Genomic DNA, 224,520 nt, shown 5'->3' with positions numbered 1-224,520 from the left:
TCATCGCCAGCTGCCAGATCAGGTGGCCGGTCAGCGTCTGGACCGTGGCCTGGCGCTCGAAGTCCGGCCCCTCGCCGGTGGCGGCGCCGGTTCCCGTGCCGTGGTCGGGAAAGGTGTCCGTCCAGTCGCTGTCGGTGGACAGCTCGCTGGGTATCTCGCTGGCCCAGTCGTCGCTCGGGGTTTCGCTGGCGGCCTGCTCGCCGAAGCCGTCGTCGAGCTCCAGCATGGGGTTGGATTCAAGCGCCTGCTGGATCTCCTGGCGCAAATCGAGGGTCGAGAGCTGCAGCAGGGCAATGGCCTGCTGCAGTTGGGGGGTCATGGTCAGCTGGGTGCCGACGCGCAGTTGCAAGGATGCTTTCATGGCCATGAGGGTAATGGGCTCATCTGCCGGAAAACTCTACCCTAGACGGGTGGGAGGCGACTTGCAAGGGAAATTACTGCAATAAACATGCCATCGGCAATATCCATGCCTGATTCTAATATTTTCAATAAGGATCAGAGCTTGTTGAATCGCCCGAGTATACTACAGGCGGAAGTCTTCGCCCAGATAGACTTCGCGCACCCGCTGGTTGGCAAGAATGGCCTCGGCGTTGCCGTCGGCAATGATCTGGCCGTCCCCGACGATGTAGGCCGAATCGCAGATGTCGAGGGTCTCGCGGACGTTGTGATCGGTGATCAGCACGCCGATGTCGCGCGCCTTGAGCTGGCGAATGATGCCCTTGATCTCGCCCACCGAGATCGGGTCGACCCCGGCGAAGGGCTCGTCGAGCAGGATGAAGGCCGGTTCGGTGGCCAGTGCCCGCGCGATCTCGACGCGCCGCCGCTCGCCGCCGGAGAGGCTCATGCCGAGATTGTCGCGGATGTGGGTGACGTGGAAATCCTCCAGCAGCTGCTCGAGCCTCGCCTGTCGCCCGCGGCGGTCGAGGTCCTTGCGCGTCTCGAGGATGGCCATGATGTTGTCGGCGACCGACAGCTTGCGGAAGATCGATGCCTCCTGGGGCAGGTAGCCGATGCCCGCCCGCGCCCGCTCGTGCATGGCACTGTGCGAGAGGTCGCGATCGTCGATGGCGACTTCACCGGCATCGGCCTTGACCAGGCCGACGATCATGTAGAACGACGTGGTCTTGCCGGCTCCGTTGGGCCCGAGCAGGCCGACCACGCTGCCCTGGCCGATCGACAGGCTGATGTCGTGCACCACGCGGCGGCGCTTGTAGCTCTTGGCCAGGTGTCGGGCATGCAGGGTCTTCATCGGCATGTCAGCTCTCCGGCTGCAGCGTCATGCGGATGCGCTGGCTGCCTTCGACGCCTTCGCTCCGGGAGCGTGCCTGCACCACGCGTCGGTCGAGGAAGTACTCCAGGTAGCCGCCGTCGAAGGTGTCGCTTCCCTGGTGCAACTCGGCGCGGTCGATCAGCTCCACTCTTCGCTCGGCGACGTGGTAGATGATCGTGCGCCCCCAGCCGCGCACCACCGGCTGCTCGGGGTCGGGCTGCTGCTCGATGTAGGCGCGTTCGCCGCGGGCGGTAGCGCGCGAGAGCTCGCCGGCGGCGTTGCGCTGAAACTCGACTCGATCGCCGGTCAGCCGCATGCTGCCCTGGCGAATGTCGACGTCGCCGGTATAGACCGCGGTGCCTGCGGTATCGTCCAGGTCGAGCTGGTCGGCCTCGACTTCGATGGGCTGCTCGGCGTCGCGCTGCTGTGCCATGGCCGAACCGATGCCCGCCAGGCCGAACAGCATCAAGCCCACCAGCGCCAGGGTGATCGGCCGGCTGAGGGTCGGGAACCTGCATCGCATCATGGCGTGAAATCCTCTGGGTTGACGGCATCGGCTTGCCCCGGCTCGGCGCCTTCCGGGACATGGTGGCCGCGCACATTGTCGGTCAAACGTGCCCGGTTGTCATGGATCCAGGCGTCGAAGCGCTCGCCGCGCATGCGCTGCGGCGGTTGCTGCAGCAGGGCCGGCGTGTCGCTCCAGGCGTGCCCCACGTTGGCGTCGAAGTGCAGGGTCTCGGTGTCGAGCTGCCAGCGCTCTTCCGGGGCGAGCAGCCGGGCATCGCCGGTGAGCGTCAGTGGATTGCCGCCCGCACCGAGGCGGCCCTCCGCACCGCTTGCCACCCACTGCCGATCCTCGCGGTCGACCATGTGCGCCAGTGGCGTGACGGCGCGGGTGACGTCGTCGTGAGGCGTGTGCACCAACCGCGGGCTCTCCAGGCGCTGGTGGGCGCGGCCGGCGGCATCGAATCGGGTCAGCTGTGCCCGTTCCAGGTAGTAGTCGGGCTCGCCGGCCTCGTCGGTGGGTACCGGCCCGGGGGCCGGTTCCCGCCAGGGGTCCAGCCAGGTGACCAGGCCGCCGAGCGCCAACAGCAGCAGGAACAGCCAGACACGGTACGAGGGGCGAGGTAGGCGCCGCAGCATCGCCGGCCGGCCTCAGCGCTTGCCGTGGAGGTAGGTGTCGACCAACGCGTCGCGGTGCCCCTGTGCTTCGAGCAGCATGTCGCAGATCTCGCGCACCGCACCGTGTCCTCCGCTGCGTTGGGTGACGTAGTCGGCCAGGGCGCGTATGTAGGGCGGCGTGTTGGGGACGGTGATGCCGATCCCGGCGCGCTGGATGGCGGCCAGGTCGGGCAGGTCGTCGCCGCAGTAGGCGACCTGCTCGAGCTCGATTCCCCGGCGCGTGCACAGTTCGCGCAGGGTGGCGAGCTTGTCCTCGCAGCTCTGGTAGACGTGGTCGATGCCCAGGGCGGCGGCGCGATGGCTGACCATGGGCGACTCGCGCCCGGTCAGGAAGGCCACCTGCAGGCCGGCGCGCCGCAGCAGCTTGAGGCCGAGGCCGTCCTGGGTGTGAAACGCCTTGATCTCGACGCCGTCGGCCTGGAAGTAGAGGCGACCGTCGGTGAGAACGCCATCCACGTCCAGCGCCAGCAGGCGGATGTTGCGCAGGCGGTCGACAAGACGCGGGTCGAGTGTGGGGGTTGCCAGAGCCATGGGCTCTCCTTGGTCAGGGGAAATGTCAGATCACGCCGCTTCGCAGGAGGTCGTGCATGTGCAGGGCACCGATCGGGTGGCCCGCCTCGTCGACGACGGCCAGCGCCGTTATCAGGTTGTCTTCCATCACGCGCACAGCCTCGGCCGCCAGCACGTCAGGCGCGATGCGCTTGCCGGGCCGGGTCATGACGTCATCCACCCTCAGCTGGCTGAGGTCCTGATACTGGTCGAGGGTGCGGCGCAGGTCGCCATCGGTATAGACACCGATCAGGCGGTTGTGCTCGTCGACGACACAGGTGAAGCCGAGCCCCTGGCGGGTGATCTCGAGCAGGGCGTCGCGCAGCGGGCTGCCCAGCGGCACGCTCGGCAGCCGCTCGCCCTGGTGCATCAGGTCGCTGACACGCAGCAGCAATCGCTTGCCCAGACTGCCGCCGGGGTGCGAGAGGGCGAAGTCCTCGGCAGTGAAGCCGCGCGCCTCGAGCAGCGCCACCGCCAGCGCATCGCCGAGCGCCAGGGCGGCGGTGGTCGAGGCCGTCGGCGCCAGGTCCAGCGGACAGGCCTCGCGCGAGACGCCGGCATCGAGGTGGGCGTCGGCGTGGCGGGCCAGCGTCGAGTCGGGGCGCCCGGTCATGCTGATCAGGGGCGTGCCGATGCGCTTGAGCAGCGGCAGCAGCGCGGTAACCTCGGCGGTCTCGCCGGAGTTCGACAGCGCCAGCACCACGTCGCCAGGCGTGATCATGCCCAGGTCGCCGTGGCTGGCCTCGCCGGGGTGGACGAAGAAGGCCGGCGTACCGGTGCTGGCCAGCGTCGCGGCGATCTTGCCGGCGACGTGTCCCGACTTGCCCATGCCGGTCACCACCACGCGGCCCTGGCAGGCGAGGATCAGCTCGCAGGCGCGGTCGAAATGGCTGTCGAGGCGCTCCGGGAGCGCCGCGATGGCCTGCTCCTCGATCCTGAGGGTGCGCCGCGCGCTTTCCCTGAGCGGCGAGGCGCTCGGGTCGGCACGGTGGGGAGGGGGGGTGGATTCGTCTGAGCTCATGGCGATGATTGTTGCCCGATGCGAGGTTTCACTCAAGTGGCGCTGCCGCTGACGCCGAGCCAGGCCAGGTAGGCGGCATAGACGACCAGGAAGGCGGCGCCGACGGTGCGGCCGAGGCGGCCCTGGCGCTGCCACATCAGCAGCAGGGCCAGGGCCAGCGTCAGCAGCAGCATGACGCGATAGTCGCGCCCCGCGGCGTCCGGGTGGGGGGCGCCAGGGGCGATGAGCGCCGGAATCGGCAGCACCGCCAGCAGATTGAACAGGTTGGAACCGATCACGTTGCCGATGGCGAGGTCGTGGTGGCGCTTCACCGCGCTGGCCACGCAGGCGGCCAGTTCCGGCAGGCTGGTGCCCACCGCCACCACGGTCAGGCCAATGACCAGTTCGCTGATGCCGAAGCCGCGCGCCAGCTCGCTGGCGCCCCACACCAGCACCCGCGAGCTCAGCGACAGCAGCAGCAGGGTCGCGGCCAGCCAGCAGAGCGCGCGGCGCAGCGTCATGTCGGGGATGTCGCTGGCCTGGGCGGCGTCGGGGGTATCGGCGCGAACCAGCCACCACAGGCTGAAGACCATCAGCAGCAGCAGGACCAGGGCATCGAAGGGGCCCAGGAAGCCATTGGCCAGGGCATAGCCGGTGATCCCGGTCGCGCCGAGCAGCAGCGGCAGCTCGCGCCGCACCAGCGAGAAGGGCACCGGGATCGGTCGCACCACGGCGGTCGCTCCCAGTACCAGCCCGATGTTGGCGATGTTGGAGCCCAGCGCATTGCCGGTGGCGAGGTCCGGCAGGCCCTCCAGGGCGGCAAACAGGGCGACCACCATCTCGGGGGCCGAGGTGCCCAGGGCCACCACGGTCATGCCGACCAGCATCGCGCTCATGCCGCTGCGGCTGGCCGTGGCGGCGGCGGCGTTGACGAAACGGTCGGCGCTCCAGGTCAGCACGGCCAGGCCGAGGGTGACGGTAACGATGGGCAGCAGCATGGTATCGATCGAGGCGGTGAATGAGGTCGCACATTAGACGTCTTCGCCGGGGCCGGTGCAAGCGACACCATGCCTCGGGCTGGCGCCGGGGCGCGGAGTTAGGATACGATGTTCGATAATTTCCCCTGGATCTTGCGGCATGATCGATTCCCCCTTCGTGGAGGTGGAGAACCTGCGTTTCTCGCGCGGCGACAAGAGCATCTTCGATGGCGTCGGGATGCAGGTTCCCCGCGGCCGGATCACGGCCATCATGGGCCCCAGCGGCACGGGCAAGACGACGCTGCTCAAGCTGATCGGCGGGCAGCTGACGCCCGACGCCGGTCGGGTCCTGATTGCCGGGCAGGACGTGCATGCCTTGTCGCGCAAGGCGCTGTTCAGCCTGCGCCGGCGCATGGGCATGCTGTTCCAGAGCGGGGCGCTGTTCTCCGACCTGAGCGTGTTCGAGAACGTGGCGTTTCCCCTGCGCGTGCACACCGACCTGCCGCAGGCGATGATACGCGACCTGGTGCTGATGAAGCTGCAGGCGGTGGGGCTGCGCGGCGCGCGCGAGCTGATGCCGGCAGAGCTGTCGGGGGGCATGGCGCGGCGTGTCGCGCTGGCGCGGGCGATTGCGCTGGACCCCGACCTGGTGCTCTACGACGAACCGTTCGTGGGCCAGGACCCGATCTCGAAGGGGGTGCTGGTGCAGCTTATCAAGAGGCTCAACGAGGCGCTCGGGCTGACCTCCATCGTGGTGTCGCACGATATTCAGGAGACGCTGTCGATTGCGGACTACGTCTACGTCATCGCCGATGGGCGGGTCATGGCCCATGGCACGCCCGACAGCCTCGACATCGACGAGGACCCGCGCGTCAGCCAGTTCGTCCACGGCGAACCGGACGGCCCGGTGCCCTTTCACTATCCGGCGCCGGACTACCTGCACGACATCCTCAACCTGGAGGGGCGGCCATGATCGGGCGCATCGTGCGCCTCGGGCGCAGCGGCTGCGACGTGCTCGAGGCGCTGGGCAGGGCGGGCCTGTTCCTCGCCCAGTCCTCCGTCGGCATGCCCTCCCGCGAGGGCTGCTACCTGTGGCTGCGCCAGATGCACTTCGTCGGTGTGCTGTCGCTGGCCATCGTGCTGGTGTCGGGACTGTTCATCGGCATGGTCCTGGCGCTGCAGGGGTATACCATCCTGGTCGACTTCGGCGCCGAGCAGGCGCTGGGGCAGATGGTGGCGCTGTCGTTGCTGCGTGAGCTGTCGCCGGTGGTGGCGGCGCTGCTGTTCGCCGGGCGCGCCGGCTCGGCGCTGACCGCCGAAATCGGCCTGATGAAGGCCACCGAGCAGCTCACCAGCATGGAGATGATCGGCGTCGATCCGCTGCGCCGGGTGGTGGCGCCGAGATTGTGGGCCGGTTTCGTGGCACTGCCGGTGCTGACCGTCGGCTTCAGCGTGGTTGGCGTCTATGGCGGCTACCTGGTCGGCGTCGAGTGGCTGGGTGTGTTCGAGGGCTCCTACTGGAGCAGCATGCAGTCCAGCGTCGATTTCCTGGCGGACGTCGGCAACGGCATGGTCAAGAGTCTGGTGTTCGCCCTGGTGGTGACCTGGATCGCGGTGTTCCAGGGCTACGACCTGGTGCCGACGTCGGAAGGCATCTCGCGTGCCACCACGCGCACGGTGGTCTACTCGTCGCTGGCGGTGCTGGGGCTCGACTTCGTGCTGACCGCGGTGATGTTCGGAGGGTTTTCCTGATGCTTGAACGGCGTCCAACGCGACATGGAGAGGCAGGATGAAGCGCAGCAAGACGATGGAGCTGGGAGTCGGTCTGTTCATGCTGGCCGGTATCCTGGGGCTGCTGTTCCTGGGGCTGCGCGTCAGCGGGCTGACCTTCACGGTGCCGGACGACACCTTCCGGCTGGAGGCCAACTTCGCCAACATCGGCAGCCTCAAGCCGCGGTCACGGGTCACCATGTCCGGCGTCACGGTGGGGCGAGTCACCGCCATCGATCTGGATACCGAGTGGTACGATGCGCGGGTCACCCTCGAACTCGACGCGGAGCTGGAGGGTCGGCTTCCCCGCGATACCACGGCATCGGTCCTGACCTCCGGCCTGCTGGGCGAACAGTACATCGGACTCAGCGTCGGTGGCGATCCCGAGATGCTCGATGACGGCGATACCATTCGCGACACCCAGTCGGCGGTCGTGCTGGAAGAGCTGATTCAGCAGTTCGTCTCCAGTATGGTCAACGACTGACCCATTCCTTTCCTTCGAGGTCGACTGATGAGACAGATGACACTTTCCCCCGCCCTGTTTCGCCGCCTGTTCCTCGGCCTGAGCCTGCTGCTGGCCAGCCTGGCGGCGTCCGCTGCGCCGGAGCGCAGCCCCGAACAGATGATTCGTGACAGCATTGATGAGCTGATGGGCCAGATCGAGGGGCGCAAGGACTACTACGCCAGCAACATGGACGAGCTCGAGGCGCTGGTCGACGACAGCCTCGACGACATCGCCGACTTCCGCTATATCGGTGCCAGCGTGATGGGGCGTTACTTCCAGAACGCCACGCCGCAGCAGCGCTCGCGGTTCGTCAATGTCTTTCGCCAGACGCTGATCGACACCTACAGCAAGGGGCTGGTGACCTTCGACTATCGCGAACTGAGGGTACTGGACAGCCAGCGCCCGCCGCGCCACGAGGATCAAGCCTCGGTGGCCATGGAGGTGGAGGCCATGGACGGCAGCGTCTACCCGGTCAGCTATACGCTGCGCCAGTCCGACGGCGAGTGGAAGGTGGTCAACGTCATCGTCAATGGCATCAACCTGGGGCTGACCTTCCGCAACCAGTTCGACCAGGCGATGCGCGACCACGGCCGCGACTTTGACGCGGTGATCGCCAACTGGTCGCCGGAGATCGCCGCCGAGGAGCTGGAGGAGGGCAGCAATACATGAACCGGCTGCTCGAGCGCGGCGGCGTGCGCCTGGAGGCCGGCCCCCAGGGGCTGGCCGTCAGCGGCGATGTCCCTTTCGAGATCGCCGCCCCCCTGGCCGAGGCGGGCAGCGCCTGGCTCGCCGAGCAGGCCGACGGGGCGCGCGTGGTGCTCGACCTCGGCGGCGTCGAGCAGGTCAGCAGTGCCGCCCTCAGCGTGCTGCTCGAGTGGTCGCGTCAGGCACGCGCGGCCGGCGTCGAAATCCACCAGGTTCGGCTCTCGGCGCCGCTGGCGCGCCTGACTCGGGTGGCAGGGCTCGACGCACTCCTGCCGCTGGCCGGCGAGGCCTGATCCCGCACCGGCCGAGCCCGGCTCCGGCATCGCCAAGCGCGATGCTTTTCTTTACCATGTAGGGATTCTCGTTTCTGGCAGTGGCCCTCGTTGGGGCCGCGCGCCGCTCCATTCGTCCCACAGGAGTTCCGTGTTCCATGCAACCCAGTGACGTCAAGGCGCTGCTCGAGGCGCGCCTCGAGGACTGCGATTTCTACATCCAGGGCGAAGGCTGCAATTTCCAGGTCATCGCCGTGGGCGACGCCTTCGAGGGCCTGTCGCCGGTCAAGCGGCAGCAGCTGATCTACGGCGCCCTGGCGGAAGAGATCGCCTCCGGTGCCGTGCACGCCGTCAGCATCAAGACCTACACCCCGGCGCAGTGGGCTAGCGCGCCGGAGAATGCGGCTTCACCTGGCCAGGGCGCCTGACGGTCGAGCACACATGGACAAGTTGATCATTACCGGCAACGGGCCCGTCGACGGCGAGGTCTGGGCCAGCGGTGCCAAGAACGCGGCGCTGCCCATTCTGTGCGCCACCCTGCTGGCCGACGAGCCGGTGACCATCGGCAACCTGCCGCATCTCCAGGACATTACCACTACCCTCGAGCTGCTGGGCCGCATGGGCGTCGAGCCGGTGATGGGCGAGAAGATGACCATCCAGCTCGACGGTTCCCAGGTGCGGGATTGCCACGCCCCCTACGAACTGGTCAAGAAGATGCGCGCCTCGATCCTGGTGCTCGGGCCTCTGCTGGCGCACTTCGGCCACGCCGACGTCTCGTTGCCCGGCGGCTGCGCCATCGGCTCACGCCCGGTTGACCTGCATATTCGTGGGCTCGAGGCCATGGGCGCGGAGATTCGCGTCGAGGGGGGCTATATCCGGGCCCGCGCCGACGGCAGGCTCAAGGGCGCCACCATCTTCTTCGATACCGTCACCGTCACCGGCACCGAGAACCTGCTGATGGCCGCCACCCTGGCCCAGGGCACCACCATCCTGGAGAACGCCGCGCGCGAGCCGGAAGTCGTGGACCTGGCCGAGTGCCTGATCAAGATGGGTGCGAAGATTCGCGGTCACGGCAGCAACAACATCATCATCGAGGGCGTCGAGCGGCTGCACGGTGCCTATCACGACGTCATGCCCGACCGCATCGAGACCGGCACCTTCCTGGTGGCCGCCGCGCTCTCCCGCGGTCGCGTGCGGGTGCGCAACACCCGTGCCGACATCCTCGAGGCGGTGCTTGCCAAGCTCGAGGAGGCCGGTGCCAGGGTGACCAGCGGCGACGGCTGGATCGAGCTGGACATGGAGGGGCGCCGCCCGCGCCCGGTCAACATTCGCACCGCACCGTACCCGGGCTTCCCTACCGACATGCAGGCCCAGTTCGTGGCCCTCAATGCCGTGGCCGATGGCACCTCCCACGTGGTCGAGACCATCTTCGAGAACCGCTTCATGCATGTGCAGGAGTTGAACCGCATGGGGGCGCAGGTGGCACTCGAGGGCAACACCGCCATGATCACCGGCGTGGAGCGTCTCTCCGGCGCCCCGGTGATGGCCACCGACCTGCGTGCCTCGGCCTCGCTGGTGATCGCGGCGATGATGGCCGAGGGCGAAACCCTGGTCGACCGCATCTACCACATCGACCGCGGCTACGAGTGCATCGAGGAGAAGCTGCAACTGCTGGGAGCCCGGATTCGTCGCATTCCCGGCTGAGCGGGCAGGCGGCGCCCGCGGTTCCGACCATAGGCGAGACCATGAGCAAGCAATTGATTCTGGCCCTGTCGAAGGGCCGTATTCTCGACGAGACCCTGCCGCTGCTGGCAGATGCCGGCATCGTGCCGGCCGAGGACCTGGGCAAGAGCCGCAAGCTGCTCTTCGACACCAACCTCGACGACGTCAAGCTGGTGGTGATTCGCGCCACCGACGTGCCGACCTACGTGCAACTGGGCGCCGCCGACCTGGGCGTGGCGGGCAAGGATGTGCTGCTCGAGCACGGCGCCGAGGGGCTCTACGAGCCGCTGGATCTCGAGATTGCCAGGTGCAGGCTGATGACGGCCGGCATCGACGGCGCCGCGGCCGCGCCAGCCAGGCGCCGGGTGGCGACCAAGTTCGTCAACGTGGCGCGGCGCTACTACGCCGAGCAGGGCATCCAGGCCGAAGTCATCAAGCTCTACGGCGCCATGGAGCTGGCACCGCTGATGAACCTGGCCGACGAGATCGTCGACATCGTCGACACCGGCAACACCCTGCGCGCCAACGGCATGTCGCCGCGGGAGCTGATCGCGCCGATCAGCACCCGCCTGGTGGTCAACAAGGCGGCCATGACCATGAAGCATGAGCGCCTCAAGCCGCTCATCGCGCGCCTCGCCCAGGCCGTGGAGCGGCGCCGCGCGTCGGCCGCATCCCCCGCGCACTGAGGACGGGGGCGATAGTCCACACTACCTGGAGGCGAATGCGATCATGAGCGAAACCCGAGCCCAAGGCGTCGAGCTGGCCCGGCTCTCCACCGTCGATGCCGACTTCGAGGCGCGCCTCGATGCCCTGCTGGCCTGGGAGGGCGTGTCCGACGCCGAGGTGCAGCAGCGTGTCGCGGAGATCCTCGCGGCGGTGCGTGAGCGGGGGGATGCGGCCCTGGTCGAGTACACCCGGCGTTTCGACCGGCTGTCGGCGGCGTCCATGGGCGAGCTCACCCTGGGGGCGGCGCGGCTGGAGCAGGCCTTCCACGGCCTGCCCGAGGCGCAGCGCGATGCCCTGTCCCGCGCCGCCGAGCGCATCCGCCTCTACCATGAGCGCCAGAAGCCGAGCTCCTGGACCTACACCGAGGCCGACGGCAGCGTGCTGGGCCAGCAGGTCATGCCGCTCGATCGTGCCGGCATCTACGTGCCGGGCGGCAAGGCGGCCTATCCCTCCTCGGTGCTGATGAATGCCATTCCGGCTCATGTGGCGGGTGTCCGCGAGATCGTCATGGTGGTGCCGACCCCCGACGGCGTGCTCAACGAGCTGGTGCTGGCGGCGGCTCACCTGGCGGGAGTGGATCACGTCTTCACCGTCGGCGGCGCCCAGGCGGTGGCGGCACTGGCCTACGGCACCGAGAGCGTGCCGCGGGTCGACAAGATCGTGGGGCCCGGCAACATCTACGTGGCGACCGCCAAGCGGGCGGTATTCGGCCAGGTGGGCATCGACATGATCGCCGGACCCTCGGAAATCCTGGTGGTCTCCGACGCGGGAACCGACCCCGAGTGGCTGGCCATGGACCTGTTCTCCCAGGCCGAGCACGACGAGGATGCCCAGGCGCTGCTGGTCAGCTGGGACGAGCGCCATCTGGACGAGGTGGAGGCGGCGATCGCCCGCCTGCTGCCGACGCTGGAGCGCGAGACGATCGTGCGCCAGTCGCTGGCTCGCCGCGGGGCGCTGATCCACTGTCGCGATCGCGACGAGGCCGTGCGCCTGGTCAACCGCATCGCCCCGGAGCACCTCGAACTCTCCCTGGCCGATCCGGAGGCACTGCTGCCCGAGATACGCCATGCCGGCGCCATCTTCATGGGGCGCTTCACGGCCGAAGCGCTGGGCGACTACTGCGCCGGCCCCAACCACGTGCTGCCGACATCCGGCACGGCGCGCTTCTCCTCGCCGCTGGGGGTCTATGACTTCCAGAAGCGCTCGTCGATCATCCACTGCTCGGAGGCGGGGGCATCGACGCTGGGCAGGGTGGCCTCGGTGCTGGCGCGCGGCGAGTCGCTGACCGCCCACGCCCGCTCCGCCGAGTACCGCATCAAGGAGTAGCGCCGGTTCAGCGGTCGGGGCGTTCGCTCGGCGGCAGCGGGCGCTCGCCCACCTCCAGCTCGACGGTGAAGGTCTCGCCGCTGCGCACCAAGGTCAAGGGAAGCGTGGCCCCCGGCTCGATGGCCGCGATGTCGCTCATGGCGGCGCGGGCATCGAGGATGGGGCGTCCGTCGACCTCCAGCAGCACGTCGCCCGGGCGCAGGCCGGCGCGGGCGGCGGGCCCGTCCGGCACCACCGCCGAAATCACGACGCCGCGCGGCGTCTGCAGGCCGAAGGAGGCCGCCAGGTCCTGGGAGAGTTCCTGCGCCTCGATGCCCAGCCAGCCACGGATCACGCGCCCCTGGGTCACCAGATCCTCCAGGATCGAGCGCGCCAGGCGCGTGGGGATGGCGAAGCCGACCCCCTGGGAGCCGCCCGAGCGGGAGAAGATGGCGGTGTTGATGCCCACCAGGGAGCCCTCGGCATTGATCAAGGCGCCGCCGGAGTTGCCCGGATTGATGGCCGCGTCGGTCTGGATGAAATCCTCGTAGGCGCTCAATCCCAGGTGACTACGCCCGGTGGCGCTGATGATGCCCATGGTGACGGTCTGGCCGACGCCGAACGGGTTGCCGATGGCCATGGCGATATCGCCCACCGCCACATCCTCGGTGTCGGCGAGGTGAATCACCGGCAGCTGCTCCAGGTCGATGCGCAGCACCGCCAGGTCGCTCTCGGGGTCGGTGCCGATCACTTCCGCCAGCGTTTCCCTGCCGTCACGCAGCGCCACCTGGATCTCGTCGGCGCCGTCGATCACGTGATGATTGGTCAGTACGTAGCCATCCTCGCTGACGATGACCCCCGAACCCAGGCTCGACAGCAGGCGCTGCTGTCTCGGCAGGTCGTCGGCGAAGAACTGGCGGAAGAAGGGGTCCGACATCAGCGGATGTTCCTCGCGCGCGACGACCCGCGACGAATAGATGTTGACGACTGCCGGGGCGGCCTTCTCGACCGCCGTCGAATAGCTGGCCGGCCCCTGCTCGCGCGCCAGGGGAGGGGCCTGCTGGAGTTCGGGGGAGGGGCGCGATGCCGGCTGCACCTCGGTAGGCACCACGCTCCCGGTGGGGGTGTCCGGTGGCGAAGGGCTGCGCAGCAGCTGGGGGAAGGTGTTCAGCAGGACGATGGCCAGCAGCACGCCGATGAGGACGGGCAGGGCATAGGCGATGAGCGAACGACGCATGCGGCGTTTCCTGGTCGGCGGGCGGTCGCTGCCGTCCCGCGCAGTCGATACAATGGTGGCCGATTGTAACACTGGCAGCGAAGCGCTGTCCGGGAGGCTAGGATGATTTTGCGAACCGACCTGGTGCGGGCCTGCGATACCCTGCTCGACGCCCCGGCGTTCAAGGACTATACCGTCAACGGCCTGCAGGTGGCGGGGCGTGACGAGGTGCGCCGCGTGATGAGTGGCGTGACCGCCTGTCAGGCGCTGCTCGACGAGGCGGTGTCGTGGTCGGCGGACCTGCTGCTCGTTCACCATGGCTACTTCTGGAAGAACGAGCCGGTGGCGATCACCGGCATCAAGCAGCGGCGCATTCGCACGCTGCTGCTCAACGACATCAACCTGCTGGCGTACCATCTGCCGCTCGATGCCCACGCCGAGCTCGGCAACAATGCCATGCTCGCGCGGCGTCTCGGCCTGCGCGTGGAGGGCTGCGCCGACGGCGAGCTGGGCCAGGGGCTGGTCTGGCTCGGCAGCCTGCCCGAGGCCGCCTCGGCGGCGGGCCTGGCGCGGCATGTCGGGGAGCGCCTGGGGCGGCAGCCGCTGCTCATCGAGGCGCCCGCCAGCGGCGCGGTGCGCCGTGTCGCCTGGTGTACCGGCGGCGCCCAGGACATGATCGTCACGGCCTGGGAGGCCGGTGCTGAGGCCTTCATCTCGGGCGAGATATCCGAGCGCACCACGCACCTGGCGCGCGAACTCGGCATCCATTACCTGGCGGCAGGGCACCACGCCACCGAGCGCTACGGCGTGCAGGCGCTGGGGGCGTGGCTCGCGCAGGAATATGGCGTCGAACACCGCTTCGTCGATATCGACAACCCGGCGTGACGGAGCCAGGCGAGGGGTGAGCGCTCAGTAGCGCGGCGGCTGGGGCGCGTCGGCCTTGTCGTCGCGGGACCTGAGGCCGAAGTCCTCCGACAGGGTGCCGCCGGAGCCGTCGGCGTAGTCGCGCGGCGCCGGTATGTCGTCGTCTCCGCCGGTCAAGGCCGGCTGATCGGCGGCCTGCAGCTGGCGATCGTTACGGGGTTCGCAGTGCAGCGTGCTGGCATCCTCGGTGAGGCGATGCTCGAGGGTGCGCATCTCGCGCTGGATGTTGCTCACCATCATGCCCACCTGGGTGAAATGCTCGTTCATGCCCTCCCGCATCACGCTGAGCTCGCGCTCACGCTCGGCCACCTGGCGGCGCAACTTGTGCAACTGCGTGGCGGGGGTGCCAAGCATGCGATAGCCGATGACGCCGATGCCAAGTCCGACCAGCAGGCTGACGATGGCCACGATCCAGTTCACATTGCCGTAATCCACGAAGTTCTCCCTGATACTGATACACGCCGAAGACGCTGCCCGCTTCGAGCCAAGTCTGGCGGCCCATTATAGAAGCCTTGGCAGTCGACGGGTCAACGATCGGTATCGCCGGCGACGGCCATTTTCCTGCGCGCCGCGCTCGGGATGCGTATAATGCAGGGCCTGCAACGATGTGAGCCATGATCAGCAAGGAATCCTCCATGTGCGCGACCGTGACGTCTGCGGGTTCCCGCTCGGCTGCTGGCGGCACGCCGCTGGCACGCTACCGGGCCGACCTCGAGCGCGATGATTTTCACTACGACCCGGCCCAGGAGCGAGCCGTGGAACACCTGCAGCGCCTGTATGACCAGCTGGTTGCCTCGCCGCGGACCGAGCCGCGCGCCGTGACCACCGGACGCGGCCTCAAGTCCCGGATGGCGAACCTGTTCGCCAAGCGCGACAGGGGCACGGATGAGCCGGCGCTGCCGTCGATTCATGGGCTCTACTTCTGGGGTGGGGTGGGGCGGGGCAAGACCTATCTCGTCGATACCTTCCATGAGTCGCTGCCATTTCCCGACAAGATGCGTACCCACTTCCACCGCTTCATGCAGCGGGTACACAACGAGCTGGAGCACTACAAGGGCGAAAAGAACCCGCTGAGGTTGATCGCCGGCAAGTTTGCCGCCGAGGCGCGGGTGATCTGCTTCGACGAATTCTTCGTCAAGGACATCACCGATGCCATGATCCTCGCCAACTTGCTCGAAGCGCTGTTCGAGCGCGGCGTGGTGCTGGTGGCCACCTCGAACATCGTGCCCGACGAGCTGTACAAGGATGGCCTGCAGCGCGCTCGCTTCCTGCCCGCCATCGAGCTGCTAAAGCGGCACTGCCGCGTGGTCAATGTCGACTCGGGCGTCGACTATCGTCTGCGCGCGCTGGAGCGTGCCGAGATCTTCCACGCGCCGCTCGATGCGGCGGCGGAGCGGGAACTGTCGCGAAGCTTTCGCGAGATCGCCAGGCACGAGGGCGAGGCCGAGGTGCCGATCGAGATCAATCATCGCGTGCTGAAGGCGCGCCGCCTGCACGACGACGTGGTGTGGTTCGAGTTCCGCGAGCTGTGCGACGGGCCGCGCAGCCAGAACGACTACATCGAGCTGGCGCGTGAATTCCACACCGTGCTGGTGTCCAACGTGACCCGCATGGGCGCGGCGACGGACGATCAGGCGCGACGCTTCATCAATATGGTCGACGAGTTCTACGACCGCGGCGTCAAGCTGCTGATGTCGGCCGAGGTGCCGGCGGAATCGCTCTATGCGAACGGCCGCCTCGAATTCGAATTCCAGCGCACCCTGTCGCGCCTGCAGGAGATGCAGTCGCACGAGTACCTCGGCCTGCCGCACAAGCCGTGACGAAGCCACAGATAGGGCTTTAACCCGGGCGCGCTATTCGGGTAGAATACGCGCTTCTCGACCGTTGTCGCCAGGCTCGATGGGCGCGACAACCAAGAAAAATAGGGATGATTCCGACTGCGCCACGGGCGCGCGGGGTCCAATGCACTTGATACATCCTGTGGTGATTTCTCCATGAAAACGTTCACTGCCAAGCCGCAGAGCGTGCAGCGCGACTGGTACGTCGTCGACGCGGCGGACAAGACGCTCGGCCGTCTGGCCACCGAGATCGCACGTCGCCTGCGTGGCAAGCACAAGCCCGAGTTCACCCCTCACGTCGACACCGGCGACTATATCGTCGTGATCAATGCCGAGAAGGTGCGGGTCACCGGCAACAAGGCCAAGGCCAAGACCTACTATCGGCACACCGGCTACCCGGGCGGTCTTCGCTCCATGAATTTCGAGAAGATGATCGCGCATGCACCCGAGCGCGTGATCGAGTCTGCCGTCAAGGGCATGCTGCCGAAGGGGCCGCTGGGGCGCGCCATGTACTCCAAGCTCAAGGTCTATGCCGGCGCCGAACATCCGCACGCCGCCCAGCAGCCGCAAGAACTGAACATCTGAGGGGATCATCATCATGGCACAGCAGTATTACGGTACCGGGCGCCGCAAGACATCGACAGCCCGTGTTTTCCTCAAGCCGGGCACCGGCAAGATCATCGTCAACAGCCGTGAGCTGGACCAGTATTTCGGTCGCGTTACCGGTCGCATGGTGGTCCGTCAGCCGCTCGAGCTGACCGAGACGACCGGCCAGTTCGACGTCTTCGTCACCGTCAAGGGCGGCGGCGGTTCCGCTCAGGCGGGCGCCATTCGTCACGGCATCACCCGTGCCCTGATGGAGTACAACGAGGATTTTCGTCCGGCGCTGCGCGCCGCTGGCTACGTCACTCGCGATGCGCGCCAGGTGGAGCGCAAGAAGGTCGGCCTGCGCAAGGCGCGTCGCCGTCCCCAGTTCTCCAAGCGTTGATCGCCGCCAGTCGGAACAAAAAACCCGGGCGTTTGCCCGGGTTTTTTTATTTTGATTTCAGACAATTGCGCGATGATTTCCACCTTGGTCAGGACTGTTTCGCCTTGTACGAAGCGGTGCGATTCCTTAAGATATGGCGGATTTGGTATCCGTGGTCGCGGAACTCATCCGTGCGGGATCAACGGGTAAGCTGATGGGAGAAACCAGAAAATGGCAGACAACGGCGTGAACAAAGGGCGGCGCCGTCTCCTTCTTGGGGCAACTACCGTCGTTGGGGCGGTGGGGGCCGTGGGGGTGGCAGTTCCCTTTGTGGCTTCCTGGCAGCCGAGTGCCAGGGCAAGGGCGGCAGGGGCGCCAGTGACTGCGGATGTCTCGAAGCTCGAGCCGGGGCAGCGCATGACCGTCGAGTGGCGTGGCAGGCCGGTCTGGGTCATCCGGCGCACTTCCGAGATGATCGAGCGTACCGAGAGTTTCGATACCTCCCGTCTGGCCGACCCCGAATCCGACGAACCGCAGCAGCCCAGCTACGTCACCGGTCCGCTGCGCTCGATCAAGCCCGAGTACGGGGTGCTGATCGGCATCTGCACCCACCTGGGTTGCTCGCCGCTGTTCCGCCCCGAGCCGGACGCCGAGGGAGTAGGCACCGACGACTGGCCGGGTGGTTTCTTCTGTCCCTGCCACGGCTCGCGTTTCGACCTGGCGGGCCGCGTGTTCCGCAACGTGCCGGCCCCGACCAACCTCGAGGTGCCGCCGTACCGCTTTGATGGTGACGACGTGATCGTCGTCGGCGAAGATGAGGAGGCCGCCTGATGGGTAATCCGAACCGTGCCAAGGCAGAGAGCGGGTTCATGCGCTGGGTGGACGACCGCTTCCCCGCCACCCAGATGTGGCAGGACCATCTCTCCAAGTACTACGCGCCCAAGAACTTCAACGTCTGGTACTTCTTCGGCTCTCTCGCCCTGCTGGTGCTGGTCAACCAGATCCTTACCGGCGTCTGGCTGACCATGAGCTTCAACCCCTCTGCGGAGGGTGCCTTCGCCTCCGTCGAGTACATCATGCGCGACGTCGAGTGGGGCTGGCTGATCCGCTACATGCACTCCACCGGCGCATCGGCCTTCTTCGTCGTGGTCTACCTGCACATGTTCCGCGGTCTGCTGTACGGCTCCTACAAGGCGCCCCGCGAGCTGGTGTGGATCTTCGGCATGGCGATCTACCTGGCGCTGATGGCCGAGGCCTTCATGGGCTACCTGCTGCCCTGGGGCCAGATGTCCTACTGGGGCGCCCAGGTGATCATCTCCCTGTTCTCGGCGATTCCCGGCATCGGCCCGGACCTGGCCCAGTGGGTGCGCGGTGACTACCTGATCTCCGGCATCACCCTCAATCGCTTCTTCGCCCTGCATGTGGTGGCGCTGCCCATCGTGATCCTGGCGCTGGTGGTGCTGCACCTGATCGCCCTGCACGAGGTCGGCTCCAACAATCCCGACGGCATCGACATCAAGGCCAAGAAGGACGAGACCGGCAAGCCGTTGGACGGCATCCCGTTCCACCCCTACTACACCGTGAAAGACGTCTTCGGCGTGGCGGTATTCCTGTTCGTGTTCTGCGTGGTGGTGTTCTACTTCCCCGAGGGCGGTGGCTACTTCATCGAGAAGCCGAACTTCGAGCCGGCCAACCCGCTCAAGACGCCTGACCACATCGCACCGGTATGGTACTTCACCCCCTTCTACGCCATCCTGCGGGCGATCAACTTCTCGCTCTTCGGGCTGGACGCCAAGTTCCTCGGCGTGGTCTTCATGGGGGCAGCCATCGCCGTGCTCTTCGTGCTGCCCTGGCTCGATCGCAGCCCGGTGAACTCGATGCGCTACAAGGGTTGGATCTCCAAGGTGATGCTGGCGCTGTTCGCCATCAGCTTCGTGATCCTCGGCGTACTGGGCGTGCTTCCGGCAACCGACGGCCGTACCGTGGTGGCACAGATCTGCACCGCGATCTACTTCGCCTTCTTCCTGCTGATGCCTTTCTACACCAGGATGGAGAAGACCAAACCCATTCCGGAGAGGGTGACTGGCTAATGAAAAAGCAACTGTTCGCACTGCTCTTCGTGCTGGTGCCCTTCACCGCGCTGGCGGCCGGAGGCGAGAGCGTGCCCTACTCGATGACCCCGGACCTGCAGGACAAGCCGTCCCTGCAGCGGGGGATGCAGCTCTTCGTCAACTACTGCATGGGGTGTCACTCCCTCGAGCATCAGCGTTTCGCCCGTGCCGCCGAGGACCTCGACGTTCCCCAGGAGCTCATCGAGGATAACCTGATCTTCTCGTCGAGCCTGGCCTTCAACGACCAGATGCACAATGCCATGAGTACCGAGGATGGCGAGAGCTGGTTCGGGGCGCCGCCCCCCGACCTCACCCTCGAGGCGCGTCTGCGTGGCACCGACTGGATCTACTCGTACCTGCTGACCTTCTATCGCGATCCTGAGCGCCCCAACGGGGTCAACAACGAAGTGTTCGACCTGGTGGCCATGCCCAACGTGCTGGAGCCGCTGCAGGGCGTGCAGGAGAAGGTCTGTGCCGAGACGGATCGTCCGGTGGATGGCGCCGAGCTCGATCCGCTGACCGGCAAGTACCAGTCCTGCGAGGTGCTGCAGGTGACGCAGCCCGGTGCCATGGAGCCGGATGAGTTCGAAGAGGCCGTCTACGACCTGACGAACTTCCTGGCCTACGTGGGCGAGCCGAGCAAGCTGCACGCCCAGACGCTGGGGCCGAAGGTGCTGATCTTCATCTTCATTTTCGGCGTGTTGGCGTATCTGCTGAAGCGCGAGTACTGGCGCGACATCCACTGATTCGCCCGAATCGGTACGTCGTGCCGCAGGAGGCGCATGGCCATCGTGCCATGCGCCTCCTGCGTATGGTTCCAAGTTCGAGAGCACGGGCCACCCCGTCATTTGGGGTGCGTGCTATCATGCTGGTTCGAATTGATGTGAGGATTGTTACATGGGTGTAGTGGCCAAGCGGTCGTCGATGATCTTCTACTCGGGAAGCGATGATCACTTCAGTCATCGCGTACGCATCGTGCTCGCCGAGAAGGGCGTGGCGGTCGATATCGTCGAGGTCAACGGCGACCAGCGTCCCGAAGAGCTTGCCGACCTGAACCCCTACAACAGCGTGCCGACCCTGGTCGATCGTGACCTGGCGCTCTACGAATCCAAGGTGATGATGGAGTATCTGGACGAGCGCTTTCCGCATCCGCCGCTGCTGCCGGTGTATCCGGTCGCCCGCGCGCAGAGCCGTCTGTGGATGCATCGCATCGAGCGTGAGTGGTGTCCGTTGGTCGAGCAGATCGAGAGCGGCGGCAAGAAGGAGGTGGAAAAGGCGCGCAAGGAGCTGCGCGAGAGCCTGATCGGCATCTCGCCGATCTTCGAGGACGTGCCGTTCTTCATGAGCGAGGAATTTTCCCTGGTCGACTGCTGCATCGCGCCGATACTCTGGCGGCTCCCGGTGCTGGGCATCGAGCTCCCGGAGAAGCAGGTCAAGCCGCTTGTCGCCTACATGGAGCGCCTGTTCGAGCGTGACTCCTTCGTGTCGTCGCTGAGCGAGAACGAGCGCGAAATGCGCACCTGAACCCGGCATCGGGCCTTCCCGATGCCGACAGACAGACTGGAGGGCAGAACGCCATGTTGTCGAGCCGCCCCTATCTGGCCCGAGGCCTCTACGAGTGGCTTCTGGACAATGACCAGACACCCTACATCGTGGTCGATGCCGAACAGCCAGGCGTCAGCGTCCCGCGGCAGTTCGTGCAGAACGGCCAGATCGTGCTGAACGTCGGTCCCACCGCGGTGCGCGACCTGCACATCGAGAATGACGCCGTGAGCTTCAATGCCCGCTTTGGTGGGCAGCCCATGCAGGTCGTCGTGCCCATGCCGGCCCTGGTGGCCATCTATGCCAAGGAGAACGGCGTGGGCATGGTGTTCGGGCATGAGCCGACCATGCCGGCACCGCAACCGGAGGAGGATGCCACCGCGGACAAGCCCGAGCTGACCAGCGTGGACAGCGGTGACGACGGTGGCGCGAGGCCCGAGCACGACCAGGCGTCGGCCAGCGACAAGGGCGCTGCGTCCAAAAAACGGCCTTCGCTGCGGGTGATCAAGTAGCCGCGGGCGGGGCTGGCGAGTCGCCGGCCACAACGCAGAACGGCAGGCCTCGGCCTGCCGTTCTGCGTTTGTCTCGGGGGCGGTGCGCTCAGTCGAGGTAGTCGAAGACCTTGACGATGCGTTGGACGCCGCCGAGGTCGGCCACGGCGTCGACGATGCGATCGGCTTCGGCCCGCGTCACCATGCCCATGATGTAGACGGTGGCGTTCTCGGTGATGAAGCGCAGCCCGCCGGTGTCGATGCTCTCGTCGGCGGCCAGGGCCGTGCGGATGCGGGTGTTGGTCCAGGTGTCCGAGAGGCGCTGGCTGGCCGGCAGGTTGGCCGCGACCGAGAGTTCATTGTGCACGTCGCGCACGTTGCGCACGTCCATCGCCACCTCGTTGGCCTTCTCCTTGAGTTCCTCGCTGGGCACCTGGCCGGTAAGGAGCACGATGCCGTTGTAGCTGTCGACGTTGATGCGGGCATCGCCGAGGCGGGCATCGCTGCGACGCAGGTTGTGCGCGATCTTGGTCTCGATGCTCTCGTCTTCGACCTGGGCGCCTAGCGTGCGCCTGCCGTAATTCTCGTCGATGGTGCCGGGGTTGGTGACGCCGGTCACCGTGGTACAGCCGCCGAGGGCCAGTAGCAGGGCGGCCAGGAGAGAAGCGAACAGTCTGGGTGAGGTCATGGGGGTTACTCGCTGCTGCCGAAGAGTTGTTCGTCGATGAGGTCGCACAGGCAGTGGATCACCAGCAGGTGAACCTCCTGGATGCGGGCCGTGGAAGTCGCCGGGACGCGTATCTCACAGTCGTCCTGGCCGAGCAGGGACGCCATGTCACCGCCGTCGCGGCCGGTCAGGGCGATCACGGCCATGTCGCGGTCGTGGGCGGCCTGGATCGCCTGGATCACGTTGCCCGAGTTGCCGCTGGTCGAAATCGCCAGCAGGATGTCGCCGGGCTGGCCGAGGGCCCTGATCTGCTTGGAGAAGACCTCGCTGTAGCTGTAGTCGTTGGCGATCGAGGTCAGGGTCGAGGTGTCGGTGGTCAGCGCCAGCGCCGGCAGGCTGGGGCGCTCGCGCTCGAAGCGGTTGAGCAGCTCGGAGGAGAAGTGCTGGCTGTCGCCGGCGCTGCCCCCGTTGCCGCAGGCCAGGATCTTGCCTTCATTGACCAGGCATTGAACCATCATCTGGCTGGCGACCTCGATGAAGGGAGGCAGTACTTCGCTGGCGTAGGTCTTGGTGTCGATGCTGGCGTTGAAGTGGCCGAGTATGCGTTGCTGAAAATCCATTCTGTCGAATCCTGTCGCGATACCAACGATAAGGCCGGTCAGAACGCTTCGAAGGCGCCCTGTACCCATTCGAAGTCGAGCGTGGGCGGGGAGCCGGTCACGGCCAGCACGTCGAAACGGCAGGGACATGATAGCCGGTTACGCGCCAGATAAAAACGCGCCGCATGGATCAGGCGGTGCTGCTTGGCGGCCGTCACGGTCTCAAGGGGATGGCCGTGGCGCACGTCGGCGCGATGGCGAACCTCGACGAACACCAGCGTCTCGCCGTCGCTCATCACCAGGTCGAGTTCGCCCCCCTTGAACTGCTGATTGCTGGCGATGAGCGTGAGGCCGCGCGCCGCGAGCCATTCGGCAGCCAGCCGTTCGATGCGGGCGCCGCGGGCGCGGGCGTCAGCGGAGCTGGCCATCGTCGAGGATATCCAGGGAGAGGATGGGCTGCGGTACCCCGCGCTCGAAGCGCGCCCAGGGCAGTCGCCGCTCGATGCGTCCATCGCGGCCAGGCACCAGCAGGCCGGTAGCGCCGAACATCTCGCTCTCCGGCAGCAGCTGGAACTGCGGCAGGCGGCGCGCCAGTTCGTAGGCGTCGACGCCCATGGCCATCAGGCGGAAGGTGGAAGGGTCGGCATCCTCGTGCAGTTCCTCGAAGCTGGCCAGGTAGGGCAGTGCCTCCACGCCGCCCACCGCGGCGTCCGGGATCTGCCAGGGAATGTCGATGAAGTGAACTTCGTCGAGGTCGTGATCGAGCAGCGGCTGCGGGCGCCCTTCGTAGAGGTGCGAGGTGGCGTAGATCGGCAGGTCAGCGGCATCGAAGTAGTCGAGGGTCGGCGGCACCTGGCGGGCATAGCTGGGCAGGGCCAGCAGGAACAGCATGTCCGGCCGGCCACCGGAGAGCAGCCGGCGGGTGCTCTCGGTGGCAGAGCCGCGCGGATCGTAGGCGACGGCGTTGGTGATGGTGCCGTCGCGTTCGCGCCACTCCGCCTCGAAGGCGCGGCCGACCCGTGCGCCCCATTCGTTGTCAGGCACCATCAGGGCGCTGCGGCGATGGCCGTCCTCGCGGGCGCGCCTGGCGACCTGGCGGGCCTCGTCCTCGGCCGAGAGGCCGAACTGGAACAGCCCCTCGGCGCGATTCTCCGAGCCCGCGCCGTAGTTCAGCGCCAGTGTCGGCAGGGGGACGCTGTCGCGGGCTTCGAGCTCACTGACCTGCTCCTTGTCGAGGGGGCCGATCACCACCTGGGCGCCGCGGTTGCGGGCTTCGGCGTAGAGGGCGTCGAGGTCGCCCTGGCTGGCGTCGAGGAACGAGAGCTGCACGCCGCCGTTGCGCTCGACGCTGTGCAGATGGTGGGTGCGGATGCCGGTGCCGATCGACTCGGCAACGCCGGACAGCGGACCGTCGGTAGGCAGGAAAATGGCGATGTGGCGGACTTCCTTGCCGCGCAACTCGCGTAGTGCCAGAAGCTCGCCGGGCACGCTGCGGGCCGCCGGGTGCTGCGGGTTGCGCTCGCGCCAGGACTCCAGGCGGGAGAACAGACGATCGATGTCGCCGTCGCTCTCGCGCACCAGGCCGGCGAGTTCCAGCCACCCTTGGGTGAGCTCGTCGGCGCCCTCGCCCAGGCTGCTCAGCCCGCTGCCCTCGAGGCGCGAGAGTGCCGCCCAGATGGGGTCGTTGAGCGCTTCCCGGTCGCTGCGTGCCTGCACCTGCATCAACATCGCGGCCGCGGCGCGGTACTCGTCGATCGCCAGCAGGGCTTTACCCATGCGCTCACGCAGGATCAGGTCGGCGTCGCGCGGCATGTCGATCTCGTCGAGCAACTGGCCGGCCTGGACCACGGCCCAGGGCTCCTCGAGGGCTTCGCCGAGCTCCGACAGCAGCATGGCCCAGTGCAAGCGGTAATCGGCGGGCAGCCGGGCATCGTCGATCTCGCTGGCCACGTCCAGCGCCTGGGTGCGCTGGCCGCGGCGTGCTAGGATGTCGGCCGCCTCGAGACGGCTGAGCGCGGCCTGCTCGGGGTCCTGCTGCTCGGCCTGTTCGAGGAGATAGCCGGGGTCGTCGTCGGGCACGCGCTCGACGACGCCGGAAGGGGCGCAGCCGGCCACCAGGAGGGCGAGGAGTACGATGGCCAGCAGGCCGCGGGGCAATTTCAGCATGTATTCTTCCTTGTCTGCAGGCACAGAGAGGCTTAGGGCCTATCTCCAGGCCCGGCGATCAACCATATTCGGCCAAGCCCGACAGTCACCCTGAGGAACCGCCATGTCTGACACGGATCTGGGCACATTGTACGTGGTCGCCACGCCGATTGGGAATCTGGAGGACCTGAGCCCCAGGGCGGCCAGGCTGCTGGGCGAGGTGGCGCTGATTGCCGCCGAGGACACCCGGCATACCGCCCGACTGCTGCGCCACCTCGGTCTCAAGGTGCCCATGCTCTCCCTGCACGAGCACAACGAGCCGGCCAGGGTCGAGCGGCTCGACGAGCGGCTGGCGCGTGGCGACAGCATCGCCCTGGTCAGCGACGCCGGCACACCGCTGATCAGTGACCCGGGTTTCGTCCTGGTACGCGCGCTGCGTGAGCGAGGTCGCCGCATCGTGCCGGTGCCGGGGCCCTGTGCGCTGGTGGCCGCGCTCAGCGCGGCCGGCCTGCCGACCGATCGCTTCCTGTTCCAGGGCTTTCTGCCGGCCAGGACGGGGGCGCGGCGGCAGCGGCTCGAGCAGCTCGCCGGCCGGCAGGAGACGCTGGTGTTCTATGAATCGCCGCACCGCATCCGCGACACCCTGGCGGACATCGCGGCGGTACTCGGCGAACGCCACCTGGTGCTGGCCAGGGAACTGACCAAGTCGTTCGAGACCTTTCTCGACGGCAGCGCCGCGGCGCTGCTGGGGCGCATGGAGGCCGATCCCGACCAGGCCCGCGGCGAGTTCGTTATCATGGCGGCCGGTGCCGAGGAGCGCGAGCCCACGGACGCCGCCAGCCTGGAGGCCGATGCCGTTCTCGCCGCGCTGCTCGCCGAGGGCGTGGGAGTGAAGCAGGCCTCGGCGGTGGCGGCGCGCCTGCTGGGTGGGACGAAGAAAGCCTGGTATGCTCGCGCCCAGTCGCTCAAGGAGGCGCATGGAGAGGGCGTGGAAAGACATTGAGAGGGGTCGGGCGCGCTGGTATTCTTGCGCTCGGAGTCGGCCAGACAGTCGCCGCCGGCAACGATCTTCACGATCGGCGCCGGGGGAGGAAAGTCCGGGCTCCATAGGGCAGGGTGCCAGGTAACGCCTGGGCGGCGCGAGCCGACGGAAAGTGCAGCAGAGAGCAGACCGCCTACGTCTCCCGCGGGAGGCCGGCAAGGGTGAAAGGGTGCGGTAAGAGCGCACCGCGCGCCTGGTAACAGTGCGTGGCACGGTAAACCCCACCCGGAGCAAGACCAAATAGGAACCCAATGGCGTGGCCCGCGTCGGGTTCGGGTAGGTTGCTGGAGGGCCGCGGTGACGCGGCTCCTAGATGAATGGCTGTCCACGACAGAACCCGGCTTATCGGCCGACTCCCCCGAATCGAACCCTCCGCTACCGGTCGTGACCGGTGCTTTGAGCCAGTTCAAGAGACCAGGAACGTGCATGCCGCCATCCGCAGCTGAACCGAGCCGACCTGGCTTTCGTCATGCCAGCGTGCTGCTGGACGGTGCCGTGGAGTCGCTCGTGCACGAGGCCGGCGGCAGCTACCTGGACGGCACTTTCGGTCGCGGTGGCCATTCGCGTGCCATCCTGGCGCGGCTGAGCCCCGCCGGACGCCTGCTCGCCATCGACCGCGACCCGCACGCCATCGCCGAGGCGCAATCGATCGACGACTCACGCTTCTCCATCGAGCAGGGCGAGTTCGCCAACCTGGGCGAGATCGCCCGGCGCCACGGCCTGCATGGACGACTGGCCGGCGTGCTGCTGGACATCGGCGTGTCATCGCCGCAACTGGACGACCCCGAGCGCGGGTTCAGCTTCCTGCGCGACGGCCCGCTCGATATGCGCATGGACCCGACCCGGGGCGAGAGCGCCGCCGACTGGCTCGCCCGCGCCCGCGAGGCCGACATCGCCCAGGTGTTCAAGGCCTACGGCGAGGAGCGCTTCGCCAAGCGCCTGGCGCGCGCCGTCGTGACCCGCCGCGCGGAGCGGCCCTTCCTGCGCACCGGCGACCTGGCCGAAGTGCTCAAGGCGGCTCATCCCGCCTGGGAGAAGGGCAAGCACCCCGCCACGCGGGCCTTCCAGGCCCTGCGGATCCACGTCAACGGCGAGCTGGAACAGCTGGATGCGGCGCTGGCGGCGGCGCTCGAGGCACTGGCGCCGGGTGGCCACCTGGTGGTGATCAGCTTCCACTCGCTGGAGGATCGCCGGGTCAAGCGCTTCATCCGCGAGCATGTGCGCGGTGATACCGATCTGCCACGCGGCGTGCCGGTGCGTGAGGAGCAGCTCGCCAAGCGCCTGGAGATGCTGGGCAAGGCGCAGCGACCCACGCCGGCAGAAATCGAAGCCAATCCGCGCGCGCGCAGCGCGGTGATGCGCGCGGCGCGCAAGCTGAGGTGAGCAACGCCATGGCGCAAGGACGGTTGACCACCCACCTGATGCGAGCTGCCCGGCGTCCGGCCTGGCTGCCGAACTGGCGCCTGCTGCTGGTGATGGGGCTGCTGCTGGCTTGTCTGGTCAACGCCCTGGCGGTGATCAATGCCAGCCACCAGACGCGCATGCAGTACGTGGAACTGCAGCAGCTCGAGCGCGAACGCGACCAGTTGCAGACGGAGTGGGGCCAGCTGCTGCTCGAGGAGAGCGCCTGGTCGTCCCCGGCGCGCATCGAGCGCCTGGCCGTCGAACGCCTGGAGATGCGGCTACCCGACGTCGGCGAAGTCGAGGTCATCCGCCCATGAGTACCGACGTACGCAGCGGCGTGACGCCCCGCCGCCGGCCGCCCATGGCCCCGATGGGCGGACTGCGCTACGGCGTGGTGCTGACCGCCGTGATCATCGGCCTGCTGCTGCTGTCCGGGCGCATCGTGACGCTGCACATCTTCGACCGACCCTTCCTCCAGGGGCAGGGCGATGCGCGTACCCTGCGCACCGAATCGCTGACGGCGCACCGCGGCATGATCACCGACCGCAACGGCGAACCGCTGGCCGTCTCCACGCCGGTGGTGACGCTGTGGGCGAATCCCAGGGAGGTGCCCGACGATCGCATCCAGCGTTTGATGCTGGCTCAGGCGCTGGGCGTGGCGCTGGACGATCTCGATGCCCGGCTGGAGCGCTTCGCCGAGCGCGAATTCATGTACCTGCGCCGCCAGCTGACGCCGGTGGCCGCCCAACGGGTGCTGGACCTGCGCGTGCCGGGGGTCTACGCCCAGCACGAATACAAGCGCTACTACCCGGCCGGTGAGGTGATCGCCCAACTGCTGGGCGTGACCAACGTCGACGACATGGGGCAGGAGGGGATCGAGCTGGCCTACCAGACCTACCTGGCCGGCACTCCGGGGCAGCGCCGGGTGATCAAGGACCGGCGCGGGCGCCTGGTGCGCGACCTGGAGATCCTGCGTGAGGCGCAGCCGGGCGGCGAGCTGACGCTCGCCATCGACCAGCGCCTGCAGTACATGGCCTACCGTGAGCTGAAGGCGGCGGTGGCGGAGAATGAGGCCGACGGCGGCGTCGTGGTGATGATGGACGCCCGCACCGGCGAGGTGCTGGCCATGGCCAACCAACCCTCCTACAACCCCAACAACCGTGCCGGCATCGACCCGCGCGGCCTGCGCAACCAGGCGGTGGTCGATGTCTTCGAGCCGGGCTCGGTGATGAAGCCGCTGGCCATGGCGGCGATCATGGAGAGCGGTCGCTTCGACAGCGACGTGGAAGTCGACACCTCGCCGGGCTGGATGCGCATCGACCGTTTCACCATCCGCGACATCCGCAACTACGGCAAGCTCGACCTGGCCGGGATTCTCGAGAAGTCGTCGAACATCGGCATGTCCAAGCTGGTGCTGGAGCTCGACGATCCGCTGGTCCCCGAACTCTACCGACGGCTCGGCTTCGGCCAGAGCGCCGAGACCGGCTTTCCCGGCGAGGCCGTGGGCTACCTGCCGGCGCCAGTGCGCTGGTCACGCAGCCAGTGGGCCGCGCTGTCTTACGGCTACGGCCTGTCGGCCTCCGCGCTGCAGCTGGCGAGCGCCTACACTGCGCTGGCCAATGGTGGCGTGCGCATGGCGCCGTCGCTGCTCAAGCTGAACGAGCCAGCGCAAGGCACGCCGACCATCGATCCCGAGGTGGCGCACGAGCTGCTGCGCATCATGGAGGAGTCCGTGCAGCCGACCACCGGTGGCCGGCGGGCCGCGGTGTCGGGCTACCGGGTGGCCGGCAAGACCGGTACAGTACGCAAGACGTCGGTGCGCGGCTATGAGGAGAACGCCTATCGCAGCCTGTTCGCCGGCATCGCCCCCGTCTCCGACCCGCGAATCGTCACCATCGTCATGATCGATCATCCCCGAGCGGGCGAGTACTACGGCGGTGCCGTGGCGGCGCCGGTGTTCTCGCGTGTCACGGGCAGCGCCCTGCGGCTGCTCGATGTGCCGCCGGACCAGCGTGCAAGATGACTCCTGCCGTTTCCAGAGGTGTGTCGATGCAGGTAAGTGTTTCCCGATTCGAGGCGGCGCTTCGCCGCTGCTGGCCAGGCCTTGCGCTGCCGGGCTTCCCTGGCGACGCTCCGGTTCGCCTGGTGCTCGACAGTCGCCGGCTCGCCCCGGGCGACGTCTTCGTCGCCGTGCCCGGCGTGAGCGGTGACGGCCGGGACTACCTGGCCGAGGCACTCCGCTCGGGTGTCGTACAGGTGCTCTACCACCTCGAGCCGGACGAGACGCTGCCTGACTCGGCCGAGGGCCGGCCGGTCCTCGGCCTGCCGTTCCTGCGCCAGCGCCTGGGCGAGCTGGGGCGCCTGCTCTTCGAGGTGCCCGATAGCCTGGAGCTGATCGGCGTGACCGGGACCAACGGCAAGAGCTCCGTGACCCACTACGTGGCAGCGCTGAGCGAGGCACTGGGCCGCAGGGCGGGGCTGGTCGGCACGCTGGGCATGGGGCGTCCCGGGCAGCTCGAGGATTCGGGGCTGACGACACCCGGCCCGTTGACGCTGCAGGCGGCCCTCGGCGAAATGGCCGCGAGCGGCATCGGCCGGGTGGCCATGGAGGTCTCCTCTCACGCGCTGGAGCAGGGCCGTCTCGACGGCTGTCATGTCACCGCGGCGGTGTTCACCAACCTGAGCCGCGACCACCTGGACTATCACGGCAGCATGGCGGCCTACGCCGCCGCCAAGGCGCGCCTGTTCCGCCGCTCCGAGCTGGCGCTGGCGGTGGTCAACGCCGACGACCCGCTGGCGCGCCTGATGCTGGCAGGGTTGCCGGAGGGTGTGCGCGTGCTGGCGGTTGGCGACGACCCGGCGGCGACGCTGCGCGTGATCGACTGGCGGCCCAGTCGCAGCGGCCAGCTGGCGCTGGTGGCCACGCCCGACGGCGAGCGCTCGCTCGAGCTGCCGCTGATGGGCCGCTTCAACCTCGACAATGTCCTGCTGGCCATCGCCACCCTGCATGGCCTGGGGGAGTCGCTCGAGGCGCTGTTCGACGCGGCTCCCCGGCTGACCCCGGTACCGGGACGCATGCAGCGGGTAGGACAAGACGGCCGACCGATCGTGATCGTCGATTATGCGCATACCCCCGAGGCGCTCGAGAATGCGCTGGTGGCGCTGCGCGAGCACCTGCCCGGCGACGGCCGGCTGTGGTGCCTGTTCGGCTGCGGTGGTGACCGCGACAGCGGCAAGCGCCCGCTGATGGGGGCAGCGGCCGAGCGTCATGCCGACCGCCTGGTGGTCACCGACGACAATCCCCGCAGCGAGGACCCGGCGTGCATACGCGAGCAGATAGTGGCCGGGGTATCCACCACGGCCCGACCGCGCACCCAGAGCATCGCGGGGCGCCGCGAGGCCATCGCCCTTGCCCTGGCCCAGGCCGGGAACGACGACGTGGTGCTGATCGCCGGCAAGGGGCACGAGCCGTACCAGGAGATCGCGGGCGTGCGCCATGCCTTCAGCGACGTCGCCGAGGCCGAGGCCGCCCTGGCGCGCCGCAAGGAGGTGTCATGAGCGGATCCGGTCTGCAGACCCTGGCGGCCGTCGCCGAGGCGCTGGGCGTGGCTGAACTCGAGCGGGACGTGCCTCTGGGCGAGATAGCCAGCGATACGCGTCGCCTGGCGCCAGGCAGCCTGTTCGTGGCCCTCAGCGGCGAGCGCTTCGACGCCCACGACTTCATCGCCCAGGCGCGCGAGGCGGGTGCCGTCGCCGCGCTGGTCGAACGGCGCGTCGACGACCCCCTGCCGCAGCTGGTGGTGCCCGATACGCGCCTCGCACTGGGGCTGCTGGGCCGCGCCCGGCGGCGCGCCTGGGGCGGCCCGCTGGTGGCGGTGACCGGCAACAGCGGCAAGACCAGCGTCAAGGAGCTGCTGGCCCGGCTGCTCGGCCAGCGCGGCAAGACCCTGGCGACGCTGGGCAACCTCAACAACGACATCGGCGCGCCGCTCACCCTGCTGGGCCTGACCGACGCGCACCGTCAGGCGGTGGTCGAGCTGGGGGCCAACCACCTCGGCGAGATCGCCTGGACCACGACCCTGGCCGAGCCTCAGGTGGCCATCATCACCAACGTCACCGGCGCCCACGTCGGCGAGTTCGGCGGCATGGGGCAGATCGCCCAGGCCAAGGCCGAGATTCTCGCCGGCCTCGGCGACGGCGGGGTGGCAGTGCTCAACCGCGACGATGCCTATTTCCCGCTCTGGGCCCGGCTGGCCGCCCCGCGGGAGGTGCTGGACTTCGGCTTTGCCGAGGAGAGTCGCGTGCGGGCCACCGAGCTGGCCTGCGACGCCCAGGGGCGCTATGCTTTCACGCTTGTCGTGGACGCGCGTCGGGTCGGGCGGGTGCAGCTCGCCCTGCTGGGACGTCACAGCGTCGCCAATGCGCTGGCGGCGGCGGCGGCGGCGCTGGCCCTGGGGCTGGACGACGACCGGCTGCTGGCCGGGCTGGCGGCGGCGGCACCGATGCCCGGGCGGTTGAGCCCGCTGCCGGGCATCCGCGGATGCCGTCTGCTGGACGACAGCTACAATGCCAATCCGGGAGCGGTCAAGGCGGCGCTTGCGCTGCTGACGGAGCTGCCCGGCCCCAGATGGTGCCTGCTGGGTGCCATGGGAGAACTGGGGGAAGACTCGGACCGACTGCACGCGGAAGTCGGCCACTACGCACGGGAATTGGGGATCGACGTGCTGATGACCTGCGGGGATCCGGCACTGGCCGCGAGCCAGGCCTTCGGCGACGGCGGGTATCATTTCAACGATCACGCGGCGCTGACGCGCCATGTCCTGAGCCATCTGCCCAGCGGTGCAAGCGTGCTGATCAAGGGGTCGCGCAGCGCCGGCATGGAGCGGGTGGTGGCGGCGCTACGAGCTGACGCATCAAGGTGAACGCAACGCATGCTGCTTTTTCTGGCTGAATTCCTGGCGCAGTTCCAGAGCGCCTTCAACGTCTTCAATTACCTGACCCTGCGCATGATCCTGGGTACCATGACGGCCCTGCTGCTGTGCCTATGGCTGGGTCCGTGGATGATCCGCCGCCTGGTCGAGCGGCAGATCGGCCAGGCGGTGCGCGACGACGGTCCGCAGTCGCACCTGTCCAAGGCCGGTACGCCGACCATGGGCGGCGCCATGATCCTCATGTCGATCGCCGCCGGCACGCTGCTGTGGGCCGACCTGAGCAACCGCTTCGTGTGGATCGTGCTGCTGGTCACGCTGGGGTTCGGTGCGATCGGCTGGGTCGACGACTACCGCAAGGTGGTCGAGAAGAATCCACGGGGCCTGCCGGCGCGCTGGAAGTACTTCTGGCAGTCGGTGATCGGCCTGGGCACGGCACTGATGCTCTACCTGACGGCCACCAGCCCGGTGGAAACCAGCCTGATCGTGCCCATGTTCAAGGACATCGTGCTGCCACTGGGAGTGTTCTATGTGGTGCTCACCTACCTGGTGATCGTCGGCAGCTCCAACGCCGTCAACCTCACCGACGGCCTCGACGGCCTGGCCATCATGCCCACCGTCATGGTCGCCATGGGGCTGGCGATCTTCGCCTATGCCAGCGGCAACGCGGTGTTCGCCAACTACCTGCAGATACCCAACATCGCCGGCGCCGGTGAGCTGGCGGTGTTCTGCGCCACCATCGCCGGCGCCGGCCTCGGTTTCCTCTGGTTCAATACCTATCCGGCGCAGGTCTTCATGGGCGATGTCGGCGCGCTGGCGCTGGGAGCGGCGCTGGGTGTGGTCGCCGTCATCGTGCGCCAGGAGATCGTGCTCTTCATCATGGGCGGCATCTTCGTGCTGGAGACCGTCTCGGTGATCCTGCAGGTCGGTTCCTACAAGCTGACCGGCCGCCGTATCTTCCGCATGGCGCCGCTGCATCACCATTACGAACTCAAGGGCTGGCCGGAACCGCGCGTCATCGTGCGATTCTGGATCATCACCGTGGTACTGGTGCTGGTCGGCCTGGCCACGCTGAAGATTCGCTGAGCCCGGGGACACCGATCCCACCGAGTGAGGAGGCCGCAATGCCCAAGGTGGCGAAGGGGGAAACGCTGGTGATCGGGCTGGGCGTATCAGGGCGGGCGATCTGCCGTCACCTGGCCCGGAAGGGCACCCCGTTCATGGTCGCCGATACCCGTGAGGCGCCGCCGGGGCTCGACGAGTTTCGCGCCGCCCACCCCGACGTCACCCTGCACTGCGGCCCGCTGACCGCGCTCGACATGAACGCCGCCGAGGAGATCGTGGTGAGCCCCGGGGTCGATCCGCAGACGCCGGGCCTGGGCGAGAGGCTGGGACGTCGCCGCGCCTCGGGGGAGCCGCTGGTGGTGGGCGAGATTGCCCTGTTCGTGCGTGCCGCTCGCGCCCCCATCGCCGCCATCACCGGTTCCAACGCCAAGTCCACCGTGACCACCCTGCTCGGCGAGATGGCCCGTGCGGCCGGCCGGCGACCGGCGGTAGGCGGCAACCTGGGCACGCCGGCCCTGGACCTGCTGGCCGAGGCGCCCGAGGCCGAGCTCTACGTGCTCGAGCTCTCCAGCTTCCAGCTCGAGCTCACGCCCTGCCTGGGGGCCGAAACCGCCGCCTTCCTCAACCTTTCCGAGGATCATCTGGACCGACATGGCAGCATGGCGGGATACCGAGCCGCCAAGCTGGGCGTGTTTCGCGGCGCCAGGCATGCCGTGGTCAACGCCGAGGACCGCATGACCTGGCCGGAGATCGGGCTTCCCGCCCTGGACCGCTTCACGACCCGCCCCCCCGAGGGCGATGAATGGGGCATCGCCAGCCACCATGGTCGCGACTGGCTGATGCACGGCGGCGAGGCGCTGATCGCGACCGACGAGCTGGGGCTCGCGGGACGGCACAACCAGGCCAATGCGTTGGCGGCCCTGGCCATGGGCAGCCAACTCGGTTTCCCGCTCGAGAGCATGTGCCGGGTGCTGCGTGCCTTCACGGGCCTGCCGCATCGCAGCGAGACGGTCGCCGAGCTTGGCGGCGTGCGCTGGGTCAACGACTCCAAGGGGACCAACGTCGGCGCCACGCTGGCGGCCCTGGCCGGGCTGGGGCCGACCCTGCAAGGGCGGCTGGTGCTGCTGGCGGGCGGGCTGGGCAAGGGCGCGGACTTCACCCCGCTGGCCGCGCCCATGGCTCGCTACGGGCGCGAGGCGATCCTGTTCGGCGCCGATGCCGACCGGCTCGAGGCGGCCCTGAGCGGAAGCGTGGTCGTGACCCGGGTGGGTGATCTCGAGACCGCCATGCGGCGGGCGCGAGAGGTCGCCAAGCCGGGCGACTGCGTGCTGCTCTCGCCGGCCTGCGCCAGCCTCGACCAGTTCCCCAGCTACGTGGCTCGCGGCGAAGCGTTCCGCCAGCGCGTTCACGCCCTTGTCGAGGAGGCGAGGCATGACGGCTAAGGCCAGGCAGGCGACGAGATTCGCGCGGCTGCGGCGGCTGCGCCAACGCCTTTCGACCCGGGATCAGCCGTTCGACGGCTGGCTGCTGTTCGCCGCACTGGCGCTGGTACTGGTCGGCTGGGTCATGGTCACCTCGGCTTCCACCGAGGTGGCGGCCAGCCTGACCGACAACCCCTGGTACTTCAGCCAGCGCCATGCGCTGTTCGTGGCCATGGCGCTGGCGGCGGCCGCCGCCACGCTGCGCTCGCCGCTGGCCTGGTGGCGAGCCAACGGGCCGCTGTTGCTGCTGGTCAGCATCGTGCTGCTGGTGCTGGTGCTGCTGATCGGCCGCGAGGTCAACGGCAGCCGGCGCTGGCTGTCGCTCCCGCTGCTGCCCTTCAACCTGCAGATATCGGAAGTGGCCAAGCTCTGCCTGATCGTCTATCTCGCCGGCTACCTGGAACGCTTCCTGCCCGAGGTGCGCCGCTACTGGGGCGCCTTCCTGCGTCCACTGCTGGTGATGGGCGTCGTCGCCGTGCTGCTGATCCTCGAGCCGGACTACGGGGCGACGGTGGTGATGACCAGCTGCGTGATGGGCATGCTGCTGCTGGCGGGAGCGCCGTGGGGGCGCTTCGTGCTCATCCTGGGAGGGGTGGGGCTGCTGGGTTTCTACCTGGCCATCGCCGAACCCTACCGGCTGGCGCGCCTGACCAGCTTCTCCGATCCCTGGGCCGACCAGTTCGCCAGCGGCTACCAGCTGACCCAGGCCCTGATCGCCTTCGGGCGCGGCCACTGGCTGGGCATGGGGCTGGGCAACAGCGTCCAGAAACTGTTCTACCTGCCGGAGGCCCACACCGACTTCGTCTTCGCCGTGCTCGCCGAGGAGCTGGGCCTGTTCGGCGCCATCGGCGTGGTGGGGCTGTTTGCCCTGCTGATCTGGCGGGCACTGGCGGTGGGGCGGCGCGCCGAGCTGGCGGGGCTGCCCTTTGCCGCTTATGTCAGCTACGGCATCGCCATGGTGATTGGCGCCCAGGCCTTTATCAACATGGCGGTGAGCACGGGCATGCTGCCGACCAAGGGGCTGACCCTGCCGCTACTCAGCTACGGCGGTTCCAGTCTGCTGGTAAGCGGCATGATGGTGGCGTTGCTGCTGCGCGCGGACATCGACACGCGCCGGGCGCAGCGTCGTGCCAGCCCGACCGCCGCACGCGAGGCGGGCGGGCGGCGCCAACCCAGGGTCCACGGACAGGGAGTCACGAAGTGAAGCAGGTGGCAACACGGCGCGTCCTGATCATGGCGGGGGGGACCGGCGGGCACGTCATCCCCGCGCTGTCGCTGGCCCGCGGGCTGCAGGCCGAGGCGCTGGAGGTCCACTGGCTGGGCAGCCCGCGGGGCATCGAGAATCGCCTGGTGCCGGCGGCCGAGCTGCCGCTGCATCGCATCTCGGTGGCCGGGCTGCGCGGCAACGGCCTGGCCGGCTGGCTCAAGGCCCCGTTCAACCTGACCCGCGCCGTGTGGCAGGCGGCCCGCATCATTCGCCAGTTGGACCCGGTGCTGGTGGTGGGCCTGGGCGGTTTCGCCAGCGGCCCCGGCGGGCTGGCGGCATGGCTGCTGCGGCGCCCGCTGGTGATTCACGAGCAGAACGCCGTGGCCGGGCTGACCAACCGTGCCCTGGCGCGACTCGCCCGCCGCGTCTACGCCGCCTTCCCCCAGGCGTTCGACAGCCGGGGCGAGGTGGTCGGCAATCCGGTGCGGGACGACATCGCCGCTCTGGGCGCATCGCCGCGGGCGGCGGCGGCGATGCGCGGCCGTCGCCTGCGGTTGCTGGTGGTGGGGGGGTCGCTGGGGGCGCTGCCGCTCAACCAGCGGCTGCCCGAGGCACTGGCAACACTGCCCGAGGCGAGCCGCCCCGTGGTGCGTCACCAGGCCGGCCGCGACAAGGATGCCGTCACCCGCGAGGCCTACGCGGCGCACGGCGTCGAGGCCGAGGTGAGCGCCTTCATTGATGACATGGCGGCGGCCTACGACTGGGCCGATCTGGTGGTCTGCCGGGCGGGGGCGCTGACCGTCTCGGAGGTGGCGGCGGCGGCCAAGCCGGCGCTGTTCGTGCCGTTGCCCCACGCGGTGGACGACCACCAGACCGCCAATGCCCGTGCGCTGGTCGCGGCGGGTGCGGCGCGACTGATGCCGCAGCAGGAAATGACCGCGGCGGCGCTGGGCGAGAGCCTGGCGACGCTACTCGACCCCGACACTCTCGCCACCATGGCCCGGCAGGCGCGCCGCTGCGCGCACCTCGATGCCGTCGAGCGCCTGGTGGCCGGTTGCATGGAGACAGCGCTTGAGCGATAGCACCTTGAGGCCGGTTCCCGGTCAGGCAACGATGCCGCGCCACGGGCGTGGCCTCGGCATGCGCCGCATACGGCACATCCATTTCGTCGGCATCGGCGGGGCCGGCATGTGCGGCATCGCCGAAGTGCTCGCCAACCAGGGCTATCAGGTCAGCGGCAGCGACCTGAAGGCGTCGCCGGTGGTGGCCCGCCTGCGCGAGCACGGCATTCGCGTGGCCATCGGCCATGCCGAGGACAACGTGGCGGGCGCCGACGTGGTGGTGGTCTCCACCGCGGTGGACCCGTCGAATCCCGAGATTCGCTGGGCCCAGGAGCACCGCGTGCCGGTGGTGCGGCGCGCCGAGATGCTCGCCGAGCTGATGCGCTTTCGCCACGGCATCGCGGTGGCCGGCACCCACGGCAAGACCACCACGACCAGCCTGACCTCGACGCTGCTCGCCGAAGGCGGGCTCGACCCGACCTTCGTCATCGGCGGCAAGCTGACCAGCGCCGGGACCAACGCACGGCTGGGGGAGGGCGACTACCTGGTGGCCGAGGCCGACGAATCCGACGCCTCCTTCCTTCACCTGCAGCCGATGGTGTCGATCGTCACCAACATCGATGCCGATCACATGAGTACCTACGGCGGCGACTTCGAACGGCTCAAGGGGACCTTCATCGAGTTCCTGCACAACCTGCCGTTCTACGGCCTGGCCATCCTGTGCATCGACGACGACCACGTGCGTGACCTGCTCGATCGCATCCATCGCCAGTTCGTCACCTACGGCTTCAGCGAGGATGCCGACTACCGGGTCGTCGACTTCGCCCAGCAGGCCGGCGAGGTCCACTTCACCGCCCTGCGCCCCGACGGCCTGGCTCCGCTGACGGTCCGCCTGAGCATGCCGGGGCGGCACAATGCGCTCAACGCGCTGGCGGCGATCGCCGTGGCCACCGATGCCGGCGTCGACGATGCCGCCATCCTGCGCGGCCTGGCGAGCTTCGCCGGCGTGGGGCGCCGCTTCCAGGTGCACGGCCATTTCGCGCCTCCCGGCGGCAGCGGCGAGGTCATGCTGGTGGACGACTACGGGCATCACCCGCGCGAGGTGGAGATGGTGATCAAGGCGGTGCGGGCCGGCTGGCCGCGGCGCCGGCTGGTGATGATCTATCAGCCTCACCGCTTCACTCGCACCCGCGACCTTTACGAGGACTTCGTGCGCGTGCTCTCGGGGGTCGATGTGCTGCTGCTGCTCGACGTCTACAGCGCCGGCGAGGCGCCGATTCCCGGCGCCGATGGCAAGACTCTGGCGGGCTCGATACGCCAGCGCGGTACCCTCGACCCGATCTTCGTGCAGCACAAGTCGGAGTTGCCGACGCTGCTGGCCAAGGTCCTGCGCGGCGACGACATCCTGATCACCCAGGGCGCCGGCGATGTGGGCGGCATCGCCCTCGGTCTGGCCGAGAGCCGGCTGATTCTCGACGAGGTGGAGCTATGACGCAGGCGAGTGAGCTGGGAAAAGTGGTGGTGCTGTACGGCGGCGATTCCGCCGAGCGGGACGTCTCCCTGCGAAGCGGCACCGCGGTGCTGGCGGCGCTCGAGCGCAGCGGCGTCGACGTGATCGGCTACGACCCGGCCGATGGCGGCCTGGTCGGGCTCGAGGCGCTCGCGCCGGATCGTGTCTTCATCGCCCTGCATGGCCGCGGCGGTGAGGACGGTACCCTGCAGGGGGCACTCGAACTGTTGGGCATTCCCTATACCGGCAGCGGCGTGCTGGCCTCGGCGCTGGGCATGGACAAGCAGCGCACCAAGCTTGTCTGGCAGGCCCTGGGTCTGCCCACCCCCGAGTCGCTGATGCTCACGGCCGACGCCGACTGGGATGAGATCGTCGCCCGGCTGGGGCTGCCGCTGATCGTCAAGCCGGTGCACGAGGGCTCGACCCTGGGCATCAGCATCGTCGCCAGCAGGGCGGCCCTGGAGGCGGCCTACCACGAGGCGGCGCGCTTCGACGCGCGGGTCATGGCCGAACGCTTCATCCAGGGCGAGGAGTACACGGTGTCGCTGCTCGGCGGACGGGTGCTGCCGGCCATTCGCGTCGAGGTGCCCAGCGGCTTCTACGACTACGAGGCCAAGTACCACTCCGACGAGACGCGCTACCACCTGCCCTGCGGTCTCGCCGATGTCCAGGAGACGGCGCTTGGCGAGCTGTGCCGCCAGGCCTTCGACGCCGTCGGCGGCGAAGGCTGGGGGCGAGTCGACGTGATGCGCGATGGCGAAGGGCGCTTCTGGCTGATCGAGGTCAACACCTCACCGGGAATGACCGACCACAGCCTGGTGCCCCAGGCCGCCGCCCATGCCGGCATCGATTTCGATGCGCTGGTGCTGCAGATACTGGCCACCACGCTGGAGCCGCGCCAGGCATGAGTACCCGCGGCTCGACGTTGGGCATCCTGCTGCTGCTGATCCTGCTGGGCGCCGGCGGCCGTGCCCTGTGGACCTGGCTCGATCGACCCATCGAGCGGGTGGCGATTCGCGGCGAGCTGCAGCACGTCAGCGCCGACTACCTGCGCTCGCAGCTGGCGCCGCTGCTGCAGGGCCAGACCTGGCTGTCGGCGGACCTTCCCGAGCTGCGCCGCCGTGCGCGCAACATCGACTGGCTGGCCGAGGTTCGCGTGGCGCGGGAGTGGCCCTATACGCTGACCTTCGAGCTGGTCGAGCAGGTGCCCGTGGCGCGCTGGAACGACGACTATCTGCTCAATCCCGAAGGCGAACCGTTTGCCTTCGCGCCGGTGGCACCACCCGAAGGGCTGCCGGATCTGGCCGGGCCGGTCGGCAGCGGCGCCGAGGTGCTGGCCTACCACGACCGGCTGGTTCCACGCTTCGAGGAGCTGGGCCTGGGCATCTCGCAGCTGCGGCTCGAGCCGCGCGGTGCCTGGCGCTTCCAGCTCGACGACGGAGTCTGGGTGATGCTGGGGCGCAGCGATCGCGAGGCGCGGCTCGCCAGGCTCGCGGCGGCCTGGCGGCGGCAGCTGGGCCCCCAGGCGACGCATATCCGCTACATCGACCTGCGCTACCCCAACGGCGTGGCCGTTGCCTGGCATGGCGAAACCGACATCGAGGAGGAGGACGACGGTACCGGCTGAAACCTTTTGTCACGCACAGGCCTCATCTTGCAGCATTGCGCTGTTTTCTTTGTCTCCAATAACCCGTATCGTGAACCAGGTTTTTTGTAATGGACTGGTGGTTTAACGCCAGTTGTTTCTATAATGGGCGCAATGACCATTTATCAGAATAATGGGATTCCCAGCGGGTCAAGTTTCAGGAGACACTCCGGCGCATGGCAGTCACTTCCAACTCATCCAATATGGTAGTCGGACTGGATATCGGAACGTCCAAGGTAGTGGCCATCGTCGGACAGCCTACCGATGACGGCGGCATCGAGATTGCCGGGATCGGATCGCACCCCTCGCGCGGCATGAAGAAGGGCGTGGTGATCAACATCGAATCGACGGTGCAGTCGATCCAGCGCGCCGTGGAAGAGGCCGAGTTGATGGCCGGGTGCGATATCCATTCGGTGTATGTCGGCGTGGCGGGCAGTCATATCAGTTCGATGAACTCCGACGGTGTGGTGGCGATAAAAGAGCGCGAAGTGATGTCCACCGATATCGAGCGAGTCATCGATTCGGCCCGGGCACGCGCCATCTCCGAGGGGCAGCGGGTCCTGCACGTGTTGCCCCAGGAATTCGCCATCGACACCCAGGGCGGTATTCGCGAGCCGCTCGGCATGTCGGGTGTGCGGCTCGAGGCACGCGTACATCTGGTAACCGCCGCGCTCAATGCGGTGCAGAACATCGATAAATGCGTACGGCGCTGCGGCCTCGAGGTCGACGCCATCATCCTCGAACAGCTCGCCTCCAGCATGGCGGTGCTGACCGAGGACGAGCGCGAACTCGGGGTCTGCATGGTCGACATCGGCGGCGGCACCACCGATATCGCCGTCTTCACCGAAGGGGCCATCCGCCACACCGCGGTGATTCCCATCGCCGGCGACCAGGTGACCAACGACATCGCCATGGCGCTGCGCACCCCGACCCAGTACGCCGAGGAGATCAAGGTCAAGTACGCCTGCGCGCTGACCCAGCTGGCCGCCAGCGACGAGATGATCAAGGTGCCGAGCGTCGGCGACCGCCCCGCCCGCGACCTGTCGCGTCAGGCCCTGGCCGAGGTGGTGGAGCCGCGCTACGAGGAGCTCTTCACCCTGATTCGCGACGAGCTGCGACGCAGCGGCTACGAGGACCTGGTGGCCGCCGGCGTGGTGCTCACCGGCGGCACCTCGCGCATGGAGGGGGTCGTCGAGCTGGCCGAGGAGATCTTCCACATGCCGGTGCGCATCGCCTGCCCCCACAACGTGCGCGGGCTCTCCGACGTGGTGCGCAACCCGATTTATTCCACCGGTGTAGGTTTGCTACATTACGCTCTTCAGGAGGCTCGACAAGGGCATGGCCGTGAAGGCAGGGTAGTGGCGGCGCCACCCAGGCGCGAAGACGTCTCCCAGCGTGGTGGATGGGAAGGGATTCCGGCGCTGGCAAAACTCAAGGGCTGGTTGAAAGGAAATTTCTAATAGGGCCGCAGCGCGGTCCAGGAGACGGGGCTTATGTTCGAACTGGTAGATAGCGCACCCTCGAGCAGTGCGGTCATCAAGGTCGTCGGCGTAGGTGGCGGTGGCGGCAACGCCGTCAACCACATGGTCGAGAGCAATATCGAAGGCGTCGAGTTCATCTGCGCCAATACGGACGCCCAGGCGCTCAAGCGGGTGGCCGCCAAGACCGTGCTCCAGCTCGGCAACGAGATCACCAAGGGGCTGGGCGCCGGCGCCAACCCCGACGTGGGTCGACAGGCCGCCATGGAGGACCGCGAGCGCATCGCCGAGCTGATCAGCGGCGCCGACATGGTCTTCATCACCGCCGGCATGGGGGGCGGCACCGGCACCGGCGGCGCACCCGTGGTGGCCCAGGTCGCCAAGGAGCTCGGCATCCTCACCGTGGCCGTCGTCACGCGACCGTTCCCCTTCGAGGGGCCGAAGCGCATGCGCGTGGCCGAGGAGGGCATGAAGGAGTTGTCGGAGCACGTCGACTCGCTGATCACCATTCCCAACGAGAAGCTGCTCTCGGTGCTGGGCAAGAACGCCAGCCTGCTCACCGCGTTCAGCGCCGCCAACGACGTGCTGCTGGGGGCCGTGCAGGGGATCGCCGAGCTGATCACCAGCCCCGGCATCATCAACGTCGACTTCGCCGACGTGCGCACCGTGATGTCCGAGATGGGCATGGCGATGATGGGCACCGGCGGCGCCACCGGCGAGAACCGCGCCCGCGAAGCCGCCGAGAAGGCCATCCGCAGCCCGCTGCTGGAGGATATCGACCTGCACGGCGCGCGCGGTATCCTGGTCAACATCACCGCCGGCCCCGACCTCTCCATCGGCGAGTTCAACGACGTCGGTGCCACCGTCCAGGAGTTCGCCTCCCAGGACGCCACCATCGTGGTGGGCACGTCCATCGACATGGACATGACCGACGAGCTGCGCGTCACCGTCGTGGCGGCCGGCCTCGAGGGGCGCCAGGTCAAGGCGGCTGGCCGCGAAACGGCCAAGCGCAATGAAGGCAGCGAATATCGCCAGCGTGCTCAGCCGGCCATGCGCCAGCAGAGCGCCATGCCCAAGGCCGAGCCACAGGAGGCGGCCAAGCCGCAGCCGGAGAAGCGGCGCTCGCCCCAGGAGCTGGACGATTACCTCGATATCCCGGCCTTCCTGCGTCGACAAGCCGACTGATACAGGCTGTTGCGAGCATAGGCAGGGCCAGGAGATGTTTTTTTGTTGAAACACTCGTTCGGTGTTATAGTGAACGGTGTTTGATAACATACAACGGCCTGGCTACTGCCCATGATCAGACAACGCACCCTGCAAAACACCATCCGCGCCACTGGCGTCGGCCTTCATTCCGGGAAGAAGGTATACCTGACCCTGCGTCCGGCCCCGGTGAACACCGGCATCGTGTTCGTGCGCACGGACCTGACCCCCGAGGTGCAGGTGCCGGCCAGTGCCGGGCTGGTCACCGACACCACCCTGTGCACCGCGCTCTCGCGGGATGACGTCAAGGTGGCGACCGTCGAACACCTCATGTCCGCGCTGGCCGGGCTGGGGATCGACAACGCCTACATCGACCTCAGCGCGCCCGAAGTGCCGATCATGGATGGCAGCGCCGGTCCGTTCGTCTTCCTGATCCAGTCGGCGGGCATCGCCGAACAGGAAGCCCCGAAGCAATTCATCCGCATCAAGCGCGAGGTGGTGGTGCAGGATGGCGGCAAGGAGGCACGCTTCCTGCCGCACCAGGGGTTCAAGGTGACGTTCGCGATCGAGTTCGATCACCCGGTCTTCGAGGACCAGAAGCAGACCGCCGTGGTGGATTTCTCGACGACCTCCTTCGTCAAGGAGGTCTCCCGCGCCAGGACCTTCGGCTTCATGCGTGACCTCGAGTACCTGAGGGCCAACAACCTGGCACTGGGCGGCAGCCTCGACAACGCCATCGTGGTCGACGAGTATCGCATCGTCAACGAAGGCGGGCTGCGCTACGAGGACGAGTTCGTCAAGCACAAGGTGCTCGACGCGATCGGCGATCTCTACCTGCTGGGCTACAGCCTGATCGGCGAGTTCCGCGGGGTGAAATCGGGACATGCGCTGAACAATCAGCTGTGCCGCGCGCTGCTGGCCCAGCCCGATGCCTACGAGATCGTCACCTTCGAGAGCGAGCGCGAGCTGGCGCCGATCTCCTACGCGCAGCCGGCCATGGCCTGACGACGCGAGCCCCGACTGTTTCCTCTCTCGCGACAGTGCCGCCCTCGGGCGGCGCTGTCGCGTTCGGTTGCGCCGCCTTCAGCGCGAGAACCATGCCTTCATCGTCTCGGTGACCAGGCGCATGTCGTCGAGGGGGGTGATGTAAGCGGGCATGGTGTAGAGCCAGCGGCCGAAGGGGCGCAGCCAGACGCCCCGCGCCCGGGCAAAGGCCGCGACGCCCTCGAGGTCGGTGGCGGCCTTGGCCTCGATGACCGCGGTGGCGCCCAGTACCCTGACGTCATGCACCCGGGGGTGGCGGCGCAGCGTCGGGTCTTCCAGCAGCGATTCGCGCAGCACCCGGTTGAGCCGCGCGATCTTGTCCAGGTAGTTCTCTTCCTCGAACACGGCGAGACTTTCCAGCGCCACGCGGCAGGCCAGCGGATTGCCCATGAAGGTGGGGCCATGCATGAAGGCATGCAGCGGGCTTTCGCCGATGAAGGCGTCGTGCACACGGTCGCTGGCCAGCGTCGCCGCGTGTCCCAGGTAGCCTCCGGTGAGCCCCTTGGAAAGCACCATGATGTCCGGTGACACCCCGGCGTGGTCGGCGGCGAACAACCTGCCGGTGCGGCCGAAGCCGGTCGCCACCTCGTCGAAGATCAGCAGCACGTCGAACTCGTCGCACAGCTCACGCGCGCCCTTCAGGTAGTGCGGCGAGGTGATGTTGAGACCGCCGGCGGCCTGCAGCAGCGGCTCCACCAGCAGCGCGGCGATCTCATGGTGATGGCGCTCGAGGCGTTCCCTCAGGGCGGCGAGGTCCTGCGCCACGGCGTCGGGCCCGGCCTCGTAGGGGGCGGCGGGGGCGGGGGCGAAATGGTGGCGCGGCAGGTAGCCGGCAAACAGTGAATGCATGCCCTCCTCGGGATCGCATACCGCCATGCAGCCACTGGTGTCGCCATGGTAGGCCTTCATCAGCGACAGCATGCGGCGCTTGCCGGGGCGGCCGCCCAGGTGGTGGTACTGCACGGCCATCTTCATGGCCACTTCCATGCCAACCGAGCCGCTGTCGGAGAAGAACACGTGGTTGAGCCCGGGCGGCGTGACGCGAACCAGTTCACGCGCCAGGCGATCGGCGGGCTCATGGGTCAGGCCGCCCAGCATCACGTGGCACAGGGTATCGGCCTGCGCCTTGAGTGCCGCCACCAGGCGCGGGTGCGAGTAGCCATGGATCATGCACCACCAGGAGCAGGTGGCATCGAGCAGCGTCTCGCCGGTGTCCAGGGTGAAGCGGGGGCCCTCGCCGCCGATGACCCTGGGAGCGGCAGGCTGGGTGAGCAGGTGGGCATAGGGATGCCAGACGGGGGACGTCATCGTCATGCCTCCGTGAGCGTCGGGGATGAAATGTCGAGCGGACGGCAGGCACGCGCCGGGGTGACGGCCACGGCGCGCCGTCGCCGGGCAGGCGACGAGGAGGTCGGCGAGGATGATGCGACGCTCGACGAGAGCGAGACGTGATGGTGGTGCGGATGGGGAGACTTGAACTCCCACGCCCGAAGGCACCAGAACCTAAATCTGGCGTGTCTACCAATTCCACCACATCCGCAGGGCTGGGCAGGCGTCCACATTTTACGGACCCTCGGTCGCAAGTCAATCGCCTTCGGGCAGCGCGAGATGAGCGACGGCGGCTTCCGGTCGCCGTGCCGGGGCCACCCGGCGCAGGCGTGGCACCACGCCGAGGCAGGGCGCCTCGAGGGTGCGTCGCAGCGTGGCCAGGTTGTCGGCATAGTGCGAGGCGTCGCGGGCGAAGTCGGCGTCGATCAGGTTGCCGACCCAGCCGGCAAGCGCGGCGCCATCCGCGCGAATGGCCTCGGCCGTCAGCCGCGCATGGTTGAGGCAGCCGAGCTTGAGGCCGACCACCAGGATCACCGGCAGGCGCAGGCGCAGGGCCAGTTCGGCGAGGTCCTCGGCGTCGTTGAGGGGCACGCGCCAGCCGCCAGCGCCTTCGACCAGGATCAGGTCTCGAGGCTCGTCCAGCAGGGGGGCGACATGCGCGCACAGCTGGGCGACGTCGACCCGCTCGCCGGCCTCGCCGGCGGCCAGATGCGGGGCGATGGCGGGCTCGAAGGCGCAAGGGTTGACCGTCTCGTAGGCCGGCGTCGGAACGCTGCGCGCCAACAGGGCGAGGGCATCGTCGTTGCGCAGCCCGGTGTCGGTGCGGCGGCATCCCGAGGCGACGGGCTTGAGCCCCAGGGTGGTCAGGCCGCGCGAGCGGGCCAGCGCCAGCATGCCGGCGGTCACCAGGGTCTTGCCGGCATCGGTGTCGGTGCCGGTCACGAAATAACGACTCATGTCGGCTCCTTGTCGAGCACAAGGGTCAGACGGCGGTAGCTGAGCGGCAGCCCCGCGGGCTCGCGCAGCGATTCGTAGCGACGCCTGGCGCGGTCGAGGTCGCGGCGGGTCAGGCGGGCTTGCGGGCGCGGCGTCTGGGCACCGACGCCCTTGATCGAGGCCATCACCGCCGCCAGGTCGGGATAGAAGAAGCGCTCGCTGACGGCGTCGCAGCGGACCTGCCGGAAGCCGGCCTGGCGGGCGCTGGCCAGGTGCCGCTCCCGCGAGCGGAAGTCGAGCAGGGCCTCGGGCGACGACCAGGCGCGGGCGATCTCCTGCAGCGTGCCGGGGCCCAGGGTGTTGATCACGGCTCGCCCGCCGGGGCGCAGCACCCGGTGGAGCTCGGCCATCACGGCGTCGAGGTTCGGGCACCACTGGATGGCCAGGTTGGAAAACGCCAGGTCCAGCTGGCCGCTCGCCAGGGGCAGGGCGGCGGCGTCCGCGCGCAGCCAGGCGATGCCGCTCGGGGCATCGCGGCGGGCGGTGTCGAGCATGCCCGCGGCGAGATCGAGCCCGACCACGTGGCAATCCGTACCGAAATGAGCCGCCAGCCGCCGGCACCAGTGCCCCGGGCCGCAGCCCAGGTCGAGCACCCGTTCGGCCCGCTCGGGCAGCAGCGGCCACAGCGCCTCGCCCATCTGCTGCTGCGCCTGGGCGAGGCGGGCGTAGCGCTGCGATGCCCGCGAAAAGGCCCGGGCAACCTGGCACCGCCATGCGCCGGCGGCGTCCGCCTCGCCCCGGCTCGTGGCGTGCGATGAGGCGGGGGTCATGGCGCGCTCTCGAGCTGGCCGCGGCGCCCGACGTCGGCCTCGCGCGCCAGCTCGACGAGGTGCTGCACCAGGGCCTCCGGGCGCGACAGCATCGGGCAGTGGCCGCTCCCCGGGAGCGTTCTGTCGGCGGCTTGTCGAGCGCTGGCGCCCAGCAGCCTGTCATTCTCGCCGGCGAGCCGGTGGATCGGGCAGGGCGGCGTGGCCAGCATCTCGCCGAGGTCGAGCCGGGCCAGATGCTCGAGGCCGGTGGCCAGGGTCTGGCGGGAGGCACCGGGGCGGGACCCCAGCAGGTCGAGCAGGCGGCGATGGGCCACCCGCGGAGCAGGCTCCCCCTGCAGCTGCCAGCGCAGGAAGTGATGCCAGGTGGCGTGGGGATCCCGATCGAAGGCTCGGCGAAAGCTGGCCAGCTCGGCGGGTCCGACCCCGTCCACGCTGCAGAAGCGCGGCCCGGCCGCCACCAGAACCAGGCGCCGCGGCGCCGGCAGATGCGCCAGCAGCGCACCGGCGAGCAGGCCGCCGAGCGACCAGCCGACCCAGACGGCGTCTTCGGTCAGCCCATCGCGCATCCTGTCGGCCAGGGCCGCAAGGCGCCTCGGCAGGGTCTCGCCGCGCCTCTCGCCGTAGCCGGGCCAATCGGGTGAACGTATCACGACGTCGTCCGGCCAGTGGGGGGCGAGCGGCTGCCAGATGCGTGCATCGATGCCCCAGCCGGAGAGCAGCACCAGCGTCGTGGTCATCTCCCGTCCTCCCCGTGAAGGCGTGCCAGGGTCTCGAGCAAGCGATCCAGACTGTCGCGGTCGTGGGTGGCGCGCAGCGTGATGCGCAGCCGGGCCTCGCCCCGCGGCACGGTGGGCGGACGGATGGCACCGACCCGCAGGCCCGCCTCGCCCAGCCGAGCGGCCCAGCGCATGACGCGCCCGGCATCTCCGAGCACCAGCGGCTGGATCGGGGTGAACGAATCCGCCAGCGGCAGGCCGAGTCGCGCTGCCTCATGGCGGAAGTAGGCGATGCTCACCCGCAGCCGCTCGCGTCGCTCGGGTTCGATGGCGAGGATGTCGAGCGCCGCGAGGGTGGCGGCGGCCACGCCGGGTGGCTGCGCGGTGGTGTAGACGTAGGGTCGGGCAAACTGGATCAAGTGTTCGATCAGGGCCTCGCTGCCGGCGACGAAGGCGCCGGCGGTGCCCAGCGCCTTGCCCAGGGTGCCGACCAGCACCGGCACTCGATCGACGCCGTGACCTCGACCGACGCAGCCGTCGCCATGGGCGCCGAGCACGCCCAGCCCGTGGGCGTCGTCGATCATCAGCCAGGCGCCGTGGCGGGCGCTGATCTCCGCCAGGCCGGCGACGTTGGCGACGTCGCCGTCCATGCTGAACACGCCGTCGCTGACCACCAGCCGGGCCGAGTCGCTCGCTGCCCGGGCGAGCAGGCGGTCGAGATCGTCGAGGTCGCGATGATGGAAACGCCGCGAGCGCGCCCCGGCAAGGCCGGCGCCGTCGAGCAGGGAGGCATGGTTGAGGCGATCCTGGAAGACCTGGGTTGCGCTGTCGCACAGCGCCTGCAGGGTTCCCAGGTTGGCCATGTAGCCGGTCGAGAAGAGCAGCGCGCGGGGACGCCCGACGAGCTCGGCCAGGCGTCTCTCGAGGGCCTCATGGACTTCCAGGTGGCCGCTGACCAGGTGCGAGGCGCCGGCGCCGGCGCCGTAGTCGCGCGCCCCTGCCGCCTGGGCCTCGGCCAGCCGCGGGTCGCCGGCCAGGCCAAGGTAGTCGTTGCCGGCAAAATCGATGGTGCCGGCCGGAGGAGTGCAACGCTCGCGCCAGAGCCCCTGGGCACGGCGCCAGGCGGCGGCCTCATTGAGGCGCTCGGACCAGGCGGGGGCGGTCGACGACACGGCGTTCAGACCCGGGTGGCGTCGTAGGCCAGCGAGGCGTGGCGGTCCTGGCTCGTCCGGCGTGCCAGGGCGACTTCGAGGGCGGCTTGGCGCTGGTCGTCGTCGTGGCAGGTGTCGCGCCGCTCGGGATGCAGGCCCAGCTTGTCGAACAGGGCGCGGTCGCGCGTGGCCTGGGGATTGCCGGTGGTCAGCAGCTTGTCGCCGTAGAAGATGGAGTTGGCCCCGGCGAGGAAGGCCAGCGCCTGGGTCGACTCGTCCATCTGCTCGCGCCCGGCGGAGAGGCGCACGTGGCTGGCCGGCATCAGGATGCGTGCCACGGCGATGGCGCGCACGAACTCGATAGGGTCGAGGTCCTCGACGTTCTCCAGCGGCGTACCGGGCACCTTGACCAGCATGTTGATCGGGACCGATTCGGGATGCGGCTCCAGCCTGGCCAGTTGCTGCAGCAGGGCGGCGCGGTCGCGGGGCGCCTCGCCCATGCCGAGAATGCCCCCCGAGCACACCTTCATGCCCGCCTCGCGCACGTTGGCCAGGGTCGCCAGGCGGTCGGCGTAGGTGCGGGTGGTGATGATCTCGCCGTAGTACTCCGGCGAGGTGTCGAGGTTGTGGTTGTAGTAGTCGAGGCCGGCCTCGGCCAGGCGGCTGGCCTGGTTCGCGTCGACCATGCCCAGCGTCATGCAGGTCTCGAGGCCCAGCGCCTTGACCCGGCGGACCATCTCCATCACCACGGTCAGGTCCTTCTCGCGTGGGCTGCGCCACGCCGCGCCCATGCAGAAGCGGCTGGCGCCGGCCTCCTGGGCCGCCCTGGCCTGCTCCACCACCTTCTCGATCTCCAGCAGCTTCTCCTTGTCCAGCCCGGTGGTGTAGTGTCCCGACTGGGGACAGTACTTGCAGTCCTCCGGGCAGGCGCCGGTCTTGATCGACAGCAGGGTGGAGACCTGCACGGCATTGGCATCGAAGTGGGCGCGATGCACCTGCTGGGCGCGGAACAGCAGGTCGTTGAAGGGCAGGGCAAAGAGTGCCTCGATCTCGGCCAGCGACCAGTCGTGGCGGATCCCGGCTTGCGTGGGGGTGGCTTGGCCGTTGGGGATGGCGTGCAGGGCGTCGGACATGGAGGGGCTCGTATCGGTCAACTCGTGAGTATGGGAAAGTTGACTGTGAGCCTACGTGAAAATGGCAATCTGTCAACCTGCGCACGGTTTGGGGTTGACAATGCTGGCGGCGAGCCCTGCCCTCGCAGCGAAGGTGATAAGCTCGAGCGCATACCGTGACACGACAAGGACGACCCACCATGGGGGCGGAACTGAAGCGCAATGCGTCAAGGGATGGGGCGCCAGAAGGCGCACGACGGCGCGGCTGGCTGCGCTCGCTCTGGCAGGCCATCGATGCCGGCCTGCGCCGGGCCCTGCCGGGGCGCTGCGGCTTCTGCCTGGCCCCGGCCGAGCGGGATCGCCCCTGGTGTGCGGCCTGCTTCGAGTCGCTGCCGTGGAACCTGCCTGCCTGCCCCGGCTGCGCCGAGCCGCAGCCAGCGGGATCGCTGGCGGGCCGGCGCTGCGGCCACTGCCTGACCCGGCCACCGCTGTTCGTACGCTCGCGGGTGCCGCTGCGCTACGAGGACGAAGTGGCCAGGCTGATGCAGCGCTTCAAGTTCCACGCCTCGCCCCGGGCCGGCACCGTGCTGCTCGAGCTGTTCGAACTCGGCCTGCCGCCGGGGGCGCTGGCCTGGCCCGAGGCGCTGGTCCCGGTGCCGCTGCACCCCAGCCGTGCCCGGGAGCGCGGCTTCGACCAGGCCGACTGGCTGGCTCGGCGCCTGGCGGCCCGCCACGGGCTGCGGCTGGCCCGCGCGCAGCGGCGCCGGCACACCCGCTCGCAGCGCGGCCTCGATCGCAGCGAGCGCTACCGCAACCTGCGCGGTGGCTTCGAGGTGAGGGGCCCGCTGCCGTCGCGCGTGGCGCTGCTCGACGACGTCATGACCACCGGCGCCACGCTGGAGGCGCTGGCGCAAGCCTGCCTAGCCGCCGGCGCCCGGGAGGTGGAGGCGTGGTCGTTGGCTCGCACGCCGCTGCGAGTCGGATGATTCCCTGGCTCGCCCGGGCTGTTACCATGGAGGCTCCCGTCCGCCGGTGAAGCCCATGCCCAGTACGCCACACCCCTTCGCTACCCTCTCCCCCGCCCGTGTCGTGGCGGCCATCGAGTCGCTCGGCTTCTGGCTGCCGGGCGAGCCGTTCGCCCTGAACAGCTACGAGAACCGGGTATACCTGCTGCATGACGACGAGGCGCGGCGCTGGGTGGCCAAGTTCTACCGCCCGGCCCGCTGGAGCGACGCCCAGATCCAGGAGGAGCACGATTTCCTGGATGAGCTGGCCGCGGAGGGTGTCGCCGTGGCCCCGCCGTGGCGTGATGACGCCGGGCGTAGCCTGCACCATGCCGAGGGCTTCCGCCTCGCCCTGTTTCCCCAGCTGTCGGGCCAGGCCCCGGAGCTGGAGAATCCTTCCCATCTGTTTGCCCTTGGCGAACTGATCGGCGCCGTGCATGCGGTGGGAGAGCGTGCCGAGTTCCGGCACCGGGGCAGGCTCGACCTGGATGGCATGGTACGCGAGGCCCGTCAGCGGGTGCTGACCGCCCCCTGGCTGGACCGGCGCCAGCGCCTGGCCTACGAACGGATCTCCGAGGCCTTGCACGAGGCGCTTCAGGGCCATGCCTGGGCTCCACAGCAGGCGATTCGGGTGCAGGGCGACTGTCATGTCGGCAACCTGCTCGGCCGCGACGAGAGCTTTTCCCTGGTCGACTTCGACGATGCCCTGATGGCGCCGGCGATCCAGGATCTGTGGATGTTCCTTACCGCCGAGCACGAAGCGGAGTGGCACATGCAGCTCTCGGAGGTGCTGGAGGGCTATGAGCAGCACCGGGAGTTCGAGCGCCGGGAGCTGGCATTGATCGAGCCCCTGCGCACCCTGCGCCTGATGCGGCACAGTGCCTGGCTGGTGGCGCGCTGGGACGACCCGGCCTTTCCCCAGGCCTTTCCCTGGGTCGCCGATGCCGGTTACTGGGAGGCGCACGTGAGACAGCTGGAGCAGCAGCGACTGGCGCTTGCGCAATCGCCCCGCTGGCTGGCCTGAAGGCGAGGGACCGCGCCCACGGGGCGCGGCCGGGGGTCAATCGCTGTCGGGGTCGGGGCGTTCGGCGGGAATGGGGTTGGCGACGCCGGCACCCTCGGCCTGGCGGCGCTGCTCGTTGATCTGCTCGGAGGGGTTCTCCTCCTCCTCGATCTCCAGCTCGCTGGCCAGCTGGAGATGGAAGACGTGATCGCTCGGCAGTTCGCAGCGCCCGGCATCGCACACCGCCAGCCCGTAGCTGCCGTCCGTCTCGTAGGCGGCCGCTGAGACCTCGCCGTTGTAGATATCGCTGTTGCCGCCCTCGGTCTCGACGCAGGTCAGCGCCTTGGCGGTGATGCGCAGGCGCTCGCCGTCGTGACGGGCGTCGCCCACCACGACGCAATATTCGGGAAGTTCATGGGTGGTGCCGTCCTGGCCGCTCACGGGACGAAGCAGGATATCGTCGCGGCGTTCGCTTCCCGCTTCCAGGGTGAGGTCGTCGATGACCTGGAAGGCGACCACGGCATCGCCCGGCACGGAAAGCGTGTCGGCCGAGGCAGTCAGGGGAAGGAGGAGCAAAAGGGCCAGGCCGCTGGCTGACCGTATCGCGTCTGGAATCTTGATCATATCGGGCTCTCGGGGGACCAGGCTGCGCTCATCGGCAGTTTTCAAGGCCGGTACTTTACCATAGCCGCCCGGGGGGAGCAGTGGCACGATTGTCGCAGGGTGTCGTTTTCAGGCATACCGCCTGCGGCGAACCTTCGGTTACGGTAGAATGTCGTCCAGAGGCGTTAAAAGTTGTACATACCTTGTAAAGCGCATAATGTCTGTATGAATCACGACGATGGCCGGGCCATCACCAGACGAACGGTAACCGGAGTCGCAGGGCCTGACCATGAACGAAGAGCTTGCCAACTTCTATCGCCAGATCATCGTCGAACTGGGAGAGGACCCGGATCGCGAAGGCCTGCGTGACACGCCGAAACGTGCCGCGAAAGCGATGCAGTTTCTCACGCGTGGCTACTCCCAGACCCTCGAGGAGATCGTCAACGGCGCCGTGTTCGAGAGCGAGACCGACGAGATGGTGCTGGTCAAGGATATCGAGCTCTATTCGATGTGCGAGCACCATCTGCTGCCCTTCATCGGCAAGTGCCATATTGCCTATCTGCCCAGCGGCAAGGTGCTGGGGCTCTCCAAGTTCGCCCGGATCGTCGACATGTACGCCCGCCGCATGCAGATCCAGGAGAACCTGACGCGCCAAATCGCCGAGGCCGTGCAGCGCGTGACCGGTGCACGAGGCGTGGCGGTGGTGATCGAGGCGCGTCACCTGTGCATGATGATGCGCGGCGTGGAGAAGCAGAACTCCAGCATGACCTCCTCCGTCATGCTGGGTGCCTTCCGCGAGAACCAGCCGACGCGGCAGGAATTTCTCACCCTGGTCAACGGCCGTTGACCGGGTAACCGCTAGCGACGCCCGTTCCCTGCCTGGAGCCCCGCCATGACGCTGCATGCCCTGGACGACCAGCATCTCGATCACGATCTTGCCACGATTCGCATCAAGAACCTGCGCCTGCGGACCTTCATCGGCATCAAGGAGGAGGAGATCAACAACCGCCAGGACGTGGTGATCAACGCCGTGATCCGCTACCGCGCGGACCGGGCGGTGGCCTTCAACCTCATCGAGCAGGCGCTCAACTATCGCACCATCAGCAAGCAGGTGATCGAACTGGTGGAGGAGGGCCGCTTCCTGCTGCTGGAGCGCATGACCCGCGAGGTGCTCGACCTGATCATGAGCCACGAACAGGTACTCACGGCGCAGGTCGAGATCGACAAGCCGCATGCGCTGCGCTTCGCCGATTCGGTCTCCATCACGCTCTCGGCCAGCCGGGACCCACGTCGCAGCCGCTGACCCCGCGGCGCTCTGTCGTGGCCGGCCGGGTTTGGTGGCAAGGGGCCTTTGCGCTTAGCATGAGGCCCTATCGTCGAGCCGACAGAGAGAGACGACTCGTTGAAACGCGACAGCCCTTCCCGTGATTCGCCGCGACGGCGCCATGCGCCCTGGGCCATGACGGCCATCGTCACGGCACTCGTCTCCCTGCTGCTGCAGGGCAGCCTGGTGCCGCTCAACCTGGCCGCCGCCATCTTCGCCGTGCTGGGCCTGCGCCAGGTCCATCGTCAGCCCGAACGCTATTTCGGCCGCGCCCTGTGCTGGATTGCCATCGCACTGGTCCTGATCCTTGCCATACTTAACGCTATGCTTCAGCCGCCAGTCCAGGAAGACGCTCCCGAGACCCTGCCCGAGCAACGCAGCGCTGAAACCCGGTGACAAGGGGCAGGGCGGCACGCATTCACTCAACTCGGTACAGGCCCCGCTGAGGCCAGGAGAGACCACATGGAAGCCCTCAAGGAAACACAGCTCTATTGCCCCTTCGCCTACATCGACGGCAGCTGGGTCGCTGCCGACAGCGGCGAACAGATCGAGGTCGTCAATCCGGCCACGGGGGAGACCTTCGGCACCGTGCCGCGCCTGGGGCGTGCCGAGACCGAACGCGCCATCGCCGCGGCCGATGCCGCCCTCGTCGGCTGGCGCGCCCTCACCGCCCAGGAACGCGCCGACATCCTGATGAAGTGGCACGACCTGATGCTCGACCACCAGGACGACCTGGCGATGATCATGACCCACGAGCAGGGCAAGCCGCTCAAGGAGGCTGCCGGCGAGATCGCCTATGCGGCGAGCTTCATCCGCTGGTTCGCCGAGGAGGCACGGCGCATCTACGGCGAGACCATTCCCGCGGCCAAGCCCAACCAGCGCATCGTGGTCACCAAGCAGCCGGTGGGCGTGGTCGGCGCCATCACCCCCTGGAACTTCCCCGCGGCGATGATCACGCGCAAGGCCGGCGCGGCGCTGGCCGCGGGCTGCACCATCGTCATCAAGCCGGCAAGCCAGACGCCGTTCTCGGCCACCGCCCTGGCACTGCTGGCCGAGCGCGCCGGCGTGCCCCGCGGCGTATTCAACGTGGTCCCCGGGCGTGCCGGCGAGATCGCTGCCGCCATGACCGAATCGCCGCTGGTGCGCAAGATCACCTTCACCGGTTCCACCGAGGTGGGCCGCGAGCTGATGTCGCGGGCGTCGCAGCACATCCAGAAGATCTCGCTGGAGCTGGGCGGCAACGCGCCGTTCATCGTCTTCGAGGACGCCGACCTGGACGCGGCGGTGGAGGGGGCCATGGCGGCCAAGTTCCGCAACGCCGGCCAGACCTGCATCTGCACCAATCGCTTCCTGGTCCAGTCCAGCGTGGTCAACGCCTTCTGCGAGAAGCTGGCGGTGGCGATGAACAGCGAGCTCAAGGTGGGCGACGGCACCGAGCCGGACATCAACATTGGCCCGCTGATCGACGGCAACGCGGTGGCCAAGGTCAGCGAGCACGTCCACGATGCCGTCGACAAGGGTGCCGAGCTGCTGCTGGGCGGCCATCCCCATCCGCTGGGCGGCAACTTCTTCACGCCGACGCTGATCAGCTTCGCCAACGGCGACATGAAGGTGGCCCAGGAGGAAACCTTCGGCCCGCTGGCAGCGGTGTTCCCCTTCGAGGACGAGGAGGACGCCGTGCAGATGGCCAACGACACCCAGTACGGCCTCGCCTCCTACTTCTACTCCCGCGACCTGGGGCGGGTGTGGCGCGTCGCCGACGCGCTGGAGTACGGCATGGTGGGCATCAACACCGGGCTGATCTCCAACACCGCGGCGCCGTTCGGTGGCGTCAAGGCCTCGGGCCTCGGCCGCGAGGGCGGCCATCAGGGCATCGAGGAGTTTCTAGAAACCAAGTACCTCTGCATCGATCTTGGTTAATAAACGGACTGCACTTGCGACGTTTCGCTGAGCTTCATATTGGTGCGGTTGATCGCAACGATGAGCGGCACCGGGGCAGGTCGAAGCGGAGGTCTTTTTCCAGGGAAGGAAAAAGTAGTGCCCAAGGATGGGTTCACAGCGCCTCCGCGCAGGCCTGTCGCCGGAGAGCCGCGACGTGTGACTGTCAATGTCCGCTATACGAGAAGCCCTCATCAACAGGATTGATGAGGGCTTTATTTTGTGCGGCCAAGTATGTCTGACCGAGATCCAGCGTCTTTAATGCCTGAAGTGGCGCATGCCGGTAAAGACCATGGCAATGCCCGCCTCGTTGGCGGCGTCGATCACTTCCTGGTCGCGCATGGAGCCGCCGGGCTGGATCACCGCGGTGATGCCGGCCGCCGCCGCGGCGTCGATGCCGTCGCGGAAGGGGAAGAAGGCGTCCGAGGCCATCACCGAGCCGGGCACGGACAGGCCCTCGTCGGCGGCCTTGATGCCGGCGATCCGCGCCGAGTAGACGCGGCTCATCTGGCCGGCGCCGACGCCGATGGTCTGACCGTCCCTGGCGTAGACGATGGCGTTGGACTTGACGTACTTGGCCACCTTCCAGGCGAACGCCAGGTCGCGCATCTCCTGTTCGCTGGGCACCCGCTCGGTGACCACGGTCAGCTCGTCGCGGCCGACCATGCCCAGGTCGCGGTCCTGCACCAGCAGCCCGCCGGTGACGCGCTTGAAGTCGTGGGCGTGCTCGCGCTCTCCGGGCCAGTTGTCGCCGACGTCGAGCAGGCGCACGTTCTGCTTCTCGGCGACGATGGCGACGGCGTCTGCCTCGACGCCGGGGGCGATGATCACCTCGACGAACTGGCGGTCGATGATGGCGCGGGCGGTGTCGGCGTCCAGCGGCCGGTTGAAGGCGATGATGCCGCCGAAGGCGCTGGTGGGATCGGTGGCGAAGGCCTTGTCGTAGGCCTCGCGCGGGGTGGCGCCGACCGCCACGCCGCAGGGGTTGGCGTGCTTGACGATCACGCAGGCGGTGTCGGTGAAGCTCTTGACGCACTCGAAGGCGGCATCGGTGTCGGCCACGTTGTTGAACGACAGCGCCTTGCCCTGCAGCTGGCGGGCGGTGGCGACGCTGGCTTCGCTGGCGTCGGCCTCGACGTAGAACGCCGCGTTCTGGTGCGGGTTCTCGCCGTAGCGCATGGCCTGCTTCTTGACGAACTGCACGTTGTAGGTGCGCGGGAAACCGTCCTCGCCGCCCGGCACTCGCTGGCCCAGGTAGTCGGCGATGGCGGCGTCGTAGCCGGCGGTGTGCTCGAAGGCCTTCACCGCCAGGTCGAAGCGCGTGGCATCGCTCACCGCCCCGCCCTGGGCCTCGATCTCGGCCAGCACACGCGCATAGTCGCCGGCATCCACCACGATGGTGGTGTGGGCGTGGTTCTTGGCGCAGGCACGCACCATGGTCGGGCCGCCGATGTCGATGTTCTCGATGGCGTCCTCGAGGGTGCAGTCCGGCCTGGCCACGGTCTGGGCGAAGGGGTAGAGGTTGACTACCACCATGTCGATCGGCGCGATGCCGTGCTCGGCCATCACCGCGTCGTCCTGGCCGCGGCGCCCCAGGATGCCGCCGTGGATCTTCGGATGCAGGGTCTTGACGCGCCCGTCCATGATCTCGGGGAAGCCGGTGTGCTCGGACACCTCGGTCACGGCAATGCCGTTCTCCTGCAGCAGCCGGAAGGTGCCGCCGGTGGAGAGCAGTTCGACACCGTGCGCGGCCAGTCCGCGGGCGAAATCGACGATGCCGGTCTTGTCGGAGACGCTGATCAGCGCGCGGCGTACCGGGGTGGGGGAAGCTGGGGCCATGGTGTGGTGCAACTCTTTATGGGAAGTGAAGGGGAGCCGGCAGGGGCAGCGCCTGGCCGCCCTCACCGGCCGGGTTCAGATCAGGTCGTGCTGCTTGAGCTTCTTGCGCAGCGTGCCGCGGTTCAGCCCGAGCATCTCGGCGGCGCGCGTCTGGTTACCCTGGGTGTATTCCAGCACGCTGGCCAGCAGCGGCGCCTCGACCTCGGCCATGACCATGGCGTAGAGGTCGGTCACGGTGCCGCCGTCGAGGTGGTCGAAGTAGCGTCGCATGGCGGCGTCGACGGCTTCGCGCAGGGGCTGCTCCGCCAGCGTGGCCGCCGGCAGGACGGGACTGTCGAGTTCCGGCAGGCCGGCGCAGGGGCTGGCCTCGAGGCCTGGCAGATCGGCATTGCGGTTGAAGGCTTCACGATTCATGCGGCACTGATTCCATTCGTTGCCCGGCGGAGGTCGGTCTCACTCTCCGGGCGAAAGAGAACGTCGATGAAGTCACACTGTTCGTCAGGCTGCTCGAGGGCGTTGAAGGCCGCCCGTAGCTCGCGCTGGCGGCCGGCATCGAAACGACGGTCGCAGGCGAGGTACCAGCCGAGATGCTTGCGCGCGATTCGCACGCCCATGTAATCGCCATAGAACTCATGCAGGGCGTGGAGATGCGCCCGCAGTACGCTGGCCCTCTCGCTCGGTTCGGGGGGCGGGCAGCTGTGTCCATGGCGCAGGTAGTGGTCGATTTCGCGAAAGATCCACGGATTGCCCTGGGCGCCGCGACCGACCATTACCGCATCCGCACCAGTATAGTCCAGAACCTGGGCGGCCTTGCGTGGAGAGTCGATGTCGCCGTTGGCGAACACCGGGATGCGCACGGCCTGCTTGATGGCGGCGATGGTGTCGTACTCGGCCTGCCCCTGGTAGCGCTGCTGACGGTGGCGGCCATGCACCGCCAGCGCCTGGATGCCGGCGGCTTCCGCCAGGCGTGCCACGCGCACGCCGTTGTTGCTCGCGGCGCACCAGCCGGTGCGGATCTTGAGCGTCACCGGGACGTCGACCGCCGCCACCACGGCGTCGAGAATCTCGGCCACCAGGCCCTCGTCGCGCAGCAGCGCCGAGCCGGCGGCCTTGTTGCAGACCTTCTTGGCCGGGCAGCCCATGTTGATATCGATGATCTCGGCGCCCTGCTCGGCGTTGAGGCGTGCCGCCTCGGCGAGCATGGCGGCATCGCCGCCGGCGATCTGCACCGCGCGCGGCCCCGGCTCGCCGCGGTGGTCCATGCGCTGGCGCGACTTGCGCGTGTGCCACAGCGCGGGATCGGCGGTGACCATCTCGCCGACCACCAGCCCTGCCCCCAGCCGGCGACAGAGCTGGCGGAACGGGCGGTCGGTGACGCCGGCCATGGGCGCCAGGATGACGCGGTTGGGCAGGCGGTATCGGCCGATCTGTGGCAGCGGACGGCTATCGGGCATGAGTCGGGTCAACGAGTTCGGGGCTGCATATCATACGCCCCCGGAGGGGCAGGGTGAAGGTGGCAGAAGGTCCCGGATTCAGGCCGGGCGACGCCCGCTCAGGCAAACCCAGCCTTCCCGGACCCGCGGCTCGTCCATCGTCAGGCCCTGATCGCGATACGCCTCGAGGACTTCGTCGGCCTGACGCTCGAGGATACCCGACAGGGCCAGTTGCCCCCCCTGGGCCACGTGGCCGGCAATCGTCGGCGCCAGCGCCACCAAAGGGCCGGCCAGGATGTTGGCGATCACCAGGGCGAAGCGCCGGTCGGCGGCCAGTTGCTCGGGATAGCACAACGAGAGTTCGTGCGCCGCGACATCGTTGCGCTCGGCATTGTCGCGGCTGGCCTGCAGCGCCTGGGGATCGATGTCGGTGCCGGTGGCCATCGCCGCCCCCAGCCTGAGCGCGGCGATGGCCAGGATGCCGGAGCCGCAGCCCACGTCGAGCACCTCGACGCCGTCGAGTTCGCCCGCCAGTGCCAGGCCGTCGAGCCATTCGAGGCAGAGCGCCGTGGTGGGGTGGGTGCCGGTGCCGAAGGCCAGTCCCGGGTCCAGGTGCAGGTTGACGGCGTCGGGGTCGGGGGGCTGGTGCCAACTGGGCACGATCCACAGCCGCTGACCCATGCGCAGCGGCTGGAAATCCTCCATCCACTCGCGTTCCCAGTCGCGATCGGCGAGCAGCTCGTGCTCGATCACGGGACAGGGTTCCCCCGGCAGCGTCTCGGCCCAGGCCGCCGCCAGCCGCTCCAGCATCGCCTCGAGGCCTTCCAGGTCGTCGTACAGGCCGCTCAGGACCGTCTCGTCCCACAGCGGCGTGGTGCCGCGCTCGGGCTCGAACACCGGGTCGTCATGGGCATCCTGGAGGGTGATGGCGGTGGCCCCTTCGGCCAGCAGCAGCTCCTCGAGCAGTTCGGCCCGCTCCGGGGCAATGCGGGCCTTGAGTTGCAGCCAGGGCATGGCGGTCTCCTGTGCAGGACGCAGGCGGGGTGGCCGTGGCCACCCCGCCGGGAGCGATTCTCGGTTCCGCTGACTTGCTAGGAGCCGAGCTTCTTCTCCAGGTAGTGGATATTGACGCCGCCCTGCTGGAAGTGGCCGTCGCGGACCAGGTCCTTGTGCAGGTCGGTATTGGTCTTGATGCCTTCCACCAGCAGCTCGTCGAGGCCGTTGCGCATGCGCGTCAGCGCGATCTCGCGGCTATCGCCCCAGGTGATCAGCTTGCCGATCAGCGAGTCGTAGTGCGGCGGCACCGTGTAGCCGGTGTAGAGGTGCGAGTCCATGCGCACCCCCAGCCCGCCTGGCGGATGGTAGAGGGTGACCTTGCCGGGCGAGGGCATGAAGGTGCGCGGGTCTTCGGCGTTGATGCGGCACTCGAAGGCGTGGCCGTTGACCTTGACGTCCTCCTGGCGGATCGACAGCGGCAGGCCCGAGGCGATGCGCAACTGCTCGCGCACGATGTCCACGCCGGTCACCATCTCGGTGACGGGGTGCTCCACCTGCACGCGGGTGTTCATCTCGATGAAGAAGAACTGGCCGTCCTCGTAGAGGAACTCGAAGGTGCCGGCGCCGCGATAGTCGATCTCGATGCAAGCCTGGCGGCATGCCTCGAGCACCCTGGCCCTTGCCTCGGGGTCGATGCCGGGAGCGGGCGCCTCCTCCAGGACCTTCTGGTGGCGGCGCTGCAGCGAACAGTCGCGGTCGTAGAGGTGGATGGCATTGCCCTTGCCGTCGGCCAGCACCTGGACCTCGACGTGGCGCGGCCGCTCGAGGAACTTCTCCATGTAGACCGTGCCGTCGCCGAAGGCGGCGTGGGCCTCGGTGCGGGTCACGTTGATCGCCGAGAGCAGGTGGCCTTCGGTGTGCACCACGCGCATGCCGCGTCCGCCGCCGCCGGCGGCGGCCTTGATGATCACCGGGTAGCCGATGCGCCGGGCGATGGTGACGTTGTCGCCCTCGTCGTCGCCCAGCGGGCCGTCCGAGCCGGGCACGGTGGGCACGCCGGCCTTCTTCATGGCCTCGATGGCGCTGACCTTGTCACCCATGAGGCGAATGGTCTCGGCGCGTGGGCCGATGAACACGAAGCCGGAGCGCTCCACCTGCTCGGCGAAGTTGGCGTTCTCGGAGAGAAAGCCGTAGCCGGGATGGATGGCGCTGGAATCGGTGACCTCGGCGGCGCTGATCAGCGCCGGGATGTTGAGATAGGACTGTGCCGAGGGGGCCGGTCCGATGCACACGGCCTCGTCGGCCAGGCGCACGTGCATCAGTTCACGGTCGGCCTTGGAGTGCACCGCGACAGTCTTGATGCCCAGCTCCTTGCAGGCGCGCAGGATTCGCAGGGCGATCTCGCCGCGGTTGGCGATGAGAACCTTGTCCAGCATAGGGAGTCCGCCAGTGTCGGTGAATGATCAGGAAATGACGAGCATCGGCTGGTCGAACTCGACCGGCTCGCCGTCCTCGACCAGGATCGCCTCGATCACGCCGTCACGATCGGCTTCGATCTGGTTCATCATCTTCATGGCTTCGACGATGCACACGGTCTCGCCCTTCTTGACGCTCTGCCCCACTTCCACGAACGGCTTCGAACCCGGCGCCGGGCTGCGATAGAAGGTGCCGACCATCGGCGAGGTCAGGGCGTGGCCCTGGTAGGCGGCCGGGGCTTCCTCGGCGGGTGCGGCGCTTGGCGCGGGGGCAGCGGCCTGGCTTGGAGCCGCCGGCGGGGCGGCATACTGCGGCATGGGTGCCTGGGGCCAGCTGACGCCGTTGGGGTGGCGGCTGATACGCACCGATTCTTCGCCTTCCTGAATCTCGATTTCGCTGATGTTGGATTCTTCCAGCAGCTCGATCAGCTTCTTGACCTTACGGATATCCATATTGAGTCTCGACCGGTGGGTAGATGGCGGTGGGCAAGGGCGCAGTCAACCCAAGCCAACTTTCAATAGATCGCGGCAAGATGGCGAACATTGCCGTCTCTATCGGCCTTGATAAGCGTTGTTGGCGGAGTGTGCCTAAAATTGCAGGGGATGTCCAGCCGATCGGGAACGCTGTTCGCTCGGGTGTCGCGCATGCCCGCAGGCGCGATCAGCCGCGCTGCCGTTCGAACCAGTCGAGCACCCCGTTGAGGTGACTGGCGAGCTCGCCGGCTCGCACTTCGCCCTGAATGCGGGCTTCGCGGATCTCGTCTTCCCCGCTGAAGAATAGCAGGCTCGGCGGGCCGAACAGCCCGAAGTGGTCGAGCAGTTCGCGAGTGGTGGCATCGGTGCGGGTGACGTCGACGTTGATGCGGGTGAACCGCGATAGCGGCTCGGCGACCTGGGGGTCGGGGTAGACCTGGCGCTCCAGTTGCTTGCACGAGATGCACCAGTCGGCGGTGAAGTGCACGAAGGCAGGCTGGCCCTGGCTCGAGCGCTCCCGCAGGGTGTCGCGCAGCGCCTCGAGCTCCTCCACCGTGGTGATCTCGACGTTGTCGGCGCCTTCGCCGGTAGCCGGCGCCGAGCCGAGCGCCGCCAGGGGGCGCAACGGGTCGCTGCCGCCCATGGCGGCGCCGAGCACCAGCGCGAAACCCCAGGCCAGCAGCAGCAGGCCGGCGGCCTGGCGTGCCCGCGGCCAACCCTGGGCCAGGTTGAACGACAGCGCGCCCAGCGCCAGGGCGCTGCCGATGGCCAGCGCGGCCCACAGCAGCAGGCTCACCGCGGGGGGCAGCAGGCGCTCCACCAGCCAGACCGCGACGCCGAGCAGCAGGATGCCGAAGGCGATCTTGACGCCGTTCATCCACGCGCCGCTGCGCGGCAGGGCGGTGGCGCCGAAGGTGCCGACCAGCAGCAGCGGCACGCCCATGCCCAGGCCCAGCGCCAGCAGCGCGGCGCCGCCCATCAGGGCGTCGCCGGTGGAGGAGATGAACACCATGGCGCCGGCCAGCGGAGCCGAGACGCAGGGCGAGACGACCAGTACCGAGAGCGAGCCGGCCCCGGCGAGGCCCAGCGGACCGCTGCGCTGGGCACGCGCCTGCCAGGCATCGACGCGATGCGCCAGGCGCGGTGTCAGGCGCAGGTCGAAGGCGCCGAACATCGCCAGCGCGAACAGCGCGAAGAGCAGGGCGAAGCCGATCAGCACGGGGGCGGACTGCAGGTGCGCCTGCAGGTTGAGGCCGGCACCGAACAGCCCCATCAGCACGCCGACCGCGGCGTAGGTGAGCGACATGCCGGCGACATAGCTGGCCGAGAGGGCGAAGGCGCGCGGGCGCGTGGGGTGCTGGCCGACGATGATCGAGGAGAGGATCGGTACCATGGGCAGCACGCAGGGCGTGAAGGTCAGCCCCAGGCCGGCGAGGAAGAACAGGCCCAGCGCCAGCGGCAGGCTGGCTTCGCCGATCAGGCGGCTGAAGCGACCGTCCTCGCTCTGCAGGGCGGGGGGCGTGGCGCCGCTGGCCGGTTCGGCGTCGCGCTCGGCACTCCCGCTGCCGCCAGCGCGCCAGTCGGCGAAGGCGGCCGGCATGGCACTGGCGGGAGCCTGCAGCTCGACCCGCTCGGGCGGGTAGCAGAGCCCGGCATCGGCGCAGCCCTGGAAGGTGACCGTGACGTCCAGCGGCCCCTCGGCGTCACCCTCCAGCGGTGCCTCGAAGACCACGCGATCGTAGAAGACGTAGACGTCGCCGAGGAACTCGTCGCTCTTGAACTCGCCGTCGGGAATGTCAGGTTCGCCGATCTCGAGCGCCTCGTCGCGGCTCTCCACCTCGAGCCGGTGACGATAGAGGTAGTAGCCCTCGGCGTTTTCGAAGCCGACGTAGAGGGTCTCGCCATCGTGCCAGGCGCTGGGCTGGAAGGCCTCCATCACCGGGAGGAATTCGTCCTCGCCGCTGGACGAAGAGAACCACTGGGCGTGGGCGGCCAGCGGCAGCCAGAGCAGCAGGCAGCAGAGCAGGCGGATGACGCGAACAGGGCTGGGCAACGCTAGGCACCTTCTGCAAACGAGAACGCGTAAGAAGGACCCGAAGCGGGATACCGAGTTCCCGCCCGGTCACATGCAAGGATAACCCAGGCGGCGTCGGCGAGAGAACCGCGGTGGGGGCATCTTCCCTGCGCCCCGATGTCGCATCCAAGCGCACGGGCCGCCCCGAAGGGCGGCCCGTGCGATGGCCGGCAGCGTCAGTCCTTCTCGTAGGCCGCGACGGCCTTCTCGATGGCCTTGTGGGCGGCATCGGCGCCCTCCCAGGACTCCACCTTCACCCACTTGCCCTTCTCGAGATCCTTGTAGTTCTCGAAGAAGTGCGCGATCTGCTGGCGCAGCAGCTCGGGCAGGTCGGTGACCTCCTGAACGTCGTCGTAGAGCGTGGTCAGCTTGGCGTGGGGCACGCAGACCAGCTTGGCGTCTTCCCCGGCCTCGTCGGTCATGTTGAGGATGCCGACCGGGCGGGCACGGATGATGCTGCCGGCCTGGACCGGGTAGGGCGTGACCACCAGGGCATCGAGGGGATCGCCATCGTCGGCCAGGGTGTGCGGAATGAAGCCGTAGTTGGCCGGGTAGAACATCGGCGTGGCCATGAAGCGGTCAACCAGAAGAGCGCCCATCTCCTTGTCGATCTCGTACTTGATCGGAGCGTGGTTGGCAGGGATCTCGATGGCGACGTAGATGTCGTTAGGGAGTTCCTTGCCGGCGGGGATGTGATCGAAGTTCATCGTCGCTTCCTTCGTTGGGCGAAAAGTGAAGACACCGCAAAATGCGCAGAATTATACGGACCAGGCCCGGGGATTACCAATGCGACATAGGTGAGGGTGGGAAGGGGGCGGCTTGGGCTTTGGTTGACAGGTTGCGTGGCCCGCAACCGTGTATGATGACCGTCGTCAGGCGGTTCGGCCAGCCATGCGGAGCGAGCGGTGATCAGTGGCGATATCATGAAGGAGCGCGTCGTGCCCTCCAATCGACTGGCGTTGAGCGTCGGCCAGGCGTTCGTGGCGCCGGATCGGCGGCGTCATCGCAGCTCCATGTCGGTGCGCATCCCCAGCGAGGCCGCTCAATCCGCCGCCAAGGGCGCCTGCGCGGTGATCAGCGACACCAGTTCACGCAATGCCATCGCCAAGCAGGCCGGGGACCTCAGCGTGCGGGGATTCCTGGCCGACTACTTCTCCACGCCGGATCACTGGGACGTGAAGACCTCGGCGACCCGCGTGCTGCGGGCGCTGAACGGCTGGTGCTACAGCCAGAGCAGCCTCGTCGAGGGGGGCAGCTACGTCGCTTCGCTCTCCGCCATGGTCTACCGCGGGCGTGACGCCTACCTGTTTCACATGGGCGACACCCTGGTCTTTCGCCTGCGCGGCGCCGAGTTCGAGCAGCTCACCCGCGATCATGTCAGCGACCTGGGCGGCTACCGCTACCCGTCCCGGGCGCTGGGGCTGGACGGCAGCATCGACATCGACCACATGCAGGTGCCGCTGAAACAGGGCGATATCTTCCTGTTCACGACCCAGGCGGTGCGCGGCACCCTGATGCCGTCCGACTACGTGCGCCTGATCCGCGAGGACGCCAGCGACCTCGATGCGGCCTGCGAGCGGCTGGCCGCGGCGGCACGGGAGCGGGCCCAGGAGCGGGGCTACGGCGCCGACCAGTTCTGCTTCCAGCTGGTGCGCATCGACCAGCTGCCCGAGGTCGAACGGGACCACCCCGGGCGGATCTACGGCGACCTGCCGATCCCCCCCGAACTCTCCCCCGGTGAGCGGATCGACGGCATGGAGGTGCAGGAGGTGCTGTCGCGCACCGCCCAGTCGCGGGTCTATCGGGTCCGCGACAGCCGCACCGAGCGCGAGATGGTCATGAAGGCCCCGAGCCCCGAGCTCTCCAACCGCAACGCCTACCTGGAGCACTTCCTGCTGCAGCAGTGGGTGGTGGAGCGGGTCAAGTCGCCCTTCGTGGCCCGGGTCATGGAGTCCTCCCGCCCGCGGCGCTACCTCTACTACCTGATGGCCTACGTCGAAGGCATGACCCTGACCGAGTGGGCTCGGCGCCATCCCCAGGCCAGCCTGGCCCAGCGACTCGATATCGCGATGCAACTGGGCAAGGCGGTCCAGGCCCTCCACCATCGCGAGGTGCTGCACCAGCGCATCCACCCCGACAACATCCTGATCGACACCCACGGCCAAGTGGTGCTGACCGACTTCAGCGCCTGCCACATGCGCGACCTGGACGGCCACCGGCGCTCCCGGGAACTGGCCCGCCAGACCGGCCTCTCGGAGCACAGCGCGCCGGAGTATGCGCTGGACGACAGCGTCGGTCGGCGCAGCGACCAGTATTCGCTGGCCTCGACGATCTACTGGCTGCTGACCGGGGAACTGCCCTACGAGCTGAGCCCGGATCGGCTGCGCCGCCATACCGACCTCGAGCAGCTGAGCTATCGCAGCGCCCGGCTGTACAATCCCGAGATATCGGCGCAGCTCGACGACACCCTGCGTCGCGCCCTCGATCCCCAGCGTTCGCTGCGCTTCCGGCGCATGTCCGAGCTGCTCTATGCGCTGCGGCATCACGACGGCCGCGGCCGCCCGAAGCGCCGCGACCCACGCCGGCTGCTGCGCGAGCCGGCCAACTTCTGGCAGGGCGTGGCGGGTATCCTGCTGCTGCTGCTGGTACTCTCCTGGCTGCTGCGGTGAGCCCCGCCCCGTCGCGATAACGACGAAGCCCCCGCCGGGGCGGGGGCTTTGCGCGAGGCCGGGGGCGGCTCAGAGCTTGAACGCGGGCAGCTTGCGCTCGGCCTTGGCCAGCTTGAGGCTCGCCACCTTGGGCAGCCCGTTCTCGTACGGCGGGTAGTCCTCGCCCTGGATCAGCGGGGCCAGGTAGCGACGGCAGGCCTCGGTAATGCCGAAGCCATCCTCGCGGATGTACTCGCGCGGCATGAACTTCTCGCGATTGGCCACTTCGGCCAGCGGCGCGGACTCGATGCGCCACTCGTAGGGGGTGTCACTGACGCGCTTGATGGCCGGCATCATGGCGTTCTTGCCGGCGATCGCCAGTTCCACCGCCTGCTGGCCCACGGCATAGGCCTGCTCCACGTCGGTGCGCGAAGCGAGGTGGCGTGCCGCGCGCTGCAGGTAGTCGGCCACCGCCCAGTGGTACTTGTAGCCGAGGTCCTGCTTGACCATGCCGGCGAGGGTGGGCGCCACGCCGCCCAGCTGGCGGTGGCCGAAGGCATCGGTGTTACCCGAGTCGGCAAGGAAGGTGCCGTCCTCGTAGCGTGCCCCCTCGGAGACCACGATCACGCAGTAGCCGTACTTCTGCACGCACTCCTCGACGCGGGCCATGACCTTGCCGCGCTCGAAGGGCACCTCGGGGAAGATCACCAGGTGGGGCGGCTGGCCCTCGCCTTCGCCGGCCAGGGCGCCGGCGGCGGCGATCCAGCCGGCGTGGCGGCCCATCACCTCGAGCACGAAGACCTTGGTCGAGGTGGCGCACATGGAGGCGATGTCCAGCGAGGCTTCCAGGGTGGAGGTGGCGATGTACTTGGCCACGCTGCCGAAGCCCGGCGAGTTGTCGGTGATCGGCAGGTCGTTGTCCACCGTCTTGGGCACGTGGATCGCCGTCAGCGGATAGCCCATCTTCTCGGAAAGCTGCGAGACCTTGAGGCAGGTGTCGGCGCTGTCGCCGCCACCGTTGTAGAAGAAGTAGCGGATGTCGTGCGCCTTGAACACCTCGATCAGCCGCTCGTACTGGGCGCGGTGGCTCTCGATGTCCTTGAGCTTGTAGCGGCAGGAGCCGAAGGCGCCGCCGGGGGTATGGCGCAGGGCGGCGATCGCCTCGTCCGACTCCTGGCTGACGTCGATCAGGTCCTCGGTCAGGGCGCCGATGATGCCGTTGTGTCCGGCATAGACCTTGCCGATGCGGTCGGCGTGTTGGCGACAGGCTTCGATCACGCCGCAGGCGCTGGCGTTGATCACGGCGGTGACACCGCCGGACTGGGCGTAGAAGGCGTTATGCTGGGCCATGGGGCTTGCGTGCTCCTGGTCTCGTGCGGGGAAGTATCCGTTTCATGCTTCACGACAAGGCGAGACATTTTAGACGAAAGGCGGCGAACCTGCACGCCGCTGGAGGGGCGCCGCCGCGCCGTGCTAGTCTGCCGGTTCCTTTCCGGCGGGCATGGCCCGCCAGCTCTACCTGGTGATTTAAGGTCGGAACTCCATGCACCTTCATATTCTCGGTATCTGCGGCACCTTCATGGGTAGCCTGGCCCTGCTGGCGCGCGACCTGGGGCATGCCGTCACCGGCTCGGACGCGGGCGTCTACCCGCCGATGAGCACCCAGCTCGAAGAGGCCGGCATCGGCCTGCATGAAGGCTATGCCGAGGCCAACCTGACGCCGCGCCCCGACCTGGTGGTGGTGGGCAATGCGCTGTCGCGCGGCAACCCCGAGGTGGAAGCGCTGCTCGACCAGGGCATCCCCTACGTCTCCGGCCCGCAGTGGCTGGCCGAGCACGTGCTGCCCGGACGCCGGGTCATCGCCGTGGCCGGCACCCACGGCAAGACCACCACGGCGAGCCTGCTGGCGTGGCTGCTGGAGTCGGCCGGCCTGGCGCCGGGCTTCCTGATCGGCGGCGTGCCGCGCAACTTCGGCGTGTCGGCGCGTCTCGGCGCCGTCGGCGGCCCATTCGTGGTCGAGGCCGACGAGTACGACACCGCCTTCTTCGACAAGCGCTCCAAGTTCGTCCACTACCGCCCCGAGATCGCCGTCCTCGGCAACCTGGAGTTCGACCACGCCGATATCTTTGCCGACCTCGCCGCGATCGAGCGCCAGTTTCACCACCTGGTGCGCACCGTGCCGCGGCGCGGTCGGCTGCTGGTGGCCGATGGCGAAGCGGCGCTGGAGCGCGTGCTCGCGATGGGCTGCTGGACGCCGGTGGAGCGCTTCGGCAGCGCCCCCGAGAGCCCCTGGCGCCTGGCGCTGGAGCGCGACGACGCCTCGCGTTTCCGGGTGATTCACCAGCAGGGCGAGGCGAACGAGGATGCCGTGGTCGACTGGGCGCTGACCGGCACGCACAACGCCCGTAACGCCCTGGCGGCACTCGCCGCGGCTCACGTCTGTGGCGTCGACCTGGCGCGGGGCTGCGCCGCGCTGTCGCGCTTCGAGACGCCGCGCCGCCGCCAGGAGGTACGCGGCGAGGTCGCCGGCATCCAGGTCGTCGACGATTTCGCCCACCACCCCACCGCCTTCGCCGCCACCCTCGAGGGGCTACGCGCCGCCACGCCTCGGGGACGCCTGCTGGCGGTGATCGAGCCACGCTCCAACACCATGCGTCTGGGCACCATGCGCGACCGCCTGACGGCGAGCGTTGCCGCCGCCGACCGGGTCTACTGGTACCAGCCGCCGGGCCTCGACTGGTCGCTGGAGCCGGTGGTGCAGGCCAGCCCCGTGCCGGCGCAGCTCGAGGAGGACATCGACGCCCTGGTGGCGGCCCTGGTGGCTGAGGCGCGTCCGCTCGACCGCATCGTGGTGATGTCCAACGGCGGCTTCGGCGGGATTCACGAAAAGCTGCTGGCGGCGCTCGAGGTGGCCCATGGCTGAGCCGGCGTTGCGCGCCCCCGTCACGGTGGCGCTTACCGGGGCCTCCGGGGCCCAGTACGGCCTGCGCCTGATCGAGGCGCTGGTGGCGGCCAGGCACGAGGTGTGGGTGATGATCTCCAAGGCCGCGCACCTGGTCGTCGAGACGGAGACCGATGCTACCCTGCCGGCGCGTCCCGAGCGGCTGGCCCAGGCGCTGGTCGAGCGTACCGGGGCGGTGGCGGGCCAGATCCGCTGCTTCGGACGCGAGGAGTGGATGGCACCGGTGGCCTCGGGGTCCGGCGCCCCTTCCGCCATGGTGATCTGTCCCTGTTCCACCGGCACGCTGTCGGCGGTGGCCACCGGCGCCAGCAACAACCTGATCGAGCGTGCCGCCGACGTGGCGCTCAAGGAGCGCCGCCAGCTGATCCTGGTGCCGCGCGAGACGCCGCTGTCGACGATCCACCTCGAGAACATGCTGACCCTGGCGCGCATGGGGGCGGTGATCCTGCCCGCGGCGCCCGGTTTCTATCACCGTCCCGCAAGCGTGGAAGATCTCGTCGACTTCGTCGTGGCGCGGATCCTCAACCAGCTCGGCATCGAGCACCGCATGCTGCCGCGTTGGGGCGAATGAGGTGTACCGGCGCGTCATCGCCATGTCACCCGCGTCGTTCACGCTCGTAGGATAGGAGGGCAGGCCAGCCACGATGATCAAGCTCTCGCTGCTGTCGGTGTTCGTGCCGACCTTTCTGTTCGTCTCGCTGACGCCGGGCATGTGCATGACCCTGTCGATGGTGCTGGGCATGACCCAGGGCGTCAGGCGTACGCTGTGGATGATGGTCGGTGAGCTCGTTGGCGTCGGCCTGGTGGCCAGCGCCGCCGGTGCCGGGGTGGCTACGCTGATGCTGCGCCAGCCCGAGCTGTTCGCCCTGTTCAAGTGGCTCGGCGGCGCCTACCTCGGCTACCTGGGGGTGATGATGTGGCGCTCCCGCGGGCGCATGGCGATTCCGCTCGAGAGCGTCGAGCTGACCCCGGTGTCGCGTGGCCAACTGGCGCTGCAGGGCTTCGTCACCGCAGTGGCCAACCCCAAGGGGTGGGCCTTCTTCGTCGCCCTGTTGCCGCCTTTCCTCGATGCCTCGCGTCCGCTGGGCGGGCAACTGGTCGTGCTGATCGCGGTGATCCTTGCCATCGAGTTCCTCAGCCTGCTGCTGTATGCCGCCGGCGGGCGCGGCCTGCGGCGCGTGCTGGGCGAGAGCGGCAACGTGCGCCTGCTCAACCGCATCGCCGGTACGCTGATGGTGGGCGTGGGGATCTGGCTGGCCTTCGGCTGAGGCGCGCCGCGGCGTTCGTCACACGGCCGGCAGCAGCGCCACCCTGGCACTGAGCAGCACCAGCGACGCCACCGTCAGCCAGCGCCAGGGGCACGGGCTGAGCGAGGCATGGGGCCGGCGTTGCCAGACCAGGCGAACCAGCGCGCAGACCACCAGCCCCAGCAGGCCGCCGCCGATCAGGTCGGAGAGCCAGTGCACGCCGATGACCAGGCGTGACAGCGCCATGGGCAGGGTGAGGGCGATGGCCAGCCAGTAGACCCAGAAGCGGCGATGCGGCGGCAGTTCCTGGGCGATGAAGGCGGCGGCCAGGCCGTACAGCACCACGGCGGACGAGGCGTGGGCGCTGGGGTAGGAGAGCGAACCGGTCAGGTAGTCCGGCGTCTCCGGGCGTGGCCGGCCGATCAGCGCCTTGCCCAGTATGTTGAGCACGGCGATGCCGCCAAGCCCGGCGGCAACATGGGCCAGCGCGGCGAGGTGGCGGCGGACCAGCAGCCAGGCCCCCCAGGGCATGACCAGGGCGAGGATGCCGAGGATATCGCCGACGCGGGCCAGCAGCTGGCCCGCTTCCGGCAGCATCGGCACCATCAGGGTCGCGAAGAAGGCTTGCACCTGGAGGTCGAGGGGGAAGGGGCCATCCTGGCGGATGACGGCGATGGTCAGGCCCGATAGCCCGCCGAGCGAAAAGATCAGCAGCAACCAGCTGGCCAGCGGTATCTCGCCGCGCCAGCTTCTCCTCAGCCAGGTCCGGCGCAGCCGCGGATGGCGGCTGGCGGCGCGCGCCAGGGCACGGTAGACACGGCCGGAGCGACTCACCTGGTGGCGCAGCCAGGAGAATGCCACGGCCAGCACCACCACGATCACGGCCAGCGTGATCAGCAGTGCCTCGAGGCCCGCCGGGATCGTCAGCAGCTGCTGCCAGGTCTGCCCGAGCAGGTAGCCCGGCAGCACGTAGGCGGGCGCCCAGAGTGCCGCCGATACCAGATTGGCCCACAGGAAGGTGCGCGGCGACATGTGCAGCATGCCGGCGATCAGCGGGATGATGGGGCGTACCGGGCCGACGAAGCGGCCGAAGAACACCGACAGGCTGCCATAGCGCTGAAAGAAGCGTGTGCCGCGAGCCAGCCATTCCGGATGACGCGACAGTGGCCACAGCCGGGTGACTCGCTCGCGCTGGGTATAGCCCAGGCTGAAGCTGAGCCCGTCGCCGAGGATGGCGCCGACGAAGGCCGCCAGCAGCAGTGCGGTCACCGACATGTCCTGGTGCCCGGCCAGCGATGCCGTCGCCGTGATCAGGACCACGCCGGGCAACAGCAGGCCGATCAGGGCCAGCGACTCGATCATGGCGATGGCGCCGACGAGGAGCAGCAAGAGTTCGGGGGAGGGGGCGAGTTGCAGCAGGGCTTCGGTCAGGCTCAAGCATCGACTCCTTGGTCAATCGGCGGGTGGGCATCCCTTCAGTTGTTGCCGAGCTGCCGGGTCAGGGTGAGCAGCCGCTGCTCGAAGCGCGGCCAGCTCTCTCCCGGCAGGCGCTGGCAGTGGGCGATCTTCACCTGCAGCGGCCCGGTATCCACCAGCACCGTGGTCTCCAGAGCCTGCCCGATACGCTGCTGCACCATCTGGACGCCGCTCTGGCTGGTGTCGGGCAGCACCAGCCAGAAGGTGGAGGCGCTCTGACGGCCGAGGAAGTCGTGGCGACGCGAGAAGCGATTGACGGCCAGGCAGAGCGCGTCGAGCAGCGCCTGGCGCGCCCGGTTGCCGAACTGCTCGCTGGCCATCTCGAGCTGAGGCAGGTGAAGTGCCAGCACGGCGAAGGGCTGGCCGAGGAACTGGGTGCGCTTGTACTCGCTGGCCAGTAGCTCGTGCATGGCCTCGCGGGCCAGGGCGTTGCAGTGGGGGTCGCGGGGGTTGGTGGCGTCGAGCAGCGCCTGCTGGCGGCGCTGCTCCCAGGGCACCAGCGCCGCCACCAGCGCCATGGCGACGTAGCTCAACGCCAGGTGAGCGTCCAGCTGCGTGTCGCTGAGCAGGAGCCAGGCCGGCGTCAGCAGCAGGTTGAGCAGCATGGCCGAGGCGAGGGGCAGCAAGAGCACCGTGAGCAGCGGGGCGAAGCCGAGCCACATGATGCCCGCCTCGTCCAGCCACGGCAGCTCCAGGGCCAGCATCAGGTAGCCCACGATCAGCGCCAGATAGGCCGCCAGGCGGGCCTGGCTGACGCTCGCGATGCACATCAGGCACGCCACCAGCATGACCAGGGCGAGGGATGCCGGCAGCAGGATGCGGCTGTAGTCGCCCATCAGGTAGCGCCAGATCGAGTAACCGCCCAGCAGCAGGGAGGCGAGAGCATAGGCAACGACGGTACGGTTCATGGGCATGCGATTGTCGTCAGCCATGGGCCCGCTCCGTCTCGACCTGGAGGTCTTCCTGCTGACGCTCGAAGCGCTGTACCGCCTCCTCGAGCGTGCCCAGGTCGCTCAGCGAGGCGAAGCGCACCTTGGCGCTGGGACGCAGCCCCTTGAGCAGCGCATGACGACGCTCGCTCGCCTGCTTGTCGTCGCGGCTGAGCAGCAGGGTGGCCAGCGTGCGGTGATCGAGGCGGTAGCAGTTCTCGAACTCGTGGGTCAGGCGACACAGGTCCTGGGCCATCGTCCACAGCTGGCGCCGCGACGTGCGCAGCAGCATCAGCTCGGCGTGGACCCCTTCGCGGCGGCAGCGCGCGCGCTCCCGGCGCAGGTCGGTGGATAGCTGCTGGCCACTCCACAACGGTAGCCCGGGTACCAGGCGCATGCGCTGGCGTGCGGCGCTGCGCGTCGGCAGCAGGTAGCGATTGCGCGCCAGGCCCAGCAGCATCAGCGGCAGCAGCACCAGACCCGAGAACAGCGTCTGCTCGATCCCCAGCAGATCCGCCAGCATCCACCAGGTCAGTACCGCCAGCGCGCAGGTGAGAGCCAGGACCCAGCCGGGCTGGGGCAGCATCAGCAGGGCGGGCCAGACCCACAGCCACAGCGCATGGCGTTCCGGGTCGGCGACCAGCAGGCCGGCCAGCAGCAGGCTGGGCAGCAGCTGCCAGGGCACGGTGGCGGGACGCCGATGGCTCATTTCGAGCAGGCTGGCCGTTACCATCAGCCAGACGCTGGCCAGGACCAGCAGCAGGGCGCTGGACAGCCGTTCCGACAGGTACGCCAGCAGGATCAGTAGCAGCGCTGCGGCCCACAGGTTCAGGCGCATCAGCCCGACTTTGTACTTGCTCTGCATGGTGCCTTACTATGGAGTTCGACGTGGTGTCGCGCCAGTATAACGTCCGCAGCGCCGTGTGGCGCTCTGCCCAGGAGAACTTCGTTCAGCATGTCCGCTCACGCCTCCCAAACCGAACGCACCGACGCCGAGGTGGGCGACGTTGTCGCCTACATGAACCGCCTTGGCCAGGCGGCACGCGCCGCCGCCAGCCAGATGCGCCGCGCCGTCACGGGTGACAAGAATCGCGCCCTGCTGGCGATGGCCGAGCAGCTCCAGCGCCGCCGTGGCGAGATCCTGGCCGCCAACGCCGGCGACCTCGCCCGTGGCCGCGACAACGGCCTGGAGCCGGCGCTGCTCGATCGCCTGGCGCTGAACGATGCGCGCCTGGATGCCATGATCGAGGGGCTCAAGCAGGTGGCGGCACTGCCCGACCCCGTGGGCGAGATCGACGGGCTGCGCTTTCGGCCCAGCGGCATTCAGGTAGGCCAGATGCGCGTACCGCTCGGCGTGATCGGCATCATCTACGAATCGCGGCCCAACGTGACCCTGGAGGCCGCCAGCCTGTGCCTCAAGTCGGGCAATGCGAGCATCCTGCGCGGCGGCTCCGAGGCGCGCGACTCCAATGCGGCGCTGGCCGCCTGCATCCGCGACGGGCTGCGCGTGGCCGGGCTGCCGGAGGACGCCGTGCAGGTGGTGGCGACCACCGACCGTGCGGCGGTCGGGCAGCTGATCGCCATGCCGGAGTACGTCGACGTGATTATCCCCCGTGGCGGCAAGTCGCTGATCGAGCGAATCTCGCGTGACGCGAGGGTGCCCGTGATCAAGCACCTGGATGGCATCTGCCATGTCTATGTCGATGCCACGGCGGACCCCGAGAAGGCGCTGGCGATCGCCGTCAATGCCAAGACACAGCGCTACGGTACCTGCAACACCATGGAGACGCTGCTCATCGATGCGCCCGTGGCCGCGGGGCTGCTGCCGCGGCTGGCCGAGGCCTACGCCGAGCATGGCGTCGAACTGCGTGGCTGCGAGCGTACGCGGGCCATTATCGCCGATATCGCCGCCGCCACCGAGGCGGACTGGGAAACCGAGTACCTGGCCCCGATCCTGGCAGTACGCGTGGTCGACGGCATCGACGCCGCCATCGCCCATATCGAGCGCTACGGCTCGCACCACACCGATGCCATCGTCACCGAGGATTACCGGTTGGCACGGCGCTTTCTGGCCGAGGTCGACTCCAGCTCGGTGATGGTGAATGCCTCGACCCGCTTCGCCGACGGCTTCGAGTACGGCCTGGGGGCGGAGATCGGCGTCTCCACCGACAAGCTGCACGCCCGCGGGCCGGTTGGGCTCGAGGGACTGACCACCCGCAAGTACGTGGTGCTGGGCGATGGCCAGGTCCGTCGGTGACCTCGCACCAGACCAGCCCGCTGCCGGCCCGGCGTGCCGCAGCCCCGCTCGAACCCGCGCGGGTGGCCATGCTGGGCGGCACCTTCGACCCCGTCCACCTGGGCCACCTGCGCAGCGCCGTGGAACTGCACGAAGCCCTGGCGCTGGACCGGGTCCACATGGTGCCGGCCAAGGTGCCACCCCTGCGCGGCGCCCCCCGGGTCACGCCCGAGGAACGCCTGGCGCTGCTGCGGCTGGGCATCGGCGATACGCCGGGCCTGGTCGCCGATCCCCGGGAGCTCGAGCGCACCGGTCCCTCCTATAGCGCCGACACCCTGGCCAGCCTGCGCGAGGAGTACGGGCCCCAGGCCCGCCTGATCATGGCGCTGGGGCATGACGCCTTCCTGCGCCTGGCCGACTGGCACTCGCCGCAGCGCCTGTTCGAGCTGGCCCACCTGGTGGTGATCGCCCGCCCCGGTAACGAGGAACCGCTGCCGGCCGCCCTGGGCGAGCTGATTGAGGGGCGCGAGGTCGCAAGCCCCGGCGTCCTGATGCGGCGCCCCGCGGGCCACCTGCTGCGGCTTGCACTGCCTACTCGCATGGCGATCTCGGCCACCGAGATTCGTCAGCGCCTGGCGTCGGGGCGCAGCGTTCGCTACCTGCTGCCCGAGGCGGTCGAGGCGCAAATACGTGCCAACTCCTATTATCGGCGTCGTTGAGCGCTGCCATAGGCTGCCCAAGACGCTACAATGGCGGCGACCAAGACTTCCCGTTGACGAGGGGCTATGCAGAACGATTCGCTCAAGACTCTGGTGGTAGGGGCGTTGGATGACCTCAAGGCCAAGGACGTCGTGCAACTGGACGTGTCGCGGCTGACCAGTGTCACCGACCTGATGATCGTGGCCAGCGGCACTTCCACTCGCCACGTGGCCGCGCTGGCCGAGCACGTGGTCCAGCAGGCCAAGGCCAACGGCATCCAGCCGGTGGGGGTGGAGGGGCAGGCCGGGTCCGACTGGGTCCTGGTGGATCTGGGCGACCTGGTCGTCCACGTGATGCTCCCCGAGACCCGTCAGCTGTACGACCTGGAACGGCTGTGGGCCGACCTGCCGAGCGATTCGGAGCCGCAGCAGGAACACCGGGGGACATGAGGATCCGCCTGCTGGCGGTCGGTACGCGCATGCCCGGCTGGGTGAGTGAAGGTGTCGAGGAGTACCGCAAGCGTCTGCCGCGCGACTTCGCCCTGGAGATCGAGGAGATCGCACCCGGCCAGCGCGGCAAGAACGCCGACACGGCCAGGGCCGTGGCACTCGAGGCGAAGCGAATACGCGAGCGGCTGCGTGGTGACGAACTCACGGTCGCGCTGGAGGTCGGTGGCAAGCCCTGGAGCACCGAGCGCCTGGCCCGGGAGGCCGAGGCCTGGCGCCTCGAGGGGCGCGACGTGGTGCTGCTGGTGGGCGGGCCGGACGGGCTGGCCCCGGAGCTCTCCGCGGCGGCCGATCGGCGCTGGTCGCTGTCCCCGTTGACCCTGCCGCATCCCCTGGTCAGGGTAATCCTGGCCGAACAGCTCTACCGCGCCTGGACCCTGATGGTCGGCCATCCCTATCACCGCTGAACGGCGGTCTTACGACAACCTGGAGTCGAGACGATTTTCGGCATGCGCGACCGCCGCAAGACCTTGAAGAACCCCGAGCAGGAGCTGCGCATCTTCCGCGTGCGAGCCTTTCTTGCCGTGCTGACGATCCTGCTCCTGACCGGACTGCTGGCGGGGCGGCTGGTATACCTCCAGGTGGTGCAGCATGAGGTCTACACCACCCGCTCCGAGAAGAATCGCGTGCGGGTGGAGCCGCTGCCGCCCACTCGTGGCTTGATTTACGACCGGAACGGGGTGCTGCTGGCCGAGAACCGCCCCACCTACAACCTGACCCTGACGCGGGAGCGGGTCGAGGATCTCGATACCACGCTGGACCGGCTCGAGGACCTGCTGGAGCTCGCCCCGGAAGAGGCCGAGGGCTTTCGCCTGCGCGCGCGCCAGCCCCAGCGGCCGTTTCAGCCGGCGCTGCTGATGAGCGATCTCGACGAGATACAGATCGCCCGCCTGGCGATCAACCGGCATCGCCTGCCGGGCGTCGAGGTCGAGGCGCAGCTGCTGCGCTACTACCCCGATGCGCATGTCATGGCACACGCCCTGGGCTATGTCGGGCGGATCAACACCGATGAGCTCAAGGAGCTCGATCCGGGGCGCTATGCGGGTACCCACTTCATCGGCAAGACCGGGGTGGAGCGCTTCTACGAGGATGTGCTCCATGGCCAGGCCGGCCTGCGCCAGGTGGAGACCAACGCCAGGGGACGGGTGCTGCGCGAGCTGGGCCGCACCGATCCCGTGCCGGGGCGGAACCTGACCCTGACGCTGGACAAGGAGCTGCAGCTTCTGGCCTACGAGTTGCTCGACGACCGTCGTGGCTCGATCGTTGCCATCGCTCCTCGCACCGGCGAGATCCTGGCCATGGTCTCGACTCCCGGGTTCGACAGCAACCAGTTCGTCACCGGCATCGATTTCGCCTCTTACCGCGAGCTGCAGGAGGACATCGACCTGCCGCTGTTCAACCGTGCCATTCGCGGCCAGTACCCGCCGGGTTCCACCATCAAGCCGTTCCTGGCCCTGGCCGGCCTGGCCGAGGGGGTGATCACGCCCGAGAAGACCATCAACGACCCCGGCTTCTACCAGCTGCCCAACGACAGCCGCCGCTACCGCAACTGGCTGCGCTGGGGGCATGGGCGTGTCGACATGGAGCGCGCCATCGCCGTTTCCAACAACACCTATTACTACTCGCTGGCCCACGACCTGGGCATCGACCGCCTCCACGAGCGGATGAGTGCCTTCGGCTTCGGCAGGCGCGTCGGCCATGACATCTTCGGCGAGAGCAGTGCGTTGATGCCTTCCCGCGACTGGAAGCGGGCTCGCTTCAACCAGTCCTGGTACCCCGGCGAGACGCTCTCGGTCGGCATCGGCCAGGGCTACTGGCAGGTCACGCCGCTGCAACTGGCCACGGCCACGGCCGTGCTCGCCAATCGCGGCCAGTGGGTGAAGCCTCGCCTGGCAAGGCAAATCGGCGACGAGGACGTGCCGGCGCAGCTGCCGGAGACGCCCGACGACATCGTCATCGACAACGATGCCTGGTGGGACCGGATCTTCGCCGGCATGGAGAAGGTGCTCACCGGGCAGGAGGGCACGGCGCGTCGCACCGGCGAGGGGCTCGAATACCGCATGGGCGGCAAGTCCGGCACCGCCCAGGTCTTCTCGCTGGGGCAGGACCAGCGCTACAACGCCGATGAGCTCGCCGAACGGCTGCGCGACCACGCGCTGTTCATGGCCTTCGCCCCGTTGGAGGAGCCCGAGATCGCCGTGGCCGTGATCGTGGAGAACGCCGGCGGGGGCAGTACCCATGCCGCGCACCTGGCACGGGCCATTACCGATGCCTGGCTGCTGGAAGAGGAGGCGCCCGACGTCGAGGAGGTGCGCGAGGTAATGGAAAGTGACACCGGTACCGTGGCGGGGAACTGAGCGATGACCTGGATGGGACTGACGAAGGGGCTGCGCGCGCGGCCGGTGCGAGCCCCGCAGAGCGGCATTTCGCGTCGCAAGAGCCTGTGGGAGCGGACCCACCTCGACCCTTGGCTGCTGCTGCTGCTGGTGGTGCTGCTGGTCGCGGGCTTGGCCATTCTGTACAGCGCCAGCGGTCAGCGCATCGAGGTGGTCATGGCCCAGGGTACGCGATTCCTGGTCGCGCTGGCGGTGATGCTGGTCCTGGCGCAGCTGCCGCCTGGCAAGCTGCTGCGCTGGGCCCCACTGGCCTATGGCGCTGGCCTGCTGATGTTGATTGCGGTGGAGGTGGTGGGCGATGTCGGCATGGGCGCCCAGCGCTGGCTTGAGATTCCCGGGGTGATTCGCTTCCAGCCCTCCGAACTGATGAAGCTGGCCATGCCGCTGATGCTGGCGGCCTGGCTGGGTCGGCGCGAGCTGCCGCCGCGCTGGAATGACCTGCTGGTCTGTGCGGTGATGCTCGGCGTACCGGTGGTGCTGATCGCCAAGCAGCCGGATCTCGGGACCTCCCTGCTGGTGGGCTGTGCCGGTGTCTTCGTGGTGCTCCTCGCCGGGCTGTCCTGGCGCTTCATCGGCCTGCTCGCCGCCGCGGCGGCGGCGGCGCTGCCGCTGCTCTGGATCAACCTGCACAACTACCAGCGGCAGCGTGTCCTGACCTTTCTCAACCCCGAAAGCGATCCCCTCGGGTCCGGCTGGAATATCATCCAGTCGACCACGGCCATCGGCAGCGGTGGCCTGTGGGGCAAGGGCTGGCTGCAGGGCACCCAGTCCCAGCTCGAGTTCCTGCCCGAGCGCCACACCGACTTCATCGTGGCGGTGCTGGGCGAGGAGTTCGGCCTGGTCGGCATGCTGCTGGTGCTGCTGCTGTACCTCCTGATCGTGATCCGCGGGCTGTGGCTCTCCGCCGCGGCCCACGACACCTTCGGCCGCCTGCTGGGAGGCAGCATCGTCCTGACCTTCTTCATCTATGTCTTCGTCAACGTGGGCATGGTCAGCGGCATTCTGCCCGTGGTCGGGGTGCCGCTGCCGCCGGTCAGCTACGGCGGGACCTCCAGCGTGACCTTGATGGCGGGATTCGGTATTCTCATGTCCATTCATGGGCACCGTCGCCTGCTGCCGCGCTGATGCCCGCAGCGGTTCGGCGCGGGCCCGGTCGATGTGGCCCCAGTCTGGGAGTGGCGCAAGCATGAAGCCATCGAGAAAGTGGAAAGGGGCTGGCGGCGCGGCGGTGGCCCTGACGCTCTGGCTACCGGCGCTGGCCGTGTCCGCAGCGGACTTTGCCCCTGCCGAGCACGAGGGGGCCAGGCAGCTGCTCGAGGAGCTCGCCGGGCGCGGCATCGAGCGTGACTGGCTGGAGGCGGCGCTTCAGGACGCCGTGTTCCAGCAGGGCGTGCTCGATGCCATGGAGGGCGCGGCGGAGCGCCGGCTGCGCTGGGACGAATACCGCGAGATCTTCCTGCAGCCGGAACGAGTCAGCCGCGGTGCCGCCTTCATCGAGACCCACGAGGAGGCCTTTCGCCGTGCCCAGGCCGAGTTCGGCGTGCCGCCGGAAATCATCGCCGCCATCATCGGCGTCGAGACCAGCTATGGCCGCTTCACCGGGCGCCACCGCGTGATCGACTCCCTCGCCACGCTGGCCTTCCATCACCCCGCCCGCGGCAGTTTCTTTCGCGGCGAGTTGGCCGCCTTCCTCGAGATCAGCCATGAGCAGCAGGTCGACCCCGGCAGCCTCGAAGGCTCCTATGCCGGTGCCATGGGCTACCCCCAGTTCATTCCGAGCAGCTACCGCGCCTATGCGGTGGACTTCGACGACGACGGCCAGCGTGACCTGTGGACCAACCCGGTCGATGCCATCGGCAGCGTGGGCAACTACTTCGCCGAGCATGGCTGGCGCCGCGGCGAACCCGTCTACAGCGAGGCCGAAGGGCCGGGCACCCCTCCCGGCCAGGTCGAGTTCAACCAGACCCGGCGGCCCTATCTCGCCCTGAGCGAGCTGGAGCGGGCCGAGATCGAGCCCCTGGCCGAACTCGACGATTCGACCGCGGTCATCCCGCTGGCGCTGGAAGTCGACGACACCCAATGGCGCTATCGCCTGGGGCACGAGAACTTCTACGTCATCACCCGCTACAACCACAGTCACCTCTATGCCATGGCCGTGACCGAGCTGGCCGAGGCGATAGCGGATCTGCGTGAGCTGGACCCCTTCCCGCTGTCCGCCTCCGCGTCTGACGAGCAGGAGGGTTCGCTGTGAAGATTGTGTGGCTGGTACTGGCGATAACGGCCCTTCTGGCGGGCTGTGCCGGCAGCGGCTCGAGCACGCCGGCGCAGCGCGACGGCGAGGCGGCCTCTAGCGCGCCGGCGGAGCGTTACGCCATGAGTGGCGATGCCTATCCGCAGGATCCGCCCGACGTAAGCCAGATCCCCGACGCCGTGCCGCGTGTCGAAGACCTCTCCCGGGGAGGCAATCGCCCGGTCTACGAGGTGTGGGGGAAGACCTATCGCGTCCTGCCGGATGCCCGCGGCTACGCCCGGCAGGGTACCGCCTCCTGGTACGGCGAGAAGTTCCACGGCTACGCCACGTCCAATGGCGAGATCTATGACATGTACAAGATGAGCGCGGCACATCGATCGCTGCCGCTGCCGACCTATGCCCGTGTCACGAGTCTCGACAACGGCCGCTCGGTGATCGTGCGGGTCAACGATCGCGGCCCCTTTCACAACGACCGCGAGATCGATCTCTCCTATGCCGCCGCGGCCAGGCTCGATATCCTCGACCGCGGCACCGGCCGGGTGAAGGTCGAGGCGATCGATCCGGTGGCCTGGCAGGCCGAGAACGGCGGCAGCGGAGAGAACCGTGACGCCGCGTCCGCTGTCCAACCCGGGGCTGGCGGGACGCCACGCCGCGATACCGCTGAGCAGGCGCCGGCGGGCCGCGAGGTCGCCTCGCCGAGCGCCGCACGCAGCGAAGCCGAGCAGGCCGAAGACGCGGCACCGATCTACCTGCAGATCGCGGCACTGGGTTCGGCCGACAACGCGCGTGAACTCAAGGCGCGCCTGGAAGGCGAGCTGTCGCTTCCGGTGCGCGTGGCGGATTCTGCCGGCATGTACCGGGTCCAGGTTGGCCCGCTGGCCCATGCCGGACAGGTAGAACCCGCGCGCGATGAACTGAGGCGTGCCGGTATCGAACAGGCCTTTATTGTCAACGGCGCCGACTGATCGGCGCACTTCCCCCTGACCCTTCTCGACGTAGCGAAGAGATCCATGCCCATGCGAGTGCTGCTTACCCGTTTCCGTTCACGGTTCCTGCCGTTGACGCTGCTGAGCCTGCTGTTGGTCGTTTCCCAGGCCCTGGCCCAGGCGGTACCGTCACCGCAACCTCAGACGGTGATCCCGTCACCGCCGCAGATCGCGGCCAAGTCCTGGATCCTGATGGATGCCGACAGCGGCCGGGTACTGCTGGAGCACAACGCCGACGAGCGCCTGCCACCGGCAAGCCTGACCAAGCTGATGACCGCCTACCTGGTCGAACGTGAGCTGAATCGCGGCAACATCGGCATGGACGACATGATTCGCATCAGCGAGAACGCCTGGCGTACCGGCGGCTCCAAGATGTTCATCGAGGTCAACACCGACGTCTCGATCCGCGACCTGCTGCACGGCATCATCATCGCCTCGGGCAACGATGCCAGCGTCGCGGTCGCCGAGCATCTGGCCGGCGGCGAGGAGCCCTTCGCGGAGATGATGAATCAGCACGCGGCTCGCCTGGGAATGCAAAATACCCACTATGCCAATGCCACCGGCCTGCCGCACCCCGAGCAGTACTCCTCGTCTCGTGACATGGCGATACTGTCCCAGCACATCATCAACGACTACCCGGAGCACTACGCGGTCTATTCCGAGAAGTACTTCACCTACAACGACATTCGCCAGCCCAATCGCAATCGCCTGCTGTGGCGCGACCCTACCGTGGACGGGCTCAAGACCGGCTGGACCACCGAGGCCGGCTACGGGCTGGTGGCGTCGGCCAAGCGCGACGACATGCGCCTGATCTCGGTGGTGATGGGCACCAGCTCGGAGGAAGCCCGCGCGCAGGAGACGCAGAAGCTGCTCAGCTACGGGTTCCGCTACTACGAAACCCTCGAGCTCTACGAGCAGGGCGCGGTACTCAACACGCCGCGTATCTGGGGAGGCGAGAAGGACGAGCTGCGTGTCGGCGTCGATAGCGACGTCACGATGACGCTGCCGCGATCGCGCAACGAGGAGCTCAGTGCGCGCCTGGATATTCGCGAGGATCTGACCGCGCCGGTCAGTCTCGGTGATCGGGTGGGCACGCTTGAGGTCCGCCTCGGTGAGGAGGTCGTGGGCGAGCAGCCGCTGGTGGCCCTCGAGTCGATCGAGGAGGGCGGTCTGTTCAAGCGGCTGTTCGATCAGGTGCGACGCTTCTTCACCAACCTGCTCAGCGGCTGGTTCTAGACGTCGCTTGGTCGACGCCACATAGTTGAGTAAAATGGTCAGGTTATCCTTCGAGACCCTGTAGAGAGCCATGTCAGACAACAAACTGCGCGACCTGCGTCGGCCCGACCTGCCGGCGCCGAAGATCACCTTCCCCTGCGATTACCCGATCAAGGTGGTGGGCGATGCCGCCGAGGACTTCACTGCCAGCGTCTGTCAGGTGGTGCTGCGCCATGATGCCAGCTTCGATGCCACCCGCATCGAGGTGGTCGAGAGTCGCAACGCCCGCTTCCAGTCGGTGCGGTTGACCCTGCGCGCTACCGGGGAAGCCCAGCTCAAGGCGCTGTTCGCCGAGCTCAAGGCCACCGGCCGCGTCCACATGGTGGTCTAGGTGTCCGCTCGGGAGGCCGGCGCGCCCATCGCGCTGCTGTGCCTGGGGCGTCGCCCCTACCTGCCGGTATGGCGGGCCATGCGCGAGTTGACCGACGCTCGCGACGAGGCGACCCAGGATCAATTCTGGCTGGTGGAGCATGATCCCGTGTTCACCCAGGGGCAGGCGGGCAAGCCCGAGCATCTGCTGATGCCGGGCGACATCCCGGTCGTGCAGACCGATCGCGGCGGGCAGGTCACCTACCACGGACCCGGTCAGGTCGTGCTCTACCCCCTGCTCGACGTGCGCCGGGCCCGGCTGGGGGTTCGCGATCTCGTCTCGGCGCTGGAACAGGCCGTGGTCGAGGTGCTCGCCGAGCATGGGGTCGAGGCGCACGCGCGCCCGGATGCCCCCGGCGTCTACGTCGGGGCGGCCAAGATCGCGTCGCTGGGCCTGCGCATCCGGCGTGGCGCGAGCTATCACGGCGTGGCGCTCAACGTCGATGGCGACCTGGCGCCCTTCCAGCGCATCAATCCGTGCGGCTATGCCGGCATGGCCATGACACGCCTGGCCGACCTGGTCGCCCAGCGGCCCAGCGTCGAGCGGGTCGGCACCCGGCTGGCCGAAAGCCTGGCGCGGCAACTGGGGCGTCACCTGGTGCCGGACGAAGCCGGGGAGCCGACAGTCGGCCAGGCGGAAGCCGGGGGAGGCATCCGCCGTTGACTGCGGCGGCAGGCGAAACGACGAAGGCGACCCGGAGGTCGCCTTTTTGCCTTGTCGCGTCGCTCGAAGCCGGCGGCCTCAGCCGACGTTGACCGCCTGGATGCGGTTGGGGTCGGGCGCCTGTCCCGGGATCTCGGCCGGCGCGGCCAGCCCCAGGTTGTTCTTCTCGAATACCCGGTCGGCGCGATAGCTGGAGCGCACCAGCGGGCCGGACGCCACCTCCATGAAGCCCTTCTCCAGGCCCAGGCGGCGATAGCGCTCGAACTCCTCGGGCGTGACCCAGCGCTCCACCGGCAGGTGGTTGCGGGTGGGCCGCAGGTACTGGCCGAGGGTGACGATATCGACGTCGATGGCGCGCAGGTCGTCGAAGGTGGCGAGGATCTCCTCGTCGGTCTCGCCGAGGCCGAGCATGAGGCTGGTCTTGGTCAGCACGTCCGGACGGTAACGCTTGGCGTGGGCCAGCACGTCGAGGGTCTTGCGATAGCCGGCACGCGGGTCACGCACGTAGTGGGTGAGCCGTTCCACCGTTTCGACATTCTGGGCGAATACCTCGAGGCCGGAGTCGACCACCCGCTCGATGGCGGTCGTGTCGCCGTCGAAGTCGGGCGTCAATGCCTCGACCACCACCGTCGGGGTGTTGTTCTTGATGGCGCGAATGCATGCGGCATAGTGGGCGGCGCCGCCGTCTTCCAGGTCGTCGCGGTCGACCGAGGTGAGCACCACGTAGCGCAGCCCCATCAGCTCCACCGACTTGGCGGTGTTGGCCGGTTCCTCGTGGTCCAGCCAGCCGCGCGGGTTGCCGGTATCGACGGCGCAGAAGCGGCAGGCGCGGGTGCATACCGAGCCCATCAGCATGATGGTGGCGGTGCCGTTGCTCCAGCACTCGCCCATGTTGGGACAGTGCGATTCGGCGCACACGGTGCTCAGGCGATGCTCGTTGACGTTGCGTTTCACCGCCTCGAAGCGGCCGCCACCGGGAATCTGGGCGCGCAGCCACTGCGGCTTGCGTCCCGGCTCGGGGCGCTCCTCGGACTGGCTGCGCTGCTTGATGCCGTCCTTGATGGCGGCAAAGCCATGCTCGGTGCGGAACTTCGCGCCGCTCGGCACGCGTTTCGAGGTGCTGTCGCTCATAGGGTGTGAGCCCCTCCACTCGGCGGCTGCCACGGTCGTGCCGCGGGGCAATACCCGCTCGCACGGCTGGCAATTGATACGATGGTCGCAGGCCCGTAATCTACCATACCCGCGGCCGCCCGGCACAGTGCTCCGGGTCGACGCTTGACCCCGGCGGCTCAGCCGGGGGGCATTGGCAGGCAGACCACACCGTGATCGGGCATCGGCTGCGGCGGGGCCTTGAAATGGGCCTCGATCTCGCCCAGCCGCTCGCGTATGAAACGCAGGAACAGCTCGGTCACCGGAGTGGGGAAGCGATCGCGAGGGTAGACCGTGCACCAGGAGCGGCGCAGGGGAAAACCCGGCAGAGGCAGCTCGGCCAGCAGCCCTGCGCCGAGCTCCAGGCGAACGGCCAGCCGCGGCAGCACGGTCACCCCCAGGTGCGCCATCACGCCCTGCTTGATCGCCTCGTTGGTACCCAGCTCCATGGTATGCTGGAGCGCGACGTCCTGTTCGGCCGCGAGCTGCTCGAAGGCGGTGCGTACGCCGGAACCCGGTTCGCGCATCAGCAGGTAGTGGCGGGCGAGATCCTCCAGCGCGGGGGCGTGGGCCTCAAGCAGCGGATGGCCGGGCCAGACGATGGGGATCAGCTCGTTGTCGAGAAACGGCATGAAGGCCAGGTTGTCGTCGTCCTCGGGCACCATCGCCATGATCACCAGGTCGTCGCTGCGGGCCGCCAACCGTTCCAGGGCCTGGCTTCGGTTGCATACCTGCAGCCGCACCTGGACGTTGGGGTAGTGGGCGCGGAAGCGGGCGATCAGGTGGGGCACCACGTACTGGGCAGTCGACACGGCGGCCAGGTTCAGTTCCCCGGAAATCGTGCCGTCCATGTCCGACAGCGTCATCTGCAGGCGCGAGACCTGGCCGAAGATGGCCTGGGTCGAGGCCGCCAGCGCGTCGGCGGCGGGCAGCACGTGCAGGGTCTTGCCGGTGTACTTGAACAGCGGCTGCCCCAGGGCCTGTTCGAGCTGGCGGATCTGCGCGCTGACCGCCGGCTGGGTCAGGCCCAGCCGCTCGGCAGCCCGCGAGTAGGACTGCTGGCGATGCACGGCCTGGAACACCTGCAACTGGCGAAAGGTCAGGCGGTTCAGCAGGCTAGGCGTGGTCATCTATCAATCCACTAGTGGGGACGAAGGCCCGTTGAAAAAGCCCTTACATGCTATCACCGTCACCGGCCCGGGTCATGCGGTCGCCCCGCCCGGGCACCGCCAAGCGTCGCCCGGCGCCGCTCCCGGCGTGCTGCGCCGGGCAGGCTGGCACGGCGTGATGCTGGCGGGCAGCGGGCTGGCCGCGCTGCGAGCCGGCCAGGCCTGCACCGAACTCGAGCTGGGCTGTTATCACGGCGGCGGTGCGTCGGGCGAGGCCCTGGTGGAGCACGCCCGGCGACTGGGCTGCGATGCCCTGCACCCGGGGGAGGCCGTGGCCGAGGAGCAGTGGCGCCTTGCCCGCGCCTGTGCGCGTGGCGGCCTGGCCTTCATCGGCCCGGACGAGGCGCTCGTCGCCACAGTGTGCGATGACGCAGCCGTGCGGCAACTGATGCGCGAGGCGGGGCTGCCTCTGGGGGAGTTCGCGCCGCAGGCGGCGCGCGTGCACCTGCCGGTGCTCGCCGATTGTCGCGGACAGGCGCTGGCGCTGGTGGAGCACGAGCTGCTCGACGAGGGCTTCGCCATGGCACCGAGCGAGCGGCTGACACCCGAACAGCGTGCCTATCTCGGGCAGCTTGCCGTGCAGGGCGCCCGCTCGCTCGGCCTGGTCGGTCTGGCCACGTTGAGCTTCTCGCTGGCCGACAACCGGCTGGGATTCGTCGGCATGCGCCCCGGCCTGACGGGCTACGAGGGCCTGGCCGAGGTGCTGAGCGGTCTCGACCTGGCGGTGGAGCAGCTGCGCCTGGTAGCGGGAGAGCGGCTTCGGCGCCCCCGGGTCGGGCACATGGGGCATGGTCCGGGGCGGCCAGGCCAGGCGCGCTGGCGCCTGCTGCGGTCGGCGGCGGGTCACCTGGGCGGGGGGCCGGGGGTCCGGCTCGACCGATCCTCACCCGAGGGCGACACGACCGAAGTACGGCTGCTGGTCTGGGGCCGGGATGGGGCCGAGGCGGGCCGCCGCGAGCGCCGTGCGCTGGCGGAGTGGTGCGGCGATGCCCGGGCCATGGAGGGCGCATTCGTCGAGCGCGACTGAGCGGCCCCCGGCTTCCAGTCACAAAAAAACGACAAAACGGCTGCATTGCAGGAGCGCAGGGCGTACTATGCTTGCTGCATTGCAGCATACTTTCTCCTCCCGCTGTCCCAGCATCGGCAGCGGAGACACAAGGAGCCGAACATGAACGCACTCTTGCCGACACCCCCGACAGAAGCCCTGAGCTTTCTGGATCCGTTCGGTTTCGGTCGTGCCGCTTTCGATTACTGGCGGGACGCCGTCGAGCGCAGCGTGCTGTACATGGACGTGATGCGCGAGCGTGGCAACCAGTATCTCGAGCATATCGAGAAGACCAAGCCCAATGTGCTCGGCTTCGACGCCGAGGTGGTGATGGACGGTCGCCAGTTGCCGCGGCCGGTCAACTACGAATTGATGCGCATCCAGCCGCCGGCCGGCGTCGAGGTCGACCTCCAGGCGCGCCCCTTCGTGGTCGTCGATCCGCGGGCCGGACACGGACCCGGCATCGGCGGCTTCAAGCCCGACAGCGAGATCGGCGTCGCCCTGCGCGCCGGCCACCCCTGCTATTTCATCGGCTTCCTGCCCTATCCCGAGCCCGGCCAGACGGTCGAGGACGTGGTGGAGGCGGAGATCGCCTTCCTGCGCCGTGTGAACGAGCTGCATCCCGAGGCATCCGAAAAGCCGATGGTGGTGGGCAACTGCCAGGCGGGCTGGCAGATCATGATGGCGGCCTCGCTGGAGCCCGACTGTTTCGGGCCGATCCTGATCGCCGGTGCCCCGCTCTCCTACTGGGCCGGCGAGCGGGGCAAGGCGCCGATGCGCTATACCGGCGGCATGACCGGCGGCAGCTGGATGAGCACGCTGGCCAGCGATCTCGGCGACGGCCTGTTCGACGGGGCGTTGCTGGTGCAGAACTTCGAGCGCTTGAACCCCGCCAATACCTGGTGGGACAAGCAGTATCGCCTCTATGCCAATGTCGATAGCGAGGCCGAGCGCTACCTCAACTTCGAGCGCTGGTGGGGCGGCCACGTGGTGCTGGGTGGCGAGGAAATCCAGTACATCGTCGACAACCTGTTCGTCGGCAACCGGCTCTCCACCGCGCAGCTGGTCACTTCGGACGGTCGACGCATCGACCTGCGCAACGTGCGCTCGCCGGTGGTGGTGTTCTGCTCCCAGGGCGACGACATCACGCCACCGCCCCAGGCGCTGGGCTGGGTACGCGATCTCTACGGTGACACCGACGACATCGTCGCCAGCGAGCAGACCATCGTCTACTGCGTGCATGACAGCACCGGGCACCTGGGGATCTTCGTCTCCGGCAGCGTGTCGCGCAAGGAGCACGCCGAGTTCACCGCCAACATCGACTACATCGACGTGCTGCCGCCGGGCCTCTACGAGACCACGGTGACCAGCGCCGAGGAGCGCGACGATGCCGAACTGCTCGAGCGCGATTACCTGCTCGAGTTCAAGGCCCGCTCCATCGAGGGGCTCAACCGGGACGTGCTGCATCATCGCGAGGATGACGACCGGCGCTTCGCCACCGTGGCGCGAATATCGGAGATCAACCTGGGTCTCTATCGGCTGTTCGTGCAGCCATGGATTCGTGCATTGATCACCCCCGAGGCGGCCCGCCTGATGCGCCGCCTGCATCCGATCCGCCTCGGCTACAAGCTGCTGTCCGACCGCAACCCGCTGTCGGTGCCGCTGCCGGTGCTTGCCGAGTGGGTACGCGAGGACCGCCATCCCGTCGCGGAGGACAACCTCCTGCGGACCATGGAGAGGGCCGTGTCCGACCAGATCTCCCGTGGCCTGGATACCTGGCGGGAGATACGCGACCAGAGCATCGAGCACACCTTCCTGGCGGTTTACGGTCAGCCGCTGCTGCAAGCCATGGTCGGCCTTGGCGGCGACGCCCACGTGCACCGTCGCCAGCCCGGCAGTGAGCCGGAGCATCGCCGCTTCCTCGAACGGCGCCAGCAGGAGCTGCGCCAGCGCGTGGCCGAGGGCGGCATCCATGAGGCGGTGATGCGCTCGGTGATCCATGTGCTGGGCGGTGCCCCCACCACCGACGAGCGCAACTTCAAGCGTCTGCGGGCCTCGCGCGCCGAGCTCGAGCCGGGTACCAGCCTGTCGGACTTCAAGCACCTGGTGCGCGAACAGTTCTTCATCCTCAAGCTCGATCGCGACGCGGCGCTGGCGGCAATTCCCCAACTGCTGGCGGGGGAGCGTGCCGAAGCGATTCGCGCGTCGCTGGAGCACATCGACCAGGTGCTGGCGGCCAGCGGTGAGCTCTCCGAGCACGCCAGCAGGCGCTACGAGCACATTCGCGAGCTCTTCGGCGAGGCGCTGGAGCGCGCCGACCCGCTGGAGCGCCGCCAGGCACTGGCCGAACTGCACGACGAGGTCGTGACGGGGGCCAGGGCCGAGGCTACCGCGCGCAGCGAGGTGGCGAACCTGTTCAAGGCCGAGCCCGAGGCGGCCGAGCCGGACCGGCCCAAGCGTTCCACCAAGGCGAAGGCGCCCGCCGGGCCGACGGGCAAAGTGCCGGCCAAGCCTCAGGCCGACGGCCGCCCCGGCGATAGCCAGAGCGACGCCGGCAGCAAACCGGCCACCTCGCGCAAGCCGCGCAAGCGCTGAGCGCGAGGCGTCGCCGGAGCACCTCGGCGCCCCTGCCGTCAGCGGCAGGGGCGTTGTCGTTGCGGCAGCATGACGGCGCGAGCGACTTGATGCCACTTTCCCATTGCTGCTTTACTGCCGCCATGCGGAAGCGACTGGCGTGAAACGGGTTGCTGGGGTAGGGTAAGCGGATTTTTCACCGTATCCGCCGGAGAATCGGCGCATCGGAACCGTTCAGGCGGGGCCCCAGAACCCCGCCGTGCAGAATGTGGAGCACTATGGGCAAGTCATTGGTCATCGTCGAGTCGCCGGCCAAGGCCAAGACGATCAACAAGTACCTCGGCAGCGAGTTCATCGTGAAGTCGAGCGTGGGTCATATTCGCGACCTGCCGACCAGCGGCTCGGGCAAGGCGGCTTCCGACCCCAAGGAGCGCGCGCGCCAGGCGGCGGCGACCCGCAAGATGTCGCCCGAGGAGAAGGCCGAGTACAAGAAGCACAAGGCCAAGGATCAGCTCATCCGGCGCATGGGCATCGATCCGGAACATGGCTGGAAGGCCCATTACGAGATCCTGCCCGGCAAGGAGAAGGTCGTCTCCGAACTGCAGAAGCTTGCCGAGAAGGCCGACGCCGTCTATCTCGCCACCGATCTCGACCGCGAGGGGGAGGCCATCGCCTGGCACCTCAAGGAGACCATCGGCGGCGACGACGGGCGCTATCGCCGCGTGGTGTTCAACGAGATCACCAAGAACGCCATCAAGGAGGCGTTCAAGGAGCCCGGCACGCTCAACATTCCCCGCGTCGAGGCGCAGCAGGCGCGACGTTTCCTCGACCGCGTGGTGGGGTTCATGCTCTCGCCGCTGCTGTGGGCCAAGATCGCCCGCGGCCTGTCCGCCGGTCGCGTGCAGTCGGTGGCGGTGCGCCTGATCGTCGAGCGCGAGCGCGAGATTCGTGCCTTCGTGCCCGAGGAGTTCTGGGACGTGCATGCCGACCTCGTCTCCGACCAGGGCGAGCCGGTGCGTTTCGAGCTGGTGCGTCAGGACGGCAAGGCGTTCCGGCCCACCTCCGAGGCCGAGACCCTCGAGCGCATCGAGGCGCTGCGCAGGGCCGGCCTGGCGATCACCGCGCGCGAGGACAAGCCGACCCGCTCGAAGCCGGGCGCTCCCTTCATCACCTCGACCCTGCAGCAGGCCGCCAGCGGTCGCCTCGGCTTCTCGGTGAAGAAGACCATGACCCTGGCCCAGCGCCTCTACGAGGCGGGCTACATCACCTACATGCGTACCGACTCGACCAACCTGTCGCAGGATGCGCTGGCCATGGCGCGCGAGCACGTCGAGCAGGCCTACGGCAAGCGCTACCTGCCCGAGTCGCCGAATCGCTACTCGAGCAAGGCGGGGGCCCAGGAGGCCCACGAGGCGATCCGTCCCACCGATGTCGCACGCAAGGCCGACGACCTGGCCGGCATGGAGCGCGACGCCGAACGCCTCTACGACCTGATCTGGCGTCAGTTCGTGGCGTGCCAGATGACGCCGGCCGAATATCTCTCCAGCACCCTGACCGTGGAAGCCGATGGCTACGAACTCAGGGCCAAGGGCCGGGTGCTGAAGTTCGACGGCTATACCCGTGTGCTCAAGCCGGCGGGCAAGAACGAGGACCAGGCGCTGCCGGACCTCGCCGAGGGCACGCCGATGCGGCTCGAGCAGCTCGACCCGCAGCAGCACTTCACCAAGCCGCCGGCTCGCTACACCGAGGCGAGCCTGGTCAAGGAGCTGGAGAAGCGCGGCATCGGCCGCCCCTCGACCTACGCCTCGATCATCTCGACCATCCAGGATCGCGGCTACGTCAAGTTGGAGAACCGGCGCTTCTACGCCGAGAAGCTCGGTGACATCGTCACCGAGCGGCTCAAGGAGTCCTTCCCCGACCTGATGGACTACTCCTTCACCGCGCGCATGGAGGACAGCCTCGACGAGGTCGCCGAGGGCGAGCGCAACTGGCGCGAACTGCTCGACGCCTTCTACGCCGAGTTCCGCGAGGAGCTCGAGGCCGCCGAGAGCGAGGCGGGCATGCGCCCCAACCAGCCGGTTCCCACCGACATCGACTGCCCCACCTGCGGGCGCAAGATGCAGATCCGCACGGCATCCACCGGGGTGTTCCTGGGCTGCTCCGGCTACAACCTGCCGCCCAAGGAGCGCTGCAAGACCACCATCGACCTGCTGCCGGGCGACGAGGCGGTGCCCGCCGATGCGGGCGAGGAGGCCGAGGCCAAGGCGCTGCGGGCCAAGCATCGCTGCCCCAAGTGCGGCACGGCGATGGACAGCTACCTGATCGACGAGACCCGCAAGCTGCACATCTGCGGCAACAGCCCCGACTGTGACGGTCACGAGATCGAGCACGGCAAGTTCCGCATCAAGGGCTACGAGGGTCCCACCATCGAGTGCGACAAGTGCGGCAGCGAGATGCAGCTCAAGTCGGGCCGCTTCGGCAAGTATTTCGGCTGTACCAACGAGGCGTGCAAGAACACCCGCAAGCTGCTGCGCAACGGCGAGGTGGCCCCGCCCAAGATGGACCCCATTCCGATGCCGGAGCTGTCCTGTCAGAAGGTCGACGACCACTATGTGCTGCGCGACGGGGCCAGTGGCCTGTTCCTGGCCGCGAGCAAGTTCCCGCGCAACCGGGAGACCCGCCCCCCGCTGGTGCGCGAGCTAAAGTCCCATGCCAAGGAGCTGCCGGAAAAGTATCGCTATCTGCTCGAGGCGCCCAGCGAGGATCCCGAGGGGCGTCCGGCCCAGATCCGCTACTCGCGCAAGAGCAAGGAGCAGTTCGTCATGACCGAGGAGGAGGGCAAGGCGACCGGCTGGCGGGCGATCTACGATAACGGTAGGTGGCAGGTGGAGGACAAGCGCAAGTGAGCCCACGAGCCCGCACCAACCAGTTGCTCTACCAGGCCGAGCTGCTCCTGGAGACCGCCCCGGGGGAGGACGAGCACGCCGAGGCACGGCGCATGGCCGCCGAGGAGGCCGCGCTGGCGCTGACCGAGCTGGCGCTCGAGTCGCTGCTGCGGGAGGTTACCGAGCATGCCCGGCTGGAGCGCCACGACTGGCGCGACCTGCTGGGTGCCGAGGGGGCCGGCATCGCCGAACTGCATCGGCTGCGTGAGCTGGCGATGCGTCCCGAGAGCTGGCTTGGCTGGTTGCTGCCTCGATTCGAGGCGCTGCACGACAGTGACGGCGTGGCGCGCCGGCGCCATGCCGCTCAACCCGGGCTGATCGCCGTGGGCAGCGCGGCGGCGCTGGGCGACGAGCTGCGTGCCTGCCTGAAGGAGGCCAAGCGAGAAATCGCGGCGCTGCGGGAAACCAGCGAGGAGTGGTAGCGCCTGCGGACGCCGAACCCGCCGGCAACTCCGGCTCGTCGAGTTCGATCGTCGTCCGTTGATACAAGTCAAGCGACGACGATGGGCTTTGGCTAGGATGAAAGCAAGCAGCCGGTCATCGAGGCTGGCGGAGGGCTTCGGGGGGAGACTCGCATGCGTTTTCATCAAGTCAGGGAACTGGTGGACTGGGCGGCCGATTACCATGCCCGCCTGGCCGAACAATACTCCCGCCTGGCCGCGAGCGGTGACGACGAACGGGTACGAATGGCACTCGAGTACCTGGCGGAGCGCGAGCGCAAGCTTCAAGCCGACCTGCTGGGCTATCTCGACGATGGCAGCGACCACCGCAGCGTGCTCGATACCTGGTTCGACGACCCCAACGATTTTCCCCACCCCCCGGTACTCGAGCGTTTGCCGGACAGCATCGAAGGCAGCAGCGTGTCCGCCTTGCTGGCAACGGCGCTGACCGCGCACAGAACCCTTCAGGACCTGTATGCGCATCGCGCCGACCGCGCCGGCGGCATCCACGAGCGAGAGTTCTTCGAGGCCTTGGCCAAGGGACACGAGGGCGAGGTGCGTCGCCTCGTGCGTGACATGCAGCGGCTCGAAGACTACTGAGTCTATGTGCCAGACTGTAGACAATCACCCACGATCAAGGAGATCGCCATGTCGGAAAGATTCATGTTGAGCTCCATCTCGAACGATCTTCTCTCTCCGGAGATGCTCGGCTACTGGAACGACGAGTCGCTGCGCGAGGTGCCGGACGACTCCGGCATCTACTGCGTCTTCCGGGCGGCCACGGATCCCGAGACGAACGTCATGGGGGTCCAGCAGTTGCTCTATGTCGGCGAGCATCGCAACGTGCGCTACGGCTTGCAGCACCACCCCGACAAGGAGACCTGGCTCGCGTTTCTGCAGCCCGGCGAGGAACTGTGGTACTCGATGGGCCTGTGCGGCCATGCCAACCGTGAACGCCTCGCCGCGGCCATGATCCATGCGCACAAGCCCCGCTTCAACGGGGCCAGCGAGTACCTGGACCGGTTTCCCTTCCCGGAAACCACGGTGCACATCTACGGCAAGAAGAACAAGCTGCAGAGCATCTTTACCGTCGAGCATCGCCCCTGACACGGCGGCTCGACAGGACAGGTGTAGCTCGACAAGAGTGCCCCCGGCAGGCTGCCCTGCCGGGGGCACTCTGCCTTGGCGGGCGCCATGCGACCGCACCCGCCCCCGTTGAGCTAGACTGCTCACAGCGACCGAGCCCGAGCGTCGGTGGCAAAAGGCCAATCAGGGAGGAGAGGACCGTGACCGAGGAGTCTTACAAGCGCCATTTGCTGCCAGCCCTGTCGGCGCAGCTGGAAGCGGGACAGACGGCGGGCGGAGCAACGCTCGAGGCCTTCGCCCTGCTCGATGATGCGCTGCGCGCCAGGGCCACCGACGTGCACCTGGATCCCGATCGGGAGGGCTATCGCATCCGCCTGCGCATCGACGGGCGCATGGTCGATGCACTGCGTGCCGATACCACGCAAGGGGGGCGCCTGGTCAACCAGTTCAAGGTGCTGGCCAAGCTCAATCCGGTGCCCTCGCTGGTCACCGCCGAGGGCGGTTTTCGCTGGTCGCGGGATGAGGGCGAGGAGCAGATTCACCTGCGCGTCACCGCGGTGCACTGCATCACGGGAGAGAAGCTGGCGATACGCTTCCTGGCCCCGCCACGGACCTTCGACGACATCGTGGAGCTGGGGATCGGCGAGCAGGGCGCGCTGGGCATACGGCGCTGGATGGACGCCACGGGCAGCATGCTGCTGGTTGCCGGGCCGACCGGTGCGGGAAAGACCACCACGCTCTACACCCTGCTGGGTCAACTGCAGCTCACCGACAGCCATGTGGTCACCCTGGAGAATCCGGTCGAATTCAGCATCCCGGGCATCAACCAGATCCAGGTGGACCTCGAGCACGGGCTGGACTTTGCCAGCGGTACCCGCTCGCTCCTGCGCCTGGATCCCGACTACGTGCTGATCGGTGAAGTGCGCGACCGCGAGTCGGCCCATGCGGCCCTGAGCGTGACCAGCAGCGGCCGCTCGCTGATGGGCACGCTGCACAGCCGCGATGCCGTGGGAGTGATCACCTCGATGCGCCAGCTCGGCCTGACCGATGGCGAGATCAGCGCCAACCTGGGGCTGGTCATCGCCCAGCGGCTGGTGCGCCGCCTGTGCCAGCATTGCCGTGAGCAGGCGGCACCCGAGCGCAGCGACTGCGAATGGCTGGAGGCGATCGGCCAGGTTCCGCCGGCATTGACCTGGCGCGCCAAGGGGTGCCCGCAATGCGATGGGCTCGGCTTTCGCGGTCGCATCGGCGTGTTCGAGATCTGGCAGCTTGCCCCCGAGGATCATGCTCGCATCCTGCGTCATGCCGATGAATCGGAACTGCGGCGTAGCCTGCTCGAACGCGGCGTCGACCTGATGCTGGCCGACGGACTGGCCAAGGCCGAGGCGGGCATCACCAGCCTGCGGGAAGTGTTCCGCATGGGGGCCATCCTGTCGGCTTGAGCCAGTGCAGTAGAGGCTGGCGCGCCAGTAGATTGCGCGCGGCCAACATGCGGCCAAGACTTGCGTCGCCGGCGCATGTGGCGCCCGGTTACGTTAAGTGAACTGACAGTCGTCAAGCGATACGCTATAAAGCGCCTACCGTTCCGTCCGAGTGAGGAGTCGATGAGTCCCGTTTCCCGCCGTCGCTTCGGCCAGCTTGCCCTGCTGGCGCCCTTCACTCTGCTGATGGCAACCGAAGGCCGCGCCAACCTGATCGAAACCATGCTGGCGCGCGCCGATCTGCCTCGTCACGCCGATGAAGTGTGGGTCCTTGTCGACGACCGCCAGGCCGAGCTGAGCCTCTTTCGTGGGGACAGACTTGTCGAGCGCTTCGCTCCCATCTCGCTGGGGCGCTCGGGGGCGAGCATCATGCGGACCCAGGGCGGCAACAAGACGCCGAAGGGGGAGTTTCGCGTCAATCGGTTCAATTGGGAGAGCGACTGGCACATTTTCATCGGCCTCGACTACCCCACGCCCTCCCATGCGCGCATGGCGTTGGAAACAGGGCTTTACACGGAGCAGGATTACGCAGATTATTTTGCCTACTACCGACGCCACGGCTACCCACCCCAGCGCACCGTGCTGGGAGGTTACATCGGCATCCATGGCGTCGGTAGGGGGGACCCGGAGGTTCATGGCAGCTATCACTGGACTCAGGGATGTGTGGCGGTCACCGACGCGCAGATCGAAAGGCTCTCCGAGCTAATTGACATTGGCACTCGCGTCGTCATCCGCTAGGCTCAAGATACGCAAGGGACGTTTCGAGCTATGGACAAGCGCCGTCGGGTATTATAAAACAGCGTTTGACTCCTGTGCTTGGCAGCAGTCGCTGCAAGAATCCTGCACTGAGCAGGGGAGCCTGGATCACAGGCAACATCAACGCCGCTGTACTAACGTGCAGTACCAAGGAAGACTCAAGGAGAACATCATGACTCTGAAGACCACCCTGAAGCTGACCGCCGCTGCTGCTTCACTGGCCATTCTGGCCGGCTGTGCCAGCAACTCCGCTCTGGACGAAGTTCGCCAGACCGCTGAAGCCGCTCAGGCCGACGCTGCAGAAGCGCGCAGCATCGCCACTCAGGCTCAGAACACTGCCAACCAGGCGCAGCGTGACGCCCAGGCGGCTCTGCAGATGTCCGAGCAGAACCGCGAAGAAATGAACCGCATGTTCCAGCGTTCCATGCAGAAGTAATTCTGCTGGAGCGCCGCATCGCCCCCGGGCGGTGGCGGTTCTGCAACGAGAAAACCCCGCCTCGGCGGGGTTTTCTCGTTGGCAGGCGCGGTGATTCCTGCTTGCGCCGGCAGATCGCGGGGGATAGGCCGGCGCGGGCGCGTTACAGCGGGCTGACCTCCAGCTCGGAGTACAGGCCTGACGCCTGGCTGAGCTCCAGCTCCGAGAACAGGCCGCCATCGGGCGTCTCCTCCCGCACCTCGTCGGCCGGATCCTCTTCGGCGTCCCGGAGCAGCGAAACCAGGCGGCCGTCGGGCTGCTCCACAACCTGGCGCAGCTGGGCGTAATCGATCGGCGCAGGCTCTTCGCCGAAGGCGCTGGCAACGATCTCCATGGCGTTGAGGATCGGTTCGAAGGTGCCCTCGTTCTCCTCGAGCAGCGGGAAGGACTGTGCATAGAGCACGCCGTCCGACGACCAGGCCACCTTGAACGGCTGGTCGATGATGTTGACCTGGGTGCCGCTGGGCACGCGGTCGTAGAGCGACTCGATGTCCTCGGGGAACATGCGGATACAGCCGCGGCTGGCACGCATGCCCACGCCGTCTGGGCGGTTGGTGCCATGGATCAGGTAGCTGGGCAGGCCGAGCAGGATGGCGTGCCGCCCCAGGGGGTTGTCGGGGCCCGGCGGTACCACGGCAGGAGGCGGCTCGCCACGGGCGGCCGCTTCCTCACGCATCGAGCTTGGCGGCGACCAGTGAGGGTCCTTCACCTTGACCGTGGTGCGGGTCACGCCTACCGGGGTGGCATAGCCGTCGCGGCCGATGCTGATGGGGTAGGTCTCGACGATGCCGGGGCGCGAGTAGTAGTACAGGCGCAGCTCCGAGAGATTGACCACGATGCCCTCGCGCGGGGCATCCGGCAGGATGAACTGGGCGGGGATCACCACCTCGGTGCCGGGGCGGGGGGCCCAGATACTGACGTCGGGGTTGGCCATGCGCATCCCCTCGTAGCCCACGTTGTGACGGCGTCCGATGTCGAGCAGGGTCTCGCCTTCCTCGACGGTCACGGTGTAAACCTCGCCGATCAGGTTGCCTTCGTCGGGCAGGTGATAGTGGCCACGGGGCAGCTCCTCGGCGCTGTCGGAGCCGCTCTCCTCGGCGAGGGCCGTTGCCGCCATCAGGGCGGCAAGACCGAACAGGGCAGCGCCAAGACCGAGTCGCCTGGCCAGTGTCGGGTTCTTCATCTACGTCGTGATCTCGTCATAGGGTCGCCTGCCGGGGGCCTGCAGGTGCAAGGAGCGGGCCCGCCTGGCGACGGTCACACGCCACCTCAGGGGTGGCGTCATGGTTCGTGTCAAGGCTGCGATGGGACACTGTGCATAGTATAGCGTTATGGCCACCGGCGGGAGTAGCGGTGCAACGGAGGGTGACAGCCCGCCTCCTCAAGCGGCCTGGGCCTTGCGATTGAGCGCGTCGAGCAGTTCTTCCACGGCGCGGAAGCGCGCCTCGGTATCCTCCATCGCGGCCTCGAAGCGCAGAGTGTCGGCACCGTCGAGTCGATAGCGCTGCGGCTCCGCCTGGATCATCTTGACCAGCGTCAGCGGGTCGACCCGGGTCTGGCCGCCGAAGATCACCCGGCCACGCTCGGCGCCGGCCTCCAGGCGCACGATACCCAGGCGCTCGGCGCGCTGGCGCAGCCGTGTCTGGCGTATCAGCGTCTTGACCGCCGCCGGCAGCAGGCCGAAACGGTCGATCATCTCCACCTGCAGCTCCTTGAGCTCGGCCTCGTCGGCGGCGCTGGCGATGCGCTTGTACATCACCAGGCGCTGCTGCACGTCGGGCAGGTAGTCGTCGGGGATCAGCGCCGGCAGGTTGAGGCTGATCTCGACCCCGGCGCTCAGCGGCGCCTCGATGTTGGGGGTCCTGCCGGCGCGGATGGCGGCTACGGCACGATCGAGCATCTCCATGTAGAGGGTATAGCCGATGGCCTCCATCTGGCCGCTCTGCTCCTCGCCGAGCAGCTCGCCGGCACCGCGAATCTCCATGTCGTGGCTGGCCAGGGTAAAGCCGGCGCCGAGGTCCTCGGCGGCACCGATCGCCTCCAGGCGCTTGACCGCGTCCTTGCTCATCGCCCGCGGCGGCGGGGCGAGCAGGTAGGCATAGGCCTGATGATGGCTGCGGCCGACGCGGCCGCGCAGCTGGTGCAGCTGGGCCAGGCCGAACTTGTCGGCGCGCTCGATGACGATGGTGTTGGCGCTGGGCACGTCGATGCCGGTCTCGATGATGGTCGAGCAGACCAGCACGTTGTAGCGCTTGTGGTAGAAGTCCGACATCACCCGCTCCAGGGAGCGTTCGGGGAGCTGGCCGTGGGCCACCGCGACGCGTGCCTCGGGAACCAGGGCGCGGAGGTTCTCGGCGGCGGTCTCGATGCTCCTGACCTCGTTGTGCAGGTAGTAGACCTGGCCGCCGCGCAGGATCTCGCGCAGGATCGCCTCCTTGATGATCGACTCGTCGCGCTGCTGCACGAAGGTCTTCACCGACAGCCGGCGCGCCGGGGGCGTGGCAATGACCGACAGGTCGCGGATACCGCTCATCGCCATGTTGAGCGTGCGCGGGATCGGCGTGGCGGTCAGCGTGAGGATGTCGACCTCGGCGCGCAGCTCCTTCAGGCGCTCCTTCTGGGCGACCCCGAAGCGGTGCTCCTCGTCGATGATGAGCAGTCCCATGTTGGGCAGCTTCATCGATTTCGACAGCAGCTTGTGGGTGCCGATGACGATGTCGGCCTTGCCGCTCTCGATGCGTTCGAGCGAAGCGGCCTGCCCCTTGCCGGCGGTGAAGCGGGAGATCAGCTCGAGCTGCACCGCGGTGTCGGCGAAGCGGTCACGGAAGTTCTCGTAGTGCTGGCGCGCGAGCAGGGTGGTGGGCACCAGCACCACCACTTGGCGCCCCGAATGCACGGCGAGGAAGGCGGCGCGCATGGCGACCTCGGTCTTGCCGAAGCCGACGTCGCCGCACACCACGCGATCCATGGGTCTGGGCGCGGTCATGTCGCCGATCACCGCGGCGATGGCGGCGCGTTGGTCCGGGGTCTCCTCGAACGGGAAGCTGGCGGCGAAGCGGGCGTACTCCTCGTCGGGAGGGGCACAGGCGAAGCCTTCCCGCGCCTCGCGGCGGGCGTAGACGTCGAGCAGCTCGGCGGCGGTGTCGCGAATCTTCTCGGCCGCCTTGCGGCGCGCCTTGTCCCACTGCTCGGAGCCGAGGCGATGCAACGGCGCCAGCTCGTCGTCGGCACCGGCGTAGCGCGAGATCAGGTGCAGGTTGTCCACCGGCACGTAGAGCTTGGCGCCGTCGGCGTACTCCAGGGCGACGAATTCCGCGGCCTGGCCACCGGCTTCGAGGCGCTCGAGGCCGCGGTAGCGTCCGACACCGTGGGTCTGATGGACCACCGGGGCGCCCGGGCGCAGCTCGGCCAGGTGGCGAATGGCCAGTTCGCTGGTATCCGTGGCCTTCTCGCGACGCCGGCTCTGGCGTACCACGTCGCCGAACAGCTCGGTCTCGGTGACGACGGCCAAGTCGGGGCGCTCCAGCCAGAACCCGCTGCCGACCTCGCCCTCGGTGATGGCCAGGCGCGACTCGCCCTGGCGAAAGGCTGCGAACCCCTCGGCGTGGGGCAGGTCGAGGTGCAGCGGTGCCAGCAGCTCCTCCAGCGCCTCGCGCCGACCGCGCGATTCGGCAACCAACAGCACCCGCGTGTCGCGGTGCTCGTCGAGGAACTTCTCCAGCGCGGCCAGCGGCTGCTTGGCGCGGGCATTGATCGCCACCATCGGCAGCCCCCGCACGGCCGGCTCGTGAGCATGGCGATGCTCGAGGTCGTCGGTCAATTCCACACGTGGGTGGCGCCGGATGGCAGCGAAGACCTCGCTCACCGGCACGAAGGCGCGGTGCGGCGGCAGCAGGGGGCGGGTGGGGTCGACGCCGAGGTTCTCGTAGCGGCTCTCGATCGCCTCCCAGTGGTGCTCGGCGGCGGAATGGGTGTCGGGCAGCAGGGCCACGCGGGTCCCGGCGGCCAGGTGCTCGAACAGCGTCGCCGTCTCCTCGAAGAACAGCGGCAGGTACTGCTCCAGGCCGGGGGAGGGGATGCCGCGGAGGGCATCCACGTAGAGCGGGCACTGTCGCGGGTCGACGTCGAACAGCGTCTCGAAGCCTTCGCGGAAGCAGGCGATGGCCGAGCGCGACAGCGAGTATTCGTGGGCAGGCAGCAGCTCGACCCGCTCGACCTTGTCCTGGCTGCGCTGGGTGTCGGGATCGAAGCGGCGCAGGGTGTCGACCTCGTCGTCGAACAGGTCGATGCGCAGCGGACTCTCGCTGCCCATGGGGTAGAGATCGATCAGCGCGCCGCGCAGGGCGTATTCGCCAGGTTCGTAGACCGTTTCCACGGCGCGATAGCCGGCACGCGACAGGCTTTCGCGAAAGCCCTCGCGATCCAGGCGCATGCCCACCTCGAGGGTCAGCACGCGACCGGCGATGTAATCCACCGGCGGCAGCCGCTGCATCAGCGTGTTGATCGGCACCAGCACGATGCCATGCTCCCCGTCCTGGAGCCGGCGCAGGGTTCTCAGCCGCTCGGAGACGATGTCCTGGTGCGGCGAGAAGCTGTCGTAGGGCAGGGTCTCCCAGTCGGGGAAGGGCAGCACCGGCACGCTGGCGAAGAAGCGCAGGTCGTTCTCCAGCCGCTGTGCGCTGGCGGTGTCGGTCGTGACCACCAGCAGCGGGGCATCGTCGGCAAGATGGGCCAGCGCCAGCGCAGCCGAACTGCCCGGCGGGGTCTGCCAGTAGAGGGTGTCGCGTGTGCCCGCGGGGCGGGGCGGGTCGAGCGGCGAGAGTTTGGGCATGATGTCGTCGTGCGTTTCGTCGTTCGTGTGGGCTGACCGCGGAGGCCGCATGCGATGCCCGTAGGGCCGCAACGGCATGAGACAGGTGAAGGATCATACCAGCCCGGCGCGGTGCTTGTAGTCAAGCCGCGATTTCTGTAATCCCCCTACACCGCCTGCGACCATCCTGCGATTGCCCCACCGCAGCGCGAACGGGATAATGACGGCGAATCTACGACACCCAGAGAGGCTTCACGTGAGTCAGCAACCCCTCGAGACCGTCTTCCAGGAATGGCACGACAATCAGGCACTTGCCGAACATATGATCCCGCTGATCGGCAGCCTCTATCGGCACAACAACGTGGTCACCACCCTCTATGGGCGCTCGCTGTTCAATCGCTCGGTGATCCGGATCCTGAAGGACCATCGCTTCGTCAGGAAGGTCGAGGGTACCGAGCTTTCGGTGCGGGACACCCTGCCGCTGGTCCAGGCCATGACCGAACTCAACCTGGGCCCGGCCCATGTCGACGTGGGCAAGCTGGGCGTGGCCTTCAAGAAGCGCGGAGGCGGCGACGCCAAGGCCTTCCTGCGCGAGGAGCTCGCCGAGATCGTCGACGCCCACGACTCCAACGGCAACAATGGCCAGTCCAAGGACGTGGTGCTCTACGGCTTCGGCCGCATCGGCCGCCTGCTGGCACGCGTGCTGGTGGAAAAGGCCGGCGGCGGCAACCTGCTGCGCCTGCGCGCCATCGTCGTGCGGGGCCGGGGCGATATCGCCAAGGATCTCGAGAAGCGGGCGAGCCTGCTGCGCCGCGATTCGGTCCATGGCCCGTTCGACGGCACCATCAGCGTCGACACCGAGGCTCGTACCATCACCGCCAACGGCAACGTCATCCAGGTGATCTATGCCGACAAGCCGAGCGACGTCGACTACACCGCCTACGGCATCGACAACGCCGTGGTGGTCGACAATACCGGCATCTGGCGCGACGAGGCCGGCCTCGGCCAGCACCTGGAATGCAAGGGCGTGTCCAAGGCGCTGCTCACGGCGCCGGGCAAGGGCGACATCAAGAACATCGTCTTCGGCATCAACCACGGCGATATCGCCGCGGACGACACCATCCTCTCGGCGGCTTCCTGCACCACCAACGCCATCGTGCCGGTGCTCAAGGTGCTCAACGACGAATACCGCATCGAGTGCGGCCACGTCGAGACGGTGCACGCCTACACCAACGACCAGAACCTGATCGACAACTACCACAAGGGCGATCGCCGCGGACGTAGCGCGCCGCTCAACATGGTGTTGACCGAGACCGGCGCCGCCAAGGCGGTGGCCAAGGCGTTGCCGGAGCTCTCCGGCAAGCTGACCGGCAATGCCATTCGCGTGCCGATCCCCAACGTCTCCATGGCCATCCTCAACCTGACCCTGGGCCGCGAGACCGATGCCGAGGCGCTCAACGACTACCTGCGCCGCATGTCGATCGACTCCTCCTACCAGAAGCAGATCGACTACGTCGATTCGCCCGAGGTGGTCTCCTCGGACTTCGTCGGTAACCGCCATGCCGGTATCGTCGACGCCAAGGCGACCATCGTCAGCGGCAAGCAGGCGGTGCTCTACGTCTGGTACGACAACGAGTTCGGCTACAGCTGTCAGGTGGTGCGCATCCTGCAGCACATCTCCAACGTGCACTTCCTCAAGCTGCCTCGCGCCCAGGCTTGAGCCTACGGCCATACCCGACCTCCCGGGTCGGGATTCCCTGACCCGGGTCATTTTCCTGTCATCCGTGGCGACGCCTTCGGGGCGTTGCCCCGGCGCCCGCGGTCGCTCCGAAGCCCCTGAAACGAGCGCCTTTCAACGCCTATTGAACCCTGTTGAAGCCAAGCCTGGAGCGGTTCCTTGCCCGCTTTTGCGACCTTAGGCCGTGTGGTCTTTGGTCGCGCTTGTCTTTATAATGCGGTGGATTTTTTCGGGGTGGCCCGAATACCCTCGGGTCTGACTGGTAACGTACTGACTCAACAAGAATTCGAATCCATTCGAACCCCTTTCCTTCGCATTTCCGATCCATCAACTGGGCGAGACTATGATCGAAGTCAAGAAAGGCCTGGATCTCCCCATCATGGGGACGCCCGAGCCGCGCATCGAGGATGCGCGACCCGTGCGTCACGTGGCCGTCCTGGGCACCGACTACGTCGGCATGAAGCCGACCATGGAGGTCCGGGAAGGGGACAAGGTGAAACTGGGCCAACTCCTCTTCACTGACAAGAAGAACCCCGGCGTGCGCTTCACGGCACCGGCAGCCGGCGAAGTCGTCGCCATCAACCGTGGCGAGAAGCGCAAGCTGCTCTCGGTCGTGATCCAGGTCGACGAGAACGAGGAAGCGGTCGAGTTCACGGCCCACGGGCGTGACGGACTCGCGTCCCTCGAGCGCCAGGCCGTCGTCGATCGGCTGGTCGAGTCGGGGCTGTGGACGGCGCTGCGTACCCGTCCCTTCTCGCGCAGCCCGGCCATCGACGCCGAGCCGGCCGACATCTTCGTCACCGCGATCGACACCCATCCGCTGGCGGCGAATCCTGCCGATATCATCAACGAGCAGGCCGCTGCCTTCGAGGACGGGCTCAAGGTGCTGTCGCGCCTGACCCAGGGCAAGGTCTTCCTGTGCACGGCACCCGACGCGCAGATTCCCGGCGGCGACGTGGCCGGCGTGCAGGTCGAGACCTTCGGCGGCCCTCACCCGGCCGGCCTGGTCGGAACGCACATTCACTTCCTGTCGCCGGTCGCGCTGCACAAGCGGGTCTGGCACATCGGCTACCAGGACGTGATCGCCTTCGGCAAGCTCTTCAGCGAGGGCAGGCTCGACATGTCCCGGGTCGTCGCCGTGGGCGGCCCGCGTGCCGAGAAGCCGCGCCTGCTGCGCACGCGGATCGGCGCCAGCACCGAGGAACTGTTGGCGGGAGAAATCCTCCAACCCCAAGATACTCGCGTGATCTCCGGCTCGGTGTTCTCCGGCTTCACCGCGGAAGGCAGCCTGCGTTACCTGGGCCGCTTCCACAACCAGTTCACTCTGCTCGAGGAGGGCAACAAGCGCGCCTTCCTGGGTTGGCTGTCACCGGGCAACAACCGACACTCGGTACTGGGCATCTACCTGTCGAAGTTCAAGGGGCTCTCCAACTATGCGCCCAACACCTCCACCAACGGCTCCGAGCGGGCCATGGTGCCGGTGGGCGTCTACGAGGAAGTGATGCCGCTGGATATCCTGCCGACCCAGCTGCTGCGTACGCTGATCGTCGGGGACATCGAGGTGGCCATGCAGCTTGGGTGCCTGGAGCTGGATGAAGAGGACCTGGCGCTGTGCACCTACGTGTGCCCGGGCAAGTACGAGTACGGTCCCATCCTGCGTGACAACCTCACCATGATCGAGAAAGAGGCCTGATGATGGGTATCCGACAGACGCTCGACAATCTCGAACCGCATTTCCACAAGGGTGGCAAGTACGAGAAGTGGTACCCGCTGTTCGAAGCGGTGGACACCATCTTCTACTCGCCGCCCAGCGTCACCAAGACCACGGCTCACGTGCGCGACGGCATCGACCTCAAGCGCATCATGATCACCGTGTGGCTGTGTACCTTCCCGGCCATGTTCTTCGGCATGTGGAATGCCGGCTGGCTGGCCAACAGCGCCATTGCCGACGGCCACGCTTCCATGGACGGCTGGCGCGAAGCGATTCTCATGGTGCTGGCCTCCGGTCACGATCCGGACAGCCAGTGGGCGAACTTCGTGCTCGGCGCCACCTACTTCCTGCCCATCTACCTGGTGACCTTCGTGGTCGGTGGCTTCTGGGAGGTGCTGTTCGCCGTCAAGCGCGGTCATGAGGTCAACGAGGGCTTCTTCGTCACCTCCGTGCTGTATGCCCTGATCCTGCCGGCCACCATTCCGCTGTGGCAGGTGGCGCTGGGCATCACCTTCGGCGTGGTGATCGGCAAGGAGATCTTCGGAGGCACCGGCAAGAACTTCCTCAACCCGGCGCTGACCGGCCGTGCCTTCCTCTATTTCGCCTATCCGGCGCAGATCTCGGGTGACGCGGTATGGGTGGCGGCCGACGGCTACACCGGCGCGACCCCGCTCTCCATCGCCTTCCAGGAGGGCATGGGAGAGCTGTCCTCGCAGTACAGCTGGTGGGATGCCTTCATCGGCTACCTGCCGGGCTCCGTCGGTGAGGTCTCGACCCTGGCGATCTTCATCGGTGCCGCGGTGCTGCTGTGGACCAAGATCGCCTCCTGGCGAATCATGCTCGGCTGCCTGCTCGGCATGGCGGGGACCAGCCTGCTGTTCAACCTGGTCGGGTCCGACAGCAACCCGATGTTCGCCATGCCCTGGTACTGGCACCTGGTCATCGGGGGCTTCGCCTTCGGCATGGTGTTCATGGCCACCGACCCGGTGTCGGCTTCCATGACCAACCCGGGACGGCTGATCTTCGGCATCCTGATCGGCGTGATGACCGTGCTGATCCGCGTGGTCAACCCGGCGTTCCCCGAAGGGATCATGCTGGCGATCCTGTTCGCCAACCTGTTTGCGCCGCTGATCGATCACTTCTTTGTACAGGCCAACATCAAGCGCCGCCTGCGGCGTGTCGGTGCACCGGCCGAGGAGACTGCCTGATGGCACAGAGCAATAACTCCATCAAGAAGATCCTCACGGTGGCGTTCGCACTCTGTATCGTGTGTTCGGTCATCGTGTCGACCGCGGCGGTGGCGCTGCGGTCCAAGCAACAGCTCAACCAGGAACTCGATCGCAAGACGAATATCCTCAGCGTGGCCAACCTCTACGAGCCGGGCATGGACGTGGAAGCGGCCTTCGGTGACGTGACGCCGCGCGTGGTCGACATGCGCACCGGCGAGTACACCGACGAGTTCGATCCGGAGACCTTCGACCACTTCCAGGCAGCACGCGATCCGGCCACGGGGCGTACCCTGTCGGGCGATCGTGACATCGCCGGCCTGAGCCGCGTCGAGAACTTTGCCACGGTCTACCTGGTCGGTGACCCCGATGAGCCGGAGCAGATCATCCTGCCCATCCGTGGCCAGGGCCTGTGGGGCCTGATGCGCGGCTTCATGTCGGTGGAGGGGGATGGCAACACGATCGTCGGTATCACCTACTACGAGCACAGTGAAACCCCGGGCCTGGGCGCGGAGGTCAACAATCCGCGCTGGCAGGCCCAGTGGGAAGGCAAGAAGATCTTTGCCGACGAGGACGATGTCGTACCCGACATTCACCTGACCAAGGGCGGCGCCGACGACGAGACCGAGATCGATGCGCTGTCCGGTGCCACATTGACCAGCAACGGCGTCACCAACATGCTGCAGTTCTGGCTGAGCCCGGAAGGCTTCGGTGAGTACCTGGCACGGTTCCGCGACGGAATCGATCCGGAGGAAGCCCAGGAATCCGACGTCGAACTCGAAGCTGAAGCTTAAGGAGCCTGACAATGTCCGCTGTGACTCCCAAGGGCGTCCTGACGACCCCGATCTTCAACAACAACCCCATCGCGCTGCAGGTGCTCGGCATCTGTTCGGCGCTGGCGGTGACGACCAGCATGAGCGTATCGCTGGTCATGACGCTGGCCGTGATCTTCGTGACGGCATTCTCGAGCATGTTCGTGTCGCTCATCCGCCACCACATTCCGTCGTCGATCCGCATCATCGTGCAGATGACCATCATCGCCTCGCTGGTGATCGTGGTCGACCAGATCCTGAAGGCCTTTGCCTACGAGATGTCCAAGCAGCTCTCAGTGTTCGTCGGCCTGATCATCACCAACTGCATCGTGATGGGGCGCGCCGAAGGCTTTGCCATGCAGAACAGCCCGGGGCTCTCGTTCCTGGATGGCATCGGCAACGGTCTCGGCTATGGCTTCATCCTGATGACCGTGGGCTTTGTCCGTGAGCTGCTCGGTGCCGGCAGCGTGTTCGGCTTCACCATCCTGCCCACCGTGCAGGACGGCGGCTGGTACGTGCCCAACGGCCTGCTGCTGCTGCCGCCGTCGGCGTTCTTCATCATCGGTCTGATCATCTGGGCGCTGCGCTCTACCCATCCGGAGCAGATCGAGGCGAACGAGTTCAAGATGAAGGAAAACAGTCAACCGAAGGAGGCCGTGTAACATGGAGCACTATATCAGCCTGTTCGTTGCCTCGGTCTTCGTCGAGAACCTGGCGCTGGCGTTCTTCCTGGGCATGTGTACCTTCCTGGCGGTTTCCAAGAAGGTCTCGGCGGCCATCGGTCTCGGTATCGCGGTGATCGTGGTGCTGACCATCTCGGTGCCCGTCAACAACGTCATCTACAACGCGCTGCTGGCAGAGGGCGCCCTGACCTGGACCGGTATCGAAGGGGCCGAGAACATCGACCTGTCGTTCCTGGGCCTGCTCTCCTATATCGGTGTCATTGCCGCTCTGGTGCAGATTCTCGAGATGTTCCTCGACAAGTACGTGCCGGCGCTCTACAACGCGCTGGGCGTGTTTCTGCCGCTGATCACCGTGAACTGCGCCATCCTCGGTGGCGTGCTGTTCATGGTCGAGCGTAACTATGGCTTCGGCGAATCCGTGGTCTACGGCCTGGGGTCCGGCGTCGGCTGGGCGCTGGCCATCACCGCGCTGGCGGGGATTCGCGAGCGGCTCAAGTACAGCGACGTGCCGGCCGGCCTGCAGGGCCTGGGCATCACCTTCATCACCGTGGGGCTGATGTCGCTGGGCTTCATGTCCTTCTCGGGCATCCAGCTCTGAGCCAGGGCGGATTCCTGGCGGCGTGCGCGCCGCCGGGAAACAGGTTACACAGCAAATAGGAAACCGACATGGTTGGAACATCTATCATCTTGCTCGGTGTGTTCATGTTCACCGTGGTCGTCATCGGCCTCGTCATGGTGATCCTGGCGGCCCGCAGCAAGCTCGTCAGCACCGGCGACGTTTCCATCGAGATCAACGGCGACCCGGAACACACCATCACCACCCAGGCCGGTGGCAAGCTGCTCAACACCCTGGCCGCCAATGGCATCTTTCTCTCTTCCGCCTGCGGCGGCGGCGGCTCCTGTGCCCAGTGCAAGTGCCGGGTGGAGGAGGGGGGCGGCTCCATCCTGCCCACCGAGGAATCCCACTTCACCCTGCGCGAGAAGAAGGAGGGCTGGCGTCTCTCCTGCCAGGTGCCGGTCAAGCAGGACATGAAGATCGAGGTGCCCGAGGAGGTCTTCGGCGTCAAGAAGTGGGAGTGCGAGGTCATCGGCAATCCCAACGTGGCGACCTTCATCAAGGAGCTCAACCTCAAGCTGCCCGAGGGAGAGGAAGTGGCCTTCCGTGCCGGCGGCTACGTCCAGCTCGTGGCGCCGCCCTATGACATCTCGTTCTCCGACTTCGACATCGAGGAGGAGTATCGCGGCGACTGGGAGAAGTTCGATCTGTTCAAGATTCGCCACAAGAACAGCGAGGAGGTCATCCGCGCCTACTCGATGGCGAACTATCCCGAAGAGAAGGGCATCCTCAAGTTCAACATCCGTATCGCCACGCCGCCTCCCGGCACCAACCATCCGCCGGGGCTGATGTCGACCTACGTCTTCAGCCTGAAGCCGGGCGACAAGGTCACCGTGATGGGGCCCTTCGGCGAGTTCTTCGCCAAGGACACCGATGCCGAGATGGTGTTCGTCGGCGGCGGTGCCGGCATGGCGCCCATGCGCAGCCACATCTTCGACCAGCTCAAGCGGATCAAGACCGACCGCAAGATCTCGTTCTGGTACGGTGCGCGCTCCTGGCGCGAGACCTTCTACAACGAGGAGTACGATCAGCTGGCCGAGGAGTTCCCCAACTTCGAATGGCACCTGGCACTGTCCGATCCGCTGCCCGAGGACAACTGGACCGGGCCCACCGGGTTCATCCACAACGTGCTGTACGAGAACTACCTCAAGGACCATCCGGCTCCCGAGGACTGCGAGTACTACATGTGCGGTCCGCCGATGATGAACGCCTCCGTCATCAAGATGCTGCTCGACCTGGGCGTCGAGCCCGAGAACATCATGCTGGATGACTTTGGCGGATGATCCCCTTCGCCTACGGGCGACTCTCCGGGCTGGTCCTCAGTGGGCCAGCCCGGCTCCTTCCCACGGTGCTCGCCGGGCTCTTGGCGCTCAGTGGTTGCCGTGACACGGCCGACGAACATCTCATCCAGGGCACGGCCCTGGGCACGGGTTACCACATCACCCTGTATGCCGACCTCGACCAGGCAAGGCGTGCTGAGCTCGAAGCCGGCATACAAGGTGAACTGGCAACGCTCGAGCGTCAGCGAGGCGATCTCATGCGTGCGCTGGACGCTGCCACCGTTCGGTTCTGGTCACCCACGTCTGCGCTGCGGCATGAGGCGGATCGCCTGGCGCATGCGCTAGCCGCCGATCGGCTGACGCTATGGCTCGAGGAGCATGACCCGGCCCTCGCCGCCTCGCTCGTCGAGGTCGGGGGCGTGATGCGCGCCCGGGGCGAGCCGCCGGCGGGTGACTGGCGCCTGTCACTCGAGCAGGCGGGCCTGCCAGGCCCGGCCGACGCAAGGCACCTGAGGCTGCGGGATGCCGCGGTGGTGCATCGCTTCGCGCGTCGGGACGTGGTGCCGCTGGTCACCATGACGGCGCCGCTGGCGGTAAGCGTGGTCGCGCCGAGTGCCAGCGAGGCCATGCATCAGGCAAGCCGGCTGATGCGTGCCGACCCGGCCGAGGCGCTGAGCCTTGCCGAGCGTATGGATAGTGCCGCCAGGGTTGTTGTCAAGACACCACAGGGTATTGAATTCCAACATACCGCGGCCCTCGAGCCCTGGCTCGAGCCCTAGCCGCCAGGAGGTTACCTATGAGTACGTTTCTCGTCGTGCTGGGCTTCATGCTGCTGATCATGGCGGCCATGGCCATCGGCGTGATCATGGGGCGCAAGCCCATTGCCGGTTCCTGCGGCGGTCTCAACAAGCTGGGACTCAAGGAGGGCTGCGACATCTGCGGCGGCAAGGACGAGATATGCGAGGAGGAGAACCGCAAGCGCAAGGGTGAGCCGGTCAGCGCGCGTCGCTCGAGCGACGAGAGCCGTGGTGCCGACCTCGGCTACGACGCCACTCGTCGTTAGGCTCCGGCAAGGTGTCGTGCACGTTGCCTCGCCGGCGGCGTAGTCGCGCAAGCCGAAAACCAACATCGACAAGGGAAAGGAGACGCAAGCGCCCATGGCAGTCCATAACTACGACGTGGTGGTGATCGGAACCGGGCCCGCCGGCGAGAGCGCCGCCATCAACGCCGCCAAGCATGGCAAGCGGGTGGCGGTGGTGGAGAAGCAGCCGGTCCTGGGAGGCAATTGCACCCATTGGGGGACCATCCCCTCCAAGGCGCTGCGGCATCAGGTCAAGCAGATCATGCAGTTCAACACCAACCGCATGTTCCGCGATATCGGCGAGCCGCGATGGTTCTCCTTTCCCAGGGTCATGGAGCGTTCGCGCATCACCATCGACCAGCAGGTCGAGATGCGCACCAAGTTCTATGCGCGCAACCGCATCGACCTCTTCAACGGAGTGGCACGCTTCAAGGACGAACATACGCTGCTGATCCGTGACCGCCAGGAAGCGCTGGAGGAACTGGTGGCGCAGAAGGTCATCATCGCCACCGGTTCGCGTCCCTACCGACCCGCCGACATCAATTTCCGTCATCCACGCATCTACGACTCCGACTCCATCCTCAGCCTGTCGCATACGCCGCGCACCCTGATCATCTTCGGCGCGGGCGTGATCGGCTGTGAGTACGCCTCGATCTTCTCGGGGCTCGGCGTCAAGGTGGACCTGATCAACAGCCGCGACCGCCTGCTCTCGTTCCTCGACGACGAGATCAGCGATGCGCTCTCCTACCACCTCCGCAAGCATGGCGTGCTGATCCGCCACAATGAGGAATACGAGCGGGTCGAGGGCGATGAGTCGGGGGTGGTGGTCTACCTCAAGTCGGGCAAGAAGCTGCGTGCCGACGCCTTCCTGTGGGCCAACGGCCGTACCGGCAATACCGACGAGCTCGGCCTGGAGAACATCGGTCTCGAGGCCAACGGGCGTGGCCAGCTGCAGGTCGACGATCACTACCGCACCGCCATCCCGCATATCTATGCCGCCGGTGATGTGATCGGCTGGCCGAGCCTGGCGAGCGCCGCCTACGACCAGGGGCTCAACGCCTGCGACGAGCTGCTCGAGCGGGATTACCGCTTCGTCAACGAGGTGCCGACGGGCATCTACACCATCCCCGAGATCAGTTCCTTCGGTCGCACCGAGCGCGAACTCACGGAAGCCAAGGTGCCCTACGAGGTGGCCCAGGCGTTCTTCAAGGACACCGCCCGCGCGCAGATCACCGGCGACACGGTGGGCATGCTCAAGATCCTGTTCCATCAGGACACCCTCGAGATCTACGGCATCCACTGCTTCGGCGATCAGGCCTCCGAGATTGTGCATATCGGTCAGGCCATCATGCAGCAGAAAGGCGAGGCCAACACCCTCAACTACTTCGTCAACACCACCTTCAACTATCCCACCATGGCCGAGGCCTACCGCGTAGCGGCCCAGAATGGACTGAACCGGGTGTTCTGAGGTTTCCTGTTCATCCAACAGTTAACCTTTTTACGCACTTTTCGGCTCGTCATGACATGGTGCAATGCCTTTACATGACGAGCTAATTACTCTCCCTGATCAAGGATGTGGTGAAGTTGATGAACTCGCCTCGTAGCATGGGCTGGGTCCAATATTAGATGGATAACTCATCTTTCTGGATTGGGAATCACTAGACTGTGTTCTGATACTTGTAATATCGGTGAATAGCATCAACCGAACAGGCATCGTTAGAAAAAAGTCTAGATTTTCGATTAGCTCCTTGTGTCGCTACATACGGAAATCCCCCACATTCCCCCCTTTCATCAACCGATGAACCCCCATCGTATTCAGGTTTCCACCGGGCCGATGGCCCAGTCATTCCCCATGACGTTTGCTCTCGGTTCACTATTTGTAACGCAGTGATACGAAAGATATCCTTGCAAGTGAAATCTGAAGTATGAGAATGCCATCATTGTTTTTCATTGAAATTATTAGTCACCTGCAATAGGAAATCTACCAAAAAAATCATGAACTGGATTGTTATAGAATTGGTTTGAAAAAAAAAATTTTTTTAAGAACCCGGAAAGAAGATCTGAGAAAAATAGTATGCGCAGAAAGTGAAACTGTATGTAATCTTATGTATGTCTAACTTTCATTTTGTTGTAAACATCATCCAGTCCGGGCTGCGACCGTAAAGGTCCGAGCATAGGGATGGCTACAGTTTCGAAGAGCTCACCAGAGGTCTTCATCGGCGGTAGCGTGGCCGGAGACGGGTTTAATCTTGTTTTTACTAGCGCAGTGGGGCCTAGCACAATGAAATATCTCGTAACTGGAGGAGCGGGTTTCATTGGGTCGGCTGTTATTCGCCACATTATTTTAAATACTGATTGCCAGGTAGTGAATGTCGATAAGCTTACCTATGCTGGGCACTTGGAATCGCTGCGCGATGTATCGAGCGAGCCGCGTTATTTTTTTGAGGAAGTTGATATTTGCGATGAGGATAAGATGCACCAAGTATTTCGGTGCCATCAGCCGGATAGGGTGCTCCATCTGGCTGCCGAGAGTCATGTGGATCGCTCCATTGATGGTCCAAAAAATTTCATAGAAACTAATATAGTAGGTACCTATCGACTTTTAGAGGTAGCGCGACGATACTGGATGGAAATGTCTCGCGAGCGGCGTAACTGCTTCAGGTTTCTACATGTCTCGACAGATGAGGTTTTCGGTGATCTTGGCAATGTCAAAGCAAGGTTTTCTGAAGAGACACGCTATGCTCCCAGTTCTCCCTACGCCGCAAGCAAGGCTGGTGCAGATCATCTAGTTCGTGCTTGGCGGAGGACTTTTGGGCTGCCGGTTATCGTCACGAACTGCTCAAACAATTACGGCCCTTATCATTTTCCAGAGAAAATGATTCCGTTGATGATTTTAAATGCACTGGAAGGAAAACCCTTGCCCCTCTATGGAAACGGCCTACAGGTACGTGACTGGCTATATGTTGAGGATCATGCGCGAGCCTTGTGTAAGGTCATAGAACACGGCATGGTTGGGGAAACCTATAATGTTGGCGGATGTTGCGAAAAAACCAACGCGGAAGTTGTAAGAGCACTCTGCAATCTTTTAGATGAACTTCAGCCTCGCGAAAAGTCCTATCATACTCTGATCACACATGTGGCGGATCGCCCGGGGCATGACCAAAGATATGCCATCGACCCAGGTAAGATAAGTAGAGAATTGGGATGGGAACCAATGGAGTCATTCGAGACAGGGCTACGAAAAACAGTGATCTGGTTCCTTAATAATCTTTCTTGGTGCCGTCAGGTACAAGCACACAACTACCAACGTACTCGCCTGGGTACAACGGGGAGGGAGGTGGCATGAAAGGTATTGTACTTGCCGGTGGTTCAGGTACGCGACTGTACCCGATAACCAAGGGGATTTCCAAGCAGCTCCTTCCAGTATATGACAAGCCAATGATCTATTATCCGCTATCGGTGTTGATGTTGGCTGGCATACGAGAGATATTGATCATTACCACCCCCGAAGAGCAAAGTTGCTTTCAAAGACTGCTTGCTGATGGAAGCCAATATGGTTTAAATCTGAGTTACGCTGTGCAGCCAAGCCCCGATGGACTGGCGCAAGCGTTCATCATTGGCGAGTCCTTCATTGGTCATGACAGCGTCTGCTTGGTGCTTGGCGATAATATTTTTTATGGACAGGGGTTTTCACCGCTTCTCCAGCAGGTGGCAAAGCGTGAGAATGGCGCTACGGTATTCGGTTATCCAGTCAGTGATCCTGAGCGCTTCGGCGTGGTGGAATTTGATGAAAGAATGCAGGTGCTTTCACTCGAGGAGAAACCCGACAGCCCAAAGTCCCGTTTTGCCGTAACGGGTCTTTATTTTTACGACAACGACGTAGTAAATCTTGCCAAGGAGGTAAGGCCATCTAGCCGAGGAGAGCTGGAAATAACTTCTGTCAACCAAGCTTATTTGAAGAACAACAAGTTAAGAGTCGAGCTGTTTGGTCGAGGCTTTGCTTGGTTTGATACGGGGACACACGAAAGCTTGCTTGAGGCTTCCCAATTTGTCGAAACGATAGAAAAACGGCAGGGTTTAAAGATAGCTTGTCTCGAAGAAATTGCTTTTAACAATGGTTGGCTGTCTGTCAATGATCTCTCTCGGGTAGGCAGGGAACTATCCAAGAATTGTTATGGTCGTTATCTCTTGGATTTGGTGAGAGAGTTATGATTCCTGTCACGCACCCCTATCTGCCGCATCGTGACAAATACGACAAATATGTCGATAGAATTTATTCAAGTAGACATTTGACGAACAATGCCCCTCTGGTTAAGGAGCTTACTTTCCGCCTGGAAGAATATTTGGGAGTCAAGAATCTCTTGCTGGTCGCTAATGGAACGCTAGCACTTCAAGTCGCCTACAAAGCGCTGGGTCTTGGTGCTTTTGGCGCTTATCAAGAAGCTGTAACAACTCCCTTTAGCTTTGTTGCCACCAGCAGTTCAATAAAATGGCAAGGAATTCAACCTGTTTACTCAGATATAGATGAAAATACTTGGTGTCTTGATCCTGATAAGGTTGAAGAGTCTATTGGTGTGAATACGCGTGTCTTGGTTCCGGTACATGTATATGGGAACGTTTGTGATGTGGATAGATTGGATATCGTAGCTAAACGGCATGGGCTTAAAATCGTCTATGACGGAGCTCATGCCTTCGGCGTAGATTATCAAGGCACGAGTGTGTTTTCCTGCGGTGATGCTGCCACGTTGAGTTTTCATGCTACCAAGCTGTTTCATACTATTGAAGGTGGGGGTATCGTTTTCAAGTCAAAGGATTGTCTCGAGAAGGCACGAGCCATTATAAATTTTGGCCTGTCGGAAGATGCCGGGGTGACCAGTCTTGGAATCAACTGCAAAATGAACGAATTCCAGGCAGCCATGGGGCTTTGCGTACTTGACGATATGGACGCAATCATAGAGAGGAGAAAAGAAATTACTTTTAAGTATTCTTTTTCGTTGGATGGTTGGGTTGGCTTACAAAGTTTCAATATCAACTGCACGAGGAATTATGCTTATTTCCCCATTCTCTTAGAGAGTGAAAGTGCGCTTGTTAGAGTTAAGAATAGCTTGGAAGATAAAGGCGTTTTTCCCAGGCGTTATTTCTTCCCACCATTGGATTCTTTCGCTGAGTTTTCACTGGGGGAGGCAAGGAGCGTGATCGCCGGAAGCATATCGTCAAGGGTGCTTTGTCTACCTCTCTACCCCGACTTAAGTATACATGTCGTTGAAGATATCTGTGAGCTCGTCAAAAAGGCACTAGTTAAATAGCACAATCTCTATGTATTGATCCGTGATTCCCCTTATTAGCGATCGGTGAACACAATGGACATAATGACGAAGCACGTTAATGAAGAGGTCGACCTCGGTCGACTCGTCGGTATGCTCATCGATCACCGATGGTTGATTCTGTCCCTCGTAATTGTCTTCGCTACTGGCGGAGCGGCTTATGCAATGCTAGCGACTCCAGTCTATCGTGGTGATGCTCTGGTACAGGTAGAGCGACGAGCGACGGTCAATCCTCTCGAGGGAATTGCCAGCGAACTGCTGGGCGAAGAGCGTGAAAGCACCACAGCCGCCGAGGTCCAGATACTACAGTCGCGCATGGTACTCGGACAGGTCGTTGATCGAGAAGGTCTGGATACGTTGGTCATTCCACAAAGTCTGCCAGTAATCGGCAACTATGTTCAGCGACAAGGCATCGCACGCCCGGCGTTTGCCACAGAGAGTTTCGATATTGCTGATTACCTGCCGGATAGGTTCAAGCCATCCGGGTTCATGCAACGTGAAAGTTCGCTACCCGATGCTGTCGCTGGCAGCATTTCCCTGCCGAATAATGATGGTGTTCTTTTACCGGATTTTCTTGGTCTTCGCTCGTCCATCTGGGGGGGGGAGTGGCTCGAGCTTGGTCGCTTGCAGGTTGAGGACCGTTTACGTGGGACCTTGTTGAACGTGGTGGCCGGTAGGCCTGGCCGTTACTCTCTGGTGATGGACGGAGAGACCCCGCTGTACTTGGGGGAAGGTCGAGTCGGGGAGCTGGAGCAGTTTCTCGAAGGGGATATCGAGCTGCGCATCTCTGCCCTGGAGGCTCCCGAAGGAGCTCACTTCACACTCCTCAAGCGCAGACGGTCATCTGCGATCAGCGATTTGTCCAGTCGTCTGGATGTTTCCGAAGTGGGGGTGGCACGTAATACCAGCACCGGTATCCTGCGCTTGACGCTGACCGGCACCGACCGAGAAGAGGTGCGGCGCTCGCTGGATGCCGTGGCGGAGACGTTCCTTACCCAGAACGTGCAACGCCAGGCAGCGGAAGTAGAACAGAGTCTGGCCTTTCTCGAGGAGCAAGCCCCTGAGTTACGTGCTCAACTCTATGCGGCTGAAGAGAGCCTCAACGAGTATCGGGCTGCTCGGCACAGCGTGGATCTGACATCCGAAGCTCAAGCCGTGATCGATCAGTTCGTCGCCCTCGACAGCCAACTGAACGAGTTGGCATTCCGGGAGGCCGAGCTGGCTCAGCGTTATACGCCGAGCCATCCCACGTATCGGTCTCTGCTACGCCAGAAGCATTTGCTCGAGTCGGAACGCGTCGCTCTGGACGCCAAGATCAACGACTTGCCGGAAGCACAGCAAGAAGTAGTGCGCCGCACCCGGGATGTGGAGGCGACCCAAGCGATCTACATCAATGTTCTGAACCGGATGCAGGAGCTGCAGGTTACTCGGGCCGGAACGGTCGGCAACGTTCGTATCATTGACGGGGCAGAAGTGGGACTGTTCCCGATTGAGCCTCGCAAGCCCCGCATCGTCATGCTGGCTGCGCTATTCGGTGCGCTGTTGGCGGTGGGCATCGTGCTGGTGCGTGGTTGGCTAAATCGCGGAGTCGAGACGCCAGAGCAGCTCGAGGAGAATGGACTCCCGGTCTATGCCATGGTGCCAATGTCGGCTGAACAGAAGAAACTGGTCCGTAGAATCAAGCATCGGCGTGATCGTCGGGGACGTGAGGTAGCCAGTGATGTGCTGGCCGAGCGCGACCCGACGGATCCAGCCATCGAAGCGCTGCGTGGCCTGCGAACCAGCCTGCATTTTGCGATGCTGGAAGGGCGCGACAACCGTCTCATGATCACCGGCCCCGGACCAGGAATCGGCAAGAGTTTCATCACCGTCAACCTGGGGGCCATCTGCGCTCGAGCAGGACAGCGTGTCCTGGTAATGGATGCCGACATGCGCAGAGGGCACTTGCACCATGCTTTCGGTGAACGCGGCAGTGGAGGGCTTTCCGAGTTGCTGGGCGAGAGCCTGACGCTTGACGATGCCATTCGGCACAGTCGTATCCAGGGCCTGGACCTTATCGCCAGGGGCGATGTCCCACCCAACCCGTCGGAACTGCTCATGACGGAATCCTTCAGCCGTCTGCTCGCCATGGTAAGCGAGCGCTATGACCTGGTAATCATTGATACGCCGCCGGTGCTTACGGTGACGGATGCTGCTGTGGTCGGCGCACAGTGCGGCACGACGCTGCTGGTGGCGCGGTTCCAACTGAATCCGGTGCGTGAGGTCCAGCTCGCGGTAAGGCGTCTGGAGACGGCAGGCGTCACGGTGAAGGGCGCAATCCTCAACGCCATGGAACGCAAGGCCGCCATTCGCTATGGCTATCACTATGACTACAAGTACTCCTGACCCTTATGTACACGAGCCTTAAGGACCTCTATGCGCTGCTGACCCGTGAGCAACGCCGGCGTCTCTTCCGGTTGCAGCTACTGGTCGTCCTCATGGCGTTTGCCGAAGTGGCCGGCGTCGTATCCATCGGCCCTTTCATGGCACTGGTCGGCGATCTGGGGCGTCTGGAGAGTAATGACACCTTGGCGCGTCTCTACCTGCAGAGCGGGTTCGAGGACCCTGCCGACTTTCTATTCTGGTTGGGCATGTTTGTTCTCGCGGCATTGACCGCTGCGTCCGGTCTCTCGATGTACACGGTATGGAGGCTCTCGATGTACGGTCAGCAGATAGGAGCTGAACTCAGCACGCGGCTTTACCGACATTACATGCAACAGCCCTGGCTGTTTCATGCCAATGGCAGCAGCGCGCAATTGACAAACAAAATCTCCCAGGAGTGTACACGTATTACCGACAAAATCATTGCGCCCTTGATGAAAATGAATGCGAGGGTCGTCATGGTGCTGTTCATGTCGGTAGCGATTCTGCTCGTCAATCCTGTCGTGGCGATAACTGGGGTAAGTGTCTTCTTTCTGCTCTATCTGGTCTTGTACCGCACTGTACGACGTAAACTGACCGCGAACGGCAAGGAGATCACGCAGACGCAGCGCGAGCGTTTCAAGCTGATGGCCGAGGGGTTCGGAGGAATCAAGGATGCGTTACTGCTAGGGCGCCAGAGGATGTTCAATCGGCGCTTCGAAGTATCCAGCATAGCGCTTGGTCACGCCAGAGGGACCACGAAGGCATTATCCGAGGTGCCGCGCTATGCAATGGAGCTGGCTGCCTTCGGCTCGGTTATCTTTCTCGTGCTTTATCTCCTGGCGACGCACCGTGGCGACCTGGGAAGCATACTTCCCGTGCTATCCGTCATGGCGCTCGCCGGGCTGAAGTTATTGCCCGCCTTTCAACAGATATATACCAGTGTCGCGACCATCAGAGCCAATCTGGCGGCTTTTGAGAGCATACGCGAAGATCTCTTCGAGAGCCGGTTTGCCGAGACCAAGGAACCGTCTCCTGCCGAGGCCGCGGGCTACCTCGAGCCTCAACGAACGATTGAACTTGATGGTGTCGTGTTCCGCTATCCCGGTAAGGAAGAGTCCGCCCTGAATGGACTCTCGCTGCGGATCGGTGCCAATCAGGTTATCGGTCTGGTGGGGGCATCGGGCTCGGGCAAGTCCACCACAATAGATATTCTGGTAGGTCTGATTGATCCGGATGAGGGTGACATACTGATAGACGGTGAGCCTTTGAGGCTGGAACAGAAACGTGCTTGGCAGAATTGCCTAGGCTTCGTGTCACAGTCCATTTTCCTGGCTGATGCCAGTATCCGGGAAAACATTGCTTTCGGCTTGCCGATGATTTGTATAGACGATGAGCGAGTCAGGCGAGCTGCCAGCATGGCTCGGTTGGATGAACTACTGGTGCAGCTTCCAGAAGGTCTTGAAACTCGTGTCGGGGAACGCGGCATTCAGCTCTCAGGAGGCCAACGGCAACGCATCGGGATCGCTCGGGCGCTCTATGACGACGCCAAGGTCCTGATCTTCGATGAAGCGACCAGCGCATTGGACGGCATTACCGAAAAGCTGGTCATGGATGCCATTCACGATTTTTCCGGGAAGAAAACCATTATATTGATCGCGCATCGTCTGGCCACGGTCAAGAAATGCGACTGCATCTACCTGATGGAGAATGGTCGAGTCATTGACTCTGGTAGATACAATGAACTTGTGGAAAGGAATGTCATTTTTCAGCGCATGGCGGAACATGCCTGAGATAAAGCGTGTTGCGAGAAAAACGCAGCCGCAGTATAACCATTTCGAGTATGCGGAGATTTTTTATGGAACAGCTAATTGAAGCATCGAGTCATGAGAAAGTCATAGAAAGCTATATCAGCTCAATCGAGCGTGATGGTTACGCCTACATACCGAAAGCATTCGACCCGGAGCAGATTTCCAGAGCGAAATATCTTGTAGAAGACTGGTTTGCCAAGACTGTGTCCATGCAATCAGAACGGATGCCGCGTTTGAACCGAGATCAGTCGATGGTCTACAATCTTCAAAACAAAGATATGCTCTTCATACGCATGATGCTTGGGAATGAGTTTATCGAATCGATTCTGAAACATTTTTTGAATGACTGTTGGTTCACTTCGCTCCCGGAAGATGCTCCCAACTATATCCTCCGTTCTTTCCTGGCACGAAGCAGCAACCACCAAATGCCGATGCACATAGACTCCTTCATTCCCTATACCGGCTCGTATCCCTTCATCATGCAGTGCTCCATTTTGCTGGAGGACCAGACCGAGGAGAACGGCTGCACGGTGATCGTACCCGGCTCGCATCGTTCAGATCGATACGCCCCGCAGGAAGCATTTGGAGAGGCCATCTCCATCGAGGCGAAGGCCGGAGACCTGGTAATCTGGGACAGCCGGATCTGGCACGGAGCGCGAGAGAACCGGAGCAGTGGAACCCGGTGGGCCATGATTGCCACTTTTTGTCGCTGGTGGGTCAAGCAGGCCTTCGACATACCAGGCAACCTGCCTCAGGAAATTTATGATCAGCTCACTGATCGACAGAAGGCCGTCATGGGGTATTGCTCGGTGCCTTATGATAGCGAGCGATATGGTATCGATATGAAGCGAAATTTTGATCTTCTGCCAGTACGAGTCGAAGATTATCGACTTTAATTGTTTTTAGTAAGATAAAAGGAAATATTGACAATGAAACCGCTTGATATCGGTAGCGTTAGAGATAGTATCGATAAAGCTGACGCCAGGGTGCTGTCAACGGCTATATATCGTGAAGTGGGGTTCTTTGTGATCCGCGGGGCAATACCCATGGAAAGGATTCTGCAGTGGCAGCATGAATGGAGTCGGTTCTACGAGGATAGATTGTCGAAGAGCCGAAGTGTGGATCCTTTCAATCCCGTACATGTACATGAAGTGCTGCCAGCAGCGCTGGCAGAGATCCATCAATGTCCAGAGCTATTGGACATCATGCAAGAACTATATCCAGACCTTGCCTTGTTCATGCAACGTTTCGTGATCAAGGATCGAAACAGCCGTACGCCAGTTTTCGTCCATAACGACTTTTGTTACGACTACGGTTGGCCCGAAAAAACCACAGTGTTTATACCTCTTAGTGTATCCAACAAGGAAAACGGTGGAATTTCCTTCTATCCCGGTACGCATCACTTCGGCTATCTGGGCGATGCCGGTGAAGTGAATACGGAAATCATCGGTCCCGAGTGGCCATTGGTATGTCCTTCGCTGGAGCCAGGAGACATTGCTCTGTGTCACACCTGTACCTGGCATTGTTCACCTCCGCATGGCGGTGGTCCTGATAGAATCCTCGTTCAGGCAACTTTTCAACCGGCCAGCGACCCCAGCAGCACGGCGTTGCTGCGAGGGGAGTGGAGAACCCGCTATCACCTCAGCGATCTACCGCGCGACAAGTTCTTCGTCCGCTCTCGCTCCACACGCCTGAGAGAACTCCAGGCCCAGGTCAACCAGATCGAAGGCCATGTCTGTCTGGATGCGGCGACGCGCGCATGAACCAAGGGTATCTTCATCCCTGCTATGCGGAATCCTTTCTTGGCTTCGGTGAGCCTCGCGGACTGGAGTCCAGCGGTGGCTGGATACTCGAGCGCGCGATCCCAGGCGCCGCAGCACGCGATGCCATGGGGCTCTATCCCTTGTTCTGCTGCCGCGACTGGACCGCTTTGCGCCGGGATCTGGAGCTCGAGGGTGCGCGATGGGTGTCCCTCGCGCTGGTCGCCGATCCTTTCGGGGAGTATGACCGAAGACTGCTTGAGCGAACCTTCGACATCGTCCAGCCCTACAAGGAGCACTTTGTCGCGGATACCTCTGTTCCGCTGGAAGCCTTCGTCTCTTCGTCGCATCGCAGCAACGCTCGACGGGCGCTGCGCAAGGTGGAGGTCGAAGTGTGTGAAGAGCCAGCACGATTTATGGACGACTGGGTCGCGCTATTCGATGTACTGGCCAGAAGACATGACATCCATGGGCTGAGAGCCTTCTCCCGCGCGGCCTTCGAGCGGCAATTGCGGGTTCCTGGCCTGGTCATGTTTCGAGCCGTTCATGGCGGGCGCACTGTTGGTCTCGACCTCTGGTACGTACAGGATGACGTCGCACAGGGGCATCTCGTGGCATTCAACGACGAGGGTTACGCATTGAGTGCCTCCTATGCCACCAAGTGGACCTTGCTGAATTACTTTGCCGGTAGGGTCCGGTGGGTCAACTTCGGGGGCCTGCCAGGCTCCGCCGATCCCTCTACGGGCCTCGGACATTTCAAGCGAGGCTGGTCCAACACGACGAGGAAAGCCTATTTCTGCGGGAGCATATTCGATCACCAAGCCTATGAGCGCCTGGCCGGGAGCGTACCTCAAACGTCCTTCTTTCCGGCCTACCGAGCGGGAGAAAATTGATGAGCGGTCCTCAGTCACGGTTCGTTTTTGTCGTCTCGACATCAGGTTCGGTCATGAACCAGGTTTTAACCATCCCAACCGTCCGGAGTGCGACTCACTCCGTAATAGCCGATCGGCCCTGTCCAGCGGTCGACAAGGCGAGAGCACATGGTATTCCTGTCATCGTGTTCGATGAAGGGTCGAACGAGGCATTTAGCGTGCGGCTATCCGATTACCTGATACGGCACTCGATCGACTACATCCTTTCCTTCTACACTCAGTTCTACGCTGATACGTTACGCACCATGTTTCGGGATCGAATCATCAACTTTCACCCATCACTGCTGCCCGCATTCAAGGGCATGGATGGCTTTGGCGACGGGGTTGCCTACCGAGCCAAGATCCTTGGAACCACGGTGGAACTGATAAAGGACGTAATGGATGAAGGCAAGATCGTCATGCAGACGTGCTGCCCTGTCGACCCCGGCCTGAGCCGGGAGCAGCTTCGTCACCATATTTTCGTCCAACAGTGCAAGACACTGGTTCAGGTGGTTCACTGGATTCGGGAGAATCGCCTGCAGGTGAATGGAGACCATGTCACGGTACGTGACGCGGCCTGGCATGATCTGGCATACGCTCCGGCGTTGGAGGCATCCGAAGCGATTGATTTGAGCATTCCCTTCCCGGAGCGCTGCGTAGAGCCGGGCTGAACTATCAGCTGGGCCGAGAGGGGTGCCTGCATGATACGCCGGAGATCGATTCCGGGTTGCCGTTTGATGAAATCGCTGCTTTCGATCATCGTGATGACTTGTCTCTTCATGTTGCTCACTTCGGACACTGATCCCCAGCCTTTTCGGGAATACCTGGTACCCATGCGCGATGGGGTTCGGTTGCAGACGCGGGTATGGCTTCCGGAAGGTGCTGCCCCTGGTATCCAGTACCCTACGGTTCTGACCCGGGGGTATCGTGCCGGTCATTCAGGCGATGCTGTGGCGTTTACCTCGGCGGGCTATGTCTACGTAGGACAGGCGGCCCGAGGCCATCCGCCGTCAGAAGGTGAGTTGAATCGTTTCTTTCATGATGCCGAGGATGGTTACGACACCTTGAGCTGGCTCAGCCACCAGGACTGGAGCGATGGGGCCATTGCGATGTATGGGCGCTCTTATTGGGGGGCCACACAGTGGCTGGTGGCACCGGAGCAGCATCCCAATCTGAGGGCGATCATTCCGCAGGCGATCAATGCCGATCTCTGGCAATGCGTGTATCGCTGTTACGGGGCCCTTACGCTTGCCATGACAGCTGCCGGCCGAGCCTATACGGATCCGGAGCAGGGGCGTCGATACGGCTGGGAAGCGCTTTACCGCTACCTGCCGCTGATCGATTTGGACCTGGAGGTATCAGGGCGGAGAGATCGGCTCTGGCGGGACTATGTCAGCCATGCAACGTTTGATGACTACTGGAAGAAGATAAGTTTAAAAGGAAAGTATGACCGTGTCAGAATTCCCGTCTATCTCATGTCCGGTTGGTACGATTACTACGCGGGTGCTGTCTTTGACAATTATCTCGCGCTACAGGAGAGTGGGCACGACGCGGACCTCAGGCTGGTCATCAATCCCTCCGATCATCTCAATCGTCTGGTCGGGGACAGGGAGTTCGGGACGTCGGCAGAAAAAAATGAACTGTCATTGGCGATTCGCTGGCTGGATCATGTTGTCAAGGGGATCGAAAATGGCGTGGAAACGGAACCGCCAATCCGGATATTCACCATGGGGAGCAATGAATGGCAGTTCGCCAACGAGTGGCCGCTCGCCGGCACGCGCTTTACTCCGTTCTACTTTCACAGCCCCGATGGCGCCAGAATCGGCACGCTGGAAACTTCACCGCCACAAGACGGGAAGCCGACTGTCTATCTCTACGACCCGGAGAACCCTGTGCCGACCTTAGGTGGCAACCACTCGTTTCTGGGGGGAAAGCATGATGCATCGCTACGGGCAGGTTCCGTTGATCAGCGGCCGAACGAAGGTCGACCCGACGTACTGGTCTACACCAGCCCACCAGTTGAGCAGCCACTAGAGGTAACGGGTCCGATCACGATTGTCCTCTATGCAGCCAGCTCTGCAAGAGACACGGACTTTACGGCAAAACTTATTGATGTGCATCCGGATGGTACGGCATTCAACCTGACTGAAGGTATTATAAGAGCAAGGTTTCGCCATTCCATCTGGGAGGCACCGAAACTGCTTACGCCGGGTGATATCCAGCGTTATGAGTTGAGACTTCAACCGACCAGTAATGTCTTTCAACCGGGCCATCGGATACAGGTGCACCTCTCGAGCAGCAATTTTCCGCTCTGGGATCGCAACCCCAACACGGGCAATCCGCAAGGTCAGGACGCCGAACTCATGGTTGCCAGGCAGACGATTTATCATGATAACCAGCATCCCTCGCACATAGTACTTCCCTTGATTACGCACTGATTCGCCGAACTCTTGAATTTTTGTTAATTAATAAAAATGTTGCTGAATAAAAACGTCGAGAGGAGACTGAGGTGAACAAAGCCAAGTCGTTCTATCGGCTTTTCTCAAGAGCGATCCTGGGGGCCGATTATTATGAAAAAATTCAATTCCGTAGGCATACTGGTTATTGGGGGAACTTCGATAAAGCAAGAACTTTCAATGAGAAAATATGCAAACGGAAAATGAGCCGTAATATGCTGGATGCCATTCTTCTTCAAGATAAGGTGGCTGTAAGGGAGTTTGTCAAGGCTCGCGTGGGAGATGCGTATCTTACGCAATGTTATCAGGTTTTAAATAATGTAGAAGAGCTCAGCTATGAAACGTTGCCTTCATCCTTTGTTGTAAAAGGGAACGATGGCTGCGGGCGAGATAGCCTGCTGCTGGTTGATGAGAAGGAAAATATCAAGGAAGTTGAGTTGAAGGGGGAAATAAGCAGGATTCTCGAGCGCCATCGTGATCCGTTTAAAAGGTTCTACTGGTACTCTAATGAATGGTGGTATGGCATGATTCAACCAAAGGTCATCATCGAAGAGCACTTGATGCCAGGCACCGGCCATGTTCCATTGGACTATAAGTTTTTCGTATTTCACGGAAAAGTAGAGTATGTGCAGGTTGATTTTGGGCGTTTCATTTCTCATACAAGATCACTGTACAATACAAAGTGGGAAAGGCAAAATTTTAGGCTCGGCTACCCCGCCGGACCCGATGCCGAAAAGCCCACCTGCCTTGAAGAGATGATAGAAATCTCAGAGAAAATTGCCAGTGGCTATGATTTCCTGAGAGTCGACCTCTATGAAATAGACAATAAGCGGGTCGTGTTCGGGGAAATTACAGTGGCGCCTTCGCTGGGGCATGCCAGGTTTGATCCTGTCGCTTGGGACCTTGCCTTTGGGGATTTATGGTGACTTTTGGGTGTTGTTAATTATGAAAGCGACTATTGAGCGATTTTTATACAACAGGGCAGGGTTCAAGGCTTACCGATATAATAACCACAGTCATTCTTCTTACATCGTAGACTTGGTTGGTCCACCAGGAATCGGGAAAACGACGCTTATAAAAGCCTTGATTGAAAGATCTTTGATACAAGCAGAAAATGATAGTTTTGATAAAAAAGAAAGAGTATGTAAATCGAGAGCCCGCCTGTTGTCGCTGGCTGCCCTCAATCAGGGAGATATCGCGACTCTCCAAAGAAAGGCGGTTAAGCTTATTTATGATCTTAACATATCACAGTCTCGGAAAGGCTATGTAGTCGATGAAGGACTTAGCCATCATTTTGCTAACGAGTTATGTTCGATGTTTTTAGAAAGCCCGGATGATTTCAAACTCCTCATGCAGCGACGGGCTGTTATTAACTTGACGGCTTCCCCGGAAACCATCTGCTCCCGTATTCGAATACGAGGCAATAAGACAGGAAGGCTGCTTCCTTGTCATCAGGATAAGAGCGATGAAGAATTGGTCATTTTCAATACTGAAGCCCTGCGAGGTAGAGAATATCTCGCTACCTGCATGAAAGAAGCAGGCTATCCTATATTGACAGTCAATATGGAAGGAGCGAGGGAGTTAGCAGTCGACCACATCGAAGTATTCTTTTCATCCCTAGCTCAGCGATGAGGTGAAAGTAAGATGCCTTTGGAGGCAAGGAAATGCGAGAGAGTGAGCAAGAAATAATGTCAAAGTGGAGAGGTTCAATCTCTACGCCGCTGGTGAGCATACTCTGCATTACATACAATCATGTTAAATACATTGGAAAGACAATTGATTCTTTTTTGATGCAGGATTTAGATTATCCCTTTGAGGTGATTGTCCATGATGATGCATCGAGCGATGGGACCAGCGAGGTCTTGCGACGCTACCAGATGCTTTATCCGAATATTATCAAGCCCATCATTCAGGAAGAAAATCAATTTTCCAAGGGAGTGGTGATTATAAACTTGCTTAAGAAGCAGGCAGTAGGTAAATATCTAGCCTACTGTGAAGGAGATGACTATTGGACCGATTCCTCGAAGCTGAGGCGACAATGCGAGTACCTTGATAAACACCCACAGATCGTTGTAACGGGACACGATTCTTGCTCGATAGGTCCTGACGGGGAGATTATCAAAAAGTCAAGACTGCAGAAGAGGCACCAGCGTGATTTTTCGGCGGAAGAGATGTCGACAGGAAAAGCATGGATGCTTAATTTGACACTCGTTTTCAGGAACGTGGATTTTGGCGACATACCGGAAAGTGCCAGGATGCTGAATAATGATAAATTTCTTGTTGCGTTGCTGGGAAACTATGGCGGAAGTCATTTTCATCCAGAGATAAAGCCCGCATGCCATATTGCGCATGCTGGAGGGTTGTGGAGCTCAATGGAGCTGGCTGCAAGAAACGAAGCACAAATCAATTCCTGGTTCTGGATCTATAAGTATTACAAGAGAGTGGGAAAGGATGAGTATGCCGAAGCCTTCTGGAATATGTATCTTCGTCGAGTTTTCGCCCAGTCATCTCGCCTGGCGCTGATAAAGGAGCTTCTGATTCGTTTGTTATACCTCAGGGAGTTGGCGTCTATGTTAAAAAATCTAAAATGAGTTGTTTGCAGCTTGATTTTGGTCGTGTGCTTGAATCTTTTATTATTTCGTTTATATAAAAACATGAATGAGGAAAAGTGGGCCCAATGGAAACGAGTACAAGTAATATAATTGCAGAGCGGCAATTTTTCATCCGGCTCTTTCTGATGTTGGCACCTGCGGCAGCAATTACGATAATTGCGGTAAACCATACAGCTATGGGTGCGATGATTGGCTTCTTGACGGGCCTGGTTGTTTGTGTTCGTTCGCCAATCTACGGTTTGCCGATCATAATAATCGGTGCCGCGCTAAATAATATTGATTTTATATTTGGGCTTCACTTCGGCTGGATTCTGATCGCTGGATGTTCAGCAGGCACTATGATGCATGCCACTCTAGGGGATAATAAATTACGTTTTGATGTTAGCATTTTTTTAATTGCCTTCCTTTTTACGCTCCAGGAAGTGGGTAGGGGGCTGATGGCCGGCGATGGCCGTCTGGATCGTCTGGCTGCTTTGCTGACTATTCTCCTATTTCTTGGCTTGCTTCGTGCTTCCGGTCCCGGTATGACGTTGCAGCGTCATTTTCCATTCGGCGAAACTCGGGTGCTCGTCTACCTGGTTGGTGGTGTCGGTATCCTGCTAGTACTGGCAACACTCAGTATGATGTCGACTCGGGAGTTTCAGCTCTCTCGTGCAGGAGAGCTTGGGCTCGCTATCGGTGAGACTGAATCTTCCCCTCGCTCGCTGTCGAATATTCTCGGTATTGTATTGGTGACTTGTCTGACGGCAGTTATTTCAATGCCTGCTCATATGCGTGACAAGCTAATTTGGGGGGCGATGGGCACTGCAGCTTTCGTTGGAATGGTTTATACCGGCTCCCGTATGCCGGTCTTCGCTGCGGGCTTTGCTCTGCTGGTTGCGCTGTTAGCGCAGTTTACTTTTCTCGGAAGAACTCTACGCGCCAATAACCTTATCTGGTTAATGGGCGGTGCCATGCTCGCTGTAATGGGCCTCGTCTTACTGGAAGCCCATGGACCAGGAATTCTTCCATTTGCCGAAGGGGCAGTGGATTTTCGCCTTTTCAGAGCCCCCGTGCTTGAATCGAACACACGGCTCGATATGTGGGCAGCCTACTTCGCCGATGCCAGCATTCAACAGCTACTGTTAGGTACCGGGATCGGTGCCTTTGGAAATCCTCATTCTCTATACGTGGGGACACTGATCACCTTCGGTCTAGTGGGGCTGCTGGCTCTTGGACTTTTTATAATAAGGTTGTCGACTGAAGCCTTCAGAATTCGCTCCACTGTGGCGGTATCAACTCTTGCATACACTTTGCTCGCCCTATCTTCCTCCTCTGATATCGACAAATCCTATTTCTGGGTCTTGTGTTCAGTCATCATTACTTTCATCTGTGTGGCAAAGCGCGAGAGCGCAATCGAGAATGTACGCCTTTCAGAGAGAACCCTTCCATGCCGATGAACCTAGGTGTTGTCTATCTGGCGCTGGGGCGCCCCTATCTGGCCATGGCTCTGCTGTCAGCTAAGAGCTTGGTCGAGAAAAATATAACATTACCTTATACAATAGTAACCAATGTCTGTAAGGAACCACCTGCAGTTGATTTTTTTCGCCACGGTTATGACAGGTGGACATATGTATCCGTAGAGGATTCGGTCAACCGAAGCTTGAAAACACGCATACTCGAGTATAGTGAATACCAAAAAACAATTTTCCTTGATTGTGATACGGTAGTAATGGGTAATCTTGCTGCAGCTGACAGTATTCTGGATTATTTTGATATTGGTATTAGATTGAATCGTTATCCCCAAAAGCGAAAAGGTAAAGGTGACATACCAGTTTTAGGTGGGTTGACAGTAGGGGATTTGCCGCACTGGAATAGTGGTGTCATGCTGATAAAAAATTCCTTGGCGTCTTGCGAATTTTTCAGGATGTGGAATGAGAATTTTACTCGTCTGGGAAGCCAATACGACCAAGTTTCCTTGGTTCCAACGATTTTTAAATCCGATGCTCGTGTGCTTTCTCTTGAAGAGAGGTGGAACGCAACAGATCCAGGTATCGGAAGGAAACAATGGAGACGTGATACGCTTGTGTATCACTATGCCACTAATATTTGTGATCATTTGTACTCGACCATCATGCGCTATGATCAGATAATTCCCATCGATATGGATAAGCATACGACGAGAGATTTCTTAACGAGGAAAAGGCGCTTGAAAAAATCTCAGATGAATGTTCTTAGATTTTTTGCAATCAATGTCTCTTGGCGATTTTCCTCGCCAATCAAGATTCAATATAAGTGATGAGTTTAGCCCAATGGCCTGCATAGTCGAATTCTCTGGGAAACCGGGGGTTGGAAAAACGCTGGCGTGCAATAAATTAATCGGTAAATCATTGAATACCCTGCCAAATAGTCGTATTAAAGGGTTGTTGTCGAATGAGCGGAGATTATCTAGCCTAGCAATGAAGGCTATCAGCCTTGTTTGTAGTGCCGGCCTCCACTATTCAAGACTCGCTGTTATCCTTCAGCAGATGTCCGACGCCATGCCGGACCATGGAAGATTGAGGCTGCTGAAAAGCTTTTGGAACGCAGTTTATCTCGACTTTCAACTATGGCGTTCCGTGAGGAATCATGACATTGTCATTATGGACCAAGGTTTCACGCAGTTGTGTTGGGCTAACTTGGGTGCGGGTAATGAAGAGAAAATAAAGTCATTGTTGTTGACTCTGTATGCGCCTTATATTAGTCATCGGCTTGTCCTGGTGTATCTGGAAGCTCACGACAGAATCTTTGACAATAATCTAAAGCTGCGACGTGACCTTGTCACGAATGACCTCTATCGATTCGATTATCTTAATGAAGATGCATTGATTGAGATGATCGATGCCATTTCTTCCAAGAGGAATTTCTCTTTGGTGAATATTATAAATGATGTGTCGGGGGAAATAAATATTTTGCCAATCATGTCCCGCCTGTAGAGCAAGGAGTTTTAGTTGTACTCCATTTATCATATTTAAGCTTTTTTCTGGATTGGTCTGTTCTGGTATCAGGTGCGTGCTGTCAGTGGGTTTCTCCATTACAAAATAATAAGGGAGAGCGGGATGAAGACCAAACACGACTATCCAATTGTGGTGACTGCCATTACTTCACATATCAGTGCTGTATTGATTCGTGGTCAGTTGCAATATCTCAAGGAGAATGGCGTTAAACCTATTTTGATATCTTCACCTGGTGAGAGTGTCAGGTTGTTAGCGGAATCAGAAGGTGTGAAGCTTTACGAAATACCAATGGAGCGTGAGCCAAGCCCAACAAAGGATGTTCTGGCTTTGTTCCGTCTTGCACGTCTCTTTCTTCGGATTAGACCTGATATTGTTAACGCTGGCACCCCCAAGGCTGGTTTTTTGTGCATGCTGGCCGCGTATGCCTGCAATATTCCTGGCCGCGTATATACCATTCGTGGGTTTCGGCATGAATCCATGTCGGGCCTTCCCCGTTGGCTGATGAAAACTTGCGAGAGGATCTCCTGTCGCTTGGCTACGCAGGTGGTTTGTATCAGCCCAAGTGTTGCTCATCAAGGCGTGGCGGAAGGTATTCTGAAGATAGGAGAATATCGATTGAATGGGCTAGGAAGCAGTAACGGGATCAATCTCGAAAAATTCAATCCCTTGCGTTCCGATCTCACCCCCGTCGAGGAACTCAGGTTGCGGTTCGGTATTCGGTCGGAAGATTTCATCATTGGTTTCGTTGGCAGGGTCATCAGTAGAAAGGGCGTCGATGAGCTTGTGGAGGCTTACTCCAGGGTCAAGGTCGATTACCCTCACATCAAGCTGCTCGTCATAGGCCCTCTCGAAAGCGAGCAACCCATTGCGATAAAGACATTAGAGCGTATAAGAGCCGACAAGGACATTCTCAGCCTGGGGTTCGTCGAGGACGTTGAAAACTATTATCGCTTGATGGACCTGTTTGTCTTGCCGGCGCATTGGGAGGGGTTCGGCAATGTTCTGCTGGAAGCCGCTGCCATGGGGGTACCCGCCGTTACCTGTGACGTGACCGGGACAAAGGATGCAATGTCTCACGGATTCAATGGCACCCTGGTACCTGTACGCAACGTCGATGCGCTGAGCCGAGCCATCACCGCTTACATCACCGATGACGCTCTCAGGAGGAGCCACGGTGAGAATGGACTGGCGTGGGCGCGAAAATTCAGCAATGTCGTCGTTTGGTCGGGGTTGTTGCAGCTCTACCGCTCCATGTTGACGCTCAGGTGATCGAAAGACATGAACACCTCCCGAATGTATCCCATCAGCAAGCGTCTAATCGATGTCGTCTTCTCGGCACTCTGCCTTCTATTGTTATCGCCGCTTTTGCTGGTTCTGGCTTTACTCGTGCGGTTGCGGCTTGGTTCGCCGGTATTGTTTTGTCAACTTCGACCGGGCCTGAAAGCAAAGCCGTTCCATATCGTCAAGTTCCGCACCATGCGACACGAGTGTGACACCTACGGCGTGCCGCTAGCCGATGAGGAGCGCATGACTCGATTTGGTCAATGGCTGCGGGCCAGCAGCCTGGATGAGCTGCCGGAACTATGGAATGTGCTGCGCGGTGACATGAGCCTGGTGGGGCCTCGCCCCCTGCTGATGGAATACTTGCCCCTGTATGATGCCCGTCAGGCCAGCCGCCATGCAGTCTGCCCCGGCATTACTGGCTGGGCTCAGGTCAATGGCCGCAATGCTTTGACCTGGGAGCAGAAATTCGAGATGGATGTGTGGTACGTACATCACCGGTCGCTGACGTTGGACCTGACCATCTTGCTGCTCACTGTGAAGAGAGTGGTGGCTCGTGAGGGTATCGCACATGTTGGTGCCGTAACCATGCCACGTTTTCGAGGTAATCATGGTGAATAGTCACTGCTTGGCCATATTCGGAGCCAGTGGGCACGGTAAGGTCGTTGCGGACATTGCGCTGCAGACGGGATGGGACGCCGTGTTTTTCTACGATGACGCCTGGCAGTCAAAGCCGAGGCTCGAGCACTGGAAGGTTCACGGGGGAATGGCCCTTTTGCTGCGAGAGGTACATAGATTTGGCGGTGTGGTGGTGGCGGTAGGCAATAACAGCATACGTGAAATTGCATTGGGGAGAGTGTGCGGTGCCCAAGGACGGTTGGTCACGCTGATTCACCCAAAGGCAGCGGTAAGCCCGCTGGCCAGGGTGGAGGTAGGGGGGGTGGTCATGCCCGGCGCTGTGGTCAACGCCTTCGCTACGATTGGGCGAGGGGGAATCGTCAACAGCGGTGCCACGGTGGATCATGATTGTCGTCTAGGTGCTTGCGTGCATATAGCACCAGGGGCGCACCTATCGGGTAATGTAGTGGTCGGCCGTGGCAGCTGGATCGGGGTCGGCGCGGTGGTCCGCCAAGGGGTGACGATCGGTGAACGGGCCATGATAGGGGCGGGAGCGGCCGTCGTCACCGACATTGCCGATGACCTCACCGTAGTGGGTGTGCCGGCTCGCCCCCTGGAAGATCGACCCGCAATGGTGGAAGTGCCGACAGGAAGCTTGGGCTAGCGCTTTAACGTACTGCCAAGGCACGGCGAGGAAGTCGGCTCATGATCGGCGACATCTTCGTTATGCAGCGCCTCCAGCAGGGCCTGCTGCAGCAGCGGAAGGTACGACTCTTCGAGATTGCGGGCGGCGGAAAGCAGGGTCACTTTCCCTTGGCGGGCATGGCGCATCAAGGGATGCAGGCTTTCGGGATGATCGCGCAGCTCGCCGCGGTAGCGTACGGCAAAGACCTTGTGGCTGATCTCGCCCTGGCGTAGCTGACGGCTCAGCAGGAGCGAGGGCGAGGCGTCGCGATACCACTCCGTCAGCGCCAGGCTCTCGCGCCGCTTGCCGCGAGGCCAGAGCCGATCGACCAGCACTCGCGCCCCGTCCTCGGGCGCTTGTGGGCTGTAGATGCGCTTGAGAACGATCTCGTAGCTCATGACGACTCCTGCCTCGTCTGTTCGGTCGCGGCGCGCTAGCGCTGCGCCAACGCTTGCGTCGCCTTTTCCTGCCATGGACCCGGCATCTCGGCGGCACGCGACAGCGCTCGCCGGGCTTCGCCGTCCTCCCCCCGGGCTTGCAGCAGCAGGCCCAGATTCAGCCATGCCGCACCCAGGTCATCGCGACGTTCCACGGCACTCTGGAACGCCTCGATGGCGTCCGCGGCCTCGCCTGCGGCGTAGCGTGCGTTGCCCAGGGCAAAGTACCCCATGCCGGAGTCCGGGAAGCGTTCGACGAAAGCCTCCCAGGCAGGCAGCGTGGCTTCGGCGCCCTGCACTCCTTCGTAGCCAGCGATCGCCTGCAACGCGCGCTGCTCGCCGACTCCACTCGGCAGCTCGCCGGGGGGCAGGGCGATGAACGCCCAGCGCTCGCTGCGTGCCCAAGTGGCGTCGAAGCGGCGGAAGGATTCGATGCGCTCGGCTTCCTCGCCGCTGTGCAGGGTCATCTCCTCGGCATCCAGATCGTAGCCGATCGCCACCGCGTAATGCCACATTGGCCACGTCGGCAGGGAAAGGTTCTGCATCACCACCACCGGATGGCCGGCGGCAATCTCCGTCAGCAGCGCATCGAAGCTGTTGTCCAGCACGAACGGGATGCGCCCGTGACGCCTCACCGTGGCAAGCATCTCGGGCTGGACGCTGCCCTCGCGCCCGGGAATGAAGACCTGGGGGATCAGGCTCTCCATGGACACGTCCACTTCGCCGTGGTTGAGGACCATGGCCAGCGAGGCTGGGCCGCACTGATAGTCGCGCTGGGAATGGAAGGGCACGTCCTCGATCGTGGCCTGACGCGGTATCGCCTGCTTGGTAGTCTCGGCCAGTTGCGGCGTCGAGGCGCAGCCCGCCAGCCAGAGACACAACAGAAGAACGCCCGCTAGGCGGGCGTTCTTGCAGGCTGGCTGGAAACGGCCTTGCATGGCGTTTCTCATCAGCGTGTGAACGGGAAGACGTTGGTCAGGCCCAGGATATCGGTGACCAACAGGACGAGAAAGATCAGTACCAGGGCGCCGACGACGCTCGCACCGGCGGGCAGCTGGTCGAGCTGCTCGGCCATTTCGCGTGCCTCCTCGTCGGAGAGCGCGGCAACACGGGCTTCGACCTCGGCAAGGTCGACGCCCTGAGCGACGAGCTGATCCTGCACCTCGGCCCGGGACAGGATCTCGTTGATGCGTTCCCGGTCGGCATCGGCGCGCTCGGCCGAGATGGCTGCCTGGGTCGAGACCAGCTCGCTGGCTGGCAGCGGGGCGGCCGAAACCGAGACGCTACCGAGCACCAGGGCCAGGATCAGCAGGGGGCTGAGAAAGCGGCGGAGAGTCTTCATGATCAGTGTTCCTTCTTCTTGGGAAATGGCTTCCGGCTCTTGAATGATCCAGCGCTCCCGGTTCGGTGAGCGCAGTCGTCCACATGCTCCAACGATGCTGTATCAGTATAAGCAGAAAGCGCGTGAAATTTCATGCCCTTGCAGCAAGCGATATGGTGCGATGCGGTGAAGGGGGCGAAAAGCTCAGCCGACGCGGTAGGAGGAGGGCAGCTCGGCCAGCAGGCCACGGCCGCCCGCGAGCGTCAGGGCCAGGTCGTGCAGGCCTTCCCAAAGCGGCAACGGCGCCGCGCCCTTGATCGCGAGGTCGAGGCGCTGAGAGAACAGCAGCAGTTTGTGCAGGCGCTTCCTCGGCAGGCGCGCAATGGCCTGCTGGTAGGCGGGGCGGCGCTTGTCGAAGATGGCCGGTTTCTGCGCCTTGCAGGCGTGCTCGAAGCTCTGGCCCTGGTCGAGGTGCTGGTGCAGCGAGAGCAGCGTGCGCAGCTCACGGTTGAGCGCCCACAGCACGATGGGGGCCTCGACACCCTCGCCGCGAAGGCCTTGGACGATCCGTGAGACGCGCTCGCGCTCCCCCTTGAGGCAGGCATCGGCCAGGGTGAAGACGTCGTAGCGGGCGCTGTCCTCCACGCCGCCGGCGATCTGGGCCGGGCCCACGCGCGTGCCCGACGGCAACAGCAAGGCCAGCTTCTGCAGCTCCTGGTCCGCCGCCAGCAGGTTGCCCTCGGTGCGCTCGCCCAACAGGCGGGCGGCGTCGAGCTCGAGCGAGAGACCGTGGCGCTCGGCGCGGTCGCGCAACCAGAAACCGAGCCGCGAGACGTCGACCGGCCATACCGGCACGAACAGGCCGAGCTTGTCGAGCGCCTGGAACCAGGCGCTCTTCTGCTGGCGGAAGTCGAGCTTGCCCATGCTGACGAGCAGCACGTTGTCACGGTTGCCCGGGGTATCGGCGTACTCCTTCAGCGCCTTGGCGCCCTCCTGGCCGAGGCTCTGGCTCCCCAGGCGCAGCTCGATCAGCTTGCTCGTGGCGAACAGTGACAGGCTGGCGGCGGACTCGCGCAGCCGGCCCCAGGCGAAGTTGGCTTCCACGTGAAGGATCTCGCGCTCCTCGATGCCGCGCTCGCGAGCGGCGGCGCGCACGTTGTCGCAGGCCTCCATGTGCTGCAGCGGCTCGTCGCCGGCCACGATCACCACCGACGGCAGCTTCCTGGCCAGTGCTTCCGGTAGCTTGTCGGCAAAGACCTTCATGGGTGTGCCTTCATGAATGTGTCTTGATGGAACCGACTGCCTGGCGGGAGTCGTCGCGTGCATGGAACGTTGTCATGATGGGTCCTCGGCCAGCGCGCGCAGGCGATCGAGCAGGCGGCGCAGGGCCTCCTGGCGCAGCTCCTGGCGTGCCTCTTCCCGCAGGTCGTCCTGGGCCAGCAGGTTGTCGTCGCTGACCGTGAAACGGGTCGTCACTTCGAGGTTCTGCTCGGCGAGGCGATAGGCGCCATCGCTGCGGCGCTGCACCGAGATGGGCACCGAGAGGGTCATCTCCCGCTCCTGCGGGCCGCTGTCGAGCACGCTCAACTGACGCTCACGGAAGGTCTCCGGGCCGAGGTTGAGGATCTCGGGGGCGTCGTCGTGTACCCGCGTGCCGGCCGAGGTCAGGCGCTCGTCCACCAGGCGGGCGAGCTCGCTGTCGTCGCCCGCCAGGGCGAGTTCGTCGATGGCCAGCCCCGGGGTATCGAAGCCGCGCAGGCGAAAGCCGCAGCCGGTCAGGGCCAGGACGGCGCTGGCCGCCAGGGCGAGATTGAGAAAACCGCGTCGCTGCATGGGCGCTCCCGTTCGATCCGTGTCAGCTCACCACGATGTTGACCAGCTTTCCCGGCACCACGATCACCTTGCGTACCGTCTTGTCCTCGGTGTGCCGCCGCACGTTCTCGGCGGCGAAGGCCTCGGCCTCGATGGCTTCCTTGGGGGCGTCGGCCGCCACCTCGATGCGTGCACGCAGCTTGCCGTTGACCTGCACCACCAGCTCGATGCTGTCCCGCGCGAGGGCCGATTCGTCCACCTGCGGCCAGGCGGCGTCGATGGCCGGCTCCTCGTGGCCCAGCTCGCGCCACAGCGCATGGCAGGCATGCGGCGTGATCGGCGCCAGCAGCAGCACGCAGGCCTCCACCGCCTCGCGGGCCACGGCCAGGCCCCGGGGGCTGGCATCGTCGAACTTGGCAAGGGCGTTGGTCAGCTCCATCACCGCGGCGATGGCGGTATTGAAGGTGGTGCGCCGGCCGATGTCGTCACTGGCCTTCCTGATCGTCTCGTGGGTCTTGCGCCGCAGCTCGCGCTGGGCGTCGTTGAGCGCGCCGGTCTCCAGCTCGCCCGGCTGGCCGGCCTCGAGGTGCTCGGCCACCAGGCGCCACAGGCGCTTGAGGAAGCGGCTGGCGCCCTCGACCCCGGAGTCGGACCACTCCAGCGACTGCTCGGGCGGGGCGGCGAACATCATGAACAGGCGCACGGTGTCGGCGCCGAAGCGATCGATCATCGATTGCGGGTCGACGCCGTTGTTCTTCGACTTCGACATCTTTTCGATGCCGCCCATCTCCACCGGCTCGCCGTCCTTGATCAGCAGCGCGCTGACCGGACGCCCCTTGTCGTCGCGCCTGACTTCCACGTCGGCGGGGTTGTACCACTCCTTGCCACCGTTCGGCGTCGAACGGTAGAAGGTCTCGGCGATGACCATACCCTGGGTGAGCAGGCGCTGAAACGGCTCGTCGACCTTGACCAGCCCCAGGTCGCGCATCAGCTTGGTGAAGAAGCGCGCATAGAGCAGGTGCAGGATGGCATGCTCGATGCCGCCGATGTAGAGATCCACCGGCAGCCAGTAGTCGGCGCGTTCGTCGAGCATCGCCGTCTGATTGTCGGCGCAGCAGAAGCGGGCGAAGTACCAGGACGACTCCATGAAGGTGTCGAAGGTATCGGTCTCGCGCACCCAGCCGCCGCCCAGGTCATAGAACTCGGGCATCTTCTTGAGCGGCGAGCCGCTGGCGTCGACGGTCACCTCCATCGGCAGGGCCACCGGCAGCTCGTCGTCGGAGAGCGGCACGGTCTGGCCTTCGGGGCCGTACTTGACCGGGATCGGTGCGCCCCAGTAGCGCTGGCGGGCCACGCCCCAGTCGCGCAGGCGATAGTTGATCTTCACCTCGCCGCGACCCAGCTCGGCCAGCCTGCCGGCAATGGCCTCGAAGGCGGCATCGAAGTCCAGGCCGTCGAACTCACCGGAATTGATCAGCCGGCCGTACTCCACGTAGGCGCCCTCGGAAAGGTCCGGCGCCTGACCGCGCTCGTCGCCGATCACCGCCTCGATGGGCAGGCCGTACTTGGTGGCGAACTCCCAGTCGCGCTGGTCGTGGCCGGGTACCGCCATCACCGCGCCGGTGCCGTACTCCATCAGCACGAAGTTGGCCACATAGACCGGTACCTCGCGGCCGCTGAGCGGATGCACGGCAACGTGCCCGGTGGGCATGCCGCGCTTCTCCATGGTCGCCAGCTCGGCCTCGGAGGTGCCGCCGCGGGTGCACTCATCGCAGAAGGCGGCCAGCTCGGCGTTGCCTTCGGCGGCGGCCTTGGCCAGCGGATGGCCGGCGGCGACCGCCACGTAGGTCACACCCAGCAGCGTATCCGGGCGGGTGGTGTAGACCGACAGCGGCTCGGCCGCGCTACCCTCTGGCGTCTTGATATCGAAGGCGAGCTCCACGCCGCGCGACTTGCCGATCCAGTTGCGCTGCATGGTCTTTACCTGCTCGGGCCACTCGATCTTGTCGAGGTCGGCGAGCAACTCGTCGGCGTAGTCGGTGATCCTGAGGAACCACAGCGGGATCTCCTTGCGCTCGACCAGCGCGCCTGAGCGCCAGCCGCGCCCTTCGATGACCTGCTCGTTGGCCAGCACCGTCTGGTCCACCGGGTCCCAGTTGACCGTGGCCATCTTCTTGTAGACCAGTCCCTTCTCCACCAGCTTGGCGAAGAACCACTGCTCCCAGCGGTAGTAGCCGGTGTCGCAGGTGGCAAACTCGCGGCTCCAGTCGTAGGCAAAGCCCAGCGCCTTGAGCTGGCCGCGCATGTAGTCGATGTTGTCGTAGGTCCACTTCGCCGGCGGCACGCGGTTCTGGATCGCGGCGTTCTCCGCCGGCATGCCGAAGGCGTCCCAGCCCATGGGCTGCATCACGTTCCGGCCTTGCATGCGCTGGAAGCGCGAGACCACGTCGCCGATGGTGTAGTTGCGCACGTGCCCCATGTGCAGCTTGCCGCTGGGGTAGGGGAACATCGACAGGCAGTAGAACTTCTCGCGGCTGGCATCCTCCACCGCCTTGAAGCACTGGTTCTGGTCCCAGAACTGCTGGGCGTCGCGTTCGATTTCAAAGGGCTTGTACTGTGCGTCCATCGGCTTTTCGAAATGACCTTGTTGAGTTCGGGCACGGGCACCGTGCGCTTGCGCGGGAAACTTGTCCGGCGTCAGTCCTCGCCTGTTCGATCGCGATAAAACGTTGAACTGACGGCGTGATGGCGTCTAAATGGTTACCAAGGATACCCCAGTAGGGCATGCCGGGCCATGCCCGGTCCATGCACAGCCTGCCGTGAGGAGATGACCATGAGCGAACGTCCCGACACCCAACGCGAACATCGGCTGCGCGAAGGCTACGAGCGCATGCTGGCCCGGCTGCGTGAGGGAGCGGATGACCTGACCTGGGAGAATCTGCAGCGCGAGCTGGACGAGGCGGTCGAGTTCGAGGCCGAGTTCGAGGAGTTCACCAAGGACGAACTCGCCCTGCTGCGGGCCTGGGTCGAGCGCGACCTCATCGACATGCGTCGCTACCTGCGGGCGAGCGGGCATGGCGTGGCCGCCTGGCTGGGCATCGACCTCGACCAGCTCTCGCGCAAGGTGGTGGAGTCGCTGCTCTCCATCGCCGATCGCAGCATCGTCGAGAACGTCCGGCTCAACGAGGACCTCGAGGCCGCCCGTGCCGACTACTGCGAGGGCGAAGTGGCCGCCCCCGGGCGCATGGCCTGCGTGCACTGCGATGCGCGGGTCGAACTGGAGGGCGTGAGCCGCATCGAGCCGTGTCATCAGTGCGGGCATCGCTACTTCTACCGCCTCTCCCAATGAGCCCGGGGCCCAGCCGCTACAGCCAGGCATCGAGCAGGAGCAAGCCCAGCACCACCAGGGCGCTGAGCGCCAGGGCGTAGCCCAGGTTGTGTCGCATGATGCGATAGCCGCTGACCCCATAGCGACCCTGCAGCGACAGGTTGATCCCCGACAGCGGCCCCACCGAGGTGCCCACCGCCCAGGAGGCAAGCGCGGTGAAGGCGAACAGGGTCTGCTCGTCGCCACGCAGATCGAGCATCGAGGCCAGCACCGAGACGCCGATGATCGGATGCAGGCCGGCCACGGCACTGACCACGATGGCAAGGAAGCTGGCCACGGCCTGGGTCGCGCCGAAATGGGAGAAGAGCCGCCACTCGCTGCCCGTTGCCGCGGCGACGAAGGTGGAAAGACCGAGGGTCAGCAGGCCGGCGGAGAGGAACAGTGCGATCTCGCCGCGCATGGCCGGCAGGCGCAGGAGCGTGTGCTGGCGAACGCGGCGCAGGGTCCAGCGCGGCCCCGCGGGCAGGTTGCTGGCCAGTGCCACCGCCGGCAGCAGGAAAGTGATGATGCTGACGATGCCGAGCTCGGGCGTGAGCTGGAAATGGAACAGCATCACCAGTGCGGCCATGGTGACCGGCATCAACAGGCTGCGTGGCGAGAGCGAGAACCCGGCGACCTCGGTCAGGTCGAAGCGTCGCGACAGCTCCAGCGTGGTCAGCGCGCCGCTGATCAGTGCCAGCGGCAGGCCCACCGCTATCACGCGGGTAAACTCCATACCCGGTGCCAGGGTCATCACCACCCCCATCGAGGCAAAGAAGGGCGACCACAGCGCGGCGCTGGAGAGGCCGCGGTTGAGCGCCAGCAGCTGCGGCGTGGTCAGCGGCCCGCGCCGAGCCAGGCGATCGCCGATCATGAACACCGTGGACAGGTTGAGGATCGTGCCGAGCAGGTGGACGCCGAGCCAGGTGCCCAGGGTCCCCCGGCGCCCCGTGACGGGGCGCCCGAGCGGTCGCGTCCTGCCGCTGCGGTTGCCGATCAGGCCGATGAAGCTGACCCCCACCAGCATCGCCACCACATAGGTATTGCCGCTGGTGATCGCCGGCCAGGCAATGTCGGATGCGTAGCGCCACCTGGCCACGACGAGCAGGACGAGCCCGATGGCCGCCAGGGCTCCGGCCTGCCAGCGGGTGCGGCGGGGAATGTCGCGCCACAGCAGCAGGGTAGCCAGCCACAGGGCGTAGCCGACGCCGTTGGGCAGCGGCGAGTAGCCGGCGAAGGCGAGTACCTGCAGCACCAGGCCGAGCAGGATCAGCGAGCCTGCCAGGACGTGGCGCGGTGAGGTGGCTTCAGGGTCGGGCGAGGGCACGATGGCTGGGGCTCCGGCGAGTCGTCACGGTGGCGTGTTTCGTGAGCAGTCTAACAATTTCCGCTTATTCCCCGCGACTCGGCGTGTCATGCACGGCTTCCAGCAGCAAGAGCATCGCACGCGCGGCGTTGGAGAGGGTGCGGCTGCGGTGCACCAGATAGCCCAGCGAGCGGTGGATGTCAGGATGATCCACTTCCAGTTCGTGCAACTCGCCCGCCACCAGGCGCTCCGGCAGCAGGCTCCAGCCCAGGCCGATGGCGGTCATCATCTTGAGCGTCTCGAGATAGTTGGTGGAGAGCGCCACGGGCAGCGTGAGCCCGGCGGCCGCGAAGCGCGACTCGATCAGCGTGCGGGTGAAGGTCAGCGGGCCGGGCAGCACGGCATCGAAGGCGCACAGCTCGTGCAGCGTGAGCCGGCCGCGTGTCGCCAGGGGATGGTCGAGGGCACAGACGAAGCACATCCGGTCCTCCCACACGGGGACCACCTCGAGCTGCGGGTCGGGGTGCGGGGCCAGGGTGACCACGGCCATTTCCAGCTCGCCGTCCAACACCCCCTGATAGGCCTGCTCCGAGTCGAGGAAGCGCAGGTCCAGACGCACCTCGGGGTGTGCCTGGGTGTAAGCTTTCAGCAGGGGCGGCAGACGGTGCAGGCCGATGTGGTGGCTGGTGGCGAGCGTCAGGCTGCCGGCGACCTGGCCCTCGAGGTTGGTCAGCGCGCGGCGGCTGTCGTCGACCATGACCAGGATCTGCCGGGCGCGGGGCAGCAGCACCTGGCCGGCTTCGGTGAGGGTGACGCGGCGGCCGATGCGGTCGAACAGCCGCGCGCCGATCTGGTCCTCGAGGGTGGCGATGCGCTTGGAGACCGCCGGCTGGGTCAGATGCAAGTGCTCGGCGGCGCGCGAGAAGCTGCCGCTGTCGGCCACGGCGAGGAAGGCCTGCAGGCTCTGGGTGTCCATCTCTCGTTTGTATTCCTTTATGGAATCCAATGAATAAATAACATGAATTGCTTTTATGGGCGAGCCGCGCAAGACTTGATGACACCAAAGAGAGCCAAGCGAGAACAACCAGTACCGAGAGCTTGGCGGTTGCTGCAGCGTGAGCGGCGCCGGGGACAGGTCATAGCGGAGGTCATTTGCCATGGATGGCAAATGTAGCGCTCAGGGATGGGTTTACAGCGCCTCCGCGAGACCTGTCGACGGAGAGCCGCGTGGATAGGCAGCAAGATACGCCACGGCGATAACCTAGACCGGACAGGCAAAGGGCCACAGAGCCCGGGAGAACGATATGGTAGGCCAGACGCTTTACGACAAGCTGTGGTCGCAGCACCTGGTGAAGGAGCGCGACGACGGCACCGCACTGATCTACATCGACCGCCAGTTGCTGCACGAAGTGACCTCGCCGCAGGCCTTCGAGGGGCTGCGCCTGGCCGGGCGCAAGCCGTGGCGCCTCGACGCCAACCTGGCCACGCCGGACCACAACGTGCCGACCACGCTCAAGGAGCGCGCCGAGGGCAACGCCGGCATCAAGGACCCGGTGTCGCTGATCCAGGTGCAGACGCTGGACGACAACTGCGTCGAGTTCGGCATCGAGGAGTTCAAGATCAACGACCCGCGCCAGGGCATCGTCCACGTGGTGGGGCCGGAGCAGGGCGCCACCCTGCCGGGCATGACCGTGGTCTGCGGCGACTCCCACACCGCCACCCATGGCGCCTTCGCCGCGCTGGCCCATGGCATCGGCACCTCCGAGGTGGAGCACGTGCTGGCTACCCAGTGCCTGCTGGCGCAGAAGATGAAGAACATGCAGGTGCGCGTCGAGGGCAAGCTGGGCGCCGGCGTCACCGCCAAGGATATCGTGCTGGCCATCATCGGCCGCATCGGAACCGCCGGCGGCACCGGCTACGCCATCGAGTTCGCCGGCAGTGCCATTCGCGACCTCTCCATGGAGGGGCGCATGACCGTGTGCAACATGGCCATCGAGGCCGGTGCCCGGGTCGGCCTGATCGCCGTCGACGACACCACCATCGACTACCTCGCCGAGCGTCCCTTCGCCCCCAGGGGCGAGCTGTGGCAGGCCGCGGTGGCCGACTGGCGCAATCTGGTCTCCGATGCGGACGCCCGGTTCGACAAGGTGGTCACCCTGGATGCCGCCGAGATCGAACCCCAGGTCAGCTGGGGCACCAGCCCCGAGATGGTCACCGGCGTCTCCGGCGAGGTTCCCGACCCGGCCGAGCAGAACGACGACACCGTCAAGCGCGGCTACACCCGTGCGCTGGAGTACATGGGCCTCGCGCCCAAGCAGAAGATTACCGAGATCAAGCTCGACAAGGTGTTCATCGGCTCGTGCACCAACTCGCGCATCGAGGATCTGCGCGAGGCGGCCAAGGTGGCACGCGGCAAGAAGGTGGCCGACTCCATCAAGCTTGCCATGGTGGTGCCGGGCTCCGGCCTGGTGAAGCGCCAGGCCGAAGCCGAGGGGCTCGACAAGATCTTCATCGAAGCGGGCTTCGAGTGGCGCGAGCCGGGCTGCTCCATGTGCCTGGCGATGAACGCCGACAAGCTCGGCGCCGGCGAGCACTGCGCCTCCACCTCGAACCGCAATTTCGAGGGACGCCAGGGCTACGGCGGGCGCACCCACCTGGTCAGCCCGGCCATGGCCGCCGCCGCCGCCATTGCCGGCCATTTCGTCGATGTGCGTCGTCTCGACGCCCAGCCCGTTGCAGAGGAGGCCTGAGCCATGAGGAAGTTCGAACGCACCGAAGGGCTCGTCGCCCCGCTCGACCGGGCCAACGTCGACACCGACTTGATCATTCCCAAGCAGTTCCTGAAGTCGATCAAGCGTACCGGCTTCGGCGTCAACCTGTTCGACGAGCTGCGCTACCTCGACGAGGGGCAGCCCGGCCAGGACGTTTCCCAGCGCCCGCTGAACCCGGATTTCGTGCTCAACCAGCCGCGCTATCAGGGTGCGAGCGTGCTGCTCGCACGGCGCAACTTCGGCTGCGGCAGCTCCCGCGAGCACGCCCCCTGGGCGCTGGAAGACTTCGGCTTTCGCGTGGTGATCGCGCCGAGCTTCGCCGACATCTTCTACAACAACGCCTTCAAGAACGGCCTGTTGCTGATCACGCTGCCGGAAGAGACCGTGGATCGCCTGTTCCGCGAGGTGGAGGCCAGCGAAGGCTATCGTCTCGACGTGGACCTCGAGAACCAGCGGGTCATCACCCCCTCTGGCGAGATTCTCGAGTTCGAGGTCGATGCCTTCCGCAAGCACTGCCTGCTCGAGGGGCTCGACGACATCGGCATCACCCTGCAGGACGAGGAGGCCATTCGTGCCTTCGAACAGCGCCACCGTGCCGAGCGGCCGTGGCTGTTCCGCGAGAGCGCTCAGGCCTGACCGCTCTTAACTTTTTTGCATCTGTCGCTGGGGCGGGGCTGGTTCCCATCACCCCGCGGGGCTGATCCGGCGGCAGGCCTTCGAGGAGGCGCTGTGAACCCGTCCCTGGGCGCTACTTTTGCCATCCATGGCAAAAGACCTCCTCTTCGGCCTGCCCCCGGCGCCCCGCTTGCGACGGCGTAGTCAACCAAGGAAACAACGATGACACGCAAGATTCTGGTACTGCCGGGTGACGGCATCGGCCCCGAGATCACCGCCCAGGCCAGTCGCATCCTGGCTGCCTGCCAGGCCCGCGGCCTCGACGTCGAGGTGGAGGAGGCGCTGGTGGGTGGCAGCGCCTATGACGAGCACGGCGAGCCGCTGCCCGCCGTGACCCTGGACAAGGCCAAAGCCGCCGACGCCATCCTGCTCGGCGCCGTGGGCGGTCCCAAGTGGGACAAGCTCGAGGACCTTGCCAAGCGCCCCGAGAAGGGCCTGCTCGGCCTGCGCAAGAACCTCGGCCTGTTCGCCAACCTGCGCCCGGCCATCACTTATCCGCAGCTGGCCAGCGCCTCCAGCCTCAAGCCCGAGCTGGTGGCGGGGCTGGATATCATGATCGTGCGCGAGCTGACCGGCGGCATCTACTTCGGCCAGCCCCGCGGCATCGAGATGCGCGACGGCCAGCGGGTCGGCTTCAACACCTATGTCTATTCCGAGAGCGAGATCGAGCGCATCGGCCGGGTCGCCTTCGAGCTGGCGCAGAAGCGCGGCAAGCGCCTGTGCAGCGTCGACAAGGCCAACGTGCTCGAGGTCACCATCCTGTGGCGCGAGGTGATGGAACGGCTGGCGCCGGAGTATCCCGACGTCGAGCTCTCGCACATGTATGTCGACAACGCCGCCATGCAACTGGTGCGCGCGCCCAAGCAGTTCGACGTGATGGTCACCGGCAACATGTTCGGCGACATCCTCTCCGACGCCGCTGCCATGCTGACCGGTTCCATCGGCATGCTGCCCTCGGCCTCGCTCAACGAGAGCGGCCAGGGCATGTACGAGCCGTGCCACGGCAGCGCGCCGGACATCGCCGGCCAGAACGTCGCCAACCCGCTGGCGACCATCCTCTCGGTGGCGATGATGCTGCGCTACTCGCTCTCCGAGCCCGAGCTGGCGGGCCGTATCGAAGCGGCCGTGGGGAAAGTGCTGGACGACGGCCTGCGCACCGCGGATATTGCCTCCGAGGGCACGCGCACCGTTACCACCCGCGAGATGGGGGACGCCGTGCTGGCGGCCTTCGAGGCGGCCTGAGCGCCGTCCGCCGACGGTCGTTGCCCCGGGCCCGGCCCCGCCTGCGAGGTGGGGCCGGGTCATGTATACTATTGGCCTCATTCTTTTCAGGAGGACTTCACATGTTGAAAGTCGGTTTCGTCGGTTGGCGCGGCATGGTGGGCTCGGTGCTCATGCAGCGCATGCTGGAGGATGGAGATTTCGACGGCATCGAGCCGATCTTCTTCACCACCTCCCAGGTCGGCAAGCCCGGCCCCGACATCGGCGTGGACGTGCCTCCGCTCAAGGATGCCACCGACATCGAGGCGCTCAAGGCGCTCGACGTGGTCATCACCTGCCAGGGCGGCGACTACACCAAGCAGGTCTACGGCGACCTGCGCGGCAGCGGCTGGAAGGGCTACTGGATCGATGCCGCCAGCACCCTGCGCATGGAGGACGAGGCGACCATCGTGCTCGACCCGGTCAACCGCCACGTCATCGACGCGCAGCTGGCGCGCGGCGCCAGGACCTTCGTCGGCGGCAACTGCACCGTCAGCCTGATGCTGATGGGCCTGGGCGGGCTGTTCGAGGCCGACCTGATCGAGTGGATGACCTCCATGACCTATCAGGCCGCCTCCGGCTCCGGCGCCAAGCACATGCGCGAGTTGCTCAACCAGATGGGCGCGCTGCGCGACGTGGTCAAGAGCGAGCTAGACAACCCCTCCAGCGCCATCCTCGACATCGATCGCAAGGTGGCGGCGGTCATGAAGGGGCAGGACTTCCCGGTCGAGAACTTCACCGCGCCGCTGGCCGGTAGCCTGCTGCCTTGGATCGACACCAAGCTCGACAACGGCCAGAGCCGCGAGGAGTGGAAGGGCAGCGTCGAGAGCAACAAGATCCTCGGCCTGCAGTCCAACCCGATCCCGATCGACGGCCTCTGCGTGCGCATCGGCGCCATGCGCTCGCACAGCCAGGCCTTTACCATCAAGTTGAAGAAAGATGTGCCGATAGATGAAATCGAGGAGCGCATCGCCAAGCACAACGAATGGGTCAAGGTGATCCCCAACGACAAGGACGCCACGATTTCGGGCCTGACGCCGGCAGCTGTCACCGGAACGCTCGACGTGCCGGTGGGACGCCTGCGCAAGCTGAACATGGGGGGCGAGTACCTCTCGGCCTTCACCGTTGGCGACCAGTTGCTGTGGGGCGCCGCCGAACCGCTCAAGCGCATGCTGAAGATCCTGCGCGAGCAGTGATCGTCTCGCAGTTGCCAGCGACGGGGCATCTCCTGCGGGAGGTGCCCCGTTTTTGCATGGGGGCGGCAGTCCCTCGTGGCGTGAGGGGAGCGTAGGCAGCGCCGCCCCCGGGGCGAGGAGCGGGCGGCAGGAGGATATGGTACATATTCCGGCATAAGCTTGCCCCGGCGTCCCAGGTGCCGGACGCTGAAGAGGCAAGCGGCAACGCAAGGGAGCTCAATGAGACGCAAGTTGACATTAGCCATGCTGCTGGCGCTGGCGGCCGCAAGCCCACAGGCGCTGGCACTGGGGGTGGGGGAGGTCGAGGTGCGTTCCTCGCTCAATGCACCGTTGCGTGCCGTCATCCCGCTCACCGATACGGACGGGCTCGACCCCGAGCGGCTGCGCGTCGCCGTGGCCGAGCCGCGCGAGTTCGAGTCTGCCGGGCTCTCGCGCACCCCGCTGGCGGCCAGCGTGCGTGCCGACGTGGAGGTGCGCCAGGGGCAGTGGGTGGTGGCGCTTGCCAGCGAGAGGCCCGTGCGCGAGCCCTGGATGGACCTGCTGCTGCGTTTCGACTGGCCCGCGGGGCGCCAGCTGCGCGAGGTCACCCTGCTGCTCGATCCACCCGACTACGACAGCCTGCCCGTGCTGGTCAGCGGATCGAGTGCCCAGGCCGAGCCCGCTGCCCGACCCTCGGACGAGACACCCCGGCCCGAGATCGAGTCCGCCTCCCGGCCTGTCGCCTCCCGTGCGAGCTCGCCACGAGGGCACGATCGCGCCTGGGTCGGCAGCGGCGACACGCTGTGGTCGGTCGCCGGGCGCCTGCTGCCCGACAGCGACATCAGCATGGACCAGATGATGGTGGCGCTGGTCGAAGCCAACCCCGACGTCTTCCCCTCGGGCAACATCAATGCCATGCGTGCCGGCCACGATCTGGTGGTGCCGTCGCGCGAGGCCCTCGGTGCGCGCACAGCGAGCGAGGCCTCCGACATCGTGCAGGCCATGAACCGGGCCTGGGCCAATCGGGGCGATGGTACGCCCGCCAGCGTTCCCCTGGCGCCTTCCCCGGCGCCGACGATCGAGGTGGCGGCAATAACCGCCGCTGGCGAGCTGGCATCCTCCTCGCCGGCCGAGGCGCAGCCGGCTCGACCGGTCGAGCCCGAGGCCGCTGACGCCACCGAATCGCCGCGGCTCACCCTGCTCAGCGATGAGCAGCTGGCCGCCGAGGCCGCCATGGGCGTGGCCGAAGGGCGCGGTCGTCCGGCCCCGACGGCAGAAGCGGAGGTCGGCCGCTCCGGCGATGTGCTCGATGCCGAGGTGCTGGCCGCGCTCGGGGCCGGCGAGCTGGCCCAGGCGGCCGGAGATCCTCGCTTGGCGCAGCTCGAATCGCGCTGGCAGGAGAGCCGGGCTGCGCTGGAGGCGGTGGAGGCCGAGCGCGACGCCCTGCAGCAGGAGCTGGGCGGCCTGCGCGACGAAGTCGAGGCCATGCGAGCACAGCTGGCCGCGCTGCTGGACAGCAGGGCGGCCGACGAAGGGGCGGGTGGCAGCGCGACGACACAGCACGAGCCCGCTCCCGAGGCCGATGCCCCCTGGTGGGGGGCGGCCTATCCGCTCTCCGTCGATCGCAACCTCATCCTGGGGGGGGCCGGCCTGGCGGCGTTGCTGGGGCTGTGGCTATGGCTGCGCCGCCGTCAGCGTCGCGAGGCGGCGCCGGCAACGGGCAGCAGCGCCATGCCCAACCGGGTCCACGGCATGCCTCCGCCCGGCCACGTGGCGTCTCCCCCGGGCTACGCCAGCGATCCGGTCCCGCCCGCTGCGACGGGGATGAGCGTCGGCGAGGCGGGGGGGGCTGTGGAGGAGCTGCCGCGTACCGCGATGCCCCAGGCCGAAGCGATCAGCGAGGCGGACATCTTCATGGCCTACGGCCGCTACGATCAGGCCAGGGAGTTGCTGGAGGCGGGGCTGGCAAGCGACCCCGAGCGGCACGACCTGCGGCTGAAGCTGCTCAACGTGAACGTCGAGCAGGGCGACCGGCAGGCGGCCGAGCGTCAGGCGCAGCGCTTGGCCGAAACCGGCGACTCCGTCCTGGTGGCCGAGGCGGGACGGCTGCTGGCCAAGCACCAGCCCGCGGCGCCCGATGGCGGTTCCCGCCCGATCAGCGAGGCGACGCCCGCGCCCGGCGCCGAGGCGAAAGGCGAACCTGAAGGCGAGGCGGATGACGAGTCTCAGGGACAGGCCGCGGGGTCAGGCACCGCGGGGGAGAGTCCGGAGCGGGAGTCGCTCGACTTCCCCCCGCTCGCGTTCGCCGAAGGCGACGAGGCTCCGCCGGCGCCCCGGGAAGCGCCGTGGCGGGAGACGTCGGCGGCCGAGCCGCCGGGGCAGAGCGACGAAGCGCCGGTCGCTGAGGGTCAGGGCCGACATCCTCCCGTCGAGCGCAACGAGCCGGTGGGGTGGCGCACCATCGACTACCAGCCGCCCACCCTGGACCCCGAGCCGCCGCCGCGTACAGAGACCCCCATGCAGCCCAGCGTCGAGTTTCCGCATGTGGACGCCGCGCGCAGTGCCGATCAGGGAGACGCTGCACCGGCACGACCGAGCGCGGCGGCGGACGAGCTGGCGGACGAAGCCGAATGGGAGGTGGAGGAGGTGGCCTTCCCGCCGCTGGACCGCGATAATGGTGCGCTCCCGGGCGATACCGCCAGGCAAGACGACCTGGAACGTGCCCGCCTTTTGCTCGAGCGCGGTGACGTGGAGCGGGCCCGCCCGCTGTTGCAGCGGCTGCAGGAGGATACCGGCGATCCCCAGGTGCGAGACGTGGCCCGGGATCTGATCTCACACTATCGACTCTGACGGTGGCATGACCCTGTTTCGACCTCTCGACGATCGTCGCCCCCTGAGTGGCCGCCTGGCCCTGGGGGTGGAATACGACGGCAGCGCCTACTGCGGCTGGCAGCGACTCAAGCATGCGCCCTCGGTACAGGGCGAGCTGGAGCGGGCGCTTGCCAAGGTGGCGAGCCGGCCGGTCACGGTGCACGCCAGCGGACGCACCGATTCCGGCGTGCATGCCACGCGCCAGATCGTGCACTTCGACGCCCCCGCGCCGCGCTCGCAGAAGGCCTGGGTGTTCGGCGTCAACGCCAACCTGGCGCGCGATGTGGCGGTGCGCTGGGTACGCGAGGTGCCCGAGGATTTCCACGCCCGCTTCAAGGCGCTGGCGCGCCGCTATCGCTACGTCATTCTCAATCAGCCGAGCCGGCCGGTACTGGAGCGCGCCAACGTCACCTGGTGCCGCGATCCGCTCGACGCCGAGGCCATGCATCGCGCGGCCCAGGCGCTGGTCGGCGAGCACGACTTCTCCAGCTTCCGGGCGGCGGGCTGCCAGTCGAAGACGCCCTGGCGCCACCTGCACTTCATCGAGGTGCATCGGCACGGCCCGCTGGTGGTGGTCGACGTGCAGGGCAATGCCTTCCTGCACCACATGATCCGCAACATCGTCGGCGCGCTGGTCAGCGTGGGGCGCGGCGAACGGGGTGACGACTACCTGGCCGAACTGCTGGCGCTGAGGGACCGCACCCTTGCCGACGTCACTGCCCCGGCCTGTGGCCTGCACTTCGTCGATTCGCTCTACGACGACGCCTGGGGCCTGCCGGCGGAGCCGCTGGGGCCGAACCTGCTGGCCTTTCTGGGCGAATGGACCGGCGAGCGTGAACTGCCGGCCTGCCCCATGGTCGAATTTCGCCGAGGCCGGCCCGTCGCCGAGCCGGCCCACGGCGCACCCGTGGTGGAGGAGGGGAAGCCATGATGCCATCCCGCACCCGCATCAAGTTCTGCGGCCTGACCCGTGAGCGGGACGTGACCGAGGCCGTGTCCGCCGGGGCCGATGCGCTCGGCTTCGTGCTCTGGCCCGGCAGCCGGCGTCACGTCGACGAGGAGCGGCTTGCGGCCCTGTCGGACCGGGTGCCGGCCTTCGTGGTCCGGGTGGGGCTGTTCGTCGACCCCTCACCCGAGCTCGTGCGGCGCGCGAGCCCTCATCTCGACCTGCTGCAGTTCCACGGCGACGAGCCCCCGGCCTTCTGTGGCGGGTTCGGGCGCCCCTGGATCAAGGCGCTGCGCATGCGCGACGACCTCGATCTGCACGCCGCGGCCGCGGCCTACCGCGGCGCCCGGGCGCTGCTGCTGGATGCCTATCGGCCGGGGCTGCCGGGCGGTACCGGGGAGACCTTCGACTGGTCGCGAATCCCCGCAAACCTGGAAAAACCTGTTATTCTCGCGGGTGGGCTGACCCCGGGCAACGTGGCCGACGCCATCGAGCGCGTCACCCCCTTCGCGGTGGACGTCTCCGGCGGCGTGGAAGCCGAGCCCGGCTGCAAGGATCCCCGCCTGCTGTCGGCCTTCGCCGCGGCGGTGGCCCAGGCCGACCGCAAGCGCCTGGGATGACTGTTTTCGCCCGAGCCCGACCCAACCCTGTCCCTTATGGCGACCCTATGAGGTGTCTTTAGTGAGCAAGTTCAGTGACCTGACCCGACTGCCGGACGCCCGCGGCCACTTCGGCCCCTATGGCGGCCGGTTCGTCTCGGAGACCCTGAGCTTCGCCCTGGACGATCTGGAGAAGACCTACCTGCGTCTTCGCGACGATCCCGATTTCCAGGCCGAATTCGACTACGACCTGGCCCATTACGTGGGCCGTCCTTCTCCGCTCTACCATGCGGAGCGATGGTCGCAGCAGCTCGGCGGGGCACAGGTCTGGCTCAAGCGCGAGGATCTCAACCATACCGGCGCGCACAAGGTGAACAACACCATCGGTCAGGCGCTGCTGGCCAAGATGAGCGGCAAGCCGCGGGTGATCGCCGAGACCGGCGCCGGCCAGCACGGCGTGGCCACGGCCACCGTGGCGGCGCGCCTGGGGCTTGCCTGCGAGGTCTACATGGGCGCCGAGGACGTCGAGCGCCAGAAGCTCAACGTCTACCGCATGCGCCTGCTCGGGGCCAAGGTGATTCCGGTCGAATCCGGCACGCGCACGCTGAAGGATGCCATGAACGAGGCGCTGCGTGACTGGGTCACCAACGTCGACGACACCTTCTACATCATCGGCACCGTGGCCGGGCCGCACCCCTATCCCATGCTGGTGCGCGACTTCAACGCCGTGGTCGGCCGCGAGGCGCGCCGCCAGTCGCTGGAGGAGTTCGGCAGGCTGCCCGATGCGCTGATCGCCTGCGTCGGCGGTGGCTCCAATGCCATGGGCCTGTTCTACCCCTTCGTCGAGGATGACGAGGTCGCCATGTACGGCGTCGAGGCCGGCGGCGACGGCGTCGATACCGGGCGGCATGCCGCACCGCTGGCGTCGAACGCGCCGCGCGGCGTGCTCCACGGCAATCGCACCTACCTGATGTCCGACGAAGGCGGCCAGGTCTCCGACACCCACTCGATCTCCGCCGGCCTGGACTACCCGGGGGTGGGGCCCGAGCACGCGCTGTGGAAGGACGTCGGGCGGGTGCAGTACGTGGCGGCCAACGACGACGCCGTGCTCGAGGCGTTCCGCGAGCTGACCCGGGTGGAGGGCATCATGCCGGCGCTGGAGTCGGCCCATGCGCTGGCGCATGCCAAGGTGCTGGCGCCGACCATGCGCCCCGACCAGCACATCGTGGTCAACCTCTCCGGCCGCGGCGACAAGGACATCATGACGGTCGCCAAGATCGACGGGCTGGAGTTCTGACCATGAATCGCATCGACAAACGCTTTGCCGAACTCAAGGCCGAGGGCCGCCGGGCGCTGATCCCCTACATCACCGCCGGTGATCCGGCGCCCCAGTACACCGTCGGTTACCTCCATGCACTGGTCGAAGCCGGCGCCGACGTGCTCGAGCTGGGGGTGCCGTTCTCCGACCCCATGGCCGACGGCCCGGTGATCCAGAAGGCCTGTGAGCGGGCGCTGAGGCACCACGTGCGCCTGACCCACCTGTTCGAGATGGTGCGCGAGTTCCGTCAGGCCGACGGCGACACCCCGGTCGTGCTGATGGGCTATCTCAACCCGATCGAGCGCATCGGCCTCGAGGCGTTCGCCGACCAGGCCGCCGCCGCCGGCATCGACGGTGTGCTGACCGTGGACATGCCGCCCGAGGAGGCCGACGAGTTCGGTCCCATCCTCAAGGCGCGCGGCCTGGCCTCGATCTTTCTCGTCGCCCCTACCACTTCCCGCGAGCGGGCCGCTACAATATGCGCCCATGGCGAGGGTTACCTCTACTATGTTGCGCTCAAGGGCGTGACCGGGGCCGCCACGCTCAACGCCGACGACGTGGCCGAGCACCTGGCGCCGCTGCGCGAGCTGACCGAGCTGCCGCTGTGCGTCGGCTTCGGCATCCGCGACGGCGCCTCGGCGGCCGAGGTCGGCAAGGTCGCCGATGGCGTCATCGTCGGCAGTGCCCTGGTCAGTCGCATCGCCGACAACGCCGAGCGGCCCGAAGCGATCGCCGCTGAGCTCAAGGCGGTGCTCGGCGAGATGCGCCAGGCCCTGGATGCGCTGCCCGCTCGCTGAGCTTGCCCTTGCCCGAGATTCGATTCATGACGCCCGGCTCCGCCGGGCGCAACAGCATACGGAAGTCCTTCTGACATGAGCTGGCTCGACAAGATTGTTCCCTCCATGGGGCGGATTCAGCGCAAGGACCGGCGGGCCAGCGTGCCCGACGGCCTGTGGCGCAAGTGTCCCAAGTGCGAGGCGGTACTCTACCTGCCCGAACTGGAAAAGCATCACAACGTCTGCCCCAAGTGCGACCACCACCTGCGCCTGACCGCGCGCAAGCGGCTCGACTGGTTTCTCGACAAGAGCGGGCGCGAGGAGATCTCGGCCGAGCTCGAGCCGGTGGACCGCCTCAAGTTTCGCGACTCCAAGAAGTACAAGGATCGCCTCGCCGCGGCCCAGAAGGAGACCGGCGAGAAGGACGCGCTGGTGGCCATGCGTGGCACCCTGGATGGCCTGCCGGTGGTCGTGGTGGCCTTCGAGTTCACCTTCATGGGGGGCTCGATGGGCGCCGTGGTGGGCGAGAAGTTCGTGCGTGTCGCCAGCCTGGCGCTCGAGGAGCGCATCCCCTTCGTCTGCTTCTCGGCCTCCGGCGGGGCGCGGATGCAGGAGGCGCTGTTCTCGCTGATGCAGATGGCCAAGACCTCGGCAGCGCTGGAGCGGCTGCGCGAGGCCGGGGTGCCCTACATCTCGGTGCTCACCGACCCCGTGTTCGGCGGCGTCTCGGCCTCGCTGGCCATGCTCGGCGATCTCAACGTGGCCGAGCCCAACGCGCTGATCGGCTTCGCCGGCCCGCGGGTCATCGAGCAGACCGTGCGCGAGAAGCTGCCCGAGGGTTTCCAGCGCAGCGAGTTCCTGCTCGAGCACGGTACGGTGGACATGATCGTGGCCCGCGGCGAGATGCGCGAGCGGCTAGGTGCCGTGCTGCGCAAGCTCACCCACCAGCCGCCCCAGGGCCTGGAACTTCCCGGTCCCCTCGAACCGGACCTGGTCGACGAGGCCGAGCGTGCGGCTGCGGAGGAGGGCGAGATACTCGACCCCATCGAGTCGGGTGCGCCCGAGCAACCGGCCTCGTCCGAGGACGCCGACCGCTCTGACGCGACGCGCTGACCGCTCGTGCTGCCTTCGACCCCAACCCGCACGCTGGACGACTGGCTCGGCTATCTGGAGCGGGCCCATCCGGTGGGTATCGACCTCGGCCTCGAGCGCGTGGCCGAGGTCGCCCGCCGCATGGGGCTGCTGGAGCAGCGCCTGGCTCCGTGCATCATCACCGTGGCCGGCACCAACGGCAAGGGCTCGACGGTGGCGATCATCGAGGCCGTGGCCCGGGCGCATGGCCTTGCCACCGCCGCCTACACCTCGCCCCACCTGCTGCGCTACAACGAAAGGCTGCGGCTCGATGGCCGTGAAGCGGACGATGCCAGCCTCATCGCCGGCTTCGAAGCCGTCGACTCGGCGCGGCTGGCCGGCGATCCCGTGAGCCTGACCTACTTCGAAGCCGGCACCCTGGCAGCACTTTGGGTCATCGCCCGCTGCCGCCCCGACCTTGCCGTGCTCGAGGTCGGACTGGGGGGAAGGCTCGATGCGGTCAACGTGATCGATGCCGATGTCGCCGTCATCACCACCATTGCCCTCGACCATGCCGACTACCTCGGCAGCGACCTCGATGGTATCGGGCGAGAGAAGGCCGGCATCATGCGCGCCGGTCATCCCGCCGTCCTGGGCAGCAGCCAGTTGCCCGCCAGCGTGGGCCAATGCGCCGAGGCGCTGGGCGCGCCGGTCACGCTGCTGGGCCATGACTTTCACTGGAAGCGCGGCGTCGAGGGGCGCTTCAGCTGGCTGGGGGCTGCCGCCGAAGGGACGCCCCCGCGCCTCGCGGACTTGCCTGACCCAGGCCTGCCGCTGGACAATGCGGCTACGGCGCTGCAGGCGCTGGTATCGGCGGGCGTTGCGCTCGACGAGGTGAATTGCCGGCTGGCGCTGCGTGAACTGCAGGTACCCGGTCGCATGCAGTGGCTGGGACAGTGGTGCCTGGACGTCGGCCACAACCCGCACGCGGCCGCCTACCTGGCGAGCAGGCTGGCGGCGCAGCCATGCCGTGGGCGCACCTGGGTGCTGCTCGGCATGCTGGGCGACAAGGATGCCGACGGTGTCATCGCGGCCCTCGCCGAGGTGGCGGATGGCTGGGTTGCGGTGACCCTGGCCGGCGAGCGGTCACGTCCCGCCGCGGACCTGGCGGGGCGCATCGAGGCGCACGGAGAACATGTCGCTTACCAGGGCCAGACTCCCGAGGACGGGGCGTCGTGGCTGGCCGGGCGCCTGGCGCCCGACGATCGCGTGCTGGTATGCGGCTCCTTCCATACGGTGGCGGCCATACTGGCGTGGAAGCAGGCGCAGGCGGCCTAGCGGGGCAGGAGGGGTTGATGAAGTACGGAATGCGCGAACGAATCAGCGGTGCGATCATCCTGATTGCCCTGGCGGTGATTTTCGTGCCGATGCTGTTCGATGAACCGGCGCCCCGCGACGAGCGCCCCCAGCCGGTGCTGACCATCGAGCAGCCGGTACCGGTGGAGCGGCGCAATGTGCCCGATCCCGAGCCGCCGACGAGCCTGGGCCAGATTCGCTCGCCCGAGACGGGCTCCGAGCAGGTGGAGCCGCCTCCGCCGCTCGAGCAGGTCGAAGCCGAGCCCGATGACCCGGCACGGGTCGAGTCAGAGCCGGCGCTGGCGCTGGAACAGGGTGCAACGAACGGCGACACCGAGCCGGCCGAGGCGCCGCGGCAGGATCCGATCGCCGACCTCGCCCAGGCCGCCTCCGAGCGCCTGGCAAGCGGCCAGTCCGAGGATGACGCCGGCTCCGAGCCGGAGGCCGAGCGCCAGGCCCCTGCGGAGGGTGCCTCGCCCAGCGGAGAATGGGCTGTACAGGTGGGCAGCTTCGGCGAGTCGGGCAACGCCGAGCGCCTCGAGTCCCAACTGCAGGAGCAGGGCTTTCCCGTCTACAGCCGGCAGCGTGACAACGGCATGACCACGGTCTACGTGGGCCCCTTCGACTCCTCGGAGTCCGGTGAGCTGGCGATGAACGCGGTGAAGGAGCGGGCCAACCTCCAGGGGCTGCTGGTACGGGTGAGAGAGTGAGACCATGACCCTGACCTGGATCGACTGGGGCTTTCTCGCCGTGCTGGCCGTCTCGACCCTGGCCGGCTTCATGCGCGGCCTGGTCCGCGAGGGCCTGGGGCTGGCGGCATGGATCATCGCGCTGCTGGCGGCGCGGCTGCTCGCCGAGCCGGTGGCAGACCTGCTGTCGGGCCTGATCGAGAATGCCGACGGCCGGCTGGTACTGGCCTTCGTGCTGGTGATTCTCGGCGTGGTCCTGCTTTGCGGTATCGTCATTCGCATGGTGCATGCCGCCGTGGAGTGGGTCGGCATGGGCTTCTTCAACCGCGTCGCCGGCGCCTGCTTCGGGGTCGCCCGGGGGGCGGCGGTGCTGGTGGTGGCCACCATCCTGATCAGTCTGACGCCGCTGGCGCAGCTGCAGGCATGGCAGGAGGCCGAGCTACGGCCCACCTTCGAGCAGCTGCGCGACTGGGCGGTCAGTCAGCTCGAGGCCTGGGAAGGCCGGGTGCCCGAGGCCCCGGAGGCGTGGCGCAACATGCCGCTGCCCGAACGTCGCGACGCCGGCGAGCCCGAGCCCGGCGCCCTGTGAACAGAGCTTTTTCCAAGCCGACCGCGGTCGGCTCCCTGCAAGCGAGGTAAGGTGGAATGTGCGGTATCGTCGGCCTTCTGGCCAAGCAGACCGTGAACCAGGCGATCTACGACGCCCTGACGGTGCTCCAGCATCGCGGCCAGGACGCCGCCGGCATGATGACGTGGAGCGAAGGGCGCTTCATGCTGCGCAAGAGCAACGGCCTGGTACGCGACGTGTTCCACACTCGCCACATGGCGCGGCTGCAGGGCAATCTCGGCATCGGCCACGTGCGCTATCCGACCGCCGGCTCGTCCAGCGAGGCAGAGTCGCAGCCGTTCTATGTCAACTCTCCCTACGGCATCGCGCTGGCCCATAACGGCAACCTGACCAACTCGGACCAGCTCAAGCAGGAGCTGTTCTCCTCCGACCTGCGCCATATCAATACCAGTTCGGATTCCGAGGTGCTGCTCAACGTCTTCGCCCACGAACTGGGCAAGCAGGGCCTGCACCTCTCGCCCGGCGACATCTTCGATGCGGTGCGGCGCGTACATCGACGCTGCCGCGGCGGCTATGCCGCAGTGGCGATCATCAACGGCGTCGGCCTGGTCGCCTTCCGCGACCCCAACGGCATCCGCCCGGTGGTGTTCGGCACCCGCGACGAGGGCAAGGGCCAGGAGGTGATGATCGCCTCCGAGTCGGTGGCACTCGACGTGGGGGGCTTCGAGCTGCACCGCGACCTGGCGCCGGGCGAGGCGATCTTCGTCGACATGGAGGGGCGCTTCCACACCCAGCAGTGCGCCGATTCGCCCCAGCTGGCGCCCTGCATCTTCGAGCACGTCTACCTGGCGCGTCCCGATTCGATCCTCGACGGCGCCTACGTCTACGGGACGCGCATGCAGATGGGCCGCAAGCTCGGCGACCGTATCCGCAACGAATGGCCGGAGCACGACATCGACGTGGTGATCCCGATTCCCGATACCTCACGCACCTCGGCACTTGAGCTTGCCCAGCACCTGGGCGTGACCTATCGCGAAGGCTTCATGAAGAACCGCTACATCGGCCGCACCTTCATCATGCCGGGTCAGACCCAGCGCAAGAAATCGGTACGTCAGAAGCTCAACGCCATCGGCGTCGAGTTCAAGGGCAAGAACGTGCTGCTGGTGGACGACTCCATCGTTCGCGGCACCACCTGCAAGCAGATCATCCAGATGGCCCGCGACGCAGGGGCGAACAAGGTCTACTTCGCCTCGGCGGCCCCCCCGGTACGCTATCCTAACGTCTACGGTATCGACATGCCGGCGGCCGCGGAGCTGATCGCCCACGGGCGCAGCGAGGCGGAGGTCGGCGAGCTGATCGGCGCCGACCGCATCTTCTACCAGGACCTGGACGACCTCAAGGCCGCCTGTCGCGAGGTCAACCCGGGACTCGAGCAGTTCGACTGCTCGGTGTTCGACGGCCAGTACATCACCGGCGACATCGACGACGGCTACCTCTCGGCGCTCGAGGCCTCGCGCAACGACGCCGCCAAGCAGCAGCAGAGCGTCGGTGCCCACGCCCTGGTGGGCATGCACAATCAGGAAGACGACATCGACGACTGAGGTGGCCGAGCATGCATGACGAGACGACCCCCGACGACTGGGCGCTGGAGACCCTGGCGATTCGCGCCGGCCACCGGCGCACCCACGAGCAGGAGCACGGCGAGCCGATCTTCCCCACCTCCAGCTTCGTCTACGCCAGCGCCGCCGAGGCGGCGCGCAAGTTCAAGGGCGAGGAGCCGGGTAACGTCTACTCGCGCTTCACCAATCCCACGGTGCGAACCTTCGAGCAGCGTCTGGCGGCGCTGGAGGGCGGCGAGCGCTGCGTGGCGACCAGCTCCGGCATGGCGGCGATCCTCGCCACGGGACTCGCTTTGCTGCAGTCCGGTGACGAGATCGTCGCCTCGCGCTCGCTGTTCGGTTCCACCGTCAGCCTGTTCGACAAGTATTTCGGCAAGCTGGGTATCGCCACGCGTTACGTCGAACTCTCCGACCTGGCGGCCTGGGAGGCGGCAATCACCCCCCGCACACGGCTGCTGTTCGCCGAGACGCCCTCCAATCCGCTCTCCGAGGTGGTCGACATCGCGGCCCTCGCCGAGATCGCCCATCGCAGCGGTGCGCTGCTGGCCATCGACAACTGTTTCCTGACCCCGGCGCTGCAGAAGCCACTGGCACTGGGGGCGGACCTGGTCATCCACTCCGCCACCAAGTACCTCGATGGCCAGGGGCGGGCAGTCGGTGGCGCCGTGGTAGGACGGGACAAGGAGCTCGAGGAGGTGTTCGGCGTGGTGCGCACCTGCGGGCCGTGCCTGAGCCCGTTCAACGCCTGGATCTTCACCAAGGGCCTCGAGACGCTGACCCTGCGCATGCGCGCCCACTGCGAGAATGCCCAGGCCCTGGCCGAGTGGCTGCAGGGGCACCCGGCGGTGGCGCGGGTGCACTACAGCGGGCTGCCCGACCACCCGCAGCATGAGTTGGCCGGCCGTCAGCAGGGGGGCTATGGGGCGGTGCTGGGCTTCGAGGTCAAGGGAGGCCGCGAGGCGGCCTGGTCGGTCATCGACGCCACCCGCATGCTGTCGATCACCGGCAACCTGGGCGACGTCAAGTCGACCATCACCCACCCCGGCACCACGACCCACGGGCGGCTCTCCGACGCTCAGAAGGAGGCGGCGGGCATCGGCGAGGGGCTGATTCGCGTGGCGGTGGGGCTCGAGGCGCTCGATGACATTCGGGCCGACCTGGCACGCGGACTCGATGCCCTGATCTGAACCGCGCCGGGCGGTGTGGCGGCATTCGCGGCGAGGAGCGAACGGGGAATTTTTACGAACGTAACGTTCGGTTTTTTCAGCGCATCCTGAGCAGGCGTTACGGTATGCTGCCCCCCATCGAAGGCGAAGCTCAACGGGAGCGACGAGATGTGGCGCAACACACGCTCAGGCTGGGGCCTGGTCAGCATCCTCTTCCACTGGGCCAGCGCCGTGGCAATCCTGGGCCTGTTCCTGCTCGGCTGGTGGATGACGGACCTGGGCTACTATGACCCCTGGTACAACCGCGCACCCTGGTGGCATCGTTCCATCGGCATGCTGCTGCTGTTCGCCACGCTGCTGCGCGTGCTCTGGCGGCTGTTCCAGCCGACTCCCGTCTCCCATGGCAGCCGCCTGGAGCGTATCGCGGCCCACCTTGGCCATACCGCCCTCTACGTGCTGATGCTCACGGTGATGGTCAGCGGCTACCTGATCTCCACCGCCCGCGGGCGTGGCATCAGCGTCTTCGACTGGTTCGAGGTGCCTGCACTGGTCAGCCACCTGCCCGACCAGGCCAGTATTGCCGGCGAGATCCACTGGTACAGCGCCGTGGCGCTGCTGCTGCTGGCGGCGGGTCATACCCTGGCGGCGCTGAAGCACCATTTCCTCGACCGTCACGATACCTTCATCCGCATGTTGAACCCGGCACGTACGCGTCGCCGTTGAACGCCAGCGCCTGCGGGCGCTACCACCAAGGAGAGACCCATGTTCAAGAAAGCCGCACTCGCTACTGCCTTCGGCGCCGTTTCCCTGGCCGCCACCGGTCTGGCCCTGGCCGACGACTACGTGGTGGACACCGAAGGGCAGCATGCCTTCATCCAGTTCAAGATCAATCACCTCGGCTACTCGTACATTCTCGGCAGCTTCGAGGAGTTCGACGGGCGTTTCCAGTACGACCCCGACGATCTCGAGGCCTCCAGCGTGGAAATGGAAGTTCAGGTGGCCAGCCTCAACACCAACAATGCCGAGCGTGACAAGCATTTCCTCAGCAGCGATTTCCTGGATGCCGACGCGCATCCCACCGCGACCTTCGTTTCCACCGGCTTCGAGCCGAACGGCGACGACGAGGGCGTGTTGACCGGAGACCTGACCCTGCACGGCGAGACCCGCGAGATCGAGATGCCGGTTACCCTGATGGGTGAAGGAGACGACCCCTGGGGCGGCTATCGCGCCGGCTTCGAAGGCAGCACCAAGCTGACCCTGGCCGACTTCGGTATCGACATGAGCGACTTCCCCGAAGCCATGCACGAACTCGAACTCTACGTCACCTTCGAAGGCGTGCGTCAGTAACTCGAGCTCTGCCTATCCGCGAGAACACCCTCGGCCTGTATGCCGAGGGTGTCGTCGATCACCCCGCCAACGCTATCAGAATCGAGTACCATGCAAGCCTGAGACAAGCAGGGAGCCCACTGGTGCGCAAGTTATTCGGATGGTTATACCGCTGGTGGCAGGCAATGGCCTCGCGACGTGGATATGGCAAGGGAGATACGCGATTTCGAGCACTACTGGAAAGCCTTCCCAATGTTGCGGTTCAGGGCTATGACCGTGACAGGCGAGTGATCTATTGGAATGCTGCGAGTACTCGACTCTACGGTTACACCGCCGAGGAGGCTGCGGGGCGTTATCTCGAGGAACTCATCATTCCCGATGCCATGCAGGCGCGGGTCACAAGTGACCACGCAGCATGGCTATCGGAAGGAAAAGTGATACCCCCGGGACGCCTAGTCCTGCGAGACAAGCTGGGGCGGGCGGTACCGGTCTATTCCTACCATGTGATGCTCGACGAAGGCACGGATGAGCCGGTCATGTTCTGCGTCGACGTTCGTCTCGATATCGACGAGGCAGAGGAGCCAGCTTCGCAGTTGCCATACACCTCCCCCGCAGGGCTGAAGACGGAGTCACGGTGACAGCGGATTCCTCTCGTGATTCAACCATTTCCCGGCTGGGTCCGACGCTGTGGCGGCAGACCTGGCCGATGACCATCGGGGTGCTGGCCCTGCTGGGCTTCCAGCTCGTGGACAGTGCCTTCGTCGCTCGCCTGGGCACGGCGCCACTGGCGGCACAGTCGTTCACCTTTCCGCTGACCTTCCTCATCATCGGCGTGCAGGTGGGGCTCGGCATCGCCATAGCGGCACTGATCTCGCGCGCGCTGGGGGCCGGTGAGGGCGAACGGGCGCGGCGCCTCGGCTCGCTGGTACTGATGGTGGGCAGCGCGACCATCGCGCTGCTCGCCTGGCTGCTGTGGTGGGCCCAGGCGCCGATCTTCTCTCGCCTCGGCGCCGACGCGGCAGCGCGCATTCTGATTCGCGACTACTGGGGACCACAACTGCTGGCCGCCTGGCTCGGGGCGGTTCTCTACTTTGTCTACAGCCTGTTTCGTGCCCATGGAGATACGCGCCTGCCCGGCAAGCTGATGGTCATGACCAGCCTGGTCAACCTGCTGCTCGACCCGCTCTTCATCTTCGGCATCGGCCCCTGGGCGGGGCTCGGGCTGCCCGGCGCGGCCTGGGCCACGGCCATCGCCTTCGGCAGCGGGCTACTGCTGGCGGTCTATCGGCTGCGCCGACGCGACTGGCTGACTCGGCACGGGCTCAGGCGCGAGCTGGCCGGGTCGGCTGGCCCTTTCGCCGGCATCGCCGGGCCGGCGATGATCAGCCAGTTGATGCCGCCGCTGGCGGCCATGCTGGCCGTGTCGGTGGTGGCGAGCCTGGGCGAGTCGTCGGTGGCGGCGTGGGGCCTTGCCAGCCGCCTCGAGACGCTGTCCCTGGTGGTGGTGCTGGCCATGACCATGTCGCTGCCGCCCTGGCTGGGGCGCTGCTACGGTGCCGGCGACTGGGTTCAGGTCAGGCAACTGGTGGGGCTGGCGCTGAAGATCGTGGTGGCGTGGCAGCTCATGCTGGGGGCACTGCTGGCGCTTGTCGCGCCCTGGCTCGCGCAACTGCTGGCAGGCAGCCCGGAGGTGCGCGGCGATCTGACGGTGCTGATCCGGTTCCTGCTGCCGAGCTACGCCGCCCTCGGGGTCTGCATGCTGGTGGTATCTGCCGGCAACGCGCTGGGCTGGCCGCTGCGTGCCATGCTGATGTCCACGGCCAGGCTGTTTCTCTGCTACTTGCCGCTGCTCTGGCTGGGATCGTCGCTTGCTGGCCTGCCGGGGCTTGCCATGGGCGCGGCGCTGGGCAACGTCCTGGCGGGGGCAGTCGCCTGGCAATTGATGCGCCGCATGCTGGGGCGAGACGAGGCCAATGCATGCGACGGCACGAAACTTTTTCCTCATGAGCGAACCTGAGGCCTGTTTCGCTGTCAGGAATAGGACGTAGTGGCTCGTCCGTTCGGGTCATGAAAGCAACTCTGTGGAATGGAGCAAGTAATGAATCTCACCAAGTTTCTGACAACGATCGTGCTCACCCTGGGGATCACTGGCGTCGCGGCGGCACAGGAGATGCAGGCTCCGGCTCAGGGGGACCAGGTGGAACAGCTCGATCAGTTGCTCGACCTGGACGAGAATCAGCAGGAGGAGATCCGTGGCCTGCTGGATGAGGCCGAGCGTCAGCTGACGCCCAAGGAGGAGGAGGCCCAGGCCCTCCAGGCACGCCTCGGTGACTATGTCGGGCCCGATTACGACGAGAATCTCATTCGCGAGGACGCGTCACGCCTGGGCGACCTGACCGGCGAGATCACCGCCGAGACGGTACTGCTGCAGTCTCGCATCGAGTCGGTGTTCACCGAAGAGCAGCGCCAGCAGCTGGACGAGGCCATCGCCCAGCAGCAGCAGCAGATGGAGGACATGCAGAACCAGATGCAGCAGCAGGGAGGCCAGCCGGCCCAGCCCGCGCAGTAAGGGTTCGGCGCCGACAGCGGCTTCCGCTCGGGGAGGCGCTGTCCCCGCTACGCGGCGTGAGCGAAACCCGGTAAAAGGCCCTGTCCATTGGACAGGGCCTTTTCCATTTACCGCCCGCGCTCTGGGCCTGAGTCGCGTGACGGGCTCAATCGACGGAGGGCGGCGGGGTAGTGGCTGCCGGCCGCGATGGGGAGACGTGGGGCGCTGCCAGCTTCTCCTGCTGCCAGGCGAAGTAGAGGAACAGGGCGCCCATCACCAGGTAGCCGAGGGTGAAGTCCCAGGCGGCGTTGAAGGCCAGCTCGGGGGCGTGCATCAGGCCGACGAAGGAGAAGGCCGCCGCTACCGCGGCAAAGATGGCGGCGCGCCGGAACTGGTGATCGATGACCGAGACGGTCATGGCGCCGATGAAGATGGCCATGAACATGGCTCCCTGGCCCAGCGGCACGACGCCTGAGGAGATACCCGTTACCGTCTCCTCGGCGGCCCGGTTGAACCGCGTCATCACGTAGTTGGCGAAGTAGGGCAGCATGGCCAGCGCGACCGCGGGGTAGTAGCGCGTATCGTTGCTCTGGAAGGCGGTGGCGATCATCGACATGCCGACGAAGACCAGGATCGGGGCGACCACCGAGACCGGGATGATCGCCGCCAGGGCGGCGATCAGCCCGAACATGGTGGCCACGGCATAGACGGCGCCATTTAGGATGCTGTAGCCGCGACCGGCGCCCATCCACTTGGCCCCCACCGTGGCAATGTACACCGTGGTGGGGAAGACACCGCCGAACAGCGCGCCGATCATGGTGCCGGCGCCGTCGACCGCCTGGCACTCGCGCACGTCGTACTTGTCGCCCGCGGCCTCCATGGCCTCGACGTTGTTCATCGTCTCGATGGCGTTGTACAGCGTGATCGGCAGCACCACGGTGAGTACGGCGAGCATTCCGGTGAAGAGCAGCCCCAGGCCCTCGAACCACGCCAGGTTGGGCAGCAGCGGATAGAAGCCGAGGTGGGTGAAGGCGTCGCTGAAGCGTTCGCCGCCGGCGTCGCCGATGAGGTAGGCCATGGCGGTACCGATGACAATGGCGAACAGCGAAGTCGGCAGGCGGAACGGCATGCTGACCCGTGCCACCAGGCCGACGATGATGATGGCCAGCACCAGTAGCCCGATCACCGGCATCTCCAGCGTCTTGAACAGCATCTCGCCGGCAATGAAGGTCAAGGCGACCCCCGCGACCGCACCGAGCATCGCGGCTCGGGGCAGGTGGTACTGAACCCAGCGCCCGATCAGGCTCACCGCGGCCTCGATCGCGCCACTGATGAAGCAGGCCGCGACGGCCACCTTCCAGGCCAGCTCGGCATCGCCGGTCAACTGCTTGGCCGGCAGCAGCACGCCGAACAGGAAGACGAACATCACCGGCGTGGAGATACCGTAGGAGAGCGCAGTGACGTCGCTGCGGTTCTCCTTGCGTGCCAGGCGCGCCGCCGTCCAGGCATAGTAGAAATTGCCGACCATGACGGCCACCGCGGCGCCTGGCAGTACCTGGCCGAACACGATGGAGGCGGGGAATTCCATTCCCAGCATGGTGATGGCAATGATGACGAAGTTCGCGATATTGTTCTGGAAGAGGGCGAAGAAGGCATCGGTATCCTCCTTCTTGTACCAGGGGTAGTGCACGGGGGAAGCCGCCATGATGAGCCTCTTGCGTGTTGGGGTTGTAGTCAAGGCAGCACCAGTTTGACTACCGTCTGACTATTTGGTCAAGGCTGCCTTTGTCGTATGCCGTCGAAAGGCTAGCACGGTAAGATGGAGGACTACTTGGAGGTTTCGTTGCGCTATGCGGAAGAGACGCGTAGGCGCCCATGCATACAGGGGAAGGCTCGATGGATCCAGATGAGAGCTGTATCGTTCGCCATTTCAATCAGTACTACCCCTTGTCCGCCGAGGACAAGTCGCTGCTGATCCGACTGGAAGACAGCTCCACGCCGATCAGGGCAGGAACCTCCCTCTGGGAGGAGCGAGACCAGGCGCAGGAATTCTGTACTCTCAAGCGTGGCTGGGCGTTTTCCTATCGTGAACTGGAGAACGGCACGCGCCAGATCCTGGACATCTACCTGCCTGGCGACATCGTCGGGCTACGCGAATTCGCCTTCTCGCAGCGCCTGGCCGGCGTGCAGATGGTGGAGGACGGCGAAATCTGTTTTTTCCCCCATCGCAATCTCTTCGACATTTTCCAGCGTTCGTTCACTCTCACCTCGATCCTGTTTGCCATCGCCAGCCGCCAGCAGGTGATGCTGACGGAGCGACTCGTCAACCTGGCGAGGCGTAACGCGCGCCAGAAACTGGCCCATTTTCTGCTCGAGATGTGCCAGCGCATCAAGCAGACTCAAGGTGACGGTTGCGAGATATTCCGCCTGCCGCTGTCGCAGGAGGTCCTGGCGGACCTGCTCGGGCTCAGCCCGGTACATGTCAGCCGAACCTTCACCGCGCTGAGCGAAGATGGCCTGATCTTTCGCGAGCGTCACAGCGTGACGATACCGGACCTGGAGGCGCTCAAGCATGAGGCCGGGTTCGATGACCGTTACCTGATCGAGAACATGCGTCCGCTATTCGAGGGCATGAACGACTGAGATATCGAGCTTGCCTCGACGGGCAGGCCACGCGCGCGATGCCCCGGCCAGGGCCGGGGCATCGCGCGCGTGGCATCTGAGGCTCAGTTGACCGCGGCGATGGCCTTCGCCAGGTAGGGCAGGTTCTCGTGGGAGAAGCCGGCCACGTTGGCACGACCTGAACGCACCATGTAGATGCCGAACTCATCGCGCAGGCGGTCGACCTGTTCCGGCTGCAGGCCGGTATAGGAAAACATGCCGCGCTGCTCGCCCACGCAGGCATATTTCTGGTCGAGCCCATAGGGCTTCAGGGCTTCGACGAAATCGCGGCGCAGCGTATTGATGCGATCGCGCATTTCGGTGAGCTCTTCACGCCACAGCGCGGCCAGCTCGGCGGAGTGCAGGATCTCGCTGACGATGGCACCGCCATGTGCCGGCGGGTTGGAGTAGTTCTCGCGGGCGACGATGGCGACCTGCGAGCGGATGTTTTCCATCTGCTCGTGGTTCTTCGCCACCATGATCAGGCAGCCGGTGCGCTCGCAGTAGATGCCGAAGTTCTTCGAGCAGGAACTGGTGATGATCACCTCGTCGAGGTTCTCGGCCAGCAGGCGCACGCCGTAGGCGTCCTCCTCGAGGCCCTCGCCGAAGCCCTGGTAGGCAAAGTCGATCAGCGGCAGCAGGCCGCGCTCACGAACCACCTCGAGTACCTGCTGCCACTGCTCGCGGGAGAGGTCGAAGCCGGTGGGGTTGTGGCAGCAGGCGTGCAGCACGATGACGTCACCCGCCGGGATCTGCTTGACCGCGGCCAGCATGCCGTCGAAATCGAGGCGGTTCTCGGCGTCGACGTAGGGGTATTTGTGCAGCTCGATGCCGGCGGCGGTGAAGATACCGTGATGGTTCGGCCAGGTGGGGTTGCTGACCCAGATGCCCTTGCCGGGGAGTTGGCTGCTGATGAAGTCGGCAGCCAGGCGCAGCGCGCCGGTACCGCCCGGCGACTGGGTCGCACTGGCGCGGCCGGCCTCGAGTACCGGCGAGCCTTCGCCCAGCACCATCGGCAGGATCACCTCGCCGTATTCGGGCGCACCGTGGGAGCCGATATAGGTCTTGGTGGTTTCGTTCTTGAGCAGCAGGGCCTCGGCTTGCTTGACGGCACGCATCACCGGCGTCTTGCCCTGGGCGTCCTTGTAGACGCCGACGCCGAGATCGACCTTCTCGGGATTGGTATCCTTCTTGAAGGCCTCGATCAGGCCGAGGATGGCGTCCCCGGGGACCCGCTCAATATGTTCGAACATGTATTTCGCTACCTCGTCGGTCTGGCGACAAATTAGGAGTCGTGGCAACGTCGGGCCGGGATGCCGCGTGGCCCGCATCCCGTCCATGATGCCATCGCCTCGACCAATCTGCCACTTGGCGTGGCGCCGGCTATCCGCCGCTGACGACGCGGTTGCGGCCCTGGTGCTTGGCCGCATAGAGGCTGCGATCGGCCTTGTCGATCAGGGTATCCCTCGACTCGCCCAGACGGTACTCGGCGAGGCCGATGCTGGCGGTGACCTGGCCGGTATCGATACCGAAATCGTGCTCGGCAATGGCGTGACGCAGCCGCTCGGCCAGCGGCTGGCTGGCGACCAGCGGTGTCAAGGGCAGGAGCACGGCGAACTCCTCGCCACCGAGCCTGCCCACGATATCCTCCTCGCGCAGCAACTGCTGACACAGGTTGGCGAATTCAGCGAGCACCTGGTCGCCCTGCAGGTGGCCCCAGGTATCGTTGATGCGCTTGAAGTGGTCCAGGTCGATCAGCATCAGGGAGAGCGGGCTGGCATGCCGGTTGCTCCTGGCGATCTCCTCGTCCAGCCGGGTCATCAGCCGGCGTCGGTTGGCCAGGCCGGTCAGGTCATCGGTATCCGAGAGCCTGCGCAGCCTGGCCTCCTCGGCCATCTGCTCGGTGATGTCGATCATCAGGCCGTGCCAGAGTACGCCGGTCGCGGAATCCTCCGGCTGGGCCCGAAGCGCGACCCAGCGGCAGCGCTGCCTCGCGAGGCGAATGCGGAACTTGGTGGCAATGGGAATGCGCCAGCGAGCCGAGCGCTCGATGGCTGCCATCACGCGCGGATGGTCCTCCTCGTCCAGCCGGTCGAGCATGTGGCGGGCGTCCTGATGCAAGGCGTCACGGTCGATGCCGGGCAGGCTGGTGCCGCTTCCCGCCAGATAGGGAAAGTGCATGTGCCCATGGTGGTCACGGTGGAACTGGAACACGACCCCGGGCAGGCGCTCCGTGAAGGCGCGCATGCGGATCGGATCATTCAGCTCCCCTCCCGTCATGGCATTCTCTTCGGGCATGCGGGCTTCCCTTCTGGCCTGCTGCGTACAGGCATGAGTCCTGAAGTTGTTGTGTCACGGCTCGGAGTCTCGCTACGGACGGGTAATGGCATCTGCGCGAAGCCATCTGCCTGCGGAAGGAGCCGCTGAGAGAATGCCTAATATACGATGTAACAGAGCGTAAATCACCCAACGCAAGCTGTAAGAGATTGACTATGCCGCTTGTAGGAAAATGCCCCGGCAGCGGCTCGCTCATCGCGGCGCGTCGTAGCGCGCCCCCCTGCCGCGAGAAAAGACGATCTGCCAGAGCTGGAGGTCGCGGGCGCGAAAGGCGCCGGCACACACCGACAGGTAGTAGCGGAACATGCGCTCGATGCGCTGGCTGTAGCGCTCGGCGATCTCGTGCCAGTGGGCATCGAAGTTGTCGCGCCAGGCCATCAGCGTCCTGTCATAGTCGGGGCCGAAGTTGTGCCAATCCTCCATCAGCAGCAGGCCCTCGCTGGCTGCGGCGATGTGGCGTGCCGACGGCAGGACGCCATTGGGGAAGATGTAACGATCGATCCACGGGTCCACGCTGATCTCGGAGCTGTTCGAGCCAATGGTATGCAGCAGGAACAGTCCGTTCTCGGCCAGCAGGCGCTCGACGGTCTGGAAGTAGGTCTCGTAGTTGCGATGGCCCACGTGTTCGAACATGCCGATGGAGACGATGCGATCGAAGCAGCCGCTCAGCTCGCGGTAGTCCTTGAGCTCGATCTCGACGGGCAGGCCGGCGCAGCGCTCGTTGGCCAGCTCTGCCTGCTCGCGGGAGATGGTGATCCCGGTGACCGAGACACCGTGATGGCGGGCCGCATACTCGGCGAAGCTGCCCCAGCCACAGCCGATGTCGAGCACCTGCATGCCGGGGCGCAGCTCGAGCTTGCGACAGGCCAGTTCGAGCTTGGCAAGCTGGGCCTCGTGAAGCGTCCTGGCCTCTCTCCAGTAGCCGCAGGAGTAGCACATGGTGGGGTCGAGCATGCGCTCGAACAGGTCGTTGCCGAGGTCGTAGTGCGCTTCACCGACGATATAGGCCCGGGCCTTGCTCTGCAGGTTGAGCAGCCCCGCCTGGAGGCGATACATGATGCGATCCGCGGGGGGGCGGGCCCGCTCTCCCAGGCCGTGCAGGAGCAGGCGGCAGGCCATCTCGTCAAGCTGCTCGCACTCCCACCAGCCGTCCATGTACGACTCGCCCAATCCCAGGGAGCCTTGACGCAGGATTCGCGAGCAGAAGTCGGGGTGATAGATCTGCGGGTCCCAGGGAGCCTCGCCGTTGAGCGTCACGCCGGAGCCCTCCAGCAGGGTATTGAGCACGCGCTGAGCTCGGCTGTCGGGCAGGGCGATGGGGCTGATGCGTTGTTCGCTGGTCATGGTGTCCTCCCGATCCATCGGTCCAGGGGCATGCAGGGCACAGCCGTTGTCGTTGTCGTCATCCTCGAGCAAAAGGAGCCGGGAACCACCTGCGCAGGTACCGCCGGGGTCACGCAGGGCGGCTCATATTAGATAAGAGGATAGTTCAGGCTGAAGAGAACGGTGAACCGGCCGTGGCTGGTATAATCGAGCGACCCTCACGCAGCCGGAGCCCACCACGTGACCAGCGATTCGCCACTGATCATCGCCCTCGATCATCCCTCTCTCGATGCCGCCCTGTGCCTGGCCGACCGGCTCGACCCCGCGCGCTGTCGCGTCAAGGTGGGCAAGGAGCTGTTCACCCGCAGCGGTCCCGAGGTGATCGATGCGCTGCATGGGCGAGGCTTCCAGATCTTCCTCGACCTCAAGTTCCACGACATCCCCAACACCGTGGCCGGGGCCGTTCAGGCGGCCGCGGAGCAGGGCGTCTGGATGGTCAACGTCCACGCCAGCGGCGGCAGGCGCATGATGGAGGCCGCGCGGGAGCGGCTGGATCGCCATGGCCTGAACACCCACCTGATCGCCGTGACGGTGCTGACCAGCATGACGGCGAGCGATCTCGTCGAGGTGGGGGTGGCCGCCGCGCCGGCGGCGCATGTCGAGCGGTTGGCCCTGCTGGCGCGTCAATGCGGCATGGGCGGGGTGGTATGCTCGGCGCAGGAGGCGGCTCGGCTACGCGAGCTGTGCGGCGACGACTTTCTCAAGGTGACGCCGGGAATACGCCCCCGTAGCGCCGAGCGCGGCGATCAGCGCCGCGTGATGACGCCGGCCGAAGCGATGGCGGCGGGCAGTACCCATCTGGTGATCGGCCGGCCGGTGACCCAGGCGGACGACCCGATGGCGGCTCTGAGCGCCATCGAGCAGGAACTGGCCGCGCGCTGAAGACGCGGCGTCACTCCCCTTCGATCCCGGTGATGGGGCGGGTGGTCCCCCAGCTGCGACAGCTGGGGCACTGCCAGTGGAGCGGTTGCCCGGCGAAGCCGCAGCGCTGGCAGCGATGCCGCGGCCGCGCCGCCAGCAGGGTGTGGGTATGCTGCTTTAGCAGTTGCAGCCGGTTGTCGGGTGCGCCCTGCTCCTGCTGCTGGTGCTGGTAGAGGTCCAGCAGGTAATCGAGCGCGCCCAGGCTCGGCGCCCGGTTGAGCTGTTCGCTGACCAGTTCGATGGCCACCTGCAGCCCCTGGCGTTTGCGCTGGGTTTCCGCCAGCAGGATGATCAGGCTGGTCACGTGGGCCCGTTCGAGCAGCCGTTCCAGGCAATCCACCAGGCCCGCCTCGTCGTCCAGCATCCGATAGGCGTGGTGCAGCGGTTCCAGCACGATCGGCATCATGTCGAGGTCCTGGTCCGGTATGCGCATCAGGATGCGGATGGCCTCGCGATAGTGCGCGGTATCCTGTGCCAGTGCCGCCAGCAGCAGGTTGGCGCGCACGCAGCGGGGGTCGATCGAGAGCGCCCGGCGCAGGTGCTTGCGGGCCAGGCCCGGGCTGGCGGAGCGACGCTCCTGATCGGCCAGTTCGCACAGCCAATGGGCCGCTGCCCGGCGAATGTCCTCGTGCTGGCGAATCAGGGCGGGGTAGGCGACGTCGAAGGCGGCCTGCCACTCCCCCTCGCGATCGTAAAGGTCCGCCAGCAGGCGTTTGGCGGCATGGCGGAAGTCGTCATGGCTGGAGTCGTTCACCAGCTGCTGGAGCAGGCGTTCGCTGCGGTCGAACAGGCCCAGGTGGAGGAAGTCGCGGGCGAGCTCCAGCTGCACCTGCTCGCTCTGCCGCGCCGTCAGGGTAGGGCGTGCCAGCAGGTTCTGGTGGATCTTGACGGCGCGGTCGGCTTCGCCGCGGGTGCGGAACAGGTTGCCCAGGGTGATGTGGGTGTCGATGGTCTCGCTGTTGACTTCCAGCGCGCTGACGAAGGTCTCGATGGCGCGATCGGGCTGCTCGTTGAGCAGGTAGTTCAAGCCGACGAAGTAGTCCCGCGACAGCGTGTTCGGCGGCAACGGATCGCGGTTGCCCCGGCGCTCACGGCGGCCTAGCCACCAGCCAATGGCAACGGCGGCCACCAGCACCACAAGCAGCAGGGCATCGGGCATCTACGGCAGTTCCTTGAGCTCCTGAACGCGAAGACGGTCGAGTTCCTTGCGCTGCTGTCGGTTCAGGCGTTGGGCGCGGGAGAGCGCGGTGCGCAGCCTCAGCCAGACCCCTGTCATCGCCAGCATCCCCAGCACCACGCCGCAGACCAGGGCGGCCAGCAGCCATACCGAGAGCGATACGGCCGGCAGCTCCATCCAGATAAGGTTGAGCGGTACCGTCTGCTGGTTGTTGACGGCGAAGAGAATGCCGACAAGCAATACCGCCAGCAGGATGATGGCCAGGATCAGGCCTTTGAGCCAACGCATGTGTCTATCCCTTGTGAATGACGAAAGAGTTAATAGCCGAGGGCGCGGCTGGCATTGACCTGCTCGCGTAGCTCCTTGCCAGGCTTGAAGTGTGGCACGAACTTGCCCTCGAGCGCGACCGGTTCCCCGGTCTTGGGGTTGCGGCCGACCCGTGGCTCCCGGTAGTGCAGGGAGAAGCTGCCAAATCCTCTGATCTCGACCCGTCCCCCTTCGGCCAGCGTGTCGGTGATGTCATCGAGAATCAGGCGAACCGCGGATTCGACTTCCTTGATCGAGAGCTCAGGCTGGCGCATGGCGATCTGTTCGATCAACTCGGATTTGGTCATCGGGTCATCTCCAGGCGTTTCCTGGTCCGGTGGGACCTGGGGTGGCATTCTTGTTCTCCCGTCAGCATACTGCTCAAACCGAGATAAAACAACGCACTACGACCATGGTCAAGCGAGACCGGCAAAGCGAGCCGAAGCACTGCCCCATTTTCCCGGCTCCGGTATACTGGGCGACTCACTTCTCCTACCATCGAGGCCGACGTTGAGCGAAGCGAATACCCCCGATGCCGCTGCCCTGCGCAAGCGGCTCTACTGGCACTCCCGCCGTGGGATGTGGGAACTCGACCTGCTGCTGATCCCCTTTCTCGAGCACTGCTATGACGAGCTTGGGGCCGATGACCAGGCGGCCTACCGCGCGCTGATCGAGGGCGAGGACCAGGACCTCTTCGCCTGGCTGATGCAGCGCGAGGCGCCCGCTCCGCAGTTTCGTCGCATCGTGGCGCTGATCCAGGAACATGCCGAGAACGCCGACAACGATCCGCGTCGTCCCGTCTAGGCTGGCCTGGGGCTGTCAGTGGCTGCTGGCGCTGGCGGTTTCCGCCAGCGTCCTGGTCCACGCCCCCGGCTGGCTGACGCTGCCGGCGCTGGCGTGGCTTCTGCCGCTGGGCTGGTGGCTGTGGCGCGATCAGCCCCGCGGTGAGCTGCGGATGCTGCCGCAGCCCGACGGCGGCAAACAGTGGCTGTGGCGCCGGGCGGCGGGCAGCGAGGCCGCGCCAGTCCGCCTGTACTGCCCCTACCTCGGCCCCTGGCTGATCGCGCTGGACATCGATCGCCGCCGCCGCTGGCTGTGGCCCGACAGCGCCTCACCCGAGGCGCTGCGCGAGTTGCGTCGTCTCCTGGCGCATTGAGAGGCGCTTGGAGCCCCGTCAGGCCGGGTGCGAGAGGGCGTCCAGGTGCAGCCTCGAAGGCTGCGGCGGTCGCCCGCTTGCGCCGTGATGCGGGCAGTCCGGGTTGAAGTGCAGGCCGCGCGACTCCCGCCGCAGGCGGGCTGCAAGGACGGTCAGGCGGGCCAGCCTGACGGCATGCCACAGGCTGGCCAGCGCCACACTGGGCGCGGCATCCTCGAGCACGGCCTCCACCTTGCGGCTGAGCTCGCCCAGATCGCTTGCCGCGGCATCGAGCCCCGCGTCGCGGCGCACGATCGCCACGTGGCGGCTCATGATGTCGCGCAAGGCGGTGCGCCACTGCCGGATACGCTCCTCTTCCACCGCGAGGCCGCCCGAGCCGTCGGCCGCCAGCGGCGCGCTGGCCGGTGCGCGGCTGGCCGCCAGCCTGGCGGCGCAGCTGCGCGCGAAGACCAGGCACTCGAGCAGCGAGTTGCTGGCCATGCGATTGGCGCCGTGCAGCCCCGTGCAGGCCACTTCACCGATGGCGTAGAGGTGCGCCACGCTGGAGCTGCCGTCGAGGTCGGTGGCAACGCCGCCGCAGCTGTAATGGGCGGCGGGTACCACCGGAATCGGCTGCCGGGTGATGTCCAGCCCGCGGCCGAGGCAGTGGGCGTGGATGGTAGGAAAATGGTGACGAATGGCCGCTTCACCCAGGTGGGTCACGTCCAGCCAGACATGCGGCGATCCGGTCCGCTGCATCTCGGCGTCGATGGCCCGGGCGACGATGTCGCGGGGCGCCAGTTCGGCGCGCGCGTCGCGTTCGAGCATGAAGCGTCGCCCGTCGGTGCTCAGCAGCCGCCCCCCTTCGCCGCGTACCGCCTCGCTGATCAGGAAGGGCGGACCGTCCGGGTCGTAGAGGCAGGTGGGGTGAAACTGCTGGAACTCCAGGTTCATCAGCTCGGCGCCCAGTTCGGCGGCCATCATCATGCCCTCGCCGCTGGCCGGGTGCGGGCTGGTGGTATGTCGGTAGAGGCCGCTGGCCCCGCCGGTGGCCAGTACGGTATCGCCGGCCACCAACCACTGCGGCTGGCCTTGCGCGTCGAGGCAGCGGGCGCCGCGGCAGCGCCGCTGCGCATCGGCCAGCAGGCCGATGGCGACCAGATCGTCGCGGATGACGATTGCAGGATGCGCGTCGACGTGGCCCTTCAGGGTATCGAGTACGGCGCGGCCGGTGGCATCCTCGGCGTGGATGATGCGGCGCGCACCGTGCCCGCCTTCCCGGGCCAGGTGGTAGGGGTAGCTGGCGTTCGGGCTGTCGTCGCGCGTGAACGGCACGCCGAGTGAGAGCAGCCACTCGATGGCGCCAGGCCCCTGCTCGACGGTGAAGCGCACGGCCCGCTCGTCGCACAGGCCATCGCCGGCCACCAGCGTATCCGCCACGTGGGCGTCGAAGTCGTCCTGGGGGGAGAGCACGGCGGCAATGCCGCCCTGGGCCCAGCGGCTGGCGCCCTGGTCGTCGCTGGCGGGACGCACCAGGGTGACGCGGCGCGTCTCGGCGACGTGCAGTGCCAGGGTCAGGCCGGCAACGCCGCCGCCGATGACCAGAACATCGTGATCGCTACGAGCCGGACTAGTAGGGGCCATGCGCACTCTCGCTGAAGCCTGTTGCATCAGCCAGCATGCCGCAAAGGTGTCCGACGGGATAGGGAGGCGAGGGGGACAGCGTAGAGCCTGGTGCCCGGAGCCGGGCTCGAACCGGCACGGTGTTGCCACCGAGAGATTTTAAGTCTCTTGCGTCTACCAATTTCGCCATCCGGGCGGCACGGTTTCGAGCAGGCAGCTGACAAGGGGGTCAGGAATGGAGGCTGGAGTCGGAATCGAACCGGCGTACACGGAGTTGCAGTCCGCTGCATGACCACTCTGCCATCCAGCCTCGATGAGTCGTTTGTCTCTCGTGCTTCCCGAAGAGATCTGGAGCGGGAAAGGAGATTCGAACTCCCGACCCTCGCCTTGGCAAGGCGATGCTCTACCACTGAGCTATTCCCGCTCGACTCGAGAGCGAATTATACGGATAAGCCGGTTGCTGTCAATCACTTGTTGGCGCCGGATGAGCGCGCCTACATCGCGCGGGACAGGTGAGGCCAGGCCGCACGAAGGTACATCATCATCGACCAGAGCGTCATGATCGCGGCGACATGCAGGGTGGCGACGCCGACCAGCGAGAACTGCGTGCCGGGGGCAAAGGCCAGCAGCAGCAGCAGGGCAATCATCTGCAGGGTCGTCTTGACCTTGCCCAGCCAGGAGACCGCCACGCTGCCGCGCTTGCCCATTTCGGCCATCCACTCGCGCAGCGCCGAGATCACGATCTCGCGGCCGATGATCACCAGGGCCGGCAGTGTCAGCCAGATACTGTCGAAGCGCTCGATCAGCAGGGCCAGGGCCACGGCTACCATCAGCTTGTCCGCGACCGGGTCGAGAAAGGCGCCGAAAGGGGTGGACTGGTTCCAGCGCCGCGCCAGGTAGCCATCGAGCCAGTCGGTGACCGAGGCCAGCGCGAACAGGCCAGCCGCAACCGGCATGCTCCAGGCGTAAGGGAGATAGAAGAACACCACCAGCAGCGGGATGAAGGCGATTCTGGCCAGCGTCAGGATGTTGGGGATGTTCATGTGACGGGGGGTCCTTGCCTTGGATCAGGAGTGCCGAAGTGGGCCCATTCTATCTGTACCGGGCGACATCATCCATGCAGCGAGCGATGAATCGTCTCGGCCAGGGTGGCGCTGATACCCGGGACGCGGGCGAGTTCTTCGCGGCTGGCCCGCTTCACGCCCTGCAGGCCGCCGAAGAAGCGCAGCAGTTCCCGGCGACGCTTGGGCCCGATGCCCTCGATCTCCTCCAGCGCCGAGCTGCGGCGGGCCTTGTCGCGTCGGTTGCGATGCCCGGTGATGGCGAAGCGGTGGGCCTCGTCGCGCACGTGCTGGATCAGGTGCAGGGCCGGCGAGGCCGACGGCAGGTCGAGGGTGCGATCGACCGTCTCGATGAACAGTGTCTCCAGGCCGGCCTTGCGCGTGGTGCCCTTGGCCACGCCCAGCAGGCGCACGTTGCCTAGCCCCAGCTCGGCCAGCACTTCCCGGGCCAGGTTGAGCTGGCCCTTGCCGCCGTCCAGCAGGAGGATGTCCGGCGCGATGCCCTCGCCCTCGGCGAGACGGCGAAAGCGCCGCTCCAGCGCCTGGCGCATGGCGGCGTAGTCGTCACCGGCCGTCACGCCCTCGATGTTGAAGCGCCGGTAATCCGACTTGCGCGGGCCGTTGCGGTCGAACACCACGCAGGAGGCCACCGTGGCTTCGCCGTGGCTGTGGCTGATGTCGAAACATTCGAGCCGTTCGACGGCCGCCGGCAGCGCCAGGGCCTGCTGCAGCGAGTCGAAGCGGCGCTCGAGTTCATTCTGGCTGGCCAGGCGACTGGCGAGCTGCTGTTCGGCATTGGTGCGGGCCAGCTCGAGCCACTGGCTGCGGTGGCCGCGGACCTTGTGGGTCACGCGCACGCGGCGTTCGGCGCGGCTGCTCAAGGCGCTCTCCAGAATGTCGGCGTCGGGAAGGGGCAGGCTGCTGATCACCTCGCGAGGGATCTCGCGCCCCTGGCCGAGATAGTACTGGCTGACGAACTCGCCCAGCAGCTCGGCGGCCTCGAGGCCGAGGCCGTTGTCCGGCGAATGGTGCCGCGCGCCCAGTAGCCGCCCCTGGCGTACCGACAGCACCGAGATGCACAGCGCACCTTCGCGTTCGGCCAGGGCGAAGGCGTCGGCGTCGCCGCCCTCGGTGTCGACGAACTGGCGGTGCTGCAGCTGGCGCAGGTGCTGGATCTGGTCGCGCAGGCGCGCGGCATCCTCGAAGGCGAGGTTGCGGCTGGCGGCTTCCATCGCCTCGGTCAGTTCCTGGGTCACCTGCTCGCTGCGGCCCTCGAGGCACATCACCGCGTGCTCGAGGTCGCGCCGGTAGTCCGCTTCGCCGATGTAGCCGACGCAGGGCGCGCTGCAGCGCTGGATCTGATACTGCAGGCACGGGCGCGTGCGGTGGGCGAAGACGCTGTCCTCGCAGTTGCGGATGCGAAAGATCTTCTGCATCAGCGACAGGCTCTCGCGTACCGCGCCACTGCTCGGGTAGGGGCCCAGGTAGCGGCCGTCGTCATGCCGCCGGCGGGCGCGCTTGTACTCCAGCGCGGGGTAGGGGTGGCGATCGCTGACGAACACGAAGGGGTACGACTTGTCGTCGCGCAGCAGGATGTTGTAGGGCGGACGCAGCTCCTTGATCAGGGTCTGCTCGAGCAGCAGGGCCTCGATCTCGCTGCGCGTCACCGTGACCTGGACGTCGGCGATACGGGTCACCATGGCCTGGGTCTTGGTGTTGAGCGCGCCGCGGAAGTAGCTCGCCAGGCGGGCCTTCAGCCGCTTGGCCTTGCCCACGTAGAGGGTGTCGCCGCGCTCGTCCAGCATCCGGTAGATGCCGGGCGCCTGGGTGAGGTTGGCAAGGAACTGCCGCGGATCGAAGGTCATGGCGCTCTGGTTGTCCTGCAGGAGGCAATAGGTTACCAGATGCGCCGGCTCAGTGGGCGGTGTCGAACCCATCGATCAGGCCGTGCTTCAGCCCCAGGTGCGTGAGCTCGACGTCGGTCTGCACGCCGAGCTTCTCGAAGATGCGGTAGCGGTAGGTATTGACCGTCTTGGGGCTCAGGAACAGTCGGTCGGAGATCTCCGAGACCCGCTGGCAGTTGACGATCATCATGGCGACCTGGAGTTCCCGCTGGGAGAGCTGGTCGAACGGATTCTCTTCCGAGTCGAAGCGCGAGAGCACCAGGCGCTGGGCGATGTCGGGGCTGATGTAACGGTGCCCGGCAAAGACGCTGCGGATGGCATCGACCATGTCCGGTACCTGGGTGTCCTTGCTGATGAAGCCGCCGGCGCCGGCGTCGAGCATGCGCTGGGCGAAGTTGTCCTCCATGAAGCCGGTCAGCGCCAGGATGCGCACGTCGGTGTTGTTGCGCATGATCTTGCGGGTCGCCTCCAGGCCGCCGATGCCCGGCATGCGCAGGTCCATCAGGATCACGTCCGGCTCGAGCTGGCGGCACAGGGTGATGGCTTCCTCGCCGCTGGCGGCTTCGCCCACCACGTCGATGTCCTCTTCGTTCTCGAGCAAGCGAGCAAGACTGGTGCGAACCAGATGATGGTCGTCGACAATGAGCACCTTGATCAAGTCTGACATTCCTCGTCATTACGGAGCGCAGGCAGCGACCGACGGGCAGTCGCGGCGGAGCTTCAGCTCGGGTTGGGCGCTTGATCGCCGAGCCCTCGGATCAGATGCAAGCTTGCCACACTCGTGGGACAAGGGAAATTGAACGGGCATGTGGATTCTTGCTTTCTCTCAACGCTAAGAAGGTTGTCACGCGGCCCTGTTGACGAGGTAGGTCGCGATAGGTAAGATACGCCTCGTTCTCGCGAGTCGAGGGCGCGTGGGGCCTTAGCTCAGCTGGGAGAGCGCAACACTGGCAGTGTTGAGGTCAGCGGTTCGATCCCGCTAGGCTCCACCAACAAGCTTTTACGAATCAGCCGCCTGGCGCATCGCGCCAGGCGGCTTTTTCGTGTGCGGCCTGTTCTTGTGCGGCCCGTTCCTCGAGCCTGTTAACACAGGTTATGGGCAACGTGGCGGTGGTGCGCGTAGTGTCCCGGGCGACTAGGTTCGATCCACTAGCAGCGACACTGTAGCGAGCCATGCTTCATTCCCTGCCTCAGGTCTGGAGCATCAAGAATGTCCGATCGTCACTCTCTCAGCGCCCTGATGATTCTCAAGCTGGGCAGCCTGTTCACCCTGTCCGACGAGGAGACCCAGGCGCTCCATGACTTGCCCATCCAGGCCATCGACCTCAAGTCCAACCGGGATATCGTGCGCATCGGCGATAGCTCATTGCAGTGCTTCCTGATTCTCGAAGGTTACGCCAGCAGCTACAAGCTGACCCCCGATGGCCAGCGCCAGATCATGGCCCTGCACATTCCCGGCGACATTCCGGACCTGCAGTCCCTGTACCTGAAGCGCATGGATTGCAGCATCGCCTCGCTCAGCCCCTGCACGGTCGGTTTCTTCCAGGTCGAGGAGCTGCGCCGGGTATGCGCTCGCCACCCGCGTATCGCCGCTGCGTTCTGGCGCGATACGCTGGTGGATGCCTCGATCCTGCGCGAATGGGTCGTCAACGTCGGAAGGCGCGATGCCTACACCCGTATTGCTCACCTGCTCTGCGAATTCCTGGTGCGCCTGGAGGCGGTGGGGCTCGTGCAAGGCGGTACCTTCGATTTCCCCATCACTCAGGCCAACCTGGCGGATGCCACCGGCATCAGCGCGGTCCATATGAGCCGGGCGCTCAAGGCCCTTCGCGATAACGGGCTGATACAGACCAGAAGGCGGTATCTCAGCGTACCTGACTGGCAAAAATTGCAGGAAGCCGGGGAGTTCGATCCCCTCTATCTCCACCTCGAGGATAACGTAGCGGCAGGGCTGCTGCGCACTTCGCAGCTGGAGACGGCGGCGCTGTAGGGGCCGAGAGACGGCGGCGCTGTAGGGGCCGAGAGACGGCGGCGCTCCTCTGCGCCCGGGGGCTATCTCTTCGTGCACCACTGGGCATAGGTGCCCTGCTCGTCGGGGTGGCCGAGGCGCCACTTGGGCGCGACATCGAGCATCTCCTCCCGATTCCACTGCTCCACCTTCTCGCAATAGCGCAGCTGGTCGGGTGTCAGGTCTTCCGGACTCACCCTCTGTGCCTGGTTCCTGGCATCGTTGATCAGGTAGAGGCCGGCGCCGATGCCGGCCAGGCAGGTGGCGATCACCAGGGCCGTTTTCATCTCGTTGTCCCGTCTTCGTTCTTGTCTTTACCCAAGACTAGCTTCTTGAAACGCACGGATACAAAGTCGGCTGCCCGGCGCCGGCCATTCCAGCGTCGGCTCGACAGTGCCAGGGGCACGCTCATCCCCCTTGGCCACCACGCGGTGCCGGAAGATGCCGGCCCGGGGAGCGTCTTCACGGAGGAAAGACGAGATGCGCTCTTTTGGCGTGGCATGAAGCGATGTGGCTGCTTCGCCGACGACGAAAGCCTCACCCTGCATGCCGCCAGATGCCGGGCATCACTGTCGCGTGTGGCTCGGCCATTTGCCCATCGAGGCGGTTTTTTCCCACACTCACAGGAGCACTCACTGGAAAACGGAGGTTCTCGTGAGCGACACCGATCTCGGCACCATGGAGGCAGGCCAGCTTCGCGACTGCTTCGCGAGCGGCGCGGCTTCCCCCCTCGAGGCGGCGAGAGCCGCACTCGAGCGTATCGACCGTTTCAACCCCGGCGTCAATGCCTACGTGGTGGTCGACCGCGAGGGCGCAGAAGCCGCCGCCGAGGCGTCGACCCGGCGCTGGCGCGAGGGGCGTCCTCTCAGCCATATCGATGGCGTCCCCGTCTCGTTGAAGGACCTGACCGAATCACGCGGCCTGCCGGCGCGCAAGGGATCGCTGACGGAATCGGCCGCGCCCTGCGAACGGGATTCCCCTCCGGCGCGCCTGCTGCGAGAGGCGGGGGCGGTGATCCTGGGAAAGACCAACACCCCGGAGTTCGGCTGGAAGGCGATCACCGACAACCGCATCTTCGGCGCGACGGCCAACCCGTGGGACACCCGGTTGACGCCGGGGGGCTCCTCGGGCGGCGCGGCGGTGGCAGCGGCGCTCAACATGGGGGTACTTCACCAGGGCGGCGATTCGGGGGGCTCGATTCGCATACCCGCGTCGTTCTGCGGCGTGTTCGGCTTCAAGCCCACCTTTGGCTGGGTGCCCGAGTGGCCGCGCTCCAAGGAGGCCTCACTTTCGCATCTGGGGCCATTGACGCGAACGGTAACCGATGCGGCCCGGATGCTGAACGTGATCGGGCGCTACGACTATCGCGACCCCTACGCCCTGCGCGGGCAGCCGCAGGATTGGGGCGAGGAACTGGGCCGGGGCATCGAGGGCATGCGCATCGCCTATTCGCCCACCCTGGGCTATGCCCGGGTGGAGCCCGAGGTGGCGGAATGCGTGCGCAGGGCAGCCGGTCGGCTCGCGGAGCTCGGCGCCGAGGTGGTGGAGGTGGACCCCGGCTTCGAATCGCCGATCCGCATCTTCAACACGCTCTGGTTCACCGCTTCGCTGGCGGTCTACCGTGAACACGATGAACGGCAGCGCCGCCAGCTCGACCCGGGCCTGGTAGCCGATGCGAAGCGCGCCGAACGGTTGAGTGCGCTGGACATGTTCTACGCGCACAAGGAGAGAGCGCGGTTGACGGAGCGGCTCGAGCACTTCAACCAGCGTTACCACCTGGTCATGACGCCCTCGGTGGCGGTACGCCCCTTTCCCCTCAACCACGACGTGCCGCCCGGGGCCGGCATGCGCGATTGGGAGGAGTGGGCGCCGTTCTCGTACCCGTTCAACCTCAGCCAACAGCCGGCGGCCTCCGTGCCCTGCGGTTTCACGTCGGATGGCCTGCCCGTCGGCTTCCAGTTGGCGGGGGGCAAGCATGACGACGCTCGCGTGCTGAGGGTCAGCGCGGCCTACCTTGCAGCCTGCCCGCCACAGTTTCCCGGGGCGCTCGACGCGGCGTGCCGCGGTGAGGGCGGCTAGCGCCGCCGCCGATGGCCTGGCCTGTCACTCGTCGGCGGGCCCATGCTCCTCGAGCCACTGCGCCAGTGCTGTCGCCGCCATGGGCGGGCCGTACAGGTCGCCCTGGACGAGGCGTGCGGAGACTCCCTCCAGCCTGGCAGCCAGGCTTTCCTCGTCGAGGCCGACGAGCACGGGCTCGATGTCCAGGGCATTCAGCATGCGGCACGAGGCCTCCACCAGGCGTCGGCCGCCATGGGCCATCCCTGCCATTCGGGCATCCACGCTGGCCTTGTGGAAGCGCAGGCGAGACAGCCAGGCAAGGTCGAGGGCGTGACTGCCGAAGCCCTCCACGGCGAGGCGGATGCCGAGCCGCTCGAGCCGCTTCAGCAGGTGGCTCGCCTTGTCCAGGTCGCTGCCAAGCCCGTAGGCCGGGACTTTCAGGGTCAGCCAGTCGAAGGAGCTGAGTCCCTGGTGACGCAGGAAGTGGTCCAGCGGTCGATGGTCGAAGGTGTCCTGGGCCAGGTGCGACTCGCACAGTTGAATGGAAACCGGCAGCCTCCCCAGCGGGGAGTCGGTGTCCTGCCAGCGTCGGTGGTCGGCGATGGCCGTCTGGATCATCCAGCGGTTGAGACGCACCCCAAGCCCCAGGCGGGCGAGGGTGTCCAGATAGTGCCCCGGCGGGTGCGGCCAGCGCGAGGGCCGTTTCCAGCGCAGTACCGCATCCATGCCGGTGCAGTGAAGGCTGCGGCGATCGAGCTCCGGCTGGTAGTGCAGCTCGAAGTGGTGGTCGGGCAGATGGATGGCTTCACTGAGCTGGCTCTCGAGTCGGTACTTCTGCCTGAGTTGTGCCGTCAACCGATGATCGACGAAGGCCAGGCGGCCGGGCCCCTTCCTGCGGGCAGTGAACATGGCGCTGCGTGCCGCCGTGAGCAGTGTCTCGACATCCTGCGCATCGGTGGGATAGAGCGCGATGCCGACCGAGGCCGTCATCAGCAGGTAGCGATCGCCCGCGGTGAAAGGTGGCTCGAGGGCCTCCTGCAGACGCTCCGCCACCAGCTGTGCCGCCTCGGGGGTGCCGTCCTTCTCCAGCAGCACCACGAACTGGTCGCTGCCGAGCCGCGCCAGGGTGTCCTTGCTGCGCACCCCGCGCTGCAGGCGCTGGGCCAGCTCGCCCAGCATGCGATCGCCCTCGACATGGCCCACCGAATCGTTGACGGCCTTGAACCGATCGATATCGATGAACAGCAGCGCCAGGGTGGTGTCGGCGCGCTCGGCCTGGGCCAGGGCGTGGTTCAGTCGGTCCCGCAACAACAGCCAGTTGGGCAGCCCGGTGATGGGATCGATGTGTATCCAGTGACGGTCGTCGAGCACCTCGCCATTGGCGCTGGTGAGCTGGACGAAGGTATGCAGGAAATGGCGCGGCTGCTGGTGCTCGTCGAGCATGGCATCGACGGTCATCAGCACCGGCAGCGATTCCCCGTCGGCGCGGCGACACAGCACTTCCTGCTGCCATGAGTGCGTCAGCCCGGGGGTGGCATCGGCGGTGACGGGCAGGTGGGAGGGGGTGCGCCGGGAGAGATAGAAGTGCTCGATTGGCCAGCCGGTCGTTTCGGCGCTATCGACACCGGCGATGCGGCAGAAGGCATCGTTGACCAGCAGGATGATGCCATCGCCATCGGTGATGACCATGCCGGTCTGGCTCTGCTCGAAGGCATGCTGCACCAGTCGAGCAGGATGCTGGGCCAGGACATGCAGCTGCTTGCCCGGGGGGCGTTTACCATTGTGGGTCATCAGGACGGCTTCGGTAAAGTTGAGTTCGGAACGATTGCCAGGTCTATATCGTCCTTTCGCGCCAGGACTTGAGCATCGCACCCTCCTTGCGTTGAGGAGTGGGGGCGTTATGTTGAGTAACATGCTTTGATGCCTTTGCAAGTCTCAAGTTCGCTTCGGACGTGCCGATAACCAATGGTAACGCCCGTTTCCATGCGGGGCTTCCAAGAAGCAAGGCACCTTTATCTACAGAAGCCGACAGGCCTCATTCTTTTCCTCCAGAGGAATTCATCGCACGTGACGTTACGTATCGCGTCCCTGGCTCGCTCGATCTGCTCGCTGCAGGGGCGCCTCCTTGCGGGGCTGGCCATGACCTGGCTGGTGATCGTCGGCATCGTCCTGATGTTGGCCTGGCTATTCGGCAAGGGGCTCGTCGACGAGGCCAATGTCTCGCATCTGCGCTACGAATCGCAGTTGATCGCCGATGACCTGGCCCGACAGGTCGAGCGCAGGCTGGGTGCACTCCAGCGGCTCGAGCGTGGCCTGCGGACTGCCGAGGAGGAAGCGCTGGCGGAGCGCCTGGCGGAAAGCCAGGTGCTGATGGAATGGTTCGAGGGGCTGATGGTGACCGACGCCGATGGGCGCGTCGTCGCCGACTGGCCCGTCGTGCCTGGTCGCGTGGGGCTCGATACCGCCGACACCGAATACTTCCGCATGATCCGGCATTCGCCCTGGCCCTACGTGAGCCGGCCCTTCACCGGCAGGGCGAGCGGTGATTCCCTGGTGCTCATGCTGGTGCCGCGCTTCGATGAGCGGGGGCACTTCGCCGGCGTGGTCGGCGGCATGATCAACCTCGCTGACGGTGGCCTGTTCCGCCGCTTGGAGACCCTTCGCCTGGGCGAGGATGGCTACGTGTCGGTCTTCTCCGCAGCGGGTGAACGGCTCTTTCATCCGCGTCGTCAGGCCTCGTCAGTGGCTCTGGAAGATGACCTCGGCGATGCCTCGGTGCGACAGCTCGCCCTGGACGGGTGGCAGGGCGAAACGGTCACTCATGGAAGCGACGGCACCCAGACCCTGATGTCCTATCGCCAGATCTGGCCGGCCAACTGGATCGTCAAGGTGGCAATCCCCCAGGCCCAGGTGCGCCAACCCCTGGGCGATTTCCTGGGGCGGCTGTGGTGGGCCTGGCTGGTACTGGCGATCATGATGCTGATCACCATGCGCCTTCTGGTCAGGCGGCTGCTGAGCCCTCTGCACCGGCTCGAACGGCAGATCGCCCAGGTCGGTGCAGGCGAGCGGCGCTACCTGGAACTCTCCACCAACATGCATGAGCTGCGCCAGGTGGCCAGCAGTTTCAATCGGCTCGAACATGAGCGGCTGGCGGCGCTCGAACACCTGCGCGATCGCCAGGCGTTTCTCGATGCGGTACTCGGCTCGACCCCCATCGGCATGTTCGTGGCGGACCTGAATGGTCGCCTCAACTACCTGAACCCGGCCCTGCTCGAGCTGCTCGGGCTCGACGCGGTGCATAGCGCCAGGGAGTGGTGGGAGCGCATCCATCCCGCCGACAAGCAGGGCACCGAGGACATGTGGCGACATACCCTGGCCACCGGCAGCGACTTCGTGCGGCAGCTGCGCTTCCTGCACCCGAACGGGGTTACGCTGTGGGTCGAGGTGCATGCCAGCCAGGTTCAGGGCAACGAGCAGTCGCTGGGTTTCGTGGGCATGGTGAAGGACATCACCGAGCGACGTCAGCAGGAGGCGCTGCAGCGCTGGGAGGCCGAACACGACCCCTTGACCGGCCTGCTCAATCGGCGTGGTTTCGAGCGGCGCCTGGAAGAGGCGCTGGCGGAGTACGCCAAGACCGGTACGCCCTCGGTGCTGATCCTGTTCGACCTCGACCACTTCAAGCCGATCAACGACGAGGGCGGGCACGCTCTCGGTGACGAGATGCTGCGCCGGGTCGCCCAGGTGGTGGCCTGGGAAGTGCGGCGCAGCGACCACGTCGCCCGCCAGGGAGGGGACGAATTCGCCGTCCTGCTGCCCAGCTGCACCATCAAGCAGGCAGGCGAGATCGCCGAGTCGCTGCGTCGCGCCGTGTCCGAGGTCACCGTGACCAATGAGGACAAGACCTACAGCATCACGCTGAGCATGGGGGTCACCGCGCTGCAGGAGGGGGACGAATCGGTCGAGAGCGTACTCGCCCGTGCCGATGAGGCGAGCTACAAGGCCAAGGCAGAGGGGCGCAATACCGTGGTGCTCTCCACCTTCGATGACGATCTGATCGACAGCCTGTGGTAGCGAGGCGAACGCCCTTCAGAGCGGGCCGACCCCATGCCCCGGTGCAGTGCCGGCGCCGTTGCGCCGGCTTCAGCGGCCGGCCTGACGGCTCGGCCAGTGAGAGGCGGGCTGGGCGATGGCTGAGGGAGAGAGAACAGAACAGCAGGAAGAAGGAGAAGGAAGAAGGACAATGACAGGGACGTCGGGAGCCGGCGCTAGACCGAGGCGTTGATGCGTCCCGACTGGGCGGCCACGCGCCCGCTGGGGCGGTACACGGTCTTTTCGGCGGCCTGGTGGATGAATGCCAGCAGGCGTGTGTTCTGCTCCATGCGCAGCTCCACCAGCTTGCCGTTCAGCGTATTGAGGCGCTGGGCTTCACGGGTCAACTCCAGGGTCTGGTTCCAGGCGGGCTCGCAGCCGGCGTCGGCCGCCGCCTGCCGCGCGCCTGCCGCGTCGCTGGCATAGCCGAGGCGCTGCTGCACGCCTTGGCGCAGCGTCTCGCTGGCTTCCAGTTTCGCCAGCAGTGCCTGCTTGTGCCCGGCGATCTCGCCGAGCGCGTCGCCATCGATTTCCGCGCCCGCCAGCATCTCCCGCTCGCGCAGAAGCAGTTCGATGACACCGCTCAGGCGTTGCTGCTGTTCCTGGAGAAGTTTCGCCAGGCTCATTCGCCGCCTCTCTCCGCCGCCAGGGATTCGATCAGCGCATCGGCAATGCGGTCGGCACGGATTTCCAGCCGCCCCTCGCGAATGGCATCACGAATTTCCTCGACCCGCGCCATGTCGATGTCGCGCGAGCCATCGGCGGCCTTCTGGCTGAGGTGGGTGGCGGCCGACGGAGCAGGCTCCTGCTGTGCCGAAGAGGTGGCGCCCTTGACCGGCTGGGTCTCCTCGCGCGGTGTCGTCTGGGTCGGGCGAGTCAGGGGGTTCTGGCTGTTGATCTTCACGTTAATGGCCTCATGACCGGATACTTTCACCTGCTATCGGCAGCGCGACGGATAACTTTAGGGCGGTATTCCCAGCAGGTTGCCGCGGCGGCGTTGCGCCTGCCTGGCCCGGTGCAGTTCATCGATGAGTGGCGGTTTCAGAAGTCTACGACAAGAACGCCGTCACCGGCCACTTCTGCCGTCACGACTTCGCGATTGGTGAAGCGAACGCGGATGCGATCGCCGAGGCTTCCCGGTTCCAGCGCCTGCCCCTCGCGAGTGACGCGAAACGCCTCACCCCTCGCCTCGACCACGACACGCTGATTTCGCTCCACCAGCGGCAGGCTGCGGAACTGGTGTGCCTGCAGGGGCTGCTCCGGGTCGATCGGGCGTGTCGCCACCTGGCCGACGATTTCCTCGGCATCGAGCAGGGCGCGGTTCGGCAGGTCGGCCAGATTTCCCGACTGCATGGCGAGGTGTTCGCGTCGAACGGTCTCGCCCGCCGCCAGTGAGGTGTTGAGAACCGGATATTCGCCCACCGCGCCGATTTCGGCCTGCAGGTAGCGCACCTGCCGACCATCCTTGCCGCAGCGTACACCCACGGATACACGCCCCAGGGGAACGTTGCCCGGGCGCGCCAGGAAGGGCTGCGGGGATTCACAGGCCGGCAGCCTGGCAGAGGGCAGGTTCAGTTCGATGATCAGCTCATCGCCGAGCTCGCTCGCTTCCTCGTGCAGGAACGCGTGCACGGCTTGCAGCAGTTCGGTGTCGTCGTCCGCGGCGCTTGCAGGCAGCGGCAGCACGGCCAGCGGAAGCAGCAGGGCGAGGCGGGTCAGGCGCATGAGGCAAGGCCGTCCAGCAGGGGTGATGGGCGAATTCTAGCCCCAGGCGGTGGCGTGAAACAGTGGAATTGAACGAGGAAAACCGGTCTGTTCCTGCCATTGACATGACACTGGCATCGCTATTCTTCAACCTCAGGAAGTTCCGCATGTCATCCATTGGGTTTGCACGGGGAGTGCCGGCATGATCGACCAGCTCGAGGCCGCCTTTAATTACCACCAGCAGGCGCTGGGCCTGCGTCAGCAGCGTCACCAGATCCTGGCGAGCAACATTGCCAATGCCGATACGCCCAACTACAAGGCGCGCGACATCGACTTCGGCAGTGAACTGAAGAAGGCGGTCGAGCAGGGGCGGTCGACCGGCGGCGGGCTGTCGCTGGCCCGCACCTCCGAGCGGCATCTGGCGGGTCAGGCCATGGCGGCACCGGGTCACGAACTGCTCTACCGCGTCCCCGACCAGCCCAGCCTGGATGGCAACACCGTGGACATGGACCGCGAGCGGACCCAGTTCGCCGACAACGCGGTGCGATACCAGGCGGCGCTGACCATGATCAACAGCCGCATCCAGGGGCTGAAGAATGCCATGCAGCCGGAATAACTGACCGGATCAGACGAAGAGAGAGCTTACCATGTCGATGTTCTCCGTGTTCGATATCGCCGGCTCGGCCATGAGCGCCCAGTCGCAGCGAATGAACGTCACCGCCAGCAACCTGGCCAACGCCGACAGCGTGGCCGGGCCGGACGGCGAGGCCTACCGGGCCAAGCAGGTCATGTTCGAGTCGCGCCTGCAGGGTGGCCGCGGCGTTGGCGGTGTCGGTGTGCGCGAAGTGGTCGAGGACTCCTCGCCGCTGCGCCTGGAGTACCGCCCCGAGCACCCGCTGGCCGATGAGGAGGGCTACGTTTCGATGCCCAACGTCGAGCCGGTGCATGAAATGGTCAACATGATCTCGGCGTCGCGCTCCTACCAGGCCAACGTCGAAGTCATGAACACGAGCAAGCAGATGATGCTCAAGACACTCACGCTGGGCGAGGGCTGATCGAAATGGCCACTACCATCGACGCCAATGTCGTCACGCGCATGAACCAGGGCGGCCCCTCCGCCCGTGATGCCAGCCAGTCCGCCGACCTTCGCAACAACTTCATGACCCTGCTGATTGCCCAGATGCAGCATCAGGATCCGCTCGAGCCGATGGACAACCACGAGATGACCAGCCAGCTGGCGCAGATCAATACCGTCAGCGGCATCGAGGATCTCAACGAGACCCTCTCGGGCATCACCGACCAGATGAACGCCGGGCAGGCCCTGCAGGCCTCCGGTTTGATCGGCAAGGGTGTGCTGGTGCCCGGCGACCGGGTGCTGCTCGAGCACGATGAGAACGGCGAGTCGCATACCACTCCGTTCGGCATCGAACTCCCCCAGTCGGCCGACAACGTGGCGGTGACCATCACCAACGCCAGCGGCCAGGTGATCAACCGTTATGACATCGGCTCGGCCAAGGCGGGCGTGGACTCCTTCACCTGGGACGGTCGCACCAGCGAGGGGGAGCTGGCGGTGCCGGGCTCCTATCGAGTGCAGGTCGAGGCCACCAGCGGCGACGAGAAGATCGACGGCACGACGCTGAACTACGCCGTGGTCGGTGGGGTGACGCCGCCGGACAAGAATGGTGGCGTGAAGCTGGACCTGGGTGCCGTCTACGGCCAGGTCGGCCTCGACGAAGTCAAGCAGATTCTTTGAACGGACTTTTTCTGAATACGAGAACCGCGCATAGCGGCACTTTCAGCCGGTAGGCAGAGGAACGAAAATGAGCTTTTCACAAGCATTGAGCGGCTTGAATTCCCAGTCGCAGAAGTTGGGCACCATCGGCAACAACATCGCCAACTCCCAGACCGTGGGTTTCAAGGGCTCCAACGTCCAGTTCTCCGACGTCTTCGCCAACTCCAAGGTCGGCCTGGGCACGCGGGTATCGGCCGTGCTGCAGAACTTCAACGAAGGCAACGTCGAATCGACCGACCGCAACCTGGACCTGGCGGTGGCCGGCGACGGCTTCTTCCGCTACACGGATACCAGCGGCGAGGTGGTCTACTCGCGCAACGGCCAGCTCTCGATGACCTCCGACGGCGACCTGGTCAACGCCCAGGGCTTCCAGATCATGGGCTATGGGCTCAACGCTGCCGGTCAGGTCCAGGTGGGCGGCCAGCCGCAGCCGCTGAACGTCTCCGCCGAGGAGCTGGCGGCGAGTGCCACTACCCGTGTCGGCACCACCCTCAACCTGGATGCGCGCAAGGTGACGGGGGATGACCTGAGCACGGTGGAAGCGACCGACTCGGCGGGTGACCCGGCCATGATCGACTACCACTATTCCAACAACTTTACCGTCTACGACTCGCTCGGCAATCCGCGCAACATTACCGTGTATTACGAGAAGGAGGCAGCCAACGAGTGGACCGCCAGGATGACGCTCGACGGCACCACGCTGGACGATGGCGCCGGTAACGTGACCGAGTACTCCGTCCAGTTCGACAGCAACGGCAAGTTGCGCAACGGTGTCGGCGATGTCGATGGCAATGGCGCGATTGCTGGTATCGCGTTCCCTGCAGCCGATTATCTCGGCGGCGAACCGGACGACCTCACCTTCGATCTCAATCTGGCCGGCACCACCCAGTTCGGCAACAGCTCCACCGTCAGCAACCTGACCCAGAACGGCTATACCTCCGGCACCCTGGTGGGTATCACCATCGACGAGGACGGCACCATCATGCGCAACTACTCCAACGAGGAGTCGCGCCCCGCCGGCCAGGTCGCCCTGGCGAGCTTCCGCAACCCCGAGGGCCTGACGCCTGCCGGCGACAACGTCTGGCGCGCTTCCAGCGAGTCGGGCCAGGAGCTGGTCGGCGCGCCGGGTAGCGGCCTGCTGGGCAGCGTCGTTTCGGGGGCGATCGAGACCTCCAACGTCGACATGTCGCGCGAGCTGGTCAACATGATCGTGGCGCAGCGGGCCTACCAGGCCAACTCGCAGACGATCAAGACCCAGGACGAGCTCCTGCAGACCGCGATCAACCTGCGCTAAGCGCTGACTCGAGCCTCAAGGGAGCCAATCCGTGGACCGTATCCTCTACACCGCCATGAGCGGCGCCAAGCAGAGCATGGACCAGCAGGCGGTGGTCAGTCACAACCTGTCCAACGTCTCGACCAGCGGCTTCCGCGCCCAGTTGCATGCCATGCGCGCCGTGCCGGTTCAGGGCGATGCGGCGCTGCCGACTCGCGTTTCGGTCGCGGCGACCACTCCGGGCAGCGACTTCACCCCGGGGCCGATCACCCACACCGGCCGCGAGCTTGACGTGGCGATGGAGGGCGATGCCTGGCTCGCCGTGCAGGCGGACGACGGTACCGAGGCCTATACCCGCCGCGGCGATCTGCAGGTGGACGGCAACGGCCTGGTCAGCGTCGCGGGTCGCCCGGTGATCGGCGACGGCGGCCCCATCGTCGTGCCGCTGGGCTCGAGCGTCAGCGTCGGTGCCGACGGGACCCTAAGCGCCATCGGCGAAGGCGAGGGGCCCGAGGCCCTGGTCGATGTCGGCAAGCTCAAGCTGGTCACCCCGCAGCAGAACCTGCAGCGTGGCGACGACGGGCTGTTTCGCATGCCACCCGATGCCGAGGGCGAGGTCGCCGCACTGCAGGCCGACGAGGAAGCCCGGGTTGCCAGCGGTGCACTGGAAGGCAGCAACGTCAGCGCGGTGGAGGCGATGGTCGCCATGATCGACGTGGCCAAGCGCTATGAAATGCAGATGAAGGCGATCAGCACCGCCGACGAGAACGCCCAGCGGGCCAACAATCTGCTCTCCATCCAGGGCTGATGAGGCTCTCCAAGGAAAACGAATATGATCAAGTCACTGTGGACGGCCAAGACCGGCCTGGAATCCCAGCAGGTCAAGCTGGATGTCATCTCCAACAACCTGGCCAACGTCAGCACCAACGGCTTCAAGCGTTCGCGGGCGGTATTCGAGGATCTGCTCTACCAGAACCTGCGTCAGCCCGGTGCGCAGAACGACGTGCAGAACCGCCTGCCCTCGGGCATGCAGGTCGGTACCGGCGTGCGTCCGGTGGCCACCGAACGGCTGCACAGCCAGGGCGGGCTCGAGCAGACCGAGAACTCGCGTGACCTGGCGATCAACGGCAACGGCTTCTTCCAGGTGCTGATGCCGGATGGCTCCACGGCCTATACCCGTGACGGCAGCTTCCAGCTCAACGAGAACGGCCAGATGGTCAATGCCAACGGCTACCCGCTCGAGCCGGCCATCATCATTCCCGACAACGCCCTGTCGATCTCCATCGGCGAGGACGGCATCGTCTCGGTGACCCAGCCGGGCGTGAACCAGGCGCTGGAGGTGGGCCAGATCACCGTCTCCACCTTCGTCAACGCGACCGGCCTGGAGAGCATCGGCGGCAACCTCTATCGCGAGACCACCTCGTCGGGCCCGCGCAACGAGGCCATGCCGGGCATGAACGGGGCGGGCAGGCTGCTTCAGGGCTATGTGGAGACCTCCAACGTCAATGTGGTGGAGGAGATGGTCAGCATGATCCAGACCCAGCGGGCCTATGAGATCAACAGCCGCGCCGTGCAGACCAGCGACGAGATGCTGGCGCGCCTGAGCCAGCTGTGATCGACGACCAATGCCACACCTTGGCCTGAACGGTTCGGCCGGAAGCGAGCAAGCATGAAAGGTAAGGGTACTGATTCGAGGGCGGGGGTCTTGACCGCAAGGATGACCATCGCGATTCTTGCCATCGCCATGCTGGCGTTGGGCGGCTGCGCCCAGGTGCCGCGCGCCTCGGTGGTCGGCGAGCAGGAACAGATCAACATCGTCGAGCCGCCGCCGCGGATGGCCAATGGCTCCATCTACCAGGCGCATCGCGGGGTTCAGCCGCTGTTCGAGGATCGTCGACCGCGCATGGTGGGCGACATCCTGACCATCGTGCTCGACGAGGAGGTCAGTGCCAGCAAGAACTCGCGCTCCAACATGGATCGCAGCGGCTCGGCCAGCCTCGACCTGGCCGAGTTGCCCGACGCCCTGGAGCGCCTGGCCGAGTACGGCTTCGATCTCTCCGGCGAAAGCGATTTTGCCGGCGGTGGCGGCTCCCAGGCCAACAACAGCTTCACCGGCACCATTACCGTCTCGGTGCTCGAGGTGATGCACAACGGCAACCTGCGGGTGCGGGGCGAGAAGCAGATCGCCATCAACCAGGGGGTGGAGTTCATCCGCTTCTCCGGGGTGGTCAACCCGCGCGCCATCACCGGCCAGAACACCGTGCCCTCGACCGCCGTCGCCGATGCCCGTATCGAATACGTCGGCAACGGCTACATCAACGAGGCGCAGTACATGGGCTGGATGCAGCGCTTCTTCCTCAACATCTCGCCTTTCTGATGCGATGAGCTAGCGGGGCGACCATGACGACTCTCACGATGTCCAAGCCAAACCGTTTCGCTTCGATGGCGGCGCAACTCCTGCTGCTGGCCTGCCTCCTCCTGCTGGCGCTGCCGGCACAGGCCGAGCGGATCCGGGAAATCGCCAGCTTTGCCGGCGTGCGCGACAACCAACTGGTGGGCTACGGCCTGGTGGTCGGGCTCGACGGTACCGGCGACCAGACCATGCAGGCCCCGTTCACCGGGCAGAGCCTGACCAACATGCTGTCGCAGCTCGGTATCACCGTGCCGCCCGGCACCAACATGCAGCTGCGCAACGTGGCCGCGGTGATGGTCACGGCCGACCTGCCGCCGTTCTCGCGCCCCGGCCAGCGGCTGGACGTCAACGTCTCCTCGATCGGCAATGCGCGCAGCCTGCGCGGCGGCACCCTGCTGATGACGCCGCTGAAGGGAGCCGACGGCGATACCTACGCCATCGCCCAGGGCAACCTGCTGGTCGGCGGGGCCGGAGCGGAAGCGGGCGGCGCCTCGGTACAGGTCAACCAGCTGGCGGGCGGGCGCATTGCCGGCGGTGCCATGGTGGAACGGGAAGTGCCTCTCGACCTTGGCGCCAATTCGGGCTTGCTCGAACTGGAGCTGAAGGAGTCGGATTTCGGCACCGTGCAGCGCGTGGTCAATGCCATCAACGACGAGTTCGGCCGCCCGGTGGCGGCGGCAATGAACGGTCGCGTCATCGCCCTCGACGGGCCGATGAACGCCAACTCCCGGGTCAACTTCATGGCTCAGGTGGAGAATATCCAGGTCACGCCCACGGAGGCCGCGGCCAAGGTGGTGTTCAACGCCCGCACGGGCTCGGTGGTCATGAACAGTGCGGTCAAGCTGCATCGCGCCGCGGTGGCCCATGGCAACCTCTCCATCGTGATCGATCCACGCTTCATGGTCAGCCAGCCGGCCCCCTTCGGTGAGGGAGAGACGGTGGTGGTGCCCGACACCGAAATCGAGGTGCAGGAACAGGACGCCTACCTGCGCGTGGTCGAAGGGGCGGACCTGGTCGACGTGGTCAATGCGCTCAACGCCCTCGGCGCCACGCCCTCCGACCTGATGGCGATTCTCGAGGCCCTCAAGGCTTCCGGCTCGCTGCGCGCCGACCTGGAGATCCTCTGATGAGCATCCAGGACGCCACCAGCCAGTTCGCCCTCGATGTACAGGGGCTCGAACGCCTCAAGCACACCGCACGGCAGGACAGCGCTGCCGGCCTGCGCGGCGCCGCCCAGCAGTTCGAGGCGCTGTTCCTGCAGATGATGCTCAAGAGCATGCGCGACACCATCCCCTCCGGCGGCCTGCTCGACAGCCAGCAGGGCGAGTTCTACCAGTCGATGCTCGACCAGCAGTGGGCGCAGACCATGTCCGGACGAGGCATCGGCCTGGCCGAACATCTCGTCGCCCAGCTCGAAAGCCAGATGGGCGCCTCGTCCTCCCGCTCCGGCGTGGCCGACCGCGAACTGAAGGAACTGATTGCCGGCATTCCCCGCGGCCAGCCACGGGTATTGCAGGATGCCCTGCAGCCGGAAAGCGCTGAGCAGGCCGAGCGGGATGCGGCGGCAGGCCAGGAGGCGTCGCGGAATGGCGAAGCGGCCAGCGCGCCGGCCACCTTCCTCGAGGAGCTCGAGGCGGTGCGGGGCGGCTTCATGAGTGCGGTCGATGCCACGCTGCCGGCGCCGAACCCCGGCGCGGCCCCGCCAGGCACCCCCGCCCCGGCGGGCGGCGAGTCGCCTCGCACCGCCCCGGCTGGCCAGGCAGGAGAGCATGCCCAGCGCTTCATGGAGCGCCTCTCGGCACCTGCCCAGGCGGCCAGCCGCAAGACCGGCGTTCCGGCCGAGCTGATCCTGGCCCAGGCGGCGCTGGAGACCGGCTGGGGCCGCCACGAGATCGCCACGGCCGACGGTGGCAACAGCTACAACCTGTTCGGCATCAAGGCAGGGCGTAACTGGCAGGGGCGTACCACCGACGTCACCACCCATGAGTACATCGACGGGCGGCGCACGCGCGTGGTCGACACCTTCCGCGCCTACGACTCCTTCGAGGAGGCCTTCACCGATTATGCGCGGCTGATCGGCAACAATCCCCGCTATGCGGAAGTGACGACTGCCGGCAGCGCCGAGCAGGCCGCACGCGCCCTGCAGGCGGGAGGCTATGCCACTGACCCCGCCTATGCGGACAAGCTGATCGCGGTCATGAACAGCATGGGGCCGGTGGAGACGCGGGGCGATTCGCTGGTCTTTTTTAGTTATTGAGCCACTAAAGATCCTCTGAATCAGGCCGATATAACGGGCATTGGCGAAAGGAAACGACACCATGAGCACCATTTTTTCCGTCGGCCTGAGCGGCCTGAATGCCGCCCAGAACGCGCTGAACACCACCAGCAACAATATCAGTAACGTCTACACCCCCGGCTACAACCGGGAGCTGACGATCCTGGGGCAGAGCCGTGCCGATGCCGGCGTGCAGGTCAACGACATCCAGCGCCAGTTCGACAAGTACGTCGCCTCGCAGCTCAACGCCGCGACCAGCTCCTCCAGTGCGCTGGAGACCTACGAGAACCAGATCAGCCAGATCGACAACCTGCTTGCCGACCGCGAAGCGGGCCTGGCGCCGCTGATGCAGAATTTCTTCTCCTCGCTCGAGGACCTGGCCGGCGCACCTTCCGATCCCGCCGCTCGTCAGGGCGTGCTCGGCACCGCCGACACCCTGACCGCCCAGTTCCGTGCCTTCGACGGCTACCTGCAGGACATGCAGGAGGGCATCAACGGCCAGGTCGAGGATGAAGTCACCCAGATCAACAACGCCACCGAGCAGCTCGCCACCCTCAACCGCGAGATCGCCCTGGCCCGCGCGCGTAGCGGCGAGGCCCCCAACAGCCTGCTCAACCAGCGTGACCAGCTGGTGGGCGAGTTGAGTGAGCGCATGGACCTGCGCCTGGAGATCCAGGACGGCAAGAGCTACAACATCAGCCTGCCCAACGGCCAGCCGCTGGTGTCCGGCACCAACCACTATCGCCTGGAAGCGATGGACGCCCCCGGCGATCCCCAGCGTACCGTGCTGGGCTACCGTGATTCCGGCGGCTCCCTGGTGGCGCTGCCGGAGGACTCCATCCAGGGCGGCACCCTCGGTGGCCTGATGACTTTCCGTTCCGAAACCCTGGACAAGACGCAGAACCAGATCGGTCAGCTGGCCGTGTCGATGACCGTGGGCTTCAACGAGCAGCATCGCCTGGGACAGGATCTCGACGGCGAACAGGGTGCCGATTTCTTCTCCATCGGCCAGCCGCAGGCCTATTCCTCGCCGCGCAACAGCAGCGATGCGGAAGTCGTCGAGGCGAGCTTCGATGAGGCGAACATCGGCAAGCTGCGCGCGACCGATTACACGGTGCGCTTCGATAGCGCTGGCGAGCCTCAGGTCACGCGCAAGGACAATGGCCAGGCCGTGCCCGCCGCCGAGGTCAGCTGGGAAAACGAGGTGCTGAGTTTCGGTGGTATCAAGCTCGAGTTCAGTGAACCGCCCGCCAGCGGCGATCGCTTCGAAGTGCAGCCGGTGCGCCGCGCCGCGGCGAACTTCGAGTCGCAGGTCGGTGATCTGGACAAGATCGCGGCGGGGAGCTTCGTACACTCCGATGGCGATATGGCAATCGACAAAGTCAGTGCACAGGACGGTGCGCTGACAGGCGGTACCGCCTACAGCCTCGAGCTGGAAGACGACGGCAGACTGGCCGTGAGCCCGGGAGGTTCCCCGGTGACCCGTAATGGAGAGCCCTTCGATCCCGCCACGGAGGTGGTGGTAGCGGGGGATAGGCTCGAGGTGGATGGCATCTCTTTCGAGGTGACCGCGCTGCCCGAAACTGGCGAGACAGCCAGCCTCGAGTTCGGCATCGCGAGCACCGGTACCGGCGACAACCGCAACGCCCTGGCCCTGCAGAACCTGCAGAGCGAGTCCCTGGTGGCCGGACGGGCGTCGTTGAGCCAGGCCTATGCCGGCATGGTCAGCGACGTCGGTAACCAGACCAATATCGTCAAGGTCAACCTCGATGCCCGCCAGGGGCTCACCGACCAGCTCAAGGCGGTGCAGCAGTCCGAGTCGGGCGTCAACCTCGATGAAGAGGCCGCCAACCTGATTCGCTACCAGCAGTACTACACGGCCAACGCCCGGGTCATCGATACCGCTTCCACGGTATTCGACACCATCCTCGGCTTGCGTAACTGATCTTCAGGGAGTCCAGAACGATGCGTATCAGCACCGTGACCATGTTCGACCAGAGCGTGTCGTCCATGAACCGGCAGCAGGGTGACTTCCTCAAGGTCGGTCAGCAGATTGCCAGTGGCCGCCGGGTGGTGAACCCCTCCGACGACCCGCAGGCATCGTCGCGGGCGGTGGGGGTCTCCCAGGCCAAGGCGGTGACACAGCAGTTCGCCGATGCGCGGGTGTCGGCGCGCAACTCGCTGGCCCAGGCCGAGAGCGTGCTCAACAGTGCCGGCGATGCCATCACCAGCGCCAAGACCCTGCTGGTACAGGCATCGAGCGACACGCTGAGCGATGTCGACCGCCAGTCGGTGGCCTCCGAGCTGCGTGGCATCTACGAGACCTTGATCGGCCAGGCCAATGCCACCGATGGCAACGGGCGTTACCTGTTCGGCGGCTACCAGGATGATTCCCCCCCCTTTGCCAGAACCAGCGGGGAAGGGGCCTCGGGTGTGGAGTATGTCGGCGACGACAGTACGCGCGAGCAGCGGATCGACGCCTCGCGGCTGATGCAGGTGGCCGACAATGGCAAGACCATCTTCCAGGGCGTACCTTCCGGGGCGGGCTATGTAGCGCGGGCGGAACAAGCGTCGGCAGGCGACATCAGCATCGGCACCCAGCAGGGCTATGTACGCAATGAAGGCTCCGTTGCCTTCACCAGCGGCCCGAGTCGTGTGGATCCGGAAGACGCGCATTTCGGCAAGCCGTTCGAGCTGGAGTTCGGCACCGATGGGGATGGCGATCCGGTCTTCTCCGTCAGTGCCATAGAAGAGGACGGCACCCGCACAGCCATCATTACCGACGAAGCCTATCAGTCCGGCAAGACGGTCAGCTTCGGTGGCGTCAGTATCACGCTGGAAGGCACCCCCGTGGACGGTGACCAGCTGCAGCTGCGCCCGGCAAACCATGAGAGCGCCAACCAGGACGTCTTTAAGTCGCTGAAGGATGCCATCGATCTGCTGGAGCTGGATCAGGAGGGCACGGACGAGAATCGCGCCCATTTCCGCAACACCATCAATACGGTGATGCGCGAACTCGACAACAACCTCGACAACGTACTGACCGTGCGCGCTTCCATGGGCGCCAGGCTCAACGAGCTCGATGTGGTCGATGCCGTCAGCAGCAACCGCATGACGAACTACGAGCAGACGCTTTCGGACCTGGTCGACCTCGACTACAACGAGGCCATTTCCGAGTACAGCCTGCGCCAGGTCGGGCTGCAGGCGGCACAGAAGGCCTTCGTCGACGTCAAGGGCCTGTCGCTGTTCAACTTCCTTTAAGCACTTTGGCAGGGATGCCAGAGCTCGATCCCGCATGACTTTGGTTCCCTGCAGATCGTGCGTCTAGTCAAGCACGATCTCTTTTCGCCGCTCCGGCTTGCCGGGGCGGTTTTTTTCGTTGCAGGGACGGGCAGGTCGCTGGGTCAGGAGAGCGGTGCCAACGCCTCGATGAGCGAGTAGAGGAACTGGATGCCGTGGCTGAACAGCCCCTGCAGGAAGCGCGACATGTCGGTCATCAGCACCATCAGCAGCACCAGGCCGATGGTAAGGGTCATGGGGAAGCCGATGTTGAACACCGTGAGCTGGGGCGCGGAGCGGTTGAGGATACCCATGGCCAGGTTGATGATCAGCAGCGAACCGACCAGCGGAAGGGCCAGCGACATGCCCGCCACGAAGATGGTGCCGCCGTAGCGCACCAGCATCTCGAAGGCGGCGGGGTTGAAGGCGCCGATGCCGACCGGCAGGCCGTGGAAGCTCGTGACCAGCGCTTCCAACACCATCAGGTGGCCGCCCAGGGCGAGGAACATCAGCAGGGCGATCATGAAGAACACCCGCGACAGGATCATGCTGTTGGTACCGCTGCCGGCATCGAAGAAGGTGGCGAAGGCGAGGCCCATCTGCAGGCCGATGAACTCGCCCGCGGCCTGCACCACGGCGAAGACGACATGCATGACCAGGCCTATGGCGATGCCGATCAGCATCTGTTCCACCATCAGGCCCAACCCCGCCCACGACATGATCGGCACGTCGGGCATGGGGGGAAGCACCGGCGCGATGACCACCGCGACCAGGAAGGCCAGCCCGACCTTGGCCTGTCGCGGCACGCTGGAGTGGCCCCACAGCGGCGCAGCCGAGAAGAAGGCCAGGATCCGCACGAAGGGCCACAGCAGAAGTACCAGCCAGCCGTGCAGCTGGTCAAAGGTCACCTCGACCATGCGGGCCTCACATCAGCATGCTGGGAATGCTGGTGAAGAGATTGCGCGTGAAGTCGACGATCAGGCCGATCAGCCAGGGGCCGGCCAGCACCAGCACGGTGAAGACCCCCAGGATCTTGGGAATGAAGGAGAGCGTCATCTCGTTGATCTGGGTCGCGGCCTGGAACAGGCTCACGATCAGGCCGGTCAACAGCGCGGTGATCAGCAGCGGGCCGGCCAGGAACAGCGTCACCCGCATGCCCTGGTAGGCAATGCTCATGACCATTTCCGGTGTCATAGCGACTCCTCGCCGAGCAGGGCTCGGTCTTGTTTCGTAGGCCGGGATGAATGACCGGCCTAGATGAAGAAGCTTTCCGCCAGCGAGCCGACGATCAGCTGCCAGCCATCCACCAGCACGAACAGCATCAGCTTGAACGGCAGCGAGATCGTTGCCGGCGGCACCATCATCATGCCCAGCGACATCAGCGTACTGGCCACCACCAGGTCGATGATCAGGAAGGGAATGAAGATGGTGAAACCGATCTGGAACGCCGTCTTCAGTTCGCTGGTGACGAAGGAGGGCACCAGGATGCGCAGCGGCACGTCCTCGGGGCCCTGCATCGGGCCGACCTCGCCCAGCCTGGCGAAGAGCGCCAGGTCCGGTTCGCGGGTCTGGGCCAGCATGAATTCGCGAAACGGCTGCTGGGCCAGTTGCAGGAACTCTTGAAATGAGATCTCCTCGGCGCTCAGCGGTACCCAGGCGGTCTCGTAGACCATGCCGATCACCGGCGACATGATGAAGAAGGTCAGGAACAGGGCGAGCCCCAGCAGTACCTGGTTGGGCGGCGTGGCCTGGGTGCCGATGGCGGTGCGCAGCAGGCTCAGCACGATGATGATGCGGGTGAAGCTGGTCATCATCAGCAGCGCCGCCGGCAGGAAGGCCAGCGAGCTCAGCAGCAGCAGGGTTTGCAGCTGGATCGACCACTGCTGGCCGCCGTCCTCCAGCGGCTGGCTGACGATACCGGGGAGCTGCTGGGCAAGGGCGCCAAGCGGCAGCAGGGCGAGAACCAGGGCGACGAGCAGGGCGAGCAGGCGCGGCGAGCCGATCATGAATCTCCCCGCCCGCGGCCGCCCAGGCCGGCATTGTGCTTGAGTGCGCGGGCGAAGCGAGCGGCGAAGCGCTCGCCCTCGACGGGCGGCCGTGAGGCCTCCCCGTCCGGCCGAGCCGGAGCCTCCAGTTCGTGCAGCTTGCTGACCTGGCCGCCGCCGACGCCGAGCACCAGCCAGGTGCCTTCGACCTCGACGATCACCACCCGCTCGCGGCTGCCCAGGGCGGCGCTGCCGATGACCCGCAGGTGGCCGCCGGCGGCGCGCTTCTGCGGGTTCCAGCGACGCAGCAGCGCCGTGCAGACGAGGATGATGGCGATGACCAGCGCCAGGGCCGCGGCGGTCTTGCCGAGGGTGGCCATGCCCACCAGGGCATCGCCGCCGACGGCGAGGGAGTCGAGCCCCGAGGCGGACTCGGAGGAAGCGGTGCTGCTCATCGGTTGAGTTTCTGTACCCGCTCGGAAGGGGTGATGATCTCGGTGATGCGGATGCCGTACTTGTCGTCGACCACCACGACCTCGCCCTGGGCGATCAGGTAGCCGTTGATCAGGATGTCCATCGGCTCGCCGGCCAGGCCGTCGAGTTCGACGACGGAGCCCTGGGCCAGCTCGAGCAATTGCTTGATGGTCAGCTTGGTACGGCCCAGCTCCACGGTCAGCTTGACCGGGATGTCCATGATCATGTCGAGGTCGCGGGCGGTGCCGCCTTCCTTGCCCTTGTCGAGCGGGCGGAACACACGGTCGCCGGCGGACTGGGGCGCGGAGGCGGGCGCGCTGGCCATCGCCGGGGCGTCATCCGCCGCGGCCTCGGCCGCTTCCTGCTCGGCCAGGGCTTCCGCCCAGGGGTCGTCGTCGGCGCCGGCTGACGACTCGGCCGCCTGCTGCTCGGCCATGGCCTCGGCCCAGGGGTCGTCCTCGGCCGCGGGTTCGTTGTCCTGCTGCTCGGACATGGCGGACGCCCAGTCGTCGTCGGAAACGTTCTGATCGGGTTTCTTGGGATCAGTCATGCTTGTAATCCTTGGCTTGAGGCGCTGCGCCCTTGATGAAGGCGTCCTTCGACACCGGGTTCTGTGCACCATGATCGATGATGCGGATGACACGCAGCGCGCGTTGCTCGTGCTGGCTACCGTAGTCGCACTCCATCACCGGCACGCCGTCGACGCTGGCGGTGACCGTCTCGGGTAGCTCGAGAGGGAGGACGTCGCCCACCTTGAGCGCCATGACATGGGCGATGCGGGTGGGGATATCGGCAAAGTTGGCGATCAGCTCCACTTCGGAGCGACGCAGCTCTCCCGCCATGCGCTTGGACCACGAGCCGTCCTGATCGTGGTGGCCGTCGCTGAGCGGGTTGGCCAGCAGGTCGCGCAGGGGCTCGACCATCAGGTAGGGAATGCAGATCTGGAAGCTGCTGGAGAGGTTGCCGACCTCGATGTTGAAGTTCGTGTTCACCACGATCTCGTTGGGCGAGTTGGTGATGTTGGCGAACTTCGACTGCATCTCCGAGCGCAGGTAGCTGATCTGCAGCGGATAAACCGACTTCCACGACTCCTCGTAGGCGTCGATGGCCAGCTGCAGCAGGCGCTGGATGATGCGCTGCTCGGTGTTGGTGAACTCGCGCCCCTCCGACTTGGTCAGGAAGCGCCCGTCGCCGCCGAACAGGTTGTCGACCACCATGAACACCAGGTTGGGCGGGAACACGATCAGTGCCGAGCCGCGCAGCGGCTTCATGCCGATGATGTTGATGTTGGTCGGCACCGGCACGTTGCGCGAGAACTCGCTGTAGCTCAGGTAGCGTACCGAGTCGACGGTGATATCGGCGCTGCGGCGCAGCAGGTTGAACAGCCCCATGCGGAAATGCCGCGCAAAGCGCTCGTTGATGATATCCAGCGCCTGCAGGCGCTCGCGAATCACGCGGTGCTGGGTCGCCGGGTCATAGGGACGGACGCGGGAGTCGACGTCGCTGCGCGCATCGGGCTCGTCGTCGCCGCTGACGCCCTTGAGCAGGGCGTCGATCTCATCCTGTGACAGCAGATCGTCTTGGGACATGGTGGCCAGGGCACCCGTTATTGCACGATGAACTCGGTGAACAGCACGTCCTTGATCTCCAGGGACGGCTGGGGCTCGGTCAGCGGCTCCGTGAGCACGGTGATGACTTCCTCGCTCAGGTGGCGCTTGCCATTCGGCGTGGTCAGCTCGCTCGCCTGCTTGCCGGAGAACAGCATCAGCAGGCGGCTGCGCACCTGCGGCATGTGCTCGTCCAGGATCTCGCGTGTCTCGTCGTTGCCGACCTTCAGCGAAATGCCGGTGTAGAGCAGGCGCGAGCCGTAATCGTCGTCGGCCAGGTTGACCGTGAAGGGGTCGATCTTGACGAAGATCGGGGCCTGGCGTTCCACCTGCTGGGCCTGGAGGTTGTCATCCTCTGCGTCGCTGCGGTCGCTCATCACCATGTAGATGGCCACTCCGGCCGCTGCCGTGGAGAGCAGCACCAGCAGGATCATCAGCCACAGCAGCTTGGGGGAGCCACCCTTCGATTTCGCCATTGCCTTGCATTACCTATGTTGGTCTAGCCGTTGAAAGAGTATGCCGAAGGCGCGCGGCCGCTGATGACAGGAACAAGCCGCGCGAAAGGGGCTATCTTGGCTTTTTGTCTCAAGCGCAGATCGCCTCAAGCGTAGAGGTTCACGCGGCCATCCAGCGAAAGCGTGGCGGCGGCCTGGGCTGCGCCCGGCCCGTCGATCCCCGCCAGGGCCAGGTCGTCCTCGCCCTGGGCCGGCGCGCCCTGTCCGCCGCGGCCGTCATCCCCGGCGAATGCCTGGCCATCCTGCCGGCGCTGCTCGCCTACCGAGGTCTCGCCGAGGCTGATGCCCTGCTCGGCCAGCGCCTCGCGAAGCTGCGGAATGGCCTGCTCCAGCACCTGGCGCACCTGGGCGTGAGCGGACAGGAACTGCGCCTGGGCGCCCTGTTCGGTCATCTTCAGGGTCACCGAGAGCGGCCCCAGCTCGGCCGGGTTCAGGCGCAACTCGACCTGCTGTTCGCCGCCCTTGCGGGCGAACTGCACCAGTTGCTGCCCCAGCTGGTTGGGCCAGGCCGGGCTCTGGACCGGAGCGGCAAGGCTGGCGTGAGCGGCAGGCAGGGGCTGCGGTGCCGCAGCGGTCGGGGCTGTCGGGGTGGTGGAGGGCTGGGCCAGCGGCGCGGATTCCGGCACGAAGCCGCCTCGCGATGCCTCGGCGACCATCGCCCGCGGCTCGCCGGCAGCGGCCTGCAGCGCCGACGCCTTGGTGAGGGTATTCGAGAACTCGACGGCACGTGTCGGCGCCTCGGCGTCGCCATCGGCCTGCTGGGCCGTCGCCGCGGCCAGCTGCGCCCTCAGCGAATCGCCGGAAACCGCCGGCGTGGATACCGCCGGGCCGGGCACGGCCGGCATGGCGGTCTGCGCGCCGCTGTCAGACGGCACGCTCACCAGCGGCGTGGTGCTAGCCGGGCGCAGGGGCTCGGCGGCGAGCGCCGCCAGGGGGGCGGCCTGGGGCGATTCGGCGAGTTCCGCGGGAAGCTCGTCAACGGCGAGAGCCACCTGCTGCTCGGGCAACGGTTGGGCGTCGATCGCGACCGGCGCCTGGGGGGTGCCCTCGATCAGTGCCAGCCGCGCCATGATCTCGCTCAGCTCGGCGTCGGGCAGGGTCGGCTCGGCCTCGCCGTCGAGTGGCTTGCCGGCGTTGGCATTCAGTGCCTGAAGCAGTGCCTGCTGTGCCGCCATGGTCTGCGGCAGGCCCTGGCCCGGCAGGGCATCGAGGGAGATGGGCAGCGCGGCGCCATCGCCCCGGGCGTCCTGGCCCGCCTGGCTCAGGGCCAGGGCGAAGTGGCCCTCGCCGGCCCCGGCCTGCGGCTTGCCGGAGAGCGGCGTCGGCAGGGTGGAGAGGATCATCTGGATGTTCATGCTTGTCTCCTTTGCCGGATCAAAGGGCGTCACCGGCACGCTGGCGCAGTAGTCGCCCGGCGGCCATCTCGTCGCTGGTACGCTGTTCGCGGCGCTCCTCCTGACGCTGCCGCTCGACATCGCGACGCGAGACCAGGGTATCGAAGGCCGAGAGCCGCTTCTGTTCGTGCTGCCACTGCTGCTGTCTCTGCTGGACGCGCTGCTGCTGGGCATCGAGTGCCTGCCGGGCGCGCTGCAGGGCGGTATCCAGCGAAGCCAGGAACTGCTGGTAGTTGTGCATGCTGGCCGGATCGATGCCTTCCCGCATGGCCTGCTGCAGGCGCTCGGCATACTCGAGCCGGTAGCGGTTGAGCGACTCCAGCTGGGATGCCACCTGGCGCTCGCTCTGGCGCTCGCCGGCCAGCAGCTGGCCGGCCTGATCGCGCGCATCGCGCGCCATCTCACTCAACATCGCGAGTTGTGACGGTGCACTCATTGCCTGACTCCTAGGGTCTCAGCAAGAACCTGTCGGGACGCCTCGATCGAGGCGTTCTCGTGCATTCCCTGCTGGAGGAAGTGCTCCAGCTGCGGGTAGCGCTGGACGGCCTCGTCCAGCTGGGGATCGTGACCCGGGCTGTAGGCGCCCACGCTGATCAGGTCGCGGTTACGCTGGTAGCGCGAGAAGAGCCGCTTGAACGCCTGGGTCATCGCCAGCTGCTGGCCATCGATGATGTGGGTCATCACGCGGCTGATCGACGCCTCGATGTCGATGGCCGGGTAGTGGCCGGCTTCGGCCAGGGTCCGGGAGAGGACGATATGGCCGTCGAGGATGGCCCGCGCCGAATCGGCGATCGGATCCTGCTGGTCATCGCCCTCGGTCAACACGGTGTAGAAGGCGGTGATCGAGCCGCGGCCACGCTCGGCGTTGCCGGCCCGCTCCACCAGGCTGGGCAGCTTGGCGAAGACCGAGGGCGGATAGCCCTTGGTGGCCGGCGGTTCGCCGATGGCGAGGGCGATCTCGCGCTGGGCCATGGCGTAGCGGGTCAGCGAATCCATGATCAGCAGGACGTTCTTGCCCTGGTCGCGAAAACCCTCCGCCAGGCGCGTGGCATAGGCGGCACCCTGCAGGCGCTGCAGCGGCGAGGTGTCGGCCGGCGCCGCGACCACCACCGCGCGGCGGCGTCCCTCCGCGCCGAGGATGTTGTCGATGAAGTCCTGCACCTCGCGGCCACGCTCGCCGATCAGCCCCACCACAATGACGTCGGCCCCGGTATAGCGGGCCATCATGCCGAGCAGCACCGACTTGCCCACGCCGGAGCCGGCGAACAGGCCCATGCGCTGGCCGCGCCCGACGCTGAGCAGGGCGTTGATGGCCCGGATGCCGACGTCGATCTGCTCGTCGATCGGTGCCCGCTTGAGCGGATTGAGCGGCGGCGTGCTGAGCGGTGCGCGCGGGGCGTCGTCGAGCGGGCCGAGGCCGTCGAGCGGCTCGCCGTTGCCGTCGACGACACGCCCCAGCAGCGACTCGCCGAGAGGGAAGCGGCGCGCGGCATGATCCGGGCCATCACCGAGCGGAAAGACCCTGGCGCCGGGCATCAGCCCGGTGATCTCGGTGAGTGGCATCAGGAACAGGCGCTCGCCGGCGAAGCCGACCACTTCGGCTTCGGCAAACTGCGGCGCCTCGTTGCCGCCGGGCGAGAGCAGTTCGATGCGGCAGGCATTGCCGAGCGCCACGCGCAGGCCGACGGCCTCGATCACCATGCCGGTGGCGCGCAGGACCCGCCCGCTGGTACGGTAGCCGGGTACCGTCTCCACGCGCTCACGGACGTGCCGCAGCGCTTGCTGCCAGCGTGTCCGGTGCGCATTGGAGGGGGATACCGCCGCTTCGCTCATGGTTGCGTCTCGCTGCTATTCTTGATTGCCGCCATCGGCGGGTGTCGTCGTGTGCCGCCGGCGTACCTGTGCCTTCACCGCCTGCCAGCGGCTCTCCCAGGTGGCGTCCAGCTCGCCGTTGGCGCTCGTCACCCGGCATCCGCCGCGAGTCAGCTGGGCATCGGGCTGCAGTTTCCAGCCGGCGGCCGCCAGTTCGCTCCCCAGGTGCTCCTCCACCAGCTTGTGGTCCTGGGGGTGCAGCCACAGGCGCTGCTGGCCGACCAGCGGCGGCTCGGTGTGCAGCAGCGCCTTGACCAGCTCCAGCACCTGGCGCGGGCGTGCCTTGAGCGCTTCGCCGGCCAGCTGGTGGCCCGTCGCGAGGGCCAGCTCCACCAGGTCCGTGGCGATCTCTTCGTCGAGCTTCGCCAGGGCGTCGGCGAACTGCTCGGCCAGCGGCTTCAGCGGCGTGACGAGCTCCCGCGTGCGCTGCTCGAGCTCGCGCTCGGCCTCCTCGCGCCCCTCCTTCAAGCCCTGGGCATGGCCTTCGCTGCGCCCCGTCTCGAAGCCGGCCCGGTAGCCTTCCTCGCGCGCTTCCTGCATGACCTTCTCGCGCAGGGCCTTCAGCTCGGCCTGACGCTGGAAGGCTTCGCGGCGCCTGGCCTGCTCGGCGGGGTCGAGCTCCTGGGCGGGGCGCTCGAGCAAGCTCTCGTCGTGCAGCTGGCCCATCTGCCAGCGCTGCCAGGGCGCATGGCGCTGTGACGAGGAGGGCGCCCGCTCAGACATAGGTGTCGTCTCCGCCGCTCAGCACGATCTCGCCGGAATCCGCCAGCCGGCGCACCACCTGGAGGATCGCCTTCTGCTCGGCTTCCACCTGGGAGATCCGGATCGGCCCGCGGGCTTCCATGTCCTCGCGCAGGAGGTCGGCGGCGCGCCGCGACATGTTGCGCAGGAACTTCTCCATGAGCCCCTCGGGGGCGCCCTTGAGCGCCACCACCAGCGAGTTGGTGTCGATCTCCTTGAGCACCAGCTGGATGCTGCGGTCGTCCAGGTCCATGAGGTTCTCGAACAGGAACATCTCGTCGATGATCTTCTGCGCCAGGTCCTCGCTGTGGGCGCGCACCGTCTCGATGGCGGTCTCCTCCAGGGAGGAGTTCATCAGGTTGAGGATCTCGGCGGCGGTTCTCACGCCGCCCATCTTGCTGCGCTTGAGGTTCTGGCCGTCGAGCATGCCCGAGAGCACTTCGGTGAGCTCCTGCAGTGCCGCCGGCTGCACGCCGCTGAAGGTGGCGATACGCAGCACCACGTCGTTGCGCAGCTTGTCGTCGAAGAGTTCCAGCACGTCGGCCGCCTGGTGGCGCTCCAGGTGGACCAGGATGGTGGCGATGATCTGCGGGTGCTCGTCGCGGATCAGTTCGGCCACCATCGAGGCTTCCATCAGGTTGAGCGAGTCGATGCCGCTGCTGCTGCCCTGGCTCTCGAGAATGTCCTCGATCAGGCTGGTGGCGCGCTCGCTGCCCAGCGCCTTGGTCAGCACCGAGCGGATGTGATCGCTGGAGTTGAGGTTCAGGGCGATGAATTCCTCGGTCTCACGGTGGAACTCCAGCATCACCTGCTGCATGTCCTCGTGGGAGACCTGGTCCATCTCGGCCATCTCCATGCTGAGCTGCTGGATCTCCTTGGGACCGAGGTACTTGAACACCTCGGCGGCGCTGTCCTCGTCGAGGGCCAGCATCAGGATGGCGCTGCGGCGTACGCCGCTCATGGTCTTGGCGCTACTCATGCTTGTTCATCCAGCTGCGAACGATCATGGCGATCATGCGGGGGTCTTCCTGGGCGAGCTCACGCAGCTCGGCCAGATGGTCTTCGTAGGCCGACGAGCGGCGCTTGCGCTTCGGCTTCTGGTACGGGCGCAAGTCGTCATCGCCTTCGCCCGCCGCCTCCAGCTCGCCTTCGCTGGCTTCGGCATCGTCACCCACGCGAACCTGCAGGCCGGTGCCCGGGGCGGTGGCCAGCACGGGCCGCTCGGTATGACGCTTGATCAGCGGGCGCAGGATCAGCAGGTAGCCGAGCAGGATGCCCAGTGCCACCAGCAGGTAGCGGCCGATGGTCAGCGCCAGTGCATGGATCTCGGGCGACTGCCACCACTCGAGCTCCTCGCCCTCCTCGACGACGCGGCTGAACGGGCTGTTGACCACTTCGATCTCGTCGCCGCGGGCCTGGGAGAAGCCGATGGCCTGGCGCACCAGGCGCTCGATCTGGGCGATCTCGGCCTCGCTGAGCGCCACGCTGTGCCATTCGCCGTTCTCGTCGCGCTCCTCGCGATAGTCCACCACCACCGCGGCCGTCAGGCGAGTCACCTGGCCCTGGCGGTGCTGGATGTGCTGGATGTTGCGGTCGACTTCGTAGTTGATGACGTCGTCCTGGCTCAGGTTGTTCAGCGCCTGCAGGCTCTGCTCGGCCTCTTCGGTAAGCTCGCCCTCTTCGTCGGTGGGCAGCTCGATGGGCGAGGGCGCCACTCCCGGCGGCGTGTTGCTCAGCGCGCCGGGAATGCCCAGCGCCACGCCGTCGCCGCCGTTGTAGTTGAGGCTGGACTGGCGGCTGCGCACGGCGGCTTCGTTGGGCGGCTGGTTGGGGCCGAAGCGTTCGCTGGTCTCCTCGCGGCGCGAGAAGTCGATCTGGGCGGCCACCTGGGCGCTGATGCGGTCACGGCCGAGAATCGGCGACAGGATGTTCTCGATGCGCTGCTGGAACGAGCGCTCGACCTCGGCGACGTAGTCGAGCTGTGTCGCGTCGAGGCCGCGCCCCTGGCTGTTCGGCATCGACAGCATGCGACCGTTCTGGTCGACCACGGTGACGTTCTCGGCGGCCAGGTCCGCCACGCTGCTCGATACCATGTGGATGATGGCGTTGACCTGGCCGTCGCCGATGACCCGGCCCGGCTCGAGGGTCACGATGACCGAGGCCTTGGCGGGCTCGCGGTCGCGCACGAACACCGAGTCGCGGGTCATCGCCAGGTGCACCCGGGCGCGCTCCACCGGCCCCAGGGATTCGATGGAGCGCGACAGTTCGCCCTCGAGACCGCGCTGGAAGTTGACCTGTTCGGCGAACTGGCTGACGCCGAAGGCCTGGCCGTCCATCAGTTCGAAGCCGACGTTGCCGCCGCGCGGCAGGCCCTGCTCGGCCAGCTGCAGGCGCAGGCCATGCACGGCATCGCCCGGCACCAGCAGGGCGGTGCCGCCCTCGTTGAAGCGATAGGGCACGCCGCGGCTCTCCAGCTCACCGATGATGCGCCCGCCGTCGGCCTCGGTAAGGTTGCTGTAGAGCACGCGGTACTCCGGCTCGCGCGCCCACATCAGCAGGGCCACGACGATGGCGACCATGGCGGCGCCACCGATCAGCACGGCGATCAGCGGGTTCCCGCGAAGCTGCTGCTGCAACCGTTCCAGCAGTGCAGCGGAAGCGCCGCTGCCGGGGGAGTCCTGACGCTGTTGCGTCGTGGCGCCGTTGCTCATGCGTTCCCCCGAAGGAGAGCGCCGCCGGCTGCTAGGTAGGTGTTGCTGGGAGGTGGCATCGACTGCATCCGTTCACCGCGTTCTGGCTGCCCCGAGGGGCGCAACTGTGATGAACGCTATTATGCGAGCCGCCATCCAGTCCAAAGGCGGGAAAAGCCCGTTTTTTACCTGCCATTTGGCGGTTTGGTTACGCTACGTAAGCTGTTAGCCTTGCTCTACATTCGCCAGGGGCCCGTTTCGACGGCGCCTGGCAGGCAAGTTACATGTCACGGATCAGAGGGGCGCGGCTCATGAGTTCACCGGCCATCCAGTCGGCGCTGGCACAGATGCAGACCCTGGCGACCCAGGCCGCCGGCCAGGCAGGCAAGGGGCAGCAGGTCTCCACCCAGGTTGGCCAGGGCGGTTTCGCCGGCGAGCTGCAGGCGTCGATACAGCGCATCAACCGGCTGCAGCAGGCGTCCGCCGCCAAGACCATGGCGTTCCAGGCCGGCGACCCCAGTGTCGAGCTCAACGACGTCATGGTCGACATGCAGAAGGCCAGCGTGGCGTTCCAGATGGGGCTGCAGGTGCGCAACCGCCTGGTGACGGCCTACAAGGACGTCATGAACATGCAGGTCTGAGGCTGGAAAGTGACTGCGCTAGCCGACTTTCCAGTTCGTTGTGGGCCAGTTCGATATGGGCCAGTTCGCTGTGGGCTGTCGGCTTCAGGCCTGTAGATTGATCAGCCGACCCTGAAATTCCTCCAGCCGTTCGGCGATGGCCAGCACTTCCTCTGCGGGGATTTGTCGCAGCACGTCGCCGGTCTCACGGTCCACGATGCGGGTGATGACCCGCGATGTGTCGTTGAGCTCGAACTCCACGCCGTACTGGCGAAGCACCTCGTTGATGCGCTGGATCGGCTCCACCAGGTCGGCCGGGCTGGGTGACTCCCCATGGCTTGCGGCCTGGGCCAGCATGGAGCCGGCCGAAGGCAGTGAAGCGAGCACCGTTTCCTTGCGCTGACGCGGCGTCAGCTCGTGCAGTGCCGAGGTGCTCAAGGCGTTGGTGGCATCGGTCAATGGCGAAGACATGTCGTGTTTTCCTTGTTGTACTCTTGCTGAAGCTGGCGCTCAGCCTCCTCCCCAAGGCCGTCAGCCAGACAGCCTCTCCCGTACTCTCTATCGGCCGCTGCGGCGACAACTTTAGCGCCCGGCGCGGCTTTTTTTGCTTGTCGATAAAGCGCAGCGTTGGTCTTTTTTCACCAGCGTTGATGCAAACTCAGGCCAAGTGGATAAAATGCAGTAACGATTGGAAACATTCCGCATGTTTCCATTGCAGGAAGCAGGGATTCCGAGCAGGGCAGGGACGCGAGCAGAGTGCTGTTGGCTTCGATACGTCGATGAGCCCAACGGCATTATCCAGCCAGCGAGGCGCCATGAGCCAAGAGCTACCAGTCGAACGCATCATGCAGTCCGGGCTTCTGACCTGCGAACCCGATACCCCGCTGTGGATGGCCGCCGAGCGCATGGCGGCCCGCCAGTGCAGCTCGATCATCGTGGTCAAGGCGGGGCGCGCGCTGGGCATCTGGACGGAGCACGATGCGCTGGCGGTCAACTTCGCCGACCCCGACGCCGTCCGTCAGCCGATCTCCCGGGTCATGAGCCAGCCGGTGGCGAGCCTGCACCGCGCCACGCCGGTCAGCGAAGCCGCGCTGCGCTTCAACGCCGAGCGACGCCGGCATTTCCTCGTGGTGGACGACGACGGGGAGCCGCTCGGTATCCTCTCGCAGACCGACGTGGCCCTGAACCAGGGGCTCGAACCCTACCTGCGCTTGCGTGAGGTCAAGGCGGCGATGCGCCAGCGAGCGCTGGTGCTGGAGGGCGAGCAGCGCCTGGCCCAGGCGGCGCGCTCGATGCGCCTCTCCGAGTGCGACGCCGTGGTGGTCAAGTGCGAGGATGGCGAACTGGGCATCCTGACCGAGCGCGACCTGGTGCGGTTCGTGGCGCGCCACCCGGGCAACACGCCCATCGATTCGCTGGCCAGTCGTCCGCTGCTGACGGTGCACCAGGAGGATACCCTGATCGCCGCACGTGACCTGCTGATGGATCACCGCGTGCGCCACCTGGCAGTGCTGGACGAGGCCGAGGAGGTGGTGGGGCTGCTGGGCTTCCGCGACATGCTGGCCGGCGCCGAGCACCTCTACATGCAGGACCTGCGCAATGCTCTCGAGCAGCGCGACCGCGCGCTCGCCCAGTCACGGGAGAACCGCCAGCTCGCCGAGCGGGTGATCGACTCCTCACTGGAAGGGATCATCATCACCGACGCCAGCAACCGCATCGAATTCGTCAATCGCGCCTTCAGCCACATGACCGGCTACAGCGCCGAAGAGGTGATCGGCAAGACTCCCGCGATTCTCTCGTCGGGTCGTCATGAAGCCGCCTTCTATCGCCAGATGTGGGACACCCTGCAGCGCAGCGGTTACTGGCGCGGCGAGATCTGGAACCGGCGCAAGAGCGGCGAGCTCTACCTGGAGCTGCTGACGATCACGGCGATCACCGACGACAGCGGCACGGCGACCCACTACGCCGCACTGTTCAGCGACATCACCCACCTGCGCGACAACGAAGAGCGCATTCGCAAGCTGGCCTACTACGATGCCCTCACCGGGCTGCCCAACCGGCGCCTGCTGGAGGACCGCCTGGAGCTGGCGATACGCCACGCCCACCGCAACCAGAGCCGGCTGGCGGTGCTCTTCGTCGACCTCGACCACTTCAAGGAGGTCAACGATACGCTGGGCCACGCCTTTGGTGACGAATTGCTGGTGATGATGGCCGAGCGGCTGCAGCTGCGCCTGCGCGAGGACGACACCCTCGCCCGCCTGGGCGGCGACGAGTTCCTCGTACTGCTTCCCGACCTGGAGGAGGTAGAGGAGGTGACCCGGGTGGCCCGGCGCCTGGTGGCGGCCGTTCGCGAGCCCTGCGTGATCGAGGGCCAGGAATTTCGCCTCGGCTGCAGCCTCGGCATCAGCCTCTACCCCGACGATGCCGCGACGGCGGAGGCGCTGATACACAGTGCCGATGTCGCCATGTATCGCGCCAAGCAGGAGGGGCGCAACGGCTACCGCCTCTACCGCAATGAGATGAACCTGCAGGACGACCGCCAGCGCGCGCTGGAAACCGCACTGCGTGAAGCCTTCGCCAGCGGCGAGGGCCTGCAGCTGCACTACCAGCCCGTGTTCGAGCGTGACGGCGGCAAGCTGCACAGCGCCGAGGCGCTGCTGCGCTGGCACCACCCGCTGCTGGGCAACGTGCCGCCGGACAGCGTCGTGACCCTGGCCGAGCGCGCGGGGCTGCTGCCCGAGCTCGACGACTACATTCTCGAGCAGATCTGCACGCAGCTGGCCGCCTGGAGTGCCTCGGGCGCCGCGCCGGTGCCGGTCAGCATCAACCTCTCGGCACGCCAGTTCTGGCAGCACGATCTGCCGGTGCGCGTCGCCACCAAGCTCAATGCACACAAGCTGCCGCCGGGCCTGGTGGGGTTCGAGATCGCCGAGCGTACCCTGCTGGAAAAGCCCCACCAGGCGGCCGTCGTGCTGAAGCGGCTGCGCCGCCTCGGCGGCGACGTCGCGATCAACGATTTCGGCACCGGCTATGCCTCGTTCGGGTACCTGCAGGAACTGCCGATCAGCATGATCAAGATCGACCGGCGCTTCGTACAGCGCCTGGACAGCGGGCAGCGCGGCAGCGCGGCCATCGTCGCCGCGGTGGCGGGGCTGGCCCGAGAGCTGGACCTGCGCCTGGCCGCCGTCGGCATCGAGACCGAGGCGCAGCGCGACACCCTGGGGCGGCACGGCATCGAGCTGATCCAGGGCTACCTTACCGGCCAGCCGGTGCCGGCCGAACTCTTCACCAGCCGCTACCTGGTGCCGAGCGAGGTCACGCCGCAGGACGCCTGATCCCTCCCGCCTGGCCATGAGCAGGCGCCTTCGAGGGGCGCTTTTCTCGGCTTCACCTGCCGCCACGACCCGTTAGGCTAGGCCACGTTCTGCCGCCTTCACACCAGTTCCGGAAACCGCCGCCGTTTCGATGAGCTCCCTGCATGCCAGCAGTGGCGACCATCGTGGCCCTTCGCGCCACGAATCGCTGATGCCGACCCATCACGATCCCGACCAGGACAGCACCTGGATGATCGGCTACCTGGACATCATGACCCTGCTGGTGGCGCTGATGGTGCTGATCTTCACGCTGTCGAACTTCGGTGACGCCGACGACGAGGCGGCGCTCGCCACCCACGTACCCTTTGCCATACCGCTGCCCAGCGAAATGGCCCAGGCACTGCCTGCGCCGGCTCTGCCGCGTCCGGCCCCCGGGCGGCTGAGCCAGGTCGCCATTTCGGCGGCCCTGGGCGTGGCCGGCCGGCCGCGGCGCAGCGAGCCGGCGCCGGTTGAGCGGCTGGCTTTCACGCCACCGCCCGCGCCGTTGGCCCTGCTGGCGCAGCGCGAACCGCCACCGCCCGTGTTGCCGGCGCTGCCGCAGCCGATGCTGGCCGCCAACGGCACGCTGCCCCATGCACGGGGCGACTTCGCGCTGATACTGACCGACCGCCCCCCGAATGGCGCCCGCGAACTCGACCCGCAAGCGATCGCCGCGACGGAGGCGCTGCAGGAAACGCTGAATGCGCGCCTGGACGATGCCCCCTACCTGGCTGATTTGGAGGGCGTCGAGGTCTCGCGGGTGGCCGAAGGCATCAAGCTGCGCGTGGAGGATCGCCTGCTGTTTCCCACTGCGACGGCCGAATTGACCGACGGCGGCGAGGCGCTCGTCCAGCGACTGATGGAGGTGATCCAGCGCCACGACGGCGAGGTCGCCGTGGAGGGGCACACCGACAGCCGCTCGATTCAGACCGACGAATTTCCCTCCAACTGGGTGCTTTCCAGCGCCCGGGCGATCGCCATCGTCCACGCCCTGGAGCGGGCCGGGGTCGATTCGCAGCGCCTGCGGGCGGTGGGCCTGGCCGACACCCGCCCCCTGGCGAGCAACGACAGCGCCGAGGGGCGTGCGCAGAATCGCCGCGTGGAGGTGATCATCCATGCGCGTTGAGAACGGTCAGCCGATCTCGCCAGCGCCTGCCCTTGGCTGTCAGGCGATAACGCTTTCTCCATTTTCTTTCGCTGACAGGCTAAAGTTTTGTCCAGGGCCGCCGACAACAGGTAGACAAGGAAGGTGCCGGGCGTTGCGATCGCTGCCCGGTGCCCGAATTCATCGGCTAAAGGCAGTTCCTCATGGCCAGCATCTCTTCCCTCGGCATCGGCTCCGGGCTCGATCTCAACGGTCTGCTTGACCAGCTCAACGACGCCGAACGCAGCAAGCTCGAGCCCATCGAGCAGCAGATCGAGACCCAGCAGGTCAAGATCTCCGCCTACGGCGAGCTCAAGGGGGCGCTCTCCGGTTTCCAATCGGCCGCCAGCGCGCTCAACGACGCCTCGCTCTACCAGAGCCTTTCCACCTCGTCCTCCAACGAGGCCATACAGGCCGCTGCCAGTGCCGACGCCAGCCCCGGGCACTACGAGGTCGATGTCGAAACCCTGGCTTCCGCCGGCAGCTATGCCACGGCGCGGCTCGAGGGCATCGAGTCACTCGGCGATGAGGTGATCAGTGCCGGCGGTGACCTGGAGCTGCAGTTCGAGCATGCCGGCGCCGATGGCACGGCCAGCGTGCCGGTCAGCATCGCCGACGACAGCACCCTCGAGGACGTTCGCGATGCCATCAACGCCGAGCAGGCCGGGGTGACCGCCTCGATCGTCAACGACGGCGGCGGCTACCGCCTGGCGTTGATGTCCGACGAGACCGGCAAGGAAGCCTCGATCACTGGCATGGACTGGTCCGATGTGACCCTGGCCGACGGCGTGAGCTTCAGCGATACGGCAACCGAGGTCGACGATACCGTGGGCCAGGACGCCGAGCTGACCGTCAACGGCATCGCGATCTCCAGCCCCGGCAACCAGATCGAGGACGCCATCCAGGGCGTGACGCTGAGCCTGGCCGGCGAGGGCAGCAGCACGGTGACGGTGGAGCAGGACACCCGCGCGGTGCGCGAGGCCATCACCGGCTTCGTTGAAGGCTTCAATTCGCTCAAGGGCGCCATCGGCGAGCTGACCGCCTTCGATGGCGAGAGCGGCGAGGCGGGCGATCTGCTCGGCGACAGCGCCGTGCGCAGCATCGAAGGGCGGCTGCGCGGTGTGCTGGCCGGCGGCGTGTCGGCCGAAGAAGGCGGCTTCGCCATGCTCAGCGACATCGGCATCTCGCTCGAGCTCGACGGCACGCTGGCGATCGACGAGCAGCGCCTCGACGAGGTGATCGCCACCGACCAGGACGCCCTGGGCGATTTCTTCGCCGGCAGCGATGCCCTGGGCGGCCTGGCGGGGCAGATCGATGAAACCGTGACCCAGCTCCGCGGCGACAACGGTGCCCTGGGCGGCGCGATCAATGGCGCCGAGAGCCGCATCGAGAGCCTCAACGAGCGTTACCTCCGCATGGAGCAGACCATCGAAGGCACCCTCGACCGCTACCGCACCCAGTTCGGCCAGCTCGACGGCATGATATCCAACATGAACCAGACCAGCGCCTACCTCACCGAGCAGTTCGCCAACCTGAACGCCCAGCTCGGGCAAGAGTGATCGTCGGCCTAGGTGACCGCCGCCCCTCGGGGGGCGGTTTTGCTATTGAAGGGCTGCCGGGACGATGCGGGTTGTCGTTTCTGCTCCAGGCCTCCACGCGGCCAGGCCCTACACGCCGCCCACCCTGGGCTTGCTGTTCAAGTCATATCCCGGCTCGAAGTCGACCCGACAGCGCTGCACTTGTGTTGATTGGCGCACCTGGCTCGGGCCAAGCGCCCCTGTAGCGCCGGCGTGGGCAAGCCTGTCAACGCCAAACGAAATTTTTTTCCTCTTACCCTAAAGTCCTGCCGCCAGGTGCCGTTAATCAGGGTAACGGCCAACGGCGCCGTTGAGGTAGGCCCGAGATGCTGGGCCAGGAAACTCAAGGTTCAGTGGGCCCGCCAATGGAGCCCTCAACGAAAAGAAGGAATGACCCATGTCAGTCATCAATACCAACATCACCTCGATGATCGGCCAGTCCAACCTGCAGAAGAGCCAGAGTTCTCTGTCCACTGCGATGGAGAGACTTTCCTCCGGCCTGCGCATCAACAGCGCCAAGGATGATGCCGCCGGTCAGGCCATCGCCAACCGCATGTCCTCTCAGATCACGGGTCTGTCTCAGGCGCAGCGTAACGCCAACGACGGCATTTCCATCGCCCAGACTGCCGAAGGCGCGCTCAACCAGGTCAACGACAACCTGCAGCGTGTCCGTGAGCTAACCGTCCAGGCCCAGAACGGTACCAACAGTCAGAATGATCTGAACTCCATCCAGGGAGAAATCGACCAGCGCTTGTCCGAAATCAATCGTATCTCTGAGCAGACCGACTTCAACGGCGTCAAGGTACTGGCTAGCGACCAAGAGCTCTCTATTCAGGTCGGTGCTAACGATGGTGAAGCAATCAAAATTAGCCTGGAAGAAATTACAGCTGGCACCTTGAGCCTGGATAGTTTCAACGTGTCGGGCCCGAACGTCACTAATGGCGATCTGGGCAACCTCAATGCAGCTGCCGCTGCTGATTTTCAGGCGGCCTATGGAGACACTACCGACGTTACCGGTTCGTCGGTGAATGACTTCGCCGCTACTCTCGGGACTAACCTGGGTATAGCCACAGGTAGTATCACTGTGACCACCGCGGATGCCTTTGTGGATGACGATGGTAACTGGTTTGCCAAAGTTTCCATTACTGCGGCTAGTGATGCTGAAGTGGCGACCTTGGCGGCTCAGGGCATTAATGTCACAAATGGTGTTGCATCCGACTTCGCGATTGCGCTGGATCCCCAAGATGCCGATACTGGTACCCAGTCAGCGGACTTCTCCCTTGGCACTGATGACCTCAACGCTAACGCGCTGCTGTCCGGCGGTACGCCGAATCCGTTGGCGGAGCTGGACGATGCACTCAAGCAGGTGGACAATCTGCGCTCCGATCTGGGTGCGATCCAGAACCGCTTCGAGTCGGCCATCACCAACCTGCAGACCAACGAGACCAACCTCTCCGCGGCTCGCTCGCGCATCGAGGATGCCGACTATGCCTCTGAGGTTGCCAACATGACCCGAGCGCAAATTCTGCAGCAGGCCGGCACCTCGGTGCTTGCCCAGGCTAACCAGATGCCGCAGAACGTGCTGTCGCTGCTGGGCTAACGCAAGCTCAAGCCAGCAACGCTGGAATGGTAAGTAACGATGGGAGCCCAAAGGGCTCCCGTTTTTTTGCGCCGTTTTTGGTGGGCTATTCGATGGATAGCCAAGGGTGATGCTCTGGCATCCTTACACTGCCAAGCCCCTAATTTTGCCAGTACAGGATTCGAGCCATGAGCCAGTCGCCCTCATCAAAGCAGCTGCAACAGATAGATGTACTGATACAACGTCGGCAGCTCGACGAGGCCCTGGAGAAGGCGCAAGTCTTGCGTGCACGCTACCCTCGCAGCCAAGATGTCACGATGATGCTTGGGTTGACGCTGGTGAGTCTTCTGCGCTATGAGGAGGCTCTTCCTTATCTGGAAACGGCAGCGCACGAGACAGTCGACAAACCTGCTGTGTTGGCGGCGTTGGGCATGTGCTATTACGGGCTTGGTCGCTTTCAGGAAGCATTAGCGCCCTTGCAGCGGGCCTTGCAATTGGAGCCACACCGCTTGCCGGCGCGAAACAACCTAGGCAATGCTTATGTGGCTCTGGGTGAGCTGAACAAGGCGCGCGATTGTTACGCGGAGAACCTGCGCCGCGATCCGGTCAATCCGGGAGCCAACTACAGCCTAGCAACTTTCAAGACCTACATTCCTGAAGACGATATTTTTACGGCTCTCCCACTTCAGTTGGAAAATCGTCAGCTGCCGCTGAAGGATAGAGCCACGCTGGCCTACACCTTGGGTAAGGCTTATTGGGATATCGGCGATTTCGAGCAGTCTTTTGCTTCCTATCGGCGCGCTAACGAACTGGCTCGCGAAGCGAGAGGCAGCGTCAGCCTACCCGAGCGTGGCTTGCTGGAGTCCATTCAACGCCTATTCCAGCCGGAGACATTTGCCTGTCAGCAGGCTGGAGGCATGGATGAAATACCGACCCTGTTTATTACCGGGATGTCGCGCTCTGGCAAGAGCCTAGTGGAATCGTTGTTGGACAGTGTAGAAGGGGTGTGCTGCGGAGGCGAAACCGATGAGTTCCGTTTCTATTTCAATCAGGTGATGGAGCAGTATGAAGGGGCTAGCCGCTATCTGGAGCAATTGACACCTGAGCGCTGCCGTGCCGATGCACAAGGGTATCTCGATGCCATCGGTTTTGATGGTACATTGCGCACGGCCACACGGCCGATGGACATCTGGGCACTGGGGTTGGTGGGTCTTTGGTTTCCCAAGGCACCCATCGTATTCTGCCGCCGTCGCCTAGAGGACATCGGGGTTTCGGCCTATTTCAATCATTACACCGAAGCCAATGACCATACCTATGACTTGTATGTCTTGGGGGAGCATATCGCCTACTACGAACAGGCCATGCAGCACTGGGCGCGTGTGCTGCCCAACCCCATCTATTGGGTCGACTACGAAGAACTGGCACAGGACCCAGAAGCGGTCGCCGATCGTCTGCTCAAGGCGTTGGGGAAGTCGCCGCGGTCGGATTTGTCCCAGAGGCAGGCTCAGTATGCCAGCTTTGTCGCACACCTGAGCCCAGTGCGCTCGCTTGACGTGCCCATGCCCATTCGGAGCGACTTCGTTGGCATTTCCGAACCTTTCGATCATCATCTGGAGCCTCTACGCAGAGGATATCGAGAGACCATGGAAGTCAAGGGATTGCCCGCCCAGCCGGTTGAGCGCTTCGACTGGCAGTTGAAGGGGCGCTTGGTGGCGATCGATAATGGCGCACGCCTGCCCAGCGAAGAGAACTTTGGTGAGCTTATGGCTACTAATGCCTTCGGCGTAGTGGCCTTCGACCCGGGAAGCCACCTTGCCGCCGAAGAAGTTGAAGGGATTGAAGAATTTCAGCATGTACCTCATGCGCTTCTAGGCGATGGTCAACCGGCTACTCTCTATGCCACCTTGGATAAAGCGCTTTCTTCGGTGCTGCCACCCTTGCCCGCGGAACGGCTGCCGGAAAGCCTGCGTTCTGGCTGCCAGGCATTGGCGAAGCTGCCGATAAATACACTCCGGTTGGACGATATCGAAGGCCTGGCTAGTCTCGACTGGCTCATCCTTGATGAGCTGTGCAACGCCATTGCGGTGCTGGAGAACGGTACCCGGGCGCTCAAGGACACACTGCTGCTGCAGGTGCGCCTGGCCTTCCAGCCCACCCATGAATGTCAACCTAACTTCGCCGAGGTGAGTCACTGGGCTAGCCGGCATGGCTTCACGTTCTATCGTCTCAACAACCCCAGCCATCGCAGTCTGCTTCCCAAGCGCGAGGATATCGCTCGGCCTCAGGCCACCCAGCTGGCCAATGCCGATGCCCTGTTCATTCCCACGCCGGAGCGCCTGGCCGTTCTGAATGGTGTGCAGCGCCAGCGCCTGGCCTTCCTACTGGATGCTGTTTTCGGCATTCATGACTTGCCCTATCAGCTGCTGGCCGAGTGTGACGAGGCGTTGGCCGAGCGCTATCTGAAGGCGCGGGGGTATGTGGGCATACAACGCATGGCCGGCATACCAGATCTGACGCCCTTATTTACCGTGCGCAAGGCTCAGCGCATTGCCGAACGCTGCTTGGCCGCAGCACTGGCAAGCCACAACATTCATCGTGCCAAGAACCAGGCCCAGCTTCTGCTCAAGGAATGCCCCGGCGACAACGAGGGGCGTTACTACCTGGGACAGGCGCTCTCACATTTGGGGCTGCACGATGAGGCACTGTCCCAGTTGGCATTGCTATATGGCGAAACCCGGGAGCTACGCTATGGCTTGGCGTTGGGCTGGGCGCAGCACCGGGCTGGGCAAGCTGCTGCACTGAAACGCACCGTCGCGGAACTCGGCGAGCGATACCCGCAGCACCTGGCGGTGGCGAGGCTGGAGCTGACGCTGGTGTCAGGCAGTCACGAGCGCCGAGAGTTGAATGCGGCGCTTGAGCGCTGCGAGGCGCTACTGGCCCACACAGATAGCGCCTTGGTGGCCGCTGGACTGGGTGACGGGCCAAGCGCACGTGCAGATCTGCTTGGAGTAAAGGCGGCCCTACAACTAGGAATAGCCAATACGCCGGAAGCATGCCGTGAGGCACAAGCTGTCTATCAGGAAGCCCTGAAGGCACTAAAAGGCCGTCAGGGTCCACTGCGTGCAAGATTGTTGATAGGGGTGGCGGAGGCCCAGAGCAGGTTCGGTGAGCTGTCGGCCGCGGTCATCAGCCTATGGCAGGCTTGTGCCACCTATCCTTACTCCCTGGAAACAGTGGCCGCATATGCCAAGCTGCGTGAGGCGCTGTCGCAAAGCCCGGATATTGAGCATCGACGGCTCTCCGCGCTGCATGAGCGCGTCCAGACGATCTGGCGCGGATATCAATCCGAGCAGTTGCAATATAGCTTTGGTGATTTCGGCTTGCCCTATCAGGGCTTTGAACCGCTGAAATTGCCCGGTACCCGCTCGGCCAAGGCCCGCCTGGCCCATTACGGTTTGGAAGAAGTGCTGCCCCAAGGGGCCACAGCGCTGGATATTGGCTGCAACCACGGCTTTTTACTATTGGGACTGGCGGATATCCTGAGTGCTGGCGAAGGCTTTGATATCAGCAAGGCCTGCGTGGAGGTAGGTAATGCAGTGGCACGGCACCTCGGGCATTCGCATATTACGCTGCACCACAAGGCTTTCGATGATTTCGTTGGCAAGAAACAGTATGACTTGGTGATTGCTTGCGCGGTGCACCAGTGGATAGGCAAGCCTCTGGAAAGTTTTGGCGAGGCCTTGTTTGGCCTGTGCAAGCCTGGCGGTATCGTGCTGTTGGAGAGCCAGGGGGCGCGGGACCGCCACCTGACCGAGCCGGGCTTCGACAATAATGCCACTGTCATCGCCAGCGCCGGCTTTACGGTGCTGCGAAAGGGTTCCCTCTGCGATGATTCGCTCAACTATCGCGAGTTCTGGCTGCTCCGGCGTGACGCCGTCCAACCGGCTTTGGAAAAGCCACGCAACACCAAGAGGACCAGTAAGGCAGGTGGCGCGGCACAACCCGCTATGGAAGGGGACGCTGCAGTATTGGCACCGATGCGTCGCATTTGCCAACTGCTCGCCAAGCAGGGAGCATGGTTCAACCCGGACCTGGTTATTCGTGCCGAGAATGGGAACCTATCCCTGCATGGCACACCTGGCACGCCGCGGGCGAGTTACCTGCGTGTGCCTATGGCGACAATGCCTCAGCTCGATTGCTTCGATATCAGAATCCAAAATGGTATTTTGACAGCAGCGCCGAATGGCACTC

General features: G+C 65.7%; 212 protein-coding genes, 5 tRNA genes and 1 other RNA gene (2 of these 218 running past the window's edge). 140 read left to right on the top strand and 78 right to left on the bottom strand.

All coding sequences use genetic code 11. From position 1 onward, the window contains the following. The 7 genes from DIS04_RS13460 to DIS04_RS13430 form a co-directional block, all read right to left on the bottom strand. Positions 1–367, bottom strand: partial view of an RNA polymerase factor sigma-54 gene (locus DIS04_RS13460; RefSeq protein WP_111414285.1) — the 5' portion only. 1,055 nt of this gene lie to the left of the window's left edge; the window shows 367 of its 1,422 coding nt (coding positions 1–367); its start codon is at positions 365–367; its stop codon lies beyond the left edge, outside the window. 156 nt (positions 368–523) lie between these two features. After that, positions 524–1,249: an LPS export ABC transporter ATP-binding protein gene (gene lptB / locus DIS04_RS13455; protein ID WP_111414325.1), complete on the bottom strand. Its 726-nt coding sequence runs from the start codon at positions 1,247–1,249 to the stop codon at positions 524–526. Positions 1,250–1,256: 7 nt separating this feature from the next. Beyond that, the gene (gene lptA / locus DIS04_RS13450) at positions 1,257–1,793 is read right to left on the bottom strand and encodes a lipopolysaccharide transport periplasmic protein LptA (RefSeq protein ID WP_422667997.1); all 537 of its coding nucleotides are present in this window, start codon (positions 1,791–1,793) and stop codon (positions 1,257–1,259) included. After that, positions 1,793–2,413 (bottom strand): LPS export ABC transporter periplasmic protein LptC, encoded by a 621-nt coding sequence (gene lptC / locus DIS04_RS13445; protein WP_111414283.1) that lies wholly within the window; start codon positions 2,411–2,413, stop codon positions 1,793–1,795. The genes lptA and lptC overlap by 1 nt, the downstream gene beginning before the upstream one ends. Positions 2,414–2,425: 12 nt before the next feature. After that, the gene (locus DIS04_RS13440; RefSeq protein WP_111414282.1) at positions 2,426–2,983 is read right to left on the bottom strand and encodes a KdsC family phosphatase; all 558 of its coding nucleotides are present in this window, start codon (positions 2,981–2,983) and stop codon (positions 2,426–2,428) included. Between the two features lie 25 nt (positions 2,984–3,008). Then, positions 3,009–4,022, bottom strand: a complete 1,014-nt coding sequence (locus tag DIS04_RS13435; protein ID WP_111414281.1) for a KpsF/GutQ family sugar-phosphate isomerase — start codon at positions 4,020–4,022, stop codon at positions 3,009–3,011. Positions 4,023–4,054: 32 nt separating this feature from the next. Beyond that, positions 4,055–4,999, bottom strand: coding sequence for a calcium/sodium antiporter (locus tag DIS04_RS13430; protein ID WP_111414280.1), 945 nt, complete (start codon positions 4,997–4,999; stop codon positions 4,055–4,057). Positions 5,000–5,138: 139 nt separating this feature from the next. Here DIS04_RS13430 and DIS04_RS13425 point away from each other — a divergent pair, with 139 nt between their 5' ends. From DIS04_RS13425 to hisD, 9 genes are all read left to right on the top strand, one after another. Next, on the top strand, positions 5,139–5,951 hold the full coding sequence (locus tag DIS04_RS13425; protein ID WP_111414279.1) for an ABC transporter ATP-binding protein: 813 nt from the start codon (positions 5,139–5,141) through the stop codon (positions 5,949–5,951). Beyond that, complete coding sequence (gene mlaE, locus DIS04_RS13420) at positions 5,948–6,730, top strand: lipid asymmetry maintenance ABC transporter permease subunit MlaE (RefSeq protein ID WP_111414278.1); 783 nt, start codon at positions 5,948–5,950, stop codon at positions 6,728–6,730. Before DIS04_RS13425 ends, mlaE begins: the two co-directional genes overlap by 4 nt. A gap of 37 nt (positions 6,731–6,767) precedes the next feature. Beyond that, entirely contained in the window at positions 6,768–7,232 is a 465-nt protein-coding gene (gene mlaD, locus DIS04_RS13415; RefSeq protein ID WP_111414277.1) for an outer membrane lipid asymmetry maintenance protein MlaD, read from the top strand. 27 nt (positions 7,233–7,259) lie between these two features. Continuing rightward, a complete protein-coding gene (locus DIS04_RS13410) occupies positions 7,260–7,922 on the top strand; it encodes an MlaC/ttg2D family ABC transporter substrate-binding protein (RefSeq protein WP_111414276.1) in 663 nt (220 codons plus the stop codon). Beyond that, on the top strand, positions 7,919–8,251 hold the full coding sequence (locus tag DIS04_RS13405; protein ID WP_111414275.1) for an STAS domain-containing protein: 333 nt from the start codon (positions 7,919–7,921) through the stop codon (positions 8,249–8,251). Before DIS04_RS13410 ends, DIS04_RS13405 begins: the two co-directional genes overlap by 4 nt. 137 nt (positions 8,252–8,388) lie before the next feature. Further along, on the top strand, positions 8,389–8,658 hold the full coding sequence (locus tag DIS04_RS13400; protein ID WP_111414274.1) for a BolA family protein: 270 nt from the start codon (positions 8,389–8,391) through the stop codon (positions 8,656–8,658). 13 nt (positions 8,659–8,671) lie between these two features. Beyond that, complete coding sequence (murA, locus tag DIS04_RS13395) at positions 8,672–9,934, top strand: UDP-N-acetylglucosamine 1-carboxyvinyltransferase (RefSeq protein WP_111414273.1); 1,263 nt, start codon at positions 8,672–8,674, stop codon at positions 9,932–9,934. A 41-nt stretch (positions 9,935–9,975) separates the two neighbouring features. Beyond that, positions 9,976–10,638: an ATP phosphoribosyltransferase gene (gene hisG, locus DIS04_RS13390; RefSeq protein WP_111414272.1), complete on the top strand. Its 663-nt coding sequence runs from the start codon at positions 9,976–9,978 to the stop codon at positions 10,636–10,638. A 43-nt stretch (positions 10,639–10,681) separates the two neighbouring features. Next, entirely contained in the window at positions 10,682–12,004 is a 1,323-nt protein-coding gene (gene hisD / locus DIS04_RS13385) for a histidinol dehydrogenase (protein ID WP_111414271.1), read from the top strand. 7 nt (positions 12,005–12,011) lie between these two features. Here hisD and DIS04_RS13380 read toward each other — a convergent pair whose 3' ends face one another. Continuing rightward, complete coding sequence (locus DIS04_RS13380) at positions 12,012–13,220, bottom strand: Do family serine endopeptidase (RefSeq protein WP_111414270.1); 1,209 nt, start codon at positions 13,218–13,220, stop codon at positions 12,012–12,014. A gap of 102 nt (positions 13,221–13,322) precedes the next feature. Between DIS04_RS13380 and DIS04_RS13375 the strand changes: the two genes are divergently transcribed. Next, positions 13,323–14,084 (top strand): Nif3-like dinuclear metal center hexameric protein, encoded by a 762-nt coding sequence (locus DIS04_RS13375; RefSeq protein WP_111414269.1) that lies wholly within the window; start codon positions 13,323–13,325, stop codon positions 14,082–14,084. Between the two features lie 24 nt (positions 14,085–14,108). Here the strand turns inward: DIS04_RS13375 and DIS04_RS13370 are convergent, their stop codons facing one another. Continuing rightward, entirely contained in the window at positions 14,109–14,558 is a 450-nt protein-coding gene (locus tag DIS04_RS13370) for a Z-ring associated ZapG family protein (RefSeq protein WP_162623068.1), read from the bottom strand. A gap of 200 nt (positions 14,559–14,758) precedes the next feature. On the opposite strand from DIS04_RS13370, the gene zapE reads away from it, so the two are divergent. From zapE to DIS04_RS13330, 8 genes are all read left to right on the top strand, one after another. Continuing rightward, positions 14,759–15,943 carry a cell division protein ZapE gene (gene zapE, locus DIS04_RS13365; protein ID WP_111414324.1) on the top strand — a complete coding sequence of 395 codons (1,185 nt, stop codon included), beginning with the start codon at positions 14,759–14,761 and terminating at the stop codon, positions 15,941–15,943. A 174-nt stretch (positions 15,944–16,117) separates the two neighbouring features. Next, a complete protein-coding gene (gene rplM / locus DIS04_RS13360; protein ID WP_111414267.1) occupies positions 16,118–16,546 on the top strand; it encodes a 50S ribosomal protein L13 in 429 nt (142 codons plus the stop codon). Between the two features lie 10 nt (positions 16,547–16,556). Next, positions 16,557–16,949 carry a 30S ribosomal protein S9 gene (gene rpsI, locus DIS04_RS13355; RefSeq protein WP_179951275.1) on the top strand — a complete coding sequence of 131 codons (393 nt, stop codon included), beginning with the start codon at positions 16,557–16,559 and terminating at the stop codon, positions 16,947–16,949. A gap of 210 nt (positions 16,950–17,159) precedes the next feature. After that, positions 17,160–17,759 carry a ubiquinol-cytochrome c reductase iron-sulfur subunit gene (petA, locus tag DIS04_RS13350; protein ID WP_111414265.1) on the top strand — a complete coding sequence of 200 codons (600 nt, stop codon included), beginning with the start codon at positions 17,160–17,162 and terminating at the stop codon, positions 17,757–17,759. Next, complete coding sequence (locus tag DIS04_RS13345; protein ID WP_111414264.1) at positions 17,759–19,018, top strand: cytochrome b; 1,260 nt, start codon at positions 17,759–17,761, stop codon at positions 19,016–19,018. The genes petA and DIS04_RS13345 overlap by 1 nt, the downstream gene beginning before the upstream one ends. Continuing rightward, the gene (locus tag DIS04_RS13340) at positions 19,018–19,785 is read left to right on the top strand and encodes a cytochrome c1 (RefSeq protein WP_111414263.1); all 768 of its coding nucleotides are present in this window, start codon (positions 19,018–19,020) and stop codon (positions 19,783–19,785) included. Before DIS04_RS13345 ends, DIS04_RS13340 begins: the two co-directional genes overlap by 1 nt. Positions 19,786–19,936: 151 nt before the next feature. Next, a complete protein-coding gene (gene sspA / locus DIS04_RS13335; RefSeq protein WP_111414262.1) occupies positions 19,937–20,563 on the top strand; it encodes a stringent starvation protein SspA in 627 nt (208 codons plus the stop codon). 53 nt (positions 20,564–20,616) lie between these two features. Continuing rightward, entirely contained in the window at positions 20,617–21,093 is a 477-nt protein-coding gene (locus DIS04_RS13330) for a ClpXP protease specificity-enhancing factor (protein WP_111414261.1), read from the top strand. An 88-nt stretch (positions 21,094–21,181) separates the two neighbouring features. On the opposite strand, the gene DIS04_RS13325 is transcribed toward DIS04_RS13330, so the two are convergent. Genes DIS04_RS13325 through DIS04_RS13310 form a run of 4 tightly spaced genes read right to left on the bottom strand, consistent with a single transcriptional unit; the run spans position 21,182 to position 24,504 of the window. Further along, entirely contained in the window at positions 21,182–21,760 is a 579-nt protein-coding gene (locus DIS04_RS13325) for a BON domain-containing protein (protein WP_111414260.1), read from the bottom strand. Positions 21,761–21,765: 5 nt separating this feature from the next. Continuing rightward, a complete protein-coding gene (locus tag DIS04_RS13320) occupies positions 21,766–22,359 on the bottom strand; it encodes a phosphoheptose isomerase (RefSeq protein WP_111414259.1) in 594 nt (197 codons plus the stop codon). A 38-nt stretch (positions 22,360–22,397) separates the two neighbouring features. Then, positions 22,398–22,766 carry a YraN family protein gene (locus DIS04_RS13315; RefSeq protein ID WP_111414258.1) on the bottom strand — a complete coding sequence of 123 codons (369 nt, stop codon included), beginning with the start codon at positions 22,764–22,766 and terminating at the stop codon, positions 22,398–22,400. Beyond that, positions 22,750–24,504: a penicillin-binding protein activator gene (locus DIS04_RS13310; RefSeq protein ID WP_111414257.1), complete on the bottom strand. Its 1,755-nt coding sequence runs from the start codon at positions 24,502–24,504 to the stop codon at positions 22,750–22,752. Before DIS04_RS13310 ends, DIS04_RS13315 begins: the two co-directional genes overlap by 17 nt. A 103-nt stretch (positions 24,505–24,607) precedes the next feature. Here DIS04_RS13310 and rsmI point away from each other — a divergent pair, with 103 nt between their 5' ends. The 17 genes from rsmI to lpxC all read left to right on the top strand — a co-directional run bounded on the left by rsmI (position 24,608) and on the right by lpxC (position 43,512). After that, positions 24,608–25,486 (top strand): 16S rRNA (cytidine(1402)-2'-O)-methyltransferase, encoded by an 879-nt coding sequence (rsmI, locus tag DIS04_RS13305; protein WP_111414256.1) that lies wholly within the window; start codon positions 24,608–24,610, stop codon positions 25,484–25,486. Positions 25,487–25,518: 32 nt separating this feature from the next. Further along, positions 25,519–25,886, top strand: an RNA gene (rnpB, locus tag DIS04_RS13300) — RNase P RNA component class A. 65 nt (positions 25,887–25,951) lie between these two features. Further along, positions 25,952–26,908 (top strand): 16S rRNA (cytosine(1402)-N(4))-methyltransferase RsmH, encoded by a 957-nt coding sequence (gene rsmH, locus DIS04_RS13295; protein WP_111414255.1) that lies wholly within the window; start codon positions 25,952–25,954, stop codon positions 26,906–26,908. 8 nt (positions 26,909–26,916) lie between these two features. After that, a complete protein-coding gene (gene ftsL, locus DIS04_RS13290; protein WP_111414254.1) occupies positions 26,917–27,246 on the top strand; it encodes a cell division protein FtsL in 330 nt (109 codons plus the stop codon). Next, positions 27,243–28,952: a peptidoglycan D,D-transpeptidase FtsI family protein gene (locus tag DIS04_RS13285; protein WP_111414253.1), complete on the top strand. Its 1,710-nt coding sequence runs from the start codon at positions 27,243–27,245 to the stop codon at positions 28,950–28,952. Before ftsL ends, DIS04_RS13285 begins: the two co-directional genes overlap by 4 nt. A 26-nt stretch (positions 28,953–28,978) precedes the next feature. Next, positions 28,979–30,487: a UDP-N-acetylmuramoyl-L-alanyl-D-glutamate--2,6-diaminopimelate ligase gene (locus tag DIS04_RS13280; RefSeq protein WP_111414252.1), complete on the top strand. Its 1,509-nt coding sequence runs from the start codon at positions 28,979–28,981 to the stop codon at positions 30,485–30,487. Further along, on the top strand, positions 30,484–31,851 hold the full coding sequence (locus DIS04_RS13275; RefSeq protein ID WP_111414251.1) for a UDP-N-acetylmuramoyl-tripeptide--D-alanyl-D-alanine ligase: 1,368 nt from the start codon (positions 30,484–30,486) through the stop codon (positions 31,849–31,851). Before DIS04_RS13280 ends, DIS04_RS13275 begins: the two co-directional genes overlap by 4 nt. Positions 31,852–31,860: 9 nt before the next feature. Then, positions 31,861–32,943, top strand: coding sequence for a phospho-N-acetylmuramoyl-pentapeptide-transferase (gene mraY, locus DIS04_RS13270; RefSeq protein ID WP_111414250.1), 1,083 nt, complete (start codon positions 31,861–31,863; stop codon positions 32,941–32,943). 38 nt (positions 32,944–32,981) lie between these two features. Then, on the top strand, positions 32,982–34,364 hold the full coding sequence (gene murD / locus DIS04_RS13265; protein ID WP_111414249.1) for a UDP-N-acetylmuramoyl-L-alanine--D-glutamate ligase: 1,383 nt from the start codon (positions 32,982–32,984) through the stop codon (positions 34,362–34,364). Continuing rightward, positions 34,354–35,607: a putative lipid II flippase FtsW gene (ftsW, locus tag DIS04_RS13260; protein WP_111414248.1), complete on the top strand. Its 1,254-nt coding sequence runs from the start codon at positions 34,354–34,356 to the stop codon at positions 35,605–35,607. Before murD ends, ftsW begins: the two co-directional genes overlap by 11 nt. Before the next feature lie 29 nt (positions 35,608–35,636). After that, positions 35,637–36,692, top strand: coding sequence for an undecaprenyldiphospho-muramoylpentapeptide beta-N-acetylglucosaminyltransferase (gene murG, locus DIS04_RS13255; protein WP_245904566.1), 1,056 nt, complete (start codon positions 35,637–35,639; stop codon positions 36,690–36,692). A 31-nt stretch (positions 36,693–36,723) separates the two neighbouring features. Then, complete coding sequence (gene murC, locus DIS04_RS13250; RefSeq protein ID WP_111414246.1) at positions 36,724–38,163, top strand: UDP-N-acetylmuramate--L-alanine ligase; 1,440 nt, start codon at positions 36,724–36,726, stop codon at positions 38,161–38,163. Then, positions 38,160–39,089: a D-alanine--D-alanine ligase gene (locus tag DIS04_RS13245; RefSeq protein WP_111414245.1), complete on the top strand. Its 930-nt coding sequence runs from the start codon at positions 38,160–38,162 to the stop codon at positions 39,087–39,089. The genes murC and DIS04_RS13245 overlap by 4 nt, the downstream gene beginning before the upstream one ends. Next, on the top strand, positions 39,086–39,808 hold the full coding sequence (locus tag DIS04_RS13240) for a cell division protein FtsQ/DivIB (protein ID WP_111414244.1): 723 nt from the start codon (positions 39,086–39,088) through the stop codon (positions 39,806–39,808). Before DIS04_RS13245 ends, DIS04_RS13240 begins: the two co-directional genes overlap by 4 nt. A gap of 194 nt (positions 39,809–40,002) precedes the next feature. Next, positions 40,003–41,286 (top strand): cell division protein FtsA, encoded by a 1,284-nt coding sequence (gene ftsA / locus DIS04_RS13235; RefSeq protein ID WP_111414243.1) that lies wholly within the window; start codon positions 40,003–40,005, stop codon positions 41,284–41,286. 33 nt (positions 41,287–41,319) lie between these two features. Beyond that, the gene (gene ftsZ, locus DIS04_RS13230; protein ID WP_111414242.1) at positions 41,320–42,489 is read left to right on the top strand and encodes a cell division protein FtsZ; all 1,170 of its coding nucleotides are present in this window, start codon (positions 41,320–41,322) and stop codon (positions 42,487–42,489) included. Between the two features lie 111 nt (positions 42,490–42,600). Then, complete coding sequence (lpxC, locus tag DIS04_RS13225) at positions 42,601–43,512, top strand: UDP-3-O-acyl-N-acetylglucosamine deacetylase (protein WP_111414241.1); 912 nt, start codon at positions 42,601–42,603, stop codon at positions 43,510–43,512. A 78-nt stretch (positions 43,513–43,590) separates the two neighbouring features. On the opposite strand, the gene bioA is transcribed toward lpxC, so the two are convergent. The 7 genes from bioA to bioB form a co-directional block, all read right to left on the bottom strand. After that, the gene (gene bioA, locus DIS04_RS13220; RefSeq protein ID WP_111414240.1) at positions 43,591–44,859 is read right to left on the bottom strand and encodes an adenosylmethionine--8-amino-7-oxononanoate transaminase; all 1,269 of its coding nucleotides are present in this window, start codon (positions 44,857–44,859) and stop codon (positions 43,591–43,593) included. A gap of 147 nt (positions 44,860–45,006) precedes the next feature. Then, positions 45,007–45,091 (bottom strand) — tRNA-Leu (locus DIS04_RS13215). 44 nt (positions 45,092–45,135) lie between these two features. Further along, complete coding sequence (gene bioD / locus DIS04_RS13210; RefSeq protein ID WP_111414239.1) at positions 45,136–45,837, bottom strand: dethiobiotin synthase; 702 nt, start codon at positions 45,835–45,837, stop codon at positions 45,136–45,138. Further along, positions 45,834–46,646 carry a methyltransferase domain-containing protein gene (locus tag DIS04_RS13205; RefSeq protein WP_111414238.1) on the bottom strand — a complete coding sequence of 271 codons (813 nt, stop codon included), beginning with the start codon at positions 46,644–46,646 and terminating at the stop codon, positions 45,834–45,836. Before DIS04_RS13205 ends, bioD begins: the two co-directional genes overlap by 4 nt. Then, positions 46,643–47,383 (bottom strand): alpha/beta fold hydrolase, encoded by a 741-nt coding sequence (locus DIS04_RS13200; RefSeq protein WP_111414237.1) that lies wholly within the window; start codon positions 47,381–47,383, stop codon positions 46,643–46,645. Before DIS04_RS13200 ends, DIS04_RS13205 begins: the two co-directional genes overlap by 4 nt. Beyond that, positions 47,380–48,534, bottom strand: a complete 1,155-nt coding sequence (gene bioF / locus DIS04_RS13195; protein ID WP_111414236.1) for an 8-amino-7-oxononanoate synthase — start codon at positions 48,532–48,534, stop codon at positions 47,380–47,382. Before bioF ends, DIS04_RS13200 begins: the two co-directional genes overlap by 4 nt. 5 nt (positions 48,535–48,539) lie before the next feature. Then, on the bottom strand, positions 48,540–49,646 hold the full coding sequence (bioB, locus tag DIS04_RS13190) for a biotin synthase BioB (RefSeq protein WP_111414235.1): 1,107 nt from the start codon (positions 49,644–49,646) through the stop codon (positions 48,540–48,542). A 179-nt stretch (positions 49,647–49,825) separates the two neighbouring features. Between bioB and DIS04_RS13185 the strand changes: the two genes are divergently transcribed. After that, positions 49,826–50,611 (top strand): ComF family protein, encoded by a 786-nt coding sequence (locus DIS04_RS13185; RefSeq protein ID WP_245904564.1) that lies wholly within the window; start codon positions 49,826–49,828, stop codon positions 50,609–50,611. 55 nt (positions 50,612–50,666) lie between these two features. Next, positions 50,667–51,653, top strand: a complete 987-nt coding sequence (locus DIS04_RS13180; protein WP_111414234.1) for a serine/threonine protein kinase — start codon at positions 50,667–50,669, stop codon at positions 51,651–51,653. 36 nt (positions 51,654–51,689) lie between these two features. On the opposite strand, the gene DIS04_RS13175 is transcribed toward DIS04_RS13180, so the two are convergent. Then, a complete protein-coding gene (locus tag DIS04_RS13175) occupies positions 51,690–52,256 on the bottom strand; it encodes a hypothetical protein (RefSeq protein ID WP_111414233.1) in 567 nt (188 codons plus the stop codon). A gap of 268 nt (positions 52,257–52,524) precedes the next feature. Here DIS04_RS13175 and folE point away from each other — a divergent pair, with 268 nt between their 5' ends. The 4 genes from folE to DIS04_RS13155 all read left to right on the top strand — a co-directional run bounded on the left by folE (position 52,525) and on the right by DIS04_RS13155 (position 55,479). After that, positions 52,525–53,082: a GTP cyclohydrolase I FolE gene (gene folE, locus DIS04_RS13170; protein ID WP_111414232.1), complete on the top strand. Its 558-nt coding sequence runs from the start codon at positions 52,525–52,527 to the stop codon at positions 53,080–53,082. Between the two features lie 45 nt (positions 53,083–53,127). Next, on the top strand, positions 53,128–53,538 hold the full coding sequence (gene folX / locus DIS04_RS13165) for a dihydroneopterin triphosphate 2'-epimerase (RefSeq protein WP_111414231.1): 411 nt from the start codon (positions 53,128–53,130) through the stop codon (positions 53,536–53,538). A gap of 99 nt (positions 53,539–53,637) precedes the next feature. Then, a complete protein-coding gene (locus DIS04_RS13160) occupies positions 53,638–53,955 on the top strand; it encodes a hypothetical protein (protein WP_162623067.1) in 318 nt (105 codons plus the stop codon). Positions 53,956–54,021: 66 nt separating this feature from the next. After that, the gene (locus DIS04_RS13155) at positions 54,022–55,479 is read left to right on the top strand and encodes an NAD-dependent succinate-semialdehyde dehydrogenase (RefSeq protein ID WP_111414229.1); all 1,458 of its coding nucleotides are present in this window, start codon (positions 54,022–54,024) and stop codon (positions 55,477–55,479) included. A 276-nt stretch (positions 55,480–55,755) separates the two neighbouring features. Here the strand turns inward: DIS04_RS13155 and purH are convergent, their stop codons facing one another. From purH to ppa, 8 genes are all read right to left on the bottom strand, one after another. Next, complete coding sequence (purH, locus tag DIS04_RS13150) at positions 55,756–57,336, bottom strand: bifunctional phosphoribosylaminoimidazolecarboxamide formyltransferase/IMP cyclohydrolase (protein WP_111414228.1); 1,581 nt, start codon at positions 57,334–57,336, stop codon at positions 55,756–55,758. Between the two features lie 75 nt (positions 57,337–57,411). Next, complete coding sequence (gene fis, locus DIS04_RS13145; protein WP_111414227.1) at positions 57,412–57,750, bottom strand: DNA-binding transcriptional regulator Fis; 339 nt, start codon at positions 57,748–57,750, stop codon at positions 57,412–57,414. Beyond that, positions 57,747–58,790 (bottom strand): tRNA dihydrouridine synthase DusB, encoded by a 1,044-nt coding sequence (gene dusB, locus DIS04_RS13140; protein WP_111414226.1) that lies wholly within the window; start codon positions 58,788–58,790, stop codon positions 57,747–57,749. The genes fis and dusB overlap by 4 nt, the downstream gene beginning before the upstream one ends. Before the next feature lie 78 nt (positions 58,791–58,868). Continuing rightward, positions 58,869–59,783 carry a 50S ribosomal protein L11 methyltransferase gene (gene prmA, locus DIS04_RS13135; protein WP_111414225.1) on the bottom strand — a complete coding sequence of 305 codons (915 nt, stop codon included), beginning with the start codon at positions 59,781–59,783 and terminating at the stop codon, positions 58,869–58,871. A gap of 77 nt (positions 59,784–59,860) precedes the next feature. Beyond that, a complete protein-coding gene (gene accC / locus DIS04_RS13130; RefSeq protein WP_111414224.1) occupies positions 59,861–61,201 on the bottom strand; it encodes an acetyl-CoA carboxylase biotin carboxylase subunit in 1,341 nt (446 codons plus the stop codon). Positions 61,202–61,228: 27 nt separating this feature from the next. After that, positions 61,229–61,693, bottom strand: coding sequence for an acetyl-CoA carboxylase biotin carboxyl carrier protein (gene accB, locus DIS04_RS13125; protein ID WP_111414223.1), 465 nt, complete (start codon positions 61,691–61,693; stop codon positions 61,229–61,231). Between the two features lie 208 nt (positions 61,694–61,901). Continuing rightward, positions 61,902–63,767 (bottom strand): protein-disulfide reductase DsbD, encoded by a 1,866-nt coding sequence (dsbD, locus tag DIS04_RS13120; protein ID WP_111414222.1) that lies wholly within the window; start codon positions 63,765–63,767, stop codon positions 61,902–61,904. A 197-nt stretch (positions 63,768–63,964) separates the two neighbouring features. Next, entirely contained in the window at positions 63,965–64,495 is a 531-nt protein-coding gene (ppa, locus tag DIS04_RS13115; protein WP_111414221.1) for an inorganic diphosphatase, read from the bottom strand. A 216-nt stretch (positions 64,496–64,711) separates the two neighbouring features. Here ppa and DIS04_RS13110 point away from each other — a divergent pair, with 216 nt between their 5' ends. Then, positions 64,712–66,457 carry a protein kinase domain-containing protein gene (locus DIS04_RS13110; RefSeq protein WP_422667994.1) on the top strand — a complete coding sequence of 582 codons (1,746 nt, stop codon included), beginning with the start codon at positions 64,712–64,714 and terminating at the stop codon, positions 66,455–66,457. A gap of 69 nt (positions 66,458–66,526) precedes the next feature. On the opposite strand, the gene DIS04_RS13105 is transcribed toward DIS04_RS13110, so the two are convergent. Next, complete coding sequence (locus DIS04_RS13105; RefSeq protein ID WP_111414220.1) at positions 66,527–67,786, bottom strand: 6-phosphofructokinase; 1,260 nt, start codon at positions 67,784–67,786, stop codon at positions 66,527–66,529. 193 nt (positions 67,787–67,979) lie between these two features. Between DIS04_RS13105 and mpl the strand changes: the two genes are divergently transcribed. The 3 genes from mpl (at position 67,980) to DIS04_RS13090 (ending at position 70,666) form a co-directional block, all read left to right on the top strand. Then, complete coding sequence (mpl, locus tag DIS04_RS13100) at positions 67,980–69,359, top strand: UDP-N-acetylmuramate:L-alanyl-gamma-D-glutamyl-meso-diaminopimelate ligase (RefSeq protein WP_111414219.1); 1,380 nt, start codon at positions 67,980–67,982, stop codon at positions 69,357–69,359. After that, a complete protein-coding gene (locus DIS04_RS13095; RefSeq protein WP_111414218.1) occupies positions 69,352–69,969 on the top strand; it encodes a flavin prenyltransferase UbiX in 618 nt (205 codons plus the stop codon). Before mpl ends, DIS04_RS13095 begins: the two co-directional genes overlap by 8 nt. A gap of 73 nt (positions 69,970–70,042) precedes the next feature. Beyond that, the gene (locus DIS04_RS13090) at positions 70,043–70,666 is read left to right on the top strand and encodes a LysE family translocator (protein WP_179951270.1); all 624 of its coding nucleotides are present in this window, start codon (positions 70,043–70,045) and stop codon (positions 70,664–70,666) included. A gap of 18 nt (positions 70,667–70,684) precedes the next feature. On the opposite strand, the gene DIS04_RS13085 is transcribed toward DIS04_RS13090, so the two are convergent. From DIS04_RS13085 to DIS04_RS13075, 3 genes are read right to left on the bottom strand one after another with little or no spacing between them, the layout of a single operon-like run. Further along, entirely contained in the window at positions 70,685–72,082 is a 1,398-nt protein-coding gene (locus tag DIS04_RS13085) for a bifunctional DedA family/phosphatase PAP2 family protein (RefSeq protein WP_111414217.1), read from the bottom strand. A 38-nt stretch (positions 72,083–72,120) separates the two neighbouring features. After that, positions 72,121–73,053: a diguanylate cyclase domain-containing protein gene (locus tag DIS04_RS13080; protein ID WP_111414216.1), complete on the bottom strand. Its 933-nt coding sequence runs from the start codon at positions 73,051–73,053 to the stop codon at positions 72,121–72,123. Then, entirely contained in the window at positions 73,046–73,915 is an 870-nt protein-coding gene (locus DIS04_RS13075) for a hypothetical protein (RefSeq protein WP_111414215.1), read from the bottom strand. The genes DIS04_RS13080 and DIS04_RS13075 overlap by 8 nt, the downstream gene beginning before the upstream one ends. A gap of 90 nt (positions 73,916–74,005) precedes the next feature. Here DIS04_RS13075 and DIS04_RS13070 point away from each other — a divergent pair, with 90 nt between their 5' ends. The 11 genes from DIS04_RS13070 to lipB all read left to right on the top strand — a co-directional run bounded on the left by DIS04_RS13070 (position 74,006) and on the right by lipB (position 84,432). Next, on the top strand, positions 74,006–75,307 hold the full coding sequence (locus DIS04_RS13070) for a glutamate-5-semialdehyde dehydrogenase (RefSeq protein WP_111414214.1): 1,302 nt from the start codon (positions 74,006–74,008) through the stop codon (positions 75,305–75,307). A gap of 68 nt (positions 75,308–75,375) precedes the next feature. Beyond that, positions 75,376–76,005, top strand: a complete 630-nt coding sequence (gene nadD, locus DIS04_RS13065; RefSeq protein WP_111414320.1) for a nicotinate-nucleotide adenylyltransferase — start codon at positions 75,376–75,378, stop codon at positions 76,003–76,005. A gap of 66 nt (positions 76,006–76,071) precedes the next feature. Next, positions 76,072–76,434, top strand: a complete 363-nt coding sequence (gene rsfS, locus DIS04_RS13060; RefSeq protein ID WP_111414213.1) for a ribosome silencing factor — start codon at positions 76,072–76,074, stop codon at positions 76,432–76,434. After that, positions 76,431–76,898, top strand: coding sequence for a 23S rRNA (pseudouridine(1915)-N(3))-methyltransferase RlmH (gene rlmH, locus DIS04_RS13055; RefSeq protein ID WP_111414212.1), 468 nt, complete (start codon positions 76,431–76,433; stop codon positions 76,896–76,898). The genes rsfS and rlmH overlap by 4 nt, the downstream gene beginning before the upstream one ends. Positions 76,899–76,940: 42 nt before the next feature. Then, entirely contained in the window at positions 76,941–78,848 is a 1,908-nt protein-coding gene (mrdA, locus tag DIS04_RS13050) for a penicillin-binding protein 2 (protein ID WP_111414211.1), read from the top strand. A 3-nt stretch (positions 78,849–78,851) separates the two neighbouring features. Then, positions 78,852–80,012, top strand: a complete 1,161-nt coding sequence (gene rodA / locus DIS04_RS13045) for a rod shape-determining protein RodA (protein ID WP_111414210.1) — start codon at positions 78,852–78,854, stop codon at positions 80,010–80,012. A gap of 61 nt (positions 80,013–80,073) precedes the next feature. After that, positions 80,074–81,138, top strand: coding sequence for a lytic murein transglycosylase B (mltB, locus tag DIS04_RS13040; protein WP_111414209.1), 1,065 nt, complete (start codon positions 80,074–80,076; stop codon positions 81,136–81,138). Then, positions 81,135–82,103: a septal ring lytic transglycosylase RlpA family protein gene (locus DIS04_RS13035; protein WP_111414208.1), complete on the top strand. Its 969-nt coding sequence runs from the start codon at positions 81,135–81,137 to the stop codon at positions 82,101–82,103. Before mltB ends, DIS04_RS13035 begins: the two co-directional genes overlap by 4 nt. 51 nt (positions 82,104–82,154) lie before the next feature. After that, positions 82,155–83,360, top strand: coding sequence for a D-alanyl-D-alanine carboxypeptidase family protein (locus DIS04_RS13030; protein WP_111414319.1), 1,206 nt, complete (start codon positions 82,155–82,157; stop codon positions 83,358–83,360). Positions 83,361–83,430: 70 nt separating this feature from the next. Beyond that, positions 83,431–83,730 carry an HP0495 family protein gene (locus tag DIS04_RS13025; protein WP_111414207.1) on the top strand — a complete coding sequence of 100 codons (300 nt, stop codon included), beginning with the start codon at positions 83,431–83,433 and terminating at the stop codon, positions 83,728–83,730. Continuing rightward, positions 83,731–84,432 (top strand): lipoyl(octanoyl) transferase LipB, encoded by a 702-nt coding sequence (gene lipB, locus DIS04_RS13020; RefSeq protein WP_111414206.1) that lies wholly within the window; start codon positions 83,731–83,733, stop codon positions 84,430–84,432. Between the two features lie 78 nt (positions 84,433–84,510). Here lipB and lipA read toward each other — a convergent pair whose 3' ends face one another. Next, entirely contained in the window at positions 84,511–85,563 is a 1,053-nt protein-coding gene (lipA, locus tag DIS04_RS13015; protein ID WP_111414205.1) for a lipoyl synthase, read from the bottom strand. Positions 85,564–85,721: 158 nt separating this feature from the next. Next, the gene (locus tag DIS04_RS13010) at positions 85,722–86,711 is read right to left on the bottom strand and encodes a LysR family transcriptional regulator (protein WP_111414204.1); all 990 of its coding nucleotides are present in this window, start codon (positions 86,709–86,711) and stop codon (positions 85,722–85,724) included. A 31-nt stretch (positions 86,712–86,742) separates the two neighbouring features. On the opposite strand from DIS04_RS13010, the gene DIS04_RS13005 reads away from it, so the two are divergent. The 9 genes from DIS04_RS13005 to DIS04_RS12965 all read left to right on the top strand — a co-directional run bounded on the left by DIS04_RS13005 (position 86,743) and on the right by DIS04_RS12965 (position 97,513). Next, positions 86,743–87,777: an ATP-binding protein gene (locus DIS04_RS13005; RefSeq protein ID WP_162623066.1), complete on the top strand. Its 1,035-nt coding sequence runs from the start codon at positions 86,743–86,745 to the stop codon at positions 87,775–87,777. Positions 87,778–87,918: 141 nt separating this feature from the next. Then, entirely contained in the window at positions 87,919–90,390 is a 2,472-nt protein-coding gene (locus DIS04_RS13000; RefSeq protein ID WP_245904563.1) for a DUF3141 domain-containing protein, read from the top strand. Positions 90,391–90,647: 257 nt separating this feature from the next. Beyond that, positions 90,648–93,275, top strand: a complete 2,628-nt coding sequence (topA, locus tag DIS04_RS12995) for a type I DNA topoisomerase (RefSeq protein ID WP_111414202.1) — start codon at positions 90,648–90,650, stop codon at positions 93,273–93,275. Then, positions 93,272–93,736 carry a DUF6586 family protein gene (locus DIS04_RS12990; RefSeq protein WP_111414201.1) on the top strand — a complete coding sequence of 155 codons (465 nt, stop codon included), beginning with the start codon at positions 93,272–93,274 and terminating at the stop codon, positions 93,734–93,736. Before topA ends, DIS04_RS12990 begins: the two co-directional genes overlap by 4 nt. A gap of 153 nt (positions 93,737–93,889) precedes the next feature. Then, on the top strand, positions 93,890–94,354 hold the full coding sequence (locus DIS04_RS12985) for a 2-hydroxyacyl-CoA dehydratase (RefSeq protein WP_111414200.1): 465 nt from the start codon (positions 93,890–93,892) through the stop codon (positions 94,352–94,354). Between the two features lie 48 nt (positions 94,355–94,402). Beyond that, positions 94,403–94,861 carry a hypothetical protein gene (locus DIS04_RS12980; RefSeq protein WP_111414199.1) on the top strand — a complete coding sequence of 153 codons (459 nt, stop codon included), beginning with the start codon at positions 94,403–94,405 and terminating at the stop codon, positions 94,859–94,861. Positions 94,862–95,040: 179 nt separating this feature from the next. Beyond that, a complete protein-coding gene (locus DIS04_RS12975) occupies positions 95,041–96,282 on the top strand; it encodes a GspE/PulE family protein (protein WP_111414198.1) in 1,242 nt (413 codons plus the stop codon). A gap of 162 nt (positions 96,283–96,444) precedes the next feature. Beyond that, complete coding sequence (locus DIS04_RS12970; RefSeq protein WP_111414197.1) at positions 96,445–97,059, top strand: L,D-transpeptidase family protein; 615 nt, start codon at positions 96,445–96,447, stop codon at positions 97,057–97,059. Positions 97,060–97,249: 190 nt separating this feature from the next. After that, the gene (locus DIS04_RS12965) at positions 97,250–97,513 is read left to right on the top strand and encodes an Lpp/OprI family alanine-zipper lipoprotein (RefSeq protein WP_111414196.1); all 264 of its coding nucleotides are present in this window, start codon (positions 97,250–97,252) and stop codon (positions 97,511–97,513) included. 142 nt (positions 97,514–97,655) lie between these two features. On the opposite strand, the gene DIS04_RS12960 is transcribed toward DIS04_RS12965, so the two are convergent. Together DIS04_RS12960 and mfd are read right to left on the bottom strand one after the other, a co-directional pair. After that, complete coding sequence (locus DIS04_RS12960) at positions 97,656–98,735, bottom strand: L,D-transpeptidase family protein (protein ID WP_111414195.1); 1,080 nt, start codon at positions 98,733–98,735, stop codon at positions 97,656–97,658. A 198-nt stretch (positions 98,736–98,933) separates the two neighbouring features. Beyond that, complete coding sequence (gene mfd, locus DIS04_RS12955; protein ID WP_111414194.1) at positions 98,934–102,383, bottom strand: transcription-repair coupling factor; 3,450 nt, start codon at positions 102,381–102,383, stop codon at positions 98,934–98,936. Between the two features lie 235 nt (positions 102,384–102,618). Between mfd and DIS04_RS12950 the strand changes: the two genes are divergently transcribed. From DIS04_RS12950 to DIS04_RS12820, 29 genes are all read left to right on the top strand, one after another. Then, entirely contained in the window at positions 102,619–104,082 is a 1,464-nt protein-coding gene (locus DIS04_RS12950; RefSeq protein ID WP_111414193.1) for a glyceraldehyde-3-phosphate dehydrogenase, read from the top strand. Positions 104,083–104,443: 361 nt separating this feature from the next. Further along, positions 104,444–105,793 carry a Na(+)-translocating NADH-quinone reductase subunit A gene (locus DIS04_RS12945; protein WP_111414192.1) on the top strand — a complete coding sequence of 450 codons (1,350 nt, stop codon included), beginning with the start codon at positions 104,444–104,446 and terminating at the stop codon, positions 105,791–105,793. Then, a complete protein-coding gene (locus DIS04_RS12940) occupies positions 105,793–107,019 on the top strand; it encodes an NADH:ubiquinone reductase (Na(+)-transporting) subunit B (RefSeq protein ID WP_111414191.1) in 1,227 nt (408 codons plus the stop codon). The genes DIS04_RS12945 and DIS04_RS12940 overlap by 1 nt, the downstream gene beginning before the upstream one ends. Next, positions 107,019–107,831: a Na(+)-translocating NADH-quinone reductase subunit C gene (locus DIS04_RS12935; protein WP_111414190.1), complete on the top strand. Its 813-nt coding sequence runs from the start codon at positions 107,019–107,021 to the stop codon at positions 107,829–107,831. The genes DIS04_RS12940 and DIS04_RS12935 overlap by 1 nt, the downstream gene beginning before the upstream one ends. An 11-nt stretch (positions 107,832–107,842) precedes the next feature. Then, the gene (locus DIS04_RS12930; protein WP_111414189.1) at positions 107,843–108,511 is read left to right on the top strand and encodes an NADH:ubiquinone reductase (Na(+)-transporting) subunit D; all 669 of its coding nucleotides are present in this window, start codon (positions 107,843–107,845) and stop codon (positions 108,509–108,511) included. Between the two features lies 1 nt (position 108,512). Next, the gene (gene nqrE, locus DIS04_RS12925) at positions 108,513–109,130 is read left to right on the top strand and encodes an NADH:ubiquinone reductase (Na(+)-transporting) subunit E (RefSeq protein WP_104201866.1); all 618 of its coding nucleotides are present in this window, start codon (positions 108,513–108,515) and stop codon (positions 109,128–109,130) included. 68 nt (positions 109,131–109,198) lie between these two features. Continuing rightward, a complete protein-coding gene (gene nqrF / locus DIS04_RS12920) occupies positions 109,199–110,431 on the top strand; it encodes an NADH:ubiquinone reductase (Na(+)-transporting) subunit F (protein WP_111414188.1) in 1,233 nt (410 codons plus the stop codon). After that, positions 110,428–111,207 carry a hypothetical protein gene (locus tag DIS04_RS12915; RefSeq protein ID WP_111414187.1) on the top strand — a complete coding sequence of 260 codons (780 nt, stop codon included), beginning with the start codon at positions 110,428–110,430 and terminating at the stop codon, positions 111,205–111,207. Before nqrF ends, DIS04_RS12915 begins: the two co-directional genes overlap by 4 nt. A 17-nt stretch (positions 111,208–111,224) precedes the next feature. Next, on the top strand, positions 111,225–111,491 hold the full coding sequence (gene nqrM, locus DIS04_RS12910; protein ID WP_111414186.1) for a (Na+)-NQR maturation NqrM: 267 nt from the start codon (positions 111,225–111,227) through the stop codon (positions 111,489–111,491). 94 nt (positions 111,492–111,585) lie between these two features. Beyond that, positions 111,586–112,977, top strand: a complete 1,392-nt coding sequence (gene sthA / locus DIS04_RS12905) for a Si-specific NAD(P)(+) transhydrogenase (protein WP_111414185.1) — start codon at positions 111,586–111,588, stop codon at positions 112,975–112,977. 813 nt (positions 112,978–113,790) lie between these two features. Continuing rightward, a complete protein-coding gene (gene rfbB / locus DIS04_RS12900) occupies positions 113,791–114,855 on the top strand; it encodes a dTDP-glucose 4,6-dehydratase (protein WP_111414184.1) in 1,065 nt (354 codons plus the stop codon). Continuing rightward, positions 114,852–115,721, top strand: coding sequence for a glucose-1-phosphate thymidylyltransferase RfbA (gene rfbA, locus DIS04_RS12895; protein ID WP_111414183.1), 870 nt, complete (start codon positions 114,852–114,854; stop codon positions 115,719–115,721). Before rfbB ends, rfbA begins: the two co-directional genes overlap by 4 nt. Next, positions 115,718–116,815, top strand: coding sequence for a DegT/DnrJ/EryC1/StrS family aminotransferase (locus tag DIS04_RS12890; RefSeq protein WP_111414182.1), 1,098 nt, complete (start codon positions 115,718–115,720; stop codon positions 116,813–116,815). Before rfbA ends, DIS04_RS12890 begins: the two co-directional genes overlap by 4 nt. Before the next feature lie 54 nt (positions 116,816–116,869). Continuing rightward, positions 116,870–119,218 carry a polysaccharide biosynthesis tyrosine autokinase gene (locus DIS04_RS12885; RefSeq protein WP_162623065.1) on the top strand — a complete coding sequence of 783 codons (2,349 nt, stop codon included), beginning with the start codon at positions 116,870–116,872 and terminating at the stop codon, positions 119,216–119,218. 5 nt (positions 119,219–119,223) lie between these two features. Further along, on the top strand, positions 119,224–121,026 hold the full coding sequence (locus DIS04_RS12880) for an ABC transporter ATP-binding protein (protein WP_111414181.1): 1,803 nt from the start codon (positions 119,224–119,226) through the stop codon (positions 121,024–121,026). A gap of 65 nt (positions 121,027–121,091) precedes the next feature. Then, the gene (locus DIS04_RS12875) at positions 121,092–121,940 is read left to right on the top strand and encodes a phytanoyl-CoA dioxygenase family protein (protein ID WP_162623064.1); all 849 of its coding nucleotides are present in this window, start codon (positions 121,092–121,094) and stop codon (positions 121,938–121,940) included. A gap of 33 nt (positions 121,941–121,973) precedes the next feature. Then, positions 121,974–122,807: a phytanoyl-CoA dioxygenase family protein gene (locus DIS04_RS12870; RefSeq protein WP_111414179.1), complete on the top strand. Its 834-nt coding sequence runs from the start codon at positions 121,974–121,976 to the stop codon at positions 122,805–122,807. Further along, complete coding sequence (locus tag DIS04_RS12865) at positions 122,804–123,697, top strand: GNAT family N-acetyltransferase (protein ID WP_111414178.1); 894 nt, start codon at positions 122,804–122,806, stop codon at positions 123,695–123,697. Before DIS04_RS12870 ends, DIS04_RS12865 begins: the two co-directional genes overlap by 4 nt. Then, on the top strand, positions 123,697–124,386 hold the full coding sequence (gene purN / locus DIS04_RS12860; RefSeq protein ID WP_111414177.1) for a phosphoribosylglycinamide formyltransferase: 690 nt from the start codon (positions 123,697–123,699) through the stop codon (positions 124,384–124,386). The genes DIS04_RS12865 and purN overlap by 1 nt, the downstream gene beginning before the upstream one ends. Before the next feature lie 66 nt (positions 124,387–124,452). After that, positions 124,453–126,153, top strand: coding sequence for a CocE/NonD family hydrolase (locus tag DIS04_RS12855; RefSeq protein ID WP_162623063.1), 1,701 nt, complete (start codon positions 124,453–124,455; stop codon positions 126,151–126,153). 71 nt (positions 126,154–126,224) lie between these two features. After that, positions 126,225–127,097: an ATP-grasp fold amidoligase family protein gene (locus DIS04_RS12850; RefSeq protein WP_162623062.1), complete on the top strand. Its 873-nt coding sequence runs from the start codon at positions 126,225–126,227 to the stop codon at positions 127,095–127,097. Further along, positions 127,045–127,803, top strand: coding sequence for an AAA family ATPase (locus tag DIS04_RS12845; protein ID WP_111414174.1), 759 nt, complete (start codon positions 127,045–127,047; stop codon positions 127,801–127,803). Before DIS04_RS12850 ends, DIS04_RS12845 begins: the two co-directional genes overlap by 53 nt. 32 nt (positions 127,804–127,835) lie before the next feature. Beyond that, positions 127,836–128,762: a glycosyltransferase family 2 protein gene (locus DIS04_RS12840; protein ID WP_111414173.1), complete on the top strand. Its 927-nt coding sequence runs from the start codon at positions 127,836–127,838 to the stop codon at positions 128,760–128,762. 86 nt (positions 128,763–128,848) lie between these two features. Then, positions 128,849–130,222: a hypothetical protein gene (locus tag DIS04_RS20480; protein WP_162623061.1), complete on the top strand. Its 1,374-nt coding sequence runs from the start codon at positions 128,849–128,851 to the stop codon at positions 130,220–130,222. Further along, a complete protein-coding gene (locus tag DIS04_RS20475) occupies positions 130,213–131,061 on the top strand; it encodes a glycosyltransferase family protein (protein WP_162623060.1) in 849 nt (282 codons plus the stop codon). Before DIS04_RS20480 ends, DIS04_RS20475 begins: the two co-directional genes overlap by 10 nt. Positions 131,062–131,074: 13 nt before the next feature. Next, positions 131,075–131,737: a hypothetical protein gene (locus DIS04_RS12835; protein ID WP_162623059.1), complete on the top strand. Its 663-nt coding sequence runs from the start codon at positions 131,075–131,077 to the stop codon at positions 131,735–131,737. 123 nt (positions 131,738–131,860) lie between these two features. Continuing rightward, positions 131,861–133,027: a glycosyltransferase family 4 protein gene (locus DIS04_RS12830; protein ID WP_111414171.1), complete on the top strand. Its 1,167-nt coding sequence runs from the start codon at positions 131,861–131,863 to the stop codon at positions 133,025–133,027. 9 nt (positions 133,028–133,036) lie between these two features. Then, a complete protein-coding gene (locus DIS04_RS12825) occupies positions 133,037–133,660 on the top strand; it encodes a sugar transferase (protein WP_281270197.1) in 624 nt (207 codons plus the stop codon). Beyond that, positions 133,650–134,321, top strand: a complete 672-nt coding sequence (locus DIS04_RS12820) for an acetyltransferase (RefSeq protein WP_111414169.1) — start codon at positions 133,650–133,652, stop codon at positions 134,319–134,321. The genes DIS04_RS12825 and DIS04_RS12820 overlap by 11 nt, the downstream gene beginning before the upstream one ends. Here DIS04_RS12820 and DIS04_RS12815 read toward each other — a convergent pair. From DIS04_RS12815 to leuS, 6 genes are all read right to left on the bottom strand, one after another. Beyond that, positions 134,318–134,740: a DUF488 domain-containing protein gene (locus tag DIS04_RS12815; protein WP_111414168.1), complete on the bottom strand. Its 423-nt coding sequence runs from the start codon at positions 134,738–134,740 to the stop codon at positions 134,318–134,320. The genes DIS04_RS12820 and DIS04_RS12815 overlap by 4 nt on opposite strands. A gap of 35 nt (positions 134,741–134,775) precedes the next feature. Next, entirely contained in the window at positions 134,776–135,717 is a 942-nt protein-coding gene (locus DIS04_RS12810) for a PA2778 family cysteine peptidase (protein ID WP_111414167.1), read from the bottom strand. Between the two features lie 11 nt (positions 135,718–135,728). Then, positions 135,729–136,121 carry a PA2779 family protein gene (locus DIS04_RS12805; RefSeq protein ID WP_111414166.1) on the bottom strand — a complete coding sequence of 131 codons (393 nt, stop codon included), beginning with the start codon at positions 136,119–136,121 and terminating at the stop codon, positions 135,729–135,731. Positions 136,122–136,304: 183 nt separating this feature from the next. Next, the gene (gene holA, locus DIS04_RS12800) at positions 136,305–137,363 is read right to left on the bottom strand and encodes a DNA polymerase III subunit delta (protein WP_111414165.1); all 1,059 of its coding nucleotides are present in this window, start codon (positions 137,361–137,363) and stop codon (positions 136,305–136,307) included. A gap of 72 nt (positions 137,364–137,435) precedes the next feature. Beyond that, on the bottom strand, positions 137,436–137,933 hold the full coding sequence (locus tag DIS04_RS12795) for an LPS-assembly lipoprotein LptE (protein ID WP_111414164.1): 498 nt from the start codon (positions 137,931–137,933) through the stop codon (positions 137,436–137,438). 22 nt (positions 137,934–137,955) lie between these two features. Then, positions 137,956–140,538 (bottom strand): leucine--tRNA ligase, encoded by a 2,583-nt coding sequence (gene leuS, locus DIS04_RS12790; protein ID WP_111414163.1) that lies wholly within the window; start codon positions 140,536–140,538, stop codon positions 137,956–137,958. 207 nt (positions 140,539–140,745) lie between these two features. Here leuS and DIS04_RS12785 point away from each other — a divergent pair, with 207 nt between their 5' ends. Continuing rightward, positions 140,746–141,261 (top strand): zinc ribbon-containing protein, encoded by a 516-nt coding sequence (locus tag DIS04_RS12785; protein ID WP_111414162.1) that lies wholly within the window; start codon positions 140,746–140,748, stop codon positions 141,259–141,261. 16 nt (positions 141,262–141,277) lie between these two features. On the opposite strand, the gene DIS04_RS12780 is transcribed toward DIS04_RS12785, so the two are convergent. Both DIS04_RS12780 and DIS04_RS12775 read right to left on the bottom strand, forming a co-directional pair. After that, entirely contained in the window at positions 141,278–142,606 is a 1,329-nt protein-coding gene (locus DIS04_RS12780; protein WP_111414161.1) for a hypothetical protein, read from the bottom strand. Between the two features lie 64 nt (positions 142,607–142,670). Then, the gene (locus DIS04_RS12775) at positions 142,671–143,561 is read right to left on the bottom strand and encodes a LysR family transcriptional regulator (RefSeq protein ID WP_111414160.1); all 891 of its coding nucleotides are present in this window, start codon (positions 143,559–143,561) and stop codon (positions 142,671–142,673) included. A gap of 328 nt (positions 143,562–143,889) precedes the next feature. Between DIS04_RS12775 and leuC the strand changes: the two genes are divergently transcribed. The 20 genes from leuC to DIS04_RS12675 all read left to right on the top strand — a co-directional run bounded on the left by leuC (position 143,890) and on the right by DIS04_RS12675 (position 165,340). Continuing rightward, positions 143,890–145,335: a 3-isopropylmalate dehydratase large subunit gene (leuC, locus tag DIS04_RS12770; RefSeq protein WP_111414159.1), complete on the top strand. Its 1,446-nt coding sequence runs from the start codon at positions 143,890–143,892 to the stop codon at positions 145,333–145,335. A gap of 3 nt (positions 145,336–145,338) precedes the next feature. Then, positions 145,339–145,992: a 3-isopropylmalate dehydratase small subunit gene (gene leuD / locus DIS04_RS12765; RefSeq protein ID WP_111414158.1), complete on the top strand. Its 654-nt coding sequence runs from the start codon at positions 145,339–145,341 to the stop codon at positions 145,990–145,992. 201 nt (positions 145,993–146,193) lie between these two features. Continuing rightward, entirely contained in the window at positions 146,194–147,273 is a 1,080-nt protein-coding gene (gene leuB / locus DIS04_RS12760) for a 3-isopropylmalate dehydrogenase (protein WP_111414157.1), read from the top strand. A 101-nt stretch (positions 147,274–147,374) separates the two neighbouring features. Then, positions 147,375–148,487, top strand: coding sequence for an aspartate-semialdehyde dehydrogenase (gene asd, locus DIS04_RS12755; RefSeq protein ID WP_111414156.1), 1,113 nt, complete (start codon positions 147,375–147,377; stop codon positions 148,485–148,487). A gap of 231 nt (positions 148,488–148,718) precedes the next feature. After that, the gene (locus DIS04_RS12750) at positions 148,719–151,316 is read left to right on the top strand and encodes a type IV pilus assembly protein FimV (RefSeq protein WP_162623058.1); all 2,598 of its coding nucleotides are present in this window, start codon (positions 148,719–148,721) and stop codon (positions 151,314–151,316) included. Between the two features lie 7 nt (positions 151,317–151,323). Then, positions 151,324–152,268 (top strand): tRNA pseudouridine(38-40) synthase TruA, encoded by a 945-nt coding sequence (gene truA / locus DIS04_RS12745; RefSeq protein ID WP_111414154.1) that lies wholly within the window; start codon positions 151,324–151,326, stop codon positions 152,266–152,268. Further along, positions 152,265–152,903 carry a phosphoribosylanthranilate isomerase gene (locus DIS04_RS12740; protein ID WP_422667952.1) on the top strand — a complete coding sequence of 213 codons (639 nt, stop codon included), beginning with the start codon at positions 152,265–152,267 and terminating at the stop codon, positions 152,901–152,903. The genes truA and DIS04_RS12740 overlap by 4 nt, the downstream gene beginning before the upstream one ends. A gap of 61 nt (positions 152,904–152,964) precedes the next feature. Further along, the gene (gene trpB / locus DIS04_RS12735; RefSeq protein ID WP_111414153.1) at positions 152,965–154,179 is read left to right on the top strand and encodes a tryptophan synthase subunit beta; all 1,215 of its coding nucleotides are present in this window, start codon (positions 152,965–152,967) and stop codon (positions 154,177–154,179) included. 2 nt (positions 154,180–154,181) lie between these two features. Further along, a complete protein-coding gene (gene trpA, locus DIS04_RS12730) occupies positions 154,182–154,997 on the top strand; it encodes a tryptophan synthase subunit alpha (protein WP_111414152.1) in 816 nt (271 codons plus the stop codon). 75 nt (positions 154,998–155,072) lie between these two features. After that, positions 155,073–156,089 (top strand): acetyl-CoA carboxylase, carboxyltransferase subunit beta, encoded by a 1,017-nt coding sequence (accD, locus tag DIS04_RS12725; RefSeq protein ID WP_111414151.1) that lies wholly within the window; start codon positions 155,073–155,075, stop codon positions 156,087–156,089. A 6-nt stretch (positions 156,090–156,095) separates the two neighbouring features. Beyond that, entirely contained in the window at positions 156,096–157,385 is a 1,290-nt protein-coding gene (folC, locus tag DIS04_RS12720; protein ID WP_245904562.1) for a bifunctional tetrahydrofolate synthase/dihydrofolate synthase, read from the top strand. 17 nt (positions 157,386–157,402) lie between these two features. Next, positions 157,403–158,113, top strand: coding sequence for an SPOR domain-containing protein (locus DIS04_RS12715; RefSeq protein WP_179951269.1), 711 nt, complete (start codon positions 157,403–157,405; stop codon positions 158,111–158,113). Positions 158,114–158,117: 4 nt separating this feature from the next. Then, positions 158,118–158,681 carry a CvpA family protein gene (locus DIS04_RS12710; RefSeq protein ID WP_111414150.1) on the top strand — a complete coding sequence of 188 codons (564 nt, stop codon included), beginning with the start codon at positions 158,118–158,120 and terminating at the stop codon, positions 158,679–158,681. A gap of 56 nt (positions 158,682–158,737) precedes the next feature. After that, entirely contained in the window at positions 158,738–160,261 is a 1,524-nt protein-coding gene (gene purF, locus DIS04_RS12705; RefSeq protein WP_111414149.1) for an amidophosphoribosyltransferase, read from the top strand. An 11-nt stretch (positions 160,262–160,272) separates the two neighbouring features. Continuing rightward, positions 160,273–161,466 carry an O-succinylhomoserine sulfhydrylase gene (locus tag DIS04_RS12700; RefSeq protein WP_111414148.1) on the top strand — a complete coding sequence of 398 codons (1,194 nt, stop codon included), beginning with the start codon at positions 160,273–160,275 and terminating at the stop codon, positions 161,464–161,466. Between the two features lie 147 nt (positions 161,467–161,613). Continuing rightward, the gene (locus DIS04_RS12695; protein WP_111414147.1) at positions 161,614–162,168 is read left to right on the top strand and encodes a cytochrome b; all 555 of its coding nucleotides are present in this window, start codon (positions 161,614–161,616) and stop codon (positions 162,166–162,168) included. Positions 162,169–162,207: 39 nt separating this feature from the next. Then, a complete protein-coding gene (locus tag DIS04_RS12690; RefSeq protein ID WP_111414146.1) occupies positions 162,208–162,792 on the top strand; it encodes a YceI family protein in 585 nt (194 codons plus the stop codon). A 122-nt stretch (positions 162,793–162,914) separates the two neighbouring features. Beyond that, entirely contained in the window at positions 162,915–163,409 is a 495-nt protein-coding gene (locus DIS04_RS12685; protein ID WP_245904561.1) for a PAS domain S-box protein, read from the top strand. A gap of 68 nt (positions 163,410–163,477) precedes the next feature. Beyond that, on the top strand, positions 163,478–164,788 hold the full coding sequence (locus DIS04_RS12680; protein WP_111414145.1) for an MATE family efflux transporter: 1,311 nt from the start codon (positions 163,478–163,480) through the stop codon (positions 164,786–164,788). An 81-nt stretch (positions 164,789–164,869) separates the two neighbouring features. Then, on the top strand, positions 164,870–165,340 hold the full coding sequence (locus DIS04_RS12675; protein ID WP_111414144.1) for a Spy/CpxP family protein refolding chaperone: 471 nt from the start codon (positions 164,870–164,872) through the stop codon (positions 165,338–165,340). 145 nt (positions 165,341–165,485) lie between these two features. Here the strand turns inward: DIS04_RS12675 and DIS04_RS12670 are convergent, their stop codons facing one another. After that, the gene (locus DIS04_RS12670) at positions 165,486–167,024 is read right to left on the bottom strand and encodes an NCS2 family permease (protein WP_111414143.1); all 1,539 of its coding nucleotides are present in this window, start codon (positions 167,022–167,024) and stop codon (positions 165,486–165,488) included. A 191-nt stretch (positions 167,025–167,215) separates the two neighbouring features. On the opposite strand from DIS04_RS12670, the gene DIS04_RS12665 reads away from it, so the two are divergent. Beyond that, a complete protein-coding gene (locus DIS04_RS12665; RefSeq protein ID WP_111414142.1) occupies positions 167,216–167,962 on the top strand; it encodes a Crp/Fnr family transcriptional regulator in 747 nt (248 codons plus the stop codon). 83 nt (positions 167,963–168,045) lie between these two features. Here the strand turns inward: DIS04_RS12665 and DIS04_RS12660 are convergent, their stop codons facing one another. The 3 genes from DIS04_RS12660 to cfa form a co-directional block, all read right to left on the bottom strand. After that, complete coding sequence (locus DIS04_RS12660; RefSeq protein ID WP_111414141.1) at positions 168,046–169,233, bottom strand: amino acid aminotransferase; 1,188 nt, start codon at positions 169,231–169,233, stop codon at positions 168,046–168,048. Between the two features lie 130 nt (positions 169,234–169,363). Beyond that, complete coding sequence (locus DIS04_RS12655) at positions 169,364–170,278, bottom strand: GGDEF domain-containing protein (RefSeq protein ID WP_111414140.1); 915 nt, start codon at positions 170,276–170,278, stop codon at positions 169,364–169,366. Positions 170,279–170,509: 231 nt separating this feature from the next. Beyond that, positions 170,510–171,661 (bottom strand): cyclopropane fatty acyl phospholipid synthase, encoded by a 1,152-nt coding sequence (cfa, locus tag DIS04_RS12650; RefSeq protein WP_111414313.1) that lies wholly within the window; start codon positions 171,659–171,661, stop codon positions 170,510–170,512. A gap of 219 nt (positions 171,662–171,880) precedes the next feature. Here cfa and pyrF point away from each other — a divergent pair, with 219 nt between their 5' ends. Then, complete coding sequence (gene pyrF / locus DIS04_RS12645; protein WP_111414139.1) at positions 171,881–172,582, top strand: orotidine-5'-phosphate decarboxylase; 702 nt, start codon at positions 171,881–171,883, stop codon at positions 172,580–172,582. A 10-nt stretch (positions 172,583–172,592) separates the two neighbouring features. Here pyrF and lapB read toward each other — a convergent pair whose 3' ends face one another. From lapB to DIS04_RS12630, 3 genes are read right to left on the bottom strand one after another with little or no spacing between them, the layout of a single operon-like run. Beyond that, on the bottom strand, positions 172,593–173,780 hold the full coding sequence (gene lapB / locus DIS04_RS12640) for a lipopolysaccharide assembly protein LapB (RefSeq protein WP_111414138.1): 1,188 nt from the start codon (positions 173,778–173,780) through the stop codon (positions 172,593–172,595). Next, positions 173,781–174,086 carry a LapA family protein gene (locus tag DIS04_RS12635; protein WP_111414137.1) on the bottom strand — a complete coding sequence of 102 codons (306 nt, stop codon included), beginning with the start codon at positions 174,084–174,086 and terminating at the stop codon, positions 173,781–173,783. Between the two features lie 29 nt (positions 174,087–174,115). Further along, positions 174,116–174,412: an integration host factor subunit beta gene (locus DIS04_RS12630; protein WP_086508802.1), complete on the bottom strand. Its 297-nt coding sequence runs from the start codon at positions 174,410–174,412 to the stop codon at positions 174,116–174,118. A 202-nt stretch (positions 174,413–174,614) separates the two neighbouring features. On the opposite strand from DIS04_RS12630, the gene DIS04_RS12625 reads away from it, so the two are divergent. Both DIS04_RS12625 and DIS04_RS12620 read left to right on the top strand, forming a co-directional pair. Beyond that, complete coding sequence (locus DIS04_RS12625; RefSeq protein ID WP_111414136.1) at positions 174,615–174,908, top strand: FAD assembly factor SdhE; 294 nt, start codon at positions 174,615–174,617, stop codon at positions 174,906–174,908. After that, on the top strand, positions 174,868–175,260 hold the full coding sequence (locus DIS04_RS12620; RefSeq protein ID WP_111414135.1) for a hypothetical protein: 393 nt from the start codon (positions 174,868–174,870) through the stop codon (positions 175,258–175,260). The genes DIS04_RS12625 and DIS04_RS12620 overlap by 41 nt, the downstream gene beginning before the upstream one ends. Positions 175,261–175,278: 18 nt before the next feature. Here the strand turns inward: DIS04_RS12620 and nadB are convergent, their stop codons facing one another. The 7 genes from nadB to uvrY form a co-directional block, all read right to left on the bottom strand. Further along, on the bottom strand, positions 175,279–176,883 hold the full coding sequence (nadB, locus tag DIS04_RS12615) for an L-aspartate oxidase (RefSeq protein ID WP_111414134.1): 1,605 nt from the start codon (positions 176,881–176,883) through the stop codon (positions 175,279–175,281). 88 nt (positions 176,884–176,971) lie between these two features. After that, a tRNA-Leu gene (locus DIS04_RS12610) sits at positions 176,972–177,058 on the bottom strand. Positions 177,059–177,098: 40 nt separating this feature from the next. Next, positions 177,099–177,172: transfer RNA gene (locus tag DIS04_RS12605), tRNA-Cys, on the bottom strand. A gap of 39 nt (positions 177,173–177,211) precedes the next feature. After that, positions 177,212–177,286: transfer RNA gene (locus tag DIS04_RS12600), tRNA-Gly, on the bottom strand. Between the two features lie 70 nt (positions 177,287–177,356). Further along, on the bottom strand, positions 177,357–177,905 hold the full coding sequence (pgsA, locus tag DIS04_RS12595; RefSeq protein WP_111414133.1) for a CDP-diacylglycerol--glycerol-3-phosphate 3-phosphatidyltransferase: 549 nt from the start codon (positions 177,903–177,905) through the stop codon (positions 177,357–177,359). A 68-nt stretch (positions 177,906–177,973) separates the two neighbouring features. Further along, positions 177,974–179,788 carry an excinuclease ABC subunit UvrC gene (gene uvrC, locus DIS04_RS12590; RefSeq protein ID WP_111414132.1) on the bottom strand — a complete coding sequence of 605 codons (1,815 nt, stop codon included), beginning with the start codon at positions 179,786–179,788 and terminating at the stop codon, positions 177,974–177,976. A gap of 49 nt (positions 179,789–179,837) precedes the next feature. Continuing rightward, the gene (gene uvrY, locus DIS04_RS12585; RefSeq protein ID WP_111414131.1) at positions 179,838–180,485 is read right to left on the bottom strand and encodes a UvrY/SirA/GacA family response regulator transcription factor; all 648 of its coding nucleotides are present in this window, start codon (positions 180,483–180,485) and stop codon (positions 179,838–179,840) included. 258 nt (positions 180,486–180,743) lie between these two features. Between uvrY and DIS04_RS12580 the strand changes: the two genes are divergently transcribed. Both DIS04_RS12580 and DIS04_RS12575 read left to right on the top strand, forming a co-directional pair. Beyond that, positions 180,744–180,819 (top strand) — tRNA-Ala (locus tag DIS04_RS12580). A 218-nt stretch (positions 180,820–181,037) separates the two neighbouring features. Next, the gene (locus DIS04_RS12575; protein ID WP_111414130.1) at positions 181,038–181,817 is read left to right on the top strand and encodes a Crp/Fnr family transcriptional regulator; all 780 of its coding nucleotides are present in this window, start codon (positions 181,038–181,040) and stop codon (positions 181,815–181,817) included. Between the two features lie 62 nt (positions 181,818–181,879). Here DIS04_RS12575 and DIS04_RS12570 read toward each other — a convergent pair whose 3' ends face one another. Beyond that, the gene (locus DIS04_RS12570; protein ID WP_111414129.1) at positions 181,880–182,122 is read right to left on the bottom strand and encodes a hypothetical protein; all 243 of its coding nucleotides are present in this window, start codon (positions 182,120–182,122) and stop codon (positions 181,880–181,882) included. A 367-nt stretch (positions 182,123–182,489) separates the two neighbouring features. Here DIS04_RS12570 and DIS04_RS12565 point away from each other — a divergent pair, with 367 nt between their 5' ends. Continuing rightward, positions 182,490–183,914, top strand: coding sequence for an amidase (locus DIS04_RS12565; RefSeq protein ID WP_111414128.1), 1,425 nt, complete (start codon positions 182,490–182,492; stop codon positions 183,912–183,914). Positions 183,915–183,938: 24 nt separating this feature from the next. On the opposite strand, the gene DIS04_RS12560 is transcribed toward DIS04_RS12565, so the two are convergent. Further along, positions 183,939–185,684, bottom strand: coding sequence for a putative bifunctional diguanylate cyclase/phosphodiesterase (locus DIS04_RS12560; RefSeq protein ID WP_162623057.1), 1,746 nt, complete (start codon positions 185,682–185,684; stop codon positions 183,939–183,941). A 276-nt stretch (positions 185,685–185,960) separates the two neighbouring features. On the opposite strand from DIS04_RS12560, the gene DIS04_RS12555 reads away from it, so the two are divergent. After that, positions 185,961–187,964 (top strand): sensor domain-containing diguanylate cyclase, encoded by a 2,004-nt coding sequence (locus DIS04_RS12555; RefSeq protein WP_340148172.1) that lies wholly within the window; start codon positions 185,961–185,963, stop codon positions 187,962–187,964. A 194-nt stretch (positions 187,965–188,158) separates the two neighbouring features. Here DIS04_RS12555 and DIS04_RS12550 read toward each other — a convergent pair whose 3' ends face one another. From DIS04_RS12550 to flgA, 3 genes are all read right to left on the bottom strand, one after another. Continuing rightward, positions 188,159–188,608, bottom strand: a complete 450-nt coding sequence (locus tag DIS04_RS12550; RefSeq protein ID WP_111414126.1) for a flagella synthesis protein FlgN — start codon at positions 188,606–188,608, stop codon at positions 188,159–188,161. Further along, the gene (gene flgM, locus DIS04_RS12545) at positions 188,605–188,886 is read right to left on the bottom strand and encodes a flagellar biosynthesis anti-sigma factor FlgM (protein WP_111414125.1); all 282 of its coding nucleotides are present in this window, start codon (positions 188,884–188,886) and stop codon (positions 188,605–188,607) included. The genes DIS04_RS12550 and flgM overlap by 4 nt, the downstream gene beginning before the upstream one ends. A 137-nt stretch (positions 188,887–189,023) precedes the next feature. Further along, a complete protein-coding gene (gene flgA / locus DIS04_RS12540) occupies positions 189,024–189,707 on the bottom strand; it encodes a flagellar basal body P-ring formation chaperone FlgA (protein ID WP_111414124.1) in 684 nt (227 codons plus the stop codon). A 181-nt stretch (positions 189,708–189,888) separates the two neighbouring features. Here flgA and flgB point away from each other — a divergent pair, with 181 nt between their 5' ends. From flgB to flgL, 11 genes are all read left to right on the top strand, one after another. Beyond that, positions 189,889–190,302, top strand: coding sequence for a flagellar basal body rod protein FlgB (gene flgB, locus DIS04_RS12535; RefSeq protein ID WP_111414123.1), 414 nt, complete (start codon positions 189,889–189,891; stop codon positions 190,300–190,302). A 31-nt stretch (positions 190,303–190,333) separates the two neighbouring features. Beyond that, positions 190,334–190,741, top strand: coding sequence for a flagellar basal body rod protein FlgC (gene flgC, locus DIS04_RS12530; RefSeq protein WP_111414122.1), 408 nt, complete (start codon positions 190,334–190,336; stop codon positions 190,739–190,741). A 5-nt stretch (positions 190,742–190,746) separates the two neighbouring features. After that, positions 190,747–191,439: a flagellar hook assembly protein FlgD gene (gene flgD, locus DIS04_RS12525; protein ID WP_111414121.1), complete on the top strand. Its 693-nt coding sequence runs from the start codon at positions 190,747–190,749 to the stop codon at positions 191,437–191,439. Positions 191,440–191,506: 67 nt separating this feature from the next. Beyond that, positions 191,507–192,772: a flagellar hook protein FlgE gene (gene flgE / locus DIS04_RS12520; RefSeq protein WP_111414120.1), complete on the top strand. Its 1,266-nt coding sequence runs from the start codon at positions 191,507–191,509 to the stop codon at positions 192,770–192,772. A 31-nt stretch (positions 192,773–192,803) separates the two neighbouring features. Then, positions 192,804–193,559: a flagellar basal body rod protein FlgF gene (locus DIS04_RS12515; protein ID WP_111414119.1), complete on the top strand. Its 756-nt coding sequence runs from the start codon at positions 192,804–192,806 to the stop codon at positions 193,557–193,559. Between the two features lie 24 nt (positions 193,560–193,583). Continuing rightward, the gene (gene flgG / locus DIS04_RS12510) at positions 193,584–194,366 is read left to right on the top strand and encodes a flagellar basal-body rod protein FlgG (RefSeq protein WP_111414118.1); all 783 of its coding nucleotides are present in this window, start codon (positions 193,584–193,586) and stop codon (positions 194,364–194,366) included. Positions 194,367–194,468: 102 nt separating this feature from the next. Then, a complete protein-coding gene (locus tag DIS04_RS12505; RefSeq protein WP_245904560.1) occupies positions 194,469–195,128 on the top strand; it encodes a flagellar basal body L-ring protein FlgH in 660 nt (219 codons plus the stop codon). Positions 195,129–195,193: 65 nt separating this feature from the next. Further along, positions 195,194–196,291, top strand: a complete 1,098-nt coding sequence (locus DIS04_RS12500; RefSeq protein ID WP_179951272.1) for a flagellar basal body P-ring protein FlgI — start codon at positions 195,194–195,196, stop codon at positions 196,289–196,291. After that, the gene (gene flgJ / locus DIS04_RS12495) at positions 196,291–197,421 is read left to right on the top strand and encodes a flagellar assembly peptidoglycan hydrolase FlgJ (RefSeq protein ID WP_111414115.1); all 1,131 of its coding nucleotides are present in this window, start codon (positions 196,291–196,293) and stop codon (positions 197,419–197,421) included. Before DIS04_RS12500 ends, flgJ begins: the two co-directional genes overlap by 1 nt. Positions 197,422–197,482: 61 nt before the next feature. Next, positions 197,483–199,384, top strand: coding sequence for a flagellar hook-associated protein FlgK (flgK, locus tag DIS04_RS12490; RefSeq protein WP_111414114.1), 1,902 nt, complete (start codon positions 197,483–197,485; stop codon positions 199,382–199,384). A gap of 20 nt (positions 199,385–199,404) precedes the next feature. Beyond that, positions 199,405–200,700 carry a flagellar hook-associated protein FlgL gene (gene flgL / locus DIS04_RS12485; protein WP_111414113.1) on the top strand — a complete coding sequence of 432 codons (1,296 nt, stop codon included), beginning with the start codon at positions 199,405–199,407 and terminating at the stop codon, positions 200,698–200,700. Between the two features lie 143 nt (positions 200,701–200,843). On the opposite strand, the gene fliR is transcribed toward flgL, so the two are convergent. The 13 genes from fliR to fliF form a co-directional block, all read right to left on the bottom strand. Then, positions 200,844–201,635 (bottom strand): flagellar biosynthetic protein FliR, encoded by a 792-nt coding sequence (gene fliR, locus DIS04_RS12480; RefSeq protein WP_111414112.1) that lies wholly within the window; start codon positions 201,633–201,635, stop codon positions 200,844–200,846. 7 nt (positions 201,636–201,642) lie between these two features. Beyond that, positions 201,643–201,912 carry a flagellar biosynthesis protein FliQ gene (gene fliQ, locus DIS04_RS12475; protein WP_111414111.1) on the bottom strand — a complete coding sequence of 90 codons (270 nt, stop codon included), beginning with the start codon at positions 201,910–201,912 and terminating at the stop codon, positions 201,643–201,645. Positions 201,913–201,971: 59 nt separating this feature from the next. Continuing rightward, entirely contained in the window at positions 201,972–202,724 is a 753-nt protein-coding gene (gene fliP, locus DIS04_RS12470) for a flagellar type III secretion system pore protein FliP (protein ID WP_245904559.1), read from the bottom strand. Further along, the gene (gene fliO, locus DIS04_RS12465) at positions 202,721–203,158 is read right to left on the bottom strand and encodes a flagellar biosynthetic protein FliO (protein ID WP_111414110.1); all 438 of its coding nucleotides are present in this window, start codon (positions 203,156–203,158) and stop codon (positions 202,721–202,723) included. The genes fliP and fliO overlap by 4 nt, the downstream gene beginning before the upstream one ends. Further along, the gene (gene fliN, locus DIS04_RS12460) at positions 203,155–203,727 is read right to left on the bottom strand and encodes a flagellar motor switch protein FliN (protein ID WP_111414109.1); all 573 of its coding nucleotides are present in this window, start codon (positions 203,725–203,727) and stop codon (positions 203,155–203,157) included. The genes fliO and fliN overlap by 4 nt, the downstream gene beginning before the upstream one ends. Continuing rightward, positions 203,720–204,766: a flagellar motor switch protein FliM gene (gene fliM, locus DIS04_RS12455; RefSeq protein ID WP_111414108.1), complete on the bottom strand. Its 1,047-nt coding sequence runs from the start codon at positions 204,764–204,766 to the stop codon at positions 203,720–203,722. The genes fliN and fliM overlap by 8 nt, the downstream gene beginning before the upstream one ends. 17 nt (positions 204,767–204,783) lie before the next feature. Then, positions 204,784–205,260 (bottom strand): flagellar basal body-associated protein FliL, encoded by a 477-nt coding sequence (gene fliL, locus DIS04_RS12450; protein WP_111414107.1) that lies wholly within the window; start codon positions 205,258–205,260, stop codon positions 204,784–204,786. 125 nt (positions 205,261–205,385) lie between these two features. Beyond that, positions 205,386–206,654: a flagellar hook-length control protein FliK gene (locus DIS04_RS12445; protein ID WP_111414106.1), complete on the bottom strand. Its 1,269-nt coding sequence runs from the start codon at positions 206,652–206,654 to the stop codon at positions 205,386–205,388. Positions 206,655–206,673: 19 nt separating this feature from the next. Then, on the bottom strand, positions 206,674–207,129 hold the full coding sequence (gene fliJ / locus DIS04_RS12440; protein ID WP_111414105.1) for a flagellar export protein FliJ: 456 nt from the start codon (positions 207,127–207,129) through the stop codon (positions 206,674–206,676). Further along, positions 207,126–208,526 carry a flagellar protein export ATPase FliI gene (gene fliI, locus DIS04_RS12435; RefSeq protein WP_111414104.1) on the bottom strand — a complete coding sequence of 467 codons (1,401 nt, stop codon included), beginning with the start codon at positions 208,524–208,526 and terminating at the stop codon, positions 207,126–207,128. The genes fliJ and fliI overlap by 4 nt, the downstream gene beginning before the upstream one ends. A gap of 15 nt (positions 208,527–208,541) precedes the next feature. Then, positions 208,542–209,288 carry a flagellar assembly protein FliH gene (locus DIS04_RS12430; protein WP_111414103.1) on the bottom strand — a complete coding sequence of 249 codons (747 nt, stop codon included), beginning with the start codon at positions 209,286–209,288 and terminating at the stop codon, positions 208,542–208,544. Then, complete coding sequence (fliG, locus tag DIS04_RS12425; protein WP_111414102.1) at positions 209,281–210,285, bottom strand: flagellar motor switch protein FliG; 1,005 nt, start codon at positions 210,283–210,285, stop codon at positions 209,281–209,283. Before fliG ends, DIS04_RS12430 begins: the two co-directional genes overlap by 8 nt. Next, positions 210,278–212,017 (bottom strand): flagellar basal-body MS-ring/collar protein FliF, encoded by a 1,740-nt coding sequence (gene fliF, locus DIS04_RS12420; RefSeq protein WP_111414101.1) that lies wholly within the window; start codon positions 212,015–212,017, stop codon positions 210,278–210,280. Before fliF ends, fliG begins: the two co-directional genes overlap by 8 nt. A 290-nt stretch (positions 212,018–212,307) precedes the next feature. Here fliF and fliE point away from each other — a divergent pair, with 290 nt between their 5' ends. Beyond that, on the top strand, positions 212,308–212,637 hold the full coding sequence (gene fliE, locus DIS04_RS12415) for a flagellar hook-basal body complex protein FliE (protein WP_111414100.1): 330 nt from the start codon (positions 212,308–212,310) through the stop codon (positions 212,635–212,637). 84 nt (positions 212,638–212,721) lie between these two features. Here fliE and DIS04_RS12410 read toward each other — a convergent pair whose 3' ends face one another. After that, the gene (locus tag DIS04_RS12410; protein ID WP_111414099.1) at positions 212,722–213,087 is read right to left on the bottom strand and encodes a flagellar protein FlaG; all 366 of its coding nucleotides are present in this window, start codon (positions 213,085–213,087) and stop codon (positions 212,722–212,724) included. A 344-nt stretch (positions 213,088–213,431) separates the two neighbouring features. On the opposite strand from DIS04_RS12410, the gene DIS04_RS12405 reads away from it, so the two are divergent. The 5 genes from DIS04_RS12405 to DIS04_RS12385 form a co-directional block, all read left to right on the top strand. Then, a complete protein-coding gene (locus DIS04_RS12405; RefSeq protein ID WP_111414098.1) occupies positions 213,432–215,951 on the top strand; it encodes an EAL domain-containing protein in 2,520 nt (839 codons plus the stop codon). A gap of 130 nt (positions 215,952–216,081) precedes the next feature. Further along, a complete protein-coding gene (locus DIS04_RS12400; protein WP_111414097.1) occupies positions 216,082–217,095 on the top strand; it encodes an OmpA family protein in 1,014 nt (337 codons plus the stop codon). Positions 217,096–217,277: 182 nt separating this feature from the next. Beyond that, entirely contained in the window at positions 217,278–218,672 is a 1,395-nt protein-coding gene (fliD, locus tag DIS04_RS12395; RefSeq protein WP_111414096.1) for a flagellar filament capping protein FliD, read from the top strand. Positions 218,673–219,087: 415 nt separating this feature from the next. Then, positions 219,088–220,290, top strand: a complete 1,203-nt coding sequence (locus DIS04_RS12390) for a FliC/FljB family flagellin (protein WP_111414095.1) — start codon at positions 219,088–219,090, stop codon at positions 220,288–220,290. 167 nt (positions 220,291–220,457) lie between these two features. Continuing rightward, positions 220,458–224,520, top strand: the 5' portion of a protein-coding gene (locus DIS04_RS12385) for a sulfotransferase (protein WP_111414094.1). It continues 926 nt past the right edge of the window; 4,063 of the gene's 4,989 nt are visible here — the first part of the coding sequence; its start codon is at positions 220,458–220,460; the stop codon falls past the right edge of the window.

This window comes from Billgrantia lactosivorans (assembly GCF_003254665.1).
Lineage (GTDB): Bacteria > Pseudomonadota > Gammaproteobacteria > Pseudomonadales > Halomonadaceae > Halomonas > Halomonas lactosivorans.
This window is presented reverse-complemented; position numbering and strand designations above follow the sequence as displayed.

What these genes read in the sequence shown, in the direction of transcription:
- lptB (WP_111414325.1), bottom strand. Translation starts at nt 1,249, where the DNA reads ATGAAGACCCTGCATGCCCGACACCTGGCCAAGAGCTACAAGCGCCGC.
- lptA (WP_422667997.1), bottom strand. Translation starts at nt 1,793, where the DNA reads ATGCGATGCAGGTTCCCGACCCTCAGCCGGCCGATCACCCTGGCGCTG.
- lptC (WP_111414283.1), bottom strand. Translation starts at nt 2,413, where the DNA reads ATGCTGCGGCGCCTACCTCGCCCCTCGTACCGTGTCTGGCTGTTCCTG.
- DIS04_RS13440 (WP_111414282.1), bottom strand. Translation starts at nt 2,983, where the DNA reads ATGGCTCTGGCAACCCCCACACTCGACCCGCGTCTTGTCGACCGCCTG.
- DIS04_RS13435 (WP_111414281.1), bottom strand. Translation starts at nt 4,022, where the DNA reads ATGAGCTCAGACGAATCCACCCCCCCTCCCCACCGTGCCGACCCGAGC.
- DIS04_RS13430 (WP_111414280.1), bottom strand. Translation starts at nt 4,999, where the DNA reads ATGCTGCTGCCCATCGTTACCGTCACCCTCGGCCTGGCCGTGCTGACC.
- DIS04_RS13425 (WP_111414279.1), top strand. Translation starts at nt 5,139, where the DNA reads ATGATCGATTCCCCCTTCGTGGAGGTGGAGAACCTGCGTTTCTCGCGC.
- mlaE (WP_111414278.1), top strand. Translation starts at nt 5,948, where the DNA reads ATGATCGGGCGCATCGTGCGCCTCGGGCGCAGCGGCTGCGACGTGCTC.
- mlaD (WP_111414277.1), top strand. Translation starts at nt 6,768, where the DNA reads ATGAAGCGCAGCAAGACGATGGAGCTGGGAGTCGGTCTGTTCATGCTG.
- DIS04_RS13410 (WP_111414276.1), top strand. Translation starts at nt 7,260, where the DNA reads ATGAGACAGATGACACTTTCCCCCGCCCTGTTTCGCCGCCTGTTCCTC.
- DIS04_RS13405 (WP_111414275.1), top strand. Translation starts at nt 7,919, where the DNA reads ATGAACCGGCTGCTCGAGCGCGGCGGCGTGCGCCTGGAGGCCGGCCCC.
- DIS04_RS13400 (WP_111414274.1), top strand. Translation starts at nt 8,389, where the DNA reads ATGCAACCCAGTGACGTCAAGGCGCTGCTCGAGGCGCGCCTCGAGGAC.
- murA (WP_111414273.1), top strand. Translation starts at nt 8,672, where the DNA reads ATGGACAAGTTGATCATTACCGGCAACGGGCCCGTCGACGGCGAGGTC.
- hisG (WP_111414272.1), top strand. Translation starts at nt 9,976, where the DNA reads ATGAGCAAGCAATTGATTCTGGCCCTGTCGAAGGGCCGTATTCTCGAC.
- hisD (WP_111414271.1), top strand. Translation starts at nt 10,682, where the DNA reads ATGAGCGAAACCCGAGCCCAAGGCGTCGAGCTGGCCCGGCTCTCCACC.
- DIS04_RS13380 (WP_111414270.1), bottom strand. Translation starts at nt 13,220, where the DNA reads ATGCGTCGTTCGCTCATCGCCTATGCCCTGCCCGTCCTCATCGGCGTG.
- DIS04_RS13375 (WP_111414269.1), top strand. Translation starts at nt 13,323, where the DNA reads ATGATTTTGCGAACCGACCTGGTGCGGGCCTGCGATACCCTGCTCGAC.
- zapE (WP_111414324.1), top strand. Translation starts at nt 14,759, where the DNA reads ATGTGCGCGACCGTGACGTCTGCGGGTTCCCGCTCGGCTGCTGGCGGC.
- rplM (WP_111414267.1), top strand. Translation starts at nt 16,118, where the DNA reads ATGAAAACGTTCACTGCCAAGCCGCAGAGCGTGCAGCGCGACTGGTAC.
- petA (WP_111414265.1), top strand. Translation starts at nt 17,160, where the DNA reads ATGGCAGACAACGGCGTGAACAAAGGGCGGCGCCGTCTCCTTCTTGGG.
- DIS04_RS13345 (WP_111414264.1), top strand. Translation starts at nt 17,759, where the DNA reads ATGGGTAATCCGAACCGTGCCAAGGCAGAGAGCGGGTTCATGCGCTGG.
- DIS04_RS13340 (WP_111414263.1), top strand. Translation starts at nt 19,018, where the DNA reads ATGAAAAAGCAACTGTTCGCACTGCTCTTCGTGCTGGTGCCCTTCACC.
- sspA (WP_111414262.1), top strand. Translation starts at nt 19,937, where the DNA reads ATGGGTGTAGTGGCCAAGCGGTCGTCGATGATCTTCTACTCGGGAAGC.
- DIS04_RS13330 (WP_111414261.1), top strand. Translation starts at nt 20,617, where the DNA reads ATGTTGTCGAGCCGCCCCTATCTGGCCCGAGGCCTCTACGAGTGGCTT.
- DIS04_RS13325 (WP_111414260.1), bottom strand. Translation starts at nt 21,760, where the DNA reads ATGACCTCACCCAGACTGTTCGCTTCTCTCCTGGCCGCCCTGCTACTG.
- DIS04_RS13320 (WP_111414259.1), bottom strand. Translation starts at nt 22,359, where the DNA reads ATGGATTTTCAGCAACGCATACTCGGCCACTTCAACGCCAGCATCGAC.
- DIS04_RS13315 (WP_111414258.1), bottom strand. Translation starts at nt 22,766, where the DNA reads ATGGCCAGCTCCGCTGACGCCCGCGCCCGCGGCGCCCGCATCGAACGG.
- DIS04_RS13310 (WP_111414257.1), bottom strand. Translation starts at nt 24,504, where the DNA reads ATGCTGAAATTGCCCCGCGGCCTGCTGGCCATCGTACTCCTCGCCCTC.
- rsmI (WP_111414256.1), top strand. Translation starts at nt 24,608, where the DNA reads ATGTCTGACACGGATCTGGGCACATTGTACGTGGTCGCCACGCCGATT.
- rsmH (WP_111414255.1), top strand. Translation starts at nt 25,952, where the DNA reads ATGCCGCCATCCGCAGCTGAACCGAGCCGACCTGGCTTTCGTCATGCC.
- ftsL (WP_111414254.1), top strand. Translation starts at nt 26,917, where the DNA reads ATGGCGCAAGGACGGTTGACCACCCACCTGATGCGAGCTGCCCGGCGT.
- DIS04_RS13285 (WP_111414253.1), top strand. Translation starts at nt 27,243, where the DNA reads ATGAGTACCGACGTACGCAGCGGCGTGACGCCCCGCCGCCGGCCGCCC.
- DIS04_RS13280 (WP_111414252.1), top strand. Translation starts at nt 28,979, where the DNA reads ATGCAGGTAAGTGTTTCCCGATTCGAGGCGGCGCTTCGCCGCTGCTGG.
- DIS04_RS13275 (WP_111414251.1), top strand. Translation starts at nt 30,484, where the DNA reads ATGAGCGGATCCGGTCTGCAGACCCTGGCGGCCGTCGCCGAGGCGCTG.
- mraY (WP_111414250.1), top strand. Translation starts at nt 31,861, where the DNA reads ATGCTGCTTTTTCTGGCTGAATTCCTGGCGCAGTTCCAGAGCGCCTTC.
- murD (WP_111414249.1), top strand. Translation starts at nt 32,982, where the DNA reads ATGCCCAAGGTGGCGAAGGGGGAAACGCTGGTGATCGGGCTGGGCGTA.
- ftsW (WP_111414248.1), top strand. Translation starts at nt 34,354, where the DNA reads ATGACGGCTAAGGCCAGGCAGGCGACGAGATTCGCGCGGCTGCGGCGG.
- murG (WP_245904566.1), top strand. Translation starts at nt 35,637, where the DNA reads ATGGCGGGGGGGACCGGCGGGCACGTCATCCCCGCGCTGTCGCTGGCC.
- murC (WP_111414246.1), top strand. Translation starts at nt 36,724, where the DNA reads ATGCCGCGCCACGGGCGTGGCCTCGGCATGCGCCGCATACGGCACATC.
- DIS04_RS13245 (WP_111414245.1), top strand. Translation starts at nt 38,160, where the DNA reads ATGACGCAGGCGAGTGAGCTGGGAAAAGTGGTGGTGCTGTACGGCGGC.
- DIS04_RS13240 (WP_111414244.1), top strand. Translation starts at nt 39,086, where the DNA reads ATGAGTACCCGCGGCTCGACGTTGGGCATCCTGCTGCTGCTGATCCTG.
- ftsA (WP_111414243.1), top strand. Translation starts at nt 40,003, where the DNA reads ATGGCAGTCACTTCCAACTCATCCAATATGGTAGTCGGACTGGATATC.
- ftsZ (WP_111414242.1), top strand. Translation starts at nt 41,320, where the DNA reads ATGTTCGAACTGGTAGATAGCGCACCCTCGAGCAGTGCGGTCATCAAG.
- lpxC (WP_111414241.1), top strand. Translation starts at nt 42,601, where the DNA reads ATGATCAGACAACGCACCCTGCAAAACACCATCCGCGCCACTGGCGTC.
- bioA (WP_111414240.1), bottom strand. Translation starts at nt 44,859, where the DNA reads ATGACGTCCCCCGTCTGGCATCCCTATGCCCACCTGCTCACCCAGCCT.
- bioD (WP_111414239.1), bottom strand. Translation starts at nt 45,837, where the DNA reads ATGAGTCGTTATTTCGTGACCGGCACCGACACCGATGCCGGCAAGACC.
- DIS04_RS13205 (WP_111414238.1), bottom strand. Translation starts at nt 46,646, where the DNA reads ATGACCCCCGCCTCATCGCACGCCACGAGCCGGGGCGAGGCGGACGCC.
- DIS04_RS13200 (WP_111414237.1), bottom strand. Translation starts at nt 47,383, where the DNA reads ATGACCACGACGCTGGTGCTGCTCTCCGGCTGGGGCATCGATGCACGC.
- bioB (WP_111414235.1), bottom strand. Translation starts at nt 49,646, where the DNA reads ATGTCCGACGCCCTGCACGCCATCCCCAACGGCCAAGCCACCCCCACG.
- DIS04_RS13185 (WP_245904564.1), top strand. Translation starts at nt 49,826, where the DNA reads ATGGGGGCGGAACTGAAGCGCAATGCGTCAAGGGATGGGGCGCCAGAA.
- DIS04_RS13180 (WP_111414234.1), top strand. Translation starts at nt 50,667, where the DNA reads ATGCCCAGTACGCCACACCCCTTCGCTACCCTCTCCCCCGCCCGTGTC.
- DIS04_RS13175 (WP_111414233.1), bottom strand. Translation starts at nt 52,256, where the DNA reads ATGATCAAGATTCCAGACGCGATACGGTCAGCCAGCGGCCTGGCCCTT.
- folE (WP_111414232.1), top strand. Translation starts at nt 52,525, where the DNA reads ATGAACGAAGAGCTTGCCAACTTCTATCGCCAGATCATCGTCGAACTG.
- folX (WP_111414231.1), top strand. Translation starts at nt 53,128, where the DNA reads ATGACGCTGCATGCCCTGGACGACCAGCATCTCGATCACGATCTTGCC.
- DIS04_RS13155 (WP_111414229.1), top strand. Translation starts at nt 54,022, where the DNA reads ATGGAAGCCCTCAAGGAAACACAGCTCTATTGCCCCTTCGCCTACATC.
- purH (WP_111414228.1), bottom strand. Translation starts at nt 57,336, where the DNA reads ATGGCCCCAGCTTCCCCCACCCCGGTACGCCGCGCGCTGATCAGCGTC.
- fis (WP_111414227.1), bottom strand. Translation starts at nt 57,750, where the DNA reads ATGAATCGTGAAGCCTTCAACCGCAATGCCGATCTGCCAGGCCTCGAG.
- dusB (WP_111414226.1), bottom strand. Translation starts at nt 58,790, where the DNA reads ATGCCCGATAGCCGTCCGCTGCCACAGATCGGCCGATACCGCCTGCCC.
- prmA (WP_111414225.1), bottom strand. Translation starts at nt 59,783, where the DNA reads ATGCCCTGGCTGCAACTCAAGGCCCGCATTGCCCCGGAGCGGGCCGAA.
- accC (WP_111414224.1), bottom strand. Translation starts at nt 61,201, where the DNA reads ATGCTGGACAAGGTTCTCATCGCCAACCGCGGCGAGATCGCCCTGCGA.
- accB (WP_111414223.1), bottom strand. Translation starts at nt 61,693, where the DNA reads ATGGATATCCGTAAGGTCAAGAAGCTGATCGAGCTGCTGGAAGAATCC.
- ppa (WP_111414221.1), bottom strand. Translation starts at nt 64,495, where the DNA reads ATGAACTTCGATCACATCCCCGCCGGCAAGGAACTCCCTAACGACATC.
- DIS04_RS13110 (WP_422667994.1), top strand. Translation starts at nt 64,712, where the DNA reads ATGAAGGAGCGCGTCGTGCCCTCCAATCGACTGGCGTTGAGCGTCGGC.
- DIS04_RS13105 (WP_111414220.1), bottom strand. Translation starts at nt 67,786, where the DNA reads ATGGCCCAGCATAACGCCTTCTACGCCCAGTCCGGCGGTGTCACCGCC.
- mpl (WP_111414219.1), top strand. Translation starts at nt 67,980, where the DNA reads ATGCACCTTCATATTCTCGGTATCTGCGGCACCTTCATGGGTAGCCTG.
- DIS04_RS13095 (WP_111414218.1), top strand. Translation starts at nt 69,352, where the DNA reads ATGGCTGAGCCGGCGTTGCGCGCCCCCGTCACGGTGGCGCTTACCGGG.
- DIS04_RS13090 (WP_179951270.1), top strand. Translation starts at nt 70,043, where the DNA reads ATGATCAAGCTCTCGCTGCTGTCGGTGTTCGTGCCGACCTTTCTGTTC.
- DIS04_RS13080 (WP_111414216.1), bottom strand. Translation starts at nt 73,053, where the DNA reads ATGGCTGACGACAATCGCATGCCCATGAACCGTACCGTCGTTGCCTAT.
- DIS04_RS13075 (WP_111414215.1), bottom strand. Translation starts at nt 73,915, where the DNA reads ATGCAGAGCAAGTACAAAGTCGGGCTGATGCGCCTGAACCTGTGGGCC.
- DIS04_RS13070 (WP_111414214.1), top strand. Translation starts at nt 74,006, where the DNA reads ATGTCCGCTCACGCCTCCCAAACCGAACGCACCGACGCCGAGGTGGGC.
- nadD (WP_111414320.1), top strand. Translation starts at nt 75,376, where the DNA reads ATGCTGGGCGGCACCTTCGACCCCGTCCACCTGGGCCACCTGCGCAGC.
- rsfS (WP_111414213.1), top strand. Translation starts at nt 76,072, where the DNA reads ATGCAGAACGATTCGCTCAAGACTCTGGTGGTAGGGGCGTTGGATGAC.
- rlmH (WP_111414212.1), top strand. Translation starts at nt 76,431, where the DNA reads ATGAGGATCCGCCTGCTGGCGGTCGGTACGCGCATGCCCGGCTGGGTG.
- mrdA (WP_111414211.1), top strand. Translation starts at nt 76,941, where the DNA reads ATGCGCGACCGCCGCAAGACCTTGAAGAACCCCGAGCAGGAGCTGCGC.
- rodA (WP_111414210.1), top strand. Translation starts at nt 78,852, where the DNA reads ATGACCTGGATGGGACTGACGAAGGGGCTGCGCGCGCGGCCGGTGCGA.
- mltB (WP_111414209.1), top strand. Translation starts at nt 80,074, where the DNA reads ATGAAGCCATCGAGAAAGTGGAAAGGGGCTGGCGGCGCGGCGGTGGCC.
- DIS04_RS13030 (WP_111414319.1), top strand. Translation starts at nt 82,155, where the DNA reads ATGCGAGTGCTGCTTACCCGTTTCCGTTCACGGTTCCTGCCGTTGACG.
- DIS04_RS13025 (WP_111414207.1), top strand. Translation starts at nt 83,431, where the DNA reads ATGTCAGACAACAAACTGCGCGACCTGCGTCGGCCCGACCTGCCGGCG.
- lipA (WP_111414205.1), bottom strand. Translation starts at nt 85,563, where the DNA reads ATGAGCGACAGCACCTCGAAACGCGTGCCGAGCGGCGCGAAGTTCCGC.
- DIS04_RS13010 (WP_111414204.1), bottom strand. Translation starts at nt 86,711, where the DNA reads ATGACCACGCCTAGCCTGCTGAACCGCCTGACCTTTCGCCAGTTGCAG.
- DIS04_RS13000 (WP_245904563.1), top strand. Translation starts at nt 87,919, where the DNA reads ATGAACGCACTCTTGCCGACACCCCCGACAGAAGCCCTGAGCTTTCTG.
- topA (WP_111414202.1), top strand. Translation starts at nt 90,648, where the DNA reads ATGGGCAAGTCATTGGTCATCGTCGAGTCGCCGGCCAAGGCCAAGACG.
- DIS04_RS12985 (WP_111414200.1), top strand. Translation starts at nt 93,890, where the DNA reads ATGCGTTTTCATCAAGTCAGGGAACTGGTGGACTGGGCGGCCGATTAC.
- DIS04_RS12980 (WP_111414199.1), top strand. Translation starts at nt 94,403, where the DNA reads ATGTCGGAAAGATTCATGTTGAGCTCCATCTCGAACGATCTTCTCTCT.
- DIS04_RS12970 (WP_111414197.1), top strand. Translation starts at nt 96,445, where the DNA reads ATGAGTCCCGTTTCCCGCCGTCGCTTCGGCCAGCTTGCCCTGCTGGCG.
- DIS04_RS12965 (WP_111414196.1), top strand. Translation starts at nt 97,250, where the DNA reads ATGACTCTGAAGACCACCCTGAAGCTGACCGCCGCTGCTGCTTCACTG.
- DIS04_RS12960 (WP_111414195.1), bottom strand. Translation starts at nt 98,735, where the DNA reads ATGAAGAACCCGACACTGGCCAGGCGACTCGGTCTTGGCGCTGCCCTG.
- mfd (WP_111414194.1), bottom strand. Translation starts at nt 102,383, where the DNA reads ATGCCCAAACTCTCGCCGCTCGACCCGCCCCGCCCCGCGGGCACACGC.
- DIS04_RS12945 (WP_111414192.1), top strand. Translation starts at nt 104,444, where the DNA reads ATGATCGAAGTCAAGAAAGGCCTGGATCTCCCCATCATGGGGACGCCC.
- DIS04_RS12940 (WP_111414191.1), top strand. Translation starts at nt 105,793, where the DNA reads ATGATGGGTATCCGACAGACGCTCGACAATCTCGAACCGCATTTCCAC.
- DIS04_RS12935 (WP_111414190.1), top strand. Translation starts at nt 107,019, where the DNA reads ATGGCACAGAGCAATAACTCCATCAAGAAGATCCTCACGGTGGCGTTC.
- DIS04_RS12930 (WP_111414189.1), top strand. Translation starts at nt 107,843, where the DNA reads ATGTCCGCTGTGACTCCCAAGGGCGTCCTGACGACCCCGATCTTCAAC.
- nqrE (WP_104201866.1), top strand. Translation starts at nt 108,513, where the DNA reads ATGGAGCACTATATCAGCCTGTTCGTTGCCTCGGTCTTCGTCGAGAAC.
- nqrF (WP_111414188.1), top strand. Translation starts at nt 109,199, where the DNA reads ATGGTTGGAACATCTATCATCTTGCTCGGTGTGTTCATGTTCACCGTG.
- DIS04_RS12915 (WP_111414187.1), top strand. Translation starts at nt 110,428, where the DNA reads ATGATCCCCTTCGCCTACGGGCGACTCTCCGGGCTGGTCCTCAGTGGG.
- nqrM (WP_111414186.1), top strand. Translation starts at nt 111,225, where the DNA reads ATGAGTACGTTTCTCGTCGTGCTGGGCTTCATGCTGCTGATCATGGCG.
- sthA (WP_111414185.1), top strand. Translation starts at nt 111,586, where the DNA reads ATGGCAGTCCATAACTACGACGTGGTGGTGATCGGAACCGGGCCCGCC.
- rfbB (WP_111414184.1), top strand. Translation starts at nt 113,791, where the DNA reads ATGAAATATCTCGTAACTGGAGGAGCGGGTTTCATTGGGTCGGCTGTT.
- rfbA (WP_111414183.1), top strand. Translation starts at nt 114,852, where the DNA reads ATGAAAGGTATTGTACTTGCCGGTGGTTCAGGTACGCGACTGTACCCG.
- DIS04_RS12890 (WP_111414182.1), top strand. Translation starts at nt 115,718, where the DNA reads ATGATTCCTGTCACGCACCCCTATCTGCCGCATCGTGACAAATACGAC.
- DIS04_RS12885 (WP_162623065.1), top strand. Translation starts at nt 116,870, where the DNA reads ATGGACATAATGACGAAGCACGTTAATGAAGAGGTCGACCTCGGTCGA.
- DIS04_RS12880 (WP_111414181.1), top strand. Translation starts at nt 119,224, where the DNA reads ATGTACACGAGCCTTAAGGACCTCTATGCGCTGCTGACCCGTGAGCAA.
- DIS04_RS12875 (WP_162623064.1), top strand. Translation starts at nt 121,092, where the DNA reads ATGGAACAGCTAATTGAAGCATCGAGTCATGAGAAAGTCATAGAAAGC.
- DIS04_RS12870 (WP_111414179.1), top strand. Translation starts at nt 121,974, where the DNA reads ATGAAACCGCTTGATATCGGTAGCGTTAGAGATAGTATCGATAAAGCT.
- DIS04_RS12865 (WP_111414178.1), top strand. Translation starts at nt 122,804, where the DNA reads ATGAACCAAGGGTATCTTCATCCCTGCTATGCGGAATCCTTTCTTGGC.
- purN (WP_111414177.1), top strand. Translation starts at nt 123,697, where the DNA reads ATGAGCGGTCCTCAGTCACGGTTCGTTTTTGTCGTCTCGACATCAGGT.
- DIS04_RS12855 (WP_162623063.1), top strand. Translation starts at nt 124,453, where the DNA reads ATGAAATCGCTGCTTTCGATCATCGTGATGACTTGTCTCTTCATGTTG.
- DIS04_RS12845 (WP_111414174.1), top strand. Translation starts at nt 127,045, where the DNA reads ATGCCAGGTTTGATCCTGTCGCTTGGGACCTTGCCTTTGGGGATTTAT.
- DIS04_RS12840 (WP_111414173.1), top strand. Translation starts at nt 127,836, where the DNA reads ATGCGAGAGAGTGAGCAAGAAATAATGTCAAAGTGGAGAGGTTCAATC.
- DIS04_RS20480 (WP_162623061.1), top strand. Translation starts at nt 128,849, where the DNA reads ATGGAAACGAGTACAAGTAATATAATTGCAGAGCGGCAATTTTTCATC.
- DIS04_RS20475 (WP_162623060.1), top strand. Translation starts at nt 130,213, where the DNA reads ATGCCGATGAACCTAGGTGTTGTCTATCTGGCGCTGGGGCGCCCCTAT.
- DIS04_RS12835 (WP_162623059.1), top strand. Translation starts at nt 131,075, where the DNA reads ATGGCCTGCATAGTCGAATTCTCTGGGAAACCGGGGGTTGGAAAAACG.
- DIS04_RS12830 (WP_111414171.1), top strand. Translation starts at nt 131,861, where the DNA reads ATGAAGACCAAACACGACTATCCAATTGTGGTGACTGCCATTACTTCA.
- DIS04_RS12825 (WP_281270197.1), top strand. Translation starts at nt 133,037, where the DNA reads ATGAACACCTCCCGAATGTATCCCATCAGCAAGCGTCTAATCGATGTC.
- DIS04_RS12820 (WP_111414169.1), top strand. Translation starts at nt 133,650, where the DNA reads ATGGTGAATAGTCACTGCTTGGCCATATTCGGAGCCAGTGGGCACGGT.
- DIS04_RS12815 (WP_111414168.1), bottom strand. Translation starts at nt 134,740, where the DNA reads ATGAGCTACGAGATCGTTCTCAAGCGCATCTACAGCCCACAAGCGCCC.
- DIS04_RS12810 (WP_111414167.1), bottom strand. Translation starts at nt 135,717, where the DNA reads ATGCAAGGCCGTTTCCAGCCAGCCTGCAAGAACGCCCGCCTAGCGGGC.
- DIS04_RS12805 (WP_111414166.1), bottom strand. Translation starts at nt 136,121, where the DNA reads ATGAAGACTCTCCGCCGCTTTCTCAGCCCCCTGCTGATCCTGGCCCTG.
- holA (WP_111414165.1), bottom strand. Translation starts at nt 137,363, where the DNA reads ATGAAGGTCTTTGCCGACAAGCTACCGGAAGCACTGGCCAGGAAGCTG.
- DIS04_RS12795 (WP_111414164.1), bottom strand. Translation starts at nt 137,933, where the DNA reads ATGCAGCGACGCGGTTTTCTCAATCTCGCCCTGGCGGCCAGCGCCGTC.
- leuS (WP_111414163.1), bottom strand. Translation starts at nt 140,538, where the DNA reads ATGGACGCACAGTACAAGCCCTTTGAAATCGAACGCGACGCCCAGCAG.
- DIS04_RS12785 (WP_111414162.1), top strand. Translation starts at nt 140,746, where the DNA reads ATGAGCGAACGTCCCGACACCCAACGCGAACATCGGCTGCGCGAAGGC.
- DIS04_RS12775 (WP_111414160.1), bottom strand. Translation starts at nt 143,561, where the DNA reads ATGGACACCCAGAGCCTGCAGGCCTTCCTCGCCGTGGCCGACAGCGGC.
- leuC (WP_111414159.1), top strand. Translation starts at nt 143,890, where the DNA reads ATGGTAGGCCAGACGCTTTACGACAAGCTGTGGTCGCAGCACCTGGTG.
- leuD (WP_111414158.1), top strand. Translation starts at nt 145,339, where the DNA reads ATGAGGAAGTTCGAACGCACCGAAGGGCTCGTCGCCCCGCTCGACCGG.
- leuB (WP_111414157.1), top strand. Translation starts at nt 146,194, where the DNA reads ATGACACGCAAGATTCTGGTACTGCCGGGTGACGGCATCGGCCCCGAG.
- asd (WP_111414156.1), top strand. Translation starts at nt 147,375, where the DNA reads ATGTTGAAAGTCGGTTTCGTCGGTTGGCGCGGCATGGTGGGCTCGGTG.
- truA (WP_111414154.1), top strand. Translation starts at nt 151,324, where the DNA reads ATGACCCTGTTTCGACCTCTCGACGATCGTCGCCCCCTGAGTGGCCGC.
- DIS04_RS12740 (WP_422667952.1), top strand. Translation starts at nt 152,265, where the DNA reads ATGATGCCATCCCGCACCCGCATCAAGTTCTGCGGCCTGACCCGTGAG.
- trpA (WP_111414152.1), top strand. Translation starts at nt 154,182, where the DNA reads ATGAATCGCATCGACAAACGCTTTGCCGAACTCAAGGCCGAGGGCCGC.
- accD (WP_111414151.1), top strand. Translation starts at nt 155,073, where the DNA reads ATGAGCTGGCTCGACAAGATTGTTCCCTCCATGGGGCGGATTCAGCGC.
- DIS04_RS12715 (WP_179951269.1), top strand. Translation starts at nt 157,403, where the DNA reads ATGAAGTACGGAATGCGCGAACGAATCAGCGGTGCGATCATCCTGATT.
- DIS04_RS12710 (WP_111414150.1), top strand. Translation starts at nt 158,118, where the DNA reads ATGACCCTGACCTGGATCGACTGGGGCTTTCTCGCCGTGCTGGCCGTC.
- purF (WP_111414149.1), top strand. Translation starts at nt 158,738, where the DNA reads ATGTGCGGTATCGTCGGCCTTCTGGCCAAGCAGACCGTGAACCAGGCG.
- DIS04_RS12700 (WP_111414148.1), top strand. Translation starts at nt 160,273, where the DNA reads ATGCATGACGAGACGACCCCCGACGACTGGGCGCTGGAGACCCTGGCG.
- DIS04_RS12695 (WP_111414147.1), top strand. Translation starts at nt 161,614, where the DNA reads ATGTGGCGCAACACACGCTCAGGCTGGGGCCTGGTCAGCATCCTCTTC.
- DIS04_RS12690 (WP_111414146.1), top strand. Translation starts at nt 162,208, where the DNA reads ATGTTCAAGAAAGCCGCACTCGCTACTGCCTTCGGCGCCGTTTCCCTG.
- DIS04_RS12680 (WP_111414145.1), top strand. Translation starts at nt 163,478, where the DNA reads ATGACCATCGGGGTGCTGGCCCTGCTGGGCTTCCAGCTCGTGGACAGT.
- DIS04_RS12675 (WP_111414144.1), top strand. Translation starts at nt 164,870, where the DNA reads ATGAATCTCACCAAGTTTCTGACAACGATCGTGCTCACCCTGGGGATC.
- DIS04_RS12670 (WP_111414143.1), bottom strand. Translation starts at nt 167,024, where the DNA reads ATGGCGGCTTCCCCCGTGCACTACCCCTGGTACAAGAAGGAGGATACC.
- DIS04_RS12665 (WP_111414142.1), top strand. Translation starts at nt 167,216, where the DNA reads ATGGATCCAGATGAGAGCTGTATCGTTCGCCATTTCAATCAGTACTAC.
- DIS04_RS12660 (WP_111414141.1), bottom strand. Translation starts at nt 169,233, where the DNA reads ATGTTCGAACATATTGAGCGGGTCCCCGGGGACGCCATCCTCGGCCTG.
- DIS04_RS12655 (WP_111414140.1), bottom strand. Translation starts at nt 170,278, where the DNA reads ATGCCCGAAGAGAATGCCATGACGGGAGGGGAGCTGAATGATCCGATC.
- cfa (WP_111414313.1), bottom strand. Translation starts at nt 171,661, where the DNA reads ATGACCAGCGAACAACGCATCAGCCCCATCGCCCTGCCCGACAGCCGA.
- lapB (WP_111414138.1), bottom strand. Translation starts at nt 173,780, where the DNA reads ATGCCCGATGCCCTGCTGCTTGTGGTGCTGGTGGCCGCCGTTGCCATT.
- DIS04_RS12635 (WP_111414137.1), bottom strand. Translation starts at nt 174,086, where the DNA reads ATGCGTTGGCTCAAAGGCCTGATCCTGGCCATCATCCTGCTGGCGGTA.
- DIS04_RS12630 (WP_086508802.1), bottom strand. Translation starts at nt 174,412, where the DNA reads ATGACCAAATCCGAGTTGATCGAACAGATCGCCATGCGCCAGCCTGAG.
- DIS04_RS12620 (WP_111414135.1), top strand. Translation starts at nt 174,868, where the DNA reads ATGCCGAGAACGCCGACAACGATCCGCGTCGTCCCGTCTAGGCTGGCC.
- nadB (WP_111414134.1), bottom strand. Translation starts at nt 176,883, where the DNA reads ATGGCCCCTACTAGTCCGGCTCGTAGCGATCACGATGTTCTGGTCATC.
- pgsA (WP_111414133.1), bottom strand. Translation starts at nt 177,905, where the DNA reads ATGAACATCCCCAACATCCTGACGCTGGCCAGAATCGCCTTCATCCCG.
- uvrC (WP_111414132.1), bottom strand. Translation starts at nt 179,788, where the DNA reads ATGACCTTCGATCCGCGGCAGTTCCTTGCCAACCTCACCCAGGCGCCC.
- DIS04_RS12575 (WP_111414130.1), top strand. Translation starts at nt 181,038, where the DNA reads ATGTCCGATCGTCACTCTCTCAGCGCCCTGATGATTCTCAAGCTGGGC.
- DIS04_RS12570 (WP_111414129.1), bottom strand. Translation starts at nt 182,122, where the DNA reads ATGAAAACGGCCCTGGTGATCGCCACCTGCCTGGCCGGCATCGGCGCC.
- DIS04_RS12560 (WP_162623057.1), bottom strand. Translation starts at nt 185,684, where the DNA reads ATGACCCACAATGGTAAACGCCCCCCGGGCAAGCAGCTGCATGTCCTG.
- DIS04_RS12550 (WP_111414126.1), bottom strand. Translation starts at nt 188,608, where the DNA reads ATGAGCCTGGCGAAACTTCTCCAGGAACAGCAGCAACGCCTGAGCGGT.
- flgA (WP_111414124.1), bottom strand. Translation starts at nt 189,707, where the DNA reads ATGCGCCTGACCCGCCTCGCCCTGCTGCTTCCGCTGGCCGTGCTGCCG.
- flgB (WP_111414123.1), top strand. Translation starts at nt 189,889, where the DNA reads ATGATCGACCAGCTCGAGGCCGCCTTTAATTACCACCAGCAGGCGCTG.
- flgC (WP_111414122.1), top strand. Translation starts at nt 190,334, where the DNA reads ATGTCGATGTTCTCCGTGTTCGATATCGCCGGCTCGGCCATGAGCGCC.
- flgD (WP_111414121.1), top strand. Translation starts at nt 190,747, where the DNA reads ATGGCCACTACCATCGACGCCAATGTCGTCACGCGCATGAACCAGGGC.
- flgE (WP_111414120.1), top strand. Translation starts at nt 191,507, where the DNA reads ATGAGCTTTTCACAAGCATTGAGCGGCTTGAATTCCCAGTCGCAGAAG.
- flgG (WP_111414118.1), top strand. Translation starts at nt 193,584, where the DNA reads ATGATCAAGTCACTGTGGACGGCCAAGACCGGCCTGGAATCCCAGCAG.
- DIS04_RS12505 (WP_245904560.1), top strand. Translation starts at nt 194,469, where the DNA reads ATGACCATCGCGATTCTTGCCATCGCCATGCTGGCGTTGGGCGGCTGC.
- DIS04_RS12500 (WP_179951272.1), top strand. Translation starts at nt 195,194, where the DNA reads ATGGCGGCGCAACTCCTGCTGCTGGCCTGCCTCCTCCTGCTGGCGCTG.
- flgJ (WP_111414115.1), top strand. Translation starts at nt 196,291, where the DNA reads ATGAGCATCCAGGACGCCACCAGCCAGTTCGCCCTCGATGTACAGGGG.
- flgK (WP_111414114.1), top strand. Translation starts at nt 197,483, where the DNA reads ATGAGCACCATTTTTTCCGTCGGCCTGAGCGGCCTGAATGCCGCCCAG.
- flgL (WP_111414113.1), top strand. Translation starts at nt 199,405, where the DNA reads ATGCGTATCAGCACCGTGACCATGTTCGACCAGAGCGTGTCGTCCATG.
- fliR (WP_111414112.1), bottom strand. Translation starts at nt 201,635, where the DNA reads ATGGTCGAGGTGACCTTTGACCAGCTGCACGGCTGGCTGGTACTTCTG.
- fliQ (WP_111414111.1), bottom strand. Translation starts at nt 201,912, where the DNA reads ATGACACCGGAAATGGTCATGAGCATTGCCTACCAGGGCATGCGGGTG.
- fliP (WP_245904559.1), bottom strand. Translation starts at nt 202,724, where the DNA reads ATGATCGGCTCGCCGCGCCTGCTCGCCCTGCTCGTCGCCCTGGTTCTC.
- fliO (WP_111414110.1), bottom strand. Translation starts at nt 203,158, where the DNA reads ATGAGCAGCACCGCTTCCTCCGAGTCCGCCTCGGGGCTCGACTCCCTC.
- fliN (WP_111414109.1), bottom strand. Translation starts at nt 203,727, where the DNA reads ATGACTGATCCCAAGAAACCCGATCAGAACGTTTCCGACGACGACTGG.
- fliM (WP_111414108.1), bottom strand. Translation starts at nt 204,766, where the DNA reads ATGTCCCAAGACGATCTGCTGTCACAGGATGAGATCGACGCCCTGCTC.
- fliL (WP_111414107.1), bottom strand. Translation starts at nt 205,260, where the DNA reads ATGGCGAAATCGAAGGGTGGCTCCCCCAAGCTGCTGTGGCTGATGATC.
- DIS04_RS12445 (WP_111414106.1), bottom strand. Translation starts at nt 206,654, where the DNA reads ATGAACATCCAGATGATCCTCTCCACCCTGCCGACGCCGCTCTCCGGC.
- fliJ (WP_111414105.1), bottom strand. Translation starts at nt 207,129, where the DNA reads ATGAGTGCACCGTCACAACTCGCGATGTTGAGTGAGATGGCGCGCGAT.
- fliI (WP_111414104.1), bottom strand. Translation starts at nt 208,526, where the DNA reads ATGAGCGAAGCGGCGGTATCCCCCTCCAATGCGCACCGGACACGCTGG.
- DIS04_RS12430 (WP_111414103.1), bottom strand. Translation starts at nt 209,288, where the DNA reads ATGTCTGAGCGGGCGCCCTCCTCGTCACAGCGCCATGCGCCCTGGCAG.
- fliG (WP_111414102.1), bottom strand. Translation starts at nt 210,285, where the DNA reads ATGAGTAGCGCCAAGACCATGAGCGGCGTACGCCGCAGCGCCATCCTG.
- fliF (WP_111414101.1), bottom strand. Translation starts at nt 212,017, where the DNA reads ATGAGCAACGGCGCCACGACGCAACAGCGTCAGGACTCCCCCGGCAGC.
- fliE (WP_111414100.1), top strand. Translation starts at nt 212,308, where the DNA reads ATGAGTTCACCGGCCATCCAGTCGGCGCTGGCACAGATGCAGACCCTG.
- DIS04_RS12410 (WP_111414099.1), bottom strand. Translation starts at nt 213,087, where the DNA reads ATGTCTTCGCCATTGACCGATGCCACCAACGCCTTGAGCACCTCGGCA.
- DIS04_RS12405 (WP_111414098.1), top strand. Translation starts at nt 213,432, where the DNA reads ATGAGCCAAGAGCTACCAGTCGAACGCATCATGCAGTCCGGGCTTCTG.
- DIS04_RS12400 (WP_111414097.1), top strand. Translation starts at nt 216,082, where the DNA reads ATGAGCTCCCTGCATGCCAGCAGTGGCGACCATCGTGGCCCTTCGCGC.
- fliD (WP_111414096.1), top strand. Translation starts at nt 217,278, where the DNA reads ATGGCCAGCATCTCTTCCCTCGGCATCGGCTCCGGGCTCGATCTCAAC.
- DIS04_RS12390 (WP_111414095.1), top strand. Translation starts at nt 219,088, where the DNA reads ATGTCAGTCATCAATACCAACATCACCTCGATGATCGGCCAGTCCAAC.